239 protein-coding genes, 3 pseudogenes, 1 riboswitch and 2 other annotated features (1 of these 245 cut by a window edge) are annotated in these 230,686 nt (G+C 38.3%); of the genes and pseudogenes, 190 read left to right on the forward strand and 52 right to left on the reverse strand.

The annotated features are described in order from the left end of the window. A partial coding sequence (locus AC4NPH_RS00005; protein ID WP_491938524.1) for a 3D domain-containing protein occupies window positions 1–430 on the forward strand: 430 nt, incomplete at its 5' end. An 80-nt stretch (window positions 431–510) separates the two neighbouring features. Here the strand turns inward: AC4NPH_RS00005 and AC4NPH_RS00010 are convergent. Further along, complete coding sequence (locus AC4NPH_RS00010; protein WP_097813529.1) at window positions 511–1,653, reverse strand: C40 family peptidase; 1,143 nt, start codon at window positions 1,651–1,653, stop codon at window positions 511–513. A gap of 194 nt (window positions 1,654–1,847) precedes the next feature. On the opposite strand from AC4NPH_RS00010, the gene AC4NPH_RS00015 reads away from it, so the two are divergent. The 8 genes from AC4NPH_RS00015 to AC4NPH_RS00050 all read left to right on the forward strand — a co-directional run bounded on the left by AC4NPH_RS00015 (window position 1,848) and on the right by AC4NPH_RS00050 (window position 8,000). Continuing rightward, a complete protein-coding gene (locus AC4NPH_RS00015; protein ID WP_098196670.1) occupies window positions 1,848–2,897 on the forward strand; it encodes an anthranilate phosphoribosyltransferase in 1,050 nt (349 codons plus the stop codon). A gap of 152 nt (window positions 2,898–3,049) precedes the next feature. Next, window positions 3,050–3,352 (forward strand): urease subunit gamma, encoded by a 303-nt coding sequence (locus tag AC4NPH_RS00020; RefSeq protein ID WP_013057659.1) that lies wholly within the window; start codon window positions 3,050–3,052, stop codon window positions 3,350–3,352. Between the two features lie 14 nt (window positions 3,353–3,366). Next, window positions 3,367–3,693: an urease subunit beta gene (locus AC4NPH_RS00025; protein WP_098315053.1), complete on the forward strand. Its 327-nt coding sequence runs from the start codon at window positions 3,367–3,369 to the stop codon at window positions 3,691–3,693. 1 nt (window position 3,694) lies between these two features. After that, complete coding sequence (gene ureC, locus AC4NPH_RS00030; protein WP_029322587.1) at window positions 3,695–5,404, forward strand: urease subunit alpha; 1,710 nt, start codon at window positions 3,695–3,697, stop codon at window positions 5,402–5,404. Window positions 5,405–5,414: 10 nt separating this feature from the next. Then, entirely contained in the window at window positions 5,415–5,861 is a 447-nt protein-coding gene (gene ureE / locus AC4NPH_RS00035) for an urease accessory protein UreE (protein WP_063671949.1), read from the forward strand. Next, window positions 5,854–6,540, forward strand: coding sequence for an urease accessory protein UreF (locus AC4NPH_RS00040; RefSeq protein ID WP_013057655.1), 687 nt, complete (start codon window positions 5,854–5,856; stop codon window positions 6,538–6,540). Before ureE ends, AC4NPH_RS00040 begins: the two co-directional genes overlap by 8 nt. 39 nt (window positions 6,541–6,579) lie before the next feature. Further along, window positions 6,580–7,194 carry an urease accessory protein UreG gene (gene ureG / locus AC4NPH_RS00045; RefSeq protein ID WP_013057654.1) on the forward strand — a complete coding sequence of 205 codons (615 nt, stop codon included), beginning with the start codon at window positions 6,580–6,582 and terminating at the stop codon, window positions 7,192–7,194. Further along, window positions 7,191–8,000, forward strand: a complete 810-nt coding sequence (locus AC4NPH_RS00050; RefSeq protein ID WP_098315051.1) for an urease accessory protein UreD — start codon at window positions 7,191–7,193, stop codon at window positions 7,998–8,000. The genes ureG and AC4NPH_RS00050 overlap by 4 nt, the downstream gene beginning before the upstream one ends. 255 nt (window positions 8,001–8,255) lie before the next feature. Here AC4NPH_RS00050 and AC4NPH_RS00055 read toward each other — a convergent pair whose 3' ends face one another. Then, entirely contained in the window at window positions 8,256–8,894 is a 639-nt protein-coding gene (locus AC4NPH_RS00055) for a HoxN/HupN/NixA family nickel/cobalt transporter (RefSeq protein ID WP_013057651.1), read from the reverse strand. Window positions 8,895–9,166: 272 nt separating this feature from the next. Between AC4NPH_RS00055 and AC4NPH_RS00060 the strand changes: the two genes are divergently transcribed. From AC4NPH_RS00060 to AC4NPH_RS00140, 17 genes are all read left to right on the forward strand, one after another. Continuing rightward, window positions 9,167–9,628 carry a hypothetical protein gene (locus AC4NPH_RS00060; protein ID WP_013057650.1) on the forward strand — a complete coding sequence of 154 codons (462 nt, stop codon included), beginning with the start codon at window positions 9,167–9,169 and terminating at the stop codon, window positions 9,626–9,628. Between the two features lie 235 nt (window positions 9,629–9,863). After that, window positions 9,864–10,631 (forward strand): carotenoid biosynthesis protein, encoded by a 768-nt coding sequence (locus AC4NPH_RS00065; RefSeq protein ID WP_098196669.1) that lies wholly within the window; start codon window positions 9,864–9,866, stop codon window positions 10,629–10,631. Next, complete coding sequence (locus AC4NPH_RS00070; protein ID WP_053487422.1) at window positions 10,628–11,341, forward strand: lysophospholipid acyltransferase family protein; 714 nt, start codon at window positions 10,628–10,630, stop codon at window positions 11,339–11,341. The genes AC4NPH_RS00065 and AC4NPH_RS00070 overlap by 4 nt, the downstream gene beginning before the upstream one ends. Continuing rightward, window positions 11,305–12,444, forward strand: a complete 1,140-nt coding sequence (locus tag AC4NPH_RS00075; protein ID WP_475843885.1) for a glycosyltransferase family 2 protein — start codon at window positions 11,305–11,307, stop codon at window positions 12,442–12,444. The genes AC4NPH_RS00070 and AC4NPH_RS00075 overlap by 37 nt, the downstream gene beginning before the upstream one ends. Continuing rightward, complete coding sequence (locus AC4NPH_RS00080) at window positions 12,441–13,901, forward strand: phytoene desaturase family protein (RefSeq protein ID WP_050689801.1); 1,461 nt, start codon at window positions 12,441–12,443, stop codon at window positions 13,899–13,901. Before AC4NPH_RS00075 ends, AC4NPH_RS00080 begins: the two co-directional genes overlap by 4 nt. 141 nt (window positions 13,902–14,042) lie before the next feature. Further along, window positions 14,043–14,771, forward strand: coding sequence for a hypothetical protein (locus tag AC4NPH_RS00085; protein WP_013057645.1), 729 nt, complete (start codon window positions 14,043–14,045; stop codon window positions 14,769–14,771). Window positions 14,772–14,929: 158 nt separating this feature from the next. Beyond that, the gene (locus AC4NPH_RS00090; protein WP_097813526.1) at window positions 14,930–15,673 is read left to right on the forward strand and encodes a sugar phosphate isomerase/epimerase family protein; all 744 of its coding nucleotides are present in this window, start codon (window positions 14,930–14,932) and stop codon (window positions 15,671–15,673) included. Continuing rightward, window positions 15,670–16,629 (forward strand): sugar kinase, encoded by a 960-nt coding sequence (locus AC4NPH_RS00095; RefSeq protein ID WP_055990953.1) that lies wholly within the window; start codon window positions 15,670–15,672, stop codon window positions 16,627–16,629. The genes AC4NPH_RS00090 and AC4NPH_RS00095 overlap by 4 nt, the downstream gene beginning before the upstream one ends. Window positions 16,630–16,631: 2 nt before the next feature. Continuing rightward, entirely contained in the window at window positions 16,632–17,912 is a 1,281-nt protein-coding gene (locus AC4NPH_RS00100) for an MFS transporter (protein ID WP_013057642.1), read from the forward strand. Between the two features lie 26 nt (window positions 17,913–17,938). After that, entirely contained in the window at window positions 17,939–18,583 is a 645-nt protein-coding gene (locus tag AC4NPH_RS00105) for a bifunctional 4-hydroxy-2-oxoglutarate aldolase/2-dehydro-3-deoxy-phosphogluconate aldolase (RefSeq protein WP_013057641.1), read from the forward strand. A gap of 101 nt (window positions 18,584–18,684) precedes the next feature. After that, complete coding sequence (locus AC4NPH_RS00110; RefSeq protein ID WP_013057640.1) at window positions 18,685–19,695, forward strand: LacI family DNA-binding transcriptional regulator; 1,011 nt, start codon at window positions 18,685–18,687, stop codon at window positions 19,693–19,695. Between the two features lie 101 nt (window positions 19,696–19,796). Then, window positions 19,797–20,432: a 3-hexulose-6-phosphate synthase gene (hxlA, locus tag AC4NPH_RS00115; RefSeq protein WP_013057639.1), complete on the forward strand. Its 636-nt coding sequence runs from the start codon at window positions 19,797–19,799 to the stop codon at window positions 20,430–20,432. After that, window positions 20,432–20,980 (forward strand): 6-phospho-3-hexuloisomerase, encoded by a 549-nt coding sequence (hxlB, locus tag AC4NPH_RS00120; protein ID WP_013057638.1) that lies wholly within the window; start codon window positions 20,432–20,434, stop codon window positions 20,978–20,980. The genes hxlA and hxlB overlap by 1 nt, the downstream gene beginning before the upstream one ends. 342 nt (window positions 20,981–21,322) lie before the next feature. Then, window positions 21,323–22,294 (forward strand): DHH family phosphoesterase, encoded by a 972-nt coding sequence (locus tag AC4NPH_RS00125; protein WP_013057637.1) that lies wholly within the window; start codon window positions 21,323–21,325, stop codon window positions 22,292–22,294. 21 nt (window positions 22,295–22,315) lie between these two features. Beyond that, the gene (locus AC4NPH_RS00130; protein ID WP_098196667.1) at window positions 22,316–23,065 is read left to right on the forward strand and encodes an SDR family oxidoreductase; all 750 of its coding nucleotides are present in this window, start codon (window positions 22,316–22,318) and stop codon (window positions 23,063–23,065) included. A gap of 270 nt (window positions 23,066–23,335) precedes the next feature. Further along, window positions 23,336–23,983, forward strand: a complete 648-nt coding sequence (locus tag AC4NPH_RS00135) for a nitroreductase family protein (protein WP_057273455.1) — start codon at window positions 23,336–23,338, stop codon at window positions 23,981–23,983. Window positions 23,984–24,405: 422 nt separating this feature from the next. Next, window positions 24,406–25,977 (forward strand): APC family permease, encoded by a 1,572-nt coding sequence (locus tag AC4NPH_RS00140; RefSeq protein ID WP_013057634.1) that lies wholly within the window; start codon window positions 24,406–24,408, stop codon window positions 25,975–25,977. 58 nt (window positions 25,978–26,035) lie between these two features. Here the strand turns inward: AC4NPH_RS00140 and AC4NPH_RS00145 are convergent, their stop codons facing one another. Beyond that, a complete protein-coding gene (locus AC4NPH_RS00145) occupies window positions 26,036–26,599 on the reverse strand; it encodes a YdcF family protein (RefSeq protein WP_098598654.1) in 564 nt (187 codons plus the stop codon). Between the two features lie 147 nt (window positions 26,600–26,746). Continuing rightward, window positions 26,747–26,926, forward strand: a riboswitch (cobalamin riboswitch). A gap of 92 nt (window positions 26,927–27,018) precedes the next feature. Here AC4NPH_RS00145 and AC4NPH_RS00150 point away from each other — a divergent pair. From AC4NPH_RS00150 to AC4NPH_RS00160, 3 genes are all read left to right on the forward strand, one after another. Next, window positions 27,019–28,545 carry a cobyric acid synthase gene (locus AC4NPH_RS00150; RefSeq protein WP_013057632.1) on the forward strand — a complete coding sequence of 509 codons (1,527 nt, stop codon included), beginning with the start codon at window positions 27,019–27,021 and terminating at the stop codon, window positions 28,543–28,545. Window positions 28,546–28,750: 205 nt separating this feature from the next. Further along, window positions 28,751–29,809 (forward strand): FecCD family ABC transporter permease, encoded by a 1,059-nt coding sequence (locus AC4NPH_RS00155; RefSeq protein WP_013057631.1) that lies wholly within the window; start codon window positions 28,751–28,753, stop codon window positions 29,807–29,809. Then, window positions 29,806–31,089 (forward strand): ABC transporter ATP-binding protein, encoded by a 1,284-nt coding sequence (locus AC4NPH_RS00160; RefSeq protein WP_491938526.1) that lies wholly within the window; start codon window positions 29,806–29,808, stop codon window positions 31,087–31,089. The genes AC4NPH_RS00155 and AC4NPH_RS00160 overlap by 4 nt, the downstream gene beginning before the upstream one ends. A 17-nt stretch (window positions 31,090–31,106) precedes the next feature. On the opposite strand, the gene AC4NPH_RS00165 is transcribed toward AC4NPH_RS00160, so the two are convergent. The 7 genes from AC4NPH_RS00165 to AC4NPH_RS00195 form a co-directional block, all read right to left on the reverse strand. Beyond that, a complete protein-coding gene (locus tag AC4NPH_RS00165) occupies window positions 31,107–31,928 on the reverse strand; it encodes a hypothetical protein (protein ID WP_061859289.1) in 822 nt (273 codons plus the stop codon). Window positions 31,929–31,972: 44 nt separating this feature from the next. Continuing rightward, window positions 31,973–32,398, reverse strand: coding sequence for an Hsp20/alpha crystallin family protein (locus AC4NPH_RS00170; protein ID WP_013057628.1), 426 nt, complete (start codon window positions 32,396–32,398; stop codon window positions 31,973–31,975). Between the two features lie 88 nt (window positions 32,399–32,486). Next, window positions 32,487–32,990, reverse strand: coding sequence for an Hsp20/alpha crystallin family protein (locus AC4NPH_RS00175; RefSeq protein ID WP_013057627.1), 504 nt, complete (start codon window positions 32,988–32,990; stop codon window positions 32,487–32,489). Between the two features lie 51 nt (window positions 32,991–33,041). Next, window positions 33,042–33,284, reverse strand: coding sequence for a spore germination protein (locus AC4NPH_RS00180; protein ID WP_013057626.1), 243 nt, complete (start codon window positions 33,282–33,284; stop codon window positions 33,042–33,044). Between the two features lie 103 nt (window positions 33,285–33,387). Continuing rightward, window positions 33,388–33,630, reverse strand: a complete 243-nt coding sequence (locus tag AC4NPH_RS00185) for a spore germination protein (RefSeq protein ID WP_013057625.1) — start codon at window positions 33,628–33,630, stop codon at window positions 33,388–33,390. 143 nt (window positions 33,631–33,773) lie between these two features. Continuing rightward, window positions 33,774–34,553, reverse strand: a complete 780-nt coding sequence (locus AC4NPH_RS00190; RefSeq protein WP_013057624.1) for an STAS domain-containing protein — start codon at window positions 34,551–34,553, stop codon at window positions 33,774–33,776. A 183-nt stretch (window positions 34,554–34,736) separates the two neighbouring features. Further along, window positions 34,737–35,942: a TcaA 3rd/4th domain-containing protein gene (locus AC4NPH_RS00195; RefSeq protein WP_429582209.1), complete on the reverse strand. Its 1,206-nt coding sequence runs from the start codon at window positions 35,940–35,942 to the stop codon at window positions 34,737–34,739. A 198-nt stretch (window positions 35,943–36,140) separates the two neighbouring features. Here AC4NPH_RS00195 and AC4NPH_RS00200 point away from each other — a divergent pair, with 198 nt between their 5' ends. The 4 genes from AC4NPH_RS00200 to AC4NPH_RS00215 all read left to right on the forward strand — a co-directional run bounded on the left by AC4NPH_RS00200 (window position 36,141) and on the right by AC4NPH_RS00215 (window position 39,210). Continuing rightward, the gene (locus tag AC4NPH_RS00200; protein WP_053487415.1) at window positions 36,141–37,286 is read left to right on the forward strand and encodes an acyl-CoA dehydrogenase family protein; all 1,146 of its coding nucleotides are present in this window, start codon (window positions 36,141–36,143) and stop codon (window positions 37,284–37,286) included. Between the two features lie 90 nt (window positions 37,287–37,376). After that, a complete protein-coding gene (locus AC4NPH_RS00205) occupies window positions 37,377–37,931 on the forward strand; it encodes a GrpB family protein (RefSeq protein WP_013057620.1) in 555 nt (184 codons plus the stop codon). A gap of 15 nt (window positions 37,932–37,946) precedes the next feature. Next, window positions 37,947–38,879 (forward strand): alpha/beta hydrolase, encoded by a 933-nt coding sequence (locus AC4NPH_RS00210; RefSeq protein ID WP_029322535.1) that lies wholly within the window; start codon window positions 37,947–37,949, stop codon window positions 38,877–38,879. A gap of 130 nt (window positions 38,880–39,009) precedes the next feature. Beyond that, the gene (locus AC4NPH_RS00215; RefSeq protein ID WP_081252147.1) at window positions 39,010–39,210 is read left to right on the forward strand and encodes a hypothetical protein; all 201 of its coding nucleotides are present in this window, start codon (window positions 39,010–39,012) and stop codon (window positions 39,208–39,210) included. 6 nt (window positions 39,211–39,216) lie between these two features. Here AC4NPH_RS00215 and AC4NPH_RS00220 read toward each other — a convergent pair whose 3' ends face one another. Beyond that, entirely contained in the window at window positions 39,217–39,369 is a 153-nt protein-coding gene (locus tag AC4NPH_RS00220) for a YflJ family protein (protein ID WP_013057618.1), read from the reverse strand. Between the two features lie 149 nt (window positions 39,370–39,518). Here AC4NPH_RS00220 and AC4NPH_RS00225 point away from each other — a divergent pair, with 149 nt between their 5' ends. From AC4NPH_RS00225 to AC4NPH_RS00285, 13 genes are all read left to right on the forward strand, one after another. Then, entirely contained in the window at window positions 39,519–40,382 is an 864-nt protein-coding gene (locus AC4NPH_RS00225) for an alpha/beta fold hydrolase (RefSeq protein ID WP_029322532.1), read from the forward strand. A gap of 435 nt (window positions 40,383–40,817) precedes the next feature. Then, a complete protein-coding gene (locus AC4NPH_RS00230) occupies window positions 40,818–42,161 on the forward strand; it encodes a hypothetical protein (protein WP_014459522.1) in 1,344 nt (447 codons plus the stop codon). A 107-nt stretch (window positions 42,162–42,268) separates the two neighbouring features. After that, complete coding sequence (locus AC4NPH_RS00235; protein ID WP_491938527.1) at window positions 42,269–43,231, forward strand: class F sortase; 963 nt, start codon at window positions 42,269–42,271, stop codon at window positions 43,229–43,231. A gap of 230 nt (window positions 43,232–43,461) precedes the next feature. Further along, window positions 43,462–45,000: an AbgT family transporter gene (locus tag AC4NPH_RS00240; protein WP_170959527.1), complete on the forward strand. Its 1,539-nt coding sequence runs from the start codon at window positions 43,462–43,464 to the stop codon at window positions 44,998–45,000. A gap of 265 nt (window positions 45,001–45,265) precedes the next feature. Further along, the gene (locus AC4NPH_RS00245; RefSeq protein WP_013057612.1) at window positions 45,266–46,492 is read left to right on the forward strand and encodes an ammonium transporter; all 1,227 of its coding nucleotides are present in this window, start codon (window positions 45,266–45,268) and stop codon (window positions 46,490–46,492) included. A 14-nt stretch (window positions 46,493–46,506) separates the two neighbouring features. Beyond that, window positions 46,507–46,869, forward strand: coding sequence for a P-II family nitrogen regulator (locus tag AC4NPH_RS00250; protein ID WP_013057611.1), 363 nt, complete (start codon window positions 46,507–46,509; stop codon window positions 46,867–46,869). A 476-nt stretch (window positions 46,870–47,345) separates the two neighbouring features. Continuing rightward, window positions 47,346–48,521, forward strand: coding sequence for a branched-chain amino acid ABC transporter substrate-binding protein (locus tag AC4NPH_RS00255; protein WP_097813015.1), 1,176 nt, complete (start codon window positions 47,346–47,348; stop codon window positions 48,519–48,521). An 81-nt stretch (window positions 48,522–48,602) separates the two neighbouring features. Then, window positions 48,603–49,589, forward strand: coding sequence for a branched-chain amino acid ABC transporter permease (locus AC4NPH_RS00260; protein ID WP_014459527.1), 987 nt, complete (start codon window positions 48,603–48,605; stop codon window positions 49,587–49,589). Window positions 49,590–49,598: 9 nt separating this feature from the next. Continuing rightward, a complete protein-coding gene (locus AC4NPH_RS00265; protein ID WP_098196659.1) occupies window positions 49,599–50,888 on the forward strand; it encodes a branched-chain amino acid ABC transporter permease in 1,290 nt (429 codons plus the stop codon). 12 nt (window positions 50,889–50,900) lie between these two features. Continuing rightward, complete coding sequence (locus tag AC4NPH_RS00270; RefSeq protein ID WP_013057607.1) at window positions 50,901–51,698, forward strand: ABC transporter ATP-binding protein; 798 nt, start codon at window positions 50,901–50,903, stop codon at window positions 51,696–51,698. Continuing rightward, window positions 51,695–52,402: an ABC transporter ATP-binding protein gene (locus AC4NPH_RS00275; protein WP_013057606.1), complete on the forward strand. Its 708-nt coding sequence runs from the start codon at window positions 51,695–51,697 to the stop codon at window positions 52,400–52,402. The genes AC4NPH_RS00270 and AC4NPH_RS00275 overlap by 4 nt, the downstream gene beginning before the upstream one ends. Before the next feature lie 526 nt (window positions 52,403–52,928). Next, a complete protein-coding gene (locus AC4NPH_RS00280) occupies window positions 52,929–53,609 on the forward strand; it encodes a hypothetical protein (protein WP_223268888.1) in 681 nt (226 codons plus the stop codon). A 216-nt stretch (window positions 53,610–53,825) separates the two neighbouring features. Next, a complete protein-coding gene (locus AC4NPH_RS00285) occupies window positions 53,826–54,923 on the forward strand; it encodes an acyltransferase (RefSeq protein ID WP_029322512.1) in 1,098 nt (365 codons plus the stop codon). A 29-nt stretch (window positions 54,924–54,952) separates the two neighbouring features. Here the strand turns inward: AC4NPH_RS00285 and AC4NPH_RS00290 are convergent, their stop codons facing one another. Continuing rightward, the gene (locus tag AC4NPH_RS00290) at window positions 54,953–55,240 is read right to left on the reverse strand and encodes a hypothetical protein (RefSeq protein ID WP_013057603.1); all 288 of its coding nucleotides are present in this window, start codon (window positions 55,238–55,240) and stop codon (window positions 54,953–54,955) included. A 221-nt stretch (window positions 55,241–55,461) separates the two neighbouring features. Between AC4NPH_RS00290 and AC4NPH_RS00295 the strand changes: the two genes are divergently transcribed. From AC4NPH_RS00295 to AC4NPH_RS00305, 3 genes are all read left to right on the forward strand, one after another. Next, window positions 55,462–55,950, forward strand: a complete 489-nt coding sequence (locus AC4NPH_RS00295) for a GyrI-like domain-containing protein (RefSeq protein WP_013057602.1) — start codon at window positions 55,462–55,464, stop codon at window positions 55,948–55,950. Between the two features lie 92 nt (window positions 55,951–56,042). Next, window positions 56,043–56,333 (forward strand): hypothetical protein, encoded by a 291-nt coding sequence (locus AC4NPH_RS00300; protein ID WP_013057601.1) that lies wholly within the window; start codon window positions 56,043–56,045, stop codon window positions 56,331–56,333. Between the two features lie 329 nt (window positions 56,334–56,662). Continuing rightward, window positions 56,663–57,121 carry a hypothetical protein gene (locus AC4NPH_RS00305; protein WP_013057600.1) on the forward strand — a complete coding sequence of 153 codons (459 nt, stop codon included), beginning with the start codon at window positions 56,663–56,665 and terminating at the stop codon, window positions 57,119–57,121. Between the two features lie 41 nt (window positions 57,122–57,162). Here the strand turns inward: AC4NPH_RS00305 and AC4NPH_RS00310 are convergent, their stop codons facing one another. Beyond that, the gene (locus AC4NPH_RS00310) at window positions 57,163–58,383 is read right to left on the reverse strand and encodes a DUF418 domain-containing protein (RefSeq protein ID WP_063671921.1); all 1,221 of its coding nucleotides are present in this window, start codon (window positions 58,381–58,383) and stop codon (window positions 57,163–57,165) included. 165 nt (window positions 58,384–58,548) lie between these two features. Between AC4NPH_RS00310 and AC4NPH_RS00315 the strand changes: the two genes are divergently transcribed. The 6 genes from AC4NPH_RS00315 (at window position 58,549) to odhB (ending at window position 66,889) form a co-directional block, all read left to right on the forward strand. Next, window positions 58,549–59,445 (forward strand): NAD-dependent epimerase/dehydratase family protein, encoded by an 897-nt coding sequence (locus AC4NPH_RS00315; protein ID WP_013057598.1) that lies wholly within the window; start codon window positions 58,549–58,551, stop codon window positions 59,443–59,445. 122 nt (window positions 59,446–59,567) lie between these two features. After that, window positions 59,568–60,014: an OsmC family protein gene (locus AC4NPH_RS00320; protein WP_013057597.1), complete on the forward strand. Its 447-nt coding sequence runs from the start codon at window positions 59,568–59,570 to the stop codon at window positions 60,012–60,014. A gap of 138 nt (window positions 60,015–60,152) precedes the next feature. After that, a complete protein-coding gene (locus AC4NPH_RS00325; RefSeq protein ID WP_429582211.1) occupies window positions 60,153–61,697 on the forward strand; it encodes an MDR family MFS transporter in 1,545 nt (514 codons plus the stop codon). A gap of 66 nt (window positions 61,698–61,763) precedes the next feature. Beyond that, window positions 61,764–62,351, forward strand: a complete 588-nt coding sequence (locus tag AC4NPH_RS00330; protein WP_013057595.1) for a PadR family transcriptional regulator — start codon at window positions 61,764–61,766, stop codon at window positions 62,349–62,351. Window positions 62,352–62,715: 364 nt separating this feature from the next. Then, on the forward strand, window positions 62,716–65,577 hold the full coding sequence (sucA, locus tag AC4NPH_RS00335; RefSeq protein ID WP_491938528.1) for a 2-oxoglutarate dehydrogenase E1 component: 2,862 nt from the start codon (window positions 62,716–62,718) through the stop codon (window positions 65,575–65,577). Window positions 65,578–65,593: 16 nt separating this feature from the next. Continuing rightward, on the forward strand, window positions 65,594–66,889 hold the full coding sequence (gene odhB / locus AC4NPH_RS00340) for a 2-oxoglutarate dehydrogenase complex dihydrolipoyllysine-residue succinyltransferase (RefSeq protein WP_029322499.1): 1,296 nt from the start codon (window positions 65,594–65,596) through the stop codon (window positions 66,887–66,889). Between the two features lie 42 nt (window positions 66,890–66,931). Here the strand turns inward: odhB and AC4NPH_RS00345 are convergent, their stop codons facing one another. Then, window positions 66,932–67,540, reverse strand: coding sequence for a TetR/AcrR family transcriptional regulator (locus tag AC4NPH_RS00345; RefSeq protein WP_013057592.1), 609 nt, complete (start codon window positions 67,538–67,540; stop codon window positions 66,932–66,934). A 203-nt stretch (window positions 67,541–67,743) separates the two neighbouring features. Between AC4NPH_RS00345 and AC4NPH_RS00350 the strand changes: the two genes are divergently transcribed. From AC4NPH_RS00350 to AC4NPH_RS00385, 8 genes are all read left to right on the forward strand, one after another. Further along, complete coding sequence (locus tag AC4NPH_RS00350; protein WP_098196658.1) at window positions 67,744–68,919, forward strand: YhgE/Pip domain-containing protein; 1,176 nt, start codon at window positions 67,744–67,746, stop codon at window positions 68,917–68,919. Window positions 68,920–68,954: 35 nt separating this feature from the next. Further along, on the forward strand, window positions 68,955–70,469 hold the full coding sequence (locus AC4NPH_RS00355) for an FAD-dependent monooxygenase (RefSeq protein WP_240530785.1): 1,515 nt from the start codon (window positions 68,955–68,957) through the stop codon (window positions 70,467–70,469). A 131-nt stretch (window positions 70,470–70,600) separates the two neighbouring features. Beyond that, window positions 70,601–71,293 (forward strand): response regulator transcription factor, encoded by a 693-nt coding sequence (locus AC4NPH_RS00360; RefSeq protein ID WP_057274127.1) that lies wholly within the window; start codon window positions 70,601–70,603, stop codon window positions 71,291–71,293. Beyond that, on the forward strand, window positions 71,290–72,759 hold the full coding sequence (locus tag AC4NPH_RS00365; RefSeq protein ID WP_013057588.1) for a sensor histidine kinase: 1,470 nt from the start codon (window positions 71,290–71,292) through the stop codon (window positions 72,757–72,759). The genes AC4NPH_RS00360 and AC4NPH_RS00365 overlap by 4 nt, the downstream gene beginning before the upstream one ends. A 25-nt stretch (window positions 72,760–72,784) precedes the next feature. After that, entirely contained in the window at window positions 72,785–73,852 is a 1,068-nt protein-coding gene (locus AC4NPH_RS00370) for a TolB family protein (protein ID WP_013057587.1), read from the forward strand. A gap of 110 nt (window positions 73,853–73,962) precedes the next feature. Next, window positions 73,963–74,199: a hypothetical protein gene (locus AC4NPH_RS00375; RefSeq protein WP_029322480.1), complete on the forward strand. Its 237-nt coding sequence runs from the start codon at window positions 73,963–73,965 to the stop codon at window positions 74,197–74,199. A gap of 112 nt (window positions 74,200–74,311) precedes the next feature. Beyond that, entirely contained in the window at window positions 74,312–75,073 is a 762-nt protein-coding gene (locus tag AC4NPH_RS00380) for a M15 family metallopeptidase (RefSeq protein ID WP_475843857.1), read from the forward strand. Window positions 75,074–75,188: 115 nt separating this feature from the next. Next, window positions 75,189–75,860 carry a DUF421 domain-containing protein gene (locus AC4NPH_RS00385; RefSeq protein WP_013057585.1) on the forward strand — a complete coding sequence of 224 codons (672 nt, stop codon included), beginning with the start codon at window positions 75,189–75,191 and terminating at the stop codon, window positions 75,858–75,860. Window positions 75,861–75,888: 28 nt separating this feature from the next. On the opposite strand, the gene AC4NPH_RS00390 is transcribed toward AC4NPH_RS00385, so the two are convergent. The 3 genes from AC4NPH_RS00390 to corA all read right to left on the reverse strand — a co-directional run bounded on the left by AC4NPH_RS00390 (window position 75,889) and on the right by corA (window position 79,392). After that, window positions 75,889–76,623, reverse strand: a complete 735-nt coding sequence (locus AC4NPH_RS00390) for a polysaccharide deacetylase family protein (protein WP_029322475.1) — start codon at window positions 76,621–76,623, stop codon at window positions 75,889–75,891. 83 nt (window positions 76,624–76,706) lie between these two features. Continuing rightward, a complete protein-coding gene (locus tag AC4NPH_RS00395; RefSeq protein WP_063671911.1) occupies window positions 76,707–77,984 on the reverse strand; it encodes a polyamine aminopropyltransferase in 1,278 nt (425 codons plus the stop codon). 445 nt (window positions 77,985–78,429) lie between these two features. After that, the gene (corA, locus tag AC4NPH_RS00400; protein ID WP_013057582.1) at window positions 78,430–79,392 is read right to left on the reverse strand and encodes a magnesium/cobalt transporter CorA; all 963 of its coding nucleotides are present in this window, start codon (window positions 79,390–79,392) and stop codon (window positions 78,430–78,432) included. 130 nt (window positions 79,393–79,522) lie between these two features. Between corA and AC4NPH_RS00405 the strand changes: the two genes are divergently transcribed. From AC4NPH_RS00405 to AC4NPH_RS00470, 14 genes are all read left to right on the forward strand, one after another. After that, window positions 79,523–80,398, forward strand: coding sequence for an STAS domain-containing protein (locus AC4NPH_RS00405; protein WP_061859278.1), 876 nt, complete (start codon window positions 79,523–79,525; stop codon window positions 80,396–80,398). Between the two features lie 219 nt (window positions 80,399–80,617). Continuing rightward, entirely contained in the window at window positions 80,618–81,688 is a 1,071-nt protein-coding gene (gene ssuD, locus AC4NPH_RS00410) for an FMNH2-dependent alkanesulfonate monooxygenase (RefSeq protein ID WP_013057580.1), read from the forward strand. Between the two features lie 121 nt (window positions 81,689–81,809). Continuing rightward, window positions 81,810–82,583 (forward strand): alpha/beta hydrolase, encoded by a 774-nt coding sequence (locus AC4NPH_RS00415; RefSeq protein WP_013057579.1) that lies wholly within the window; start codon window positions 81,810–81,812, stop codon window positions 82,581–82,583. Window positions 82,584–82,662: 79 nt separating this feature from the next. Then, a complete protein-coding gene (locus AC4NPH_RS00420) occupies window positions 82,663–82,863 on the forward strand; it encodes a DUF6501 family protein (protein ID WP_013057578.1) in 201 nt (66 codons plus the stop codon). 278 nt (window positions 82,864–83,141) lie between these two features. After that, the gene (locus tag AC4NPH_RS00425; RefSeq protein ID WP_013057577.1) at window positions 83,142–83,381 is read left to right on the forward strand and encodes a YiaA/YiaB family inner membrane protein; all 240 of its coding nucleotides are present in this window, start codon (window positions 83,142–83,144) and stop codon (window positions 83,379–83,381) included. A gap of 124 nt (window positions 83,382–83,505) precedes the next feature. Next, a complete protein-coding gene (locus tag AC4NPH_RS00430; protein WP_013057576.1) occupies window positions 83,506–84,027 on the forward strand; it encodes a hypothetical protein in 522 nt (173 codons plus the stop codon). A gap of 109 nt (window positions 84,028–84,136) precedes the next feature. Then, window positions 84,137–84,355, forward strand: coding sequence for a spore germination protein (locus AC4NPH_RS00435; protein ID WP_013057575.1), 219 nt, complete (start codon window positions 84,137–84,139; stop codon window positions 84,353–84,355). A 397-nt stretch (window positions 84,356–84,752) separates the two neighbouring features. Continuing rightward, a complete protein-coding gene (locus tag AC4NPH_RS00440; protein WP_013057574.1) occupies window positions 84,753–85,094 on the forward strand; it encodes a DUF1033 family protein in 342 nt (113 codons plus the stop codon). A 70-nt stretch (window positions 85,095–85,164) separates the two neighbouring features. Beyond that, the gene (gene sigY / locus AC4NPH_RS00445) at window positions 85,165–85,722 is read left to right on the forward strand and encodes an RNA polymerase sigma factor SigY (protein WP_223260193.1); all 558 of its coding nucleotides are present in this window, start codon (window positions 85,165–85,167) and stop codon (window positions 85,720–85,722) included. Continuing rightward, the gene (locus AC4NPH_RS00450) at window positions 85,719–86,039 is read left to right on the forward strand and encodes a YxlC family protein (protein WP_013057571.1); all 321 of its coding nucleotides are present in this window, start codon (window positions 85,719–85,721) and stop codon (window positions 86,037–86,039) included. The genes sigY and AC4NPH_RS00450 overlap by 4 nt, the downstream gene beginning before the upstream one ends. Further along, on the forward strand, window positions 86,039–86,239 hold the full coding sequence (locus AC4NPH_RS00455) for a hypothetical protein (RefSeq protein ID WP_013057570.1): 201 nt from the start codon (window positions 86,039–86,041) through the stop codon (window positions 86,237–86,239). The genes AC4NPH_RS00450 and AC4NPH_RS00455 overlap by 1 nt, the downstream gene beginning before the upstream one ends. Continuing rightward, the gene (locus tag AC4NPH_RS00460; protein ID WP_013057569.1) at window positions 86,240–86,431 is read left to right on the forward strand and encodes a PLD nuclease N-terminal domain-containing protein; all 192 of its coding nucleotides are present in this window, start codon (window positions 86,240–86,242) and stop codon (window positions 86,429–86,431) included. Between the two features lie 12 nt (window positions 86,432–86,443). Continuing rightward, window positions 86,444–87,334, forward strand: a complete 891-nt coding sequence (locus AC4NPH_RS00465; protein ID WP_013057568.1) for an ABC transporter ATP-binding protein — start codon at window positions 86,444–86,446, stop codon at window positions 87,332–87,334. Then, window positions 87,331–88,107 (forward strand): ABC transporter permease, encoded by a 777-nt coding sequence (locus tag AC4NPH_RS00470; RefSeq protein WP_013057567.1) that lies wholly within the window; start codon window positions 87,331–87,333, stop codon window positions 88,105–88,107. The genes AC4NPH_RS00465 and AC4NPH_RS00470 overlap by 4 nt, the downstream gene beginning before the upstream one ends. A gap of 27 nt (window positions 88,108–88,134) precedes the next feature. Here the strand turns inward: AC4NPH_RS00470 and AC4NPH_RS00475 are convergent, their stop codons facing one another. After that, the gene (locus tag AC4NPH_RS00475) at window positions 88,135–88,938 is read right to left on the reverse strand and encodes a lipid II flippase Amj family protein (protein WP_013057566.1); all 804 of its coding nucleotides are present in this window, start codon (window positions 88,936–88,938) and stop codon (window positions 88,135–88,137) included. Between the two features lie 108 nt (window positions 88,939–89,046). After that, window positions 89,047–89,193: a YuzK family famiily protein gene (locus tag AC4NPH_RS00480; RefSeq protein ID WP_014459567.1), complete on the reverse strand. Its 147-nt coding sequence runs from the start codon at window positions 89,191–89,193 to the stop codon at window positions 89,047–89,049. A gap of 252 nt (window positions 89,194–89,445) precedes the next feature. Between AC4NPH_RS00480 and AC4NPH_RS00485 the strand changes: the two genes are divergently transcribed. Together AC4NPH_RS00485 and AC4NPH_RS00490 are read left to right on the forward strand one after the other, a co-directional pair. Further along, window positions 89,446–90,093, forward strand: coding sequence for a VC0807 family protein (locus tag AC4NPH_RS00485; RefSeq protein WP_029322461.1), 648 nt, complete (start codon window positions 89,446–89,448; stop codon window positions 90,091–90,093). Window positions 90,094–90,226: 133 nt separating this feature from the next. Further along, complete coding sequence (locus AC4NPH_RS00490; protein WP_223260190.1) at window positions 90,227–90,499, forward strand: hypothetical protein; 273 nt, start codon at window positions 90,227–90,229, stop codon at window positions 90,497–90,499. Window positions 90,500–90,558: 59 nt separating this feature from the next. Here AC4NPH_RS00490 and AC4NPH_RS00495 read toward each other — a convergent pair whose 3' ends face one another. Beyond that, window positions 90,559–92,259: an L-lactate permease gene (locus AC4NPH_RS00495; RefSeq protein ID WP_029322459.1), complete on the reverse strand. Its 1,701-nt coding sequence runs from the start codon at window positions 92,257–92,259 to the stop codon at window positions 90,559–90,561. 382 nt (window positions 92,260–92,641) lie between these two features. Between AC4NPH_RS00495 and AC4NPH_RS00500 the strand changes: the two genes are divergently transcribed. From AC4NPH_RS00500 to AC4NPH_RS00535, 8 genes are all read left to right on the forward strand, one after another. Beyond that, entirely contained in the window at window positions 92,642–93,967 is a 1,326-nt protein-coding gene (locus tag AC4NPH_RS00500; RefSeq protein WP_053487400.1) for an FAD-binding oxidoreductase, read from the forward strand. Next, the gene (locus AC4NPH_RS00505; protein WP_097812569.1) at window positions 93,968–95,329 is read left to right on the forward strand and encodes a (Fe-S)-binding protein; all 1,362 of its coding nucleotides are present in this window, start codon (window positions 93,968–93,970) and stop codon (window positions 95,327–95,329) included. Beyond that, window positions 95,313–96,764 carry an FAD-linked oxidase C-terminal domain-containing protein gene (locus AC4NPH_RS00510; RefSeq protein ID WP_053487399.1) on the forward strand — a complete coding sequence of 484 codons (1,452 nt, stop codon included), beginning with the start codon at window positions 95,313–95,315 and terminating at the stop codon, window positions 96,762–96,764. The genes AC4NPH_RS00505 and AC4NPH_RS00510 overlap by 17 nt, the downstream gene beginning before the upstream one ends. Window positions 96,765–96,935: 171 nt before the next feature. Next, window positions 96,936–99,113 (forward strand): malate synthase G, encoded by a 2,178-nt coding sequence (locus AC4NPH_RS00515; protein WP_491938529.1) that lies wholly within the window; start codon window positions 96,936–96,938, stop codon window positions 99,111–99,113. 106 nt (window positions 99,114–99,219) lie between these two features. Beyond that, complete coding sequence (locus AC4NPH_RS00520) at window positions 99,220–99,996, forward strand: fumarylacetoacetate hydrolase family protein (RefSeq protein ID WP_013057553.1); 777 nt, start codon at window positions 99,220–99,222, stop codon at window positions 99,994–99,996. A gap of 51 nt (window positions 99,997–100,047) precedes the next feature. Then, a complete protein-coding gene (locus AC4NPH_RS00525; RefSeq protein WP_013057552.1) occupies window positions 100,048–100,842 on the forward strand; it encodes an IclR family transcriptional regulator in 795 nt (264 codons plus the stop codon). Between the two features lie 143 nt (window positions 100,843–100,985). Further along, a complete protein-coding gene (locus tag AC4NPH_RS00530; RefSeq protein ID WP_053487397.1) occupies window positions 100,986–102,218 on the forward strand; it encodes an aminopeptidase in 1,233 nt (410 codons plus the stop codon). Window positions 102,219–102,491: 273 nt separating this feature from the next. Beyond that, entirely contained in the window at window positions 102,492–102,737 is a 246-nt protein-coding gene (locus AC4NPH_RS00535; RefSeq protein WP_476643711.1) for a DUF4183 domain-containing protein, read from the forward strand. Between the two features lie 56 nt (window positions 102,738–102,793). Here the strand turns inward: AC4NPH_RS00535 and AC4NPH_RS00540 are convergent, their stop codons facing one another. Together AC4NPH_RS00540 and AC4NPH_RS00545 are read right to left on the reverse strand one after the other, a co-directional pair. Continuing rightward, window positions 102,794–102,928: a hypothetical protein gene (locus AC4NPH_RS00540; protein ID WP_013057550.1), complete on the reverse strand. Its 135-nt coding sequence runs from the start codon at window positions 102,926–102,928 to the stop codon at window positions 102,794–102,796. A gap of 80 nt (window positions 102,929–103,008) precedes the next feature. Continuing rightward, window positions 103,009–103,500 carry a hypothetical protein gene (locus AC4NPH_RS00545; protein WP_013057549.1) on the reverse strand — a complete coding sequence of 164 codons (492 nt, stop codon included), beginning with the start codon at window positions 103,498–103,500 and terminating at the stop codon, window positions 103,009–103,011. A 405-nt stretch (window positions 103,501–103,905) separates the two neighbouring features. On the opposite strand from AC4NPH_RS00545, the gene AC4NPH_RS00550 reads away from it, so the two are divergent. From AC4NPH_RS00550 to AC4NPH_RS00560, 3 genes are all read left to right on the forward strand, one after another. Further along, window positions 103,906–104,325 carry a hypothetical protein gene (locus AC4NPH_RS00550; protein ID WP_013057548.1) on the forward strand — a complete coding sequence of 140 codons (420 nt, stop codon included), beginning with the start codon at window positions 103,906–103,908 and terminating at the stop codon, window positions 104,323–104,325. Between the two features lie 72 nt (window positions 104,326–104,397). Further along, window positions 104,398–105,399: a UCP032817 domain-containing protein gene (locus tag AC4NPH_RS00555; RefSeq protein ID WP_061859275.1), complete on the forward strand. Its 1,002-nt coding sequence runs from the start codon at window positions 104,398–104,400 to the stop codon at window positions 105,397–105,399. A gap of 128 nt (window positions 105,400–105,527) precedes the next feature. Beyond that, window positions 105,528–106,106: an HAD-IA family hydrolase gene (locus AC4NPH_RS00560; protein WP_013057546.1), complete on the forward strand. Its 579-nt coding sequence runs from the start codon at window positions 105,528–105,530 to the stop codon at window positions 106,104–106,106. 2 nt (window positions 106,107–106,108) lie between these two features. On the opposite strand, the gene AC4NPH_RS00565 is transcribed toward AC4NPH_RS00560, so the two are convergent. The 3 genes from AC4NPH_RS00565 to AC4NPH_RS00575 form a co-directional block, all read right to left on the reverse strand. Next, window positions 106,109–106,705 (reverse strand): mechanosensitive ion channel family protein, encoded by a 597-nt coding sequence (locus tag AC4NPH_RS00565; RefSeq protein WP_029322439.1) that lies wholly within the window; start codon window positions 106,703–106,705, stop codon window positions 106,109–106,111. Between the two features lie 844 nt (window positions 106,706–107,549). Next, on the reverse strand, window positions 107,550–108,572 hold the full coding sequence (locus AC4NPH_RS00570) for a hypothetical protein (protein ID WP_013057544.1): 1,023 nt from the start codon (window positions 108,570–108,572) through the stop codon (window positions 107,550–107,552). A gap of 1,000 nt (window positions 108,573–109,572) precedes the next feature. Continuing rightward, a complete protein-coding gene (locus AC4NPH_RS00575; protein ID WP_013057542.1) occupies window positions 109,573–111,036 on the reverse strand; it encodes a hypothetical protein in 1,464 nt (487 codons plus the stop codon). Window positions 111,037–111,361: 325 nt separating this feature from the next. On the opposite strand from AC4NPH_RS00575, the gene AC4NPH_RS00580 reads away from it, so the two are divergent. The 5 genes from AC4NPH_RS00580 (at window position 111,362) to AC4NPH_RS00600 (ending at window position 117,410) form a co-directional block, all read left to right on the forward strand. Further along, a complete protein-coding gene (locus AC4NPH_RS00580) occupies window positions 111,362–112,243 on the forward strand; it encodes an HAD family hydrolase (RefSeq protein WP_013057541.1) in 882 nt (293 codons plus the stop codon). 567 nt (window positions 112,244–112,810) lie between these two features. After that, window positions 112,811–113,635 carry a pyruvate, water dikinase regulatory protein gene (locus AC4NPH_RS00585; protein WP_029322432.1) on the forward strand — a complete coding sequence of 275 codons (825 nt, stop codon included), beginning with the start codon at window positions 112,811–112,813 and terminating at the stop codon, window positions 113,633–113,635. 120 nt (window positions 113,636–113,755) lie between these two features. Beyond that, window positions 113,756–115,258, forward strand: coding sequence for a malate:quinone oxidoreductase (locus AC4NPH_RS00590; RefSeq protein WP_013057539.1), 1,503 nt, complete (start codon window positions 113,756–113,758; stop codon window positions 115,256–115,258). A 251-nt stretch (window positions 115,259–115,509) separates the two neighbouring features. Further along, on the forward strand, window positions 115,510–116,169 hold the full coding sequence (locus tag AC4NPH_RS00595) for a 2OG-Fe(II) oxygenase (RefSeq protein WP_013057538.1): 660 nt from the start codon (window positions 115,510–115,512) through the stop codon (window positions 116,167–116,169). 416 nt (window positions 116,170–116,585) lie between these two features. After that, window positions 116,586–117,410: a thermonuclease family protein gene (locus AC4NPH_RS00600; protein ID WP_013057537.1), complete on the forward strand. Its 825-nt coding sequence runs from the start codon at window positions 116,586–116,588 to the stop codon at window positions 117,408–117,410. Between the two features lie 65 nt (window positions 117,411–117,475). Here AC4NPH_RS00600 and AC4NPH_RS00605 read toward each other — a convergent pair whose 3' ends face one another. Next, window positions 117,476–117,619 (reverse strand): hypothetical protein, encoded by a 144-nt coding sequence (locus AC4NPH_RS00605; protein WP_153254062.1) that lies wholly within the window; start codon window positions 117,617–117,619, stop codon window positions 117,476–117,478. Window positions 117,620–117,778: 159 nt separating this feature from the next. Between AC4NPH_RS00605 and AC4NPH_RS00610 the strand changes: the two genes are divergently transcribed. The 9 genes from AC4NPH_RS00610 to AC4NPH_RS00650 all read left to right on the forward strand — a co-directional run bounded on the left by AC4NPH_RS00610 (window position 117,779) and on the right by AC4NPH_RS00650 (window position 125,948). Then, a complete protein-coding gene (locus AC4NPH_RS00610; protein WP_491938530.1) occupies window positions 117,779–118,333 on the forward strand; it encodes a GNAT family N-acetyltransferase in 555 nt (184 codons plus the stop codon). Window positions 118,334–118,530: 197 nt separating this feature from the next. Next, window positions 118,531–119,091: a hypothetical protein gene (locus AC4NPH_RS00615; RefSeq protein WP_013057534.1), complete on the forward strand. Its 561-nt coding sequence runs from the start codon at window positions 118,531–118,533 to the stop codon at window positions 119,089–119,091. A 199-nt stretch (window positions 119,092–119,290) separates the two neighbouring features. Then, window positions 119,291–120,121: a YitT family protein gene (locus AC4NPH_RS00620; protein ID WP_098315037.1), complete on the forward strand. Its 831-nt coding sequence runs from the start codon at window positions 119,291–119,293 to the stop codon at window positions 120,119–120,121. Between the two features lie 312 nt (window positions 120,122–120,433). Further along, window positions 120,434–120,847, forward strand: a complete 414-nt coding sequence (locus tag AC4NPH_RS00625) for a DUF4395 domain-containing protein (protein ID WP_013057532.1) — start codon at window positions 120,434–120,436, stop codon at window positions 120,845–120,847. Between the two features lie 247 nt (window positions 120,848–121,094). Then, window positions 121,095–122,618, forward strand: a complete 1,524-nt coding sequence (nikA, locus tag AC4NPH_RS00630; RefSeq protein ID WP_098315036.1) for a nickel ABC transporter substrate-binding protein — start codon at window positions 121,095–121,097, stop codon at window positions 122,616–122,618. Window positions 122,619–122,620: 2 nt separating this feature from the next. After that, window positions 122,621–123,562 (forward strand): nickel ABC transporter permease, encoded by a 942-nt coding sequence (gene nikB, locus AC4NPH_RS00635; protein ID WP_308334227.1) that lies wholly within the window; start codon window positions 122,621–122,623, stop codon window positions 123,560–123,562. Next, window positions 123,559–124,365, forward strand: a complete 807-nt coding sequence (gene nikC / locus AC4NPH_RS00640) for a nickel transporter permease (protein WP_013057529.1) — start codon at window positions 123,559–123,561, stop codon at window positions 124,363–124,365. Before nikB ends, nikC begins: the two co-directional genes overlap by 4 nt. A 5-nt stretch (window positions 124,366–124,370) precedes the next feature. Further along, on the forward strand, window positions 124,371–125,168 hold the full coding sequence (locus tag AC4NPH_RS00645) for an ABC transporter ATP-binding protein (RefSeq protein WP_053487392.1): 798 nt from the start codon (window positions 124,371–124,373) through the stop codon (window positions 125,166–125,168). A 9-nt stretch (window positions 125,169–125,177) separates the two neighbouring features. Next, entirely contained in the window at window positions 125,178–125,948 is a 771-nt protein-coding gene (locus tag AC4NPH_RS00650) for an ABC transporter ATP-binding protein (protein WP_013057527.1), read from the forward strand. 66 nt (window positions 125,949–126,014) lie between these two features. Here AC4NPH_RS00650 and AC4NPH_RS00655 read toward each other — a convergent pair whose 3' ends face one another. After that, window positions 126,015–126,311, reverse strand: a complete 297-nt coding sequence (locus AC4NPH_RS00655; protein ID WP_013057526.1) for a hypothetical protein — start codon at window positions 126,309–126,311, stop codon at window positions 126,015–126,017. Window positions 126,312–126,565: 254 nt separating this feature from the next. On the opposite strand from AC4NPH_RS00655, the gene AC4NPH_RS00660 reads away from it, so the two are divergent. Next, window positions 126,566–126,961 carry a P-loop NTPase family protein gene (locus AC4NPH_RS00660; protein ID WP_013057525.1) on the forward strand — a complete coding sequence of 132 codons (396 nt, stop codon included), beginning with the start codon at window positions 126,566–126,568 and terminating at the stop codon, window positions 126,959–126,961. 39 nt (window positions 126,962–127,000) lie between these two features. Here AC4NPH_RS00660 and AC4NPH_RS00665 read toward each other — a convergent pair whose 3' ends face one another. Continuing rightward, complete coding sequence (locus tag AC4NPH_RS00665; RefSeq protein ID WP_308334226.1) at window positions 127,001–128,389, reverse strand: DUF2254 domain-containing protein; 1,389 nt, start codon at window positions 128,387–128,389, stop codon at window positions 127,001–127,003. A gap of 104 nt (window positions 128,390–128,493) precedes the next feature. Between AC4NPH_RS00665 and AC4NPH_RS00670 the strand changes: the two genes are divergently transcribed. After that, window positions 128,494–128,940 (forward strand): DUF4385 domain-containing protein, encoded by a 447-nt coding sequence (locus AC4NPH_RS00670; RefSeq protein WP_013057523.1) that lies wholly within the window; start codon window positions 128,494–128,496, stop codon window positions 128,938–128,940. Here the strand turns inward: AC4NPH_RS00670 and AC4NPH_RS00675 are convergent, their stop codons facing one another. Continuing rightward, window positions 128,941–130,254 carry a hemolysin family protein gene (locus tag AC4NPH_RS00675; protein ID WP_013057522.1) on the reverse strand — a complete coding sequence of 438 codons (1,314 nt, stop codon included), beginning with the start codon at window positions 130,252–130,254 and terminating at the stop codon, window positions 128,941–128,943. A gap of 269 nt (window positions 130,255–130,523) precedes the next feature. Between AC4NPH_RS00675 and AC4NPH_RS00680 the strand changes: the two genes are divergently transcribed. After that, entirely contained in the window at window positions 130,524–132,557 is a 2,034-nt protein-coding gene (locus AC4NPH_RS00680) for a Na+/H+ antiporter (RefSeq protein ID WP_013057521.1), read from the forward strand. 60 nt (window positions 132,558–132,617) lie between these two features. Here AC4NPH_RS00680 and AC4NPH_RS00685 read toward each other — a convergent pair whose 3' ends face one another. Next, the gene (locus AC4NPH_RS00685) at window positions 132,618–133,154 is read right to left on the reverse strand and encodes a histidine phosphatase family protein (protein ID WP_013057520.1); all 537 of its coding nucleotides are present in this window, start codon (window positions 133,152–133,154) and stop codon (window positions 132,618–132,620) included. 263 nt (window positions 133,155–133,417) lie between these two features. Here AC4NPH_RS00685 and AC4NPH_RS00690 point away from each other — a divergent pair, with 263 nt between their 5' ends. Beyond that, entirely contained in the window at window positions 133,418–134,299 is an 882-nt protein-coding gene (locus tag AC4NPH_RS00690) for a M23 family metallopeptidase (RefSeq protein WP_098315032.1), read from the forward strand. A 30-nt stretch (window positions 134,300–134,329) separates the two neighbouring features. On the opposite strand, the gene AC4NPH_RS00695 is transcribed toward AC4NPH_RS00690, so the two are convergent. After that, a complete protein-coding gene (locus tag AC4NPH_RS00695; protein WP_013057518.1) occupies window positions 134,330–134,788 on the reverse strand; it encodes a hypothetical protein in 459 nt (152 codons plus the stop codon). Window positions 134,789–135,000: 212 nt separating this feature from the next. Here AC4NPH_RS00695 and AC4NPH_RS00700 point away from each other — a divergent pair, with 212 nt between their 5' ends. The 4 genes from AC4NPH_RS00700 (at window position 135,001) to AC4NPH_RS00715 (ending at window position 137,923) form a co-directional block, all read left to right on the forward strand. Next, window positions 135,001–135,633, forward strand: coding sequence for a GntR family transcriptional regulator (locus AC4NPH_RS00700; RefSeq protein WP_279824275.1), 633 nt, complete (start codon window positions 135,001–135,003; stop codon window positions 135,631–135,633). Window positions 135,634–135,711: 78 nt separating this feature from the next. Continuing rightward, window positions 135,712–136,743 (forward strand): zinc-dependent alcohol dehydrogenase, encoded by a 1,032-nt coding sequence (locus tag AC4NPH_RS00705; protein WP_098546737.1) that lies wholly within the window; start codon window positions 135,712–135,714, stop codon window positions 136,741–136,743. After that, window positions 136,740–137,501 carry a glucose 1-dehydrogenase gene (locus AC4NPH_RS00710; protein WP_013057515.1) on the forward strand — a complete coding sequence of 254 codons (762 nt, stop codon included), beginning with the start codon at window positions 136,740–136,742 and terminating at the stop codon, window positions 137,499–137,501. Before AC4NPH_RS00705 ends, AC4NPH_RS00710 begins: the two co-directional genes overlap by 4 nt. A gap of 62 nt (window positions 137,502–137,563) precedes the next feature. Then, entirely contained in the window at window positions 137,564–137,923 is a 360-nt protein-coding gene (locus AC4NPH_RS00715; protein WP_057273390.1) for a hypothetical protein, read from the forward strand. 44 nt (window positions 137,924–137,967) lie between these two features. Here the strand turns inward: AC4NPH_RS00715 and AC4NPH_RS00720 are convergent, their stop codons facing one another. Next, on the reverse strand, window positions 137,968–138,198 hold the full coding sequence (locus tag AC4NPH_RS00720) for a hypothetical protein (RefSeq protein ID WP_013057513.1): 231 nt from the start codon (window positions 138,196–138,198) through the stop codon (window positions 137,968–137,970). Window positions 138,199–138,462: 264 nt separating this feature from the next. Here AC4NPH_RS00720 and AC4NPH_RS00725 point away from each other — a divergent pair, with 264 nt between their 5' ends. Beyond that, window positions 138,463–138,975, forward strand: a complete 513-nt coding sequence (locus AC4NPH_RS00725; RefSeq protein ID WP_098196637.1) for a P-loop NTPase family protein — start codon at window positions 138,463–138,465, stop codon at window positions 138,973–138,975. A 78-nt stretch (window positions 138,976–139,053) separates the two neighbouring features. Here AC4NPH_RS00725 and AC4NPH_RS00730 read toward each other — a convergent pair whose 3' ends face one another. Both AC4NPH_RS00730 and AC4NPH_RS00735 read right to left on the reverse strand, forming a co-directional pair. Next, window positions 139,054–139,725 carry a glyoxalase gene (locus AC4NPH_RS00730; RefSeq protein WP_098196636.1) on the reverse strand — a complete coding sequence of 224 codons (672 nt, stop codon included), beginning with the start codon at window positions 139,723–139,725 and terminating at the stop codon, window positions 139,054–139,056. Between the two features lie 39 nt (window positions 139,726–139,764). Then, window positions 139,765–140,166, reverse strand: coding sequence for a hypothetical protein (locus AC4NPH_RS00735; RefSeq protein WP_013057510.1), 402 nt, complete (start codon window positions 140,164–140,166; stop codon window positions 139,765–139,767). 129 nt (window positions 140,167–140,295) lie between these two features. Here AC4NPH_RS00735 and AC4NPH_RS00740 point away from each other — a divergent pair, with 129 nt between their 5' ends. Next, on the forward strand, window positions 140,296–141,528 hold the full coding sequence (locus tag AC4NPH_RS00740) for an MFS transporter (protein ID WP_013057509.1): 1,233 nt from the start codon (window positions 140,296–140,298) through the stop codon (window positions 141,526–141,528). Further along, the gene (locus AC4NPH_RS00745) at window positions 141,525–141,977 is read left to right on the forward strand and encodes a GNAT family N-acetyltransferase (protein ID WP_308334225.1); all 453 of its coding nucleotides are present in this window, start codon (window positions 141,525–141,527) and stop codon (window positions 141,975–141,977) included. The genes AC4NPH_RS00740 and AC4NPH_RS00745 overlap by 4 nt, the downstream gene beginning before the upstream one ends. A gap of 109 nt (window positions 141,978–142,086) precedes the next feature. Here AC4NPH_RS00745 and AC4NPH_RS00750 read toward each other — a convergent pair whose 3' ends face one another. After that, complete coding sequence (locus tag AC4NPH_RS00750) at window positions 142,087–142,998, reverse strand: DMT family transporter (RefSeq protein ID WP_053487388.1); 912 nt, start codon at window positions 142,996–142,998, stop codon at window positions 142,087–142,089. Window positions 142,999–143,165: 167 nt separating this feature from the next. Further along, complete coding sequence (locus AC4NPH_RS00755) at window positions 143,166–143,312, reverse strand: hypothetical protein (RefSeq protein WP_013057506.1); 147 nt, start codon at window positions 143,310–143,312, stop codon at window positions 143,166–143,168. A 220-nt stretch (window positions 143,313–143,532) separates the two neighbouring features. Here AC4NPH_RS00755 and AC4NPH_RS00760 point away from each other — a divergent pair, with 220 nt between their 5' ends. Together AC4NPH_RS00760 and AC4NPH_RS00765 are read left to right on the forward strand one after the other, a co-directional pair. Next, window positions 143,533–144,423, forward strand: coding sequence for a LysR family transcriptional regulator (locus tag AC4NPH_RS00760; RefSeq protein ID WP_053487387.1), 891 nt, complete (start codon window positions 143,533–143,535; stop codon window positions 144,421–144,423). A gap of 84 nt (window positions 144,424–144,507) precedes the next feature. Beyond that, the gene (locus AC4NPH_RS00765; RefSeq protein ID WP_098315030.1) at window positions 144,508–145,680 is read left to right on the forward strand and encodes an iron-containing alcohol dehydrogenase; all 1,173 of its coding nucleotides are present in this window, start codon (window positions 144,508–144,510) and stop codon (window positions 145,678–145,680) included. 37 nt (window positions 145,681–145,717) lie between these two features. Here the strand turns inward: AC4NPH_RS00765 and AC4NPH_RS00770 are convergent, their stop codons facing one another. After that, window positions 145,718–146,050: a hypothetical protein gene (locus AC4NPH_RS00770; RefSeq protein ID WP_013057503.1), complete on the reverse strand. Its 333-nt coding sequence runs from the start codon at window positions 146,048–146,050 to the stop codon at window positions 145,718–145,720. A gap of 197 nt (window positions 146,051–146,247) precedes the next feature. On the opposite strand from AC4NPH_RS00770, the gene AC4NPH_RS00775 reads away from it, so the two are divergent. From AC4NPH_RS00775 to AC4NPH_RS00805, 7 genes are all read left to right on the forward strand, one after another. Next, on the forward strand, window positions 146,248–147,285 hold the full coding sequence (locus AC4NPH_RS00775; protein ID WP_308334224.1) for an EAL domain-containing protein: 1,038 nt from the start codon (window positions 146,248–146,250) through the stop codon (window positions 147,283–147,285). 172 nt (window positions 147,286–147,457) lie between these two features. Beyond that, entirely contained in the window at window positions 147,458–148,702 is a 1,245-nt protein-coding gene (locus AC4NPH_RS00780) for a YeeE/YedE family protein (RefSeq protein WP_308334223.1), read from the forward strand. Window positions 148,703–149,015: 313 nt separating this feature from the next. Continuing rightward, the gene (locus AC4NPH_RS00785; protein ID WP_057273382.1) at window positions 149,016–150,119 is read left to right on the forward strand and encodes a CapA family protein; all 1,104 of its coding nucleotides are present in this window, start codon (window positions 149,016–149,018) and stop codon (window positions 150,117–150,119) included. 92 nt (window positions 150,120–150,211) lie between these two features. Beyond that, a complete protein-coding gene (locus tag AC4NPH_RS00790) occupies window positions 150,212–150,397 on the forward strand; it encodes a DUF4083 family protein (protein ID WP_279824286.1) in 186 nt (61 codons plus the stop codon). 100 nt (window positions 150,398–150,497) lie between these two features. After that, entirely contained in the window at window positions 150,498–150,731 is a 234-nt protein-coding gene (gene brfA, locus AC4NPH_RS00795; RefSeq protein ID WP_279824289.1) for a ribosome rescue factor BrfA, read from the forward strand. A gap of 103 nt (window positions 150,732–150,834) precedes the next feature. Further along, window positions 150,835–151,320 carry a GNAT family N-acetyltransferase gene (locus AC4NPH_RS00800; protein ID WP_308334222.1) on the forward strand — a complete coding sequence of 162 codons (486 nt, stop codon included), beginning with the start codon at window positions 150,835–150,837 and terminating at the stop codon, window positions 151,318–151,320. Window positions 151,321–151,445: 125 nt separating this feature from the next. Beyond that, window positions 151,446–152,777: a TIGR00366 family protein gene (locus AC4NPH_RS00805; RefSeq protein ID WP_013057496.1), complete on the forward strand. Its 1,332-nt coding sequence runs from the start codon at window positions 151,446–151,448 to the stop codon at window positions 152,775–152,777. A gap of 69 nt (window positions 152,778–152,846) precedes the next feature. Here the strand turns inward: AC4NPH_RS00805 and AC4NPH_RS00810 are convergent, their stop codons facing one another. Continuing rightward, on the reverse strand, window positions 152,847–153,686 hold the full coding sequence (locus tag AC4NPH_RS00810; protein ID WP_098196633.1) for an SDR family oxidoreductase: 840 nt from the start codon (window positions 153,684–153,686) through the stop codon (window positions 152,847–152,849). Between the two features lie 230 nt (window positions 153,687–153,916). Here AC4NPH_RS00810 and AC4NPH_RS00815 point away from each other — a divergent pair, with 230 nt between their 5' ends. From AC4NPH_RS00815 to AC4NPH_RS00825, 3 genes are all read left to right on the forward strand, one after another. Beyond that, on the forward strand, window positions 153,917–154,879 hold the full coding sequence (locus tag AC4NPH_RS00815; protein ID WP_013057494.1) for a carbohydrate ABC transporter permease: 963 nt from the start codon (window positions 153,917–153,919) through the stop codon (window positions 154,877–154,879). After that, window positions 154,879–155,706 (forward strand): carbohydrate ABC transporter permease, encoded by an 828-nt coding sequence (locus AC4NPH_RS00820; protein ID WP_013057493.1) that lies wholly within the window; start codon window positions 154,879–154,881, stop codon window positions 155,704–155,706. Before AC4NPH_RS00815 ends, AC4NPH_RS00820 begins: the two co-directional genes overlap by 1 nt. 70 nt (window positions 155,707–155,776) lie before the next feature. Next, the gene (locus tag AC4NPH_RS00825; RefSeq protein ID WP_013057492.1) at window positions 155,777–157,060 is read left to right on the forward strand and encodes an ABC transporter substrate-binding protein; all 1,284 of its coding nucleotides are present in this window, start codon (window positions 155,777–155,779) and stop codon (window positions 157,058–157,060) included. 124 nt (window positions 157,061–157,184) lie between these two features. Here the strand turns inward: AC4NPH_RS00825 and AC4NPH_RS00830 are convergent, their stop codons facing one another. After that, entirely contained in the window at window positions 157,185–157,508 is a 324-nt protein-coding gene (locus AC4NPH_RS00830; RefSeq protein ID WP_013057491.1) for a YnfA family protein, read from the reverse strand. A 312-nt stretch (window positions 157,509–157,820) separates the two neighbouring features. Between AC4NPH_RS00830 and AC4NPH_RS00835 the strand changes: the two genes are divergently transcribed. Beyond that, window positions 157,821–158,807, forward strand: coding sequence for an MBL fold metallo-hydrolase (locus AC4NPH_RS00835; protein WP_098315026.1), 987 nt, complete (start codon window positions 157,821–157,823; stop codon window positions 158,805–158,807). 42 nt (window positions 158,808–158,849) lie between these two features. Here AC4NPH_RS00835 and htpX read toward each other — a convergent pair whose 3' ends face one another. After that, window positions 158,850–159,722, reverse strand: a complete 873-nt coding sequence (htpX, locus tag AC4NPH_RS00840) for a protease HtpX (RefSeq protein WP_057273378.1) — start codon at window positions 159,720–159,722, stop codon at window positions 158,850–158,852. Window positions 159,723–159,972: 250 nt separating this feature from the next. On the opposite strand from htpX, the gene AC4NPH_RS00845 reads away from it, so the two are divergent. Beyond that, window positions 159,973–160,311 carry a PadR family transcriptional regulator gene (locus AC4NPH_RS00845; RefSeq protein WP_013057488.1) on the forward strand — a complete coding sequence of 113 codons (339 nt, stop codon included), beginning with the start codon at window positions 159,973–159,975 and terminating at the stop codon, window positions 160,309–160,311. Next, the gene (locus AC4NPH_RS00850; protein WP_098196630.1) at window positions 160,301–160,978 is read left to right on the forward strand and encodes a DUF1129 family protein; all 678 of its coding nucleotides are present in this window, start codon (window positions 160,301–160,303) and stop codon (window positions 160,976–160,978) included. The genes AC4NPH_RS00845 and AC4NPH_RS00850 overlap by 11 nt, the downstream gene beginning before the upstream one ends. A 182-nt stretch (window positions 160,979–161,160) precedes the next feature. Here the strand turns inward: AC4NPH_RS00850 and plsY are convergent, their stop codons facing one another. Next, entirely contained in the window at window positions 161,161–161,748 is a 588-nt protein-coding gene (gene plsY / locus AC4NPH_RS00855) for a glycerol-3-phosphate 1-O-acyltransferase PlsY (RefSeq protein ID WP_029322369.1), read from the reverse strand. Window positions 161,749–162,357: 609 nt separating this feature from the next. Here plsY and AC4NPH_RS00860 point away from each other — a divergent pair. The 16 genes from AC4NPH_RS00860 (at window position 162,358) to AC4NPH_RS00935 (ending at window position 174,414) form a co-directional block, all read left to right on the forward strand. Then, window positions 162,358–162,546 carry a hypothetical protein gene (locus AC4NPH_RS00860; RefSeq protein ID WP_016764545.1) on the forward strand — a complete coding sequence of 63 codons (189 nt, stop codon included), beginning with the start codon at window positions 162,358–162,360 and terminating at the stop codon, window positions 162,544–162,546. A 305-nt stretch (window positions 162,547–162,851) separates the two neighbouring features. After that, on the forward strand, window positions 162,852–163,163 hold the full coding sequence (locus tag AC4NPH_RS00865; RefSeq protein WP_098315025.1) for a hypothetical protein: 312 nt from the start codon (window positions 162,852–162,854) through the stop codon (window positions 163,161–163,163). A gap of 129 nt (window positions 163,164–163,292) precedes the next feature. Beyond that, the gene (locus AC4NPH_RS00870; RefSeq protein ID WP_081252146.1) at window positions 163,293–164,033 is read left to right on the forward strand and encodes a glycoside hydrolase family 25 protein; all 741 of its coding nucleotides are present in this window, start codon (window positions 163,293–163,295) and stop codon (window positions 164,031–164,033) included. A gap of 34 nt (window positions 164,034–164,067) precedes the next feature. Beyond that, window positions 164,068–164,394, forward strand: coding sequence for a nucleoside triphosphate pyrophosphohydrolase (locus AC4NPH_RS00875; RefSeq protein WP_098315024.1), 327 nt, complete (start codon window positions 164,068–164,070; stop codon window positions 164,392–164,394). A 38-nt stretch (window positions 164,395–164,432) separates the two neighbouring features. Next, the gene (locus AC4NPH_RS00880; RefSeq protein WP_176532998.1) at window positions 164,433–165,407 is read left to right on the forward strand and encodes an HNH endonuclease domain-containing protein; all 975 of its coding nucleotides are present in this window, start codon (window positions 164,433–164,435) and stop codon (window positions 165,405–165,407) included. A 138-nt stretch (window positions 165,408–165,545) separates the two neighbouring features. Then, window positions 165,546–166,490 (forward strand): DNA-binding transcriptional repressor DeoR, encoded by a 945-nt coding sequence (gene deoR, locus AC4NPH_RS00885; protein WP_026106623.1) that lies wholly within the window; start codon window positions 165,546–165,548, stop codon window positions 166,488–166,490. Window positions 166,491–166,495: 5 nt separating this feature from the next. Beyond that, on the forward strand, window positions 166,496–166,819 hold the full coding sequence (locus AC4NPH_RS00890; RefSeq protein ID WP_098196628.1) for a hypothetical protein: 324 nt from the start codon (window positions 166,496–166,498) through the stop codon (window positions 166,817–166,819). Window positions 166,820–167,001: 182 nt separating this feature from the next. Beyond that, a complete protein-coding gene (locus tag AC4NPH_RS00895; protein ID WP_013057477.1) occupies window positions 167,002–168,303 on the forward strand; it encodes a pyrimidine-nucleoside phosphorylase in 1,302 nt (433 codons plus the stop codon). Window positions 168,304–168,324: 21 nt separating this feature from the next. Then, window positions 168,325–168,999: a deoxyribose-phosphate aldolase gene (gene deoC / locus AC4NPH_RS00900; RefSeq protein WP_097812559.1), complete on the forward strand. Its 675-nt coding sequence runs from the start codon at window positions 168,325–168,327 to the stop codon at window positions 168,997–168,999. Window positions 169,000–169,058: 59 nt separating this feature from the next. Further along, window positions 169,059–169,457, forward strand: coding sequence for a cytidine deaminase (locus AC4NPH_RS00905; protein WP_013057475.1), 399 nt, complete (start codon window positions 169,059–169,061; stop codon window positions 169,455–169,457). 19 nt (window positions 169,458–169,476) lie between these two features. Further along, on the forward strand, window positions 169,477–170,658 hold the full coding sequence (locus AC4NPH_RS00910) for a NupC/NupG family nucleoside CNT transporter (RefSeq protein WP_013057474.1): 1,182 nt from the start codon (window positions 169,477–169,479) through the stop codon (window positions 170,656–170,658). Window positions 170,659–170,806: 148 nt separating this feature from the next. Continuing rightward, window positions 170,807–171,421 (forward strand): AmiS/UreI family transporter, encoded by a 615-nt coding sequence (locus AC4NPH_RS00915; protein ID WP_013057473.1) that lies wholly within the window; start codon window positions 170,807–170,809, stop codon window positions 171,419–171,421. A gap of 42 nt (window positions 171,422–171,463) precedes the next feature. Beyond that, window positions 171,464–171,708 (forward strand) — a binding site (T-box leader). A 67-nt stretch (window positions 171,709–171,775) separates the two neighbouring features. Continuing rightward, a complete protein-coding gene (locus tag AC4NPH_RS00920; protein WP_279824310.1) occupies window positions 171,776–173,005 on the forward strand; it encodes an MFS transporter in 1,230 nt (409 codons plus the stop codon). An 84-nt stretch (window positions 173,006–173,089) separates the two neighbouring features. Further along, the gene (locus AC4NPH_RS00925; protein WP_155660460.1) at window positions 173,090–173,506 is read left to right on the forward strand and encodes a DUF4275 family protein; all 417 of its coding nucleotides are present in this window, start codon (window positions 173,090–173,092) and stop codon (window positions 173,504–173,506) included. Window positions 173,507–173,778: 272 nt separating this feature from the next. Continuing rightward, the gene (locus AC4NPH_RS00930) at window positions 173,779–174,126 is read left to right on the forward strand and encodes a DUF805 domain-containing protein (protein WP_013057470.1); all 348 of its coding nucleotides are present in this window, start codon (window positions 173,779–173,781) and stop codon (window positions 174,124–174,126) included. Between the two features lie 150 nt (window positions 174,127–174,276). Next, complete coding sequence (locus tag AC4NPH_RS00935; RefSeq protein WP_013057469.1) at window positions 174,277–174,414, forward strand: hypothetical protein; 138 nt, start codon at window positions 174,277–174,279, stop codon at window positions 174,412–174,414. Between the two features lie 44 nt (window positions 174,415–174,458). Here AC4NPH_RS00935 and AC4NPH_RS00940 read toward each other — a convergent pair whose 3' ends face one another. Beyond that, the gene (locus tag AC4NPH_RS00940) at window positions 174,459–175,523 is read right to left on the reverse strand and encodes an LLM class flavin-dependent oxidoreductase (RefSeq protein WP_013057468.1); all 1,065 of its coding nucleotides are present in this window, start codon (window positions 175,521–175,523) and stop codon (window positions 174,459–174,461) included. Window positions 175,524–175,843: 320 nt separating this feature from the next. Between AC4NPH_RS00940 and AC4NPH_RS00945 the strand changes: the two genes are divergently transcribed. From AC4NPH_RS00945 to AC4NPH_RS00970, 6 genes are all read left to right on the forward strand, one after another. Further along, complete coding sequence (locus tag AC4NPH_RS00945; protein ID WP_029322351.1) at window positions 175,844–176,656, forward strand: amino acid ABC transporter substrate-binding protein; 813 nt, start codon at window positions 175,844–175,846, stop codon at window positions 176,654–176,656. Window positions 176,657–176,807: 151 nt separating this feature from the next. Beyond that, window positions 176,808–177,617: an SRA domain-containing endonuclease gene (locus AC4NPH_RS00950; RefSeq protein ID WP_013057466.1), complete on the forward strand. Its 810-nt coding sequence runs from the start codon at window positions 176,808–176,810 to the stop codon at window positions 177,615–177,617. A 182-nt stretch (window positions 177,618–177,799) separates the two neighbouring features. Then, window positions 177,800–178,711, forward strand: a complete 912-nt coding sequence (locus AC4NPH_RS00955; RefSeq protein ID WP_029322347.1) for an NAD(P)/FAD-dependent oxidoreductase — start codon at window positions 177,800–177,802, stop codon at window positions 178,709–178,711. A 115-nt stretch (window positions 178,712–178,826) separates the two neighbouring features. After that, window positions 178,827–179,105 carry a hypothetical protein gene (locus tag AC4NPH_RS00960; protein ID WP_013057464.1) on the forward strand — a complete coding sequence of 93 codons (279 nt, stop codon included), beginning with the start codon at window positions 178,827–178,829 and terminating at the stop codon, window positions 179,103–179,105. Window positions 179,106–179,361: 256 nt separating this feature from the next. Further along, a complete protein-coding gene (locus AC4NPH_RS00965) occupies window positions 179,362–180,363 on the forward strand; it encodes a DUF3231 family protein (RefSeq protein ID WP_491938531.1) in 1,002 nt (333 codons plus the stop codon). Window positions 180,364–180,522: 159 nt separating this feature from the next. Next, complete coding sequence (locus AC4NPH_RS00970; protein WP_013057462.1) at window positions 180,523–180,870, forward strand: DUF805 domain-containing protein; 348 nt, start codon at window positions 180,523–180,525, stop codon at window positions 180,868–180,870. A 32-nt stretch (window positions 180,871–180,902) separates the two neighbouring features. Here AC4NPH_RS00970 and AC4NPH_RS00975 read toward each other — a convergent pair whose 3' ends face one another. Next, window positions 180,903–182,087 carry an iron-containing alcohol dehydrogenase gene (locus tag AC4NPH_RS00975; RefSeq protein ID WP_013057461.1) on the reverse strand — a complete coding sequence of 395 codons (1,185 nt, stop codon included), beginning with the start codon at window positions 182,085–182,087 and terminating at the stop codon, window positions 180,903–180,905. Window positions 182,088–182,245: 158 nt separating this feature from the next. Here AC4NPH_RS00975 and AC4NPH_RS00980 point away from each other — a divergent pair, with 158 nt between their 5' ends. The 6 genes from AC4NPH_RS00980 (at window position 182,246) to AC4NPH_RS01005 (ending at window position 187,514) form a co-directional block, all read left to right on the forward strand. Further along, window positions 182,246–183,346 (forward strand): sugar diacid recognition domain-containing protein, encoded by a 1,101-nt coding sequence (locus tag AC4NPH_RS00980; RefSeq protein ID WP_223268892.1) that lies wholly within the window; start codon window positions 182,246–182,248, stop codon window positions 183,344–183,346. A 127-nt stretch (window positions 183,347–183,473) separates the two neighbouring features. Beyond that, window positions 183,474–184,742 (forward strand): GntP family permease, encoded by a 1,269-nt coding sequence (locus AC4NPH_RS00985; RefSeq protein ID WP_013057459.1) that lies wholly within the window; start codon window positions 183,474–183,476, stop codon window positions 184,740–184,742. Window positions 184,743–184,764: 22 nt separating this feature from the next. Beyond that, window positions 184,765–185,901, forward strand: a complete 1,137-nt coding sequence (locus tag AC4NPH_RS00990) for a glycerate kinase (RefSeq protein ID WP_098315019.1) — start codon at window positions 184,765–184,767, stop codon at window positions 185,899–185,901. 174 nt (window positions 185,902–186,075) lie between these two features. After that, window positions 186,076–186,747: an HAD family hydrolase gene (locus AC4NPH_RS00995; RefSeq protein WP_098315018.1), complete on the forward strand. Its 672-nt coding sequence runs from the start codon at window positions 186,076–186,078 to the stop codon at window positions 186,745–186,747. Between the two features lie 19 nt (window positions 186,748–186,766). Beyond that, on the forward strand, window positions 186,767–187,222 hold the full coding sequence (locus AC4NPH_RS01000; protein WP_098196620.1) for a GNAT family N-acetyltransferase: 456 nt from the start codon (window positions 186,767–186,769) through the stop codon (window positions 187,220–187,222). 76 nt (window positions 187,223–187,298) lie between these two features. Further along, window positions 187,299–187,514: a DUF3951 domain-containing protein gene (locus AC4NPH_RS01005; protein WP_098196619.1), complete on the forward strand. Its 216-nt coding sequence runs from the start codon at window positions 187,299–187,301 to the stop codon at window positions 187,512–187,514. 54 nt (window positions 187,515–187,568) lie between these two features. On the opposite strand, the gene AC4NPH_RS01010 is transcribed toward AC4NPH_RS01005, so the two are convergent. Both AC4NPH_RS01010 and AC4NPH_RS01015 read right to left on the reverse strand, forming a co-directional pair. After that, complete coding sequence (locus AC4NPH_RS01010) at window positions 187,569–188,351, reverse strand: class I SAM-dependent methyltransferase (RefSeq protein WP_491938532.1); 783 nt, start codon at window positions 188,349–188,351, stop codon at window positions 187,569–187,571. Window positions 188,352–188,416: 65 nt separating this feature from the next. Beyond that, a complete protein-coding gene (locus tag AC4NPH_RS01015; RefSeq protein ID WP_098315016.1) occupies window positions 188,417–189,169 on the reverse strand; it encodes a uracil-DNA glycosylase family protein in 753 nt (250 codons plus the stop codon). A gap of 303 nt (window positions 189,170–189,472) precedes the next feature. Here AC4NPH_RS01015 and AC4NPH_RS01020 point away from each other — a divergent pair, with 303 nt between their 5' ends. From AC4NPH_RS01020 to AC4NPH_RS01045, 6 genes are all read left to right on the forward strand, one after another. Further along, entirely contained in the window at window positions 189,473–190,507 is a 1,035-nt protein-coding gene (locus AC4NPH_RS01020) for a LacI family DNA-binding transcriptional regulator (RefSeq protein WP_013057454.1), read from the forward strand. Between the two features lie 311 nt (window positions 190,508–190,818). After that, window positions 190,819–192,078, forward strand: a complete 1,260-nt coding sequence (locus tag AC4NPH_RS01025; protein ID WP_098315015.1) for an ABC transporter substrate-binding protein — start codon at window positions 190,819–190,821, stop codon at window positions 192,076–192,078. Window positions 192,079–192,167: 89 nt separating this feature from the next. Next, entirely contained in the window at window positions 192,168–193,100 is a 933-nt protein-coding gene (locus AC4NPH_RS01030) for a carbohydrate ABC transporter permease (protein WP_013057452.1), read from the forward strand. Continuing rightward, entirely contained in the window at window positions 193,100–193,930 is an 831-nt protein-coding gene (locus AC4NPH_RS01035) for a carbohydrate ABC transporter permease (RefSeq protein ID WP_013057451.1), read from the forward strand. The genes AC4NPH_RS01030 and AC4NPH_RS01035 overlap by 1 nt, the downstream gene beginning before the upstream one ends. Window positions 193,931–193,956: 26 nt before the next feature. Beyond that, on the forward strand, window positions 193,957–195,279 hold the full coding sequence (locus AC4NPH_RS01040; protein WP_098315014.1) for an alpha-glucosidase/alpha-galactosidase: 1,323 nt from the start codon (window positions 193,957–193,959) through the stop codon (window positions 195,277–195,279). A 371-nt stretch (window positions 195,280–195,650) separates the two neighbouring features. Further along, window positions 195,651–196,946 carry an ATP-binding cassette domain-containing protein gene (locus AC4NPH_RS01045; RefSeq protein ID WP_255286339.1) on the forward strand — a complete coding sequence of 432 codons (1,296 nt, stop codon included), beginning with the start codon at window positions 195,651–195,653 and terminating at the stop codon, window positions 196,944–196,946. A gap of 737 nt (window positions 196,947–197,683) precedes the next feature. On the opposite strand, the gene AC4NPH_RS01050 is transcribed toward AC4NPH_RS01045, so the two are convergent. Next, window positions 197,684–197,941, reverse strand: a complete 258-nt coding sequence (locus tag AC4NPH_RS01050; RefSeq protein WP_142318991.1) for a hypothetical protein — start codon at window positions 197,939–197,941, stop codon at window positions 197,684–197,686. Window positions 197,942–198,092: 151 nt separating this feature from the next. Here AC4NPH_RS01050 and AC4NPH_RS01055 point away from each other — a divergent pair, with 151 nt between their 5' ends. The 4 genes from AC4NPH_RS01055 to AC4NPH_RS01070 all read left to right on the forward strand — a co-directional run bounded on the left by AC4NPH_RS01055 (window position 198,093) and on the right by AC4NPH_RS01070 (window position 202,038). Next, complete coding sequence (locus AC4NPH_RS01055) at window positions 198,093–199,580, forward strand: YncE family protein (RefSeq protein WP_491938533.1); 1,488 nt, start codon at window positions 198,093–198,095, stop codon at window positions 199,578–199,580. Window positions 199,581–199,610: 30 nt separating this feature from the next. Beyond that, window positions 199,611–199,868: a hypothetical protein gene (locus AC4NPH_RS01060; RefSeq protein WP_098315012.1), complete on the forward strand. Its 258-nt coding sequence runs from the start codon at window positions 199,611–199,613 to the stop codon at window positions 199,866–199,868. Window positions 199,869–199,977: 109 nt separating this feature from the next. Continuing rightward, the gene (locus AC4NPH_RS01065) at window positions 199,978–201,102 is read left to right on the forward strand and encodes a collagen-like protein (RefSeq protein WP_255286340.1); all 1,125 of its coding nucleotides are present in this window, start codon (window positions 199,978–199,980) and stop codon (window positions 201,100–201,102) included. A gap of 258 nt (window positions 201,103–201,360) precedes the next feature. Then, window positions 201,361–202,038, forward strand: coding sequence for an ATP-binding cassette domain-containing protein (locus AC4NPH_RS01070; RefSeq protein ID WP_255286341.1), 678 nt, complete (start codon window positions 201,361–201,363; stop codon window positions 202,036–202,038). Window positions 202,039–202,258: 220 nt separating this feature from the next. Here AC4NPH_RS01070 and AC4NPH_RS01075 read toward each other — a convergent pair whose 3' ends face one another. Further along, on the reverse strand, window positions 202,259–204,391 hold the full coding sequence (locus tag AC4NPH_RS01075; protein ID WP_098315010.1) for a GDYXXLXY domain-containing protein: 2,133 nt from the start codon (window positions 204,389–204,391) through the stop codon (window positions 202,259–202,261). Window positions 204,392–204,579: 188 nt separating this feature from the next. Here AC4NPH_RS01075 and AC4NPH_RS01080 point away from each other — a divergent pair, with 188 nt between their 5' ends. From AC4NPH_RS01080 to AC4NPH_RS01090, 3 genes are all read left to right on the forward strand, one after another. Then, window positions 204,580–206,139 carry a deaminase domain-containing protein gene (locus AC4NPH_RS01080; RefSeq protein ID WP_255286342.1) on the forward strand — a complete coding sequence of 520 codons (1,560 nt, stop codon included), beginning with the start codon at window positions 204,580–204,582 and terminating at the stop codon, window positions 206,137–206,139. A 21-nt stretch (window positions 206,140–206,160) separates the two neighbouring features. Next, on the forward strand, window positions 206,161–206,517 hold the full coding sequence (locus tag AC4NPH_RS01085; protein ID WP_098196613.1) for an Imm3 family immunity protein: 357 nt from the start codon (window positions 206,161–206,163) through the stop codon (window positions 206,515–206,517). Between the two features lie 1,197 nt (window positions 206,518–207,714). Beyond that, window positions 207,715–209,217 (forward strand): malate:quinone oxidoreductase, encoded by a 1,503-nt coding sequence (locus AC4NPH_RS01090; RefSeq protein ID WP_013083523.1) that lies wholly within the window; start codon window positions 207,715–207,717, stop codon window positions 209,215–209,217. 116 nt (window positions 209,218–209,333) lie between these two features. On the opposite strand, the gene AC4NPH_RS01095 is transcribed toward AC4NPH_RS01090, so the two are convergent. Both AC4NPH_RS01095 and AC4NPH_RS01100 read right to left on the reverse strand, forming a co-directional pair. Then, a complete protein-coding gene (locus AC4NPH_RS01095; protein WP_098196612.1) occupies window positions 209,334–209,900 on the reverse strand; it encodes a DUF6434 domain-containing protein in 567 nt (188 codons plus the stop codon). A 56-nt stretch (window positions 209,901–209,956) separates the two neighbouring features. Further along, window positions 209,957–210,445, reverse strand: coding sequence for a DinB family protein (locus AC4NPH_RS01100; protein ID WP_377536647.1), 489 nt, complete (start codon window positions 210,443–210,445; stop codon window positions 209,957–209,959). A 150-nt stretch (window positions 210,446–210,595) separates the two neighbouring features. Here AC4NPH_RS01100 and AC4NPH_RS01105 point away from each other — a divergent pair, with 150 nt between their 5' ends. From AC4NPH_RS01105 to imm48, 16 genes and pseudogenes are all read left to right on the forward strand, one after another. Continuing rightward, entirely contained in the window at window positions 210,596–211,537 is a 942-nt protein-coding gene (locus AC4NPH_RS01105; protein WP_279824335.1) for an ADP-ribosylglycohydrolase family protein, read from the forward strand. Between the two features lie 278 nt (window positions 211,538–211,815). After that, window positions 211,816–212,121: a PTS sugar transporter subunit IIB gene (locus AC4NPH_RS01110; protein WP_025751577.1), complete on the forward strand. Its 306-nt coding sequence runs from the start codon at window positions 211,816–211,818 to the stop codon at window positions 212,119–212,121. Window positions 212,122–212,132: 11 nt separating this feature from the next. After that, window positions 212,133–213,485, forward strand: a complete 1,353-nt coding sequence (celB, locus tag AC4NPH_RS01115; RefSeq protein ID WP_240530780.1) for a PTS cellobiose transporter subunit IIC — start codon at window positions 212,133–212,135, stop codon at window positions 213,483–213,485. A gap of 39 nt (window positions 213,486–213,524) precedes the next feature. After that, complete coding sequence (locus AC4NPH_RS01120; protein WP_075421777.1) at window positions 213,525–214,853, forward strand: 6-phospho-beta-glucosidase; 1,329 nt, start codon at window positions 213,525–213,527, stop codon at window positions 214,851–214,853. Between the two features lie 98 nt (window positions 214,854–214,951). Further along, window positions 214,952–215,854 (forward strand): phosphotransferase, encoded by a 903-nt coding sequence (locus AC4NPH_RS01125; protein ID WP_491938534.1) that lies wholly within the window; start codon window positions 214,952–214,954, stop codon window positions 215,852–215,854. A gap of 85 nt (window positions 215,855–215,939) precedes the next feature. Continuing rightward, entirely contained in the window at window positions 215,940–217,652 is a 1,713-nt protein-coding gene (locus AC4NPH_RS01130; protein ID WP_491938535.1) for a TcaA NTF2-like domain-containing protein, read from the forward strand. Between the two features lie 621 nt (window positions 217,653–218,273). After that, window positions 218,274–220,403 (forward strand): T7SS effector LXG polymorphic toxin, encoded by a 2,130-nt coding sequence (locus tag AC4NPH_RS01135; protein ID WP_098315004.1) that lies wholly within the window; start codon window positions 218,274–218,276, stop codon window positions 220,401–220,403. 13 nt (window positions 220,404–220,416) lie between these two features. Continuing rightward, on the forward strand, window positions 220,417–220,791 hold the full coding sequence (locus AC4NPH_RS01140; protein WP_098315003.1) for an immunity 22 family protein: 375 nt from the start codon (window positions 220,417–220,419) through the stop codon (window positions 220,789–220,791). Between the two features lie 127 nt (window positions 220,792–220,918). Next, window positions 220,919–221,113 (forward strand): ImmA/IrrE family metallo-endopeptidase, encoded by a 195-nt coding sequence (locus AC4NPH_RS01145; protein WP_098196607.1) that lies wholly within the window; start codon window positions 220,919–220,921, stop codon window positions 221,111–221,113. A 78-nt stretch (window positions 221,114–221,191) separates the two neighbouring features. Then, a complete protein-coding gene (locus AC4NPH_RS01150) occupies window positions 221,192–221,734 on the forward strand; it encodes an HNH endonuclease (protein WP_098315002.1) in 543 nt (180 codons plus the stop codon). A 12-nt stretch (window positions 221,735–221,746) separates the two neighbouring features. Further along, window positions 221,747–222,214: pseudogene (locus AC4NPH_RS01155) on the forward strand (DUF6985 domain-containing protein). Window positions 222,215–222,347: 133 nt separating this feature from the next. Continuing rightward, window positions 222,348–222,899, forward strand: a complete 552-nt coding sequence (locus AC4NPH_RS01160; protein ID WP_098196604.1) for an SUKH-4 family immunity protein — start codon at window positions 222,348–222,350, stop codon at window positions 222,897–222,899. Between the two features lie 485 nt (window positions 222,900–223,384). Then, on the forward strand, window positions 223,385–223,723 hold the full coding sequence (locus AC4NPH_RS01165; protein ID WP_255286344.1) for a SecY-interacting protein Syd: 339 nt from the start codon (window positions 223,385–223,387) through the stop codon (window positions 223,721–223,723). A 13-nt stretch (window positions 223,724–223,736) separates the two neighbouring features. Further along, a complete protein-coding gene (locus tag AC4NPH_RS01170) occupies window positions 223,737–223,886 on the forward strand; it encodes a hypothetical protein (protein ID WP_240530776.1) in 150 nt (49 codons plus the stop codon). Window positions 223,887–223,976: 90 nt separating this feature from the next. Continuing rightward, on the forward strand, window positions 223,977–224,228 hold the full coding sequence (locus tag AC4NPH_RS01175; protein WP_240530775.1) for a hypothetical protein: 252 nt from the start codon (window positions 223,977–223,979) through the stop codon (window positions 224,226–224,228). Window positions 224,229–224,237: 9 nt separating this feature from the next. Next, entirely contained in the window at window positions 224,238–224,642 is a 405-nt protein-coding gene (gene imm48 / locus AC4NPH_RS01180; protein WP_491938536.1) for an Imm48 family immunity protein, read from the forward strand. A 94-nt stretch (window positions 224,643–224,736) separates the two neighbouring features. On the opposite strand, the pseudogene AC4NPH_RS01185 reads toward imm48, so the two are convergent. Continuing rightward, window positions 224,737–224,972, reverse strand: a pseudogene (locus AC4NPH_RS01185) (IS3 family transposase); the annotation flags it as partial. A 231-nt stretch (window positions 224,973–225,203) separates the two neighbouring features. Here AC4NPH_RS01185 and AC4NPH_RS01190 point away from each other — a divergent pair. Then, complete coding sequence (locus tag AC4NPH_RS01190) at window positions 225,204–225,650, forward strand: SMI1/KNR4 family protein (protein WP_098196601.1); 447 nt, start codon at window positions 225,204–225,206, stop codon at window positions 225,648–225,650. Between the two features lie 984 nt (window positions 225,651–226,634). Here AC4NPH_RS01190 and AC4NPH_RS01195 read toward each other — a convergent pair. Together AC4NPH_RS01195 and cotR are read right to left on the reverse strand one after the other, a co-directional pair. After that, window positions 226,635–226,772 carry a hypothetical protein gene (locus AC4NPH_RS01195; RefSeq protein ID WP_170959522.1) on the reverse strand — a complete coding sequence of 46 codons (138 nt, stop codon included), beginning with the start codon at window positions 226,770–226,772 and terminating at the stop codon, window positions 226,635–226,637. 196 nt (window positions 226,773–226,968) lie between these two features. Continuing rightward, complete coding sequence (gene cotR, locus AC4NPH_RS01200; RefSeq protein ID WP_098315000.1) at window positions 226,969–227,925, reverse strand: sporulation hydrolase CotR; 957 nt, start codon at window positions 227,923–227,925, stop codon at window positions 226,969–226,971. Window positions 227,926–228,460: 535 nt separating this feature from the next. Here cotR and AC4NPH_RS01205 point away from each other — a divergent pair. Both AC4NPH_RS01205 and ileS read left to right on the forward strand, forming a co-directional pair. Beyond that, window positions 228,461–229,813 (forward strand): annotated as a pseudogene (locus AC4NPH_RS01205) (FAD-binding oxidoreductase). A 235-nt stretch (window positions 229,814–230,048) separates the two neighbouring features. Continuing rightward, window positions 230,049–230,291 (forward strand) — a binding site (T-box leader). 52 nt (window positions 230,292–230,343) lie between these two features. Then, window positions 230,344–230,686: the 5' end (the start) of an isoleucine--tRNA ligase gene (gene ileS / locus AC4NPH_RS01210; RefSeq protein WP_098314999.1), read on the forward strand. 2,756 nt of this gene lie beyond the right edge of the window; the window shows 343 of its 3,099 coding nt (coding positions 1–343); its start codon is at window positions 230,344–230,346; its stop codon lies off the right edge, out of view.

A 230,686-nucleotide genomic window follows, 5' to 3' on the forward strand; every position in this document is an offset into this window, starting at 1 on the left:
GCAGCAAGCTCAAGCTGAACAGGCTCAAAAAGAGCAGCAGCAAGCTCAAGCTGAACAGGCTCAAAAAGAGCAGCAGCAAGCTCAAGCTGAACAGGCTCAAAAAGAACAACAACCTGCTGAATCGTCACAACAAGCCAACGGCAAGTCAATGACAGTTGAAGCAACTGCCTATACGGCTAATTGTGCTGGATGTAGCGGTACAACTGCTACAGGAGTGGATTTAAAAGCAAATCCAAATCAAAAAGTAATCGCTGTTGACCCTAGTGTTATTCCATTAGGTTCGAAAGTTTATGTAGAAGGCTATGGTGAAGCTGTAGCTGCCGATACAGGTGGAGCAATTAAAGGCAATCGAATTGATGTATTCGTTCCTTCTGAAGGTGATGCTCAACAGTTCGGAAGAAAATCTGTTAAAATCACGGTTATGAACTAAGAAGTTCTTTATAAAATTGCTAGTCTAGTATAGAAATACATAGCTAGTAAAGCAAAAGAGGTGCCTTATGGCACCTCTTTTTACTTTATAATACGCTTTGCTCCTGCATAGCTGTTTTTCCAGTAAGCTGTTGAAAGTGATTGCGTTTTAACGCCTTTGCTGCTGACATAAATGAATTCTTGTTTGTCTAGGTAAATTCCTACGACTGAAACAGATTTGCCGTTTTTAAAGAAAACTAAATCTCCAGCCTGCAGGCTGTTTTGCTTTACGTCCGTGCCGCTTTTATACTGATCTGCTACTGTACGGGGGATAGAAATATTTGAACCCGCGTTTTTATATACATACTGTGTGTACCCTGATACATCAAAACCTTTTGGTGTCGTACCTCCATATTTATATGGCTTTCCAATTAGCGTTTTGGCATACGATACAATTCGCTGCTGTTTTGAACTAACAGAAGCTTGAGGTGCTGGAGCCGGAGAAGGTGCGCTTGTACTTTTCACTTTCAGCACTTGTCCAACTTTTAGCGCATCTGTTTTTAAATTGTTTAATTTTTTTAATTCAGCTACCGTCATGCCGTACTTTTTAGCGACTGCTGTCAGCGTGTCTCCTTTTTTCACCGTGTAGGTGCCATTACTATCAGCCGGTGTAGATGGAGCTGTTGGTGAAGGTTGAATATCTTCATCAAGCAAATAACTCATATTTGCGTTAAACGTTACTTTTCGCTTCGTTTTATAGCTCTTCGCTTTTTGCTGAAATTGCGTATTGTATGCGTTGATTTCTTTTTCAAAATTTGCAGAGATCTTATTAAATTCCGCGTCACTTACATCTCCATACGCATAGTCTTCAAGATCCACAATGTAATTGTAAAGAGCAATTAAGCTGTCGTATAAATACCCTTGAAGCTGACCAGCTTCTGAATTAAGGTGATTCATCGCATAATTTTTATCAGTCTTTGTTAGAAACTGGTCAATTTGATCCGCAAGCTGATCATATGCCGCTAACGCTTTTTCGTCATCTTTTATTCCTTCAATTTCTTTTAGCTTTTTTTCTACGGTTTTATAAAATGGTGCGTAATAATCTGCTAGCGAATTAACGTCTTTTTGATAAACGCTGACAGAAGAAGCAGCATAAGCAGAGTGACTAAAAACAGGCGTTGTCACCGATGCTCCTACTAAAACGGATGCTGCTATAAATGGTACAAGTAGTTTCTCTTTTTTCATTTGTAAAGTCCCCCAAATATCCAAATAATAGTATAGCAGATAGATTATACTATATTAGGTTATAAAAGAACCAGTACTTTTCCTTTAATTTCATATTTTTTAGCAGTTTGCGTACCTGATAGAAGATAATTTAAGGAACAAAGAAAATATGTGATACAATGTACAAATATTCAGTTAAAAAGGAAGTGTACGATATGCAGCAATTTATCAAAGAAATAGCGCGCGGAAAAAGAGGATCAACTGACTTAACGTATGAACAAGCAAAAGAAGCAGCTCGCTTAATCGCTTCTGGACAAGCTACGGATGCTCAGATCGCTGCTTTTTTTATTGCGGAACGTATTAAAACTGAAAATGCAGATGAACTATTGGGATTCGTTCATGCTTTTCGTGAAAAAACAAAAGAAATCCCGCTGTCTCAGCCGTTAAAAGATAAATCAATTGATTTTGCAAGCCCTTATGCAGGGAGAAATTCATTTTTTGCCACCATTCCTGTATCGATTTTATTAGCTGAAAGAGGTGTGCCAGCTTTTTTACACTGTACAGAAGCACTTCCTCCAAAGTTTGGAACAACGATTGAAGACGTACTTCATTCATTACAGATCCCTCAAGCTCAAACGATTGAAAACATCGGTCATGTGTTTGAAACGTTAAAAATTGGCTTTGTAAATGCTGAAACAATTTCTTATCCTCTTAGTCGCATCAAAAAAATTCGTCATGAAATTGGTGTAAGGACACTTATTAACACGGTTGAAAAACTACTAAACTTATCGAATGCTTCTTCTTTAATGATGGGGGCTTTTCATCGTACGGCCATTAATAAGATTGTGCCTATTTTTGCTTCTCTGCCTTTCAAACACGTATACGTGGTACAAGGGATAGAAGGATCAGAAGATGTACCTGTACATAGAAGCAGCTTTGTTTTTACTATCTCAGAAGGAGAGATGGAGTCGTTTATTGTCAATCCAAAAGAATACGGACTGTTTGTGGAAGAAGAGCACTTTGAAAAGAAAATAAGCGTTGAAAAACAAGCGGAATATGTGACGCGCATTCTGGAGGGTGAATCTTCTTCCGAACTGACTTACGTCTATAATCAAGTAGTATTAAACGCTGGCTTGCGCTATTATTTATTTGGCTATGAAGCTTCTATTGAAAAAGGAGTAGACTATGCAAAACGTCAGCTAGCTGAAGGTTTGGGCTGGAAACACCTGCAGAAATGGAAAACACAAGCGATTTCAGAAGAGTAAAAGGTGAGCAAACATGCTCATCTTTTTTTATCGGAAGAGATAAATCCTTTGTTTTTTATCAGAAAATTTACTATAATTAGTTATGTATTTGTGTTAGAAAATGTCACATTTGATGTTAATAAGAAAATAGATTAGCAGAAAGGAAGCTTTCATTGAAACTTACGTCGAGAGAACAAGAAAAATTAATGATTGTCGTAGCTGCAGACTTAGCAAGACGCCGTCAAACAAGAGGATTAAAACTTAATTATCCCGAAGCAGTAGCTATTATTACATATGAAATTATGGAAGGAGCTCGTGATGGCAAGACGGTAGCACAGCTAATGCGAGAAGGGACCAAGATTTTAAAACGAGAAGATGTAATGGAAGGTATTCCGGAAATGATTCATGATATTCAAGTGGAAGCTACCTTTCCAGACGGAACCAAGCTCGTCACTGTGCACGATCCAATTCGTTAAGAGGAGGGAAAGATATGATTCCAGGGGAATATTTCTTAAAAAAAGACCCAATCACATGTAATAACGGAAAGAAATCAATTAGCGTGACTGTAATCAACAGAGGCGATCGACCTGTTCAAGTAGGGTCACACTTTCATTTTTTTGAAGTGAATGCTGCGCTCGAATTCCCCCGCGAAGCTTCGCTTGGCTATCATTTAAATATTCCGGCCGGTACAGCCGTTCGTTTTGAACCAGGTGATGCAAAAGAAGTCGATCTCGTAGATTTCTCCGGAACAAGAGAAATCTACGGTCTTAACAATAAAACAAACGGATCGCTTTCTGATAGAAAGGAAGATGTATAAGATGAGTTTTCAAATGTCGCGACGTCAGTATGCAGATATGTTTGGACCAACCGTTGGAGATGCTGTTCGTTTAGCAGACACAGAGCTATTTATTGAAATTGAAAAAGATTTCACAACATATGGAGATGAAGTGAAGTTCGGCGGAGGAAAAGTCATTCGTGACGGAATGGGGCAGCATCCTCTTGCAACACGAAGCGAAGCAGCGGACTTAGTGTTGACAAATGCAATTATTGTTGATTATACAGGCATATATAAAGCAGATATTGGAATAAAAGATGGACTCATTCAAACCATCGGAAAAGCGGGCAATCCCCTGCTGATGGATGAAGTAGACATCATCATTGGTGCGAGTACAGAAGTGATTGCAGCAGAAGGGAAAATTGTAACCGCCGGCGGTATTGATGCACATATTCATTTCATTTGTCCGCAGCAAATTGAAACTGCTCTTGCCTCTGGAGTTACAACAATGATTGGAGGAGGAACGGGACCGGCTACAGGAACAAAAGCTACAACTTGTACACCCGGAGCGTGGCATATTGAACGAATGCTTGAAGCCGCTGAAGCATTCCCAATGAATATTGGCTTTTTAGGAAAAGGGAATGCAAGTGCTAAAGAGCCTTTAATTGAGCAAATTGAAGCAGGAGCGATTGGACTAAAGCTTCATGAAGACTGGGGAACCACGGCATCTGCCATTGACACAAGCTTACAGGTAGCAGACGAGTACGATGTTCAAATTGCGATTCATACAGATACTTTAAATGAAGGCGGCTTTGTCGAAGATACGATTGCAGCGATTGGCGATCGAGTCATTCATACCTATCATACTGAAGGAGCTGGAGGCGGACATGCACCTGATATTATGGAAATGGCAAGCTTTCCAAACGTGCTTCCATCATCAACTAATCCAACAAGACCCTATACTGTCAACACGCTTGAAGAACATTTAGATATGCTCATGGTATGTCACCATCTTGATCCCTCTGTACCAGAAGACATCGCTTTTGCTGATTCTCGCATTCGCAAAGAAACGATTGCAGCTGAAGATATTTTACACGATTTAGGTGTATTCAGTATGATTTCTTCAGATTCCCAAGCAATGGGACGTGTAGGAGAAGTGATTACAAGAACGTGGCAAACAGCTGACAAAATGAAAAAGCAGCGAGGGAAACTTGATGGTGACAGCGAAGCTGGCGATAACGCACGTGTCAAACGCTATGTAGCTAAATATACGATTAATCCAGCTATTGCTCATGGAATTTCCGAATACGTAGGATCAGTAGAAACAGGGAAAATGGCTGACTTAGTCCTATGGGAGCCAGCGTTTTTTGGAATAAAGCCTGACTTGATTGTAAAAGGCGGTTTGATTGCACACAGCTTAATGGGAGATCCTAACGCTTCAATTCCAACTCCACAGCCGGTTTTATACCGTCCGATGTTTGCTTCTTATGGAAAAGCAAGAGCTAAAACGTCTTTTACGTTTGTGTCAAGAGCAGCGTACGAGAACAAAGTGGGCGAGAAACTGGGGTTGCAAAAGCTGCTTAAACCGGTCAAAAATATTCGTCAATTAAAAAAAACAGATATGAAGTTAAACGGGGAAATGCCTAAAATTGAAGTTGATCCCCAAACGTACGAAGTCAAAGTAGATGGACAAATGATTACATGTGAAGCAGCAGAAGTTGTGCCTATGGCGCAGCGATACTTTTTATTTTGAGGTGAAAGAAATGGTAATCGAAAAAATTATCGGAAATATGGCAACATTAGAAAAACGGACTCCGCATATAGAAAAGGTATATATCGAAAGTGATCACTTAGTAAAACGCGTTCAGCGCGTTGTAACAGATCACGGTAAGGAACTAGGAATTCGTCTAAAAGAAAATCGCGAGCTCACTGATGGCGACGTGCTGTTTATGGATGAAAGCAATATGATTGTTGTGCAGGTGCTGGCAGACGATATTTTGACGATTCAGCCGATTGATATTCAGCAAATGGGAGAAATTGCTCATCAGCTTGGCAACCGACATTTGCCGGCACAGTTTGAAGGTGGAGACATGCTCGTACAGTACGATTATTTAGTCGAAGAATTGCTCCGGCAGCTTGATATTCCCTATAAGCGCGAAAAAAGAAAAGTAAAACAAGCTTTTAAGCATATCGGACACAGTCATGACTAATTCATTGCTTTCGCTGATTCAACTATGTGATTCAAATTTTCCATCCGGTGCATTTTCACATTCGTTTGGCTTTGAAACGTATATTCAGCGAAACCAAATTTACAACACAGAAACCTTTCAAGAAGCGCTTCGTACATACCTTGATGTTCAGCTGACGTATACGGACGGCTTAGCATGCAGACTGGCTTATGAGTATGCGGCTCATGACCAGTTTAACGAAATTATGAGAGTGGATCATGAATTATACGCTCTTGCTTTGTCAAAAGAAACAAGAGAAGGGACAAGACGCGTGGGCCAGCGCATGTTAAAACTTTGCTTAGAGTTATTTCAAGGCTCTTATTTAGAAAAGTATATGAGTGAGGTAAAAGCAAAGAAGGCGTATGGACATCCTGCTGTTGTATTTGCGTTAGCCAGCCTGCAGTTAAATATCACAAAAGAAGACGCAATTTTAAGTCACTTGTACGCTAGCATTTCTTCGTTAATCCAAAATGCTGTTCGCGGCATACCGATCGGTCAAACGGATGGACAAAAAACGCTCGTTCTTTTTCAGCCGCTGCTGCAGCACGCACTTCAGCATATTTTACAAGCAGATCAAGAGGAATTTGGTGCCGTGACACCAGGGTTAGAAATCGCTCAAATGCAGCATGAACAATTGCATGTCCGATTGTTCATGTCATAAAAAAGGAGGGAAGGCCTTCTAACGATGAAGGCGTAAAAAATGAATGCAATTAAAATTGGAATTGGTGGACCTGTTGGTGCAGGGAAAACAATGTTAGTAGAACGATTAACGCGTGCACTAGAAGGACAGCTAAGCATGGCGGTCGTTACAAACGATATTTACACAAAAGAAGACGCGCAATTTCTAGTAAAAAACAGTATTTTACCGGAAAATCGCATCGTAGGAGTAGAAACAGGAGGATGTCCTCATACGGCCATTCGAGAAGATGCATCTATGAACTTTGCTGCGATCGATGAGTTAGTGGAACGTCACCCGGATGTTGAACTTATTTTTGTAGAAAGCGGAGGAGATAATTTAGCCGCAACGTTTAGCCCAGAGCTCGTTGATTTTTCGATTTATATCATCGACGTAGCACAAGGGGAAAAAATCCCGCGTAAAGGCGGTCAAGGAATGATTAAATCTGATTTATTCATTATCAACAAAACAGATTTAGCCCCGTATGTAGGAGCCAGTTTAGAAGTAATGGAAAAAGATACAATCCAAGCGAGAGGGCACAAGCCTTTTGTTTTCACCAATTTAAAAGAAGATAAAGGGCTCGACCAAGTGATAGAATGGATTAAAAAAGAGGCCTTTTTAATCGGCCTTGAATCATGAGCTACACGGGTTATTTAGAGCTTCGAGCAGAAAGAAACAGTGAGCGAACCGTTATTAAAGATACGTACCATTACGGGGCTTTCAAAGTTGCCAGACCTATTTACATGACTCCTGAATCCCCTTTTGTCTATATGCTTCACGTAGGCGGAGGATACGTAAGCGGAGACAAGTATAAAACGATGATAACGGTAGAGAAAAATGCCCAGCTGACGGCTACTACTCAATCTGCGACAAAGGTGTACAAAACACCGAACGAAGCTGTTTTACAAGAAACGTGTATAACTCTTGAAGAACAAGCCATCATGGAATATATACCAGACCCTCTTATTTTGTATGAAAATGCTGCATTTGTTCAAGAAATAACGGTTCATATGGCACAAAACGCTGCTTTGTTTATGTGTGACAGCATAACTCCGGGGTGGTCGCCGGATGGGCAGCTGTTTCAATATACCTCTATGCGTTCCAAGCTTAAACTGTATGTAAACGAGCAGCTGAAGGTATACGATCACTTATACTTGAAGCCAGAAAGCCATTTGCGCGGCATGATGAAAATGGAAGGGTATACTCATTTTGGATCGATTATCATTGTTCATCCAAACGCCGACGACGCATTTATAGCGAAAGTACATCAGCTGTGCGAAGATGCAGGCTGTAAAGTAGGAGCTTCCGCACTTCCGATCCCCGGATGTGCTATTCGAATATTAGCTGCTAGTACACAAGAAGTTGAAGACATAATCGCTAAAGTATACGGATTGTTCCGACAGCATTTACTAAAAGCTGAAGTATCACTTTTGCGTAAGTATTAAAGAGGCTGGGACAAAAATATGTTAGTTGAAAGAAGATCCGAGCGAGCTGGATTCTTAGTGGAGAATCAAATTCGTTCGGATTTTTTTATTGGTAGGGTGAACGTAGGTTCCCTGTATGTAGCTCCTTCTAGCCGTTGATTAGAGGACAAAGCGACGTCTTGACAGAAATCAACAGCTGTGGAACAGGCAGTCCAGATCATTTATCCTACTTGTTCATCTTTAGATGGAATTGTTTTCGTTATGTCTCATTCACTTTTAGAACCACAGGCTAAACAAGCCGTTGCTTACACCTAAATTATACATATAATAAAGGCCAAATATAATGCTGACAGCGCCTGTTACCTGCATCAAGCAGCGGTTTAACGTCACTTGTTTTTTAGTTGTAACGAATGGAATCCCAATAACCGTTGTAAATAACAGCATGCCAAGACAAGTGCCGATTCCAAAAATGATAATGTACAGAGCACCTTGCCATACGTGAGTAACGGTGCTCATCGTTAATACAACCATCGCTGCACTTCCGGCCAGTCCATGAACAAAGCCAATGCCCAATGACTTCAAGTAAGACGTTTTTTCGTGATGCGTATGTACTTGTTTTTTGTAAGACAGAAAAGATGTAAAACCGAGGTAAACGAGCATAATGCCCACTAAAAATTCAAGTGACATGCTCATACGTTCAGAAATACTGCTTTTTAACACCATTAAAATCATGCCAAAAATAAACAGCGTAAGCGTATGACCAATCCCCCAGTATACTCCTGCAAGCGAAGAGCGCCACAGCTTTTTACTTTTTGAAGCAATGGTTGATACAGCGATAATATGATCTGGTTCTAGAGCATGCTTGATTCCTAAAAAAAACCCTAGTATTAAAATTGAAAAAAAACTTGTTTCCATGTCAGCTTTCTCATCCTTTCGTACGTATAAAACTAGTATATCGTACGTTTTTGTTTTAATAAACAGAAAATTCTAAACGAAAATGTCTGGTCGAATAGCTAAACTATTTATCAATTTACAATAAGTTACAAATATTAAAGGAGATGTAGTATAAAAATTTTACATTTACAAAAACTATGAGTAAATTATTGTGAGGTTGATAACTATGGACAAAATTTCTACTGATATCATGCTGTGGAGTTCTTTTATACGTCAAAATGTTAGGACAGAACGTGACTAGACTAGAAGCTCTTTTATGGAGCATTGCGTTGCCGGGCTTTGGACAATTACTAAACAAAAAACATATAAAAGGAATTTTGTTTATTGTACTTGAATTTCTCATTAATATGGGCGCAAATTTTAATGAAGGTATTCGCTTAAGCTTTTTAGGAGAAACAAGGCAGTCCCTAGAGGTAATGAACATGCAGTGGTTAATGTTTTATCCATGTTTGTATTTTTTTGCAATTTGGGATGCTGTTAAAGAAGCAGAAAACGGCGCATCGAGATTTACATTTATTCCTTTTGTCTCCTGTGCTTATTTTGTTACAGTAGGCATTATGTATTCCTCAGTAACAACCATCAACGGTGTTTTTATAGGACCAATTTGGCTTCCTATGCTGTCTGTTATACCCGGACTTGTTGTCGGGCTCATTGTCAAAAAGCTATTAGAAGTGTATATACATAAGAAAAAATAAACGTCATTACAATCTATACATCCGTAGATTTTAATGGACGTTTATTTTATTTTTGTTTATAAATAAGTAATAAAGTCTCTTATTTAGGGAACGTACTAACAGTGGCTGTTTTTACATAATTTTAAGAGAGCGCGGACTACTCATAAAAAAGAGCACATTGAAAATGGAGAGAATGTGTACAAGCTTATATAATAGCACTTTGACAAAAAGAAGCTGGAGAGAAGGTGGATAGAGGATGATCACAAATGGTATTTATCGTTTTTTTCTTATCTGGTACGTATGCGGAGTCGTCTTGCTTTCCTTCGATTTGCTGCCTTCATGGTTAGAATGGGCAAACGCGGTCTTTTTACACTTGAGCAGTCTTCTTGCTCTTATTTATCTAGCTAAAGCTTATGGAGTAAGGCGGGTACTGCTCGTTGCGATATTTGTGACAGGCGCATCTATTTATATCGAAAGTCTAGGTGTTAAGTATGGATTTTTATTTGGATCCTACGATTATGAAAAAGATTTTGGCGCCAAAATTTTAGGGGTTCCTCTGACAATTGGTTCGGCTTGGTTTATGGTTGTGATCACAAGCAGAATATTAGCTCTCGGAATTATGAAACGTATGGAACTGCCGTTTATTGTCCATGGAATTGCCTATGCAGTCATTAGTTCGCTTTTTGCTGTTATTATGGATTTGGCTATTGATCCTGTTGCCTATGTTGTTAAACAATATTGGGTGTGGGAAGGGGACAGCTTTTATTATAATATTCCTTTATCAAATTTCTCCGGCTGGTTTTTATTGTCTTTCTTCATTCAGCTGGTCGTATATTTCTTTTTAGCTAAGTCTCCTAAAGAGGAAAATCCGGTGTGGGAAAAAAGAATGGTATTTTTGTATAGTGCAGTTGTCATGATGTTTGTGATTGTAGCGTTAGCGAATGGCCTATGGCTTGTCGTATGGCTGACGATGATTCCTTTTCTTATTCTTTATATTGTGTATAAAAAGGAGACTCGCTTATGATTTACCCGAAGAAAAACTCAATATTTGAGCGATTTTTTCAACTGTTTGTCACATATCAGCTTAAAAAGCAATTTTATCGTATTCATTTACATATAGAAGGGCTCCCAAAAGATAAAAAAATTTTATTAATTGCTAATCATTCCAGCTGGTGGGACGGTTTAGTGACATTTTATTTAAATAACGCGGTATTAAAAACAGATCTATACGCTATGATGTCCGAACAAGGAATGAAGGATTTTCCTTTTTTTCAACGAATCGGAGCTTTTTCAGTAAATGCAGCGTCTCCGAAGCATACGGTGGAATCGTTAAGGTTTGCCAGTAAGCTGTTAGAAGAGAAAAAAGCGGTGCTTATTTTTCCCCAAGGAAAAGAAGAGCATCTTGAAAAAAGACCGTTAACTTTTTCTGAAGGACCTGCTTTTCTTCTAAAGAAGCATTCTGACGTTGAAGTTATTCCCATTACGTATTATTATACGTTTCGCCATGATCAGCGACCGGAGCTTTTTATCTGGGTAGGGCAAGCTGTTTTTTACGACTCATCTAAGGCAAGAGAAGAGATAACCAACACGCTAGGCGGTGCAGTCACTGCTCAGCTCGATTATCAAAAACAGAAAATAATTCAAGAAAACGATGAGGAATTTACAGTTTTATTAAAAGGAAAAAAGACGCTTAGTGAATGGTTAACGTGGTGGAAAGCGAAGGTGAAAGAATGATTTACTATATGCTTTTATTTATTTTTATGCTGCTTCTAACCATTGTAAATATTAAAGCAATGCCTAAATTAAAAAGATACGAGCCAGATTCCAAAACACCTCAGCCTCTTATTTCTATTTTGATTCCAATGCGAAATGAAGAACGAAATGTAAAGCGAATCATTTCCTCTATTAAAGGATTAACGTACAGCAATCTAGAATGTGTCATACTAGACGATCAGTCCACAGATCAAACACGAACACAGCTGTTGAAAGAAATTCACGGGGATCCGAGGTTTACCATCATAGAAGGAAAAGAGCTGAGAGAGGGCTGGGTCGGAAAAGTTCATGCCTGTCACCAGCTGTCGCAAGCTGCAAATGGAGACTATTTATTGTTTGTAGATGCAGATGTAGAACTAAAAGAACGTACACTGGAACATACTTTAGCCACAGCACAAGCGACAAAAGCCGCTCTTTTAACAGGTTTCCCTCGTTTTCCCGTAAAAACGTGGTTAGAAGCATTGGTTGTTCCGCTTCAGCATGTGGTTGTTTTTAGTTATTTACCGGTTGTCGTAGCTAATCGTAATAAGATGAGCAAAGCTTCAGCGGCGCACGGTGCTTTTATGTTTATAAAAAAAGAAACATACGAGGCCGTAGGAGGACATGAAGCCGTCAAATCTTCACTAGTAGAAGATGTCCACCTAGCCCAGCTTTTTAAGCAAAAGAAACACCGCGTCATTTTAGCTAATATTACCTCTCATGTTAGCTGTTATATGTATGAAACAACAGAAGAAGTATGGAACGGTTTTGCTAAAAACGTCTTTGTAGGTCTGGGCCGCTCCGCTAAAGCAGTTTGGGTACTAAGCGTTTTTTTTGCCTGTTACTATGTGCTGCCGCTTCCTTTTTTTATAGCAGGAATATTCACAGGCAACATGCTTTGGATTCTGCCTTTTTGCATTATGCTTTTTCAGCGGTTTTTAATTGACCGGTCGGCTCAGCAAAAAGGGCTTTTGTTTTGTACGATGCCCGCGTCGGCAATTGTGCTGATGCTGCTGATGAATCATTCCATGAAGCGTGAACGAAAAAAGCAGGGATATGAATGGAAAGGAAGGCATTATCAATGAAAAAAGTACTAATAGTTGGGGCAGGGTTAGGCGGATTAGCTGCAGGAGTTCTTCTTCAAACAAAGGGGTTCGATGTCACAATTGTGGAAAAAAACGAGCATGTAGGCGGAAAAATGATGCCTGTGCAGCTAGGAGAATATTCTTTTGATTTTGGGCCTAATACCATTACAATGCCCGAAGTTTTTCAGTGGTTATTTGAGCAAGCGGGTGAACGCCCAGAAGACTATATGCCTCTTGTCAAACTAACGCATCATACGAATAATTTCTTCACCGACGGCTCCCAATTTTCCATGTCTATAGATGAAAGAAAGATGATTCAGCAGCTTGAACGTCTCGATCCCTTTGCTGCGGAGCAATACCCTGCCTATTTAAAAGAAGTAAAAAGAATATACGACATTGCAAAAAGCCAATTTTTCTACCGGACATTTTCATCGTGGAAAGATTACACAAACCCTTCTTTATTAAAAGCATTGCTGCAAGTAAGGCCGTTTGAAACAGTAGATACGTTTCATCAGCGTTTTTTTCGAAACGAAAACATTCGAAATGCATTTAATCGATATGCAACCTATATCGGATCTTCACCTTATACATCACCCGCTACGTTTTCACTGATTGGACATTTAGAAATGAATGATGGGGTGTACTATGTAAAAGGAGGAAATCCTAGAATTGCAAAAGGGCTGGGACATGTGTTCCAAAAAGCTGGAGGAAAGCTGTATACAAACTGCAGCGTTACTGAAATAATCGTAAAAAATAAACGGGCTGTGGGAGTGGAAGTAAATGGAGAAGAAAAGATAGACGCGGATATCGTTATTGTGAACGGGGACTTGCTAAAAGCCTATCCGGCACTTGTAAAAGAACAGGATAGACCTCATTTTAAAAACAAAAAAGCAGCTGAATTCGAGCCTTCCATATCAGCTTATGTGATCATGGCAGCTGTTAAGAAGCGCTTTTCTCAGCTGATTCATCATCAAGTGTATTTTTCTCAGGATTATAAACAGGAATTCTATGAGCTATTTCAGCAAAAAACGCTTCCAACCGATCCCACCATCTACATTTGTAATTCTTCATATACCGATAACACGGTAGCTCCGGGTGATAATTTATTTATTTTAGTGAATGCTCCTGCTGTGAAAGAAGAGAATCAAGAAGAAATGAAAGCTTACAGAGAAGTTGTCTATCGCAAGCTTTCTCAGTTTGGTTTAGATATCGAGCCTTCGCTTGTACATGAACGAATCGTTACTCCATATGAAATTGAACAAACGTTTGGTGCATTTAAAGGTGCTTTGTACGGCGTGAGTTCAAACCGGAAAATGGATAGTTTTCTTCGCCCAAGCAACGTCTCAAAAGATGTTAAAAACTTATATTTTGTAGGAGGAACGACTCACCCTGGAGGAGGGTCTCCTATGGTCACGATTAGCGGCATCAATGTAGCTATGCTTATTTCATCTTCCTAATTGATAAATCAGGATTGTCAAAAAGTTTAGTTTTTTGGTACTATAAGAAAGTGCAGAGGCTGTTAACCTACTGTTCTTACGGATGGAAAAAATGAAAAAACATGTTACATAACGAAGTTGAAAAGGTGATTACATAACTATATGATTGTATTTACGTGTCTTATTATTATCATAAGCATTATCCGTCCGTACTTGGAAAGCGTGACTGTTAAGCGACTTGCTTCAGAAGGCAAAAAAGTTCGCTACTACAAAGAACAGTTCTTTTTTTATGTGCTAATTTTACTATTTTATATTGCGGTGATGGTATACCATAGGGTTCCAATTTCTATGTTAGGATTACAGGGAGTATATCTCGATACGATTCATCGCACGGCTCCGTATCCAGCGTGGATTGAATATTTGCTGCTTTTAATCTTTGCAGGCTTTATCATTCTTTCCATTATGCTTCAATGGATGAAAGATCATGGAGAAACGGTTTTTGTGGAACAGGAAATGCCCACGTCAATTGAGGCAACCGTTCCTAAAACGGAAAGAGAGCAAAAGTGGTGGCTAGCATACAGCGGTATTTCCAGCTTCGTAGAAAGCACCGTCTATTTTCCTAGCTTTTATTTATATAGTCACTATATATTAGCCATTGAAAACACATGGGTATTGGCCGTCTTAATTGGTATTGGTTATTTCCTATCACAGCTAGCTTTCCAGCGTGACCGTTTAAGTGTCCAGACGCTGTTAGTTGGTATCGGGCTAGGCGCTTTATTTATCATGACGAAGTCAGTTGTCATCATGGTCTTGTACTATGGCTTTAGCTTTTTGATTTATGATATTTACCAGCAAGATCGCAATCTAGTAAAAAGCACAGATGATCACTAAGAAACAACACGGCATAAAGCTGTGTTGTTTCTTTTTTTTTATAATTTATAAAAAAAGCTTGAAAAGCGCTTTCAATAGTCTTATAATTTAGATAAATCGATTTACTAAACCGGTTTAGTAAGTGGTTAGTTAGCATAATAAGAAAGGTAGGTCGATTTATGAATAGTATCATTATCCCGTTAAATGCATTTGAAACAACAGGCTTTCAGCACACCATGATTGGGAAAATACATGAGCAGCAAGTACATGGAGTGGAAATTCGAAGAGAGTTAATGAAAAAAGTAGATCAAGAGATTGAGCTTATTGCCGAAGAATTAAAAAAATATCCGCTTTTTACAGTATATTCGGCTCCAATTGAACTGTGGAGAGAAAATGGAGAGTTAAACACACAAGAATTAAAAGCTATTCTTGAAGAAGCCGTATCACTTGGCGCTCAGTGGGTAAAAGTTTCTCTTGGTTTTTATCAGCCCCAATCGCCTATAGCAGATTTACAGCAGCTATTAGAAGCATTTCCAGCTTTACGTCTATTTGTAGAAAACGATCAAACCAGTCACGGAGGCAACATAGCATCTCTGCACGCATTTTTTGATAACGCTTACGAAGTTCCTGTTTCCATGACGTTTGATATTGGTAATTGGCTTTATGTACATGAACAACCCCAGGAAGCAATCAAAAAGCTAAGGTCATTTGTGGGCTATATTCATATTAAACACGTAATAAAAAACAGCGGAAAGCTAGTGACCACCGCTATATCAAACGGTTCAAATGAAATGTGGAAAGGTATTTTGAAAGGGTTTTCTCATTCTACTTTTAAAGCTTTAGAGTTTCCAATCGATGAACCAGAACAAGTTCCAGGCTTCATTTCATTGGTGCAAGCAGCAGAACAGGAGGAAGTGCAATGAATTCATTAGACGTTATTACCTTCGGAGAAGCAATGGCGATGTTCATGGCAGAACAGCCGGGACCGCTGCATGAGATTAAGCGTTATACGAAAGAACTAGCCGGAGCAGAAACAAATGTAGCAATTGGTCTCGCTCGTCTCGGTCTGCGCGCAGGCTGGGTGAGCAAAGTCGGCAACGATCCTTTCGGTACGTTTATTATGAAACGGCTACAAGAGGAGTCAGTCAACACCGATTGTGTACTAGTAGATAGCGAGCATGCAACAGGCTTTCAAATTAAATCAAAAGTGGAAGTGGGAGATCCGGAAGTTTGTTACTTCCGAAAAAATTCAGCAGCCAGTCACTTGCACTCCAGCGATTTTAATCAAAACTATTTTTTAGCGGCAAAACATATGCATATGACAGGCATACCGCTTGCTGTGTCAGCAAGTATGCGCGATTTCGCTCTACATGCACTTACATCGATGAAAGCAGCTGGAAGAACGGTTTCCTTTGATCCAAACCTTAGACCCACTCTTTGGGCATCGAAAGAAGAAATGGTTATTACAATCAATGAAGCTGCTAAACAAGCAAACTACGTTCTGCCGGGTATTGAAGAAGGAAAAATCTTAACCGGCTACGAAAATCCAGAAGACATTGCTTCTTACTATTTAGATGCAGGCGTAGAGCTTGTCGTTATTAAACTAGGTGAACAAGGAGCCTTTTTTAAGACGGCTAAAGAGCAAGGAATGGTTGAAGGAATAAAAGTGAAACAAATAGTGGATACAGTCGGAGCAGGAGACGGTTTTGCAGTAGGACTGTTAAGCGGACTTCTTCAAAATGATTCTCTTACTCAGTCTGTAAGGAGAGCAAATGCTATTGGGTCATTAGCTGTACAAAGCCCTGGAGATAACGACGGATATCCAACTGAACAGCAGTTGCAAAGATATATGGAATCCCAAAAACAAGGAGTGAAGTGATAATGAAACAGCAGCTAGCAAAAAAAAGATGGCTTCGGTTAATTCCTATCGTATTTATTACGTATAGCCTTGCATATTTAGACCGTGCAAACTACGGGTTTGGAGCAGCAGCAGGGCTGGCGGAAGATCTTCATATTACACCAGGTATTTCGTCTTTATTAGGATCGCTCTTTTTCTTAGGTTATTTCTTCTTTCAAATTCCAGGCGCTCACTATGCTGAAAATAAAAGCGCCAAAAAGCTGATTTTTTGGTCTCTGATTTTATGGGGAGGGCTTGCTACAGCTACAGGTATGGTAAGCCACGTTGGATTTTTGTTTGTTATTCGGTTTGCTTTAGGCGTAGTTGAAAGTGCCGTTATGCCTGCTATGCTCGTATTTTTAAGCCACTGGTTTACAAAAGCAGAGCGTTCTAGAGCCAACACATTCCTAATTTTAGGAAACCCTGCAACCGTCCTTTGGATGTCGATTGTTTCTGGATATTTGCTAGAATCGTTTGGCTGGAGATGGATGTTTATTTTAGAAGGTTTTCCAGCTGTTATTTGGGCGTTTTTATGGTGGAAACTAGTAAACGACGAGCCAAAAGATGCAGGCTGGCTGTCGAAAAAAGAAAAAACAGATTTGCATGAAGCATTACAAAAAGAACAAGAAGGAATTAAACCTGTTAAAGGCTATAAAGAGGCTTTCAAAAATCGTACTGTCATTTTATTAAGTATTCAATATGCTTTATGGAGTATCGGCGTCTACGGATTTGTTATGTGGCTTCCTTCTATTATTAAAGCAGCGCCTAACATGAGTATAGTAAAGACCGGTTGGTTAGCGTCCGTTCCTTACGTATTAGCAGTCGTATTAATGTTAACGGTTTCATATTTATCAGATAAGTTTTTAAAACGAAGCGCATTTGTATGGCCGTTCTTATTGGTAGGAGCGCTTGCCTTTTACGGATCATACTTAGTTGGCACAAGCAACTTCTGGCTTTCTTTTACTTTACTCGTTATCGCCGGAGGGACAATGTACGCTCCGTACGGACCGTTCTTTGCAATTATCCCTGAAATTTTACCGCGTAATGTTGCCGGAGGAGCGATGGCTTTAATTAATAGCATGGGCGCACTTGGCTCATTTGCGGGTTCTTATATCGTAGGGTTTTTGAATGGATCAACAGGAGGATTTGGCGCTTCCTATATCTTTATGGCGGGATCATTATTCCTTGCTGCCATTCTAACTATTGTCGCAACGAAAAAGCCAAGAGAAGTTCAAAGTGTAAAGCCAGTTGAAACAACAGCTTAATGCAACGATAGAAAAGGAGAATTCAAATGCATATTGAGAAAATTACAAGTAGCGGTATTGTAGCGGTTATTCGAGGAGCAAGTGCTGAGCGAATTATTCCGCTTGCCTACGCGTTAAAAGAAGGCGGAGTAACAAACCTAGAAATTACAATGGAAAACCCTGCTGCCGTAGAGGTTATTAAAGAGTTAAAAAATGAATTTGACGACTCGATGTTTATTGGAGCAGGAACTGTTCTAGACGAAGAAACAGCACGAATTGCTATTATGGCAGGAGCGTCATTTATTTTTTCTCCTACGGTTAATGAACGAACAATTAAAACGGCTAAAAGATACGGAGTCATTAGCGTTCCGGGCGCTTTTACACCCACTGAAATTTTAACAGCCTATGAATGCGGTGCAGATATGATTAAAGTCTTCCCGGCAAGCGTAGTGGGCCCCGCTTATTTTAAAAATATAGCAGGACCGCTTCCTCATATTCCATTAATGCCAACGGGCGGCGTTACGGCTGAAAATGCAGGAGCTTATATTAAAGCTGGAGCAGCTGCTATTGGGGCAGGAAGCACATTAGTGGATGGAAAGCAGCTTCCAACTCCTGAATACTTACTTCAAGTAACAAAGGAAGCGAAGCGTTTTACTCATGAAATTCAAGAAGCTAGGCTTGCGTACGTTTAATAAATAAAGCCTTCTGCTAGCAAGAAGGCTTTTCCTTTTTCGTTTTTTTCGTTTACACTAGGAGTAGCATAATTTTAGGGATTGAATGAAAAGGACGGATTATGATGCAAAAAGTTACTATGCTGGACGTTGCAAAAGCAGCAAATGTCTCCAAAAGCACCGTATCACAATACATTAACAAGCGGTATGAATATATGGGCGAAGAAACACGAAAGAAAATTAAAGAAGCGATTGATACACTCGGCTATCAGCCCAACTATCTAGCAAGGAGCTTAAAACAAAAGCGAACGTCGATGATTGGGATTATTGTAGCGAATATTATGCACAGATTTTCTACTGAAGTCATTCGTGCAATTGAAGACTATTGCCATTCACAAGATATACATGCCATCATCTGTAACGCAGATGATGACCCTGATAAAGAAAAGAAATATATTAATATGTTAAAAGCAAAGCAAGTAGATGGCCTTATTTTATTTCCAACGGGAGCCAATACTTCTCTTTATGAGCAGATGATCAAAGAAGAATATCCGGTTGTTATTATGGATCGTAAAATTCATGATGTAAAAGGAAAAATTCCATCCGTAGTGGCAAACAACCAAGAAGCCACAAAACAGGCTATTTTGCATCTCCTCGAGCTTGGACATAAGCATATAGCGATTATTACAGAACCATTAACTATTACACCCCGGATTGAACGTGTAGAAGGGTACAAAGAAGCGTTAACATCAGCCAATATGCCTGTAAATGAATCCATGATTATCAACTGCAAAAAAGCGGACATGCAAAAAGCGCTTGAGAAGCTATTTGCAGCCGATAATCCGCCGACAGCGCTGCTTGCTGGAAACGATTTAGTATTCATTGAAGTGCAGAAATTTATTAAACAACACGGATTTAATATCCCAAATGATTTATCTTTAATTGTTTATGATAATATTCCTTACGCAGATGTAGCAACGCCTGCTGTTACGACGATTTCGCAGCCCGCTTTTGATATGGGAACAAAAGCAGCAGATTTACTTATTAAACAAATTTTGAAAGAAAAGATAGCTTATGAAGAGTACCAGTATGAGTGTGAATTAATTATTCGAGAAACAACTTTGTCGCATTAAGCTAAAAAGAGCGCCTATGGCGTGCTCTTTTTAGCTCATCAAAATATTGGTTTTTTTTACGCTGTTACTAAACCGGTTTAGTAGAAAGTGAGGAAAAAAATATGAAGATACAAGTAGCATTAGATCGTGTCACAATTGAAGAAGCTATTATCCTTGCCAAGCTGGCAGAACCCTCTGTTGATTGGATTGAAGTAGGTACATCTCTTATAAAAGAGTATGGAATTGAAAGCATTTATAAAATCAAACAGGCATTTCCACACAAGACGATTGTAGCAGATATCAAAACAATTGATAACGCAGAGTATGAGTTTACAATGTGCTATCAAGCAGGTGCAGATATAGCAACAGTCATGGGCGTATCACCTTTACCTACGATAGATACTTGCGCAAATGTCAGCGAAAAATGGAATAAAAAAATGATGGTTGATTTATTAAACACATCAAGCAGCTCGCAAAAGCAAGTAGGTATTTATAGAAACGCTATTTTTTGCCATCATATCAGCAAAGACGAGCAAGAAAAAGAAGGAAAATCGCTGAGTCAAATAAATTTGCGGCAATATTTTCATTCAGATGCCCAAATAGCAGTAGCAGGAGGAATTAATCCAGCCTCAGCAGCATCGTTACTTCAAATGAAAGCGGACGTCGCGATTATTGGATCAGCGATTACAAAAAGTGCGGATGTGGCAAAGGCATCTGCTGAATTTCAAAACTTATTTATGAGCAGGGGGAACGTATAATGACAAAAACACAAACGATTTTAGACGAAATTACGGCCGTAATGAATCACATAAAAGAACCGCAAATAGAAGAAGTAGCGTTTTCACTTTACCAAGCGAAACGAATTTTTGTTATAGGCGAAGGCCGCTCTGGGTTAATGGGCAAATCATTTGCGATGAGACTGATGCATTTAGGTGCGACAGTATATGTTGTAGGGGAGACCATTACTCCTTCGATTGCAGCAGGTGACGTGTTGGTGGCCGTATCTGGTTCAGGAAAAACACAGCAAGTGGTGAGTGTAGCTAAAAAAGCCAAAGAAGTAGGATGTTCAGTTATCGGCATTTCAGCTAGTACAGAATCACCGTTAACTGCTCATACTGATGAGCTGCTGCACATTCCCGCTGCAACCAAATACCGAAGCGAAAATGAAGCCGCTTCTATTCAGCCTTTAGGCTCATTATTTGATCAATGTGCTCACGTTGTATTTGATGCCATTTGCTTAGAATACGGGAATTTGAATCACACGGATCATGAACAGGCGTTTAAGCAGCATAGCAATTTAGAATAAGAGGAAAGAGGCTAGAACAAAAGTAGGTTATTTAAAAGAAAATCCGAACGATGAATCGAGATTCTTGATAAAGAATCACATTCGTTCGGATTTTTTCATTGGTATAGGTGAGCGTAGGTTTCATGTGTGTAGTTGCTTCTAGCTGTTAATTGAATCGATGTAGTTATGTCTCATTCTCTTTTGATACAGGCAAGTCTAAGTCTGAGCGTTTACTTCAGTTTTGTTTATTGCGAATATATTCCTTCTCTTCAAAGTAAATGACAGCATTTTTATGCTGAAATTGCTATAATATACAAGCCGGTACATATACTAAGGCGACTGAAAATAAAGGAGTTTTGATTAATGACAAAAATAAAATTAATTTCACATAACGATTTAGACGGGGTAAGTCCAGCACTGTTGGGTCGGTTAGCGTTTAGCGATGACAACTTTGATTACAGCACGGTAAGCATTGGCCGCATCAATGACACAGTGACACATTTTATTGAAGAAGAAAACGATGGAGACACAGCTTTATACATAACGGATATTAGCGTAAATGAGGAAGTAGCGGAAAAATTAAATGAACTGGTAAAAAAAGGCCAGCAAATCACTCTTATTGACCATCATATCTCTGCTCTTCCACTAGCTGAGAAATACGATTGGGTTCATGTTATTGCGGAAGATGAAAACGGTAAAAAGACGGCAGCTACATCTCTTTTCTATGACTACTTAGTGCGCCGCAACATGCTCCAAAAAACGGCGTTGCTTGATGAGTACGTAGAACTTGTGCGCTTATTTGATACGTGGGACTGGTTCCATGAAAATAACTTGAAAGCAAAGCGCCTTAATCACCTATATTATCTAATCCCGCATGAAGAATTTAAAGAAACCATTCTAGAAACACTTCGTGAATCGTATCATACTGAAAATCAAGAATTTACGTTTACGGACAAACACGAAATTTTACTAGAAGCAGAAGAAAAAAAGATTGAAAAATACATTTATGACAAACAAAAACAAATCATAAAAGAAAGGGTTGAAATTGATAAAACAGCGTACAACGCAGGGATTGTATTTGCAGATACATATCAGTCTGAGCTAGGAAATGCACTGTGTCTAGAAAACGAAGATATCGACTTTTCCGTTATGGTGGACATGGGACGCCAAAAGATTGGCTTCCGTGCAGTAAAAGACGAAATCAACTTAGCAGAAATTGTTGGGCACCTTGGAGGAGGAGGTCACCCAAAAGCTTCTGGATGCAAGTTAACGGCTGAAACGTTTGCTCTTTTCGTCACGGATCACTTGTTTAAAGACGAAGAAAAAAGTGAATAAAGCGTATAAGGAGGAGATGATATGTCGTTTAAAGATTTAGTTGTTGTTGTTACCGGAGCTGCGAACGGAATAGGTAAAGATGTATCCCGCGCATACGCGAAACAAGGAGCAAAAGTGGTATTGGCAGATGTGGACGAAACCGAAGGAGAGGGTCACGCGGAAGCTATTCAAAGACAAGGCGGAGAAGCCATTTTTGTGAAAACAGACGTCCGAAAAGAAGGCGACATTTTAAATCTCGTTGAAAAAACGGTCAGTACGTATGGAACGATACATATTTTGATTAATAATGCAGGCGTTTCCCGCTGGAAATCACCGTATGAGCTAACCATTGATGAATGGGATGACATTATCAATACGAACCTGCGCAGCGTGTTTCTATGCTCTCGCGAAGCAGCTAAGGTGATGAGAAAAAACGAAAGCGGAGGCTCCATTGTAAACTTAGCTTCTACAAGAGCTACAATGTCTGAACCTCACACAGAAGCCTATGCGGCTACAAAAGGAGGAATCGTTGCTTTAACTCATGCACTTGCCATTTCACTTGGTGATGACAATATCACAGTAAATGCTATTTCTCCAGGATGGATTGAGACATCTGACTACGATGACCTTCGTGAAATCGATCATACGCAGCATCCGTCTAATCGGGTGGGAACGCCAGCCGATATTTCAAGAGCGTGTATGTACTTAACAAACGTTGAAAATGATTTTGTAACAGGAGCTAACCTCGTAGTAGACGGGGGAATGACGCGAAAGATGATTTATGAACATTAAGCATCTGTGAAAAAAGACTGCCGTATCTAGCGGTCTTTTTTCATATAATCAAGAAAGGAAAAAGATAATCATTTTTTTCTTGACAGACTAAAATAATCATTGTAAAGTAAGTTACATAAAGTAATTAAATTTCAATTAATATTTTTTTAGTTTAATATCTCGAATTAGAGATATAAGAATTCATTATACCTTGTTTATCTCCTTTTATCAGGGGGATGGGTATAAACATGCAATTCAAGTTAAAAAAACAAACAATTAGGAGTGTGGAAAATGGGTTTTTTAGATAAATTATTTGATAAATCAAGTGATCAACAACAGGTTGGAAAAGATTTTTATGAAGCAATTAAAAGCCGACGTTCTATTTATGCAATTGATAAAAATGTAAAAATATCAGAAGAAAAAATTGAAGAAATTATTAACTTTGCGGTGAAACATACCCCTTCATCATTTAATTCTCAAAGCGCACGCGTAGTTGTTTTATTTGGCGAACAGCATGATAAAGTATGGAATATTACGAGAGAAACGCTTCGTAAAATTGTTCCAGCTGAAAATTTTTCAGATACGGATCAAAAAATGAACTTATTCGGAAGCGGCTATGGAACAGTTCTTTTCTTTGAAGATCAAGAAGTAATTGAAGGATTGCAAAAGCAGTTCGCATCTTATAGCGAAAATTTCCCGGTTTGGTCTAACCAATCATCAGGTATGCTGCAGCATGTGATTTGGACAGCGCTTGAGCTGGAAGGCCTAGGAGCAACTTTACAGCATTACAATCCATTGATTGACGATGAAGTAAAAGCAGCTTGGAATATTCCAAGCTCATGGAAATTAATTGCTCAAATGCCATTTGGTAATCCTGTGGCGCCAGCGGGCGAAAAAGAATTTCAACCGCTAAGTGAACGTGTAAAAGTATTTAAATAAGAAAAAAGAGGTACGGACAAAATTATTTTAGTTGAAGCAAAATCCGAACGATGAATCGTTCGGATTTTTTCATTGGTATGGCAAGCGTAGGTATTGCGTATGTAGCTGCTTCTAGCGGTTGATTTCGTTATGTCTCAGACCCTTTTTTTAGTGAATAGTTTGAATATTCTTTTATGTTTAACCTAAGAAAAATGCGGTTAAATAGGAGGAGTAGTCCTCAAATCTTCTGTGGAATTTATGCGCTATACATAAGCAATTCAACGATGTTTTACAAAAAAATAAAGTTTTTAACTTGGTTTTTTAGAGAATATTTGTTAACATATCCACTTGTGAGGTCTTAGTAAGAGGAGGATGATGTAAAGAATCCCATATCGGACGCAAGGGCGTAGATATGTGGAGTGGGAATTTTAAAGGAGGATTTTATGTCTGATCAAGGAAATCAAGGAAAATTTAAAAAATCAATATCGTTACTTGACCTAACGTTAATTGGGATGGGAGCTATTTTTGGTTCCGCCTGGTTATTTGCGGTTAGTAACGTAGCGTCAAAGGCTGGTCCAGCCGGAAGTTTTTCGTGGCTGATTGGCGGAGTCATTATTTTACTTATCGGTTTAGTGTATGCTGAACTTGGAGCAGCGCTGCCGCGTACCGGTGGAATTATCCGTTATCCGGTTTACTCGCATGGTCATTTAGTGGGTTACTTAATTTCATTCATTACCATTATTGCTTACACAAGTTTGATTGCCATCGAGGTAACGGCTGTACGTCAGTATGTTGCGTTTTGGCTTCCTGGTCTAACTAAACATGGTTCTGAATCGCCTACTACAATCGGCTGGTTATTTCAGTTCGCGTTATTAACGCTATTTTTTATCATTAACTACGTAAGTGTAAAAGCATTTGCTAAGTCAAATGTCATTATATCTGTGTTCAAATATGCGGTTCCTCTTACAATTATCGTCGTGTTAGCTTATCACTTTAAATCAGCTAACTTTACAACTGGCGATTTTGCTCCGTTTGGTTTTAATGGTATTCAAGCAGCCATTTCAACAGGTGGCGTTATGTTTGCTTACCTAGGACTTCACCCTATTGTTTCTGTAGCCAGTGAAGTTAAAAACCCGCAGCGTAATATTCCAATCGCGCTCATTATCTGTATTGTACTTTCAGCGATTATTTACACAGCACTGCAAGTATTGTTCATTGGTAACATCCCGGCTGATATGCTATCAGGAGGATGGGGAACAATTCAAGAGCAATTCTCTTTACCATTTAAAGATATTGCACTTATTTTAGGCCTTGGCTGGTTAGTAACGCTTGTTATTTTTGATGCTATTTTATCACCAGGCGGTAACGGGAACATCTTCATGAATACAACTTCTCGTTTAGTGTATGCTTGGTCTCGTAATGGAACATTATTTAAACGTTTCTCAAAAGTAGATAAGAAAACAGGAATTCCACGTGCGTCACTATGGCTATCATTTGGAATGTCCGTATTCTGGACACTGCCATTTCCTTCTTGGGAAGCGCTAGTAAACGTATGTTCAGTGGCACTTATTCTGTCTTATGCGATTGCGCCAATTTCAGCTGCTGCATTCAGAGTAAATGCAAAAGACCTTAAGAAGCCTTTTAAATTAAAAGGCATGAGCGTTATTGCTCCTGTTTCATTTATTTTCTGTTCATACATCGTATATTGGTCAGGATGGACGACAATTTCTTGGCTGCTAGGATCACAGCTTCTAATGGTTGTTATCTACGTAGCGTTTAAGAAATATGTACCAACTGACGTCGTAAAATTTGCACAGCAGCTTAAATCTGCTTGGTGGCTAGTTGCTTATTATATTATTATGCTTGTTATCTCTTATCTAGGTTCATTTGGTGGAGGACAAGGTGTGCTAAGCAACCCGCTTGACTTAATTTTAATTGCTCTTGTTTCACTTGGTATTTTCTACTGGGCGAAATACACAGGTTTACCAAAAGCAGTTATCGATACAGATGATTAATAAAAAACACGGCATGAATTCATGCCGTGTTTTTCGTTTGTATAGGCGTGTACTCTATTTATTTATCAAACAGCCATGTTTTTAATATAGCAGCATACTCACGAAAGTAGGCTTGAAGTTTAATTGAATTTGGTGTCTTTGCGCCTAAAGGATAAACATCAAAACCTTGGCGCTTGGCAATAATAGAAGCGCGAAACAAATGAAAATCATTGCTAACAAGCACGACTTTTTTGTGTTGAATATCAACTTTCTGTTTAGTAAAAGTAAAATTCTCAAAAGTAGAAGTTGACTGATCTTCTTTTATAATTCGCTTCTTTTTAATTCCTTCTTTCCGCAGAAAACGATAGGCTGCCTCTGCTTCAGAAATTTCTTCATCGGATCCTTTTCCGCCCGTTACGATAACTTTTGTTTGTTGATGTGCTTGTAAATAAGATAAGGCCGTCTTTACTCGTTCTTTTAAACTAGGAGACATTTGATCACCATCTACTTTAGAACCTAAAACGAGGACATAATCTGCGTTATGTGGAACAGACTTGTGAGCAGTTTGATACATACAAAAAGATATAATTACTATATAAAGAACAAGCGAACCAATAAAGGTATAAATCATTTTTTTCTTCAACTGTGAGCACCTTCCTAGCTATTTCATAAGATGTTTGGAAAATAATTGTTATTATAGCATACGAGACCCAAATAAGTATAAGCACAGTAATATATAATAATAGAAGAAAATCGTTATTGTGAATGGTTATAAAATTCGTTACAATAAAGAATAAATGATTTTAAAAGTGCCTCTAAGGAGGATAATAGGGAAATCGGTGTAAATCCGGTGCAGCCCCCGCTACTGTAAATGTGGATGAACCTGCAAAGACCCACTAGTCAAACTAGGAAGGGTGCAGAAGTAAAATGAAGCATAAGCCAGGAGACCTGCTTTTAAAAACCCCTTATTTTTCGGTGGGAGAAATAAGTCAAGACAATGTGTTAATGAGCGCATGACCAAACCTTGACTTTTACAGTTAAGGTTTTTTTATGTGGTAGGGAGTGGAAAAAGTGAAAAAAGGAAAACCGCTTATGATTCAAGGAACGCACTCAGACGCTGGAAAAAGCATGATTGCTACAGCATTTTGCCGTATTTTTAAAGAAGACGGCTATCAAACTGCACCGTTTAAATCGCAAAATATGGCGCTTAATTCATACATTACAATGGATGGAAAAGAAATTGGCAGAGCGCAAGGAATTCAAGCAGAAGCAGCTGGAGTAGAAGCAACAACCAATATGAACCCTATTTTAATTAAACCAACTCGTGATCATGAATCTCAAATTGTCGTTCACGGAAAACCGCTACGTAATATGTTTGCTTTTCAGTATCGGCAAGAATTTTTTAATGAAGGTTTAAACGTTATCACGGAAGCTTATAAAGAGCTTGCCAGTCATTATGATCGAATTGTGATTGAAGGCGCTGGAAGTCCTGCTGAAGTCAATTTGAACGATCGGGAACTCGTAAATATGCGCGTTGCAAAAATAGCCCAAGCGCCTGTTGTGTTAGTAGGAGATATTGATAAAGGAGGAGTTTTTGCGAGCCTAGTGGGTACTCTTCAATTGCTTCCAGATGAACACAAGTCTAGAGTTATCGGGGTGTTAATTAATAAATTCCGAGGAGATTTAGAACTTTTAAAACCAGGTTTGAAGTGGTTTGAAGAATACACGGGTGTTCCGGTTCTAGGAGTTATTCCTTATATGAACAACGTGGAAATTGACGCGGAAGATTCGTTATCACTTAGAAATTACTCAACGCTTGTGAATCCGTTAAAAGAAATTGATATTGCGGTTATCTCGTACCCGCGCATCTCAAATTTTACAGACATCGATCCTTTAAGCTTAGAAGAAGACTGTCACGTGAGGCTTGTAACCAAGCCGTCGCAATTAGGTACGCCTGATTTAATTGTTTTACCAGGAAGCAAAAATACGATTGAAGATGCTCAGTTTTTACAAGAAAGCGGCCTGGCTCTAGCCATTAATCAAGTTTTGAACACAACGAACGTTCACGTCATTGGCATCTGCGGAGGATATCAAATGCTAGGGGAGACAATTACAGACCCTGATGCAGTAGAATCTCGGATTGAATCCATTAAAGGGCTGGGCTTGCTTCCGGTGGAAACCGTTATGACAACCAGCAAAAAAACAGAAAGAGTTTCTGGGTATGTCCAGCTAGAAAGTGAAAGAGTTTCGATTGAAGGCTACGAAATTCATATGGGAAAGACGATTTCTAAGAGCACCACGGAAGCTTTTGCAGTGGTAGAGCATGAAAAAGAAGGAACGGTTAAAGACAACGTCATTGGCACGTATGTTCATGATGTGTTTCATAACGATGCTTTGCGCAGAGCTTTGCTTAATCAAATTCGTAAACATAAAAAATTGCCGCCTATTACGGACACATTCAACAGTCGCCTGCAAAAAGAGGAGTCTTTTTCAAAAGCAGCAGCATATGTGAGAGAAGCCGTAGATATGGAAAAGCTGTATCATTTAATAGACAACTATAAAAGCCCGGAGCAAACACAAAAAGTATAGCTTGTAGGGGCTTTCGCTTGTTTTTTTACCGAGAACTTTAGTACGCTATTCTACGTTGCCTAGTTCAACAGTCTAGCACTCGTAACAAATAAAAGATGATTGTTTCCAACTTAATGCATGGTGGAAGCATGGTTTATGGACAGGAAAATGAATGGTTAATGTAATGTAAAACATCACGCCTCGTTTCCTAGAGGAGCTGAACGTATTGATTTTTAAACGTATTTTTTTTAACAAAGCATCTATTTTATACATAGTCAGTTTATTTATTGTATGTACTTCGGTAATTATGGGCGTATTTATTGGTACAGTTTCGTTAACCGTAGGAGATACAATCAAAATTATTATTGGCCACCTTACCGGGCTATCCTTATATCACGGTCCGGAAAACATGGATTTAATCATTTGGCAAATTCGTTTTCCAAGAGTACTGGTGGCATTTTTAGTAGGAGCTTCGCTTTCAATAGCAGGAGCTGCCTTTCAAGGGCTATTAAGAAACTCTCTTGCCGATCCTTATACGATCGGGGTTTCCTCAGGTGCAACCCTTGGCTCTGTCATGGCAATTTATTTTCATTGGAGTATTTTTGGTTTGTCTATCTTCACGCTGCCTGTAGTCGGCATTGTATCTGGTTTTATTACTCTTCTTTTAGTTTTTGGTATTACGAAACTCGCAAGCGGCAATTTGGCCAATGAAACCATCATCTTAGCGGGGATTATTTTATCATCCTTTATGAGCGCGCTTATTTCATTAATTGTGGCTCTTTCTCCCGAAGAAGATGTAAGGCAGGTTTTATACTGGCTAATGGGAAGCGTATCAATGAGAGGATGGTCTCATATTCAAATTTTAGGGCCGTTCTTTTTGATCGGTACAATTATGCTGTTGTTACATGTAAAAGAGCTGAACGGCTTAGCATTTGGCGATCAATCTGCTCAGTTTATGGGAATAGACGTAAAGAAGAAAAAAAGAATGATTTTAATAGGGGCATCCGTATTAACAGGGGCTGCGGTATCAGTATCTGGGGCAATTGGATTTGTTGGCTTAGTTATCCCCCACGTAGTGCGTCTCGTAGCGGGAGCTAATCATAAGCATGTACTGCCGCTTTCTATTTTAATTGGAGGAAGTTATTTGGTTTTAGCAGATTTATTGGCACGAACGATATTAGAACCTCGTGAATTGCCGATTGGAGTCGTAACCGCCTTAATTGGTTCGCCAATTTTTACCCTGCTCCTTGTAAAAGAACGTATGCGGAAGAGAGGAATATCATGATTGAACTATATAATGTGACAGGAGGATACGATAAGCAGCAGCCAACCGTTCGTGACATCACGTTCACCGTAGACAAAGGTTCTTTTGTCGCTTTACTAGGACCAAATGGAAGCGGGAAAACAACGCTTATTCGCTTAATTATGAATGTATTAACCATTCAATCAGGAGAAGTGAAGGTGGAAGGAAAGTCAGTGAAGGCTTATTCACCAAAACAACTGGCGCAAAAAGTTGCAGTCATGACGCAAGAAAATCAAATTGGGCTAGAATTTACGGTTCAAGAAATTGTTTCACTTGGACGTTACCCTTATCAGGCAAAAGGATTGTTTAGCACTGTATCAGCACAGGATGAAGAAGTGGTGGAAAGCGTGATGAAATTAACAAACGTCTGGCACTATAGAAATCATACTTTTCAATCGCTAAGCGGTGGAGAAAAACAGCGGGTTTTACTGGCTAAAGCACTAGCGCAAGAACCTGACTACTTACTTCTTGATGAACCAACGAATCACTTAGATGTAAAACATACAATGGAACTGCTTCAGCTGTTAAAAACTTTACAGCAGGAAATGAGCTTAACGGTCCTGGCCATTTTGCATGATCTCAACATCGCCTCGCTGTTTGCAGATAATGCCGTGTTGCTGAAAGATGGAAGAGTAGAAGAAACTGGGATGGATGCCATTTTTCAGGATGCAGCTACGTTAAAAAGAGTATATGGGGTTGATTTGCATGTATTTCACCATCCCGCTGTGAACAAGCGACAAATTGCTTTTGTGCCGCCGTATCAATATCCAGAGACGGACTTCCATGAGTTGTATCAGTTACAAAAGGAACCGGGCAACCTATGTTTATCCTTTGTTCGTCCTTTGAGAACTCTTTCACTGGGTTCAAATGAAACAGGTCTAGACTGGTGTCAAGAAATTGTTCAACAGCAAAGCAGTGCTAACGCGGCGTGGAAATCTGCGTCTTTATATAGTCATGAAATTCGCTTAAAAGACGATAAAGGTTACTCGTGGCTGGCTGTGCTGACACATGGACAAAAAGAAAACGAAGTAAATATTGTTCTACTAACAAATGCGCCGCTTTCGGACGGGAACTTACTTCATGCTGCGATGAAGGTAATTGAGTACCGAGCTTTCTTAGGAAAAACAGGACGTATTGTTGTAGCATCATCTCATCATAAAGAAGAAAATCAAGAAGAAATTTCAGAGTTCTTGATGGAACGCCTCCAAAAAGAATTACAACTATTTATGGAAACAAAAATGACCGACAGTTGCTTTAAATAAGCAGTAGCGGTCATTTTTTATTCTTCGGAGTGATCATCAGACTTTTCTGTTTCACCTCCTGAACTCATCGTTGTCTCAGTTGTATGTTCATCAATCTTTTTTTCTTTTAGCTTAACAGAAAACAAGTCTTTGACTTCTTCATCTACTTGATCAGAGTCAGCGCTGTAAGTGGTGCCGATGTTTAAGTGACCGGTCAAATCTTTAATGCCTAGCTGGCCGAAATTATTACTAAGATCAATTTTGTCTAACAATACTTTTTCGACCATGATTTTTTCAACAACAATGGACTGCTTTGGCTGAGTTACTTCATCAATCTTTTTGTCAAGAGTTTTCACCATCTCATATAAGGCTGTATTGGACGATTCTTCCTTTAACGCAGAGAGCTGATTTTGAATAGCTTCGAAATTAGGAGCTGACTGCATAGCCGAGAGTAAATGAGCTGTTTGCTCGTGCAGTTGAGACAGTGATTGAATAAGGTGAGCTGATTCATTTAATTGCTGATGAAGCTCTTCTATTTTAGGGATCGCGTCGGTTAAACGCGTCACTTGATCAATAATTCCCTGCAGGTTCAGCGCTGAATCTGACGAAAGAGCAGGTTTTGTGAATTCAGCTTCAGCAAAGGTTTTAGGCTCCATTTGGCTAGGCAACTTCTTTGGCTGTTGAGGGGGTTTTTTTAGATTAGACTGTTTTTTAGCTTTCATCTTTTCGGGTAATTCTTTCCGCTTTTGATTAGAACGTTGGTCTATGGGACCTGCTTTTTTTTGAGTTGGAAGGGAAGACGGATTTATTTTACGGACTGTTTCAATTTTAGGCGATTGTTTAAACCACTTAGAAAACATGAAATTCCCTGCCTTTCATGCTACGTATAGTTCTGCACAATAAATTACAAATCAAATTTCACATGCAAAAGACCATCTTTAAATGATGCGTGACACGGCGCTTCCCCTACAGCAGGCGGAAGGATGATTGATCGTTGAAACGTTCCTTCACGTCTTTCTTTGTGAAGAACATTTGCATCCTTCACGGTTAAAAGAGATGAACCGGATATGTGTAAAGTATTTTCGTGCATGGTCAATTCGACATCTGTTCGTTTAGCACCGGGTATTTCAATTACAACTAACAGCTGATTTGCCCATTCATATACATCAATTAAAGGATAATCTCGATACTCATTTACAATTTGAGGAGAAGCATCTGCTTCCGTATCATTCTGTTCTTCATGATCATCATCAAAAATCTTTTCCCAAAATTTCGTATGGTTTTCTTCTTGTAACGTTTCTGCCCACTTTTTAAATTTTCCATGATTCATATTTGTCACCTTCTTAAGAAAAATAAAACAAGGCCTTTTGCAGCTTTCTATTTTATATGTATGCATGAAAACAGAAAAAAACGTCCACTTAATCTAAATCGTGGACGTCTATTTGAGACATAGGAATATTAACATGTTTAGGCATCCGGATTTCCAACACTCCGGAACGATAGATGGCGCGTGTGCCTTTTTTACGAACCGAACAAGGAAGCTGAATTTCTTCTTTGAAGGATTCTTCTCCATCTATTCCTTCAATCGTACACACATATGGCGTATGATAGACTTTAATGCTTGATACAATATCGCGGTTAGGGATTTTTAGCTGTACAATGCATTCATCTAATGTATTGATGACGTTTGAATCAAATCTTCTTGGCTTTTGTCCATGACCTTCAGTTCCCATATCCTGCTGTTCTTTCATCATGTCTTGAGCTTGCTTAAAGAATTCATTTCCTTGCATAAAATCCGGAAAAGAATGGGACATCGTAGAAGAAATCATTTGCTGAATATACTTATTCATGTCTTTAGATGCCATTCCTTTTGGGATATTTTCCATCATTCCTTTAAAGGGAGATTTTCCAAATGGAAACATATTTACACACCTCCTTGTAATGTGCCAAGTAAAATGCCAAAATTGTTAAAGCTAAATTTGATTTCCAATTGGAGCTGAAGGGTTTGCAATTTGATCTTGATCGCTTACATCAGGATCTAACACGCCCGTATTCATTTGAGAGCAAGTAGGAGAGAAGTTACCTAAAGAGAAATTCGCGCCGTTAAACTTTGAGTTCGCCGTGTGACTGTTTTGAATGGTGGAACCAAAATCAATATTTGCGTTTTGCGTGACACCGTTTGTTACGATATTAAAAACGTTAATTTGAAGAGGCATAAAGAGACTCCTTACTGTTTTTATTCATTCCGCTCTGACTATCGCGTTAAGAGAGAATGTATTCACCGTTTGTCGTCATGCTGTTGACAAGCATTGCCCTATATCACTGCTGATAACCATTGACATGATCAACGTTTGCAATATCTGTTTGGTCATTTGTATCAGGATCGATATAAATGTTTCGCATTTTCGAGGAAGCAGGTGAGACATCGCCATAAGAAGAGTTCGTACCAGTGGATTTTGAATGAGCCGTGTGACTGTTATGGAGTGCTTCGCCAATATTGACAGAACCGTTGCTTGAGATACTGTTGATCTTTAAATTATAAATGTTAATAACACTTGGCATACGCTCTCACCCTTTTCTATGGTTGATTAATGTATCCTATGATGATAAGTGCCTAAACGTTCACAATTCCTCATAACTAAAATCGCCTTTTCCGATTGAAGGAAAAAGCGATTGAGAGAGGATTACTTAATGATATGATGGGCTTATGAAATGGGTGCAATACGATAATTCTTTTTTTCTAAAATGTAAGAGATGCTTTGTTGGACAGTGGAAAATGTTCGCCAATTAAACTGAGAATCTACAAGCGAAAGAGCCATTTTTGAAGAAAGACCAACAATAAGGCAAGTGGTACCAATCAAACGCAAAGCATCGTGAAGCGTGTTAATATAATAACCGTGTTCTTCATCTAACGAATGAAGGGAAGATAAATCAATAAGCAAATAGCGCGCCTGTTCTTTTACAACTGCCTCCAATACCGTTTCAGTTAGCTTCTTTCCACGTTCTATATCCATCTTACCGGTAATGGGCACAGCTAAAACCTCGTCCCATATCTTTAATAAAGGCGTGGACAAATCCTCAATTAACCGTTCTTTTTCAAGCTCTGCTTCGGCTTGATCTGTAAAGTCTAATAGCATAAGCAAGTAGCCATAACGCTCGCCGTCTTTTGTATCAATAGGGTGAATCACAGCTTCTGCTACGTATTGACTGCCAATCGTTATACGCGTTCGGTAGGTTGTATGAAGAGAGGTGAGTAATTTTTCCGCTTCTTCAGAATTGGAATGAAAGAAGTCCATATGCTTTCCAATTAACTCTTCGATATGAGATAACTGGTAGATTGGGAGTACTGGCTGGAGTGTTTCAATTGCTCTTGCATTCATCCACTGCACACGATAGTCTTTATCTGCAATGATCATGGTTTCTTGAATATTTTCTAAAATCAAATGTCCATTAAGCTTTTGTGGAAGTCGTCCAATTCCATTCATTCTCCATCTCTCCTTATGTGTGTATTAAGTTTATGTACATCTACTTTACATTTTACAGTGAAAAGAATGAAGAAGGCTATAAGAAATTTCTTAACGTGTATAGGGATCATGGTATGTAAAAAAACGTAGGAGTAAGCACTCGCTTCAATCAAAAAACTCCCCTGTGCAAAAGGGGAGTTCACCTTACTCATATGATTTAATAAAATCAACGTTGTATTTTTCAACGCTTGATAAGTAGGAATCTCTAAATGATGAATCAGGCGTATACCATGACTTTTCATAAAAATAGGCTTGAAGATCTTTCGATTTAAATACATACCCATGCCGCGCATAGATTTCATTTCGAGCTAGCCTTAGTTCACTCGAGCTCAAATTGCTAATATCTCTATAGCTTAATTTGTAAGAATCCGAACCAGGAAGAATATAAGAGCTTGAAGTAGCATAAGAGCGCGGCCCAGGCACGATCACTTCTCGTTCTTTTATGACGGTTTTTTCCTTTTCGACGGGCGGCGTTTGTATATTTAACATAATACTTTCTTCACTTTGAATAGTGTAGGGACTGCTTTTGAACGTTGTGCCGTCTTTTTGCACTTCAGCATGAACAGTGACGCTTCCATCCGTGGCAACAGGCCCTATTTGTGATGAGCTATTCACCTGCAGTCCCGTGCTTTTTCCATTTACGAATAAAATAGCGTCATCTCTATTCGATGAGATTGTAACGTAAGCCCCTTTAAATACCACAGATATATTTTCTTCTTTTTGCCGGTGAAAATTTACAGTGGTTTGGTCTGTAAGTTTTCCGTAAGAGCTTTCATAAGAAGCTGTAAGCGGGTAATTTCCAATCATAAAAGGCCCTATTTTTTGCGTTTGATTCTTGGATATCGATTGTTTTGTATCATTGACTGTAACCGTTGCATCCTCTGGCGTGGTGAGGGAGATATAATATGATGACGGCACAACCACGTACTGTTTTTTGAAGAGTAGTGAATGTTTCTGTTCTTTTATTGTGAAGTAGATACTCGATTTATTTTTTAAATCATTTTCAACGTCTCGTAAAATAGAACCATCGGAAGTTGCATCTAACAGTGCTTGAATAGATGTGTCATTAATAACTATAGTAGACTGCGAAGAGTCTAATAACTCTCTTAACACAGCTGTATCTTTCGATTCTAATGCCTCAATAAAGCGGTCAGCCGTCTTTTCTTCTGAGCCAGAGAAAAAGAAATAAAATACAAAAGTTAAAAGAAGTATAAGCGCAATACCCTCGCCAATATACCAGCTCTTTTTATGCTTAGCTGCAGCTGGCGACACGGTGAAAGAAAAGCCGCAGTTATTGCAAAATAATTGGTCTGTGCTTGCACTGGCCCCGCATTTTGGACATTGATTCATTCACACCATTCCTTTCTTTTCATTCCATTAAATGTATGGAACGTGTAGGTAAAACAGACCATTAAATTGGAAAAAGAATAGATTCAACAAGAAAGATAAACACACCAAACATGCACAGAAAAGGTGAGGTATGCTATGATAAGAACTATATATTAATCCGATAGGGACACTCTGTCATATAAAAAGGAGATGAAGCAAATGAGTGTTTCATTTGTAAATAAAAATCAAGAGTCTACGTATGAAAAATTGCTGCCTCTAGTCGAAAAATTTAAGAAACGAGCTTTTAAAATAGATGAAGAAGGTACGTTTCCCTTTGAAAATATTCAAGAGTTAAAAGAAGCGGGCTATACACGTCTTTCTCTCGAAAGCAAATATGGCGGAAATGAATTACGCCTTTATGATTTTTTATTATTTCAAGAATTAATTGCTCAAGGAGATGCTTCTACGGCTCTTAGTATTGGATGGCATATGGGGATTACAATGGACTTGCGTGAAAAACAGCCTTGGAATCAGCAAATCCTCGATTTTATTTTTAAAGAAATAGAAAAAGGTGCACTTATTAACACCGCTGCTACTGAACCGAAGACAGGAAGTCCTACTCGAGGAGGAAAACCGGAAACGACAGCCGTAAAAACAAAAGAAGGCTGGCGAATCAACGGCCGAAAAACATTCACCACGATGTCTCCAGTGTTAAATTACTTTTTGGTAAAAGCAAGCATTGAAGGTGAAGAAGAGATCGGCTTATTTTTAATTCCTCGTGAAACAAGCGGACTTTCAATAGAAGAAACATGGGATATGATTGCAATGCGCGGGACAGGAAGTCACGATCTTGTGCTAGAAAACGTCGATATTAAATACGACTTTCTTGTTGAACGCCTCGGTGGTTTTAAAAAGAATGAGCCAAGCGGCTGGCTTCTTCATATACCAGCTTGCTACATGGGTACAGCCATCGCAGCAAGAGATTATGCTGTCGCATTTGCTACAGAATATTCGCCTAATAGTATTGAAGGGACGATTAGCGAGTTGCCAAATGTGCAGCGTTTAGTAGGAGAGATGGAACTGGAACTCATGCAGGCGCGTCACTTTATGTACAGCGTGGCAAGTAAATGGGATGAGACCAGCGACCGAGCAGCATTAGCGGGAGAGTTAGCAGCTGTCAAACACGTAGTGACCAATAGTGCCTGTACGGTTGTTGACAAAGCCATGCGCATAGTAGGAGCACGTAGCTTGCAGCGCAGTAATCCGTTGCAGCGCTATTATAGAGACGTGCGTGCCGGGCTTCACAACCCTCCAATGGATGATATGACGATTGTTAATTTAGCGAAGCAGGCGTTTACTAGATAAAACTTAATAACATGTTAAATGATGAAAAACTGCTTATTATAGGCTATTCTATAATAAGCAGTTTTTTCGTTGCAAGAGGAGGAATTGAAGATGAAGTCCGTAAGAGAAATTCAGCTGACACCCTATAATATCGCGTGGGAAAAGGAATTTTCAAAAGAAGCTGCCACCTTAACAACTATAATGTCAGCTCAAGTTTTAGAGGTTCATCATATCGGAAGCACTGCTGTTCCCGGCTTAAGCGCAAAACCGATTATTGATTTACTTATTGAAGTGAAAGATATAAAGAAAGTAGATACATATAATCAGAGGATGGAACAGCTTGGTTACGAAGCGAAAGGTGAAAACAGCATAAAAGGAAGACGATACTTCCAAAAAGGCGGAAATGAAAGAACGCATCATGTTCATATTTATGAAAAAGGCCACCCAGAAATTAATCGGCATATATGGTTTCGAGATTATCTGCGTACTCACCCTGATACAGCAAAAGAATACGAAACGTTGAAAATAGAACTAGCGCATCGCTATCGCTTTGAACCAGAAAAATATGTGGAAAATAAAACGAATTTTATTCATAAAATAGATGGGCTAGCTTTAAAATGGAGAAAGGGAAGCAGCAATAAGAATAGGAAAGATGATCTTAGATAAAAAGGAGGAACGAGTTTGACTCCAGTTCTAAATCGACAGACAAATACAGGCAAAAAGAAAAAAACAATATGGATCAGTCTGATATCCTTTGTTATTCTTTGTTTTGTACTTTGTACGGCAATTTCTCTTTATGTAGGCATAAGCCTGACAAAACTAGATAAAAATTCTGCTGTGAAAAATCCTGGTGATTACGGCATGCACTATAGCAATCAAGTATTTTTGAGCAAAGACGGAATAACCCATTTAAAAGGATGGATGATTGAACCAACGGAGCAGCCAAAAGCGACCATTATTATGTCACATGGATACGGAAATAACCGTGAAGCACAAGGAGCTGGCTTTCTGCCCCTGAGTAAAGAATTTGTAAAAGCGGGATATCGGGTAGTCATGTTTGACTTTAGAGATTCAGGAGACTCAGAAGGAAATCAAACGACGATTGGTGTAAAAGAACAGCTCGATTTATTAGGCGTTATTCAGAAAATAAAAGAAACAACAAAAGAGCCAATTGTGCTCTACGGCATTTCAATGGGAGCAGCCACTTCTTTATTAGCAGCTTCTCAAGATGACGACATAAAAGCAGTGGTAGCCGATAGTCCTTTTAGTGATTTAACCTCTTATTTAAAAGAAAACCTATCTGTATGGTCTCATTTACCAAACTTTCCGTTTACACCGCTGACAATGGCCATTCTTCCTGTTATTGCAGATGTAAATCCTGCTGAAGCTAGTCCCATTAAAGCGGTCGAGCATATTTACCCTCGACCAATTTTATTTATACACAGCACAGGAGATACAAAAATTCCTTACACTGAAAGTGAAAAAATGGCTAAAACGCACCCGGATGCTTTTCACTTCTGGAAAACTGATAAAGCAGAACACGTTCAAAATTATCATGTATACAAAAAAGAATATGTAAAGCGCGTATTATCTTTTATTGAGCAATCGCTGTAAAAAAAAGAGGCTGGGACAAAAATATTTTAGACGAAATGTAAAACGAACCATTGATCAAGACTTTTGATTAGTGGTTCGTTTTTTTTGTTAGGACAAACGTAGATTTCATGTGTGTAAATCTTTCTAGCAGTTGATTGGAGGGCAAGACGAAGACTCCTGGGGGAAAAGCGGAACAGGTGAGACCCCTCAGGAGCGAAAGCGACGAGGAGGCTCAGCGGCCGCCTGCGGAAAGCGAAGTCTTGCACGGAAATCAACTGCGGTGTCTCAAGCAGTTCAGCTCATATATCCCATTTGTTCATCTTTAGATGGGATTCATTTCGTTATGTCTTAACCTCTTTTAGCCGTTGATTTTACCTTGTTCTATAAGCTCAGCATATAAATTACGAAGAATGTAGGTTTTATAACTTTCTAGCTTTCTTCCATCAATTTTAGAGATATTGGCCGCTTTTAACTGCTGAACAAACCAGCCCTTTGAATAGATATGAGCCATTGTTAATCACTCCTTCAAAAAGATCCACTCTAAATAATTAACTATATTCATACAAGGAACTAAAAAGAAGTGAACGAAGCAAATGAATTGACGTTCATTTTTCACAGCGTTATACTGCTCTACAGCTACATAAAAGGAGGAAATGAACAATGAGTAAACAGTATATAAACGTAAATGGCGTTAATTTGCACTATATAAGCAAGGGACAAGGAGAGCTTATGCTATTTCTTCATGGGTTTCCTGACTTTTCGCATATTTGGCGACACCAGATAGACGAATTTTCTAATGATTTTCATACAGTTGCTTTGGATTTAAGAGGATATAACTTATCTGAAAAGCCAAGCGGACTAGAATCATACGAGATTGATGTATTAGTAGAAGATATTCGCCAAGTGATTGAAGGTTTAGGATATAGCTCCTGCACGCTAGTTGTACACGACTGGGGAGCAGGAATTGGGTGGACATTTGCTTATCGCTACCCGGAATATGTACAAAAATTAATTGCTTTTAACGGTCCGCATCCTTATACATTTATGCGTGAGCTTAGAACAAATAAAAATCAGCAAAAAGCAAGTGAGTATATGAAATGGTTTCAAAAACAAGAAGCACAGGACTATATGGAACGAGACAACTTCTCAGGTTTGCGTAAGCTTGTGATCGACCCAGGTGTAAAAAAAGGATATCTAACAGCTGATGATGTTCAAGCATACATGAACTCTTGGGAAAATGGCTCTGTGCTGTCAATGCTAAGTTATTACCGCAATTTAAAGATTTTTACAGAAGAAGAACTTCAAAGAAAATCTTTGTTTCCGTTAGAAGAAGAAGTGTTAAACATCCCGGTACAAATTATTTGGGGAAATCAAGATCCTACTTTTATGCCTGAAAACTTAGATGGTATTGAAGAATATGTACCAAACATATCTGTTCACCGATTAGCTGAAGCATCTCATGCTCCTCAGCATGAAAAGCCTCAAGAAGTAAACGACGTGATGTGGAATTTTTTAAATAAGTAAAGAAAAAAAGAAAGGTTTCCTCTAGAAACCTTTCTTTTTCTTTTGAATTTAAAATAATTTTTTAAAAAGTGATCCAACAGAATAAGGTGATCGTTAGGTAAGTATAAAAGGAAGGAATTCTTGAAAAAAGGCGGGTAAAAACTTTTTAAAAAAAGTGATCTATCTGAACAAAGCGTCCGTTAGATAAGTAGAAAGGGAAGGAATTCTTCAAGAAGATGACATTAAAAAAATTTTTTAAAAAAGAGTGATCCAACGTCACTCAGCAATCGTTTAGTAAATAGAAAGAGAATACTTCCTAAAAAGGATCATTAAATGTGAGGGAACATGAAAGTTTAATATATAGAATATTCAAAATGTTCAATCTATTTAATGATTTAAGATGTAGTAAGAATGAAAAAAGTGGCGTACATCAACTAAAAATGAGGAGAGTGGAAAATGATGAAATTAAGTAAAAAATTAATGATCCCTGTACTAGGAGCTTCACTATTGATGCCGACTATTGCAAATGCAGAGGAAGCAAAACCAACGGCAGTAACAAAAGCTTCAGATCTACGAGCGAACTTAGACTACTTATTATCTGAACACTTTACGCTTGCCGTTGCCGCTATGACAACAGCCTATGACGGTTCTAAAGATGCTGACGCTGCGTTCAAAGCACTCGATCAAAATGCCGTCGACATGGAACCAGCTATTGCTTCTATCTATGGTGATAAAGGAGCGGCTGAGTTTGAACGAATTTTTAGAGAACACAACAATTACACAGATGATTTTGTAAAAGCAACAAAAGAAAACGACAAAGAAGCCATGGCGGAAGTAGATAAAGAAGTAGATCAATTCGTGAATGAATTTGCTAAATTTCTAAGCACTGCTACGGAAGGTAAACTACCTGAAGATGCAGCAAAAGAAGCGCTTCGCGTGCACGAAGATCAAGTAAAAGAAACGTTTGAAGATTATGTAGAAGGTGACTATGAGGCAGCCGCGAAGACATACCGCGAAGGATATCAGCAGATGTTTGCAATTAGTAAAGCGTTATCAAATGCAATCGTAACGCAAATGCCTGATAAATTCGACAATACGAAAGTAGATACACCAGCAGCAGATTTACGTTCTTCATTAAACAGCTTAGCAGCAGAACATTTTGCTCTAGCAACAATGGGAATGGAAAAAGGGTTTAACGGTTCAAAAGATTACGACTATGTTAGCTGGTTAGAAAATGCCAACACAGCAGATTTTAAAGCTGCAATTGGCTCAGTATATGGCGATGAAGGAGCTGCACAATTCGAAAAAATTTGGCAAGGAGATCACATCAATGCCCAAGCTGAATTAGTAAGTGCACAAGTAAAAGGCGATGAAGCAGGAGAAAAAGCTGCAAAAGATAAGCTCCATAAATTCGCGCAAGAATTTGGTACATTCTTAGGAACAGCAACAGATGGAAACCTTCCAACTGCAGACGCACAGGCAGCTATAAAAGCACACGAGGATACGGTTATTAAAACATTTGAACAATATGCATCCGGTGACTACGCTGGAAGTTATGATACGTATCGTGAAGGGTATAAATTAATGTTTGGTGTTGGCCAAGCTTTAGGTGAAGCAATCGTAAAACAAAACCCCGATAAGTTTGCTGAAACAGCTATGCCAACAGATATGCCGAAAACAGGTATGGGCGGGGCATCTGAATCAACGATGAATCCACTAACAGCGATCTATATTGCACTAGGTTCGTTAGCTGTGTTAACAGCTGGAGTTATTTTACGCAAGAAACCAGTAAGCAAATAATATTTTTTCTCCTTTTCCTTATGAATTAAAAGTCAAGAGTCCTGAAAAAAAGAAGAGAGGCTGTTCTCTCTTCTTTTTTATAAACAGCTGTGAAATGAGGTGACGATGTGAAAAAAGCGATTGTTCTCGCCTACTGTATATTAAGTTTAGTCCTGCTTGTTAGCGGCGGACTATATTTTAAAGAACAAATGGTAGAAGCAAAAGAAACAAAGCAACAGGCTGCAGCTAAGCAAAAAGAAAAAGAAGCACAATCAAAGGATCTAAAAAGCCGGGTAACGCTTGAAGAAGAATTTGCTGTACTAAAAAAGCATAAAACAGAAGCCAAACAGTTAAACAAAGAATTCAAAGGAATCATCCCTGAAAAAGTGTCCATTCCTGCTGTTCATGTGGAGGCTTCAATTGGACAAGTAGGATTATTAGACAGCGGTGAAATGGCAGCTCCATCTACAGAAAATGGAGTTGCTTGGTTTGAACCAGGAGCTAAACCTGGCGTAAAAGGAAATGCTGTATTAGCAGGACACGTAGACAGTAAAACCGGCCCTGCCGTCTTTTACAACCTAAAAAACTTAAAAAAAGACGATGAAATTACCATAAGAGATGCACAGGGGACCACACTTACTTTTGTTGTTAAACGTATAAAAAGCTATCCGCGAGATAAAGCACCTCTAAACGAAATTTTTGGGTACAGCAACAAACGTAATTTAAACCTAATTACGTGCACAGGCACGTTTGACCGTGCGGAAGGAACCCATCAAGAGAGGTTAGTTGTCTATACAGAACTAAAAGCTGACCAAGCAAAAGAATTGGAGCGTGAAGCAACTGCACCACAACCTCCTACACATGTAAAGATGAGCGGTAATTTGCTTACGTGGTACGCGGTACGAGAAGGTAATATTATCGGCTACCGAATTTATAAAAAGAATCCAGGCGGAACATTTGTCCATATTGGCAGCGTTTCGGAATTTGAGCGAAAAAGCTTTGCTGACTCCGACGCATCTCAAGCTCGTTACTATGTAACAGCTGTTAATGAGTCAGGAAAAGAGTCCGCTCCGTCTAGTATAGCGAAATAACAAAAAGCTCTCTTCAAACGGAGGGCTTTTTGTTATTTTTGATTGTCGATTAAAAAGATATCTTCTGCCTTTCTATTTATCTAAATGCTATTAGTTTTAATAGATAAATAAAAATTCCTTAAAAATAATACTTGAATAATGTAAATATTCAGATTATTATGTACTAATAGTCTTTTTTGGTAATTAAAAGGAAAAATCTAAAAAATTCTAAACGGAAAAGGAGAGAAAGTATGGCACAACCTAATTTGCAAACAGAGCAAAAATCGCATCCAACAACCTTTCTAGACAAACTATTAGGAAGGGTAGAAGCAATCGGAAACAAACTACCTGATCCTTTTATTTTGTTTGTATGTCTAGCGCTTATTATCGTAGTAGCATCTGTTGCTATTAATAGTATGGGAGTAACGGTGGTCCATCCCGGTACTAATAAGACTCTTCCAATTAAAAGTTTGTTGTCGCATGAAGGCATTCAGTATATCTTAACATCGATGCTGACCAATTTCACTGAATTTAAGCCCCTAGGACTTGTACTTGCTATGATGCTTGGAGTCGGACTTGCAGAAAAAGTAGGTCTGCTTGAAGTGGCCATAAAGAAAACGATTTTGAATGCTCCAAAAGCTCTTATTACATACGCCATCATTTTTACAGGAATTATGGCCAACTTAGCGGCAGATGCTGCTTTTGTCATCGTGCCTCCGCTTGCCGCAATGATTTTTTATACAGTAGGAAGGCACCCGCTTGCTGGATTAGCAGCAGGATTTGCTGGGGTGGGATCAGGCTTTACAGCGAATCTTATTATATCCGGAACCGACGGATTGTTATCAGGCATTTCTACTGAAGCTGCTAAAACAATTGACCCAAGCGCTGCTGTCAGTCCTGCAGCGAACTGGTATTTCATGGCGGCTTCTGTATTTGTTTTGACCGTTATAGGGGCGATCGTCACCGAAAAGATTGTAGAACCTAGGCTGGGCAATTATAAAGGGAAAAAACGCAATGATTTTGGTGAAATTAGTGAGGCAGAAGCAAAAGGATTAAAAAACAGTATCGTTGCTACATGTATTTATGTCGCTGTACTAGCTGTTTTCTTATTTTGGCCCAACTCTCCTCTACGAAATGAAGACGGTGGAATTGTTCCATCTCCTTTTTTAGATGGTATCATTCCGATCACGCTGCTGTTTTTTGTGGTAGTTGGCTCTGTTTACGGAATAACAGTAGGGAAAATCAAAAGTTCTAGAGATGTACCTGCTTATATGACTGATTCGATGAAAGATATGGCTAGCTATATTGTTCTTATTTTTGCGGCTGCTCAATTTATCGCTTACTTTAATTGGACTAATATTGGAACGTGGATTGCAGTAGAAGGAGCGGATGCATTAAAAGCACTAAATCTAACTGGACTTCCAGTTGTGGTTGGTTTTGTATTTTTAACTGTTGTTCTAAGCCTTCTTATTTTTAGCGGCTCCGCTCAATGGGCGCTAGAAGCACCTATTTTTATTCCATTGTTCATGCTGTTAGGATACAACCCTGGATTTATTCAAGCAGCATACCGAATAGCGGATTCTTCCACGAATGTAATCACTCCTTTAAATCCATACATGATTGTTATTTTAGCCTTTATGAAAGAATACGAGCCTAAGGCAGGACTTGGCACAATTATTTCACTTATGCTTCCTTATACTCTAGCTTTTTTAGGAATTTGGATTGTTATGTTGCTTATTTTTGCAGTATTCGGTATTCCTCTAGGGCCTGGTGTATATATGTATTTGTAAAGAAAAATCCTCTTCTACTCCAAGAAGAGGATTTTTTATGTCAGAAATTCTAACACAAACAAAAAATAGTTCAGCTTATGTGTACATAGGAGAATACATAAGAAAAAGAAAACAGTATAAAAAACAAAAGTTTTCTGAATAAATTTGCAAAAAGTAGTTGCTAAATACATATAAATCAAATATGATAGTAAACATAACAATAGATGTTATATAATCTAACATTAAATTTAGGGGTTATTTATTCGTACTTAAGGGGGAAATCATCATGCAAATGGGCGATTCAGTATTTATGTTTTTTTCAGCATTATTGGTTTGGATTATGACACCAGCTATTGCATTGTTTTACGGGGGCATGGTTCGAAGTAAAAACATGTTAAGTACCGCGATGTATAGCGTAGGTTCTTTAGCTGTTATATCTGTTCTTTGGATAGTGGCAGGCTATTCGTTAGCTTTTTCTACCGGTGGCAATGCTTTTATTGGTAACTTGGACTGGGTGGGATTAAAAGGAGTCGGGTTCACTCCAAACGGGGACTACAGTGCTACGATCCCGCATAATATGTTTATGATGTTTCAGCTGACATTTGCTGTACTAACAGTAGCTATTATCTCTGGAGCTTTTGCAGAGCGCATGAAGTTTTCAGCATTTATCTTATTTGCTATCCTATGGTCATTATTTGTATATGCACCAGTAGCACACTGGGTTTGGGGAGTTGGCGGATGGCTTCGTGAACTAGGAGCTATTGACTTTGCCGGAGGAAACGTCGTTCACATTTCATCAGGTGTAGCAGGATTAATTCTAGCTCTTGTTGTTGGAAAACGAAAAAATGCCGATGCCGCAGCACCTCACAATTTACCGTTAACTCTTTTAGGCGGAATGCTGATTTGGTTCGGGTGGTTTGGTTTTAACGTTGGAAGTTCTTTAACTATTAACAGCGTTGCAATGACGGCTTTCATTAACACGAATACAGCGGCAGCAACAGGAATTATCGGCTGGCTTGTAGTAGAGTGGATTATCAATAAAAAACCTACGCTGCTTGGAGCCGTTTCGGGAGCGATTGCTGGACTTGTAGCTATTACACCAGCTTGTGGATTCGTTACACCGTTTGCCTCTATTGTAATTGGTTTTATCGGCGGAGCAGTTTGTTTCTGGGGTATCTTCTCACTTAAAAAGAAAATCGGTTACGACGATGCGTTAGATGCATTTGGTCTTCACGGTATTGGGGGAACATGGGGAGGTATTGCAACAGGTTTATTTGCCACAACTTCTGTAAATGACGCCGGTGCGAATGGTTTATTCTACGGAGATCCAAGTCTACTTTGGAAACAGCTGGTGGCTATCGTAGCAACGTACCTATTTGTCGGTATTGCTACCTTCATTATTGTTAAAGTGGTTGGATTAATCGTATCTCTGCGTGCGACACAAGAAGAAGAAACGCTTGGGCTTGATATTACGCTGCACGGTGAAAGAGCGTATCACGAATCAAATATGTAAAAGGGGTGGACACAGTGAGTGATGTTTTAACAAAAATTGAAATTATTACACGCCCTTCAAAGTTTGAAGAGCTTAAGCAAGAACTGGCGAAAATTGGCGTTAGCGGTATTACAGTTACGGATGCACTGGGGTGCGGGTTGCAAAAAGGCATTACGGAGCTTTATAGAGGCGTTAAAAAACAAGACAATATGCACGCACGAATTAAAGTAGAAATTGTGGTGTGCGAAGTTCCGGTATCTGACGTTGTTGATAAAGCAAGAAAAGTACTAAATACAGGTCAGCCTGGAGATGGGAAAATATTTATTTATGAATTAAAAAATGCGATTAAGATCCGAACAGGGGAAGAAGGATCACAGGCATTACGAAATAATAGTTAAACTTAGGGAGAAAGAGAAAACAAAGGGTCATATAAAAGGTGCATACTATGCACCTTTTTTTAGGTTGAATAGTTACACGGCATGTTTCCTTACGGTGACATGCTTTTTTGTTATATATATAGCCAAAAAGTATATCGCAAAAAATAAGTGAATATAATTAAAATTATTTTTATAAAATTAAGAAAATTATAAAAAATGTGTCATTGTTACTGACAAATTTGGTGAAATACTGCTGTTTATCCTTTTATAATAGTAAAAAATAACTATATTTTTACTTTTATTAGTTTCTCTTTATATATGAGAGCAAATCGATTATGAAAGGATGTGAAAAAAGATGTACATAAACAGCAAGCTGTTTCACCGTTTTCAGAAATGACATTTGTTGCAAAGATAAAAAGCGTTCTAGACGCGAACAAAGGGAGGAAAAATCGTTATAAAAGACTAGCCGCTATTAAGCGTTTTATAACGATTACTACATGCTAAGTAAAAAAATGTTATCTATTTTAGCAACAACGGTCTTATCGGTAGGGTTTGTAGCTGGCTGTGGGAGCAACAGTACATCGGGAGAAGATAAAGGCAGCAATGTTATAAAAATTGCTACGCAAAGCCCTTTGTCAGGAGGTAGTGCGACGTTAGGTGAAGCAATTAAACTGGGAGCTCAGCTAGCTCTTGATGAAGAAAAAGACACGTTTAAAAAATTAGGATATAAACTTCAGCTTGTACCGTATGACGACCAAGGCGACCCGAAAAAAGGCGTAGCGAACGCTCAGTTAATCGGATCCGATAAAGCCGTCTATGGAGTGATAGGACATTTAAATTCAGGGGTTACCATTCCTTCATCTGAAACGTATGAGAAATATTCAATTCCAATGATTTCTCCTGCAAGTACAGCAACGGACGTAACAGACCGAAAGTTAAAAACGGTTAACCGCATTGTAGCGCGCGATGACTTCCAAGGGCCTGCAGGAGCTGAATATGCTGTTAAAGAGTTGAAAACAAAAAATATTTTTGTCATTCAAGATAAAACAGCTTACGGACAAGGGCTTGCAGATGCTTTTAAAACAGCAGCTGAAAAAGAAGGAGCAAAAATTGTTGGATTTGAAGGAATTACGGTTGGAGAAAAAGATTTTAACGGTGTGTTAAATCAAGTCTCTAAAGAAAAGCCGGATCTCGTTTATTTTGGTGGTCTTTATGCAGAAGGCGGACTTTTAATTAAACAAGCTCGTGACAAAGGAATTACCGCTAAGTTTATGGGAGGGGATGGCTTAGACTCATCAACTTTAGTTGATATTGCCGGAGATGCTGTAAAAGATACATATCTTACGTCAGTAGCAGGCGATGCTTCCAAGACGCAATTCGCTAAAAATTATGAGAAGAAATTCAATAAAAAAGTAGAGTCATATTCTGTATACGGGTATGATTCCATGAAAGTTATGCTTCAAGGTATTCAAAAAGCAATTGAAGACAATGATAAAAAGCTTCCTTCTCATGAAGCAGTACGTGACGCCGTACGCGGTATTACAGAATATAAAGGAGAACTTACGCAGGTAGGATTTGATGAGAAAGGAGACAATAAATACGCTAAAATCTTTATCTATAAGTTTGACGCTCCTTCGTACCCAGCTAAATTAGAAGGAGAAATCTCACAGTAAACCTTAGAAAAGAAAGGTATGGATGTTCCGTACCTTTCTTTTCTTAAAATCGATTTTATAGGACGAAAGGGACGAGGTTATATGTTTGCTCATATTATACAAACACTGCCGCAAGTGTTAATTGACGGACTAACATTAGGAGCTGTATATGCAATTATTGCCCTAGGTTATACGATGGTATATGGCATTTTAGAACTCATCAATTTTGCACACGGCGAAATTTTTATGTCAGGCGCCTTTATCGGAACCGCTATTTTAATAGGGTTAACAGGCGTAGGTTGGATTGCAGCTTTTCCAGCTGTTGTGACGTTAATTTTAGTTCTTCTTATTACGAGCGTTGCGACTGGGTTTCTTGGTATGGGAATTGAAAGAGTAGCTTACCGCCCCCTGCGCAAGTCTTCTAAACTAATTACACTTATTACAGCTATCGGAATGTCGTTTCTATTACAGGATTTTGTGCGCTTCATTACGGAACTTAAGAATGGTAACTATATTGTTAATACCCCTGCTTTATTTTCAGGAAAAGTATCGGTTAGTGCTTCTTCTCTTTCATCATCATTTGATGATGCTACATTTAAAGTAACGTTTATCGTAGTGTTACTTGTTGCTTTTTGTTTAATGATCGGACTTGAAATTTTCGTCAATCGGACCAAATGGGGAATGGCAATGAGAGCTGTAGCTCAAGATCCCGATACAGCTTCATTAATGTCCATTAATGTAAACAAAGTTATTTCTCTTACTTTCTTTATTGGTTCGGCTCTAGGAGGCGCGACCGGTGTGTTATTTGCGCTTCATTACGGAACAATTGATCCTTACATTGGGTTCATATTAGGATTAAAAGCTTTTACAGCAGCTGTTTTAGGAGGTATAGGCAATATACGAGGCGCAATGTTTGGAGGGCTAATGCTTGGCATTCTTGAAATGTTTGCAGCTGCGAATTTATCCACAATCACCGGCAATGTTTTAGGAGCAGAGTATAAAGATGTATTTGCATTTGCCATTTTGATTTTGGTGTTAATTTTTAAACCAGAAGGCTTATTTGGAAAAGCCGTTACAGAAAAAGTGTAGGTGATGAAGATGAAAAAAATAATGAGTAGGCTTGAAGGAAACAAAAAGGCGCAAATCATTCTATTTTTTATATATATAATTGCAACAAGCGGTAGTTTAATGCTTGCCCAAAAGTCCGTTGTCGCATTTTTACTTCTTTTATTTTCATTATTACTTCTGTATTTTATGTCTCTTTCTACTAAATTAAAATGGCTAATAGCAGGGGTCATTTTAATTGTGCTGCTTCCTTTTTCAGCTAGCCAAGGCCCTGCTTATGAATCCTATATGGAAGTATCTACACTAGTAGGCATCTATATTGCTATGGCACTTGGGTTGAACATTGTAGTGGGGTTAGCCGGATTATTGGATTTGGGATTTGTTGCTTTCTTTGCAGTTGGGGCTTACACGTATGGAATTTTTGCGACCAATCAAGCTGCTAATTTTATGCCTTTTGGTACGTACCCATTATCAGGAGAAAGCTTTTGGTTTTTTATTATTGCAGGGTGCCTAATAGCCGCTTTATTTGGAGTTTTGCTTGGTATACCTGTGCTGCGCGTAAAAGGAGACTATCTAGCTATCGTTACGCTTGGATTCGGGGAAATTATTCGAATTGTATTTAACAATTTGGATAAACCAATCAATATTACAAACGGAGCAATGGGGCTGTCCTCCGTGACGCCGCCTTCTATTTTTGGGATTAACTTAGTATATCCAAGTCAGTTTTATTATGTAGTATTAGTCATCTTAGGGGCGGTTATTTTTATTGTACGGCGATTTGAATATTCTAAAGTAGGACGATCGTGGAAAGCGGTTCGTGAAAATGAAATTGCAGCTCAAGCGATGGGAATTCACCTTGTCAGAACAAAGCTGCTTGCGTTTGCTATCGGTGCCTCTTTTTCAGGCATGATGGGAGTGGTCTTTGCCGCTAAGCAAACGTTTGTTGATCCAACCAGCTTTACGCTGTTAGAATCTATCACGATTTTAGTTATGGTTATTTTAGGAGGAATGGGGAGCGTTCCAGGCGTCATACTTGGAGCGGCGGTTGTAACCATTCTTAATCTTCAAGTATTAACGGAGCTCACCGATTGGTTTAATCAACTGAGTTTAAACGAAGTTATCTCTATACCGGATGCACTTTCGCCAGCTAAAATGCAGCGATTTATTTTTGGCGGACTTCTTATTCTATTTGCTCTATACAGGTCTCAGGGATTGCTTCCTGCTAAACAGCCTACGTTCGATTTGAAAGAGCTGAAAGAAGAAGCGGAAGAAGAAGAAATACAGCCTGTGATTTCAACGGCTGAGAAAAACGTCAATCTATAGAGGTGAAAGAAATTGTCTATTTTAGAAGTGAAAAATGTAACCAAGGCCTTTGGCGGTTTAGTTGCCAATCAAGACGTAACAATGGATATTCAAAAAAATTCAATAACAGCTGTAATAGGACCAAACGGCGCTGGAAAGACTACATTTTTTAATATGGTGACAGGTGTTTATCAGCCAACCTCAGGTGATATTATGTTAAATGGTCAATCTATAACAGGCCTAAAACCTCACAGCGTATCAAAACAAGGGATTTCTCGGACATTTCAAAACATCAGGTTATTTAGTAATATAACGGTGTTAGAAAATGTATTAGTTGGGATGCACAACCATTTGAAAGCAACCACTTTTGAAACGCTGTTGAATTTACCTCGAGCAAGAAGAGCGGAAAAATTAGCTAAAAAAGAAGCGTATAAGCTGTTAGAATACGTTGGGCTAGAAGCTTTATATAACGAAGTAGCCAATAACTTATCGTATGGAGCGCAACGCCGACTCGAAATTGCCAGAGCGTTAGCTACTAGACCCTCACTGTTATTATTAGACGAACCGGCTGCTGGTATGAATCCGCGTGAAACAAAAGAGCTGACAGATCTTATTCACACGATACGAAAAGACCGGGAAATAACCATTTTATTAATTGAGCATGACATGAAGCTCGTCATGGAAATTTCTGATCATATTATTGTATTAGACCATGGAATAAAAATTGCAGAAGGAAATGCTGAACATATCCGTACGCACCCGAAAGTGATTGAAGCCTATTTAGGGAAGGGAGCGGCAGGGGAGATAGACAGAAAGGAGAAAAGTACATGACTCTATTAAAGTTAACTGAAGTTGACACCTTTTACGGAGGAATTCAAGCGCTTAAAGGAATAACGATTGATGTAGAAGAAGGAGAAATTGTGACTCTTATTGGAAGCAATGGAGCCGGTAAATCTACCACACTAAAATCCATTAGCGGTCAAGCTCCTGTCAAAGCAGGTAGTATCGTGTATAAAGGCACCCATATCACGAAATTCCCTCCTCACCAAACGGCCCGGCTAGGAATAGCTCACGTGCCAGAAGGAAGAAAGATTTTTCCTAAGATGACGGTAAAAGAAAATTTAACCATCGGAGCCTTCTCGCTATCTAATAAAAAAGTAATAGAAGAAAATATGACTAGAGTACTCACATATTTTCCAAGGCTAAAAGAAAGATTGACTCAAAAAGGAGGAACGATGAGTGGCGGTGAACAGCAAATGCTAGCCATCGGGCGAGCGCTTATGATGAACCCCACTATGCTTATGCTAGATGAACCTTCTATGGGGCTTGCTCCTATCATTGTAGAACAAATATTTGAAATCATTATGGAGTTAAATAAAAACGGCATGACGATTTTACTCGTGGAACAAAACGCTTATCAAGCACTGCAAATCGCGCACCGAGGCTATGTGATTCAAACGGGAGAAATTATTCTGCAAGGGAAAGGCTCGGAATTAATTCATAATGAAAAAATAAAAGAAGCTTATTTAGCTTAAAAAACAAACCGCATCGCGTTTTAACGCTGCGGTTTGTTTTTGTTCACAAGGGATGATTTGGATAAAGCAGCTAAGCATTGCTATTATCTGGTTTAGTTTCTTAATTAAGTAGGGAACGTTTAAAATAAGATTATTGAATAAGTGAGTAATTAGATAACCTCCTAGCTGAAAGAAATGATTCAATTTAAAGCTTTTTTATAAAAAACAAAAAAAGTTGAAACTTTTTTCATTAAAAAACGTTTATAAAGTAATAGAAAAAATGGGTACGGTTATTTACACTCAAAAAGGAAGTGAGAGCGTGGCGACGCTGAAAACTAATTATTTGACTGACTTATGCTTAATCTATAGAGAAAGTCAATTTTATGTAATGCAAATACCTAGTTTCTACAAAAAAATGGCTAGCAAATACTTTCAGTTTCAGCCCCAAGAAAAAATAATTGCGTATTTACACAGCTCTTTTATAGCAGGCCTAGATAAAAGGGGAATTTGCTTTACAAATAAGGGGATTTACTGGAAAAGCAGAGGGATGAAAAAAGGAAAAATGTTATGGGAAGAGTTCGCTAACATTCAATCCATTACCATTCGAAAAGAAGAAATGATTTGTTTTAATGACGTGGAGAAATTTCAAGTCAATCAAAACGATTACTCAGCTAGAAAGCTAGTATCTCTATTAAAAAAAATCAAGAAATTTATTCGCACTCATTCCCATGAATATATGTGTCAAGACTATATATATCCGTGTGTATCCTCAAAAGAATTAACTTCTATTTGTTCATCTTTTCAAATTCATCAAACCCCTGATCCAAAAGATGCGTTGTCGGTAGAAGGACAACTATGTGAAGAAGTTGAAAAAGAGATGCGAAACAGGCTCTATTTACCTGCTAAAGAAAAAATTGTAGCTCATTTAAATACATATCCTCTTCAAAAAACCGAGGGGATTACCGTTTGTTCTAAAGGAATTTATTTCTCAAAATCTTTTAAAACAGTTTACTACCCTTGGCACTTATTTCGCCACGTGAGTATTTCAGTGGAAACCGAGGAATTAAAAATTGCTAAAAAACATTCGTTATCTCTCAACTCAGCTGCCGTATCAAGCGGGGAAGTAATGCTGTTTCTCAAACAAATTAAACAGCATGTGCAGGCTTTGCATGAAAAAGAAGTCGATATTAAACAAGATAATAAGTTTGCATGGAAAATGTTAATTTAAAAAACAGGTTACGCGTAATCTGTTTTTTGTTTTATAGTTCTTTAGAATCATTTATTTGGAATGTTGAAAGACATCATACAAGTAAACAAGACTAGAATATTGGAAGTTAAGAAATTTTTTCCATGACTATAAGGTTAATTTTACCAAAATATCTTTTTCGTTTGGATAATTATGCTAAAATAGAGCTCGAGTTTATTTTAAGGAGCTGACAACAAGATGGAACGTAATTATTCAATTGATTTTATTAAGTTTTTTGCTACAGTGTTTGTGGTTTGTATTCATGTTAATCCATCACATGACGATTTCTTTTTAGGGAACCAGGAAAATGTGCTAGATGTCATTGTTGACACATTTGCACGATTCGCGGTTCCTTTTTTCTTTATTGTATCAGGGTATTTGTTTATGAATAAAATTCAAAAACATCCAAAGCCTTCTGCATACTTAAAAAAATACACGTGGAATATTTCAAAGCTTTATGCATGTTGGTTCGTCTTTTATTTATTGTTTGGTGTAGTTCTGCGCTTATTTCAGAACCACGGAACATTAGCAGAACGAAAAGGTGCAGTAGCTGATTATCTAACATCATCCATCACATTCAAAGATATCTTTTATTATGGAAGTGACACAAGTGGATTTCAGCTTTGGTACTTGATTGCATTAATTTGGGCTGTTGTCATCGTTTTCTTATTTCAAAGATGGAAAAAGATTGGCTTATTAATGCTTATCAGCACCGTATTATATGTAACTGGGTTATTTGGGCAGTCTTATTCTTTATTTTTTCCACTTTCTTTTCAAACGAGAGATGCCCTGTTCTTTGGTTTGTTCTATACAGTATTAGGAGCTATGTTTGCCCTTTACGGTAAGCAAATTCTGTCAGTATTAAACGCAAGGCCAATGGTTTATTTAGCCAGCTTTTTTGTGTTTTCAGCGTTAGAGATCGCCGAGCGTTACTGGTTGGTCAATATCCAGCACAGCAAGCCCGGAGACTATTTTATTTCTACGATTTTTTTATCGGCATCATTGTTTTTATTCGTATTGAGCAGTCCAGCTCTTGGCAAAAACTCGTTTTTTTCAAAAGTTGGGAAAAATTCAGTTGGCATTTATGTAGTGCATATATGTATATTAAATGAGACCTATCGATTGCTTCGTTCTATAGATTCTTCTTTCTTTACGAATAGTGTCGTTGCCTACGTACTTATCGTTCCAGCAGTTTTTTGGTGCTCGTACTATTTATATAGAGGAATTCAATGGACAAAGGAAAAATTACATGTGAAGCCGCACAAACATCCAATCACAAAACTACAGCATAAATAAAAAGAGCTGGCTAACTAAGCCAGCTCTTTTTATGATGCAATAGCGTACAAAAGCTGCCTTTGCAGTTGAGGGGATAAGGAAATATTTTGATACAATTCGTAAATATGATGTTCGTTCCGGTGATAACAAATCCAATCCTTGTATGTTCCTTTTAAGAAGATGCGAAAAAACACGATTCGCTTATTCGTGCCGCCTGTTTTTAATTCAATTTTCAAATCATCTGTTTCTAATGTATACTGTACTGTAGAAGAGGAAAGAGCAAGTTTAGTTGTTTTTTTACTTGTTTTAATGAATTCGGCAAGTTCAATGATCTTCATTTTTTTACCTCACTCTATTGTAAATTAGGGGTATCTTATACGTATGATGTGTACAAAGAAAATAGAATTGTTTTTTTATAGCTTAGAAGAATGATCTTCAGCCCCTTCGTTAAGGGATTTGCATAAAAGGTTGACGTTTTCTTTGAATACAAATAAAATGCATATTAAGAAGTATTTCCCTCATTGTAACTACAGAAAAAGAAGAATTAAGGGGGCTCAATATGTTGACTGACTTAGTTGTAAGTCAAAAAGTAGTCAAGGTAAATGAATTTACTGTTGTAGGAGTGCCTATTCGAACAGATGAACCTGTGGAAGAAACGGGCACAGGTCTTATTCCCGAGCACTGGCAGACTTTTTATAAACAACAGTTAGCTAATAAAATCGCCAATAAAGTAAATGGTAATACATTTGCTCTTTATACAGAATTTGAATACAATCAAAAAATGGATTTTACATTTGCTCTCGGATATGAAGTTTTACCCGGCGGCGAACTGAAAGATGATATGAGAGAGTTCATCATCCCAGAAGGTGAATACATGGTGTTTACAACAGCTGTTGGTCCAGCTAGACAGGTAGTCGTAGAGGCTTGGGCTTATATTCGCGAGTGGGCTAAAAAAAATCATCGTGCCTATAAAATAGATTTTGAATTATATGATGAACGCTGTATTGATCCTGAGTACAGTCAAGTTGATATTTATGTTTCGATTTAATAGCTAGTTTTGCTAAGTAGTTAAGATGCAGAGAAACGTTTTTGCTGCGTTCTTACTTTTAACGATAGGAATACAAAAGGGGTTTAGCGAGAGTGATCAGCAACGATTTATTACAAGCTTTAAAAGACGGATATAAACAGAGAATTAAATGGGTACTTATAAGTCAAATGGCACTGTTCATCACCGTAGCAGTCATACTTGTATCAAATTTTGTCACTAAATTTTCGTTTAACCAATTAAGCTTTATTTTTGTTTTGGTTAGTATAAGTTCGCTGTTATCAGGGGTAGAGCACGTATTGTTAAAACGTGAGAAGTGGCAATGGATTTTTGATTTTATTTTAGCTGCTTTTTTTATTGGTTTATCTATTTTTTTACACCGTTAAAGCGCCTAGTTCAGCGCTTTTTTATTTTGGGCAGCTCCGCACACAATTTTCGGACCTTTCTAGTATAAACAAAACAAAACAAAAATAGGTATTTATGACGAAAATAGTCAGAAAATTTAGTAAAAAAGTCTTGTATCTTGTCTTTATTTCGATTATGATAAGTTTACACCCTTCGTATTCACTTCTTTAGATGTCAGTACCTCTATTTTTACACTACAGAAAAGAGGTGAAGCCATTTCTTCAGTTTTCCTGCTAGCCTGCATACTAACCCTTTTAGCTATTTTATTTAGTAGCAACTACCCTCAAAATTAAAGGAGAGATCCGCGCTTATGTCAAAAGCTCCTGCAAAAAACGAAATTGAACTTCAACTATCTGAAACGCACTTTTTTCAACTGCTTGATTTAATTTATTTAGGTAACTGGATGGTCACAGCATGCTCTGGAGTGGAAGATGAACATGCACAAGAATATACGGATGTAGAAAAACAAATGTTTTCTCACGCAGAGCCTTTCCTTGAAAAAGGACCTTTTCACACGCTAAACAGTGAGATTATGTTTACAGAAGAACATGAAGATTCTCTTCAAGATATTATTGGAGAATACGATAACGAAGTGTTTTGGGAAGCGCTAGCCTATCGCATGGCTAAACGAGATGTGATAGAACAAATAGGACCCATTAAAGAAATAAAAAATGAAGTTTTTATGCAAATTTTCCATCGAGAAATGGATTATATACGAGAGTTTGAGGCAAATGGAATTAAACGAATAACCATACCGCCTCTGCAGTAAAGGAGACAAATCGGCTTTCAAACTTGAAGGCCGATTTGCTGTTAAGCTGAAGCTTTCCTATTCCGTCTGAGAGGCGGGAAAGATCGGTATGTAAAGCTCCTCCATAACCATTCACACGGACCGTAATAGAAATAATAAAGCCACCACTTATTAAAAAAAAGCTGGAGTGTATATATAATGAGACAAATAATCGTGCTTTCTGTTAAGGTAAGAGTTCCGTATAAACCAAAGGCTCGAACCATCCACAGGCAAATTAAAGTTTGGCTAAGGTAAGTTGTTAATGCCATTGTTCCACTATACTTAAAAAGACCCAGCATCGAAGCGTAAGGAGAAAATTGCAGGAATAACAGTAAGGTGGTAAGATAAAAAAAACATAGAAAAATGCCGCTCAAACTTGTAAAAAGGTGAATGGCCGCCTGCTGATAGAGTCCATATTTTAAAATTTCTAGTTTTAAGATAGCGAGAATGATAGTTAAAGTAAAACCTGCTGCGCCTGTTATTAACTGAATTTTCTTAAAAAAAGAACGATTTTGTTCGATATTATGTACTAATCCTTTTTTAGCAGTATATAAGCCAAATAAAAACATAGAAAATACGGGAAAGATAGAAAACGGTAGATTTAATAGCATAGGCACCACTTCAACATTCAAACGATAAAACAGCCAAGATAAATAGTCTGCTTGCCTGTAGGTGGATAAATATTGAGTTAAGGCATGTTCATGTAAAACCTTATACTCCAACTGAGCCTCCTGCAAGACGTGGGCCGGAATAAAAAACTGCATGCAAGCCAAAAGATAAAAAAAGCATAGCAAGCCTATTGCCCACAGCAAAATCGTCTTGGTTTTTCGATTATAAAAAAACAACACTAAAAAACCGCCGACAGCATACACATGCAAAATGTCTCCATACCAGAAAAAGACAAGATGAAAAAGCCCGATTAATAGCAAAGAAGCCATTCTTCTTGACCATAAAGCAGCGGCAAAGTAATGCTTTTCTTCAGCTCTATGCAAAAAGATTCCGCATCCAAGTCCAAATAAAAAAGAAAAAATCGTAAAAAACTTTCCTTGAACAAACAGTAGCAGGAATAAATCAATAAAAGCATCCATTCCTTTATATTCATAAGGAATATCGTACAGCTGAAAAATAAATATCGGCGAAGCAAAAGCAGGGATATTTACTAAGAAAATGCCTAGCAAAGCAATGCCCCGAATAATATCAAGAACAACAAGGCGTTCGTTAAGGGGAAGTGGAGAAGGCTTCATCACTGTCGCTCCTTTTTGTAAGATATGTACATCTTAACACGACAGCGGCGAAAAAATAGGTGGGAATATAAAAAAATAAGCGGAAAGATTCATAGCTTTATGAACAAAAAAGTTGGATAATAATGGTATGGTTATCCATATCAAATACGAAAGGTGGAGAAAAGGATGAAAACAGCACTTGTGTTAGGTGGAACTCGTTTTTTTGGAAAAAATTTAGTCAAGACATTGCTCTCTAAAGGAGTTAAGGTTACGTTAGCAACGCGAGGTAAAACACCAGATGATTTCGGCGACCGAGTTGAACGGATTTTTCTTGATCGTGTAGAAAAAGATTCTGTAATCGAAACAACACGAGGAAGAAAATGGGATGTTATCTTCGATCAAATATGCTATTCTTCACACGGCGCAGCTGTGGCTGTTGAAGCTTTTCGTCATAGTACCAGTCACTATGTACTCACCTCGACTCTTTCAGTATACGGTTCTTTAGAAAAAACGTGTTATGAAGAAGATTTTGATCCATACAAGTATCCTATTTCATATACACGTCGTGAAAATATTTCCTACCAAGAGGGAAAACGCCAAGCTGAAGCGGTATTTTTTCAAAAAGCACCGTTTTCGGTAACGGCTGTCCGTTTTCCAATTGTAATGGGAAAAGATGATTATACGGATCGCTTACGTTTTCACGTAGAAAAAATTATGCATGAAGAAGAAATTGGTGTACCGGCTATTGAAGCAGAAATGAACTTCATTTCACAGGAAGAAGCCGGTGAATTTTTAGTCTGGTGTGCAGAACAGAAGCTAAAAGGACCGATTAACGCTTGTTCAAATGGTACTATTTCACTCAAAAATTTATTTTCATATATTGAACAAGCAGCGAATAAAACAGCAAAAACAACTTCTCGTTTAACAGATGAAAATAGTTCTCCTTACGGAGTAGATCATTCTTGGACGATGAGCAATGAAAAGGCTAGCTTTTGGGGATATTCATTTACAAACCTGCAGGAATGGCTGCCATCATTAATCAAAGCTTTCGTTGAAAGCGAAAAGAAAGTACCTTTAAGTTAAGAAAAAACAAAGACTGCACCGTTTAGCAGTCTTTTTGCTGTGACAAGCAGAACATTTTTATTTTATACATAAAAAGGGTACGCTAGGTACACATCATTATATAGAAGAAAGAAGGATAAACTATGGCAAAACATCACTTTCATTTGCAAGCAAATTGGCCAGGAGGCCGAAATGAAGTAGGTACAATTGAATCAGGACAATTAAAAACAAAAATTTCCATTCCGCCAGAAATGGACGGGCCAGGAGTGGGAACAAATCCAGATGAAATGCTCCTAGGGGCAGCAGCCACGTGCTACATCATCACGCTTGCAGCGATGTTCGAAAGAAGCGGAATCCGTCAAGAGGCTTTAACGATGGAATCAGAAGCTATTGTGGACGTGACGAATGGTGTATTCACATACGAAAAAATTATTCATAAACCTCATGTTATCATCACATCTGAATTTGCGGCTCAAGAAGAAAAAATCAATCGACTTATAAAAAAAGCAGAAACATCCTGTATGATTTCAAGAGCAATTCAAGGAAATGTTGAGATTAAATTAGAGCCTCAGCTCACAGTAAAAGCGTAATGGACCCATTACGCTTTTCTTATGTTTATTTCTAAAAAAAGCACATTTAAGATTGTAAAATACTCAAATTTGAATATAATAATTTAAGTAGCTATCATTTCTGTTCATCAAAAAGATGACGCGAAAGGAGGAACTGAAATGGTTTCATCAGAAAAAAATATTCGTTTTATCGTAGCAGGATTGCTGCTCGGTATTTTTATGTCAGCCATGGATAATACCATCGTAGCGACGGCTATGGGGAAAATCATTTCTGATCTAGGTGGGTTAGATAAGTTTGTTTGGGTTACGTCCGCCTATATGGTTGCCGTGATGGCAGGTATGCCGATATTTGGTAAACTGTCTGATATGTACGGCCGTAAACGGTTTTTTATTTTTGGATTGACGGTATTTTTACTTGGATCTGCATTGTGTGGCCTAGCGCAAAGCATTGTGCAGCTAAGTATTTACCGGGCGATTCAAGGAATTGGAGGAGGAGCGCTTCTTCCGATTGCTTTTACCATTGTATTTGATATTTTCCCTCCCGAAAAACGCGGGAAAATGACGGGATTATTAGGTGCCGTTTTTGGCTCAGCAAGTGTATTTGGTCCGCTTCTTGGTGCATACATTACGGAATACATCAGCTGGCACTGGGTGTTTTACGTGAACGTGCCGATTGGACTTTTATCGTTATTTTTTATTGTGCGCTTTTATAAAGAATCAACAAGTCATAAAAAACAAAAAATTGACTGGGCTGGTGCAGCCACTCTTGTAATTTCAGTAGTTAGTTTAATGTTTGCTCTTGAACTTGGAGGGAAAGAGTACGATTGGTCTTCTCCGCAAATTTTATCTCTTTTTGCTATCTTTGCTGTGGCGCTATCACTCTTCTTTTTTGTGGAAAAACGCGCGCAAGAGCCGATTATTTCATTTTGGATGTTCAAACGCCGTTTATTTGCAACATCACAAACTCTCGCTTTCTTATACGGAGCAACGTTTATTATTTTAACGGTATTTATTCCTATTTTCGTTCAAGCTGTGTATGGAGGTTCTGCTACAAATGCAGGTTTAATTTTAACTCCTATGATGTTAGGCTCGGTAGCAGGAAGTGCTATCGGCGGGATTTTTCTCACAAAAACAAGCTTTCGAAACTTAATGATTATGTCCGTTTTTTCATTTGCAGTAGGAATGTTTTTATTAGGAACAATGGAACCTGATACACCTCGTTGGATGCTAACGGTATTCATGATTTTGACTGGGTTTGGCGTAGGATTTAGCTTTTCTCTTTTACCAACTTCGTCAACGCATAAGCTGGATCCACAGTTTAGAGGTTCTGCCAACTCAACGAACTCATTTGCGCGTTCTTTAGGCATGACGCTTGGAGTTACGATTTTTGGAACGATTCAAAGCAATACATTTACAAATGAGCTGCAGCGCAATTTTCAAGGTATGGAAAATGGATCACAAGGAGCATTTTCTCAAATAGGAGATCCGAGTGCAGTTTTTCAATCAAGTGCCCGAAACAGCATTCCGCCTCAAATATTAGATAAGATTGTTGATGCTATGTCTACATCGATCACGTATGCATTTATGCTTGCTCTTATTCCAATTGCAGTAGCTATCATTACTGTCTTTTTAATGGGAAATGAACGAGTGGAAGTTCCCCCTAAAAAGCGGGTAGAAGCTAAGGAACCTGCAGCTCAAAAATAGAAAAAGCACGAAGATGTTCGTGCTTTTATTACTAAATAAGATGCATGTCAAGAGGTGAAAGGTGTTATGAGTGTTAAATTAGTCATATTGGGTTTATTAATGGAAGGAAATAAGCACCCTTATGAGATTCAGCAAACCATTAATGAAAGACAAATGAAGCACTATATTAAACTTGCAAGCGGCTCTTTATATTATGCTTTTGATACGCTTGAAAAAAATCAGCTGGTGAAAGTAGTCGATGTGATTCGAGAGACAAACAGACCTGAAAAGACCGTTTATTCTATCACGGATGCAGGAAGAGAAGAATTTGAGCGCCTTTATTTTGAACAGCTATTAAAAAAAGAGCATATGCATAGACCAGTTTATGCTGCGCTTTCATTTACTTCTTACGTGGATCAAGAAAAAGTGGCTTCTGCTTTAGAAAAAAAGATTGAGGAAACGGCAGCTTATTTAGAAAAAATGCAAAATTTGTACCAAGTTAAAAAGGTGGATCATTCCATTGCAAATCTGTCGATCATTATGCGCACGATTATGCATTTGAAAGTAGAACTAACTTGGTTCACTCATTTACTCGAAGCGGCGAAAAGCAACAAGCTTACAGAAGTAGATGATGGTTATTTTGAAGACGTTGAAAAAATCGTAGATGAGTTTTAAAAAAAGAAGCAAAACGCTGCTTCTTTTTTTTAATGGTCATAAAATATATTTCAAGCAATTTAATTTTGCCAAAAGCTAGGTCAATAACAATTAATTAACACCTGATTCGACCTTTAATCAGCTTTACTTATAAAACGCTTTCAAAAAGTAGTAAGACTATTAAAAAAGTAAAAAAAATTAAAGAAATATAGCGATTTCATTTTGATTGACGAGTAAAAGAGTGGTAAAATATAAGCAGATATCAGATACACACGCAGTGAGATTTATCACTCGTTGTAAAGATGTCAGACGATAAGGTAATCGACATTCAAAATGGAAAGATTGTTGAGTACGACAATTATTATAACTCGTTGGGGGTTTTATCATGGGTAACGAAACGTCGAATAGAGGGGAGCCTTGGCAAGGATTTTTGGGTCCGAACTATGGCTATGTATTAGAACAGTATGAGTTATATGAAGAGCAGTCAGATCTAGTAGATCCAGAGTTAAAAGAATTATTTGATTATTGGGGTGCTCCTCCATTAAACGAAAGTGAGCAAGTTCAGCAAGCTGAATACGCACAGGCTGCACCTTCAGCTAACACATCTAAAATTGCATCGGCTATTAAGCTAGCGGAAAATATCCGTGCTTATGGTCATCTATACGCATCAATTAAGCCTCTTGAAAGCGAGAAGAAAGATCCTGTCTTGCTTCACTTGGAAGATTACAATTTAACGCAAGAAGATTTAAAATCAATTCCGGTTGATATTTTATGTACGAATGCGCCATCACACGTCAAAAATGGTTTAGATGCAATTAACTATTTAACAGATGTCTACACAAAAACCATTGCGTTTGAATTCCATCACGTACATAACATGGAAGAGAATAAGTGGCTGACTGATATGGTCGAGTCAGGTACTATTTTCCAACCTCTTTCAAATGAGAAAAGAACTTCTGTATTGAAGCGTTTAACAGAAGTAGAAGGCTTTGAACAATTTTTACACCGTACATTTGTCGGACAAAAACGCTTTTCTATTGAAGGCGTAGATATGTTAATTCCACTTGTAGATGAACTGATTGCACGCTCAGTGGAAACAAGCCCAAAAACGGTTAATATCGGTATGGCTCATCGTGGACGCTTAAATGTATTGGCACACGTATTAGGCAAGCCGTATGAAATGATTTTTGCAGAATTCCAGCATGCACCTAACAAGGAATTAGTTCCTTCAGAAGGTTCAATCGGTATCAACTACGGCTGGACGGGAGACGTAAAATATCACCTGGGTGCCGACAAACAAATTAAAGCAGAGAACACAGTTCGAGCTCGTTTGACATTGGCTAGCAACCCGAGTCACTTGGAGTTTGTTAATCCGGTTGTGGAAGGGTTTACAAGAGCGGCTCAAGATGAGCGTGATGTGAATGGATACCCAAAACAAGATGTAAAAAAATCGTTCGCGATTTTAATTCACGGAGATGCTGCGTTCCCTGGTGAAGGTATTGTACAAGAAACGCTGAACCTAAATCAATTGACTGGTTATCAAACAGGTGGAACAATCCACATTATTGCTAACAACATGATTGGATTTACAACAGAAAGCGTCGATTCTCGTTCAACGAAATATGCAAGTGACTTAGCAAAAGGGTTTGAAATTCCAATTGTTCACGTAAATGCGGATGATCCGGAAGCCTGTTTAGCTGCTGCTTACTTTGCTTATGAGTATCGCAGACGCTTTAACAAAGATTTCTTGATTGATTTAATTGGATACCGTCGATTTGGCCACAATGAAATGGATGAACCGTCTGTAACGCAGCCGAAGATGTATGAAATTGTGACAAAACGTCCAACCGTTCGTGCTATGTATGCAAAGCAGCTTGAAGAACAAAACGTGATTCAAAGCGGCCAAGCAGATCAAATTAATGAAGAGTTACAAGCGAAGTTAAAAGCAGCTTATGAGAAAGTACCGCCAAAAGCTGAAAAGCAACATAGAATCATGGAAATGCCACAAGCAGTCTTCAAAGGAATTTCAGATATTGATACATCTGTTACAAAAGAAGAGCTGTTTGAAGTAAATCAAGAGCTAGTGAAATACCCTGAAGGATTTAACGTATTTCCAAAACTTGATCGCATCTTATCTAAACGTGCCAAAGCGTTTGAAGAAAATGAAAGCGTAGATTGGTCATTGGGTGAAGCATTTGCATTTGCTACGATTTTAAGAGACGGCACGCCAATTCGTATTACAGGCCAGGACTCTGAACGTGGTACGTTTGCACATAGACATCTTGTTCTTCATGATCATAAGACAGGGGATGTTTACTCACCACTACACGCAATGAAGAACGTAAGCGCTTCCTTTGATATTCGTAACAGTCCATTATCTGAAGGATCCGTGCTTGGATTTGAATACGGCTATAATGTATTTGCTCCTGAAACGCTCGTTCTTTGGGAAGCACAGTTCGGTGATTTTGCCAATGCAGGCCAAGTTATTATTGACCAGTTTATTGCAGCAGGCCGTGCTAAGTGGGGACAAAAATCTGGAATGGTTTTATTGCTGCCACACGGCCATGAAGGTCAAGGGCCAGAACACTCAAGCGCTCGTCTAGAACGTTATTTACAGCTAGCTGGAGAAAACAACTGGACAATCGCAAACGTAACAAGCGCTGCACAATATTTCCACTTACTTCGACGACAAGCTGCCATTTTACAGCGCGAAGAAGTAAGACCGCTAGTAGTTATGACACCAAAAAGTTTGCTTCGTAATGCTTTTAGTGTGTCAAACCTTGAAGAGTTTACAAAAGGCTCTTTCCGCTTAGTAGTAGAACAGCCTGGATTAGGCAAAAAAGAAGATGCAGTTGAACGAATCGTTCTGTGCAGCGGAAAAATCAGCAGTGAATTAACGGAACGCTTAAACAAAGCAAAAGATGATAAAGATTGGCTACACGTCCTTCGTCTAGAACAAATTTATCCGTTCCCAAGACGCGTAATTGCTGAAATCTTTGCTCGCTATAAAAATTTAAAAGAGATTGTCTGGTTACAAGAAGAGCCGGAAAACATGGGCGCATGGAACTATGTAGAAGATCGACTGCGTGAAGTAGCACCAGAAGGAGCTACGGTTGACTACATCGGCCGCACAAGACGTTCAAGTCCAGCTGAAGGAGATCCAACAGTTCACAGACAAGAACAAGAACGTATTTTACAAGATGCATTAACTAAAAATGAAATTGCTAACGACGTTGTTACACGATAAGGAAGGGGAATGAACCATGGGAGAGATTAAAGTACCGGAATTAGCAGAATCAATTTCTGAAGGAACAGTTGCACAGTGGCTAAAACAAGTAGGAGATTTCGTTGAAAAAGGCGATTATATCGTTGAACTTGAAACAGATAAAGTTAACGTTGAAATTACAGCTGAAGACTCTGGTGTGTTAACGGAACTTCTTGCTGGCGAAGGCGACACAGTGCAAGTTGGTGAAACAATTGCACGTCTTGAAGCGAAAGAAGGAGCTTCAGCACCAGCAGCACCAAAAGCTGAAGAAAAACCAGCAGAGGAAGCACCAAAGCAAGAGGCGGCTCCAGCTCAGCAAAAAACTGTTGAAGAAGTAGCGCCAGCAGCTGAAGCGCCTCAGCAAGGAAATCAAAAACAATGGCTAATTGCTTCTCCTGCAGCTCGTAAAGCAGCAAGAGAACGCGGGATTAAGCTAGATCAAGTGCCAACTACTGATCCTCTTGGCCGTGTGCGCAAACATGATATTGATTCGTATGCAGACCAAAAATCAAATGAGCAAAAGCAGCAGGCACAAGCAAGTAAGCCAGCTAACCCGGTATCTCCGTCTCCAGCGGCAAGTGAAAATAGCGACAAACCTGTTGAACGCGAACGTATGTCACGTCGTCGTCAAACAATTGCCAAACGTCTTGTTGAAGTTCAGCAAACAGCGGCTATGCTAACAACGTTTAACGAAGTAGACATGACTGCTGTTATGGCTCTTCGCAAACGACGCAAAGACAAATTCTTTGAACAGCACGACGTAAGACTTGGCTTTATGTCATTCTTTACAAAAGCAGTAGTAGCAGCACTTAAAAAGTATCCATTATTAAATGCTGAAATTCAAGGAAACGAGTTATTAATTAAAAAATTCTATGATATCGGTATTGCTGTGTCAGCTCCAGACGGTCTTGTTGTTCCAGTTGTACGTGATGCTGACCGCAAAACATTCGCTGGTATCGAAGGATCTATCGTTGATTTAGCGAAAAAAGCGCGCGACAACAAATTATCATTAAAAGATTTACAAGGTGGAACGTTCACAATTACAAACGGCGGCGTATTCGGTTCATTAATGTCTACACCAATTTTAAACGGGCCTCAAGTTGGTATTTTAGGAATGCACAAAGTTCAGCTTCGTCCGGTAGCAATTGATGAAGAGCGTATCGAAAATCGTCCGATGATGTACATTGCACTTTCTTACGATCACCGTATCGTTGACGGCAAAGAAGCCGTAAGCTTCCTAGCTACTGTTAAAGAACTATTAGAAGATCCAGAATCTTTATTACTAGAAGGTTAATAAAAAGAACCTGCTATTCTCTTAGAGAATAGCAGGTTCTTTTTATGTTCGTTTAATGCCTGCAATATAAGCAGGACCTAGAAAAGTCATGCTAGCGAGTGTCAGGGCCATTTCTCGCGGTGACTGCTTCATATCTTGTTCTAACCAGTGCTGAATGACTCCAAGATGCGCTGACGTTACGTAAGACATTAAATATTCAAGTGGAACAAGCGGAGATATTTTATTATCAATGAGCTTTAATTTTTCTAGCATATTGGTTTTCATGACTTCTTTAATTTTAAGATAAAATCCAGGATTCCCTTTTGGACCAAGCATAACCTGCATAAAACGCGCATTTTCTTGAATATACTCAAAAAGTGCGATGATAAACGGTAAAGGCTGTTCTTGCAAATTAGCAGACACAATCTCATTGGGATTTGCTTTCTTGATAAATTCTTGTATCTCTTGAATAACTTCATTTTCGCTTTTTTCAAGTAAATCGTATTTGTCTTGGTAGTGTAAATAAAAGGTTCCACGATTAATATCCGCTTTTTTTGTCAGATCTCTGACCGTTACTCCTTCAAACCCTTTCTCTTCCATCAATTCTGTTAAAGCATCTCGAATGAATCTTTTCGTTCGAATAATTCGGCGATCTGTTTTTGAATTACCCACAGCTTTTAAACACCTACTTTTTTTCTTTAATAATGAACAGTTATATGCTTTGTGTTAAGTAAGCAACATTCTTACGATTATTGCATATTGAGAATGCAGGTGAATTTATTATAATTTACATAGTGATCACTAATCAACAGCATGTACATTATTTTTTTCTTTCGTCAAAGTCCATATCTTTAAAATGAAAAGGGGACGTTTATATGAAATTAGTTCACCAAAAACGTATATACTTTTCACCAATTATAGTGGTAGCAGTTATTTTCATTTTTATCCTAACGTTAATTCCTTCAGTAAACCAAGCACCTAAGAATTTGCCAATCGCATTCGTAAATGCCGACGAAGGAATGACAGTTCCAGCAAAGGGTAAGGTAAATATAGGAGATCAAATAAAACAAAATATGAAGAGTTCAAGCACTGAACAGTCTTCGGTTAAATGGATTTTTGTATCAACTACTAAAGAAGTTGAAAAAGGATTAAATAATCAAAAATACTATGGGGCGCTTATCATTCCAAAAGATTTCACCAAAAAACAGGCGACTCTTCAGACGGCTCAGCCGAATGCACCCGCTATTAGATTATTAGTGAATCAAGGAATGAATACAGCTGCTTCAACAATAGCAAGTCAGGTGCTAAACGGAGCAGTTGATAAGATGAATGAAAATATGCGCTTGCAGATAGTAAAAAGATTTGAACAAAACGGAACGCAACTAAGTGCAAACCAAGCATTAGCACTCGCTGCACCGATTCAAAAAACAGTTATAAACGTAAACGAAACAGGGACTCATAGTGTCAACGGAAATGCCCCCGTTTCATTATTTCAGCCGCTGTGGATGGCGAGTATAGCAGGGGCAGCAGTTGTATTTCTCGCTATCAAAAAAATCACGTTTTCTTCTCGTAAAGAGAAAATCGTTAACCAAGTAGGGTTCGTAATCATCGGGGGTATACTTGCTTTAGCTGCAGGTTTCGGGCTAGCGTGGCTGGCTGAAATGGTTGGAATTACTGTTCCTTCATTTTTAGATACAGCACTATTCTTAGCTATTGCTTACTTCAGTTTTTTCACTCTGATATCAGCCGTACTTTCATGGCTAGGACTAAAGGGACTTCCGATTTTCGTTATTATTCTATTTTTTGGCGCACCTTTGCTTTCAATGGCCCCAGAGATTATGCCTGATTTTTATAGAGAGTGGATTGATCCATGGCTACCAATGAGGTTTATGGTAGATGGCGTACGAGAACTATTTTTCTTTGGAGAACATCTGACATGGAATCATTCTGTATCTGCTCTAGCTCTTATCTCTTTAATAAGTTTATGTGCTGTGTTTGCTTCTGCTTTACCTGCATCTTCTGTAAAAAAAGAGAAGTCTCACTCAATATAAAAGATACTGTAACTGAATGAAAAGGAGAGATGATGATGAATCCACAAATCCTAATCGTTGGTGCCGGCCCTACTGGCCTCGTTATGGCCTACAATTTAGCCAGACATAACATTCCTTTTCGAATTATTGATAGAAGCGACGGGCCTGGGCAAGCCTCCCGGGCAATGGCTATTTTACCGCGAACCCTTGAATTTTATCAGCAGTTCGGTTTTGTAGATGAAGTCATAGACCACGGGATTAAGATGGAAGATGTATACGTCCGAGTAAAGAATAAAATAAAAGCAAAAGTTCATCTAGGATCTTTAGGAGAAGGATTAAGTCCTTTTCCTTTTGTTCTTACATTTCCACAGGACGACCACGAGCGGTTTCTACTTAAAAAATTAAAAAACCTTGGGATTGAAGTAGAATGGAAGACGGAGTTACTATCTCTAGCTGAACACGGAGAAGGGGTAAAAACTTTATTAAAAGCCCAGCAAGAGGAAACCGCTTATTTTAAGTATATTTGTGGATGTGACGGAGCACACAGTACAGTTCGGAAACAAATGAAGATAGAATTTAAAGGAGAAAAATATAAACAGCATTTTTATGTGATGGATGTTGAAGGCTCTGGTGAAATGATGAAGAATCAAAAAATCAGTATTTCATTTAGCAATGAAGAATTTTTGATTTGTATGCCTGTTAGAAGTAAAGGAACGTATCGAATGATCGGCATTATTCCTTCAGCTTTTGGGGATCAAAACGATGTAAAAGCTGAAAACATTCACGCTTTTCTTCAACAAACATTTGGTGCTCAGGTTGAGGGTATAAATTGGTTCTCGACATATCATATCCATCACAGAGTAGCAAGCCGTTTCCGACAGGGGCGTACTTTTCTAAGTGGAGATGCAGCCCATATTCATAGTCCTGCAGGCGGACAAGGAATGAACACAGGAATTGGAGATGCAATCAACCTTTCATGGAAATTAGCAGCTGTCCTTCAACACAAAGCGGCACTTTCCATATTAGATACATACGAAGAAGAAAGGTTGCCTTTTGCAGAGCTGCTTGTAAATACAACTGATCGCGCTTTTAAGCGAATGGTGGCACGAGATAAAACGAGTCAATTTTTTAGAAAGCATATCTTTCCGCCTGTACTATCCTTTTTATTTCGTTTCCCTTATCCCCGTCACAAAGCATTTACGATTTTATCTCAAATCCGCATTAAGTATCGAAATAGTAACCTAAGCAGCGGGCAAGGGACAAAGGTGCAAAGTGGTGATCGGTTACCTTATGTAGAAGGAAATTTTGAATATTTACAGTCATTAAACTGGCAAATACATGTCTATGGAACAGCAGCAGAGAAGCTAAAAAAGAGCATGCAAGAAAAAGGCTTCTCCTTGCACGAGTTTTCTTGGAACCCTTACTTGAAGAAAGCAGGGCTTCAAAAAGATGCTCTATACGTTATTAGACCGGACGGATACATTGGTTTTATTAGCAGCGAGCAGCGAATAGATCTGCTTCATCAATATTTGAATACGCATAAAATCCTTCCTTTTACAAATGAATATTAGATCTAAAAAAACGCCATCTTATATGGTGTTTTTATTTTTGTTTACAATTTCGAAACAACTTGGAGATGTTTTTGGGAAAGCTGTTTGATAAGATAGACGAATAGAAATATCAAATGAAAGTACGTGATACATTGAATAAAAGGATTTTAGTAGTTGATGATGAAAAAAGTATTGCTACAGCGGTATCCTATGCTTTCAAGCGCGAAGGATATATTGTAGACACAGCATCTGACGGTGAAGAAGCGCTTGAAAAAGTAAAAAGCTTTCGACCTGATGTGATGATATTAGATGTGATGATGCCCAAATTAACCGGCTATGAAGTATGCCGAAAACTTGAGAATCGAAGAGGAATGGGGATTATCTTGTTAACGGTTAAAAATGACATCGTCGATAAAGTTCTAGGTTTAGAGTTAGGCGCAGATGATTACATGACCAAGCCGTTTGATGTAAGAGAACTTGTAGCTAGAGCTAAAGCACTTGTTCGGCGAATGGAAAAAAATGAAGCTCCTGAAGCTGTGGGAGAAATCACGGTAGGAAAAGTGAAGGTGAACTTAATTCAGCGCACGTTACATGTTGCCAATGATTTAGTAAAGCTTACACCAAAGGAGTTTGATCTTATTGCTTTATTACTTGCCAATTTAGAGAGAGTGTACACACGAGAAGATTTACTAGATCTTGTCTGGGGAATGGATTATGCAGGCGGTACACGTACGGTAGACATTCACATGCAGCGCCTTCGAAAAAAAGTAGGAGAAGCAGAACCTTATTTGCTTCAAACGGTATATGGCGTTGGATATAAAGCGACAGCAGGGATCAATGAATGAAAATCAGCCTAAAAGCTAAAATGGGACTCGTTCTTGCTTTTTTAATTATTTTAACAGTAACCGTACTGAGCGTACTTGTGTTAAAAGGAATTGAGACAAATCAGCGTGATCAGCTAGAAAGTGAACTTATTCAAAAAAGCAAAGCAGCCGAGCAAACGATTCGTCAAAGTTATGTAACCGGTGACACGTCTCTGAATACAGATTCTTTTCTTCAGCAAAAAGGACAGCGTCTTGCCTCTTCGATTGCATCACAAAGCGGAATGCAAACAGTCCTATATAATCAAAAAGGACAGGAAGCAGGAAGCTCTATTCCCATCGGCCAAAAAGATGTGGATGTTTCTGACACGCTTAGCTATGCTTTGAAAGGAAAAATAGCTTATCAAATCTCGGGTTCTTCCCTTATTTACTTTGCACCTGTGTCAATCGATAATCAATTTATTGGAGCCATTCGTTTTGACCATTCCCTAAAAAATAATCAGCAGTTTATAGCTGACATTAGACACCTATTTCGTACTTGGGGAACGATTGCAGCAGCAGCAGCTTTTTTAATTGGCTACGCTTATTTTTACCGTATTGCTTCGCTTATTGCTAGCCTTCAAAAAACTTCACAGCAGATTCGAAAAGGTCGTTATTTAACCGACCTGCCGTTCAAACGGCGCGATGAACTCGGGGAGCTCAGTCAAGGCTTGTTTTTTATGAGTACGTCGATTGAAAAAAATATCGATCAAATGAATGAAGAAAAAAGAAAGCTTGAGTTCGCTATTTCGAAACTGCAGTCTCTTGAACAGCAGCAAAAGCAGTTTATCGGTAACATCAGCCACGAATTTAAGACGCCTTTAACATCGATCAAAGCTTATGTTGACTTACTTGATATGTATCGAGATGATCCTCAGCTTATGGAAGACGGCGTGCAAAATATTCGTAAAGAAACGAATCGCCTTCATGAAATGGTAGATAAAATCTTAAAACTTTCAGCGCTTGAGAAATATGATTTCGAGCAGCGGCCAGAGCAAGTTGAATTGAAGCGGCTTCTAGAAGACATATGCGATCGTATGAAAGGAAAAGCAGCTAAATTTGATTTGACTCTTCATACAAATATAAAAGAAGCAGTTGTTTGGGCTGATCGTGAAAGCTTAATACACATTTTTATCAATTTAATTGACAATGCTATTAAATATAATGAACCAGGCGGAAAAGTGGAAGTAACGTCTTATACTTTAGAGAATTCTATTATTGTAGATGTAGCTAACACCGGGATAGGGATTCCACCCGAAGCAGAAGAAAAATTATTTCAACCATTTTTCACCGTAAATAAAGATCGGTCGCGTTTATCCGGAGGTACAGGCCTTGGCTTAGCATTAGCCAAAGATTTAACTGAAAAGCAAAAAGGCGTTATCAAGCTGCATCATTCTGATTCTAAATGGACGATTTTCAAAGTGTCGTTTCCTTTGAAAACAGAGAAATGAGTTAGCTAAAAGGAGTGAACCGTTATTGAAACGGTATAGATTAATGATATGTATAGCAAGCACTTTTCTTATTTTAACATCATGCGGACAAGAAGAAAGCCATAGAGAAACCGTTGAAAAACCCGACAAGAAAATTACTGTATTGGACCAAGTAGATAAAGATGGAAAAATAGAAGTGAAAGACGTTCAGGATATTAACGGCGTAAGGGCGTTTCAATTTTTAAACGAAAACACAATGATTGTTAGTAAAGAAAATAAACAATTTCGTTCGCACGATTTCGGTCCCAAAGAGGTATATGCACAGAATCTAGCCACTTATAATCTAAAAAACAAGTCTACTTTTGTGTTGCATCCAAGCAATGAAATTCAACATGCGGCAAAGCTTTCTCCGAATGGTGAATATCTTTTTTATAAAGTAGCAAAAGGTGAAGATACATTTGGTTATATAATGAACCTTCAAACAAAAAAAACGGTTAAAATAAAGAATGTTCTTCTCTATCCATCAAGCGGAGAGTGGCTTAATAATTCAGAAGTAATGTTTATTACAATGGAAGGAAAGCTTTCTAAAGCAAATGTAAAAGGAGAAGTAGAACCTCTGTTGCACAGAGACGATCGAATCTTAGATGCAGTTAAAGGAATAGGTGGCATTTATTATATTGGTGTAAACAACCAGCTTTTTTTTCTTCATAACGAACAGACGGACCCTGAAAAAATCAGAGATAATGTGGTTTCTATTATCCCGTCTCCAAACGGAAAACAATTAGCGCTCGTTCAGCAAAAAGATGCCCAAACGAGAACGCTGTCTATTACAGATTTAAAAGGATCAGAGGCCTTTCAGCTTGCTCTGTCCACTCAAATTTTTGGTGTAAGCTGGTCTCCCGACGGTTCGAAATTAGCTTATAACTTTATTTCTGAAAAAGAGGGAGATAAAGGGATATTCATAGCAGATGGATTAACAGGAGATGTTACACACCTAAACGTAAATTTAGACTATGCCGCTGATCAGCTTGATTGGAGTCAATCAGGAAATAAACTAGTTGCATCGAGCTTTACGCAAAATCAAGTTCATACGTATATTATCTTTTTAAAATGAGGCTGAGACAAAAGTAGTTTCATTAAAGTGAAACACGAACTATCTATCAAAAATGGATAAATAGTTCGTGTTTTTTTTATAATCATGGTGAACGCAGGTGCTTCTAGCTGTTGGTTGGAGGGCAAGGCGAAGACTCCTGCGGGAACAGCGGAACAGATGAGACCCCGCAGGAGCGAAAGCGACGAGGAGGCTCATCGGCCGCCCGCGGAAAGCGAAGCCTTGCACGGAAAGCAACAGCGTTCGAGCAAGCAGTCCAGATCGTGTATCCAGATTGTTCGTCTGTGGGTTGGGTTCATTTCGTTATGTCTCAGCCTCATTTCTATTTTTTATACCTTAAATTTTTTTAAGAGTGTTTACAAGTTTGAAACAACTGAATAACAGACAGAAACATTTATATTTTATCCTTTCTTTATAGGCTTTTGTAGCGCATCAAAAGCCGTTTGAAAGGAGTAAGACATCATGAAATACTTTTTATTTATTTGTTCTTTAGCTTTTACGCTGATGATAGCAGGGTGCGGAACAAGCAATTCTTCATCAAAGTCTGCCAGAGAATTCACAAAAAATGGACAGGCTCAAAAACTAGAAAGCTCATCAGCTTCTTCATCTTTAACGAAATCTAATGTAGACGAAACAGTGGTAATAGCCAATCCAGAATCGGTTACGGCTTTAGTTAATAAAAAGCATCAGCTTCCTGAATCCTATCAGCCTTCTGATTTAGTCTATGCCGACGTTCCGTTTATCTTCAACGAAAAAATAGAAAAACGAATGCTTAGAAAGCCTGCGGCACAAGCGCTTGAAGAACTTTTCCGAGATGCTGAAAAAGAGGGAATCAGCTTACTTGGTGTATCTGGTTATCGATCTCACGAGCGTCAAAAAGAGCTTTTTGCATTTTATGCAAAGCGAGACGGTGAAGAACAAGCACGCACCTATAGCGCCTACCCTGGAACAAGTGAACACGAAACGGGACTAGCAATCGATGTCACGGGAGGAAGTGGAATGTGTGCTGCAGCAGACTGCTTCGCTGATACACCAGAAGCTCATTGGCTTTCAAAAAATGCCTATCAATACGGATTCATTATTCGATACCCTGAAGGTGAAGAGCAGGTTACCGGCTATAAATACGAACCATGGCACCTTAGATATGTAGGGAAAAAATCAGCCGCATCCATTTTTAATCAATATGCAACGTTAGAAACCTATGCAAATAAGAAAAAAGTTTAATCAAAAGTTCTATAACTGGAGAACGAAGAAAAGAAAAATCAAAAGTCAGGTTTATCACTCTCACATATGATACAAACTGATACTATAACATGCTTGCTATAGAGGAAGGGTATCAATGTATAAAGATATTGCGATTGAACTGATATGTGGATTTTTAGCGCTATTTATTATGCTGAAGCTTTTAGGTAAGACACAGTTTGCTCAAATCACTCCGTTTGACTTTATTACAACGCTTGTCCTGGGAAATATTGTGGGGGATGCAGCTCTTGAAAAAGGAGTAGAGTTAACTGAAATTCTTTATAGCGTTTTGATTTGGGGGCTTCTGATCTACGCAGTGACAAAGCTATCTCAAACCTTTACAGGGTTTAGAGGAATTCTTGAAGGAAAGCCTTCAATGATTATTTATAAAGGGAAAATCCTTTATAAAGAGCTTAAGAAAAACAACTTGGACTTGAATCAGCTTCAGCATCTAATGAGACAGCAAGGGTATTTTTCACTGTATGAAGCAGAATACGTCATTTTAGAAACAAATGGAGAGGTGAGCGTCGCTCCTAAACACGAATTCGGCCCTCCAACGAAAAATGATTTAAACATCCCTTATTCTCAAACCAATTTACCTATTGCTTTAATCATGGATGGAAAAGTAGTGCCTGGTAATTTGAAAGAAGCAAACGTAGATGAAAAATGGTTAAAAAAACAGCTTGCAATCAAGAAAATTAAAAAATACAGCGAAGTTTTTTATGCTGAATGGCAGCAAGAGCGAGGACTGGAAATAACAAAATTCTAAAAACCCTTTCCTTAAAAGGAAAGGGTTTTTAGCTTTCTTTTAATAGCTTAGCAAAATCTTCAATCGTTGTAGAATACGTGACGTACAGACGAGGAATAAGATAGTTTTCATTCTTTTGTCCGCTTTCAGTAAAAAATTTTGGAATGGTTGAAAGACCAAATGTATAATTTTTTTTTGTTTCTTCCACTACGCGGCTATTGACCTTTCCATAGGGGTAAGCAACAGCAATAACGGGCTGGCTCGTAATGGCTTCAATTTTTCGTTTTGAATCAGCTAGCTCATAGGATAAATTTTTCGTCTTAGTTAAATCCGGATGAGTAGCGGTATGAGACTGAATAGAAAAAAATCCTGAATCAACAAATTTTTTTAAATCGGCTGGCGACAAACGGTTGGGACGGCCGATAAAATCTGAAATCACAAAAATTGTAGCCGCTGGATGAAATTGAGGGCTGGCTGCTCTTTGAAAAATAGGCAAGATAGTAAGATTATTTTTATATCCATCGTCAAATGTAATAAATATAGGTTTTTTCACACGCTTTAGTTCCTGCCATTTTTCAAATGTTAGCGGCGTATATCCTTGCTTTTTAAGATAAAGAAGTTGTTTCTCAAAATTTTCAGGCGTCACATACAGTTCTTTTTCCCCATGGCCTGTGTAGGCATCAATAGAATGGTAAATCAGGACAGGCACTTTCACTTGGCTAAAAGCGGGGGAAGGGAAAATAACAGTTAGCACTAAGATAACAAAAACCGAAATTTTTCTCATAACAATCCTTTCTGTTGCACAGTGGTGACGAGACTGTTTTAGTATGTCAAAAGAAAAGGAATGTATAAGCCAAGCTTTCTTTTTTACAAATATAAGCCTTCTTTTTTAAATATTTTATGCAGAACCAAGTGCTCAGCAGAGTTCACAACTGCAAACTGTTTTTTAGAAAGAGAATGGGGAGAAAAACGCATTAACTTAGTAAAGTCTGATGGCAGCGTAGTATATAAAATATCAGTAGAGAGTATAGGGGCAGACAAAGGTGTTTTCGAGCCGATGTGAAAACCCCAATCTCCAAAAGAAGGAATAATGGTGTGGTAGCTCAACGTATAAAACTGAGAAGCTTTCATCGTCTTATTAATGCTCCAAAAAACGATAGGTGTGTCTCTAGGAGAATTTGACTGACATACGACCAAGCCGCTGCGCGATAGTGAACGTTGGAGAAGTGCGTAAAATTCTTTTGTATAAAGAGTACTTATTTTTTTGTTGGTAGGATCAGGAAAGTCAATAATGATGATGTCATAACACGCTGAATTCAAAGAGAGGTAGTCAACAGCATCTTGAATATGAACGGTGACACGAGAATCTTCAAATGAGCGTTGATTTAACTTCTTTAATTCTTCTACATTCATCGCAGCATTTACAACGTCAGCATCTATTTCCACAAGGTCTATTTCTTTAACTTCTTTATATTTAAGGACTTCTCGTAAAGCTAAACCATCTCCACCGCCTAGAATAAGAATGCGGTGAGGACGTAAGGAAGCTGCAAAGATAGGGTGTACAAGAGCTTCATGGTACGCATGTTCATCCAATGAACTAAATTGCAGCTGTTCATCCAAATACATTCGAATATCAGATGCTTTAATCAGCTGAATATCTTGAATACGGTTTTTTTGATGAAACAAAATGTCATGCTGGCCTGATAAGAGTTGCTTTAGACTAACGTGATCTGAGTCATCTCCACGATTGAGAAGACGAGTACTTTCAGCATGCTGACGATTTTTTGTTGGAGTTTCGGCGTGTTGAATTCCGCGAGAAATCGAATACACAACAGCTTTTTTTGAAGCTAATTGCTTGAGTAACGCATAACCAATTTCAATTATTTCTTTGTCTCCGCACGTATAAAAATCTAATGAAGCGTAGTTTTCCTCCGGCCACGTATGAATAGACAAGTGAGAGGTAGCTAATACGAGAATGCCTGTAATGCCTTGGGGCGTAAACTGGTGAAAATAACAGTGCAAAACTTCCATCTCTGCATCTAGTGCAGCTTCAACAAGAATTCTTCTTAAAAGTGAGGGGTCGTTTAATATCACTTCATCGCATTCGAACGCATCCATTAGCAAGTGTTTGCCTTTAATATCCACTACTTCAGCCTCCTTTTTGAGCATTATTTTCACTATCTTATGAAACTTTTTAGAAAAAGGAAACGTAAGCACGTTATTTTATGGATATTTTCGGGAAATAACTAGTTATCTTCTCGTAGAAAAGAAGCTGGGACAGACGTATTTTCGTTGAAGGAAGATCCAAACAATCAATCGAGATTCTTAACGGAGAATTCAACTCGTTCGGATTTTTTCATTATGATGGTGAACGTAGATTTACCGTATGTAATAGCTGTTAATTGGAGGGCAAGGCGAAGACTCCTGCGGGCAAAGCGGAACAGGTGAGACCCCTCAGGAGCGTAAGCAACGAGGAGGCTCATCGGCCGCCCGCGGAAAACGAAGTCTTGCGCGGAAATTGACAGCACTAGCTCACTTACCCAATTTGTTCGTCTTTACATTGGATTAATTTCGTTATGTCTCAACCTTTCTACTCTTTATCAGTATTAAACCAGCCTTTTCGCTTGAACCATAGAATTAATCCAAGCGTTATCAGTCCCATGAAGCCAAGCACAAAGAAATAGCCATAGTGCCACTTTAGCTCAGGCATATTTTCAAAATTCATTCCGTATACGCCAACGATAAAGGTAAGGGGAATAAAGATAGATGAAATAACAGTCAGTGTCATCATGATTGAATTCATCCGGTTTGAATTAAGAGAAAGATAATTATCGCGCATATCAGACGTCATTTCCCGATTTGATTCAATCATATCGGCTAATTTTAATAAGTGGTCATAGACATCTTTAAAATACCTTTTTTGTTCAGGATGAACATCTAAGCGTTCAGAATTTATAACACGGTACAATAAATCGCGCATAGGCAAAATGGTTCTTCTGATTTTCAGCAAATCACTTCGAAGTTTGAATACATCTTCCATTAAAACAGAGATGGATTTTTTTGCATCTATGTTTTCTATATCATTCAGCTCATCTTCAATCTGATATACAGTGGGGAAATATTCATCTACCACTTTATCCATCACAGAATACGCAAGATAGCTTATCCCTTTTTCTTGAATCGAAGGTGTATGAAGCAGCTTTTCCCATACTTTATCAATTGCAGCTGACGGGTGAAAATGAAAAGTAACCATATAATTTTCGCCGATAAAAAGGTCAACTTCCTCAGCTTCTAACGTTTGACGATTTAACGAATGAAGGACAAAAAAACTGTATCCTTCATAATAATCGAGTTTTGGACGCTGCAGAAAATGAAAGCAATCTTCAATCGCTAACGGATGAAAGTGAAAGGATGATTGAAGCAGCAGCGCTTCTTCTTCAGAAGGGCAGTTAAAGTCAATCCAATAGTACTGAATAGAGGGGTCGTGAATCTGATCTAATTGTATATGTTTCACAAGTTTGTCATCGTTCTTAAGAGCTAACGTTCGTATCATTTAAAAACTCCTTTGTGTTTTTATAGCTATTTTCAATGTAGCATAAAATCATAAACTACACGTATTTTAAAAAATAATTTTCTTTCTTCTCTTTTTATAAAACTAGTAAGGGTGAAAAAGTTAAATTATAATGATAGTAGTAGCTCGTATGGAAAGGGGAATCGTTTTGAATAAAAATGAAGCACTTCGTATGTTTTTTTTAAAACATGCAGATCAACTGACGGAAGAATGGTATGAAAGCATTGAAGACAATGACCCAGAATCGGTTTATGCATCTACTCATCCGGAAGTCATTTCAGTATTAAAAGATCAAAATAATGAATTTCATTTATACATAGCCGATGTATTTATAAAAAATGAAAAAGAATTTTTTGATTCATTTGAAACGTGGATTTTAAAGATTGCGGAAGACGGAGAGCATGTAAGAACGCCTATTCATTATATTATTCGAGAATTTTTCCGAGTTAGAAAACAGTATTTAACGTATTTAAATCAATTTGTAGAAGAGTGCGAGCAAGATATTACGCAAGAAGAACTAGATGAATGGAACGAATTGATTGTACGCGTGTTTGATATCACCGTTTATAAATTTGTAGAAGAGCACCATCAGCATTCAAAGCGGTTGCTTGAAGCACACAAAGAACTGATTAATGAGCTGAGTTCGCCAGTTATTCCACTAAGCGATCATATTGCGATTCTTCCGCTTGTTGGGGACATCGACACAGCAAGAGCGCGCCGAATTTTAGAAAATACGTTAACTCGCTGCGCTGAACAGCAAGTGAATCACCTTTATATTGATATTTCAGGAGTAGTTATTGTTGATACGATGGTTGCTCATCAGATTTTCCAGCTGATTGATGCATTAAAATTAATAGGTGTAGAATCAACTATCTCTGGGGTACGTCCTGAAATCGCAATTACCGCTTCTCATTTAGGTTTATCGTTTGAAAATATATCAACAAAATCAACCCTTGCTAACGCGATGGCTTCACGTATGAGGAAATAGAGCAAACAAGAATTACTTTTAATTCTTGTTTTTTTATCCTAATTCATACTTGACATATAGGTTAAAGAGGTATTATGATTTTACTAATTTAATAAATAAAAAGAGTAGTATTACATACGCTAATATAAAAATGCATCTCTGTAATTAGCGGACAAGAATTGAACAAACAACATGAAAACGCTTTATATAGAATACGAGAATATTTAGGAGGAAATAGAAATGAACATCTTATGGTTTTTCCCTACAGCAGGCGACGGACATTATCTAGGCACAACCGAAGGAAGCAGAACAAGCGACATTCACTACTTAAAGCAAATCGCACATGGACTGGATTATCTAGGATATGACGGCGCTTTGTTGCCTACTGGTTCAAATTGTGAAGATTCATGGGTGATTGCGTCGGCACTTGCTTCCGTTACGAATCGACTGAAGTTTTTAATTGCACTTCGCCCGGGTGTAATGTCGCCAACACTTTCAGCACGGATGGCTTCGACATTCGATCAAATGTCAAACGGCCGACTTATGTTAAATATTGTGACGGGAGGAGATCCCGTGGAGCAAGCAACGTACGGTAACTATTTAAGCCACGATAAACGCTATGAGTTAACAGATGAATTTTTAACGATTTGGCGAGATGTAATGGAAGGAAAAAAAGTCGACTACAAAGGAGAACATGTTGATGTAACAGGCGCGTACATTCCATCGCCTCCTGTCCAAAAACCGTATCCTCCGCTGTACTTTGGCGGGTCTTCTCCAGCAGGAAAAGAAGTAGGAGCAAAGCATGCAGATGTATATTTGTTATGGGGAGAACCGCCCGCAGTGATTAAAACAAAAATTGATGAGATGAAAGAAAAAGCTGCAAACGAAGGTAGGGACATTCGCTTTGGTATTCGCCTGCACGTTATTGTAAGAGAATCGGAAGACGAAGCGTGGGAATCTGCAGATAAATTAATTAAACATGTTGATGATGATACGATCAAAGCGTTTCAAGATAAGTTTGCGTCATTTGACTCCATTGCCCAAAAAACACAGTCAAGTTTGCACAGCGGCACAAAAGATCGAGGGGCACTGGAGATTGCTCCGAATCTATGGGCGGGAATTGGCTTAGCACGAGAAGGTGCTGGAACTGCTCTTGTTGGAAGTCCTGAAATTGTAGCGGATCGTTTAAAAGAGTACAAAGAGCTAGGAATAGATACATTTATTTTATCAGGCTACCCGCATCTAGAAGAAGCATATACGTTTGCTGAGCTAGTATTTCCACATATTCAAAAAGAACGAAGCAAGAGATAATTCTTGCTTCGTTCTTTTTGAATCGTAAAAAAATAAATACCCCAGTTGACTTATAGGAATTATAGGTGTATTATAAAGATAGTTCATTTAGTCAGAAAATTTGTGATAAAGGGTGAAGAAAATGGAACGTTATGACGTAATTCAAGGCGCAGAATCTTTTTATTATAAAGGCAACGACATTGGTATACTTGTTTCTCATGGATTTATGGGGACTCCTCAAAGTATGGAATATATCGGAAAAGAATTAGCTGAAAAAGGTTTTACTGTGTACGGTTTGCGACTAACGGGACATGGTACTCACTACTATGATATTGAACAAACAACGTACCAGGAATGGAAGCAAGACTTTTTAAATGGGTATCAGCGTTTGAAGCAAGAATGCCGTCATGTATTTATCTTAGGTCAGTCCATGGGAGGCACTCTTACCTTTCATACAGCGAGTCAAGGACTAGATCTTGACGGAGTTATTGCAATCAATCCGGCTATGACGTCCATTCCTTCAATGGAGCCTTATCGTTCTCGTCATACGCCTCGTTATTTAAAAGAAGAGCATCCTGATATTAAAGATCCAAACGTACATGAAATTACGTATGATAAAGTACCAGTGCGTTCTATGCGTGAGCTGCTTTCTTTAATGGATGAAACGAAAGAACGCTTATCTTATGTAACGTGCCCGGCTTTAGTACTAACATCAACAGTTGATAACGTAGTACCGCCTGAGAATTCAGCTTATATCTTAAACCATATTCAATCAGCAGAAAAAAGACAGCACATGCTTCGAAACTCTTACCATGTTGCGTCGATGGATTTTGATAAAGACACAATTGTTGCACAAACAGCACAGTTTGTACAAGCAACAGTTGCCAAAAAAAAAGTGCATGAGCGAATTTTTTAATTTTTAAATTCGCTCCGTTTCTTTTTTACTTCAAGTAAGATAAAATGAATCTTGAATGAAAACAAAGGAGTGTACATACATGATTCATTTAGAATGGAACGATCGTCCAACAATTAAACAAGTAAAATGCATACATACAGATGCAAAAAAATTCGTGGTTGAAAATGTCTTAACAGCAGGAAAAACATATGATGTGAAAAACGAAACAGAAGAGTTTTATTTTGTTGTTGATAACACTGGCCAAGTCGGCGGCTTTTATAAAGAATACTTTGAAGGCTAAACAAAAAATCATCGTCTCGGCGATGATTTTTTTATTGCAATAATTACCTGGAGCTTCTCTTAATGAAAACGAATGAACATACTTTTAAAGAGAAATTCCATATATCTAATCATTTCGAAAAAAAGCTTTACGATAAAAATAAGATGTAAGACCCAAATTCTTCCGTTTCTTGTTCTGATTAAAAGGGTAACTGACTATAAATACCCATGACAACAATTATTTTACAATGTAAAATGAAAGCGACGCTTAACAGAAAAAGGAAAAGAGGAGGTCATACGATGAAAAAGCGTAATACAGCAGCTTTTACATTTTTAGCATGGACAGCTTTTATTACAGCACTATTAGCTATGTTTATAGGAATTTATACCTTAGATGCATCATTACCGGTAAAAGGTTATTATGCCGTTGGAACATTATACTTAACGATGTCTGCTTTTGTGCTCCAAAAAACCATTCGTGATAACGAAGAAGATACGGCGCACGAACGCAAATATGACAAAGCAGAAGAAGAATTGTAGAGCTAAAAAAGAGCATTTTTCTAGCTCCTTGAAAAACATCCCCATTTTTGGGAGATGTTTTTTATATAAAAAAACAGGGAACGTGTCACTCCATGTCGTATTAATAAAGAAGGAGGCGATTGAATTGACACAACTAATGATTAATAACGTAAATTTTCACGTTGATATGTTTGAAGAAAAAATGATTACTGATGCGAATACAGGTGAAGAGTTGAAAAGGCTAAACTTTTCTTTTTCGGTTGTAGGCAAAGCAGCTTATGATAAATATGATGCATTTTTTGAGGATCCGTATTTTGAAGTAACAAATATGGAGACAAAAGAAACGCTAACACTAAAAAACATTTCGCACAGCACATTTTATCAGTCACCTGAAATTACAGATCATACAAATATTGTTTTCAGGGTAAAGCTGCAGCAAGAACCTGTTAAAGAAAAAGAACAAGTGAAAAATGAACAGCCAACAGAGAGCACGGTAAACGAAATGCTTTTATCTAGAATAAAGTTTAAGGCTCTTGTCGAATTACTTGAAGAAAAAGGACTTCTAACAGAGAAGGAATTGTATACTAAAATTGAAGAAGTAGCAGAACGAGATTTTGATATTCTAAGAGATGAATTAAGTCATTCTAAAAAAGAGGTAAAAGCGTAAAAATACCCCATTCTGCAGGGGGATTTTTTATTTATATCCATTAATTTATAACCCTTTTGATAAATCGTTCATATATTACATCACGATGAAAATAAAAAGGGTGAGGATAATGCCGATTGTTATTAATCATGTAGTGATTCCAAACGTTACAGGAGGAGTCGTTACGTTTGGCGACACGTACTATGTTTCTCCAAAAAGTAACAGTAAAACTGCACAAGGTTCGGGCTCTTCAAATACAGGAATTTGTGTAAATACAAATTCGGGACTTTCTAATACAAATACGCTCGATCCGGATGGTTCTGACCAAACCGGCTTTGGAAACGGCTAAGGAAAGAGATATTTTACTCTTCTTTCTACACGCCTTTTCAGTATTCGTTTTATCCGCATTTTATGCCTTCATTTGCACGTCCAATTGGATTTGTCGTGTCACCTGATGGAGCAATGGACAACTGATGGGGGAAAAAACCATATTGGTGGGGAAAAATTACGCCTTCAGCGGGCGTTTTTCCTCCCGTTACCCAGTACTATACGGGTAATTTAGTTCCTTATAGTTTAAGGAGCTATTATTAATATAAAAAAGAAGTTCAGATTAAGCTACCTTGTTGGCGTCTATTTCCTGAAAATAGGCGTTTTTTTCCGTTTTACTTGATTCAAAGTTATTTTTGCTGAATAATAAGGAAAAGAGAATTTTTAGAAGTAAGCTGTACGTAAGGAGATGTTCAATTATGACAGATAAATGGAGAGTTCATAAAATAAAAAGTGATTGTGAACCTTGGCTGTTTTTAGAAGGCTGGGAAAAAGATATTATTGAAACCATTGAATTTGAAAAAAAAGAAGAAGCGCTTCGCTACTACGCGATGATGATTTATGAATTTCATCAAAAATACGCGAGCGTGCGAAGTGATGAACTAGCGCTCTTTAGCTTTTGGAACGAAGGCGAAAAGGAATTTTGCGAGGCCTGTGATGATGATCTTCAAATCTTCCACGGTGTTTTATTCGCTAAAAACGATGAAGTCTATTCATTAGAAGAAGATGAAGAAGGATTAAAAATGCTTCGTACTAAATAAAAACGTCCTGCGGGGCGTTTTTTTTATATAAAAAATGAACGATTTCAATCGCTAAAGCGTCATATAGGTGATGAAACAAAAAGGAGGGGTGACCGCTTTGGAACAAGATGATTTCATCCTTGTCCAAAAAGCATTACAAGGTGATGATGATGCCTTTTCATTATTATTTCAGCGCTATCATTCATTTTTATATAAATACCTTTTAAAGCTGACATTAGATGAGGACTTATGCAGTGAATTGTGTCAGGAAGCAATGATGAAGTGTTACGTGAATCTTTCTTCATACAAAAATGAAGCAAAGTTTTCGACTTGGATGATATCCATTGCTTCAAGACTGTACATGGATTATTTGCGTAAGCAAAAACGTGAAAAAAGCAGTCTCCAGCGAATAAAGCAGTCTTTATCGCACCAGCTTCAGTGGAAAGCTAAATACAAAGGAGTGGAATGGAGCGAGATGTTTTCCGATTTTAATGAACTCGATTCGCGCTTTCGAATTCCTGTCTTGCTTCGACATTATTACGGATATACATACGATGAGATTGCCCATATGCTGAATATGCGAGCAGGAACGGTCAAATCAAGAGTAAATAAAGGAGTAAACATACTGAGAAAGGAGTGGAAAGAATGAGAGAAGAAAATGACAATCAGTCCTTACATTCTTTAAAAAAAGATTGGGAGCAGCTAGAGAGTTTAGCAAGTCATGAACGTATTTCTCTTCATGCAATTCAAGAACAGCTTCTCATTCAAAAACAAAAGCAGAAAAAAGCTTTCCGGAAAGAGTTATGCTTATTTACATTAACAGCACTTGTTATTTTAACGGTAATGGCAACTGCTATTTTACAAATACCTGCCTTATTTATCGCCATTGAAGTAATTGGGATCATTGTTGCTCCTATTTCTTTTATCGTTTTTCACTATAAACGAAAAAAGGAGATGTTTTTATAATGAATGAAAAATGGATTCTTGTGCTGTTTATTTCACCATTTCTCCTTCTTCAAAGCTTTCTACTTTTTATCAATGCAAAAAAACGCGGCGCTCATCCATGGTTTTGGGGAATATGGGGACTGATTCAAATTCCAATGCCAACGCTGTTTTATTGGTTTTTTATTATTTGGCTTCCAGCACGAAGAAAAAGGGGGATGTAAATGAAGGACATTAATTGGTTGTTAATTGCTCCAATTCTATTCTTACAATTGCTTTTAATGATTCCAGCATTGATAAGCTGCATAAAGCAAGAAGAGACAAACGGGCCAAAATGGTTATGGGGACTCATCATTTTATGTGTAAGTACAGTTGGTCCCGTTTTATATTTTGTTTTAGGACGTAAAAAACAGTGAGGTGGAGCTAAGATGTTTATGCAAGTAGAAAGACTGACAAAAGCGTATCGTAATATAACTGTTGTGAATAACCTTTCATTTAATCTCGACAAAGGAAAATGTGCAGCGTTGTTAGGCCCTAATGGTGCAGGTAAGACGACTACTTTGCATATGATTGCAGGTCTTACTGCACCTAATAAAGGGAAAATTTCTTTTGAAGATAAACAACATCAAGACGTACGATCATTTATTGGCTTTCTGCCACAGCATCCTACGTTTTTTAATTGGATGACGCCTCAGCAGTATTTAACTTTTTTAGGTCTTTTATCTAACATTTCAAAAAATGTGCTTTCCCAACGAATAGATGAAGTACTTGAAACTGTAGGTTTAAAAGGAAAGGAAAAGCAGAAAATTGCTGGCTTTTCTGGAGGAATGAAACAACGTTTGGGCTTGGCGCAAGCCTTGTTACATAAACCTGAACTGCTAATTCTAGATGAACCGGTTTCGGCTTTGGATCCTGAAGGCAGAAAAGATGTCCTAATGATTATCGAAACATTAAAAAAAGATACGACCATCCTTTTTTCAACTCACATTTTGCATGATGCAGAACAAATATGCGATAACATTATCATGATTAAAAACGGACGTATGAAATGGAATGGAACAAAGAGTTCGCTGCGCCAAGAGTTTACGGCTCCTGCTTTTACGATTGAAACAGAAGAAAGGCTCCCTGCATCACTTAGCAGTCTGCCAAGTGAACAGGTGCTGTTTCATTCTCCTTATAAAGCCACTGTAGGTGTAAAAGATACATCTCAGCAGCAGCAACTGCTTCAACTGCTTGTTGATCAACAAGCAAACCTTGTTTTATTTGAACGAAAACAGCATTCTCTCGAAGATGTGTATCTAGAGGTGATGAACAAATGAACACATTTGGAGTCTTATTTAAAAAGGAACTGCATGAATTATTTGCGAACGGCAAAGGAATTTGGCTGCCAATTTCTCTAATTTTACTAGGCATCACACAGCCTTTAACGAATTATTATATGCCACAAATCATTAACATGGCAGGGAATTTACCAAAAGGAGCAATTATTCAACTTCCTACGCCCACCGGTCAAGAAGTAATGCAAGGTGTCCTTTCACAATATAGCACAATAGGAACCTTACTGATTGTACTAGCAAGCATGAATATGATTTCAAATGAACGACAAAATCATGCTGCTGTACTTGTTATGATGAGACCGGTGAGCATCATTCAATACATTATGAGTAAATGGGCTGCGCAAATCGTACTGGTCATTGGCTCAACGTTTATAAGCTATATAGCAGCATGGTATTATACAAATCTTTTATTTTCATATGTGGATTGGACTCATATGCTAGTTAGCTTTCTTTTATACAGTCTGTGGCTGATTTTTATCTTGTCCGTTTTAGTGGCAGCTGGAACATTCCTTTTACAAAGCGGAGGGATTGCTGGAGTAAGCATTTTGATCATTGCGTTACTTTCATTTTTGAGTACTTTGTTTACGAATCAATTAAAGTGGAGTCCTGCAGCACTGTCACAATACGCCGCTCGTCTGCTTGAACAATTGCACTGGTCACAAAGTTTCACCTATACCGTAGTTGTTACGTTAATGAGCAGTTTTTTTCTTTTAATTGCTGCTGTTCATAGATACAAAAAAGTGGAATATGTATAAAAAGACTTCTTTAACGAAGTCTTTTTTCTAAGGGATTAATTTGCAAATCCATGCAATATAAAGAGCAGCGGGGACTAAGAGAATCTGGGCACACACTGTCCCGCACAAACGAGAGATGACGAGTGTACCAACCATTTTGTTCATAGATTGCTTAGTGGATTCACCTTTCATTACCTTTTCAGTTAAAATGGCTACTTGCGGATCTACAAACACAGCAAGGGTAATCATCGCTAGTCCGTTAATAAGGCCAGATGACATCAGAATTGATTTAGAAAGAGTAGGCTCGAGCGTAGAAGCATAAAGAGTGGAAAGAACACCTACTGTATAAATGGTCGTAGCCATTAAATTCAAAAGAAGCAACCGCTTGGGCACTCCGCCTATTCGCAGCTGAGACAGCATAATCCACCTAGGACGCTTCACGTGTTTTTTTGCTTTCTCAAGCGTATGTATGGAAGCAATATTTTTCATCATTTTGGGTACAGATCCCGCTACTTCTAAGTGTGAAATCATTCGAGAGAAGATTGATACAAAGCTAGGAATTAAAAGAGCACCTGCGATTGTCCCAATAGAGGCCGCGAGCAAGATAGTTTGAAGCTGATGAAGCAGAACGGGCAAATCTTCTTTAGACTGAACCGCATCTCCTAATTTGCCGGTCAGCGGAGCTTGCACCATATTAGCTGTTCTTGAAACAATGACAATGATATTAAAAAGAGATAGAGCCACGACTAGCTTCCGAGTTTTCAAGCCCGCAAGTCTCACAGAGTAGGCTAGTGTTTCAATCATATGAATAATTCCTACAAATACACAAATAATAAGTAATTTTTCTATCATAATAAGCAAGTTCCTTTCTTTGATACACGCACTTCCTTATTATGTATAAATTTGGTTCATTTGTAAATAAAAAGCCGCTTGCTACTCTTGGTAGCAAGCGGCTTTTTATTATCGATGCTGGTTAATATCACGCAGTATATCTTTGCTAGCCTGATAATCTTTTTCTCGTTCTTTCTCCACTTGTAGACGTTTGTCTAGTTTACGGCTATATTCAGCATACCCCACGCCGTGAGAAAGCTGCATGGCCTTTTCCATTTCTGACGTGTACGTTAGGTGAAGTGCGATAATGAATCAATCCTTTCAGCATTTTTCACTTGTGGCACATGTATTGCTGCTCAAGTGTTTGGATGTTTATGATTCTTGAAGTCTTTCTAGAAATCGTTTTCCCTGTCGCTCTGGATCTAAACATCAAATGATTAAAATTTCATAACATTCCAGGTAAAAGCCTTTTTTTCTTGCGTAGTATCCCATATAATAGCAGGAACAACGTTTTTAAAGGAGTTATATATGAACAATACAAAACGAGTATGGTTTGATTTGCTTTTTTATATCGCTATTCCTTACCTAATATGGAACCAAGGAAAAGACATTATTGGTGATTACTATGCCATTTTGCTTTCAACAGCACCAGCGTTTGTGTATACCATTTATACATTTATTAAAGATCGCCAGTTTAACGTAACAGGATTGTTTATTGTCATTACGCTACTGGCACGTACCATTATTGATTTAATTTCAGGAAACGCAGCAACGATGTTAAACAATCAAGTATACTTTATGATTGGACTGGCTGTAGTTGTCCTTTTTACCATTGTGATAAAAAAGCCAATTGGTTTGTACTTTTTTGTAGATACGGCTTACTTAATGGGCTATAAGCGAGAAGACTCTCTAAAACTCTTCCACCAGCCTGATTTATTCAAAATGATGAACTGGCTTACAGTACTGTTCGCAGGTCGCTACGTATTTTTAGCAATTGTAAAATACGTATTGATTCAAAAGTACGGAGTAGAAGGGTACGGGAACATGATTGTATTCCGTCAGGCCGTTACGTGGGCATTCTCCATTTTAATTGCTGTCTACACGTATTTTATCTATAAAAAAATTCAAGATAAAACAGGGATTGATAATCCAATGAATCCAAATGTAAATGAATAAAAAAGAAGCGTGCGTTTAACTAACGTACGCTTTTTTGTTACAAAACAGTGAACAGTGCTCGAAACACTAACATCTCATTTAAAATTAATAGTAAAATAACGCTATTAAAAACGGGATGAAAGTAGGTCAAGAAATGAAACTATTATTAGCATGTCAAAAGCAGCCTTATCGGATTTTAGAAATGATTATGGTGTTTTTCACTTTAATTTTTGTTGTACTGTCGTTTTTCGATTACCGTCAGCTGTTTTTTCTTGTGTTTACCCTTGGAATTGTATTTGCTATTCGAGCGTTTGAAATGCAAGAAGGAGAGAAAAAGACTCAAGGAAACATCTGGCTGCTTGTTGGTGTTGTGATGATTTTGCTAGATATAGTTTTATTTGTTGTATATGCCATTAATCGATCTTAAATAAAAGAAAAAAAGCTTCCGTTCAGAGGGGTACCTCTAGATACGGAAGCTTTTTTTGTTTAAGGAATCATCCACGATAATACATTAGATTGTAAAAATGTTAATACGCAGACAATCAGCAGTAAAAATAAGCTGTGCTTCACCGTGAAACGAAACAAATCGGACTCTTTTCCCGCCAACCCAACCGCAGCACAGGCAACGGCGATGGACTGCGGTGAAATCATTTTACCGGTTACTCCACCAGAAGAGTTTGCTGCAAGCGCAAGAAGCGGGTCCATTCCAATAGACGTAGCCGTGATTTTTTGCAAGTTGCCGAATAATAAGTTGGCTGAAGTATCTGATCCTGTAATAAAAACACCGAGCCAGCCGAGTACAGGAGAGAAAAAGGGAAATAACGCGCCTGTTTTAGCTAACAGCAGTCCTAAGGTTGTACTCATTCCAGACGCATTTGTCACGTAAGCAAATGCCACAACGGACATAATGGTAAGCAGTGGCAGCGCTAATTCTTTGCACGTCTCGTTAAACGTAATGAACCAGTCTTTCCAAGAGATGTTGACGATAAATTTTGTGACAACAGCAGACAACAGGATAGCTGTGCCCGCAGCGCCTAGTAATTCTAACTTATACACTGCCGCAATCGGTTCTCCATTTCCATTTAAAATTAAATTATTTAACCAAGGTACTTCTGGCATAAACGTTAAATAATGTCCGATGGAATTGATAGCGCTCAAAAAAGCGTTAGCTCCTTCATAATGTCCTGTCAAAGCGGTTTTAATTTGAGGAATTCCCCATATAGAAATAAAGATCGTTAAAATTAAAAAAGGTGACCACGCCTTTGCAATTTGAGCCCCCGTGAATGCGGGTTGATCTTGAGTTTCTCTTGGCTCAGCTGAAGCGGAAGCTACTTCATGTGCTGCTTTTTCAGATTGAAAGCGAAACGTTGTTTTCGGTTTCCAGAATTTTAAGAAAATAGCGAGTGCAAAAAGTGAAACGAGTGCCGATAAAATATCGGGAAGTTCAGGTCCTAAAAAGTTAGAGCTGACAAACTGGGTAAGGGCAAAAGAGACGCCGGATACTAGAATAGCAGGGAGTACTTCTAATGTTTTCTTAAATCCTGCCATTACAAAAACCAAATACAGCGGAATAAATACAGAAATAAAAGGAAGCTGGCGGCCTACCATTTTAGAGATTTCCATTGCCGCTACTCCAGTAGGACCTTCCATAGCCGTGATAGGAATACCGATTGCACCAAAAGCAACAGGTGCTGTGTTTGCTAATAAACATAAGCCAGCGGCATATAGTGGATTAAATCCTAAACCTACCAGCAGAGCTGCTGAAATAGCAACAGGTGCGCCGAAACCAGCGGCCCCTTCAAGAAAAGCCCCAAACGAAAAAGCAACCAACAAAGCTTGAAGTCTGCGATCTTCTGTAATAGATACGACAGAGGTACGAATAATATCAAACTGACCGGTTTTTACGGTTAGTTTGTAAAGAAAAACGGACGTAATGATAATCCATCCAATCGGCAGTATACCGTATACGGCTCCTTGACTGGCTGACATAAAAGCCATGCTAGCCGGCATTTTATAAGCAAGTATTGCAACGGCAAGTGCGACCAGTAAAGTTGTAACTCCAGCCATATAACCTTTCATTCGTTTAATAGCCAGAGCCCAAAAGAAGTAAAGAATAGGAATCAAAGCGATTAATGAAGACCAAATGACGCTGTTTCCTACAGGAGTGAACTGCTGTGTCCATGTCATAACTAACACCTCATTTTCAAATTAGTGAACTATAAATTTAGTAAAACGAAACCATTAAAACTACGATGATAAGGTCATCTGACGACTTATGTAAAAATGAATTCGCTTACATTATATTCTAATCCTTTTATGATAGGCAAGTACTAAAAGAAACTTTTTTTCAAAAGAACGGACATTTTTTTGTTGATAAGAAGAAAATACTGGTTGAAAATCCCAAGAATAGGTGATTTAATGATTGTAAGCGCTTAAAATATATCTTTTCATCTATTCTACTAATTATCCTTCTTATTAATCTACTACTTTCAGTCGTATTACACATGGCACTTCTTTATGTTATTAGTGAAACGTTGTTTGCTATTACAAAACGAGAGGAGTCAATTTATTGAGTACGTTAGAGCTTCCAGGTCATTTAAAATCCATTTTATCTCATCCTTCCACACTTGAAGAACAGCATATGAATCAATTCCTTGGAAATAACGGAGCGCTTCGTGTTAAGCCAACTTCAGAACAAGAAATAGCAGCCGTTTTAAAGTATGCGACGGAACACGGAAAAAAAGTCGTCATTGAAGGGAGTGGTACAAAAAAGGGATTTGGCGGACTTATAGATACAGCAGACCTTTTGCTTTCGCTGACTGAATACAGCGGAATTGTTGAACATACAGTAGGTGATATGACGGTTACTGTAAAAGCTGGTACGCCGTTTGGAGAGCTGCAAACGTATTTAAAAACGCACAATCAGCAAGTTTCACTTGATCCAGCTCTAGGAGACTACGCTACAATCGGCGGAGTTATAGCAGCGAATGAAAGTGGTCCAAAGCGCTTGTCTTATGGATCAGCTCGAGATGCAGTAATCGGTATGAGAGTCGTATATTCAGATGGAACCATTGTTCGTTCAGGGGGAAAAGTCGTCAAGAACGTGGCTGGTTATGATATGAATAAGCTGTTTATTGGTTCAATGGGAACGCTCGGCGTTATATCCGAAATAACGTTAAAGCTGCGTCCGCTGCCTAAGTATCAAAGCATTGTCTTTATTTCTTTTTCAACAGGCAATATCGAAGAAATTCATGCGTTTGTTAGCAAAGTCTTAGATTCAATTATAGAGCCCGTTGCTTTGGAATTATTAAATCCCTCTCTAGCTGAAGATGTAATAGGGCAGCATCTGTTTACGCTTGTGATCAGCTTTGAAGACGTGGAAAGTTCCGTACATTATCAAGAGAATTATATCAAAAGCATTCAGCCTGCTGATACAATTTTAAAAATACTGCAGGAAAAAGAAGCCGAGGTATTTTGGGGGTTTTTTAGTAACATTAGTCCAAATGGTGCACGTTGTTCTTCAGAAGAAGAAACGGAAGCCACTTTAAAAGTCGGCGTACCAAATATGAATGTACTGGATGTGATAACTAAAAGTACGGTGTTAAAAACGTCCCGTCCAATGCTGATAAAAGCACATGGAGGAGTTGGACATGGTCTTTGTTCGATCTACATAAAAGGCTCAGAAGATGCCATTCTTTCCGTTATTACTTCATTTACTGAAACTGCTAAAACGTACGGAGGATATGTGGTCGTTAAACATTTGCCTTTTATACTGCGCCAAAAAGTAAATGTATGGGGAGAAGAACCTTCTCATTTTCCGTTACTAGCAGGAATTAAAGCAAAGATGGACGCTAAAAACGTGCTTAACTATAAACGATTTATAGGAGGAATCTAAGTGAATTCAGCGAAAGCGGATATCAAAGATGCTCCATGTCAAAGCGTTAGCAATTATTTGTGGAAAGACGCGCCAGACGAAAAAAAATGGGCGGATTGTGTACACTGCGGAATGTGCTTGGAGTCTTGTCCTACTTATGAAATAACGGGGCAAGAACAGCATTCACCAAGAGGACGCGTGCACCTTATCAAATCGGTAGCAGAAGGGAAAATAAGCGTGAATGAGCAGTTTACAGACCCTGTGTTTTCCTGTTTGGACTGCCGTGCCTGTACAACTGCTTGCCCTGCAAATGTAGACGTTGGCGGACTCATTGAAGAAGCTCGCGGCCAAATTCGTCAGGCGATGCCTTTGACCGGCTGGAAAGGGATGATCAGCAAATTTTTTCTTAAGGAACTTTTTCCTCATTCCCACCGCTTGGAAGCTGCAGGAAGCTTATTAAAGCTGTATCAAAAAAGCGGAATGCAGAAAATGGTGCGCACAACAGGCATGTTAAATATGATGCCAACACATCTAACAGAAATGGAATATGTAATGCCTAAGATTACCCGTTCTGTTCGGAAAAAATATAAAAAGAAACGCGTTCTAAAAGCAAAAGCAGAAAAAAAAGCAGAAGTTGCTTTTTTAACTGGCTGCATCATGGACGTCATGTTCAGTGATATTAATGAAGCGACTCTTAATGTATTAAGAAGAAACGGAAACGACGTTGTTATTCCTCAGTCTCAGACTTGCTGTGGTGCTTTGCACGTTCATGCAGGAGACAGAGACATGGGAAGGAAGCTTGCAAAAAAAAATATAGAGGCGTTTCAACATGCGGACACGATTATTGTAAACGCTGCGGGATGCGGCTGCATGTTAAAAGAGTATCCTGAACTGTTTAGAGAAGAAGAGCAAGAGTGGCTTGAAAAAGCCGAAGTCTTTGCTGAAAAAGTCCAGGATATTTCAAAATACCTTCACAATACGGGATATCGCCCTCCGCAGACAAAGCTGAATACGCGCATTACGTATCACGACGCTTGCCATTTAGCTCATGGCCAAGGAGTTAGAGAAGAACCAAGAGATATTTTACTCTCTATTCCCGGAGTTGAAATGGTTCATATGGCTAATGCCGACCGGTGCTGTGGAAGCGCAGGAATTTATAATTTAACAAACCCTGATATGGCGGGAGCTGTGCTTCAAAGTAAAATGGAACATGTGCCTCATGACGTAGAAATGATTTCAATGGGAAACCCGGGATGCATGCTGCAGATGGCAGTAGGAGTAAAAAAATATGGACGAAGTCAACAAATTGTTCACACGGTACAGCTTTTGGAGTGGGCCTATCAAAAAGAAGAGGAGGAAGCGCATCGTGTTGAAGAAAAATAGAATAAAAGATCTTCACGTAAAAAATCTTTCTCAGCTAGTAGACCCTCATTCTATTTTGCATCATAAAGAAGATTTGCTTGCGTACGACTGCGATGGGTTTACCATTCACAGACACTTGCCTAAAGCGGTGGTATTTCCTCAAAATACAAAAGAAGTTTCTAGTATTGTTAAATACTGCAATGAAAACGATTTGCCCTTTCTTGCAAGAGGAGCAGGCACAGGGCTGAGCGGGGGAGCGATTCCTCTTAATAATGAGGTGGTTATTAGTTTAGTGAAAATGAAGCGCCTTCTTAGCGTCGACTATGAAAACAGACGTGCCGTTGTAGAGCCGGGATTTATTAATCTTAGATTAACCAATTCAATCTCTGAAAAAGGATATTATTATGCACCGGATCCTTCGAGTCAGTATTGCTGCACAATTGGTGGAAATGTAGCGGAAAATGCAGGAGGGGCACACTGTCTTAAATATGGGGTAACTACCAACCATATTTTAGGGTTAGAGGTGGTGCTTCCAAATGGAGATGTAATTGAGCTTGGCAAGCAAGGTATTCCAGACGAACCGGGGTATGATCTATTAGGACTTTTAACAGGATCAGAAGGGACGTTAGGAATCGTTACAAAAATTACGGTACGCATTTTGAAAAACCCCGAAGCAAAACAAACGGTTCTTGCCTATTTCGACCGCGTAGAAGACGGCAGCCAAGCGGTATCAGACATTATATCAGCCGGCATTGTGCCTGCTGCGCTTGAAATGATGGATAAAACCGCCATTGAAGGAGTGGAAGCTGCTGCGTTTCCAGTCGGACACCCTAGAGATATTGAAGCTCTTTTATTAATTGAAGTAGACGGCATTTCAGCTGGTATCAAAGAGCAAATCCTTCGTATTTTAGACGTATGTAAAAAACAAAACGTACGGGAAGTGAAAGTAGCTGAAAGTGAAGAAGAGCGCGCGAGGTGGTGGGCAAATCGTAAGACAGGATTTGGAGCGATGGGAGCTATATCCCCTGACTATCTCGTACAAGACGGCGTTATTCCAAGAAGTAAACTGCCTCAAGTGCTGAAGCAAATTAACAAAATTAGCGAAGAATCTGGCCTTCGCATTGCCAATATTTTTCACGCCGGAGATGGGAACTTGCATCCGCTTGTATTATTTGATGCTAGAAAGCCCGGGGAAACTGAAAAAGCACTCGACGCCGGAAGCGCATGTTTGCAAGTATGTGCAGAAGCAGGAGGAACGATTACCGGCGAACACGGCGTGGGCATTGAAAAAAAAGAAGAAATGCGATTTGTTTTCAATGAAGATGAAATTCAAGCACAAACGAATATACGAGAAGTATTTAATCCTAAAAATCTATTAAATGCAGGAAAGCTGTTTCCAAGTCCGAGCCGCTGCGCTGAAGTCAAAAAAGAAATGAAAAAAATAGAATATTTTTAGAAAATTCTTGAAAATATATTCGCTCGATGATATGATTTTTTTAACAAAAATAAAACGCTGTTTCGTAATAAGAAACAGTACCGCATATGTTCGTCTTAATCATTTTGGCAAAAAGAAATGAAAGCGCGTCCAAATTTAAAAATGTAAAAGAGTAAGAGGAGGAAACAGACGGTGACAAACTACAAACAAGTTGGAAATCTAAAAGTAGCTCCAGTTCTCTATCAATTTATCAATGAGGAAGCTCTTCCGGGCAGCGGCCTAAGTACAGAAAATTTTTGGTCTGATTTTGAAGCGTTAGTAACCGAGTTAACACCCGTAAATAAACGTTTGTTAGAAAAGCGTGATCAGCTGCAAGCTCAAATTAATGCGTGGCATCAAGAAAATCCTGACGGTGACTTTAACGAATACAAATCGTTTTTAACGAGAATTGGCTATTTAGAAGACAAGACAGAAGATTTCCTTATTGGTACAGAAGGAGTAGACAGCGAAATTGCCTATCAGGCAGGACCGCAGCTTGTTGTACCTGTAAATAATGCCCGGTATGCTATTAACGCTGCTAATGCACGTTGGGGAAGTCTCTATGATGCTCTTTACGGCACTGATGCAATCAGTGAAGAAAATGGAGCTTCGCGCACGAGTTCTTATAATCCAATTCGAGGAGAAAAAGTTATTGCGTTTGCGAAGAATTTTCTTGATGAAGTTGTTCCGCTCGTTCAGTCTTCTCATGCGGAAGTGGTTCAGTACAGCCTTGAAAATGGAAAGCTTGTCGCTCAATTAAACGATGGCAGTTTAACCGAATTACAGGAAGAAGAGAAATTTGTAGGGTATCAAGGGGAAGAAGAAAGCCCTGATGCTCTTTTATTCAAAAACAACGGGCTGCATTTTGAAGTTCAAATTGATCGTACGGATTCGATTGGTAAAACAGACGATGCGGGTGTAAAAGATATTTTAATGGAAGCAGCTCTTACGACGATTATGGACTGTGAAGATTCAGTAGCGGCAGTAGACGCAGAAGATAAAGTAGATGTTTACCGCAACTGGCTGGGATTAATGAAAGGTGATTTGACGTCTACTTTTAAAAAAGGAAGTCAAAAAATAACAAGGCGTTTAAATCCAGACCGTACCTATATTTCTCCCGGCAAGAAAAAGATTTCACTGTCTGGCCGTTCGCTTATGTTTGTTCGAAACGTTGGGCATTTAATGACAAACAGCGCTGTTTTAGATCGAAATGGCAACGAAATCTATGAAGGTATTTTAGACAGCGTGATTACTAGTTTAATTGCCAAACACACCTTGCTTAAAAACGGCACGTATCAAAATTCTAAAAAGAGCTCTATCTATATCGTTAAACCGAAAATGCACGGCTCCAAAGAAGTGGCTTTTGCCAACACGTTATTTAATTCAATTGAAGATATGCTAGGGCTTGAGCGTCATACGATTAAAATTGGCGTAATGGACGAAGAGCGCCGCACGACGCTTAATTTAAAAGCGTGTATCAAAGAAGTAAAAGACCGAGTGGCTTTTATTAATACTGGATTCTTGGATCGAACAGGTGACGAAATTCATACCTCAATGGAAGCGGGCGCTGTTATCCGTAAAAATGATATGAAAGCGTCTAGATGGCTTCAAGGCTACGAGCAGTCTAATGTAAATGTAGGATTAGCAAGCGGATTCCAAGGCCGCGCTCAAATCGGAAAAGGAATGTGGGCAATGCCGGATATGATGGCGGAAATGCTTAAACAAAAAGTGGGGCATTTAAAAGCAGGAGCGAATACGGCATGGGTACCTTCACCAACAGCAGCAACGCTTCATGCTCTTCACTATCATCAAATTGATGTAAGAGATGTTCAAAACGAATTGCTTACTCAGTCTACTGATTTACAAGATGACATTTTGCAAATTCCTGTGGCAGAAAAACCAAATTGGAGCAAAGATGAAATTCAGCAGGAGCTCGACAACAATGCTCAAGGAATACTTGGGTATGTAGTGAGATGGGTCGACCAAGGAGTAGGGTGCTCAAAAGTACCGGATATTAATAATGTAGGGCTAATGGAAGACCGGGCAACGCTTCGTATTTCCAGTCAGCACGTAGCTAACTGGCTTCATCATGGAATTTGTACAAAAGAACAAGTAACGGAAACGCTAAAGCGAATGGCAAAAGTAGTGGATCAACAAAATGAAAATGATCCTCTGTATCAGCCAATGGCATCGAACTACAGCACATCCATTGCTTTTCAGGCAGCCTGCGATTTAGTATTTCAAGGCTATGATCAGCCAAACGGTTATACGGAGCCAATTTTACACCGTCGCCGTATCGAAGCAAAGGCAAAAGCAGCTATAAAACAGTAAAAAAACGGCCTGTCAGCATAGAGATGGCAGGCTGTACTTGCATCTCAAGAATCTGACTATCTACTATCCTTATTAAAATCAAGCAAATGGAAAAAGGAGTTATGTCATGAAATTTGTAAGGTTCGCTGTACAAGATAGCCGTCATACAGGTGTACTAAAAGAGGATACGATCAGCGTCATTAAAGGAAATATATTTGAGAAATGGGACTATACAGGACAGACTTTTTCACTGAGTGAAGTAAGGCTTTTGGCTCCTTTAGAGCCGATTCAAATTATTGGAATAGGTGCAAATTATGCAGCCGCGAAGTCGGAGCTGCCAAGAGAACTGCCTTCTATTCCTGTCTTCTTTTTTAAGCCCGTATCCTCTGTGATTGGTCCAAACGAAGACATTGTCATTCCAACTGCGATTAAGCACGTCAAGTTTGAGTCTGAGCTTGCAGTTATTATTGGAAAAGAAGCAAAGAACATCGCAAAAGAAGACGTGCTGGACTATATATTTGGGTATACAATTGGAAACGATGTAACGGCTCCGGATTATTTTCATGAAGACGGGCACTGGACCATTGGAAAATCCTTTGATTCATTTACGCCTCTTGGCCCTGTAATCGAAACGGAGCTTGATTTTAAATCCATTCATGTAAAAGCGTTTTTAAATGGCGTTGAAAAACAAAACAGCTCGACAGATTTAATGATTATTTCCGTTGAGCAAATGATTGCTTACCTTTCTACTGTTATGACCCTTAAGCCGGGAGATGTGGTTTTAACAGGAAGTCCGGTCGGCGCGGAGCTGGTGAGCGCAAACGATGTCATTGAATGCACCATCCGAGAAATTGGAACCCTCCAAAATCCGTTTGTTGCAGAGAAAGAACGCGTAAACGTATAAGAGTGATAAAAAATGCCCGGCAGTAACACGACACATAAAGGAGAGAGAAAAATGGAGAGAGAAAACATGGTGAAGTCTGTAAGCCGGGCGTTGGATATCGTCACAATTGTCAGCATGGAAAGAGAAGGGGTAGGCGTCACAGAAATTGCAAAGCAAATGGACATCAATAAAAGCTCCGTATACCGTATTCTAACTACTCTTGCTCAGTACGGCTATATTGAACAAGATCAAGAAACCGGGCGGTACAAGCTTGGGTATAAGTTTTTAGAAGTAAGTTCAAAACTTTTAGATTCTATTGATCTACGAACGGAAGCAAAGCCGTTTTTGCAAGAACTTGAAAGTGAAACAAATGAAGTTATTCATCTTGTTGTCTACGATCAAGGTGAAGTAGTGTATATTGAAAAATTAGAAGGCAATCAGACGCTGCGCATGCATTCAAAAGTGGGGAAAAGAGCCCCTATGCACTGTACGTCTGTCGGTAAAGCTATTCTAGCTTTTTTACCGCTTAACACGGTAACAAGCATTCTTGAAAGAAAAGGCTTACCAGCTCATACCGATCACACCATTACAGATGAAGAAAGCTTTCTTCGAGAACTTTCAGAAGTAAAACAAAAAGGATATGCGCTGGATTTAGAAGAAAATGAATATGGAATTACCTGCATCGCAGCGCCTATTTTTGATCACCTTGGTCAAGTCGTTGCCGCAGTCAGCATTTCCGGTGCTACTATGCGTATGACAAATGAGCGATTAACGTATCTTCAAGAACGCATGGTTGATATAGGTAAGAACATTTCGGAGCGGCTCGGCTACAAAACTGAATCTGTGAAAGACAAAAGTTTGTTCTGATTCTTAGAGAACAAACTTTTGCTATATAATAATCTGTAAAATAACGTAATTATATTATGTAAACTATAGGCTAGGATTTTTAATTGATGTTTTATTCATGATACAATAAAGTCGTTAGAATATATACGTAAAGGAGATAAATTATGGAACAGTTTGAGCGCAATATTGAAAAGTACGCCGAGCTAGCTGTAAAAGTCGGTGTAAACATTCAAAAAGGGCAAGTATTAAACATTAATGCCGATATTTCTTCCGCTGATTTTGTTCGTGAAATTGCGAAAAAAGCGTACGAAGCCGGAGCAAAGTCTGTTGATGTAGACTGGCATGACGATCATTTAGTTCGTTTGAAATATGAAAAAGCGGATGAATCTGTATTTAATGAATTTCCTGCTTGGAAAGCTCAAGCAAGAGAAGAGCTTGTGAAAAACGGAGGCGCTGTTTTATCTGTAATTTCAAGCGGTCCTGACTTACTAAAAGGAGTAGACGGCAAACGTATTGCTGCGTTCCAAAAAGTAAGCGGAAAAGCAATGAAAAAATTCCGTGAAGCGATCCAATCCGATAAAATCAGCTGGTCCATCGTAGCTGTTCCTTCAAAAGACTGGGCAGCTAAAGTATTTCCTGACGTTCCAGAAGAACAGCAGCAAGAAAAACTGTGGGAAGCTATTTTTAAATCTGTGCGCGTAGACCAAGAAGATCCAGTGGCCGCATGGGAAGAGCACAACGCTTCATTACATACAAAAGTAGACATTTTAAATGAAAAGAGATTTGCTAAGCTTCACTATAAAGCGCCAGGAACAGATTTAACAATTGAGCTTCCTGACAAACATATTTGGGTTGGCGCAGGCAGTGTTAATGAAGACGGTAACTCGTTCATGGCCAATATGCCAACAGAAGAAGTATTTACACTTCCAAAGAAAGACGGCGTAAACGGTCAAGTAACAAGCACAAAACCGCTTAGCTACGCAGGAAACTTAATTGAAAACTTCACGCTAACATTTGAAAACGGAAAAATTGTTGATGTAAATGCAGAAGAAGGCGAAGAAACGTTAAAGCACCTAATTGAAACAGATGAAGGTGCCAAATACTTAGGAGAAGTAGCCTTAGTACCGCATCAATCGCCAATTTCTCAGTCAAACATCATTTTCTACAACACGCTGTTTGACGAAAATGCATCCAATCACTTAGCTATCGGCAGCTCGTATTCCTTCTGTTTAGAAGGCGGAAAAACGATGTCTAAAGAAGAGCTATCACAAAACGGAGCAAACGACAGCATCACGCACGTTGACTTCATGATCGGCTCAGCTGAAATGGACATCGACGGCATCAAAGCTGACGGTACAAGCGAGCCTGTGTTTAGAAAAGGGAACTGGGCGTTTTGAATTAAATAAATAACAATAATAAAAGCTTCTGCGCTACGTCCCCAGAAGCTTTTATTGTGACCACTAAATTTCTGTAAAACTGAGATTTATATATCTTACACGCCATTACGCTTTAAAACAAAACGATAGCATAATCTTCACTTTATTACTTTTAAGTTTGTACATCTGTATCAGAATCAGGCGCAAAGTTTGTAACTTTTAATACTATAGGAGAACCAACCAAAATGGTAGATCCAGCAGGAATTCAGGTATATATTTCCGAAAAAAGTTCGCATCTTTGAATACTATACGGTAGCCGGAGGCAGCAAGCGCATCTTTACAGATCAAAATGCATTAAAAGAATACGGCACTCAGCATATATTGGATCCTGAGAGCTACTCATATAGTAATCTATTCATAAACGGTGTGTTACAGCCTTCCTCCAATTACAGCGTCCAAAAAGGACTTCTTATCATTAACACAGAGGATATTCCTTTAGAAAAATCACCCGTGATTTTACAAATGATTAAAGTAATCTAACTTTCAACCACAAAATGCGAAGTACACATGCCTGCACATAAAAAACAAGGTGAACGTTAGTCAGTTCCACCTTGCTGTGATTCTTCTTTTTTAACCGGAGAGTCACGCTTGAACATGTGATAGTAGGTAAACCCTAAGCATAGAGCGCCGGCGATTGAACAAAAATATTGCAAAAAACGGACAAAATCCATTGGAATGACCTCCCATTTTCAGTTTCGCTTCTAGTATGTACAGGGAAGTGAAATAATATGTGAAAAAGGGAGGTTTTCTCTTATAGTTCGTATGGTTCTTGAAGAGTAAGGTAAGGCTGCAGATCTTCAAGACCAAGACGCTTATTTAATTGTCTTTTCATTAAATCGTACTGGTAGATGAGGTGAAATTGATTTTTTTTCGGTGTTTCACAGCGAATGTATGTTTCTTGCCCGTTCTTGTCTGTGAAATGAATGGTTAATTCACCGAAATAGCGTTGAACAGGAGCTCCGTGAAGGCCTTTTTCATTTTTGACAACCTTTGAAAATTCTGCTCGTTGAATACGGTTAAATGGAATAATAGCTACTTGATTGATAACAAGACGCTGATCGTACATGTCAATTTTAGATATGGAAATTTGATTAATTCCTTCTGCAAATTTAACATGTCCGTTTACAGAAACAAGCGGTTTGCGATCCTCAGGATCAACAGCGCCTTGAGGTCGCTTAATGACGTAGAAGCTAGCTACGCCAAGTGCTACGACACCAACTACAACAATAAGTGCAAACATCATTTTGCATTCCACCTCCTGAATAGATGTGTAATCTGAATTTAACAGCAAGCTGTTTCAGTTGCCATATTGCCTCAACAATGAGGGTAGAGAAAAGCAGTTCGGCAGTTCATTACAAGTATATACATACGTTCGACAATATGGTGTGATATTCCTTCTTATTATGACTTTTTTACGACAAAATGGGCAAAACTCTTTTCGAAAATGAAGCGAATCAGTTACAATTTAAGGATAAGGTACCAAATTTCTTTTCTATCTCAAAAAAGTGCAGAAAAGCGTAAAAAATTCTAGGTACTTTCTCATATTTTTACTATTTTTATAGAATTTATCCCAATTTCTAATCCTTTATCGTGTATAATCTCTTGTGTGCAGCATGATATACATAAAGGTGTAAGGAGGCACAGTTCATTGTCTTTATCAGCAAAAAAGATATTATTATTAGTTTTAGTAGTTATATGTTTAGTGTTAGTTGTGATGCAATTCATAAATCGATCAGCAGAGCCGACTTCCGAACAGGCCCAAGAAACACTGAGTAAGCTTCCTGAACAAGAAACCGTTAAAGAAAAAGCAAAGGGCGACGAGGAAGCGCACAAATATCGAGTGTATTATATTACTATTGAAAAAATCGAAAATGGTACATACAGCGGAACAACAAAAGAAGGAACGGGCATTAAATTTTCCGATAAAAATTTAAATGAACCGATTCCAAGCAATTTGAAAAAAGGGGATATCGTTAAAGCATACTTTGATCTTGAATATAGCACAAAAGGTCTAGTCAAAGTAGAAAAGGTAGACGAGATGCCCGATGATGACGAGAGCTCAAGTTAATTGAGCTCTTTTTTTGTATTTTATGAATGTGGTAAAATATTGAATATATAGACGCGGTATAGGGGGAAGAAGATGATAGCAGCAATTATAGTAGGAGCGGTAATTCTTTTAGCTTTGATTATTAAAGGGATTGGAAAGCCAAGGGGATTTCGCTTGTATAAAGAGGAGCTTCCAGATGAGCTCGGAATACATAAAGGTAATGGTTTTGAAGATATTGTTCATTCACTAGAAGATTCGTTACCGAAAGCCTATGTTCAACAGGTGAAACAGCGTATGAAAGGGCGAAATACAAAAGCCGATGAAGTAGAATGGACGTTTTTTGAGATGAAGCGCTACTTTTTATTAAATGCAGTTATCAAAGACGTACCTATGTTTAGTGCAAAAGTAGATGAAGTGTGGCACGAAATGATCATGTTTACAGTGGATTATGAGCGTTTTACAGACCGTTTTTTTGACCGTTTTTTGCATCACCAGCCAAATGTAGACACTACGCCATCACCACAGCCGGATAAGCGCGCCTTCTTTGATTGGATGTATGCTCATTTGTTTGACATAACGGGCAACAGCCGACTGCTTTGGGGGAAATTTTTTCAGCATCCGCTTGATAAAAGTACGCTTCAAGATTTTCAAAGATTGTCAGAAGATGAATTGCTAGATCGCTATTTTTTAAGAAACGGCAAATGGGAAGAACAGCAGAGACATTTGATTCAAGCGTTAAAAGAAGAAATTAAGGATGCAAAAAAACGAATGAAATCGGGAGGATCTTCGTACTTTAAAAAAGCATTAAAAAAAGGGAATGTATCAAACGAACTTCTTTTTCAAGGCTTTGTTTTTTATTCACTTTACGAAGCTACCGACTTTTCAAGACATATGAATGAACTGCTGCTATACAAAAAGACAATCTATGCGGGAGATACAGCCTCGTACAGCGGCTATAGCTGTTCAAGCCCATGGGAAGACAATCGCCACCATCATCACCACGATGGAGGGCATCACCATCATGACAGCGGCAGCAGCTGTTCGAGTTCAAACTGCAGCAGCTCAAGCTGTGGGAGTGGATGCAGCAGCAGTTAATAAAGTAAAAAAACTCGTATAAAACGAGTTTTTTTACTTTAAATGCAACGACGACAAAATGGTTCACTGACAAGCAATGAAAAATTTGGTATAATCGTTACGTTTTTAAAAAAGGAGAGACAGCGAAAATGAATATTTTATGGGACTTTGATGGAACCATCTTTGATACCTATCCAACGATTGTAAAAGCATTCAAAGAATTACTAACAGATCAAACGATTTCAGAAGGCGATATTTTAAAACAAATGAAGATATCTTCTGACGTAGCAATTAAGCACTTCGATATTGAAAAGTCTTTGTTTGATAAACACTTCCATGTGCTCGAACAGAAAATCAATCCTAAAGATAAGCCTGCTTTTCCTCACGTAGAAGACGTACTGAGCTTTGCGGATACAAATGTAATTGTTACGCATAAATCTAGACAGTCTACTCTTGATATTCTTGCATTTTTTAATATGGAGCACTATTTTACGGAGATCATTACAAAAGATGATGGCTACAAACGAAAGCCTGATAGCGGCGCTTATGCATATCTTCACGATAAGTATCAGCTCGATTTAGTGATTGGAGATCGCGAGCTTGATCTAAAACCTGCCCGTGAACTGGGAATCAAAACATGTGCATTTCAAAATGACGACATTGAAGCAGATTATCACCTTACATCATACGATCAATTTTTTACAACTGTCGTAAATAAAAACTCGTGAAGCTATTCTTCACGAGTTTTTATTTGTTCAGGCTTATGTACTTCGGGAATTTCACCGAGCGTATAGTTCGCTACTTTTGTAATGTTACTATTAGCAAAAAAGTAAAACTCTCCGTCAACTCCGCGAATTTTTGTCGTGCGCAATCCAATTTCTTCAACAGTTCCTTTCGTATCATTTATGGATACGTGATCTCCTACTGAGAATTGATCTTCAAACAGAATAAAAAAGCCGTTTAAAATATCTTTAATCAAATTCTGTGCACCTAAGCCTGTAATAAATCCTGCTACGCTAATACCAGCTAAAAGTGCTTTCATATTAATTCCGATTGCTTCTAAAGACGTAATAAGTACAATAAAATACACGACGTACATGACAATGCTCAGACAAAGCTTTTTCAGCGTTATTTCTTTACGTTCGTTGTACCTCAGCAGCTTAGTTTTAAATCTGAAATCAAAGATTTTATTAATTACACTACGAGCAAACCGGATGACAATTTGAGCAATAATAAAAATCAAGATAATCTTTATGATTACTTCACTAATGTCAATCCACTTGCCGGTATTAAATAAAGTTTGCTGCACCCAATGTATGTCTTTCATGAATAAGTCCCTTTCTTGCTTTATAAAATTTTCTCTACTGAATAGTATAATTTATTTTGGAAAATATACTACTAGAATTTATTAAGAAGTGTTTGAACAATTGTTTTATTTTAATTTATTTGTATTTGGTATACGTAATGAAAACTCCTTATTTTAGAAAAAGTGAAAATCCTCAGGTATAGATATTTTTAAAACATTTCTTTATACAAATATTAAATAAAACCTTATAGCAGAGATTAGTATAGATATTATTAACAAACATTATATACAGATATTAAAGAGAGGAAAAACCTCTAAAAACCCAATGGTATCAAGGGTTAGAGAGGAAATAGCTTTTCAATAAATAACTGTGTGGAAAATAGACCTTTTTTGTGAACAGCATCCTTTAGCTAAAGGATGTTTTTTTATAACAACAGATATGGAAACCATTTTATTTACTATGTTTTTTCTTCTGCAATAGATGGATTTTAAAACCAATGGTATGAAGGTTGCTGTTAAAAGTATGAATTATTTCCACTGTGGATAAAAGTAGTCATGTTAAAGAGTAAATGACCTGGAAATCATCGTTAATAAAAAAGTAAAAGGGATGTTTTTATTAACAAGGAGGATGATATAACAGTCATTGAATATGTTTTCTTTCTTTTGTGGATAAGTATGAAGGTGTTTTTTTAGTAATATTCCGTAGTTGTACACAAGAAATATCATTTATTTGAACTCATTACGTTTATATAGATAGGATAATGGAATTGGATAGCTGCAAAAATGGGTGCTTGTTTGCGCTATTTGTATCAAAAAGAGAAGAGAAGGGAGATAAAACAAAAAAAAGGCATGCCAAATAAGCCCCTTATGAAGCTGTAAGTTCAGCAGGGACTTGATCTTGAAGATTTTTTGAAAGCTCTTTTCGAATGAGCGTACGGATTTTTCCACCGTAATTTTCAACGACTTGAGCATCATGGCTGAAGAAGGCCTGTTCAATCAGAGAATAAAGGGCAGACTTCACTCGTTCAATACCATATTCAAAAGAAAGCTGAACCAAATCAGCGATGTCTTCGTTTTGGAATGAAGACATAACAATTCCTGTAGAATCTGTGCTGTGTCCAGATAATTTTACAAAAGTCTCTTCAATAGTACGTCGAATCGCCGCATCGTATTGATCTTTCTTTTCTTGTTTTGACATCTTGCCATTTTTAGCTCCGTCTTTTAAAACAAAGAAAATAGTAGATCCTTGGACAACGGTTTTAAATGCGCTCGTCTGCGTTTCAGCTATTTTTTGCATCATACCTTTGTAGTGAGTATATTTCGGTGTAAAAATTTTATAGTCATTAAAGCTAATTTTTGAAGTGTTTTCTCCAGGATTAAACTGACGCTTAATCGTATCGTTGTCATAAACCAATTCTTTGCGAAGCTCTAAGCGAAGGGCATTTACATTTTCAATTAGAATAAGTTCTTCAAAGCGAGTATATTCTAATTCCATAAACCCAAAGCCGTGTTCTTCAAAATATTGAGGATAGGGAACAATACAAATATTGATTCCTTTGCCGCTGCGAGAATAGGAAATTAATTCTGTTTCTGCTAATACTACATTGTTGTTGCGAACTGTTCGAACTGTACAATTCAACGCGGCTGCAATCTCTTTTTCAGAAACATCACAAATAATACCTCTTTCATCAACGTGAAGGAAGTGATAAAAAATTAATTGTGAAATTTGAGATTTAGATAAACGGTGATGTTCTGCCACTGTTTTGATTGTAGGGTTCCCATGAGCGTCTAGGTCCATGTGATCTTCAATATCTTTATATTTTTCTACGGTGCTAGACAATTGGCGAATAATTTGTTTTCCAATTTTCGCAAATTCTTTTTTTATCATGAGAATCCCTCCAATCTATTTCATATCAACAATAATTTATTAGGGTAAAATAACAAAGAATACCTTGTGAAAATTATATCAATAAGAAATAGAATCGCAAACGAACGAGTAGTACGCTAAAAACGGCAAAAGGTTCAAAGAATGCTGTCATATCAAGGGGTTCAGCGTATAGGTTTTTTAGTACGACAAAAACGGCAAAAGCAAGCAAGCGCCGGTAGAACAGTGTTTGTTACGATCAGTAAAAATCAAAAAAAACTTTATGCGTTTTAGTACGACAAAAACGGCAAAAGGCTTAGTATAGTACGCCAAAAATAGCAAAAGTGAAAAGTGGTACGCTAAAAACAGCAAAAGTCATCTTAATTCACCTAAAAAAAGGTAAAAAAATCACTTCTCTGATCGTTGTAAATAACACAATGAATTTTATTAGTACGTCAAAAATGGCAAAAGCTATTTTTAGTACGTGAAAAACGTCAAAAACGACGTAGTAGTACGACAAAAATAGCAAAAATTTTCGTTTGGTACGTAAAAAATGGCAAAAGCTTTATATATGCTGCGAAAAAAATAAAAAATGGGGTTTGAAAAGGCAATAACAAAGGGAAAAGCAATGTTTAGTACGCAGAAAACGGCAAAAGTAATGAAGGAGTACGTCAAAAACGGCAAAAGTAATGAAAGAGTACGTCAAAAACGGCAAAAGGTAGGATTGTTTTACGGAAAAAGAGAATAATTAACAATTAATAAGTGATTACTGGTAAATAAAATGAATTTAGTACGTCAAAAATGGCAAAAGAATCAGAGTGGTACGTCAAAAACAGCAAAAGGTAGTAATTAGTACGCTAAAAACGGCAAAAGAAGCGAAAAGGTACGTAAAAAACGGCAAAAGCTTCTGGTTAGTACGTTAAAAATGACAAAACTTCCAAACTATGAAATAAAAATAGTGGGATATTTTGTATCTATAAGCTGAAAGTGGAAAAATATTAAATAAAAAAAGGAAGGGAACAATTTACCCTTCCAATGTTTCTCTATGTTCTCCTCCAAAATAGTCTTGAATTTCATAATTTTGAAGAGGAATAAAAGAGATTTCAAATCCTTGAAGTTTTTGCTGATAACTTTGAATCAGCACTTGATTGCTGACAAACTCTGCTAGAGATTCATTAATTAATTTTAGATTGACATCAATTTTCTTTGAACGAAAACGAACTTTTGAAGCAAAATATTGATACGGGTAAAAATGGGTGTAAGACTTCTCTTGTAAATAACAATCTAATCGCTCTTTTTGAAATGCATACAGCAGCAAAGAAGACAGCGAATTATCTTTAAACTTTTTAATAACGTCACTGTAAATTTGTACAAACTGCTGATTTAAAAAGCCTTGATGCGTATCGTCGCTAAATACGATGGTTGCATATCGTCTGCCAGTTACTTCATCGGTTTCAATAACAGCTTTTTGGAAGAAGTTTATCGCAAATTTTGTATCTCTGGAATTTTTCTTCTTCGCTACACCTTCTACGTGGTATCTGGCAATTTTCATAATGCGGGCTTCAACCGCTTCATAGTTTTTTACACCTTTTGAATTATAAATTTCTTTAACGATATCCGCTAAATCAAGAGTCACCGTCTTTTCTTTATAAAACATCTCGTCGCGCTGTGAAAGAGCAAACTGGATAATTTGAGAATCTTTTGGATCTAAAACCATATTTCGTTTGGAAAGAACGGTTTGATTATCATTGACAGGGATAATGGTGCGAATGAAATATTCTTCATCAACTTTATAGTCATTATATAAAACGACTTCTTGGGAGTTTGTTTTAACTTCCATATTGGTTTTAAGAGAGTGACTTTCATTTGAGAAGATAGGGGCCTCTACCCACGAATTCAATCGTTTATCAATCCAGTTACTCAAATTTCCATTGTATTTTTCTAATATGATTTCAGCAATTAAAAAAGTAAAGTCTGTGTGAAATGCTTTCTCTATTTGATAATTCATCTTTGAATCTAAATAAGGAAAATCGGTAATGTTTGTTTTTTTACTTTTAGCCCATGCCTCTACTTCTTTTAACTTTATCTTTAAAATATCTTCAGGTTTTTCCACGCCAAACAGCTTTTTTAAGTGTTCGGTATCCACTTTTTTATCCATCACTTTTTTGGCCAATTCAATGTCTTCAAAAATAGGATTAGGCTTTTGGGCTTTAATATCTTTTTTTAACGTTTGTAGCCAGTTTTTCTTATTCGATTGTCTTCTTTTGTAGGCTGGATTTCTTATTTCCTTAGGATTTATTAATTTATTCTCTAAAACAAACGTATCTTGCAATATATTTAAAATGTAGTCTTCTATAAAATCTTTTTCATTCGAAAAAAACGAATGAGAATCATATAAAAAGTCTATGCACTTTGATTTGATATTGTCATCGATCGCATCGCTGATTTGTTTAATAAGGTAAGGAGAAAAATTGGATGGTTCGTTCATGTTGACCTCCTCTGTATGTATTTAATCTGTAACAGTCTTATTATATCTTTTTTGAACGATACTCTAAAGGCTAAAAGGAAAATTCGTTTTTATGAATGCTGTTTTATATCAAATTAGCCTAGCTGGCTATTAGTATATAAAGGCTTATTGCAAATATAAAATTCTTTCTTTATAGCGCTTGTACAATATAAGTACGTACTTTAGATGTAAGGAGAGTATTATAGTAGTTTTATAAAAGAGAAAAGCAAAGTACATTCATTGAGTTTGAAAATGGAAAAGTTTATACTTGCCAAGTACACTCTTTTTACAAATAGGGGGAATAAATATGTTGTTAAAACCTAAAGCAATTTTTTTAGATATGGACGGTACGATATTAAATCGCTCCAACAAAGTAAGTATTCAAACAAAAGAAATCATTGACGAATTACGAAAACAGGGAATTTTTGTTTTTATTGCTACGGGAAGAGCGTTTGATGAAATAGAAGAGTTAGTTCCTGAAGGCTTTCAAGTGGATGGATTTATCACGTCAAATGGCATGGCAGGATACGTAGGAAAAGAATCAGTCTTTCAGCACTCGCTTTCGCTCCAGTTGGTGGAAACTATTATTGAAAAAGCAAGAGCGAACAAGGTATACTACGAGCTTTTCCCATATGGCACACCTCGAGTGACGTTAAAACAAGATCAGTCCTATGTGGAAAATGAAATTAGAGAGCCAAAGCCAGACAGTGTGGAAATTAACGAATGGCTTTCTCGTAAACAAGCGATTAAAGAAGAAATTGACTGGAAAGATTCCGTAGAAGGAAGCGAATTTTCAAAGTTCTATTTCTTTGCAAGAACGCACGAGCATATCGATAAATGGAAAGAGGAGCTTGAAGAACTTAAAAAAGAAATCGACTTTACAACTTCTACTTCATCTAAACACAATGTTGAAGTGATGGTGGCAAACGTAAATAAAGCAACGGGAATTCAGCAAATGCTAAAACATTTTAATTTGCCCGAGCAAGACATTCTAGCGATTGGCGACAGTAACAATGATTTACCAATGTTTCAGTTTGCCAGCTATGCCGTAGCGATGAAAAATGCGCCGGATCATATTAAAGAAATTGTCGATGACGTAACGGAATTTAACTGTGACGAAAACGGCGTATCTCATTATCTTTCTAAATTTTTATTGCAAAAATCTGCTAGAATTAATCCCGTTTTATAAAAATTAATCTATTTCACGACAATGCATTATAACCAACTATTCAAAACATCGTCTTTTAGGCGGTGTTTTTAGTATACAGAAAGTGAAAAGTAAACCGTTCATTATTTTTAGTTATAGCACTCTTAGCTAAAAAGAATAGATAAGAATAAATCTTCTATAATTTAAAAATCATGTTATAAACAACATAATTATACAACTATCCTCGTACCTATCCCTACAAAACGCCTCTCAACCCTGATGAGTGCCACCATGCCAAAGCATAAAACATTTTAAAATCTAAACTTTTTCTTTCTTCAAACTTTTTATAAAATGCGGAGAAAAGGGATTGTATCTCCGTATATTTAATGCTAATATAACATTTAATGAAAATAGTATAACATATTTAATTTTATTTCATAATTAGTATGACACAAATTCTGAATTTAATCGTTTTGTTAAAGTGTTTATAATCACAGTGACCAGCATATTTATCTATTCATTACTATTAAATTGTGTATCTTGTAAGCTGCTAAATAAAAAATACTAGTGTTATTAAACTATTAAAATCAAAGAATAGGAAGATTTAATGTGAATAAAAGAAAAATTGTCTATATAGTTTCCGACTCAGTAGGTGAAACGGCTGAGCTGATGGTAAAAGCAGTTTTAACTCAATTTAGTGGAGAAGATATTGAAATTCAAAATACTTCTTACGTAGAAGATGAGGGAAATATTGATAATATCATTGCTGAAGCAAGGTGTAACCAGGCCATCATTGCGTATACTATCGTCATCCCACCTTTAAAACAGTATCTTGACCAAAAGGCACAAGAAGAAGGAATTGTAGCTATTGATTTAATGACCCCTCTTATGAGTGCCTTTAGCCAAACCTTTAATAAGGAACCTAATCTTCAACCGAGATTAACGAGAAAGTTAGACGATAACTATTTTCGAAGAGTAGAAGCAGTTGAATTCGCTGTTAAATATGATGATGGACAAGACTTCAGAGGTATCAAGCGAGCTGATCTAGTGTTGATTGGTGTTTCGAGAACATCTAAGACGCCACTTTCTATGTATTTAGCTCATAAGAGTCTTAAAGTAGCGAATATACCGTTAGTTCCAGAAGTGACGCCTCCTGATGAACTTTTTACTATTCCGAAAAATAAATGTATTGGTTTAGTTATTACACCGGATAAGCTCAATGAAATCCGAAAAGAACGATTAAAAAATTTAGGTTTAGCGTCTCAAGCCAATTATGCCAATGTAGATCGAATCCTTGAAGAGCTGGACTATGCTGAGAAAATTATGAAGCGCATTGGCTGTCCTATTGTTAATGTCTCAGGTAAAGCAGTTGAAGAAACCGCTGAAGTGATATTGAGCATGTTAAAAAAGGACAAGATGAAAGGGTATGTATAAAAACTCCCATTATGTAAGACAGATAACTTGTCAGACATACTTAATCTATAGAGAGTCAGGTAGAACAGGCGTGTTGCTAAAAGGTGCTTTTTTAAAATATAAAAGATAAGGAAGATTGTGATGAGCAATGTATATAAAAAAACAGACGTTATCTTAATTGGGGCCGGAGTTATGAGCGCAACGTTGGGATCTTTACTAAAAGAGTTAGCGCCGGAATGGGAAATCAAAGTATTTGAGAAACTCGCAGATGCAGGAGAAGAAAGCTCGAATGAATGGAATAATGCAGGGACGGGCCATGCTGCACTGTGCGAGTTGAACTATACATCTGAACAAGCTGACGGATCTATAGATATTACGAAAGCAGTGCGAATTAATGAACAGTTTCAGCTTTCAAGACAGTTTTGGTCGTATCTTGTAAGCAGTAATTTAATTCATCATCCGCAAGAGTTTATTATGCCAATCCCTCATATAAGTTTCGTACAAGGAGAAAAGAACGTATCCTTTCTGAAAAAACGTTTTGAAGCGCTATCAAATAATCCGTTGTTTCAAGGGATGGAGTATTCGGATCGTCCTGAAAAGTTAAAAGAATGGATGCCGCTTGTTATGAAAGGCCGTACATCGACTGAAGCAATTGCGGCAACCAAAATTGACTCAGGGACGGACGTGAACTTTGGAGCTTTAACTCGTATGTTGTTTACACATTTAAAAAGTAAAAGCGTAGAAATAAACTATAACCACAGCGTTGAAAATCTGACACGTACCGCAGACGGCTCGTGGGAAGTAAAAGTACATGATATTCATAGCGGCAAACAGGAATATCACACGGCGAACTTTGTTTTTATCGGAGGAGGAGGCGGAAGTCTGTCTTTACTCCAAAAAACGGGTATTCCTGAGTCCAAACATATTGGAGGGTTCCCGGTAAGCGGATTATTTATGGTATGCAATAACCCCGAAGTTGTAGCGCAGCATCACGGGAAAGTGTACGGAAAAGCAAAGGTTGGCGCTCCGCCGATGTCGGTTCCGCACCTTGATACACGCTATATCGACCGCAAAAAAACACTACTGTTTGGACCTTTTGCCGGATTTTCACCAAAGTTCTTAAAAACGGGTTCAAATTTGGATTTAATCAATTCTGTAAAACCGAATAATATCTTAACGATGTTAGCAGCAGGCGTCAAAGAGATGGGCTTAACGAAATACTTGATTCAGCAGGTGCTGTTGTCCAATGAAAAGCGTATGGAAGAACTTCGCGAGTTTATTCCAAACGCAAAAAGCGAAGACTGGGATATCGTCGTAGCGGGTCAGCGTGTACAAGTAATCAAAGATACGGAAGCCGGAGGTAAAGGAACTCTTCAATTTGGTACAGAAGTTGTGAGTTCAGCTGATGGTTCCGTTGCTGCATTGCTCGGGGCTTCGCCAGGTGCTTCGACTGCCGTTCATGTCATGCTTGAAGTGCTGGAAAAGTGTTTCCCGCAGCATATAGAAGAATGGGAATCGAAAATAAAAGAAATGATTCCTTCTTACGGCTTATCTTTGGTAGAAAATCCAGCGCTTTTTAACGAAATTCATGCTTCTACAGCACAAATGCTTGATTTAAGTAAAAAAGAACTTGTGTACCGATGATTTTAGGCAGCCTTTGACACGTATGCTTTAAATTAAAAGAATTTTTTAGAAGCTGTTGTAAAGTATTCAAAATATAGGTGAAACATATAAGAAAAAATGAGGGAGCTTCGTTATATAACGGGCTTCTTTTTATTTATTTCCTTTGCTAGCAGAATTTACTTCGTATTCATGATATAATTACTTATTAGTAAGCGTTTACATATAATGGAGTGAAGAATTGGAAAATAGCTATTTCGAGGAGCCGATAAAAGATGATTCTAACTAATACATCTTTACTGACGAAAGAACAAACGATTTTTAATCATACAGGGAATAAAATTAAATTAGAAGACAGAGAGATTGATATTGTTGCTCGATTTGAAGAGCCTCTTGTTCTAGTTTTAGGAAATGTACTAAGTAACGAAGAATGTGACGAACTTATACAGCTATCCAAAGATAAAATGCAGCGATCAAAAATTGGTGCTGCACGTGAAGTAAACAGTATTCGAACGAGCAGCGGCATGTTTTTTGAAGAAAGCGAAAACGAGCTTGTACATCAAATCGAAAGAAGACTTTCTAAAATAATGGGACCATCTATTGAATATGCTGAAGGTCTTCAAGTTTTAAAATACTTGCCTGATCAAGAATACAAAGCACATCACGATTATTTCACTTCTGCAAGTAAAGCATCTAAAAACAACCGTATTAGTACATTGGTTATGTACTTAAACGATGTCGAAGAAGGAGGAGAAACTTATTTTCCTAAGCTGGGTCTTTCCGTATCTCCGACAAAAGGAATGGCCGTGTACTTTGAATATTTTTATAGTGATGCTGAACTTAATGACCGTACTCTCCACGGGGGAGCTCCTGTTATAAAAGGAGAAAAGTGGGTCGCTACCCAGTGGATGCGCAAACAAAAAATTCGATCGTAAAAACAAAGGTTTGAAGAGCCCTATTATTGTTAGTGAGGGCTCTTATTTATGTTACAAAAAAATAGCAATCATGTTAGCCAGTTATTATATTGAAATATTCATACTTGTTCTATTTGTGCGGCTATTCCCTATTCTTATAAGCCGGTAGACGATAAATGTATTTGTAGTGTAAAATATCCTCATGATTAAAAATTTGGATACACTAAAACGAAAAATGTGTTCGTGAGATAAAAATAAAATAGATGCTATTTAAAAGAATGACTTTAAAACAGGTAAGCAATTTTTATAACAGTTGCACGAAAAAACTCGTGAAAGGTATTTTCACGAGTTTTTGTTTTTAGGTGATTTACACTATTTATAAAATCATTTTACTTTTATATAGTAGATAGGGAACGTGTTAAAGGAGGACCCGGGTTTTGAAAGAAATAAAAGCAATTATTTGCACGATGCTTGCGATGTTTATGCTGCTTCTTACTGGATGCAGCGATGAGCAGGCAAGTCATTCAACCACATCTTCTACCGATACAAAACAAGCAGTTCAAGTAGAAGGTTCATCAGATCAAGAAAACGATCATAGTCCTTCTAAAGCAAATCGTGAAGATGTAGTAGGTGAGGCGGCTACGGTAGAAAGAGTAGTGGACGGCGATACGCTTAAAGTGAAAATGCTGAACGGAAAGAGAGATCGCGTGCGATTACTTCTTGTTGATACCCCAGAAACAAAGCATCCCAAACTAGGCGTACAGCCCTTTGGTCCTGAAGCATCTGCTTACACAAAAAAAAGACTAGAAGGACAGGAAATTACCCTTGAATTTGATGTGCAAGAGCGTGATCAATATGGACGCTTGCTTGCTTATGTATGGATAGACAATGAGCTGTATAATGAAGAGCTGCTAGCAAAAGGGCTAGCCCGCGTAGCAGTATTTCCTCCTAATACAAAGTACGTAGATGAATTTAAGAAAATACAGGAGCAGGCTCGAAAAAGCGAAAAAGGCATCTGGAGTATTGAAAACTATGCACAAGAAAAAGGGTATAACACGGATGCTGTAAAAAATCAGTCCTCTTCTAATCAAAAAGATATTCAGTCTGCCAAAAGCTGTGAAGGTAAAATAAAAGGAAATCAAAACTCTAAAATTTATCACGTGCCAACAGGGGCACACTACAACCAAACCATGAACAACGTCATTTGGTTTTGTACCGAAAAAGATGCGCAAGAAGCAGGATACAAAAAAGCAAAAAACTAACAAAGAAATTCAGTAACTGCTGAGTTTCTTTTTTTTGAGTTCAGTAAGTATTTGTATAGGAGTGGCTAAATACCATCCAACAAAGAGCGACCAATCCGTATAAGAAGACGCAGTGGCCATATGAGCAGCTGAGGCACTTGTAAAAGAATTTCTGCTAAAACTTCCCATCCACTTACCGTAGTATCTTTCTGCTGACGGCGTTTTTTCATAGTCATCATCCATTCATTTGAAAATATACATTAATTATACAATGAAAGGAAGATTAGGAGTTAATTTTTTCTTTCTTTTCTTTTTCGTGTTAAAGTAGATAGGTAAGAAGGTTTGCTACAAATAACGCAAGCGAAGAGAATAAAGGGAGTTTGAAAATCGTGAAAATAAGGAAAGCAAGAAAAGAAGATGCTTCTGCTGTAACGGAATTACTTTATGACATGCTTGGCAGTATTGCACGCTCTCACACGGCGGCTACAACGAATGAAGAAGCGCTTTTAAGACTTAAAGCGTTTATTCTGTCTGAGAAGAATCGCTATAGCTATCATCATATTACAGTCGCAGAAGTCGACGAGAAGGTAGTTGGACTTATGCTTTGCTACGAAGGAAGTATGTTACAAACGCTTTATGAACCAGTTAAGCGTTTTGTACGTGCTAAGCTTAATAATCCAGCGTGGGAAATTGATATAGAAACTGAACATGGAGATTATTATATTGACTCTCTATGTGTAGATGAAGCTTACCGTGGAAAAGGGATAGGAACGGCTCTTTTAAATGTAGCCAAGCAAGAAGCCAAAAAGCGTAAGATGTTTTTATCGTTAAACGTTGAATATAATAACGTAGAAGCCAAAAAATTGTATCAGCGTATAGGCTTTCAAGAGCATAAAACCATTTTTATTGAGAAAAAACCATTTTTTTATATGAAGACTGCCTGAGCATCTTTACGGTAGTATTTTTTGTGATAAAATGGATATATAAGTAAAATAATAAGAACCAACAGCTCAGCACTTTTGCTGAGCTTTCCTGTAAATCGCGTAAACGTATCAAAATGGAAAGAATCCTACATCCAATGGACCATAAGCAAGCGGTCATGAAAGTATGTTTGCTGATGTGCCACATGAAAGGAGCGTGCATGAACATCAGAGATCTTCCGTTTAATATGAGTTATCGATTTAATGAACAGCTTCGAGAAGTTCCCATTAACCCACACCAAATGAAGCAGGGAATTATCTATTTAAAGAAACGAGCTCTTGAAGAAGAGGATGAGTGTGCCGCTGCTAAAACATATGGACATATTGGCGTATATGAGCGCATACTTGGAGAATTAACGAGCAGTGAAAGACATCTGCTGCTGGCCATTTATCTATATGACCGACATGCTGATACAATAGGTGAATTTTTGAATACGATCCGACTTGGACATACATATCACTGGCAAGAACAGTGGGATAAAGCGAATGAAACGTTTCAGTTACTCATTGAACAATTAAAAGCAGATGAAGACCTTCACATATATGAAGACTTTGTCTATCAGTATTATGGAAAATGTTTACTTGATCAGCGGGTTGTTTCCAGAGCACATCACTATTTTCAACGCGCGTTAGAAATTCGATTGAAAAAAGGCGATAAAGAATTAATTGAGTCAACTAATTCCTGCATCCGTCTTTGTTTAAATAAATTAAAACATTCCTAGTATACATAAAAGATAAATGACTCATAGCCTTGGTTACACATAATGCATAAACTTTCCGTTTGACAAACGTATGTGAACATATTATAGTCATACATGGCAATTTAAGAATACGTAATATAAAAATTAAACATAAGCGTCTCTTCTCTTTTGGAGAAGGGGCTTTTTTATGTGAATTTTTATGCCGAGGAGGGTTTAATCGATGAGTAAAACAGTAAAAGATGTCATCTTTTTATTAATAGGTTCGTTTGTATTTTCACTTGCAGTTAACATGTTTGTCATTCCAATAGGACTAGGTGAAGGTGGGGTTACGGGTATATCAATTATTTTATATTATACAACGCATCTTTCAACGGGCATCACTAACTTTATTTTAAACGGTATCTTGCTTATCGTAGGGTATAAATTTTTAGAGAAAAAAACCATCGTCTATACGATGATTACGATTATCGCTACATCTATTTTTCTTCAGGTAACTGAAGGCTGGGGTCTTCATCTTCATGAAGAGCTCATTGGCATGGTTTTTGCCGGTGTACTTCTAGGCGTTGGAATTGGGATGATTTTGCGAGTTGGTGGAACAACAGCAGGTTCAGCCATTATTGCTCGAATTCTAAATAAGTTTTTAAACTGGAAAGTCAGTCATGCACTTTTAATTGTTGATTTACTAGTTGTATTAGCTTCTTATTTTATTATTGGAATCGAAAAGCTACTATTTACGATCGTCATGCTGTACATTACAACAAAAGTAATTGACTTCGTTATTGAAGGGTTTGATGCTAAAAAGGCCGTTACCGTTATTTCAAGCAACAAAAATGAAGTAGCGGATCAAATCAATGAACAGCTTGATCGCGGAGTAACGATTTTAAACGGTCGAGGGAACTATACGAAAGAATCAAAAGAAATCTTGTATGTGGTCATTAACAAACAAGAGCTCATTAAGCTTAAAAAGCTGATTAAAAAAATTGATGATGAAGCATTTGTGATTGTACACGATGTACGAGATGTAATTGGAAAAGGCTTTCTAAGCGCATAGAGCTGTGGTTCCTGGTAATTTTTTCTAACGTTGGTGTTTTCCGAAAAAGTATGATATAAGTGTGTCTAAAGACAATTCAATATACGAAAGGAAGAACCCATATGCGTAATAAAAGGCATGTAAAACGTCTTCTTCAACGTCGAATTCGTTCTTTACGATACGTTGTCTTGATTTTATTTACGATACTGATCTTAAAGTACGTTAGTGAAATTATGTAACTTTTTTGTATGAGTCTTATCGCTCATTTGGAGTGCTTTTTCTTTTAAATTAGTAAACCAATTTGTATAATAGGTTTTATGAAGGAGGCGTTCCATGAGCATTCCCAAACCATTAGTTCAGCTTAATCAACTCTTTATCGTTATAACGGTTTTGATCGCTTTACTTGCGGCAAAGTGGCTTTTACTTTTGCCTTTTCTCGTTGGAGTAGTCACACTTGCAACAAAGCGTAATCCCGTAATTATGGCAGGGAAAAAGCTTCTCAAAAAGCCTGCTTCTTCTTATCAAATGGAAGACCGGGATCAGCAGCTTTTTAACCAATGGATTGCAACGATATGTATGGGGGTTGCTTTCATTTCATTTTTAATGGGTTATACGCTTGTCGGCTATGTATTTAGTATAATGGTGATTCTTGCTGCTGGTGTAGCGCTGATGGGATATTGTATAGGCTGCACGATTCGTTATCGATATATGATGTGGAAATATAAAAGAAAAAAACACGCTGCATAAACAAAGCCTCGAGAAGGCTTTGTTTTTTTATGCTCATTTGTATGCGTTATCAATAAATTCAATCATCATAACGGGTGAAAACAAGTGTTAGAGCGCCAATATCCTTTAAAAACCTTTGTTGACAAAGTAAGGTAAACAAATTAAACTTTTTATGATAATAATAATCGTTACGATTTAAAAGGGGGGTAAGTTATAGTTAGAGACAGTACATAAAAGAAAGATAGTCTTGAATAAAGGAGGGGTTTATATGAGAAAAAGGATAAGTCTGCTATGCTTAACGCTTGCTACGATAGGTATGCTAGCGGCATGTTCGGCTAACTCTGCGAGTACCGAAGAAAAGAGTGAAAAGAAATCACTTACTTTTGTATCGAATTTTCCAAGTGACACGCTCGATCCACAGTTGAATTATACAACTGTACGAGCCGGTATTGCCGAAACGTTAGTAAAAGTTGATGAGCAATTACAGATTGAACCATGGCTTTCAAAAAAGTGGAAAACAGAAGATGATGGAACGACCTGGGTATTTGAGATTAGAGACGGGATTACGTTTCAAAATGGCAAGGATCTGAATGCTGAAGCCGTGAAACATTCGTTAGAAAGAACGATAAAAGAAAGCGAAGCAATGAAAAGTGCACTTAAAATTAAAAAAATGAAAGCCAGTGGCCAAATCTTAACCATTACAACAACAGAGCCGCTTGCCACGCTGCCTTCTGAACTTGTTCATCCAAACACGGCAATTATTGATGTAGATGCTCCAGATACAAAAAGTAAACCCGTGGGAACAGGGCCATTTAAAGTAGCTTCGTTTAAACCGGATAATGAAATGAAAGTAAAAAAATATAAAGAATACTGGGTCGGGGAACCAAAATTGGATGAAGTTGTGTTAATATTTAATGATGATGAAAATGCACGAACGTCCGCTTTGCAATCAGGTGAAGCCGATATTGTGTACCGTCCGGCTATTGAAAGCTTAAACACATTAAAAAAAGATTCTTCTATTGTAGTAGATATACAGCCGAGCCTGAGAAATCAAATGCTTTTCTATAATTCAAGGCAAGAAGCGTTTAAAGATAAAAATGTGAGAAAAGCGTTTGATGTATTATTAAATCCAAAAGATGTTGTCGATACAGCGCTTGCAGGTCAAGGATTCCCGGCAAATGGTCCATTTTTAAAGAGTTTAGATTTTTCGAACGATCAAAAAACGAAAATCTATGGACCAAGTGAGGCTCAAAAATATTTAGAAAAAGCCGGTTATATACTCAAGGATGGAAAAGCAATAAAAAATGGAAAACAGCTTTCCTTTAAGCTTGTTACATATCCTTATCGTCCAGAACTGCCTTTAATGTCACAAATGCTTCAGTCAGAAGCAAAAAAGATTGGTGTAAAAATAGACATTCAACAAGTGGAAAATATGGACGAGTATATGACAACAAAAAATGATTGGGGAATCGTTACATATAGTCTAGTAACCGCGCCGCGAGGAGATGCAGGATATTTCTTTAATGCTCTTTACATGGAGGGAGGAGCATTTAATGTAGGTCATTTTCATGAACCAGCATTAACTTCCATTATTAATAAACTCAATAAAACAGTTGATCAACAACAGCGCAATAAGTTAGCAAGACAAGCCGGAGAAATAGTAGAAAAAGAAACGCTCCACTCTTCGATTGTTCATCCGAATAATTTTGTGGCCTATAGAGACAATGTGAAAAATTGGGTCACAACCAAAAGTGAATACTATGTGATAACAAAGGATTTAGATGTGAAGTAGATATGAAATTAATTAGTAAAAGAATAATAGAATTACTCATTTTTTTAGTTATACTATCGTTTCTCAGCTTTGTTTTAATGAAGCTGGCTCCAGGAGATCCAGTTAAGCAAATGCTTCGTGTAGATGACGTGGCAGTTTCTGAGGAACAAATGAATAATTTGAGAACAGAGCTAGGATTTGATGAACCCGTATATATTCAATATGTAAAGTGGCTGAAGCGCTTTTTTCAGTTTGATTTAGGGTCTTCGTATATGACAAAAGAGCCTGTTATCGATGAATTAGCCGAGAAGTTTCCGGCTACGCTGCGCTTGACGGCTGCATCTTTGGTTGTGATGCTGTTAATAGCTGTGCCACTCGGCACGCTGTCAGCACTGTATCCGAACAAGTGGATTGATTATCTCAGCAGAAGTATTTCCTTAATTGGAGCGTCTATTCCAAGCTTTTGGCTCGGCCTTTTGTTTATACAGCTGTTCTCTGTACGTCTTCAATGGCTTCCTTCAATGGGTACAGGCACAGCAGCCCATCTTGTGCTGCCTTCTTTAACACTTGGTTTTGCCATGTCCGCTGTGTACATGCGAATGGTTAGAGCTAGTCTGCTAGAAGGATTGAAACAAGATTTTGTACGATCCGCTCGAGCAAGAGGAATAAGTGAAAGTCGAATTTTTATTTTTCACGCGTTCCGGTATAGCTTAACGCCGCTTCTTACTATTTTAGGGACGAGCTTAGGTAGTTTGCTTGGAGGAACGGTCATTATTGAAGTGCTTTTTGCTTATCCTGGAATTGGAAAATTAGTTATTGATGCGATTATGAATCGTGATTATCCTGTCATTCAAGGGTATATTTTGTGGATGGGCCTGTTTGTTGTTTTAATTAATTCACTTGTGGATTTGAGCTACAAATATGTAAATCCCCAGCTCTATATAAAGGGAGGGGATAAAAGGTGAAAAAAACTCAGCTTCCTTTTGTAGTGATAAGCGTGTGTGGTATTGCGCTTATTTTATTTTGTCTGTTTGGAAGTCAGCTAACACCAATGGATCCCACACAAGTCAATATGCAAGATCGGCTTCAAAAATCCACCGGTGATCACTGGTTAGGAACTGATCACTTAGGCAGAGATCTCTTTTCACGAATCGTAGCTGGAGCTCAGACCACAATTGGGACTAGTTTTCTTGTCTTAGCTCTTTCTCTTTTGATTGGAGTACCTGTTGGCTTAGTTTCAGCGTATATTGGAGGGAAAATAGACCGCTTTTTAATGAGAATTGTAGACGCTTTTTTAGCTTTTCCTGACTATATTGCAGCCATCGTCTTAAGCGGACTGTTAGGGCCTGGATTATTTAACTTAATTGCTGCGATGGTTATTGTAAAGTGGGTTGGTTATGCAAGGGTAGTGCGCAGTATTGTGCTTCAAGAAAAGTCAAAAGAATATGTGCTGGTCGCTAAATTAAACGGAGTGGGAACACTACCTTTAATCCTGCGCCACTTTCTTCCTCATGTTGGAGGACATATTCTTGTTCTTGCTACGCTGGATATAGGGAAAATTATTTTAATGATGGCTTCATTATCCTATATTGGACTAGGGACTCAGCCGCCTACTCCGGAATGGGGAACGATGCTAAATGAAGGCAGGGCCTACTTTTACAATGCTCCGCAGTTAATGTTGATACCAGGCGTGGCCATTATTTTATTTGTGCTGGCGTTTACAGCTTTAGGTGAATATATTCGAGGGAAATATCAAGTTAATCGATAAAAGAGGTGATCGTCATCGTTTTAGAAGTAAAGCATCTAGCCATTCATAATAAAACAAAACAAATCGTAAAAGACGTTTCTTTTACAATCGAGCAAGGACAGTGGATGGCGCTCGTTGGAGAAAGCGGAAGCGGTAAAAGTATCACTGCTGCTTCGATAGGAGGACTGCTGCCTTCAGGTGTAACGCTTAAAGGAGGATCTATTATCTTTAAGCAGAAAGGAGAGGCGCCTATCCTTGGAAAAGATATTTCGTATATCTTTCAAGATTATCGAAGCGCCTTTACTCCTTTTTTAACAATTGGAAAGCAGTTTGATGAAACGATTCGTACACATAGTAAGCTTGCTAAAAAAGACAGGACTGCTGCCATTTTTCAGGCTCTAAAAGCTGTGAATTTACCTAATGAACGCGTGTATAAAAGCTATGCTTCTCAGCTGAGCGGAGGACAGCTTCAGCGAGCAGCGATTGCTTTAGCACTGGTGATGAAGCCTGCCTTGATTATTGCAGATGAACCAACCACGGCTTTAGATAGCGTGTCAGCAGCTGAAGTTCTTCAGCTGCTGCATAAGCTGAAAGAAGCAACAGGCTGTGCCATTTTGTTTATTACTCATGATTTGCGTCATGTGCGGAAATATGCAGACCGAGCAGCCATTATGTTAGCAGGAGAGATCGTGGAAGAAAACAGTATCGAATCTCTGTTTCACGCTCCGCATCACTTTTATACAAAAAAACTGTTTAACGCCATTCCTTCTTTACAGAAAACGCCTGATCGATTGTTAGATACGCAGAAAAAAGTGTTGATATAGGAGTGAGATATGAAAGAAAAAAGTATATTACGCGTCACGCAGCTGGTGAAACAGTATAAAGACGTTAAAGCGCTAAATAATGTTTCCCTGCATATCGATAAAGGAGAATGTGTAGGAATTGTCGGAGAAAGTGGAAGCGGCAAAAGTACGCTTGTAAAAAGTGTACTAAGGTTAACAGAAATTCAGCAGGGAGAAGTATGGTTTGCCGAGCAGCCTCTTCATAGGTTAAAAGGAAAAAAACTTCAGCAAGCTCGTCTAGGCATGCAAGTTGTATTTCAAAACCCTGCGGCTTCTTTTAATCCAAAAGTAAAAATCATCGATTCTTTGCTCGAGCCTTTGCGGCAGCAGCGAACCGTTCCTTCATTTTTGTCTCATGTGAGCAGAAACGAAAAAGAAATCGCTTTTTATTTGTTAGAAACAGTCGGGATTAGCGCAGAATATGCGTTGAATTATCCTCATGAACTCAGCGGTGGACAGCTTCAGCGTGTAGCGATTGCGCGTGCCATTAGCGTAGGTCCGTCTCTGGTGCTATTAGACGAACCAACAGCGAGTCTCGATGTTACGGTACAGGCAAAAATTTTAAATTTATTAAAAGATTTGCAGGAGACGTTTCAGCTATCTTATTTGTTTATTTCGCATGATTTAGCGGCAGTAAAATTTATGAGCAGTCGCATGATGGTTATGCAGCAAGGCGAGGTTATCGATCAATTTGACCGTGCAAAGCTATTTGATAAAAACAGGCATCCCTACACAAAAAAGCTTGTGCGTTTATTTGAATAGAGAGTAAAGCTCTTCGTTTAATATACTAAACGAAGAGCTTTTTTTATAAATGAGAATGAGACAAAATCAGGGACGCGGCGGTGGAGTATGCATATGTATAAAATGATAGCCTGCTTGGCAAAGCATGACAAAACTAATGCTGAGTACAACGAGAGGAATTAGCTTGTTTTTTCCTCGTTCTTCATATAGTCCGGCTGCGCTTAAAAGGAAGCCAATAGCAGCTAAAGGAGGAGAGACGCGAAAGAATAAATCTGCAGCGGTAAACGCTTGGTTTGTATATTTATAATAAAAAAATAGACCTGTAATCAATAAAAATAGTCCAATCCAAAACAGCGTAAGTTTTCCAAAAAGGGTTTTAGGCACTGCGATTTCACTCCTTTTGTCAGTCAAGTACTATAAAATACTAGCATAAAACGCTCTAGTTTGCATTAGAGAAAAAGAACGTGAATTATACAATATGTGTAAAAAAACAGGTTTGAAGTAGGAGGAGATGAAGTATTCAAAGCGCTTCATGTAAAAAAATACATATCGTTGGGTCTGTTGGAAGTGGAAAAACAACTCTTGCCCGTTTATTATCCGATGAATTAAAAGTTCCTCACTACGAACTTGATAATATTATGTGGGAACGAACATATGAAGGAGATAAAAGAAGAAGTGAAGCGGATAGAAAAAAGTGTTTACATCATATTGCAGCTTCAAAAGAATGGATTATAGAAGGCGTACACTATACGTGGGTGAATGAAAGTTTTAATGAAGCTGACCTTATTATTTTTCTCGACATCCATTATCTAAAAAGAATAGGGTTTATTATAAAAAGGTATGTTCTGCAAAAAGCTAAAATAGAAAAAGCAAATTATGCACCGACGTTTTCTATTTTCATTAAAATGTTTCAGTGGAATGCGGATTTCGAAAAGCAAAGTAAACCTGAAATTTTGCATACCCTTCGTACGTCATATAACGATAAACTTATAATAGTGAAAAAGAGAGAAGAGATAGAGCACTTTATATCGTAAGAAAACGCCGCTCATCAACTGAGCGGCGTTTTTTGGTTTTTATTCTATCAACATAGAAGCGCCTTTTTTTTCACAAGCTTTTGCAAGGTTTTTGAGCAGCTGATTAAGAAGCTCTTTGTCCATTTTAAGCCACTCTTCTTTTTGCAGCCCTTCTACGATATAGGAAGAAAAAACCCAGACGTCGTTTTTGATGGCAGAGCGATTTGTTTCAGCGATTACGGTTAATGCCTTAATGACAGCAGACATCACGGAAACATCTTCTTTTCCATAATGGCGAATTTGATAGAACGCTTTGTACAAATAATCCATAAAAGAAGGTTTTTCTAGCATCACTCGAATGCGTCCTGCTTCATCGCAATAATAAGGAGAAGAAGAATAGCTTTTTCCGAGTTTGATAAACACTTGCGTGAGCTGTTCAATGCAGTTAATAGCTGTTTCAGGATCATTAATAGCTGGTGAAATAGCTCTTAATGCAATTTCACTTAGCTTTTGAATACCTAATTTTACGTCTTGAATCGATTCTTGATCATTTGTAATAAACAAGCAATGAAGAAATTTTTCATGTTCTAACGTTTGGTTATGATTGATCACCGTTAACAGCGGCGTGTCTGCTTCTACATATTCACCGGGTGCTTTTTCGAGTTTAACAATGACATTTAGTTTGGATGCTAGTGTTGTTAAATGCTTTAGTTCGATATATTGAATATATCCTTGTTTGATACTTTTAATTTGAATCGTTTTTTTACTCCCAAAATCAAGATGTATTTCATTCTTTGATTCAGGGGTCTTTTGTTGTTCTAGCCGTCTCTCTTCAATAGTGATCATCGTTTTTTTTGCAATGTTTGAAATTAAATTTCCGACTTTAATCCAGTTGATGACGTGGTGAATCAAAAACACAAACATCCCTAAGCAAATGAATGCTACCACGATGGCTAATGAAGGAACAATAAAGGTATTACTGACTTGGTTGCTGCGAACTTGAATGAGCACTACAAGCACGTATACGTATCCACCGATAAAAGTGCCAAGCACGCGCTGAGTTTTGGCATCTGTATTAAAATTTTGAATCGTTCTAGGAGAAAACTGACCTACAAACGTAGTCAGTACCACTAAAACAGAAGAAAAGGTAATCGTCGTCATCGTTAATAAGGAATTTGATACTGAACTCAAAATAGTATGAGCAAGCTCTTTATCCGTTAGAAACACGGAAGGAACTAATTTTAACCATTGTTTATGAGCTGTTAAATATCGATCTAAAAATGTACTAATAGTGGCTAAAACAAAAGCAACAATTCCATATAAAGAAGGAGTGATCCAAAAATTAGCTTTTATTCGGTTTTGCTGTAGCTTTATTGACATAACGAAATCTCCCGTATCATGATTTAATAAGTTCGGCCTTCTTTTAGCATGGAGAAAAAAGTTAGTCATACTTATCCACCTATTATTACCCGCATCTGCATGTGAAAAACTTCTTTAAGAAAAGTTTTATCATTCATTTGTAAGGGGTAGAGATCAAAAAGGAGGGGAGAGCCGTGGCATTTGATTATTCACTTGACTTTGAGCATATCGATTTTAGAAAACATCCTGAAAAGTATAGAGTAGGAAAAGGAGAACAAGGAGTTCTCCTTGTTGAGCCATACAAAAGTGAAATTCTTCCTCATTGGCGTTTTCGAACACCTGAAATTGCTGAGGAATCCGCGGACGCCATTTATCAGCTTTTTTTAACCTACAAAGAAAAAAGCGATTTTGTTGGAATGGACATGGCCCGGAAATTTCTCCAAATGGGATACACGCGATCCAGGCGCTACGCGAACTACAAAGGCGGAAAGAAATACAGCAAAGACGGAGAGCGTAATGAACGGCAAATTGATGAACAAAAAGCAGAATCGGCGGCTATTTTTATGAAAAAATGGAAGGAGGTACGAGAGAATAAAGAGTACTTGACATTTAAAAAAGAGCATCAAAAAAAGTACGGATAATCAGCTGTTATCCGTACTTTTTTCCTTTGTTATTTCGATTCGTTTAATATGGTGATGTTCAATATCAATGACTTTAAATGAAAAACTTTCGTTTGTGATGCTGTCACCTTTAGCAAGATCAAACTTTTCGGTCAGCATCCAGCCGCCAATGGTATCAACGTCTTCTTGTTCAATATTTGTTCCGAGTAAATCGTTTACTTCTTCAATCAACACCTTCGCATCAAGTACGTAGTGATTTTCATTAATTTTGTGTACGTCCGGTATTTCATCATCATCAAATTCATCACGAATTTCACCAACAATTTCTTCTAAAATGTCTTCTACCGTTACAAGCCCTGTTGTTCCTCCGTACTCGTCTATTAAGATGGCCATGTGAATTCTGTCTTTTTGAATTTTAAGCAATAAGTCGTAAATGGCGATGGAATCAATGACTTGAATGATGGGTTTCATATACGTTTGCACGGTACGTGGTTTAATATCATCTTCTTTTATGTAATCCGCTAATATTTCTTTAATATTAACTAATCCCACCACTTGATCTTTGTTTCCATCTACAACTACTGGATAGCGAGTATATTGCTCTACTCTAGCCATTTTTAAGAATTCTTCTATCGTTTCCTCTGCTGATACGCTAACAATTTCCGTACGAGGCACCATGATTTCTTTAGCCGTACGATTATCAAATTCAAAAATATTATTCATGAACTTAAATTCCGATTGATTAATTTCACCGCTCTCATAGCTTTCAGATAAAATAATTCTAAGCTCTTCTTCACTATGAGCTACTTCATTTTCAGAAGCTGGCTTCAGGCCGAATAATCCCACAACGCCTCTTGCTGAGTGGTTTAAAAGCCAAATAAACGGATAAAGTAACTTAGAAAAAAGAATAAGAGGACGGGAAAATAACAGCGTCACTTGTTCGGCTTTTTGAATCGCCACTGTTTTGGGCGCAAGTTCTCCAGCTACCACATTTAAAAATGTGACAATCGAAAAAGCAAGAACAAAAGATATAACATGCGAAAGTGATGTAGCAAAAGGAAGCATGTCAATAAGCGGCTCTAATAAATGACCTACCGTAGGTTCACCTATCCAGCCTAGACCCAGTGCGGTAACCGTAATGCCCAGCTGTGTGGCTGAAAGATAACCATCTAAATTTGATACTACTTTTTTTGCTGCTAAAGCGTTCCGGTTTCCTTCTTCAATTAACTGGTCGATTCTAGTCGACCGTACCCTAATGACGGCAAATTCCGTTGCAACAAAAAAGGCTGTTAATATGATTAATACGATGAATAAAATGACATTTACTGTTTCCAAATTTATCTCCTTACCCCGTTGAAACGGATAAGGGAACACCTCCCTTATAAAAGTTTGATGAGCTGATTTATATGGTAAATAAAGAATATCATGTATACTGTTCCCTTAATGTCCGTAGAAATAAACTTACCGAAAAGAAAGAGCACTTTTTAATAACCCGCAACATTTTTTGGCAGAAAAAGCGTAAACTAAACACTATAAAATGAATGAAAAGAGATAACGTGATACCTTTAAAAGGATGTAAATAGAAGTAGGAGTCGATTGTTTTTATGGAATTTTTTCTGACGATATTAGTCTTATTGGCTTTGATTGGTCTATCTAATATCATTAATCATTTTGTACCATTTATTCCTGTTCCATTAGTTCAAATAGCTTTGGGAGCAGGGCTTGCTATCTTGCCATTTGGCGGAGATGTACATTTAGAGCCTGAGTTATTTTTTATTTTATTTATTGCCCCGCTATTATTTAATGATGGGAAAAACGTGTCAAGAGCTGCTCTTTGGAAGCTTCGTACACCTATTTTATTACTAGCGCTGGGACTGGTTTTTGTAACGGTGGCAGTAGGGGGATATCTAATCAATTGGCTCATCCCTTCCATTCCGTTACCGGCGGCATTTGCACTAGCCGCTATTTTGTCCCCAACAGATGTAGTGGCTGTGGGAGCTATGGCGAGCCGAGTAAAGCTGCCTAAGCGAATTATGCATTTGCTTGAAGGCGAAGGGCTGATGAATGATGCCTCTGGTCTTGTAGCGTTTCAAGTAGCAGTAGCTGCTACCGTGACGGGCGTCTTTTCGATAGTAGATGCTACATTTCAGTTCCTTTTGGTAGCGCTGGGCGGTTTGTTTGTAGGAACATTTATCGCTTTTCTGATTATCAGACTGCGTGTACTTGTTCGACGTTTAGGAATGGAAGATATTACGATTCATATGTTAATACAAATTCTAACTCCATTTGTTATCTTCTACATTGCTGAACATTTTCATTTATCAGGAATCTTGGCAGTTGTAGCAGGCGGCATTGTGCATGCGATTGAGCGCGACCGAGAGGAATCACCTAACCAGCAGCTTAAAGTAGTATCAAAAAGTACTTGGACGGTTATTTTATATTTGTTAAATGGCTTGGTGTTTGTACTGCTTGGTCTGCAAATACCTAAAGTGGCGAAAGCAATTATTCAAGATCCAAACTTTAATAATGGACAAGTGCTTTTTTATATTTTGATTATTACTGTCTTTTTGCTTGTACTACGATTTATTTGGGTGATGGTGTCATGGTCAGTAGGCTGGTATTACAAAAATAACAAGCATCTAAAACCTGAGCCTCGGTCTATTGGCATCATTACGGTTTCAGGTGTACGAGGAGCTGTTACGTTAGCCGGAGCGTTTTCGATTCCATATACGCTTGATAACGGCAGTGATTTTCCGGAACGCTCTCTGATTATTTTTCTAGCAGCAGGCGTTATATTGTTAACCTTAGTTGCGGCAAGTATTCTTTTACCTGTTATTGCGAAAACAGAAAAGGCGCCGAAGAAGCCTGAGCGCAATACAAAAGAGGTTAAAGCACGCATTAAAGTGCACAAAGCTGCTATTCAACGGTTAAAAAGAGAAATGACCGAGGAAAATCGTGGAGCAGCCCTTTCGTTAATTTCAACGTATAATACAACGATTAATAACATCATCGTTAAAACTCATCCTTTAGAAGTCTCTGAAAACAAACAGTATGAAGAAGAAATTCGATTGCTGGCTCTTCAGGCCAAGGGGAAATTGGTGGAAAAGCTATTAAAAGAGGAAAAAATAGACCGTGAGACAGCGTATATTTGTTTGGAACATACACACAAGCTTGAAATGGCTGTAACCAATCGTGTAAGGTACAAATTATTGGTGAGCTGGATGAGGTTTAAAAAAGTTTTATTATTACTAGTCCGAATTTTTTCACCGAATAAGCAGGCGTTAAGAAAACAAAGCTTGCGAAGAAGAAGCAAAGTGAACAAAGTACGTATTCAAATGATTGAAGAAGCCATAAAGGTCATTAAAGAAAATATGAACGAAGAAAATCGAATGATTTCACTTGCTATTATTAGTGAATACCATAGATCCATGGCAAGACTTAGAAAAGAGAGTACGGAGTACAATTCACGCAAACGTAAAAAAGCAACGAGAGATTTATGTTATAAAGCGTTTCATACCGAGCGGGAAACGGTGCAAGAACTTTATGAAAAAGGAGAAATTACGCGTGAAATCGCTCATAATATCCGAAAAGATATCGCTTTGCGTGAAGCATTAACAATTGAAGAAAATGGTTATTAAAAAGTCGCAGGGACTGATCTCTGCGACTTTTTTAGGAATGTTTTTCCAGTAAGCTTCATTCTATTGCTTTTCAAAAAGATAAAGCTTTCCGTTAACAGCAATATCAAACCGAGGCCCTTTAAAACCGCGTTTTATAAGTTCTTTACGCATAAACTTCATAATGCCTCCGTGGCTGACAATCAGCAAATCGTCTTCTGACTCGGAAATGGCGCGATCTAGCACTGCTGCTACTTTTCTCTTAGTCTCGGCCATATCTTTACGAGCTTGTTTGTTGATAAGTCCGGATATGCGAAACAGTAAGGCCCAGAGGATAAAAGGAAGTTTAAATTTTAATGGAATAATAGGCATAGGTATTTCTCTAAGTTCCGGAAGAAGAGTGATCTCTTGTTTATAAATATGCTTTGCCGTTTTGTGTGCTCGCGGCATATCGCTTGAAAAACAGCGTTTCCATTCGATATTATTCAAATCAGTCTCTCCATACGTAATATCTGATTCATCATATTCCTGAAACCAAGCCACTAGTTCATTGGTGGATAAGCGGTGGTTTTCTGGAAGCCCTTTGTTTACTTTGTAATGACGTACTAATGCTACTTTCATTGTGAAATCTCCTTAAAATCTAAGCGCCAAAAACACTTACTCGGCGCAGCTTGATTTTCTTATTTAACGTTATTTTCATCATGCTGCACCTCCTTTCAAATATTTGTAAAATAAGTATAAAATGGATTGAGAAAATTGTAAATACGGCATAGAAGAATATTTTGAGATAGAATAACTGGAAAATGAAACCTTTTCACAACGTAAAACGTATTACTTATAGATAATTCGAATAAATTGAAATACATATAAAAGGGTGGATTACAATGATGGATACAGAGAGAAAAGTGAACATCAGAGAAGAGTTTGGAACTTTATTTGCACAAGGGGATTTTAAGGAGCTTTATGATTGTGTAAGCGAAGAATTTAAACGTCAAGTTTCGCTTCAGCAATTTTTGGAGCAGAGCAAATTGTTTAATCAAGGAGAACAGTTCTACAGACTAGAAACAAATCTCTATTTAACTCCTCACATTGAGCAGTTTATTTGGTTAAATTCCACGCAGACAAAAGCCATCAGCGTTATGTTTGATGAACATAACATTATACAAGCACTTGTGATTGCTCCTATAGAATCATTTTCAGAGAGAGATCGATGGAGTACAAACAAATATACGATGCCGATTCAAAGTGAATGGTTTGTCTATTGGGGAGGAAAGCATGAGGTGTTGAACTATCACCATCCAGTCGAAAACGAAAGGTATGCGTATGATTTAGTCGTGCGAAAAGGAAAGCAAAGCTATAAAAATGATGGAATGAAAAACGAAGATTACTATGCCTATGGAAAAAAAGTTGTAGCTCCGCTAAAAGGAGTCGTCGTTTCAGCAGTTGATGGACAAGGAGATAATGAAATTGGGCACACGAATAAAAAAAGTCCTTTTGGAAATCACGTTATCATTGAGCATGAAGGAAAAGAATACAGTGTGATTGCACATTTGAAGAAAGGGTCGGTTTCTGTGAAAAATGGAGACGTGGTTCGTAAAGGAACGCTGCTCGGAAGGTGTGGAAATTCCGGGAATTCGTCAGAGCCACACATTCATTTTCACGTCATGGATGCTTCTGACATCGAAACTTCAAAAAGTTTGCGAATTCAGTTTCATACGGCTGTTGAACCGATTCGCGGAGATACGGTTATTCCATTTTTCTATTGATTAAAAAGCCATAGCGTTTGCTGTGGCTTTTTATGCAGGGCTTTCCTCAAATATAAAGTCAAGCAGCCGTTGAAACAAGTAAAGGATAATGGCTACGGTTGTCATGACAAGGAAAAGCCCAAAATGACTGATATCATACAGATTATAAAGCCCAATTTTAGCGAGAAAAGGAACAATAACATAACCATGAATCAAATCCAAAATAATGTTAACAATTATGTACAAGATAAACCCGGGATATGTAAGGTAAAAGACAAAGATCGTAATCACAATATGAAGGCAATAAATCGTTGCTCCCATGCTAGTAAGAAAAAATACGTTTTCTTGAACCGTCCACCAGTGCATTTTTTCCGCTACTTGATAGGCGATTGTCATCATTAATGCAGCAAATAACCCTACAGTAAAAAATCGTTTAACACGCTGTTTATCAAGCAGCAGCAGTAGAAACCATGGAATAACAAGAATCCCCCATAATATAATTTGATTCATTCATCGTCCCACCTTTTATTTATCAGTAGTTCTTAGTGTAAGAAAGAATTGTAAAAATATACATTCGCGTAAAGGAAACGTTTACAATAAGGATTCTTACCTATATACTAGTTCTTGAATACTTGTATACAAGTTGGCTAAGGAAGTGATGACACATTAAAAAGGTAACCTACCCGGAAATATGGCTTCGCGGAGCCTCGCTGGGAGAACAAGTGGTAAGCAAATTAAGAATTCAAATTATGAGCGGCGAGCTGAAGAAAGGAACCATACTATCGGAAAATCAGCTATCGGCAGAGTTTGGAATGAGCCGATCTCCTATAAGAGAAGCGCTGCGAATCCTTTCAAACGAAGGGCTCATCGACTTACAGCGAATGGGAGCAGTAGTTATTGGTTTAACAGCTAGAGATTTATACGAGCTGTACGATGTTCGTTTGCTTTTAGAACATTTTGTCTTAGAACGTTTATCTGAGGTCAATCATGATTCGCTTATTAAGAAGCTGGAGCAAAGCATTGATCAAATGAACATGGCAGCTAAATACGATGACTATGTAGAATTTGCTTATCAAGATTTGCGGTTTCATGAGCTCGTGATTATCGAAGCAGATCACAAGCGGATATTAAAATTGTGGGAAAGCATTCGTGAAATCATTTTAGCGGCTCTTTTAATTACTACTGAAAAAAGATTTCGAGATGACAAAAAAGCCGTGATGCCGCTGATTGAACAGCATCATGAAATGATTAAGGCATTAAAGTCTCAAAATATAGAACGTATTCAAGATGAAGTGAAGCGTCACTTTGAAGACACGCGAAATACGATAACAGCTTCACTTTTGAATGAAGCATAAAAAAGGGATAAAAGCTCCAAATGATTTTGGAGATTTTTATCTTCAAATTGTCGACAAGTATACAAAGGGGATGGAGAAATGAAAGCAGGTGTCTACGTTTCAGAAACAAAAGCCGTTATGCAGCAAAAAGCGAAACCGGTCATAAAAGAAGGAGAAGCGCTTGTAAAGGTATCTCATGCTGGAATTTGCGGAACGGATATGATGATTTATTTTGGAAAACACCCTAGAGCACAAGCGCCACTTATTATGGGACATGAATTCAGCGGAGTTATAGAAGAGATCCGAGGGGAAACGGAATTTTCTTTAGGTGACCGCGTAGCAGTTGAGCCTACGCTTAGCTGCAGAACTTGCGAAGCCTGTGTAAGAGGACAGTTTCACGTTTGTAAGAAGTTAAGACTAATCGGCATTGATCAAGATGGAGGGTTCGCGCAGTACGTGGCTGTTCCAGTGAACCGTCTTCACCTATTGCCAGAGAATCTGTCCAGCGCACACGCAGCTCTTGCAGAACCTGTAGCCGTTGCCGTACATACAGTGCGACGCTCGCGGTTGAAAGTAGGAGACCAAGCTGTCATTTTAGGAGCAGGACCTATTGGACTGCTGATCGGGATGATTGCGAAACGAGCAGGAGCAAAAAAAGTAATGATCTCAGATATTAGTTCTTACCGCTTAACTAAAGCAAAAGAACTTGGCTTTATACCAATTGATGCAATGAAAAAAGACGTCGTAAAAGAAGTGCGTTTGCTTACGAATGACGTCGGTGCAGACGTTGTATTTGAAGTAGCTGGAAATCAAATTACAGCAAAACAAATGGTTGAAACAAGCCGTATTCAGGGAGAGATTGTGGTGGTGAGCGTATACAAAAAAGCTCCAGAAGTAGATTTAGCAGCGATGCACTTTAAAGAAATTTCATTAACTACAACGAGATGTTATACAAAGGAAGATTTTCAGACGGCTATTGATTTACTGGCAAGCGGTGAAATAGCAGCAGATTCTTTAATTTCTCATAAGCTGCCGCTTGAAGATATTCAAGCGGGGTTTGAGTTTATGCAGCGGCCTGGTGAATCACTTAAGGTTTTATTTGTACCAAACGGAGAGGAGAATGAACAATGACAGTAGATTTATTTTCTTTAGATGGTAAAGTAGCAGCGATTACGGGGGCAACAAGAGGAATTGGAAGGTCAATGGCGATTGCTTTGGCAGAAGCAGGTTCGGATATCGCTCTGCTGCAGCGATCAAAGGAGTTTCTTGGAGTAAAAGAAGAAATTGAACGTCTCGGAAGAAAATGTTTTATTGTTAATTGTGATCTAGAAAATGCTTCTGAAGTAAGCGAAGCGATCTCATCGGTTGTTGCTTATTTTGGCAAGCTCGATATTTTGGTGAACAATGCGGGCATTCAAAGACGTTCACCCGCTGTAGACTTTGCAGAAGAAGATTGGGATGCTGTTATGAATGTTAATTTAAAAACCGTATGGTTGTTATGTCAGCAGGCGGGCCGACAAATGCTTAAACAAGGAAGCGGAAAAATCATTAATATGGCATCTTTGCTTTCTTACCAAGGAGGTATTACCGTTCCGGCCTATGCTGCAGCAAAAGGAGGAGTTGCTCAGCTTACAAAGGCTTTATCTAATGAATGGGCAGCAAAAGGCGTAAATGTTAATGGAATTGTACCAGGGTATATTGCTACTGATATGAATGAAGCGCTTATTAACGATGAAACGCGCAGCAGACAAATCATTGAACGTATTCCCGCAGGCAGATGGGGGCAAGCAAATGATTTTAAAGGAGCGGTTGTCTTTTTAGCATCTGATGCATCTGCTTATATTCATGGGCACTTACTTGCTGTAGACGGAGGCTGGCTAGGAAGATAACGCATGAATGAACGAATTTTTTCATATCATGAACAAACTTAATTAAAAGGAGCGTTCGTGGTATGAAAAGGTGGATGTTAAATGTGGGTATTGTTGTCACAGTGCTTATAACTGCTTGGGCGGTGTATACAAAGCCTGAAGAGAAAGAAGTTTCGCTATTTTCTTACGATCAGCCTTCTATAGTTGTTCAAAAAGAAAGCACAGACTTTGAAAAAGCGTTAAAAGCTTTTTTGACGCAGCATGGCTTTCAAGAAGTTAGGGTGCTGAACAACTATGCGGAAGCTCAAGTTCTGGTTCTTCTGCCCCGCGAACACCTTTCTTCCCATAAGAAAAGAGAAATTCAGCAGATGGTAAATCAACTTGCCAAACAGTATCACGTTAATCCTAATGTAGTTAATGTTCAGTTATATGAAAAAAAGTAAAAAGCCTTTTAGAAAGGGGAATCCCCCTCGATAAAAGGCTTTTATTACTCTTTTTTCTTCTCTTGTTCAGCGAGCTCTTCTTGTCTTTTAAAATGTGATTTTCCTAACGCATACACAAAACTAAAAAACAAAGGAAGTAAAATAGTCAGCAGCACAAGGCGGGTAAGCATATCGCCCAAATCATTTCTCGTTAAGTAAATATTAATAGCTGCAATGACAATATAAATAAAAATACCGAGGTTTCGTAAAAATCTCTTTAGCATAGATGCATTCATTTTTTTTCACCTTACTTTTATATACTCACATTTAAGGTAAAGGAAACGATTCATAAAAGCAACCTATTTACTACAAAGCAAGAAGGAATATAGGAATTTATAATGAATATTTATAGGTTGCCTGAAAATCATGGGAATAAAAATCCTAACATGCAACCGTTTTATAAAGCTGCCCGCTCCGAGTACACTGAGTGCACTGAGTCAGCTATAAACAGCTGCCTTCTCTTCAATCAGCTTTATTTCTTAAAAAGGTAAGGTGATGAGATGAAAAGAGTACTGGTAATGGGCGTTTCTCCAGGAGTAGGAAAGTCTACATTTGCCAAGAAATTAGGGGAAAAGCTTGATCTAGAAGTATATCATTTAGACAGTCTGTATTGGCAGCCTGGCTGGACGGAAAGAGACAATGATAGCTTTAGAGAATTGCAGGAGCACATTGTAAAAAAAGACAGCTGGATTATCGACGGGAACTACAGCAATTCGTATGACCTGCGAGTGAAGCGTGCAGATACCATTATTTATTTAGAGCTGCCGCTAATCGTTTGTGTGTACCGAGTAATAAAGCGGAGAATCGTATATGCAAGAAAAACGCGTGAAGATATGGCAAAAGGATGTCCTGAAAAAGTAGATTGGTCATTTTTTACGTTTATTCTTACTACGTATCGAGAGCGGCAAAAAAAGATGAGAAACCGGTTTGAAAAGCTTAAAAATGATGAGGATTGCAAGGTTTTTATGCTGATGAACAGAAAGGACATCGAGAACTATATACAAAACCTATAGGGGGAGTATGAGGTGAATTTTGAACAAAAATAGCCACGTAAGAAGTTCGCTTGTTACGTGGCTTTATTAAAAAAACAATCATTCTTGCGTAATATTCAACATTCCTTTTTCATCGAGCGCAACTGTTAGAGAATGATTGACCTTTGCCATTAATGGATGAACTTCAGAGTCGCGGTTCGAAAAAAACCACCGCCTTTTAGGCGTACCTACAAGAAAAAACGCACTGCCGCTTCCTAAAAAATTAAAGGTCTCGTTTAATAGCCTGTTGTTGCGCACGGTGATACCGGAGTTAATAAGCTGTGTCCCTACAAAGTGGACATGAGGAGTTGTCAAGTTGATTTCTCCTATGCTTAAAAGCGACTTAGAAGAAAAGGGGTCCTTGGATGGCGGGCAGTCCGAATGTCTTGAAATGTATTCAACAATATTATGAGCAGGGTCTTCAAAATAAAACGAATGAGCATCAAATGCCTCAAAATAAATCTCATCTTTCTTCTCTTCTGTATTGAGGAAGACTCTCTGAGTAGCCCATTGCTTTGCTTCCATAAAGCGGTTTGCTGGAATATTAAAAGCAAAATGGTAAAAGGGCTTCGTATGTAGAGAACTTTCTTTAAAGGTTAGCTCACTTTCACCAACCTTGATGGAAAAAGAACGCGGTGAAGCGGCGGTTAATGGAAAATCGAGAGAATTTACATAAAAATCCTTCATTGTGTCCAATAAGTGGGTGTACAGGACAGCTTGATTAATAATCATAAACCATTCCTCCTCGTTTAAGCGTTGTCTAAAATGGTATTACACAAATCTTTCGCTCTCTTTTTGATTACTGCTTTTCCAGCGAAGCTGAAAAGAGCCTTTATGCTCGGAGCCTACAAAATTAATACGATATCTCCTCGTTTTTTCAGGTGTTAAATAAAGAGAGTTATTAGTCATTTCGAAAAATCGTGTCTGTTTTGGATCTTCTACGTACAGGGACAGGTCTCCGCTTTTGGTGTTTTTAGATAGCGTAAAAGCGTAGGTTACGCCTTTTTTGAGTTTAATGCTCCGGGAGTAGCGGCCCGTAAAGCTGTCGTATTCTCCAAAGAAAACCTCACTTCGTTCCTTTTTTATTTTGCCTCCTACAATTTGATTTTCCTGACCGTTAAAGTTAATAAGGAAAAAAGCGATAAGAACAATAAGAAAACTATATTTAAACATAAAAACCTCCATCTACTAAATTATAGATAGTTTTGGATTTCGTCAAATAGTGTTATAGTTTAAAAGGGAAAAATTAACAAAAATGAATTATCTTTTTGCATGTTACGTCTAACAGAAAGGAGAAAAGAATTGACTCAGCGTTTTTATCTTTTAGCAGCAAGTCAAGTAACCGCAAATGTAGGTTTTGTTCTTTATACAATGGCCGTCACTTCCTATATAAAGGAAAACACCGGTTCAACAGCTCTTGCGTCGATGATTACGATGACGAGCTTACTTGCTCGGCTCCTTAGCGGCCTTAGCGTACCTTTACTAGCCGATACGTATAAATCCATTCACATTATGCGGTCTGTTCAAGTGATGCAGATAGGGATGCTTGTTGGATTGTATGTGCTACTCACACAAGGATTTACAGTCACAGTACTAACGATGTGTTTTATCATTGTTGGAATCATTTCTTTTTTTAACGGCTTTTTTTCCATTTTTAAAACTTCAGTTGTACGCAGCTTAGTAAATGATAGTCAAAGAATGCAGGCGAATAGCTTGCTTTCAACAATTGATCAAACTTTTCTGTTTGCAGGGTGGTCGCTTGGTGGTTTCATTTTGTCCTTAACGGGATCCACTCAGTCTCTATTTATAACGGCAGGTCTTCTATCGCTCTCATTTGTTTGCTTACTGTTTATAAAAGAAGCCTGTATATACAAACAAATACAAAAGCGAAGAACGGCAAAACTAATGGAAGGATGGCGCTTTTTATGGATACATAAACGCATCAGAGCCCTCGTTATAATGGACATCATCGAGTCGCTTTTTGGAACCATTTGGATTGGAGCTATTACTCTTTCTTTTGTAAAAGAAGTGCTTGGAAAAGGAGAAGCATGGTGGGGATATATAAACGGTGCGTATTATTTCGGAAGCATAGTCGGAGGAATTATTGTGTACCGAATGTCTTCTAGGGTAAAAGGAAGACTTTTGCTTTCTATGTTCTTAGGCTCACTCAGTTATGCTGTTTTAACCGGTTTTTACGGTCTAGTAACAAACCCGTATCTAGCTTTAGTACTTTTGATAATGATGGGTCCTGCCTATCAGCTTCGAGACGTAGCTCAGGAAACCATTTATCAAAATACCTGCAGCAATGGTATGCTTCCTAAAGTAATAGCGGCAAAATCAACTCTTGTCCAGGCTGTGTTTATACTTTCCATCGCATTTGTCGGGACAGTAGCCGATCTGTTTGGGGTAAGGTTTGTATATCTATTTTCAAGCTTCATTTTGCTGATGACAGCTCTAACAGGCATGGCAGCATTAATGTATAACAAGCATTCTATCGAAACAAAATCACCTGCTGAACGGAGAGGTAATATATGAAGATCATCAAGCTAACGTACCTTGCGAAGCGTGATATAAAAGAGATGCTAACGGAAAGCCAGGAGGAAGGCTTTTTCTTTTTTACAAAACTAGTAGCGGAGTATAAAAACAGGCAAAACGTATTTAACAAAACAGGCGAAAGGTTGTGGGGAGTTTACGGTGAACAAAACAAATTAATTGGCGTAGCCGGCCTTAATCAAAATTCTTACAGCCAGTATGCTAACGCTGGAAGAGTAAGGAGGTTTTATGTTTCAGCTCAATTTCGCAGAAAGGGTATAGGCAAGCGACTTTTAAAAGAAGTCATTCACTATGCGGAGAATTCTTACGACAGCCTCGTTCTCTATGCAGATACGGACGAAGCGAAGTTATTTTATGAACGAAACGGTTTTAAACGCGTATACAATCAGCATAAAATCACTCATGAATATAAACTGAAAAATGTTCATTAATCAAACTATTGGATGTTTAATTCAATTAGGGCATTAAAATAGTATACCAATAACGCTCAGAAAAAATCTGAGCGTTATTAGCATGCATCAGTCGAACCCGTTACTCTTTTTAGTTTGCTTTTTTAAGTTTAAGAGCTGTTTTAGCAGCAGGGCTTTTTTTAACAATATACAAACCGCTAAAAATAATAAGTCCTCCAAGCAGCTGCATAGCATTGATGGTCTCTCCAATAGCTACAGCAGCAAAAACAACGGCGAACAAAGGAATAACATACATGTAAACCATTACTTTTGTAGAGCCAATTTTTCCAATTCCTACATACCACATCACCAGTCCGTACACCGTCACGAACAAAACAGAGTATGCCAGAGAGCTCCAGCTGCCTATATCTGTTGGCCAGATAAGTGTTTGATAGGTGAAAAGACAGTAGACAGTAAGCGGAATAGCTCCGATTAAAGCAGACCACGCAGTCACGCGCAAAGCAGAATATTTTACGACTAAAGGTTTTGCTAAAATCGGATACCAGCCCCAAGAAATGGCTGCCACAATCCCCATGATGTTTCCGAACCATGCAAGCTGCGACAGTGCATGACTAGAGTGACCAAACAGCAGTACAAACGCAGCCCCGAAAAAAGCAAGCACAGAGCCTAGCTGTGTTTTTAACGAAAAAGCTTCATGCTTATATAATATAGCTAAGATTCCTGTGAAAATAGGAGACATCGAAATAAGTAAAGAAGCATTTGTAGCTGTTGTATACTTAACAGATACCATAAACAGCGTTTGATAGAGCGTAACGCCTACTATGCTGACCGCTATTAAACGTCCCCAGTCTTTTTTTTCGATACGAATGCCTCGCTCTATTATTCCTGTAATAAGTAAAAGAATAGGAGCAACCATTATAAAACGCAGTGCGCTAAATTGAATGGAAGACATATGAGCAACTCCAAATTTTCCGATTGTATAATTGGCTCCCCAAATTAACGCAACGGATAATAATATCCATTCCAGCCAGCCTTTTTTCATGTAATCACCTCGAATAAGTATAGAAACTAAATAAGTGCGAATATCCTTAGTTACAAAGTATACAGGAAGAAATTATGTAAAAGGCCAGCCAATTTAGCTATTTTTATCTCATCCACTTGTTTTTAATACAAACAAAAAAGCAGCTGCATTAGCTGCGTTCATGACTGTTATCCACATTGTTCTATCTCATCTAATCGCACAAGTTCGACTTTAAAAGCATGATCAATCGGTCGGATTTCACAGTATCCTGAATCATATACGTGAATCAGTACAAAGCGTTTTCCTTTATATAATACTTCTTTGTAGGCTGTCACGAGATACACCCTTTCTTTTCATAGGTTTGTTTTTCATTCTATGAACAAAAAACGGCGTAATTGCCTAATATAAAAAGAATTTTTAAGGTGGATAAAATTGCTTGGCAAAACGAGTTCGCTTATACTGTACTGTGATTCTATTTGCGTATAAGTTCTAATTACTAGAACAGCTTTAGCATATGGACAACGAAACAAAACAGCAGTACATAAGGAGCAGCATATGGATATTAACTATTTATATACATTCAAAGAAGTAGCGAAGTGGGGGAGCTATACACGAACGGGCGAGGAGTTAGGGTATGCTCAGTCAAGCGTTACCACTCATATAAAAAAATTAGAGGATCATTACGGTCAAAAACTATTTGAACGAACTGGACAAAAAATGAAGCTGACTCAGCCTGGTGAAGAATTGCTTTATTATGTGAATCAAGTAACCGAGTTATTAAATGAAGCAAAAGAGCGCCTTACTACGAACGAAGATGCTAGAGGAACCGTTTCAATAGGAACCGTGGAGTCGCTGGCCGCCTATTTTATTACACCGTATATTCGTGAATTAAAAAAGCAGCACCCTTCTCTAAAGATTATGCTAGAAGCGGGTTTATGTCCAAATTTAACACAAGGAATTATTGACGGAAAGTATGATGTAGCCGTTTTGCTTGATCGTCTTCAAACATCTTCAAGTTTAGAAGTGATTCCTATTCGAAAAGAAAACATGGTTATGATTGCTTCGTCTTCTCATTCTTTTAGTAAAAGAACCAGCGTTCTAATGGAAGAGTTTGAGGGAGAGACCATTATTTTAACTGAGAGCGGCTGCCCTTATCGCACGCTTTTAGAAGAGATGATGCGCAGCAGCGGTATTCATATGCAATCGGTCATCTCGTTTAGCAGTCTTGAAGCGATTAAACAGTGCGTAGCGGATAATTTAGGTATTGCTCTTGTACCGGAAATAGCGGTAAAACAAGAGATGGAAAGCGGAAAATTGATTAAAATCCCGTTTGACCACGAAGAGTTTTATCTTTATTCACAGCTCATATTCAAAAAGAAAAAGTGGCTGACGGCACCCATTCAACAATTTATTTCACTTGTTCAAGAAGGTTATCAAAAATATTGATAATAGATATAGAGAATCTTCAATAATGATGAAGTTGTTTTCGTGCTACACTTTTTATAAAACATGAAACTAGAGGTGTAGAACATGAATATATTTTTGCAGCACAATCCTACAAAATTATACTTTGGAGAAAATCAAATTACGAAGCTATCGCAAGAGCTTGCTTCTTATCATAAACAAGTAAACGTTCTGTTAGTATATGGAGGAGGAAGTATCAAACGAAATGGCGTATACGACGAAGTGAAAGCTGAACTTCAGTCTATTAACGCGGTTGTTCACGAGCTGTCTGGTGTAGAACCTAATCCTCGTTTGACTACGGTAGCTAAAGGCGTTGACATATGTAAAAAAGAAAACATTGGTTTTCTCTTAGCCGTTGGGGGAGGAAGTGTAATCGATTGTACAAAAGCTATTGCAGCTGGAGCCGTGTATGAAGGAAATACATGGGATTTAATTACACGTAAAAAAGAGATTACAGATGCGCTTCCTTTTGGAACGGTATTAACACTTGCAGCAACAGGATCTGAAATGAATTCAACTTCTGTTATTACAAATTGGGAAACAAAAGAAAAGCTAGGTTGGACGTCTTCTCACGTATTTCCCGTCTTTTCTATCTTAGATCCGGCGTACACATTTTCAGTGCCGCGCGATCAAACCGTCTATGGAATTGTTGACAGTATGTCGCATGCGCTTGAACACTATTTTCATCGCACGGAAAATACGCCGATGATCGACGGCTTTATTGAATCTTTACTAAGAACGGCTGTACAAGAAGGTCCTAAGCTTCTTAAAGACCTGACTTCTTATAAGTATCGTGAAACGATGATGTATATCAGCACGACGGCGTTTAACGGAAGCTTAGCAAACGGAACGGACGGGGGAGACTGGGCTACTCATCGTATTGAACATGCTCTGTCGGCCGTATATGATATTCCCCACGGAGGCGGTCTTGCTATCTTGTTCCCTAACTGGCTGGAGCACGTTTTAAAAGAAGATCCTTCTCGTGTAAAACAATTGGCTGTAAACGTATTTGGCATTGATCCAGCGGGAAAAAGCGATGAAGAAACAGCAATGGAAGGAGCAAAAGCGCTTCGCACTTTCTGGAATGACTTAGGAGCCCCGAACAGCTTGCGTGACTATGGTATTGATGATTCTGAATTTGATGCGATTGTTGAAAAGACCTTTGTAAAACCAGGTGTTGGAACTTATAAAGAGCTTGATTATGCGAGCGTTCGAGATATTCTAGAAAGATCCAAATAAAAAAGACGAGCTGCCTGCTCGTCTTTTTTATATGTACTCAATAATCCATTAGAAAATAAAGAAAAAGAAAAAAGCACAGCACGATGCATCCTGCTCCTACCGTTATTTCGGAAAATCCTTGAATAAACGTACTTTTAGGACTGCCTCCTTCATTTTGCAACTGAAATACACGTTTTCTTTTGCGCTCATGTACGATTACCAACGAACCAAAAGCAACCGATAATAAGGTAAAGAGCGGCACCGCGATTAAAAACAGCTTAATAGAATACGTCCAGTACGATATGTACAGCATATAATACATTGCGCCAGTACTCAGGGCAAAGAATGTTAAAGAAAATACAAACCACTTAGTAAAAGGGTTTTTGCTCATGAATTGTTCACTTCCTTATATCAAGTTCTTCTATGATCTAGATAATAAAAGCCGTCTACCATTTTACCAAAACTTTTTAGTACGTTCTATTTTAAAGGGAAAATAGGGTTTGTAAATTTCTTAAAAGTGGTATAGTTCCTAGAACTATCCATGTGTACATACAACAAACTGATGATAAATGAGGGAGAAGATGAACTATGGGGTGCGACGCGTGTCTGCCAATTAGGACAGGATATACGGTTTCTTTTCAGAAATCAAACGATGTAAAGAAGTTGGAAAAATACTTTAAAGATATTTCTCAAAATCAATGGAAGACTCTTGGAGAAGATATGTTCTGGATGAAGGAACATATCTTTTGGGGTTTTACGGATTATGTTCATCAGCATTTAGACCCTCGGCACGTGTGGGCTGTAGAAGCCAAGCAGCGGAGCCCGTTTGAAAACCTGCGGCGTATGGAGCCAATCACCGTTTTTCAAAAAATGAAAGATGCCTTGTGGATTGATGAGCTCATTGAAGACAAGCGAATTTGCTCATATTATCAGCCGATTGTATCGATTGATCACGAACGCGTGCATATCGTTGGCCACGAAATTTTATCAAGAGGATTAGAAGAAGATGGAAGTATTATACCGCCTTTTAAAATGTTTGAAGCTGCTCAAATAAGAAATAAAACCTTCGCTCTTGACCGAGCCTGCCGCTTAGAAGCTGTAAAAAATGCTAGTATTATTGATCGTCAGCTGATTTTTATTAACTTTATTCCTACAGCAATATATAATCCTGAGCATTGCTTGGCATCTACATTTACGTTAATCCAAGAATTGAATATAAAACCCGAGCAAATAGTGTTTGAAGTGATTGAAACGGAGGATGTTCAAGATATTAAGCATTTAAAAAACATTTTGAATTATTATCGCTCCCACGGATTTAAATATGCTTTAGATGACGTAGGAGTTGGTTATAACACGCTGAATCGGCTTTTAGAAGTGGAGCCTGACATCGTGAAATTGGCATTTGAATTCACAAACGGAGTCAGTAAGAATGAGAAACAGAAAAAAGTGGCCCAAGAGATGTTAACTATCACCCATAGAATGGGGGCGAAGGCTCTTGCAGAAGGGGTAGAAACAGAAGAAGATTTAAAATGCCTGATAGAGATGGGCTATGATTTGTTTCAAGGGTATTATTTTGCAAAGCCTCATCCTGAACCGTTAAAAGAGATTCATTCTATTTACGTTTAGTAACAAAAAGCAGAAGAAGAGCAACTTCTGCTTTTTGTATGAATGAAAGTAAGAATACTCAAAAAATAAACAATTCACTTTCATTTTGCTAAATAGTTTACAGAGAAAGGGAAGTGCTATAAGATGATAAATATTAATTCTTAGTATTTCTATCAGAAAAGGAGTGGATGATTTGGCACAAACGTTGCACTCATCATATAAATCGAAGTCAACCACTGTTGTAACAGAATTAAGCCCTATGCAAAAGCCATTATTTGCAGGAGGGGTTATAGCAGCAGTTATTTTGCTTCTTGCGATTGTGCTCACGACTAACTGGACGCAAGGTGTGTTATTTATTATTGGCCTAGCGTTAGGGATGACGCTTCTGTACGCACGCTTTGGCTTTACATCAGCATTTCGCCGACTGGTATCTGTCGGAAATGTTCAAGGTTTACAGGCGCATATGCTTATGCTAGCGATTGCTTCAACGCTGTTTGCTATCATTTTAAGTACAGGCTTTAGCTTTACAGGCGTAACGCCAAAAGGATATGTTTCACCTGTAGGAGTCAGCGTGATAGTTGGTTCGTTTATGTTTGGAATTGGCATGCAGCTAGGAAATGGATGTGCCTCAGGAACGCTGTATTCGTTAGGCGGCGGCTCTTCTTCCATGATTTTAACGCTTTTATCCTTTATTGTAGGTTCTATGTTCGGGGCGTATCATTTGCCATTTTGGCAAAAACAACCTTCGCTTCCCCCTATTTCATTAGCTGAATCGACAGGCCTTGGTTATTTTGGTGCTTGGATTGTACAGCTTATCGCGTTCGCAGCGATTTACTGGATTACGATTCAAATTGCGAAAAAGAAAAATCCGCCTATGATGAAGCAGCTTCCTACGACAAAAGGGTGGAAAAAGATCATTCGCGGCTCTTGGCCTCTATTTACTGCGGCGATTGTGCTGGCTGTATTAAATGCATTGACGCTGGCTGTAAGAGGAAATCCTTGGGGCATTACTTCTGCCTTTGCTTTATGGGGCGGAAAAGCGATGATGGCAGCTGGAACAGATGTATCAAGCTGGGGATTTTTCCAAGGTGCAAATGGAGAAGCGCTAACGCAAAGTGTATTAGCGGACTCTACTAGCGTGTTAAACTTTGGGATCATCCTAGGAGCTTTCATTTCAGCGACGGCGCAAGGAACGTTCAAACCAGGGAAAATTAAGCCCGGCGTCGCAGGAGCAGCTGTTGTTGGCGGCCTTTTAATGGGGTATGGTGCGCGTCTTGCTTTTGGCTGTAACATCGGCGCTTACTTTGGCGGCATTGCCTCATTTAGTCTTCACGGATGGGTATGGATGGTTATGGCGATGCTTGGCACAGGCGTAGCACTATTTATCCGACCGTTATTTGGACTCAAAAACCCTAAATCTAATGATTCGATTTGTTAAGTGTAGATAAAACCTTCTTTGCATGAGCAAAGGAGGTTTTTATTTTAGGTGATGTTTGGAATCGCTGTGCTATTTTGTGAATCACTTGAAGTTTAGTACAGCTCATCAGTTTTCTCCGCAGCGTTTGCGCTACTTTTCTCTTAGCTAAAATCTCTTGTTCTAACCCAAAAAGAATATAAAAACTTCCTTTTTTTATGAAATTTTCACTTATTTTGCCGATATAACAGGAAGATTGTATGTATTTGGCGAAATGTACATTAAACACCATGTCCAAACACAGTTATTAAAACGTAAAAAGGGGTTTTAACGTTACATGAACAAGTATTTAAAAAAAGCTGTTATTTATGGAAGTTTGTGTTTTTTACTGGGAGCATGCGGAGGAGCAGGAGAACAAACATCTTCTGAACCACAGAAAAAAGAAGAAGCTGTAAAATCTAAAGAAGCGACAAAAAAAGAAAAAAAAGAGGGCATTAATACAACCATTAAAATTAGCGCAGCGGGAGATTTTACTTTAGGAAATGATGAAAGCTTCAGCTATGATTCTACTTTTAATGACGTAGCGGCAAGAAATGGCCTTCCGTATTTTACGCAAAATGTAAAGTCGATTTTTGAACAAGATGATTTAACAACGGTTAACTTAGAAACGACGCTGACAAATGCGACCGAAAAAGCAAGTAAAACATTTCGTTTTAAAGGTGACCCTTCTTTTGTGAATATTTTAAAACAAGGAAGTATTGAAACCGTTAACTTAGCTAATAATCATACACGTGATTATTTACAGCAAGGATATGATGATACAAGAGAGAACTTAAAGAAAAGCGGAATAGGCTATTTTGGCTATGAAGATACATACATCACAACGGTAAAAGGAGTCAAAGTAGGATTGCTTGGATATCCGGGCTGGGATGACACCAAAGAAATAAGAAGTCAGATTAAAGACGGAATTAAGTCTTTAAAAGAAAAAGGCGCTAAAATTATCATTGTGCATTTTCACTGGGGATCTGAGCGACACTATGTTCCTGATACAGCGCAGCAAGCATTGGCGAAATATACAATTGATAACGGAGCAGACTTGATTTTAGGTCATCATCCTCACGTTGTTCAAGGAATTGAAGAGTACAAAAATAAATTTATTGTCTATAGCTTAGGAAACTTTATGTTTGGCGGAAACAAAAATCCAAGTGATAAAGATACATTTGTATTTCAGCAGACGTTTACGATTAAAGATGGAAAGCTAACGACTAATAAAGACATCAACGTCATTCCATTCCGTATTTCTTCCACAACGGCGCGAAACGACTACCGACCTACGCCTTTAACAGGAGCGGAAAAGGACCGAGTGAAAAATAAACTGATTGATGTCTCCAATCAAATCAAACAGGAAAAATGGACGGTTTACGATGAAGATAGTAAATGAAGCTCTCAGCATTGAGAGCTTTTTTTTATAAAATAAAGCAAAAATAACCAAAAAAATGATATAATGTAAAAAAATAGATTAAAGGTGGAATTATGGTTAATATAGGTGATATTATTTTTCAAATTCTTATGCTGCTTATCCTGATAGGAATAGCAGGAGTAATAATTGCATTTATTATAGGCTTAAAAAGGTTGACTCAAAAGCAGGGTGCAAATGAAAAAAGGCTTCAGCGCATGGAGCAAAAGTTAGATGATATGCTGAAAAACAAAGAGTCTTGACTATACAGAAGCACTGTCAATCCATCAGTGCTTCTGCACTTGACATTTTATAAAAAAGCAGTAAGATATGTATACATCATTCATATAGGGAGGAAGTTACATGGCAAAGTCAAAAGCAAAAAAAATGCGTGATAAAATGACGCGTGAAGGAAAGCGAAATCCAGAATTAAACCGCAGCCTGTTTGTATTTGCAGACATGGACACGCGCAAAACCAAAACAAAGAAGGAAAAACTTCAGCACCAGCATACAAAACATAAAAAACGATTATCAGACGGAGCGTACAGTACCGTAGATGATCGTTTTTTTATTGCGTGTCATACATCTGCAAAATGAAAAAAGAGCTTTTTGACTATCCATCTTCACTTTGCCCAAACATTTTTACTGTAAACTTTCACAAAAAAACCTTATGATAGGAAAAGAAGGGGATGAACTAAGAATGCTTACGATTGAAAAAGTACCTAAAAACCAAGCGGGCGTTTTGCAAAATTTGTATTCTCTTTATCTCCACGATTTATCTGCGTATACACCTTCTTTAGATATTCGCGAAAATGGAGCTTTCCATTTTGAAGAGCTGCCTCTGTTTTGGAAAGTAGAAGGCCTCTCGCCATACTTTATTAAAGTAGATGATAAGCTGACGGGCTTTTTTTTACTTCTTGAACAGCCCGCACTTCAGCAAGAAGCAGATTACTGCATCAATGATTTTTTTATCTTAAACAAATACCGAGGGCAGGGCATCGCTTCCAAAACGGTAAAAGACATTTTCTCTCATCGAAAAGGAACATATATGATTATTGAGCTTGCAGGCAATAAGCGGGCTATTTCATTTTGGAAACATATTTATAAAAGCTTACATATTTCCTTTCAAGAAAAGAAAATTGAACTTGACGGAGAGCCAACTCTTATTCAAACATTTAGTGTGTAAAACCCTTCTGAAAAACGGAAGGGTTTTTATTAAACTAAATATTAACAATTTTCAACAAATTATGTATAATTAAAGATGCTTGTCGACATTTATTCACAGGAGTATTCCTGTAAAGGAGGAGTAAAATGAAAGCGTTATCTAATTTCTTTACGGCGCTTGTGCAGCGTTTTTTACCTGATCCGTTTGTGTTTGCTTTAATCCTGACGCTGATTTTATTTGTATCAGGTATTGTTTTTACTCCTCACGGGCCGATTGAAATGGTTCAGTTTTGGGGAAGTGGATTTTGGAACCTTTTGGCATTTGCGATGCAAATGAGTTTAGTGCTTGTCACGGGACATGCGCTTGCCAGCTCGCCGCTTGTAAAGAAGTGGCTTGTGAACATAGCACTGTTAGCCAAAACTCCGGCGCAAGGGGTAATTCTTGTCACGCTTGGCGCAGCTATGGCCTGTATGATTAACTGGGGGTTTGGCTTAATTGTAGGTGCGCTGTTTGCGAAAGAAGTAGCGAAACGCGTGCCGGGATCTGATTACCGGTTTTTAATTGCCTGTGCCTACATAGGGTTTTTAACATGGCACGGAGGCTTGTCAGGTTCGATTCCTCTTGTCGCTGCTACACCTGGAAACCCAATGGAAAAAACGGCTGGACTTATTCCGCTGTCAGACACGATTTTTACAGGCTACAACTTATTTATTACCCTCGCATTATTAATTGTCCTTCCTATTATGACAAGACTGATGATGCCGACGGGAAAAGAAGTGGTAGAAATTGATCCAAGACTGTTGGCAGAAGATGAAATGGCTCCGGCTACAGTTGTTGAGACAACTTCTTCTAAGCCAACATTTGCTGTACGTATGGAGAACAGCAGGTTTTTAAGTCTGACGATTGCGCTGCTTGGGTATTCATATTTAATTTATTATTTTGCTACAAACGGCTTTAAAATGGATATTAACACAGTGAATTTATTATTTTTCACGACGGGTATTTTGCTTCACCGCACGCCTTTATCCTATATGAATGCCGTTTCTAATGCTGCGAAAGGAACCGCTGGGATTGTGATTCAGTTTCCATTCTACGCAGGTATTCAAGGCATGATGGAGCTATCAGGCTTAGGCGGGAAGCTAACGAACGCATTTATCTCGATTTCAAATGAAACGACATTTCCGTTTCTTGCGTTTTTAAGTTCTGGCGTTGTGAACTTTTTTGTTCCGTCAGGAGGAGGACACTGGGTTGTACAAGGACCTTTTATTATGCCGGCAGCTGAACAGCTCGGCGTAGATCCGGGAGTCGCTGCGATGGCCATTGCCTACGGAGAAGCATGGATGAATATGGCACAGCCGTTTTGGGCACTGCCTGCACTAGCTATCGCAGGGCTCGGAGCACGCGATATAATGGGCTACTGCGTGACGACCTTAATTGTATCAGGCTTTATTTTTGCTATAGGACTAACGTTTTTCTAATACGAAAAGGTCAGCTGAAAAGCTGACCTTTTTTCATTATTTTCTTCTTTCCAAGCGTATCTATCTACTTTATAAGCCAACTTCGCGGGCACTCCAGTCCCAAAATTCTTCTGCGAGCCGCTCATCTTTTGCTCTTGAAGAAGGGGGAGTCACGCGTTTTTTATAAAAATAAGCGCCGCTAATATGCGTTACTTCAGGGCTGTCTGCTAAATAAATAGCTGTTTCGGCCCCTTGAAGAGGTGTTAAAAAGAAAGGGCGAAGCACGGCGTGAACGCTTTTTCCGAAACCCGTTTGACGGTTAACGCCGATAGCGGTAGAAACGGCTCCGGGGTGAAGGCAATTTACGGTTACCGAAGTGTCTTTTAACTTTTTACTTAAATGGATCGTAAATAAGTTATTCGCTAATTTAGACTGAGAGTATCCTCGCCATATTCCGAATCCTGTTGTTAAGTGAGGGTTGTTGAAGTCTATTTTTCCAGCTTTATGAGCACCGGACCCAACGTTTATAATGCGTCCTTGCTGAGATTTTTTCAGCGGATCTAAAAGTAAATTAGTTAACAAAAAGTGACCCAAGTGATTGACACCAAGCATCATTTCAAATCTGTCTTGGGTTGTTTCACGCTTGATTGTCACCACGCCCGCGTTATTAATCAGCACATCAAGCACGCTGTAACGAGACGTAAAGTCTTCACTGAAAGCTCGGATACTGTCGAGAGAAGCTAAGTCACAGGTCATAAGAGATATGAAATCCGATCCGCTTTGGCGCTTCGCTTCTTCTAAAGCGGCATTTCCTCTTTCTTCATTTCGGCAAACCATAATGACTTCGAATCCTTTTTTGGCTAGTTCAATCGTTGCAGCCAGCCCCATTCCTGAATTGGCACCCGTAATTAACGCTCGTTTTGCTGTCATGAGTATGTCCCTCCCAACTACATCTTTTTTCTAGTGTATAAGATAAGAAGATACGTCGTCCACTTCTAGCTTTTTCTTTTATTTCTTTCATGTTTTAAAAAAGGGCGTAAAATGTGCACAGGAGAGAAAATGTTGCACACAGGTCAATATTTTACACCCTACTCGTCAATTAAAGCGGTTTCATAAATAGCGGATTTCGCTAAAATAAGACATAGGGAGGTGCTAGTAAGATGAATAGCCAAAGTAAATTACAGGAGACAGAATATGTTCCTTTAGAGCAAGAACTTAAAAGAGAACCATCGATTAATACGAAAAAACGTAAAAATTTGAAAAATGTAGGTTTATTTGCACTATTTGTAGGGCCCGCACTTTTAGCGTTTTGTGTGATTGTACTTATACCATTTTTTACAGGGATTTATTACTCATTTACAGACTGGAACGGAGTAAATGGTACGATTAACTGGGTGGGACTTGATAACTTTAAGTACTTGTTCACCGAAGATAAGCAGTTTCAGCAATCGTTTTGGATCACAACAAAATATACGGTCGTTGCGATTATCTTAACGAATGTGGTTGGATTCGTGTTAGCAATCCTTGTTACTCAAATGTTAAAAACACGAAACATTTTACGTACGGTTTTCTTTATGCCGAATTTAATTGGCGGACTTTTACTAGGATTTGTATGGCAGTTCATTTTCGTAAAAGGATTTGCATCTATCGGACAAATTACGGGAATCTCGCTTTTTGAACTTCCTTGGTTGGGAGACGCAAAAACAGCATTTTGGGGCATCGTGATTGTAAGTGTATGGCAAGGAGCAGGTTATATCATGCTTATTTACACAGCAGCACTGCAAAACGTACCGCAAGAGCTGATTGAAGCAGCAAAAATTGACGGAGCAAGCAGATGGCAAATTCTTCGTCATATTACAATTCCAATGGTAGCGCCGGCAGTAACGGTTTGTTTATTCTTAACGATTTCATGGTCATTCAAAGTATTTGATGTCAACTTATCATTAACAAACGGTGGTCCATTCAAATCAACAGAAATGTTAGCGCTTAACATTTATACAGAAGCATTTGTTAATAACAGATACGGTCTAGGTGAAGCAAAAGCCTTAATTTTCTTCATCGTCGTAGCAGCGATTACGATTATTCAAGTAACATACACGAAGAAGAAGGAGGTTGAATCGTAATGGGAAACAAATATACGAGCAAAACCTTTATTGTTGAAATTTTAGCGGTCCTGCTTGGACTTGTGTTCTTGGTTCCCTTTTATTATGTGCTTTCAAACTCGTTAAAATCATTTGCAGAAATTTTATCAAACACATCGGCCCTGCCGACAACGATTCAGTTTCAAAACTTTGTTAATGCATTCAACCAAATGAATTACTTAAAAGTGCTTAGCAACTCGCTGATCATTACAGTCATCAGTAACGCAGTTCTAGTAATCTTCTGTTCAATGGCAGCTTACATGCTGGTTCGAACAAAGAAAAAAATCAGCAGCATTATCTTTATGGCATTCGTAGCGGCAATGGTTATTCCGTTTCAATCTATCATGATTCCGCTTGTAAAAGTAGCAGGAAACTTAAATCTGTTAAACAGCATTTGGGGTATCGTGATTATGTATTTAGGCTTTGGTTCTGGTATGACGATTTTCTTATACCACGGATTTATTAAAGGAATTCCAGTCGAGCTAGAAGAAGCGGCAATCATCGACGGATGCTCACGTCTAGGCGTATTTTGGAGAATTGTATTCCCATTATTAAAGCCAATTACAGTAACCGTTGTCATCTTAAACAGCCTATGGATTTGGAATGACTTCTTACTTCCGTCTCTTGTTCTGCAAGATCCTGAACTAAGAACGATTCCGCTTGCGACATTCTTCTTCTTTGGTCAGTATACAAAGCAGTGGGATTTAGCACTAGCAGCACTTGTAATCAGTATTATCCCGCTATTAATCTTCTTCTTTGCAATGCAAAAACACATTGTTAAAGGAATTACAAGCGGTTCAATTAAATAATAGAAACGGCAACAGGGCTGGTTTTGAGGATGAGGCATCAAAACCAGCAGCAAATAGGGAGGAACAGAAAATGGCATTCAAAATGAAAAAATGGCCTTTAGCGGCAGGTGTTTTATCGGCTACGCTTTTATTTTCAACCGCATGTTCAAACGAAAGCGCATCTGGTAATAAAAAAAGCGGCGGAGATCAAGTAGTAGTAGATGTATTTCAAGGAAAAGTAGAAATTGCAGATCAGCTAAAAGCTCTAACTGATCAGTATACAAAAGAACATCCAAACGTAAAGTTCAATATCCAAACGGTCGGTGGAGGAGCTGACGGTGCAGCAGCTTTAAAAGCGCAGTTTGCTTCGGGTAATGCACCTGACCTTTTCACAAACGGCGGATATCAAGAGGCAAAAACGTGGAAAAATAAATTAGAAGATTTATCGGATCAGCCTTGGATTGATGACGCGTACGAAAACACACTTACACCAATGACGATGGATGGTAAAGTATATGGACAGCCGATCAGTCTTGAAGGCTATGGATTTACATATAACAAAAAACTGTTCAAAAAAGCAGGAATTAAAGAACTTCCGAAAACGTATTCAGAATTAGAAGCAGCCGCTAAAAAGCTAAAAGCTGCCGGCATTACGCCATTTTCTATCGGCTACGGCGAGTGGTGGGTGCTTGGAAACCACGGCTTAAATATTCCATTTGCCAGTCAAAAAGATCCGGATGCATTTATTAAAGGATTAAATGACGGCAGTACGAAAATCGCAGGAAACGAGCAGTTCAAACAATATGTAAAGCTGCTTGATTTAACAGTGAAATACGGAAACAAAAATCCGTTAACGACGGACTACAACACGCAAGTAACGAAATTTGCGAACGGTGAAGCGGCTATGATTCAGCAAGGAAACTGGATTCAGCCAATGCTTGACAAAATTACGCCGAACATGGATGTAGGGATTCTGCCTATGCCGTTAAGCGACGATGCGGCTGTATCTGACAAGCTTGCAATTGATGTTCCAAGCAACTGGGTTATTCACAAACAAGCACCGGCAGCAGATAAAAAAGCAGCAAAAGACTTCTTAAACTGGATGGTCACATCTAAAGAAGGCCAAAAAGCGTTAGTAGAAGACTTTAAGTACATTCCAGCCTTTAAGTCAATCGAAGCAAAAGACATCGGACCTTTAGGCGAAGAACTTCTTAAATATTCTAAGGATCAAAAAACGATTCCTTGGGAATGGACAAAGTTCCCTGAAGGCGTAACGCAAAAATTCGGAGCGGATGTACAAGAATACATCGGCGGCCAAACATCTGAAGATGAGCTATTAAAATCATTAGATAAAAGATGGGCTGAATTGAAGTAATAGAAAAGACAACCTTGGGGTTGTCTTTTTTTGTGGGTACACAAACCAGAAACATAGCTGTATTTATCTAAAAAAATAAAAGGCGGCAGAATTTATGTGTTCTGTCGCCTTTCTGCGTTATCACTTAACTTCTTGGCCAAAGCATAACGGCTACGCCAATTAGACACACAAACCCGCCAATCCAATCATATGTATCGGGCATTTTTTTATCAACCCACCACGCCCAAAACAGGCTTAAAACAATAAAGATGCCTCCGTAAGCTGCATATACACGTCCAAAGTCCGGAAACGACTGCCACGTAGCAATGACGCCGTACAGCACCAAAGCAATACCGCCCAGCAGCCCTAACCAGCTTGATGCTCCTTCGCGCAGCCACTGCCAAATCAAATAGCCTCCGCCAATTTCAGCGAGACCCGCTAGGATAAAAAGAAAAATCGCTTTAATCATAAACTATGCTCCTTATATCATCATTTCGTCTCTTTATTCTATCTTACTTTTTTCGTTTGATGGACCATTTGTTCGTTTTAAATAAGTGTACTGGAAAGCATTCCTTTATCAATTTGTCTTCAAACCTGCTAAACTATTAGTAGTATGAATTCATTATAAAACGTTTGTAAGAGTACAAAGAGTCATCCAATTATTGATGCTCAGCGCACTTTTACAAAAGGTAGAAGTTAGTAGTAAAGGGACTATTTAAAAGAATAAAACGTTTAACAGTATAAAGCAGTAAAAAGAATGCAGATATAGGGGTTTGGTAAAATGAGTTTAGATCATAAAGTGATACGCATTGAGCTGCCTACGCCATTTCCAATTGGACCAGTGAATGTGTTTTTATTAAGAGCAGACAAGTTAACGTTAATTGATGCAGGGATGAAAACCAAAGAAGCGTGGAATGTTTTTGAAGAGGCGCTTCGTAAAGAAGGATATAAAGTAACAGATATTGAACAAGTTATTCTTACTCATCAGCATCCGGATCACACTGGATTTTTAGAATGGCTGCCGAGTGATATACCGGTTTACGGTCATAAGCTTGTGGAGCCTTGGATTTACCAAGATGAAGAGTTTGTTCAGCAGCATAATGAGCTATACCGTAATTTTCTTATGGAGTTTGGAGTCAGTGATGATGTAATGGATACATGGCTTCGTAAAGCAACGGCTGCAATTCAAGTATATTCACCTAAAGGGCAGAAGCTAGCAGGGTATTTGAAAGAAGGAGATACACTTCCGTATGCGAGTGAGTGGGAAGTAATTGAAACGCCGGGACATTCCTTAAGTCAGCTGATGTTTTACAATCGCAAAGAAAAAGTCGCGTTTGGCGGAGATCATATTTTGCCAAAAGTACCGTCAAACCCATATTTAGAGCCAACCATTCAAAATCCTAAGCCAAAGCCGCTATTGGACTACTTGGCGTCTCTTGAAAAAACGTTGAACTACGACATTGATTTGATTTACAGCGGTCACGGTGAACCGCTTAGCGACATTCATTCTTTAATTATGGAACGGATTCAAAAGCAGCATAAATGGGCGCTGCGCGTGTTACAAGCGATGGGGGAAGGAAAGAAAACAACGCTTGAAGTCAGCGCTGCTTTTTTCCCGGATATGTATCAAAAAGCACCCGACTTTATTTTCTCAGAAGTGTACGGCCAGCTTACGTATTTAGAGAAAGAAGGATACGTTGAATTAACAAAAAATGAAGAAGGCGTCTTGCTGTGGGAAACTACACGTGTGCTTGCTCCTCAGTCATAACATAAAAAAACCAGCTTCTTTAAAGAAGCTGGTTTTGTCTGCTTATAGCGAATGCAAGCGCTCAATGCGTTTTTCAAGCGGCGGGTGAGTAGAGAATAAGCGTGAGAACTTTTCTTTGCCGCTAATTTTAAAAGCAGCAATGGATTTTTGACGGTCATCTACTAATGAAGTAGTATGACGAAGCGATTCTAACGCATAAATCATTTTTTCTTTACCACCGAGTTTAGCTGCAAGCTCATCGGCTTTGAATTCACGTCTTCTTGAATGCCAGAAGATAATTGGGCTGCTTAAGATACTAAAGAGAATCTCAAATATAATCGATGTAAGGAAATAAACAACCATCGCAAACTCTTCTCGCACAAAGTTTGACACCGCTTTGGCTACTAAACGAGAGAAGAAAATAACGAATGTATTTAATACTCCTTGCAGAAGCGTAGTTGTGACCATATCACCGCTTTTAATATGCGCTATTTCGTGAGCGATAACGCCGCTGATTGCATCTCGATCCATTCGTTCAAGCATTCCGCTTGAAACGGCAACAAGTGAGCGTCTTTTACTTGGCCCTGTTGCAAAAGCGTTAACTTCCGCTGAATGATAAATTCCGACCTGAGGCATTTTTCTTAGTCCTGCAACAGATGCAAGTCGGTGCGTTTCTTCGAGAACAAATCGTTCATATTCACCTTGAGGGGAACGTTCATCAATAACTTGAACACCCATCATCCACTTTGCCATCACGCGGGACATCATAAGAGAAATAATCGCGCCGCTGAAGCCGGCAATTACGCTAAATGCCAGCAGGCCGCCGTAACCGCTGCTTCCCATATAGCTTTGAACACCTAATAAAGATGTAATCGTTGTGATTGTGATTAATACTAAAATATTAACGAAAATAAACAGTGAAATTCGTTTTAGCACAAGTCTTCCTCCTTTAACTAATACGTGCATGATAGGTATACGGTTGGAGGAGAGAAAAGGTTTCATTTATTTATTCAAAGTTATTAAAAAGATTACTATGTTAAGTGGTTTAATAAAAAAGTAAATAAATGGTTGTGTGTTTACCATAAATAGTTTATTATAAGTGGTATAAAGCTATCTTGTTTTGCAAGATAGTTTTACTTTAAAAATGTATCTTGTATAACAAGATAGTGAAAAGGAAGAAATCAATATGTCTTTGAGAAGTCAATTGTTAAAAGGGATTTTAGAAGGGTGTATCTTATCAATTATTCAAAAAGAAACGGTTTATGGCTATGAGCTATCCCAGAAGCTTCAACAATATGGATTAAATGATGTGAGTGAAGGTTCGATTTACCCCATTTTACTACGTCTTCAAAAGGAGGGATTAATAAAAGGAGAAATGAGAGCGTCGCCTTCGGGTCCTAAACGAAAATACTATCATCTTACGGCATCTGGTGAAAATGCATTATGTGAAATCCAAGAAGAATGGATCAACATTCAAAACCCTGTAGATAAATTGTTGAATAGGAGTTTTTACGATGAACGCTAAGGAATTAATTAAATTAAATAATAAGAAACGAAAAGAGCTGACCAAGGAAAATGAAGAGTACTATGATAATATGCTTGTTTACATTCGAACGAGTGTGTCAGTTTCTGAACAGCAGGCTGAGGAGTTATTAATGGAGCTTTTAGATCACCTTATTGACGCACAAGCGGAAGGGAAGCGTGCTGAAGAGGTGTTTGGAGAGAACTTTAAGACGTACTGTGATGAAATGATTAAACAGTTGCCTAAAGAACCCTTAAAAAGCACTGCTTTTTTTATAAGCTTTTTATTGTTACAGCTAGCAAGTTTAATGGCTATTGTAAACGGGGTAGGAAATATTGCTGTACATTATTTTAGGGATAGCAGTCAGACGGTTTATACCGGAACAGCAATCGTCACTTTTGTTATCGTTGCAGTTATTATTTCTCTTGATGTTTTTCTGCTTTTAAAATGGATACAAAAATCTGTTTACAAAATTAAGAATAAGATTAAGGACTTTTTTCTACTCTTTGTCTTAATTTTTGTTTCTCTTGCAGGGATGGTTTTTTTGCCAAAGCTTATTCCACCTTTTGGGTATGTAATAGAAGTTGGAGGCTTCTTATATTTAGCTGCTGGTGCCGTAACACTCATCGTTTTAAGATGGTTAAATAGTAAATATCAAATTACAAAATGAGATACAAGAAGTAGCGGAATGGATGATTTACTCTATAATTAAAAGAGCTTCATCTAAAAAATTTTATAATTTACGTCTATCTTCGGACGAGACGTATTAAAATAATAAAAAAAGGTGTTCAAATCATGAACACCTTTTTGGCAAAAATATTTAAAGATTAATAGTAAATAACTTTATTACGCTTAAAAATTAACCTTTGGTTCTGTACCTAATTTAATACGTTTGAAGTTTTTAATATGCTTCCATGTAATGAAAACAAAAATAACGGCTGCAAATACCATTAATACTACATCGCCTACATAAATTGATGCTAAAAAGGCAACCAATGCGCCAATAGGTGAAGATAAGGATACGTATTTAGAAATTTTGAGAGAAATTAAAAAAGCAAGAACCCCTAGAATGAAAGCTAATGGTGAAAATGCAAGGAATACACCAGCCGCAGTCGCTACAGATTTTCCTCCTTTAAACTTTGCAAAAACCGGATAGCTATGTCCAAGAATAGCGATAAATCCAGGGACAAGCATATGCAAGTGACTATTCATCATAAGCGGTAAACAGACAGCTAGCGAACCTTTTGCTATATCGCCGATCAATACTATAATACCTGCTTTCTTTCCTAAAGTGCGAAAGGTATTAGTAGCTCCTAAGTTACCGCTCCCGTGCTTGCGAACATCGGTTTTGTAAAATCCTTTTCCAATCACTAAAGCAAAAGGAATTGATCCAATGAAATAAGCTAATAAGATAATTATGGCGTTTGTTAGTACGTTCATTATTGGCACCTCAAATTGTGTTGTTATTATTCATTTTATAGCAAGATATCAAGAGTAAAGTTTATTTTGTTTCTGAACACTTCTATCAGTATGTAATGCTTCCCAGGGAGTAAATTGTGGTTTCTTAAATAGTGGAAGGTAGCTTTTATATGGATAGAGGGTGCTGGCTGTTTCGGTAGAGTATGTGTAAATTCAACTGTATTTTTAGCGGGATAACTTCATGACTTTATGCTAAGATGTTTTTGAATTTTCAAGCCTGCCTACGTATTAGGACGAATCCACATGTCCATTATAAATATGTAAAAAAAGAAAAGAGAGTAGGCGGAAAGGCAAAAATAAAAAACTTGCTACAACACCAGCGAAGTTTTTTGCGCATAAGCCGTTCTGATTTTTTCTACAAAATAAAGAACTTGTAATACAATTTTTAAAATATAACATAAATGTTTAAGGATTAAAAGATATTTTGGGTATATTGTATTAGAAGGAATGTCTTTTAATATTTTTTTATAAAAAATAAGACAAATAAATTAACAAATCAAAAAAAATATAATAGAATGTAAAACAGTGTTTCGAAATATTAACTTCTTAAAGTTGAAAGGGGTTCTGCACTTGTTGTGGACAGATATCAAAGAACGAGAAGTAGTTATGTACAAAAACTGCCAGGCGAAAATTTTAGAAAAAAAAGGGCCGAATAAAATAGTCGTTCGAAATCTAGAATTCCCGGAAAAAGGGGATTGGATATCAGCCGAGCTTGATTTTGAAGCTGTTGAAAAATTTGAGAAGAGTCGAGAACACTAATAATAAAAACATTTTATAATCCTTTTATTTGTTATATAAGAAAAAGCCGAGCTTACATTTTGAGTTCGGCTTTTTTTGTTTATATCTAATTCGCTCTCTTTACGAAGAGCTCCTCGTTATTACATGTAAAACGACGCTTTTCCTCTCATTTATTTTCCACTATTAAACTATTTCTACATAAAAACTTATTTTCGTTTGGGACTATCAGCTTATTTTAGCACGCGTATTTTTGCCACTTTTTTCATATGCAAACGTTCAGAAACAAAACTTTTGTGCATACATTGAAGACAAAGGGGGAGGATACAATGGGAAAAGCAAGTCGTATAGTGAAATGGGTCAGCGGAGGTTTAGAGGCTCTTTGGGGGATTCCCCTCTTAGGCGGCACCTTGGTTATAAGTCTAGCCTACACGCCGCTTATTCTAATGCTCGCATTGCATATTGTAGGTTTAGTATTTGCCATTAAAACAAACAAAGTTCGGACAGGGCATATCATGGGAATTGTCTGTTCTGCTATTGCGTGGATTCCAATTGTCGGCATGATCATGCATATCTTAACGGCTATTTTCTTACTGATAGAAGCAGCCAAAGATAACGAGCTATCTGAAGACGCAGCATAAAAGAAAAGCCGCCTGATCTTTAGGTGGTTTTTTGTATTTACTACCACAGACTTGGAGGCTATATTGTTTTGGAAAATCCTTTATATGTTAGAATATTAGAAGTATTTTCTAAAAAAGGGGGTAAACATAATAGACAAAGTAAATCAAAAAAACAAAAGGCTTTTTACAGCAGGACTCATATTAGTGGCTCTTGTAAGCTTTATATTTTTACTATGGAGTAAAGGATGGGTAATTCCTAATGCGATAAGTGCCAACCGCTATGATGTAAAAGGCGTAGACGTATCTTCTTATCAAGGGGAGATTGATTGGAGTGTGCTGAGTAAACAAGATATTCAGTTTGCTTTTATCAAAGCAACGGAAGGAAGTTCATTTCAAGATCCTTTATTTAAACAAAACTGGGAACAAGCAAATCGGAAAAACATGCGGATCGGAGCTTATCATTTTTTTAGCTACGATAGCAAAGGTTCTACACAAGCGGCTAATTTTATCAAAGCGGTCTCTCTTAAAAATAACGATTTGCCTCCAGTGATTGATGTAGAATTTTACGGAGATAAAAAACAAAACCTTCCGTCTCAGAAACATGTATACAAGGAGCTTTCTAGCATGATTAAACGTCTTGAATCTCATTATGACAAGCGCGTCATTCTTTATACGACGCCTAAAGCGTATGACTTGTATATTAAAAACAGATATCCTGAGTGTGATATTTGGATTCGCGATGTTGTGAAAAAGCCTACTCTTGAAGAACAGAAGAAATGGACGTTTTGGCAGTATACGGACAAAGGGCGGTTAAGCGGCTATAAAGGTAAAGAAACGTTTATTGATTTAAATGTGTTTAACGGAAACAAAGCAGAATTTGAAAAATACTAGTTTACTAGAAAGGTAAGAGATGGAGGAAAAAATAATGCCTGCTTACAACAAGCTAGTGCGAGATAAAATTCCCACGATTATTGAACAAAGCGGAAAAACCTTCAAATCACGCGTGCTCCAGCGAGAGGAATATCAACATGAGCTGACGAAAAAGGCAAAAGAAGAGCTTCAAGAGTACATAGAAGCCCAAACGCATCAAGAGGCTATTGAAGAGCTTGCAGATTTACTGGAAGTTATGCACGCGCTAGCAGCTGTGCACGGGGCCACGCCAGAACAACTTGAGAAAGTGCGTGAGGAGAAGGCGAAGAAGCGCGGGAAGTTTGATGATCGGGTTTATTTAGTGGAAACAGAGGAAGTGTAGTTTGATGGTGCAATAGTGGAGGGGGCGAGCGGTGGCAGGTGAGTTTTAATTTAAAAGTAGGAGAAATAAAAAAAGCTTATTTAACAGAACAAGAAATTTGGAAGATCATTAATCAATTTTTCGCTAATGATCACTTTACCACAACGTATAAATATGGATTAATGAAAGCTTTAATTGAAAAACTATATAACGTTGACAATCGGTTAGTACTCACGTTTGATCAAGTGTATTTTTCATTTGCTAAAATATATTGGAATTTGGTTATTCATCATGATTTAAATCAATTAAATACACACAATAGACAAGCTGGAATTCAAAAAGAGTTAAAGGAATTTCAGTTAATGCATGGTGTCCCCAATAAAGTAGTATTTGATCGTTTACCAAGTAATCTTCAATTGCAGTTAGTAGAAAGAACTAAAAAAGTGGGGGCAAGGTATGTAGTAGGGGCGTTATACGGAGATATGGAAGGTTCTATTTATGAGTTTGATAAAAGAACAGAATACATAAAGTTTAATAGCAGTATGTATATTTTTTTACAAAAATATAGACAAATTGTTACTCATTTAACCAATTATCATTTGGCGAAATTTTTAGAAAAGCATAATGACAAAAATAAGTTAGATGATGTCTTGTTGAAAGTGGAAAATATTTCAAGATGCGAATCGCTGCATGCATTCTATAACATACTTTGGAAATACGAAACAAAAGAATGTTTTTATTGTGGAAAACGTCTTTCTGATAAACGCATCGCTACTCATGTAGATCATTTTATTCCATGGAGTTATATCCAATCAGATAATATGTGGAATTTAGTGTTAAGCTGTCAAAGTTGCAACACAAAAAAGAGCAATAAACTTGCTAAGAGTGTATACCTCGAGAAGATGTTTGTTCGTAACGATAATCTTAAATTAACAGCAGTTCACAATGATTTTAACTATTATTCGGAGCGTAAGTTAGAAGCTCTTTATGAGTATGCCGGAATGAATGGATACGTAGAAAACTGGTCTCCTTAACCCCAAGTATTTGTCTTTTCATCTCAGTTACAAAATCCCCTCTTGAAATTTTGTTCACCAAACAAGTAAACTAAAGACATAAGTTTGGTAAAATAGGGATAAGAAATTCATGAGGTAAGGGAGAACAAATCGATGGAGATGGATCAAGAGAAATTTAATAAAGTGATTGAAGCGGCAAGGATGTATTATATTCTTGATTATAATCAAAGTGAAATTGCAAAAAAGCTTGGTGTATCAAGGCCTACGGTTTCTCGATTGCTGCAGACAGCAAAAGAAGAAGGCATTGTTCAAATTAAAATTGTGGATTCATCTATCAATAGTGAAAAATTGTCTTCTCAGCTTGAACAAAAATTCAATTTAAAAAAAGCAATCGTCACACCAGTGCCTCAATATGAAAATCACATTATTAAAAGTCATCTAGGCGTGGCAGCAGCTGACTATCTCTATGACATCGTAAAAGACGGAGATATTATTGGGGTGACGTGGGGAACAACTCTTTATCAAGTGGCCATCGATTTAAAACAAAAGTATGTGAATGACGTGCAGGTTGTGCAGTTAAAAGGCGGAGTAAGCCATTCGGAAACGAGCACGTATGCTTCTGAAATTATGTACTTATTTGGAAAGGCATACAATACGCCTCCTATGCATCTTCCTCTGCCTGTAATTGTCGATCACGTAGTAGTCAAAAAAGCAATGGAAACGGATCGTCATATTAAGCGCATTTTAGATTTAGGCAAACAAGCCAATATTGCCGTCTTTACTACGGGACCCATTAAAACCGATTCGCTGCTTTTTCAGCTTGGCTACTTTTCCGAACAAGATGTAGAGATGATTTCCTCGCGAGCAGTAGGAGACATTTGTTCACGCTTTTTTGATAAAGATGGACAAATTTGCAATGAAAGCCTGGATGAACGGACGCTTGGACTTGATTTGGAAGAACTAAAGAAGAAAGAGTACGCCATTTTAGTAGCCGGCGGCGATCAGAAAATTGACAGTATTTACGGAGCGCTGCAAGGGAAATTTGCAAATGTGCTCGTTACTGATCAGTTTACGGCGCGCTTTTTGTTAGATAAACAAGAGTAAGGGAGATGAAGGCGCTGTTTTTTCAAGAGCAAAAGCTTCATCGGATTGAAATAGTAGAAGATATTGTATCTTATTCTGCAGCATCTCTGCAGGCACAGCGAAATCGGTATCCTTTTCAAGCAGACGTTTCAAAAGACGGAGTGATTGCCAAAGGAACCACGGGCTATATTATTAAACGGTGGGGAAGAATGTATTTTTCTCCTGATGCTAATCAAAAAGGAATTGAACGATTTACGCCGCCTGATCAGCCATATGTATTAATTCCTTATAAAAAGGTAAAGAATAAGTACCGAATCATGTTGTCATTTGTGATAAAAGCTGAAAAATAAGGGAAGACTTCCGAGTGCGGAAGTCTTTTTTTATTCACTAAAACAGCGGCTATAAATATTTTTGAACAAATGTAAATATATATGTTTACAATTGTTCAAAGCTATTATATAGTAAGGGTGTAAGTTGTTGAAAACGTTTTAGTGGATGCACAATATGCAGATACTTTTAGGGGGAAAACGTCATGAGAATGGTTGACTTAATTGAAAAAAAACGTAATGGACATGAATTAAATAAAGCTGAAATCGATTTTATTATCGAAGGTTATACAAAAGGGGATTTACCTGATTATCAGCTATCGGCATTTGCGATGGCGATTTACTTTCAAGGAATGACGCAAGAAGAACGCGTAAATTTAACGCAAGCAATGGTTGAATCAGGCGATCAAATCGACTTATCAAAAATTGAAGGTATTAAAGTAGACAAACACAGCACAGGCGGCGTAGGCGATACAACAACACTTGTATTAGGACCTTTAGTAGCTGCAGTTGATGTACCGGTTGCCAAAATGTCTGGCCGCGGCTTAGGACATACTGGCGGTACGATCGATAAACTTGAAGCAGTGCCTGGCTTCCACGTTGAAATTACAAATGAAGAATTCATTCGCTTAGTAAACACAAATAAAATTGCGGTTATCGGTCAAAGCGGAGACTTAACGCCAGCGGATAAAAAACTTTATGCGCTTCGTGATGTAACAGCAACGGTTGATTCGATTCCGTTAATTGCAAGCTCAATTATGAGTAAGAAAATTGCAGCTGGAGCAGATGCAATTTGCCTGGATGTAAAGACTGGGAACGGCGCGTTTATGAAGAAGCTTGAAGACGCTGAAGAATTAGCAAAAGCAATGGTTGAAATCGGAAAAGGCGTAGGCCGAAACACAAAAGCAATCATTTCCGATATGAGCCAGCCTCTAGGTTTTGCGGTTGGTAATGCGCTTGAAGTGAAAGAAGCTATCGACACGTTAAAAGGCGAAGGACCTGAAGATCTAACAGAGCTTTGCTTAACGTTAGGAAGTCACATGGTTGTACTTGCTGAAAAAGCAAGCAGCTTAGATGAAGCGCGTGCAATGCTTCAAGAGGTAATTAAAAACGGAAAAGCACTAGAATCATTCAAAACATTCTTAAGCGCACAAGGCGGAGACGCTTCTGTTGCAGACGATCCGTCTAAATTACCGGATGCAGCGCACAAAATTGAAGTGCCAGCAAAAGAAGATGGATACATTTCAGAAATCGTTGCAGAAAAAATCGGCGTAGCAGCAATGAAGCTAGGTGCAGGACGCGCAACAAAAGAATCTGAAATCGACTTAGCAGTTGGTATCATGCTTAATAAAAAAGTTGGAGATTCAGTGAAAAAAGGCGACTCTCTTGTTACCATCCACAGCAACAGCGAAGATGTACAGGAAGTAATGGATATCGTTTATGATTCTTACAGCACGGTTGCTGAAAAAGTGGAAGCTCCAACGTTAATTTATAAAGAAATTCATTAAGAAGTAGAGAGGAAGAACAAAATGAGTCAAAACATTACGGGTATTATTGATCATACATTATTAAAAGCAGACGCAACAGAAGAGCAAATTACGGTTTTAGCACAAGAAGCAAAAGAATATTCATTCGCTTCAGTTTGCGTAAATCCAACGTGGGTAAAAAAAACAGCTGAGTTATTAAAAGATGCTCCAGAAGTGAAGGTATGTACGGTAATCGGTTTCCCTCTTGGAGCTACTACTTCAGCAGTAAAAGCATTCGAAACAACAAATGCAATCGAAAACGGTGCAGATGAAGTAGATATGGTAATTAACATCGGCGCGTTAAAAGATAAAAACTATGACTTAGTGCAAAGCGACATTCAAGCAGTAGTAGATGCTGCAAAAGGCAAAGCACTAGTAAAAGTAATTATTGAAACAGCTCTTTTAACTGATGAAGAAAAAGCAAAAGTTTCTGAGCTAGCTGTAAAAGCTGGAGCTGATTTTGTTAAAACGTCAACAGGCTTCTCAACAGGAGGCGCAACGGTAGAAGACGTAGCGCTTATGAGAAAAACAGTTGGACCGGATGTAGGTGTAAAAGCTTCTGGAGGCGTTCGAGGCTTAGAAGATGCAAAAGCAATGATTGAAGCAGGTGCAACACGTATTGGTGCAAGCTCTGGCGTATCAATTGCAAAAGGTCAATTAAGCAACTCTGATTATTAATAAATGACAGCAGGTTAGTACTAGCTAACCTGCTGTAAACTAAGCAAAGGATGATGACTGTGGAGCCAAAACAATTAATAGATGAAGCAATCGCAGCAAGCAAACAAGCACATGTACCATATTCTCATTTCCATGTTGGTGCAGCTCTTTTAACAACCGATGGGAAGATCTATCGTGGATGCAATATTGAAAACGCTTCCTATGGATTGACGAACTGTGCTGAGCGAACGGCTATTTTTAAAGCTGTTTCAGAAGGGGACAAGCAGTTTTCAGCTATTGCAGTTGTAGGAGATACGGACGGCCCAATTTCTCCTTGCGGTGCATGCAGACAAGTATTAGCTGAGTTCTGTGATGATCACACACAAATTATCTTAGCAAACCTAAAAGGAGATTTTGTGATTACAAACATCAACGAAATCTTACCGGGCTATTTTTCATCAAAAGACTTACAAAAATAAGTAAGCAGTGGAGGATACTATGAAATATTTAATTGGCATCTTAGGGTTACTCGTTGTCTTTGGATTAGCGTATCTTGCAAGTAATAACCGCAAAGAAATCAAATATAGACCAATCATTATTATGGTTGTGATTCAAGTTCTTTTATCAGCTTTACTTCTAAATACAAAGTTTGGCTTGATTATTATCAATGCGATTGCCAGCGTTTTTGGAAAGCTGCTTTCATACGCAAACCAAGGAGTAGAGTTCGTATTTGGAGGCATTGCGAACAAAGGATCAATGCCGTTTTTCTTAAACGTCCTGCTTCCAATCGTTTTTATCTCTGTCTTGATTGGGATTTTACAGCACTTTAAAATTCTTCCTTTCATTATGAAATGGATTGGTTTAGTTCTCAGCAAGATTAACGGAATGGGAAAATTAGAGTCTTATAACGCAGTAGCTTCTGCGATTGTAGGTCAGTCAGAAGTATTTATTACTGTTAAAAAGCAACTAGACAAACTGCCGCCAAACCGTTTATATACGCTTTGTGCATCAGCTATGTCGACTGTTTCTATGTCAATTGTCGGTGCTTATATGACAATGATTGAACCAAAATACGTAGTAACAGCAATTGTGATCAACTTATTTGGCGGATTTATTATTTCTTCTATCATTAACCCTTACACAGTAACGGATCAAGAAGATATTTTAGAGGTACAAACAGGTCATAAGCAAACGTTCTTCGAAATGCTTGGCGAATATATTATGGATGGATTTAAAGTAGCGATTATCGTAGGTGCGATGCTAATTGGTTTCGTTGCGCTAATGGCTGCGATTGATAACGTGTTTGAAATGTTATTTGGTCTGTCATTCCAGCATCTGCTTGGCTATGTGTTTGCACCGTTTGCATTCATTATGGGTGTTCCTGCTTCAGAAGTAGTAGCAGCCGGTGGAATTATGGCAACAAAACTTGTAACAAATGAATTTGTGGCAATGATGAGTCTTTCGGATATGGCTTCAACATTCAGTGCTAAAACACTTGGAATTGTATCTGTATTCTTAGTATCATTTGCTAACTTCTCATCAATCGGAATCGTGTCAGGAGCTGTTAAAGGCTTAAGCGAAAAGCAAGGAAATACAGTAGCGCGCTTTGGTCTTCGTTTACTGTACGGAGCTACGCTTGTAAGCGTATTGTCAGCGATTGTTGTCAGCTTTATTTTATAAGTGTAATAGAAACAGAAAGAAAAGCAGTTTCCTTTTCAAAAGGAATTGCTTTTTCTTTTTTACATGTAAACCGCAACTCCGCACATCCTAAAGAAAAACATCGACACAGAGGAGGACAAGAAAAGCTGGGGGCTTTTCTTACTGAAAAATGGATCAAATTGGACTATTACTGTCAGGTGCAGCTTTATTTTTAAACGGACTGATGCTGCTTGGAAAAGCAGATGAGAAAAATGTAGGCGTATTTAACTTATTTGTTGGAGCTTTTCAAGTTATTGTTCCGTTTTATTTAATTATTACGTCAGACCAAAGCAACTGGATTTTATATGAAAGAACGGCAATCTTTTTATTTGGCCTCACGTATTTATATGTAGGCGTGACGGTACTAAAAGGAATGCAGGGAACAGGGCTTGGCTATTACTCACTTTGGGTATCCATTATCGCTTTGGTGTACGTTACGGTTTCTCTTGTTCACTATCATGACGTAGTTAACGCTATTACATGGATTCTTTGGTCGTTTTTATGGTTTTTATTTTATGTGCTTAATACGAGCAAAAAAGATGTATCTGCATATGTAGGGAAAGTGGCGATTGTACAGTCGTGGGTGACCTTAACAATTCCAGCGCTGTTTTCGCTAACGGGCGTATGGGGAAATAAAGATATGTACAATATGTGGGGAATCGTGCTGGTTGCTTCCATCATTTATTTTGTATACGTAGGATATCGACTATTCTTTTCTCAGCCGAAAAAAATGATTTTGAAATAAAGTATTTACAAAAAATAGATAATAATGGTAAGATGTTAGAAATTAAATGCCGTGAAGAGAAAAGTAGACAGCGCGTATTCTTAGCAGAGAGCTCCGGAAGCTGAAAAGGAGCAAGAAAAACGCTGTTGAAACAAGCCTCTGAGCAGCGCATTGGATCTAACGTGATAGTGCGACGGCTGCTTCCGTTACAAAGCTAGAGTATAAGCGAAAGTCGTACTCGATAAGGTTTATATGGCGACATATGAACAAACTAGGGTGGCACCGCGATTCATAATCTCGCCCCTAAGACACATGTCTTGGGGGTGGGATTTTTTTATTGACTGTAATCAATAATGGAGCGGAGGCCTTTGTTTTATGAAAAATAAGCTGTTGTCTTGGAAATACCCGTTTTTATTACTGTTTGGAATTGGCACTAGCAATATCGGGGACTGGATTTATTTAATTGCTTTAAATGTCAGGATGCTTGATATGACGAATTCGCCGCTTGCGGTTTCAGGGCTATACATGATAAAGCCGCTTGCTGCGCTATGTACAAATATATGGTCTGGAAGCTTAATTGACCGCATAAACAAACGGAAGCTTATGATGTTTTTAGATTGGATGCGCGCGGGGATTATTGCTTGCTTTCCGTTTTTCTCATCCATACTGATCATTTATGTGCTGGTATTTATCATCAGTATGGCAAGTTCAATGTTTCGGCCGGCATCGATGGTTTATATCACAAAGCTTATTCCAAGTGAAAAACGAAAAAGATTTAATTCGCTGCGCAGTTTGATTGACTCAGGAGGCTTTCTTCTTGGGCCAGCCGCAGCAGGTGCGTTATTTATGATTGGAACGCCTGCGTTTGCTATCTATGCCAATGCTGCAGCGCTCGTGGTGTCAGGAATGGTTACTTTATTAATGCCGAACTTAGATATAAAAACAGAAGCTAAAGAAAATAAACTCTCTGTAAACACAATTGGAGAAGATTGGAAAGCGGTGTTTCGTTTCAGTAGAGCCAACAGATACATTATGAACATTTATGTATTATTCAGTTTCTTAATGGTCATGGCCACGGCAATTGATTCTCTTGAAGTCTCATTTGCAACAAAAGTCATTCATTTGTCCGAAAGCGAGTACGGGTTTTTAGTGAGCGTAGCAGGTGCAGGCATTATGATTGGCGCAGTTGTGAATACACTGTTTGCTAAGAAGCTGTCAACGAACTTTCTGATAGGCGCCGGCAGTGTAGGAGTGTCGCTTGGCTATTTGCTGTATGCTTGCTCGTCTTCTTTTCAAGCCATCGGAACAGGATTTTTTAGCTTATCTTTTGCGTTAGCTTTTGCAAGTGCTGGTTTTCAAACCTTTTATCAAAACAGTATTCCCGTTGACATGATGGGTCGAGTAGGAAGTATATATGGACTGCTTGAGTCATTGCTGATCATTATCATGACTTTTTTATGCGGCATGGCTGCGCACATCTTTTCGATTCAAGAAGCTGTAATTGGTGGAAGTCTGATCATGCTTTTAAGTACGATTATATTGTTTTTGTGCACGTTAAAGCCTGCGTTTTATAAAGTGAATTTGATCAAAAAGCAAGGAATCTAACGCATGGGTACTAGTGGACAAATAAGCTAAGAAGCCGATAAAAAGAAATGAGTACAGGATAAAGGATGAGAAAGCACAGTGAAAATGAAAGATGCGTTAAAGAAAAAAGGAATGTTTGTTAAAAAATTATCGAATCAAGGAAAACTCTTTCGGAAACGGTGGGAACATGAATTTGCAAGTGCTTTAAGCGTATCGCAAAAAAAGAAAATTTATATGGAACAGTTCTTATGGCATGCATTTAGCTATGAAAAGCTCCCTTGCTTACAAGGAGAACAAGCGATTCAAGCGTTCGAACAGCAAATAAAGAACGACTGTTATTTGTTGTTTGAGCATGATGAACGGGTGCTGCAGCTATCTAAATGTAAGCATCTAACAAGCGCTGATTTAAGTAAAAATACAAACATGTATTTAGAAGATTTATATGTGGTTGATGAAGATTTCACATGGACTTACGTGATTACCCATGAAAGCTCATGTGGACCTTACTTTTACCGAACATAATAAAGATAGAGCCTGCCGTGTTTATTAATATGGCAGGTTTTTTCTATAAAAGAACATTCTATTAATTAAAAGTAATTATAGTAATAAAATGGTTTTTGATCTAAAAGTTTTGGGTATTTATTACTAAATATTATCCATCTATCTCCTACATCTATATTACCATTTGGGATTTTTTCAAAAAATAGGATGTGAAATTAATTTTTTGTATGCTAAGGCAATTACTGCTAGTAAGCTTGTCTTACAAAATTCGTTTTGAAAAAGGAGGTTTTTGTATGAAATGGTATTTACATGTACTAAAAAACTATGCAACGTTTCAAGGAAGAGCAACGCGTAAAGAGTATTGGATGTTTGTCTTATTTAATTTTATTATGTGGTGTGTGCTTTCAGCTATTGAACTTATAACAGATATGCCTCCGTTTTTGCGTATAGTTTATCTTGTTGCAGTCTTCATTCCATCTCTTGCTGTGACGGCACGCCGATTGCATGACATAGGAAGAAGCAGCTGGTGGTATTTAATTAACTTTGTTCCAGTTATCGGAGGCATTTGGCTGCTTATCTTATTTTGTCAAAGAAGCGAAGTAACAGCCAATATTTACGACACAGACACGCAGGCATCTTAACCAGAGTAGTTTATTAGTTTAAAAAGTTAGTAAACTAAACGTGCGAATTGTTTCTAATTAAAAAGAGGTTGGGACAAAAGTAGTTTAGTTCGGATTTTTTCATAGTGTGATGGTGAACGTAAATTTTATGTATGTAGGTTCTTCTAGCAGTTGATTGGAGGGCAAGGCGAAGACTCCTGCGGGAAAAGCGGGACAGATGAGACCCCGCAGGAGCGCAAGCGACGAGGAGGTTCAGCGCCCGCCCGCGGAAAGCGAAGCCTTGCACGGAAATCAACGGCGGTGTCATAAGCGGTTCAGCTCATGTATCTGATTTGTTCGTCTTTAGGTTAGATTCATTTCGTTATGTCCCGGCCTCTTTTTTCATTTTCCCACACGCTGCTGGGAATTTCTTTTCGAAGAACAGGTGCAATATCACTTGCAAAGCGCTCTAGCTGTTCGCGCTGTTCTGCTTCGCTTAGACCGTCTACGCTGATGCTCAGCACTTCGTTTCCATAAGCATGGTAATAGTCTATTATTTTTTCAATGATTTGCTCCGGGCTTCCTACTAAAGCAGGACCGTGTTGAACGATGTCTTCGAGTGACGTGAACGGCGATTGATTATGTTTGGCTGCTTCCGTATTGCTAAAGGCGTTATAGTACGGGCGATAGCGGCGAATCGCTTCTTCCCCTGTATTAGAAATATATAGGCTGCTCGCCCCCGAACCGACGATGGCCTTGCGTGGGTCATGGCCATAATAAGCCAAACGTTCCCGGTAATGGTCAATCAGCGCTTTATATTTAGCCTGAGGATGGAAGGAATTAGATGAAAATAGCGGCTCTCCGTATTTAGCCGCAAGTTCTGTAGACAGCGGGCTTGACGCGCTTCCATGCCAAACGGGAATAGAAGGCTGAAACGGGCGAGGCTGAGTCGTAACGTTAGTTAAAGGCGGACGATAACGGCCGCTCCACGTGACATTTTCTTCTGTCCAAAGCTGTTTCAAAAGAGCGTATCTTTCAGCAAGAGACTCCCATTGTTCTTCTTCTGTAATGCCAAAAAGCGGATAATGACGCGGGTCGTTGCCTTTTCCAATAATCAGTTCAAGGCGTCCACCCGACAGGTGATCAAGCGTTGCATAATCTTCAGCTACTCGTACAGGATCTAAAATGCTTAGAACCGTAACAGTAGTAAGAAGACGAATGTGTGACGTTTTAGCAGCGATTGCACTTAAAACAACGGGAGGAGAAGAAGACAAAAAAGGAGCTCCGTGTCTTTCGCCGACTCCGTAAGCATCAAAACCTAATTTTTCTGCCAGCACTGCTTGATTTAACACATGCTGAAATTTTTCTTGAGCAGTTAATGTTTCTCCAGTAACCGGGTTCGGGATGTTTTGAATAAGACTAAATAAAGCAAATTTCATACGTTTTACCTCCAAAAGATAAATTGGTGGATGACAATAAAAAAAGCAAACGTACACTCATTATCGTGTCCATTTGCCTCCAGTTGACTGGTAGATATGTAGTTTCATTGTTTTATTAGTTGTATCTTAAGCGGTAGACACCAAGCTGTCAAGATAATCTTTTTCTAAAAACCCACTTGATTTATCGGTTAACTAGTATTATGATGTGAATAATCTTACACGAAGTAAGCCCACTGGTTAACCAGAGGCTCTTGATGAAGCAGATGCTTTATCAAGAGCCTCTTTTTATTACATAATATAGGGATTTAGGGGAGGAACGCATGAAAAAATATTGGCTGTTTTTACTTTCAATTGTAGTAGCTGTTAGCGTGGCAGGCTGCGGAACAAACGTATCTTCAAGTGCAGGAAAAAAGAAAGAAAAAGATGTTCAAACGATTGTTGTTGGAACAGGCACTCAGTTTCCTAATATTTGCTTTATTGATGATAAAGGCAAACTGACCGGCTATGATGTAGAAGTAGTAAGAGCAATCGACAAAGAGTTAAAGGATTATAAATTTGAATTTAAAACGATGGAATTTTCAAATCTGCTTCTCAGCTTAGAAAGTAATAAAATTGATATGATTGCTCATAATATGGCTCAAAACGCTGAGCGAAAGAAAAAGTTTTTATTTAATGATGAAACATATAATTATTCTCCGCTTTATGTAACGGTTCCTAAAAATCGAAATGATATTCATTCCTTAAAAGATTTAGAAGGTAAAAAAATGATTGTAGGAGCTACAAGCAATGCGGCCGTTTATCTAGACAAATACAATCAAAAACACGGCAATAAAATCGATGTAGTTTACGCCGGTCAAGGTGCGGATGATGCCACAACTCAATTAAAAACGGGCCGAGCAGATGCTACGCTTGCGACACCATTTTCCATCGACTTTAGCAATCAAGCGCTGAAATTTCAGCAAAAAACGGTTGGAGATATCGTGATTAATTCAAAAGTATATTTTATGTTTAACAAAAAAGACGAAAAGTTAAAGTCGGAAGTCGATCAGGCGATTAAAAAGCTGAAAAAAGACGGTACGTTAAAAAAACTCAGCACAAAATGGCTAGGAGAAGACTATACGGTGCAAAATTGACTATAGCAAAAAAGCAGCTGCCCATACAGCTGCTTTTTTTGTATGATATAAATCCAATAGATAGAAGAAACGATCTGCAAAGAAAACAAAAATTAGTGTATAGTAGAGCTATAAGTACTATAAAAGCAGGACCGCAGTAGGAGGCAATTCATTGATTACGGATTTACAGCGCGGAGATTTCTTTCAAAAAGGACATCGTTATCGCAGAAAACAAATTCATAAGCTTTATAAAGGGCAAGAACAAAGCGAAATATCAACGCCAAAAGCGCATCCATATATTTTTATTTTCACAAAAGAAAGCGGAAGTGAATACGGAACAGGACATGGGTGGAACAGAGATAAAACCTCTTTTTTCTATACGGGAGAAGGTCAAAGAGGATCGATGCAGCTCATTAAAGGCAATAAAGCGCTTCGCGAACATTTCCAATCGGGAAAAGCCGTTTACTTGTTTCACTACGTGGAGCCTGGAGTGGTCGAGTTTGTGGATGAAGTGACGTATATTAATCATCAATTAGAAATCATGTGGGACTCAGACGGAGAGCTTCGTGAAGCCATTATTTTTGAACTTGAACGAAATCCTGTAATTGAGGAAAAAGCAGCAAAGCTGGACGTTTCACCTTATTCAACTGAACAGCTTCGTCATATAGCATTAGGGGAAGAAAAAAAGACAAGTGTTTACGAACAAACGGCAGCTCTTAAACAATATGTTCACAAACGCGCAGCAGGTATTTGTGAAGCCTGCGGAGAAAGCGCGCCGTTTATCGCAAAAGATGGAAGCTCCTTTTTGCAAATGTATTATCTTTCAAAGCTTTCAGAGAGCGGGCTCGCTAAGCCAAAGGACGCTGCGGCACTATGTCCCAACTGTTATAGTCGTCTACGCTACGGGAAAGATAGTGAAGTATATAAAGAAGAGCTGATTACTAAAATTAATGAAAAAGAAGCAGGAAAGAAAAATGAGTAATATCGTCTTTTTTCATTTTATAAAAAACCGTCTCTAGGCAGGGCAGCTGCCGAGGCGGTTTTTTTGTATGTAGAATGATCTCAAAAAATAAAGACAATAAAGTGTATAAAAATAATAGAAAAACAGATAATGAAAAACTGAAGCTTTCGTTTAAAAAATAGTAAAAGCTGGGGTGATGTGGTGTGGCAGACAAGTATGACTGCGTTATTATAGGTGGAGGAATTGCAGGACTTCAAGCCGCTATTCAGCTTGGAAGATATAAGCGCAGTGTATTGGTTATTGATTCAAACGATGGACGTTCCAATCTTTGCAAAAATTATCAAAATATATTGGGATGGCCTGAGGGAATAAGTGGGCAAACTCTAAGAGAAGCGGGAAGGCAGCAAGCAAAAAGCTACGGTATTCAATTTGCAGAAGAACGTGTTATTCAATGTCAAAAGGAAATAGAGGGGTTTAGCGTCATTACAAACTCTGCTAACTACGAAGCAGCTACTTTACTCTTTGCGACGGGAGTAGTAGACCGGGTTCCGCCTGAACTTCAGCAAGAGCTATATCCCTGTATGGGAAAAACAGTATATGTATGTCCCGACTGTGACGGATATGAAGTAAATAATAGAAGGGTATTAGTACTAGGGTCGGGAAAAGCAGGAGCCAGTTTATCTCTTACGTTAACATATTGGACAAATGACATTACGTACATTAATCATGACAAAAAAGAGATTGGACCTTTAGCAGATACCTTGATGCAAAAGGGAATTACCTATAAAGAAGCGGCAATAAAAAAAGTCATAGCTGAAGCAGAAATGTTAAAAGGAGTCATCCTCGAAAACAATGAATTTATCTATGGAGAAAGAGGTTTTTTAGCGTTTGGAGGAAATAAAGTTCGAACAGAATTAGCCCATGAGCTCGGAGTAGAACTTCTAGAAAATCAGCACATTATCGTAAATCCGCGTACAAAAGAAACAAATGTTTCAAACGTGTGGGCAGCAGGAGACATTGTGGCTCATTCTGAACAAGTTACGGTAGCGATGGGAGAAGGTTTACAAGCCGCTATTTGGATACACAAACGCTTGTTAGAGCTTCATGAAAAATAATTGTTTTTTTATAAAAAAAGTTAAGATTGCATGTTTTGTTTCCTTTTTGTTAGGGAAATGGAAATGAAAGAAAGAAAAAAAATGATTAAAAATGAGGAGAAGGAGTGGCAAAAAAGTGGTATATAGTCAAGTGGTAAGAAAACCTGAGTTTCAACAAGCGGAATCGGAAGGGTTAAATGAAGCCATTCACGAGTACATAACTCGTCGTACACGTCACAATGCACCGGTTGTGGATGCGCTTCGATATATTATGACCATTGAACATAAACATGAACGTATGCAGGTAGCAGCAGAACTGTTCGGATCAGCTATTCAGCGTGTAAAAGATCAAGATATTATTCAATATCTAAAAAAGTGCGGAAGCTACAAAAGAATTTCTGATACGACGGAATAAAACCGTTCTCTTTGAAAAAGCGCCTTTAATGGAAAGGGGCTTTTTTTGTTTCCTCCATTTAAAAGCGAAGGCAAATACATAGAATTCTTCCAGTTTGTGCATAGTAAATGAAGCAGAATTAATTGAGGAAGAGACAGAGTTTTGTATCTGACTACGTGAATGAACATTAAAGTAGAATACAATCTTCATTTGTACAGATACCCACTCTTGAATAAATAAAGCTATACGTATGTAGCCCTAGCAGGAGGTTTAGTATATGAGTCAAGAAATACCGTTAAGTTCAAGTGAAATTGCTACTCTTTGGATGAACTATCAGCAAAAGACAATGATCCGAAGAATGTTAGAATATTTTATTGCGCACGCAGAAGATGACCAAGCAAAAGAAATTATGCAAGATACGCATATGCAAATGGTGAATTATATTGAAGATATCAAAACGATTCTAAAAAATGAAGGGGCAGCCATACCGGTAGGATACACAGAAAAAGACGTAAATGTCGGTGTTCCTAAGCTTTATGATAAGATGTTTGATATTATGTTTCTTCGCCTTTTAAAAGAAATTAGCATGGGGCTACATACGCTTCATTTAACCATGTCCTACAGAAAAGACATGATCTCTCTATATAAAGAGCTTACCGCTTTCACGCAAAGTGGCTATGACAAATGTGTAGATTATCTTCAGGAAAAAAACGTGCTTCCAAGGCCTCCAGCTGTTTCAGTACCTAAAACAGTGAAGTTCGCTGAAGGTACAGATTACATGAATGGAATCCATTTATTTTCCAGTAAACGTGCATTAAATACTGTAGAGGTAGCACATATTTACTACGCTATTGAAACCAACGTTCTTGGCATGCAAATGATCACAGGGTTTGCTCAAGTAGCAAGTGAGCCTGAAGTGAAGAAGTACTTTGTAAAAGGAAAAGAGCTGGCTAAAAAAGTTGTAAGTGATTATAGTAAAATTCTTTTGGAGAGCGATATTCAGACGCCTGCGACGTGGGGAGCGAAAGCGACCGAATCAAAAGTAGCACCTTTTTCAGATAAACTAATGATGTATTGTGTGAGTTTATTCTGCAGTTTCGGGCTAGGAAGCAACGCTTTAGGCACTGCGTTTAGTTTACGTGGAGATCTTCCTCTTACTCTTGTCAGTACGGCCAAAGACATTTTAACATACGGGCAAGACGGGGGGGAAATCATGGCCAAAAACGGATGGCTTGAGGAACCGCCAAGTATGGAAGACCGAAATGATTTGATTAAATAGAAAAGCATAATACATTACGAAAACTTCTTTTTGTGAAAGAAGTTTTTTTTTTGCATAAAAAATGTCGTTATTTGTTCGTTTAACGGTTTGTTTTTTGAATAAAAAGGATATATAAACTATAAATTTACAATTTTATACTAAAAAAGGAGGATGTTGCATATGAAGTGGTACATAAAAGTGTTGAAAAATTACGGGACGTTTTCTGGCAGAGCAAGCCGAACTGAATACTGGATGTTTGTGTTAGTTAACTTTGTTATTTCATTTATTCTTTCGTTCATTCAGTTCGTGATTGATAAGCCTCTTTTTCTGCCGGTAATCTACTCGTTATTGGTTGCAGTCCCTTCGTTAGCGGTAGGAGCAAGAAGGCTCCACGATACGGGAAAAAGCGGATGGTGGCAGCTTATTACATTGGTTCCACTGATTGGCGGTATTTGGCTGATTATTTTATTCTGTCAGCCTAGCGATCCAAAAGAAAATCGTTTCGGTACAATGGCCAAAGCAGCATAATTAGAACTCCCCCTTAGGTAAGGGGGAGTTTTTTAGTGGACAGGTTCTACTATAGCGCCATCATAAGCCGATTGGTAAATAGCTCTTATGTCTTTCTCATGAAGAGGCAAAGGGCTGCGAGCAAGAATTCGTTTTTGCTGGACGCCATCTGCTGTCAGCTTTTGAAGGGCACTTTCTGGAATATTAAAGCCGCGAAGGGTTTGAGGAATGCCGACGTCTTCAACAAGTGACTGTAGCTGCTTTACACACTGATAAGAAGCTTCTTCTTCTGATAAAGAGCTCACGTTTCCGCCTAGTGCTTCAAAAATATCACGCATCTTCGCCACGCAGCTGCTGCGTATGTAACCCATCACATATGGAAGCAATACGGCGTTTGATTCACCGTGAGAAATATGAAACTGTCCACCTAATGGGTAAGCAAGTGCATGAACACCTGCAACACCTGCATTAAAAAACGCAAGCCCTGCTAAATAGCTTCCGTAGCTCATCTGAGTTCGCGCTTCTTTATCTTTGCCATTTTCTACAGCTGTTCTTAAAGAAGAGCTAATCATGCGTATAGCCTTTAGTGCTAAGGCATCGGTTGCTGGATTTGCATTTACTGATATATAAGCTTCAACAGCATGAGTTAATGCATCAACCCCTGTAGCCGCCGTTACTTTAGGAGGCACGCTAAGCGTAAGCTCGGGATCTACAATCGCAACGTCCGCAAGCAAATAGTCGTGGGTCACAACATCCTTGGTGCTTTCAAGAGACAGCACAGAAATATTTGTTACTTCTGAACCCGTGCCGGAAGTAGTGGGAATTAAAATTTTTGGAAGACCTTTTTTTGAAATTTGTTTCGTACCAGTTAAGTTCAAGTATTCTTCTACAGCTCCGTCATGAACGGCTAAAACGGCCGTAAGTTTTGCTAAATCTAACGCGCTGCCGCCGCCAACGCCAATGACTAAATCAAATTTTCGGCTTTTTGCGTAGGATACGAGTTTTTCACCGAGTGCTAAAGGCGGCTCTGGTGCCGTATCTGCATATACATCTACTTCGTATCCGTTTTTGATAAGGGGAGAACTCACTTTATCTACAAGTCCAATATCTTTTAAAACAGGGTCTGTGACAATTAAAATATGAGCAGGGTGATATTTTTTTACTTCCGGAAGCAGTTGCTGAAGTGATCCCCATCCTGTATAGCTAAGAGGGGTAAAAACTAGTTTTGACACAGTCATTCTTTTATCCTCCTATAGGCACTGTTTTGTTGGCGGTTTCAAAGATGTGGTTTTGCTTCTACGTATATTATAATGAAGTATCGCAAATTTTTCATTGAATGCAAATTAGCTGTCACGAAAAAATTGAGCTTTACTTCACAGAAACAAAGGATGGGGAAATGTTGAGATACGTAACAAAAGAATTAGCTCAGAAAATTGTGTGTAGAACGATGGAGATTATTGATTGCAACATTAACGTGATGAACGAAAAAGGAGTCATTATTGGTTCGGGTGACAAAAATAGAATTGACCATATTCATGAAGGAGCGTTAATGGTATTAAAAAACGGAAGCCCGTATGAAATTACTCAACAGCAGGCCGACTTGCTGCGCGGGGCCAAACCAGGCGTGAATTTGCCTATTTTCTTTAACGGAGAAATTGTTGGAGTCGTGGGATTAACAGGACTGCCAGAACAGATTCGTAATTACGGAGAGCTTGTGCGCATGGCGGCTGAAATGATTTTTCAAGAAATGATTTTAATAGAGGAAATTCAATGGGACGAACGATTAAAAGAAGAGGTGGTTCATCAGCTTCTTCGACAAGAAGAGCCGCTTGACTCTTTATTTTTTGACCGGACGAATCGCTTTGATATTAACTTATACCTTCCACGAGTGGCACTCATTGTTACAGCTGAAAATCGTCATAAAGTCATGAAACGTGTAAAGAAATATATAACTAATAATGACTTATATGCTATGCTTCCAGACGGAGTGGTCATATTAAAATCTATAGAAGCAGGCAGCGCTAGCAGCTATGCGGAACAGCTGGAAAAACAGCTTCGGGCGTCTGGTATGGTGTGTAAGTTAGCGGCAGGATCTGTTCAAGCTGACTTTAAAGGCCTTCATATATCTTATCAGCAGGCAAAAGATACGCTTGCCGTCGGTTCTAAGCTTCACCCAGAAGCTGTTTTCTACTGCTATTCGGATTATCAAATTCCCGTGCTGTTACGTCAAAGCGCCGGTTTTCAAGAAAATCATGAGCTGTTGCATCACTATGAAAAGCTTAAGGAATACGATAAGAAAAAAGAACTTATCGAAACGTTAACGGTCTACATAGAAGAAAATGGCGAAGGAAGCACGGCAGCTAAAAAGCTTTTTATACATCGAAATACGCTAAGCTACCGTCTAGATAAAATCCAAAGCATCACAGGAAAAGATCCAAGGAAAGTAAAAGACCTTCTCGAACTGTATGTAGCGCTACTGCTATCTAAAATTTCATAATTGTGCACGTGCATAAAAGATCTTGCGATAGTGAGGTCTTTTTCTGTTGAAGTGACTAATGAAAGAATATAAGATAGCGCTTACAATTAACGTTAGGGACAGGAGAAACAAGAAAGGGGATGGCTTTATGGACGTTCAAGTAAGCGCGTTAGGCGCGATTTGTGCATTAGTAATTGCTATTATATTAATCTTAAAGAAAGTGGCTCCCGCATACGGAATGATAGCCGGAGCTTTAATTGGAGGACTGATTGGCGGAGTTAATATTGCTGATACTGTTAATTTAATGATTGAAGGAGCGCAAGGCATCATTCCCGCAGTGCTGCGGATTCTTGCAGCCGGTATATTGGCTGGGGTATTAATAGAATCAGGTGCTGCAGCGGTTATAGCAGAAACCATTGTAAAAAAACTAGGGGAAACAAAAGCGCTTTTAGCTCTAGCGCTAGCCACACTCATTCTTACGACAGTAGGTGTGTTTGTTGATGTGGCTGTGATCACAGTGGCGCCTATTGCTTTAGCCATTGCTAAACGTACGGGTATGTCAAAGCCGGCTATTTTATTAGCGATGATTGGAGGGGGAAAGGCAGGGAATTTAATGTCTCCTAATCCTAACGCCATTGCTGCTTCAGATGCATTTAATATTCCTCTTACATCCGTGATGGCTGCAGGAATCATTCCCGCTGTATTTGGCGTAGCGGCCACTTATCTAGTAGCCAAACGATTAGTGAAAAAAGGAACAATGGTTCAAGCTGAAGAAATAGATACAGTGGATGCAAGCAGCTTGCCGCTGTTTTTAACAGCCATCATAGCACCAATTGTTACCATCGTGCTGCTGGCGCTGCGACCGCTTTTTGATCTTAATATTGACCCAATGGTTGCGCTTCCTGCAGGAGGGATCGTTGGTGCCATCGTAATGAAAAAAGGAAAACAGCTTAATACATACGCTATTTCAGGGTTAGGAAAAATGTCAGGTGTAGCCATTATGCTGCTTGGAACGGGGACATTAGCAGGAATCATTGCTAACTCCCAGCTAAAAGACGTTATTATTCACGGCTTGTCTGCAATTGGGTTGCCAGCTTATGTTTTAGCACCGGTTTCAGGTATTTTTATGTCAGCGGCAACGGCTTCGACAACTGCAGGAACAGCAGTCGCAAGCCAAGTTTTTGGATCGACGATTTTAGAGCTGGGCGTTTCTGCTTTAGCCGGAGCTGCTATGGTTCATGCCGGAGCGACCGTACTTGATCACCTCCCGCACGGAAGCTTTTTCCACGCAACGGGCGGAAGTGTAAACATGAAAATAAAAGAACGTTTAAAATTAATCCCTTACGAATCGCTTATTGGACTCATTATGGCAATTGTATCCACGCTTATATTTGGTGTATTAAAGCTATACGGCTAAAAATAAAAAGGAGTGTTTGCACATGAAAATTGTGATTGCACCTGATTCATTTAAAGAAAGCTTAACGGCTCTTAACGTTTGTGAAGCGGTTGGAAAAGGAATAAAAGCTCATTTTCCTAACGCGGAGATTAGTAAAGTACCTATGGCAGACGGTGGAGAAGGAACCGTTCAGTCGCTTGTAGACGCGACGGGTGGAGAGATTATACAAACAAAGGTAACCGGACCGTTAGGAAAAACGGTGGAAGCTTTTTACGGAATTCTTGGCGGGGGCAAAACGGCTGTTATTGAAATGGCAGCCGCTTCAGGTCTTCATCATGTTCCCGTGGATAAACGCAATCCGCTTATCACAACAACGCGAGGAACCGGCGAGCTCATTCTTAAAGCGTTAGATCATAAAGTGAAGCATATCATCATTGGCATCGGAGGAAGTGCTACAAATGATGGAGGAGCCGGTATGGCAAAAGCTTTAGGGGCAAAGCTTCTTGATGCTAACGGAGCAGAAATCAAAGAAGGAGGAGGCAGTTTAGATCAGTTAGCCTCTATCGATCTGACAAACTTGGATTTTCGGCTTGCTGAAGTCAAAGTAGAAGTGGCGTGCGACGTAGACAATCCGTTAACAGGTGAAACCGGAGCATCCGCCGTATTTGGGCCTCAAAAAGGCGCAACTCCTGATATGGTTAGACAGCTTGACCGTAATCTAGCTCATTACGCAGCGGTTATTGAAAAAGAAATGGATATTCATATTCAGAACGTCCCTGGTGCCGGAGCGGCAGGAGGACTTGGCGGCGGCTTGCTGGCATTTTTATCTGCGGAGTTAAAGCCAGGTGTAGACATTGTCATTGAAGCAACTCAGCTAGAAAGATATATTAAGGGTGCTGATCTTGTCATTACGGGCGAAGGAAGAATTGATGGTCAAACCATTTACGGAAAAACACCTATTGGCGTAGCAAAAACAGCAAAAAAGCATAGCGTTTCCGTGATAGCGATAGCAGGGAGCATTGGAGTAGGAAGCGAAGCTGTGTATGAACATGGTATTTCGGCTTTATTTAGCGTCGTGCCGGGGGCAGTGACTCTCTCAGAAGCGCTGGAAAAAGCCGATGAAAACATTGAAAGAACGGCTAAAAACGTAGCGTCAGTTATACGTTTAGGCATAAAGTAAAGGGGTTACAGTTTTTATTGTTCTCTTTTTAATAAATAGTAAAAGGTCTCTTTCATCAGAAGAGACCTTTTTTTCTTGTATAGGGAAGAATTCAATATAGTTTATTAGTTTTATAGTTAAAAATGTTATAATTAACCAATCGTTGAATCAAGTTACAGATAAAGGAGGCAAATCATGATTAAAGCCGTTATTTTTGATTTAGATGGGACATTATTAGATCGAGACAGTTCGTTAAAATGTTTTATTCAAGATCAATACGAGCGATATAGTAAAGAACTAGCACACATACCGGAGCAAGAGTACACATCTAGATTTATTGAGTTAGATCAAAAAGGCTACGTATGGAAAGATAAAGTATATGAGCAGCTTTTGACTGAATATGATATTTCAAGTTTAACGTGGGAAGGGATGCTAGACGACTACCTTCACTATTTTCCAGCTCACTGCGTTCCGTTTTTACATATGGAGGATGTACTAAAAGAGCTAAAGAAAAAAGAGTTGTTACTAGGCATGATCACAAATGTTTTTACGGACTTTCAGTGGATGAATATTAAAGCGCTTGGAATTGATCACTATTTTGATACCATACTTGTTTCCGAACAAGAAGGCATTAAAAAACCGCATAAAGATATCTTTTTGCGAGCATTAAAAGCGCTTGATGTGTCGGCTGAAGAGAGTTTATACATCGGGGATCATCCAGAAAATGATGTGCTTGGTGCAAGAGGGGCGGGCATGCATGCTGTATGGAAAAAAGACGCTTTCTTTGACAGAAATTTTACAGATTCATATGTAATAGAGGATTTAAAAGAGCTGTTGAATGTAATTAATGAGTTTCAAGAGAACTGATGTGAAAAGGAGAAACACGATGAAAACCAAAGTTCGTCTATTGACTGATGAAGATCTTAAAGAAGCAGCAATCATCTATACAAACGTTTTTAGCGCCCCGCCTTGGGATGAACCTTGGAGTATAAACACTGCTTATGCTCGTTTATACGATATCAGTAAGACTCCAGGTTACATAGGTATAGGTTACTTTCATAGTGAAAACAATAAACCCATAGGATTTATAGTAGGAAATGAAGAACAGTGGGCGAACTATAAGATGTTTTATGTAAATGAAATTTGTGTGTTAAACAACACTCAGCAAACGGGCATAGGAACGAGTCTTTTATCTTTCCTTAAAGAGCTACTTATACAAAAAGAAGTGAAAGAAGTCTATGTGTCTACTGAAAGAGGCCAAGGCAAACCAGAACGTTTCTTTGAAAAGAACGGTTTTTTCACTCATGAATCTCGTATACTGATGGCGTTAAATGTAGATTGAATATAAGTGAATGAATGTAGGGTGTCCGTTTTGTTGTTTCAGGAGGAACGGTTCATAAAGCAGGAGGAAATAATCTATGATTTTTTGGCTACTGGTTTTAGTTGCTATTTTAACGGTGAGTATTCCGCTGCTGATTATTATTGTTAAAACAGTTTGGCACCGAAAGCTTCCTCGTAATTACTATACGCCATTTGACTATCTTGCTGCACAAACAGAAGAAGAGTTTCATGAAGAACAAAATGAACGAGAAATAGAAGAAAGAGAAGGAGATGCCAAAAGAAGAAAAAGCTAAAGTGCTGTGTGCATCCTTCTTTATGATACTAGAAATAAAAGATTACAGCCGCCGTTAAGAGATAGGATGGACTCTTTGTTTTTTACAAACGTAAATCATTTGAGTGCTTTGGTTGGTCAAAGCGCTCTTTTTCCAATCTCCATAAACGTTCGTAATCATAAATCCGCGACGTGTTAAAAGATGTTCCATTTCTTGAGGGAACGTGTAGCGTAAATCTATTTTCGTTGTTATTTCGTTTATGATTGTTTTATCGTAATCTCTTATCTTTCTAGTTGTGAGGTTATGCTGAATTTGCTTGATGGCATCATAGTAGCTGTCTATATACACGTCTGTCATAAATCCGGTGTCGGAATCTTGATAGCTTTTCCAATATTCTTCTGCTTCTGTTGACGTTAGCTCTTCTATAGAAGGAAAACGTATTCCCACAATAAAGGTTCCATCGTCGTTCAAATGCGTATAAACGCAGTGTAAAAAGGAGTGCTGCTCATCATTTGTTAGAAAATGTTGAAACGAGTTTCCTACGATATAAATAAAGTCGCTTTTTACTTTTAAGTCGAGTTTGGTACAGTCTTGTTCTACCCATTTAACAGATAGCTTCAAAGCCTCTGCTTTTTTCTGTGCTTCCTGCAGCACAGGTGAATGAATATCCACTCCAATCAGGGAATGTCCGGCCTCCGCTAGTGGAATGGTCGCACGCCCTGTGCCACAAGCTAAGTCAAGGATTATTCCGCTTTTGTTAGCCGCTTCTATTAGTAAAAAAGCAACGTCTTCTGTATACTGCTCATTTTCATCGTCGTATAAAACAGGGTCATTATATTCGTCTAAATTTGTTAGCATAAAAGCTGACCTCCGTGTAGGTTTATTTTTCCATAATTATAGCAAAAAAAGAGCTGAAACTATTTTCAGCTCTTTCTTTTTGCAGCCCAATCCTCCACAATTTCCGTAAATTCACCTAGGTGTTCTTCAAATATCCGTTTTCGATGTCCGTTTGCTCCGGATGGATGTGGAAAGCCAAATAAATACGTATGCTGAGAAAACGAAGATTCACTTGAAAGTTTTCTTAAAACATTTTCAACTGCTTTTCCTAACGGAACGATTAAGCACGGATTCTTTATTTCGTTCAATTCCTGTGGAAACACTTCAAAAGCATAGCGAGAAAGAAGCGCTGAGCGTTCAATTGGCGGCTGATGTCCGGTATAGTTTTTTCCTTTATAAAACACGGGATATTTCAGTACAGACGTTGTATGCAGTAAATCTCGCTGTGAAGCAAATAACTCAGCGGCACTGTTAATACCCATGGCTTTTGCAATTCCGCATTGATCTAACATGTCTATTAAATTGACTCTCATCGTCCCGCTAAAGCTAGCGGTTTTTTTTGTTTCGTACAGCACTTGTTCAACCTGGTGATGAGCCAGGCTGGAAATGCATTGTTTAAAAGCTGTTTTCATTTGAAACCACCCTGGTGTGATGCCTGCAATAACAATATGAGCGTCTGGATTTATGTAGTCGTTATGAGGCGAGTAGTACATGCTTAATTCATGTTCTTGCCCGATTAAAAAGTCTTTTTGCAACAGCTGTTCTTTCGTAAAATTTATGTTATGCAATTGTTGAATGGCAGGCAGACATTGTTGGAAATAAGAATGTTGGCTAATCATAGGCTCTCTCTTTCCTTATCAGTATTTCTTCTTTTATTTTCCCCAACAAACCGTTTTTTAATATTTACTAAAAGTTTACTTAAGTTTTAGTGCGGTGTGATAAAAACAAAGTAGTAATAGCAGTGATTTTGTCATTTTAAAGGCGGAACTAACAAAATAAATGAGAATTTTGGAGAATTTTTTTGATAAATTTACTGAAATTTTAAAAAAATTTATTGAAAGCGTTTTATTAGTGTGCTATTCTTCCAATATAAGAGATAAATATTTAGTAAAAATAGAAGATTATAATAGAGAGGTAAAAAGATGGCAACTTTAAAAGATATAGCGGCGTACGCTAATGTTTCCAGTTCAACTGTATCAAGAGTACTAAATAATGATCATACGCTTTCTGTATCTGAGGTTACCCGTGAACGTATTCTGCATGCAGCCAAGGAGCTGCAATATACGCCTGTGAAGATACGAAAAGGAACGGCAAACGGAAAAGACCTCGAAGCTCCAAGAATAGGTATTATTTTTGCTCAGTCCCTTGAAGAAGAACTAGTAGACCCTTTTTTCTCCTCTATTCGCCATGGAATAGAAAGTGAATGCTCGGAAAAAGAAATTTTTACAGTAAAGTCATTTAGGCTAAAAGGCATGAAGCAAGAAGAGCTGCTGCAGGATCTTGATGGAGTGATTGTAGTGGGAAGAGTTAGTCCAGAAACGGTTCAAGAAGTGAGCGATCATTTAGATACTATTGTTTTTATTAATCACAAAGCGGATGAGGATTTGTACGATTCGGTCATGATTGATTTTGAGAAAGCTACTAAACACGCATTAAATCATTTATTTGGCCTCGGTTATAAAAAAATTGGCTATATCGGAGGGACAGAAAGAGAACATTATATAAATGGAAGCTCTATTATTGAAGATCAGCGTCAAACGGTTTTTGAACGCGTTATGCATGAAAAAGGCCTGCTCGATTCTGAGAAAGTTTATATAGGAGAGTACTCAATGACTGAAGGGTATGAGCTAATGGGACAAGCGATTAAGCAAGGAAATCTTCCTGAGGCATTTTTTATCGCAAGTGATGCAATGGCGATAGGAGCAATGCGTGCCCTACAGCAATCAAATATAAAGGTTCCTGAAGACGTAGCGATTGTAAGCTTTGATGATGTGGATATCGCAGCATTTGCGAGCACGCCGCTCACCACGGTTAAAGTATATACTGAAGAAATGGGAAGGCAGGCTGTTAAAATGCTAGTAGATCGGTTAAGCGGCAGATCCGTTCCTTTAAAAGTCATGGTGCCGACTAAATTAATTTATCGTGAAAGCTGCGGAGCCTTACTCAAAAAACAGTAGCCTAAAAGTTATAACTTGAAAGGGGGTGATAGAAAAGAAGAATTCATACATAAAGAGTGATAAGGGGGAAGAAAAATAGAAAAAAACATAGAAAAAGCAGGTTAAAAAGCCCTAGAAACTACATACTTATTGGCAGATAAGTATGTAAATGAAAAAGCTTTTTCATCTCTAGGACTCTTTGAACCTTTGTAAAAGTATAGGATTAAATTATAAGTGACTTTATTTCGTTGTGCAATGAATTTGTCTACGCACAAATAACTGAATATTCAGTTATTTTTGTCTTGATAGAGTATAAGGAGGAAAGAAGATAAATGAAAAAGCTTACGTATCTTTTCGTTCTATTACTAGTCTTTTCTGTTGTGGCAGCAGGCTGCGGAAATAAAGAAGCGGCAACAGGCGGAAATGGGAAAACAACGTTAACGCTTTTTTCTACGATGAGTAATAAAGGCGAGAGAAAAGCGCTTCAAAACGCGATTGCAGAATTTGAAAAACAAAATCCAGATATTAAAATTGATGCGAATTTTCCTGGTAACGGCTATGAAGATATGCTTCGTGTGAAAATGGGTGCAAATGATATGCCCGATTTATTTGATACGCACGGCTGGTCTCAGCTTCGCTACGGGGAGTATGTAGCAGATTTAAAAGATATGGATTGGGTTCAGCATTTAGATCCGGCGCTGAATCAAATTTTAAAAGATAAAAGCGGCAAAGTGTATGCGTATCCTTTAAATCAAGCAAAAGACGGAATTAGCTATAATGCGACGTTATTAGAAAAGTACGGAATAAGGCCTCCTAACACAATGGATGAATTTATAACAGCGTTAGAAACAGTAAAGAAGAAAAGTAAAGGAGAAGTAGCGCCTTTATGGATTCCAGGAGGAGAAAACGGCAATATTGCTCAAGTGTTTGATCAGCTGGCTACACCTCAGCTTATTACAGCAAAAAATAAGAACTATGCTAAGCAGTTAGAAAAAGGAACATTTAATTGGTCAAACTACACGCCGCTAGCGGAAACAATGGCAGAAATGAAGAAAAAAGGGTTATTGAATGAAGATGTATTAACCGCAAAAGTATCTCAAGCAACGGAATTAATGGCTCAAAATAAAATTGCTTTTACATTTGTTGGAGGATCTCTTGGACCTGATGCAACAGAATTAAATCCTGAAGTAAAAGTAGGAACGGTACCGGTGCCTGCTATTCATAAAGGTGGTACGCAAAGCTGGATTGGCGGAGAGCGCTTTACCCTTGCTGCTTGGAAAGATTCTAAGCACCTTAAAGAAGCGAAGAAATTTATTGAATTTGTGTCACAGCCGGAAGTTGCTAAAAAGATTGCCGAAGGAACGTCTTCAGCATCGGCTCTGACAAACAATAAAACACAAAACTACTACTCTGCATACTACGATAAGTATAGCGATATCAAAGTTGAGCCATACTTCGACCGAAAGTATCTACCGAGCGGCATGTGGGCAGTGATGTCTTCTACAGGTCAAGAATTGCTAGCCGGAAGTTTAACGCCAAAGCAATTATCAAAAGAGATGGAAAAAGAGTACAAGCGTCTGAGTAAACAATAAAATAGTGTGCAAAATTTCCTTGTTCGCCGAGAAGCAGGGAGATAGGCTTCTGCTTCTTTTCAACACAAGCTGAAATAGGAGTGAACACGATGAATGAATTAGTCAGGAAAGAGCCGGTTTCCGTAGTAAGAGATACGGAAAAACGAAAGGAAAAATTAAAAACAGAATCCTCTTTATGGTGGATGTACCTTCCCGGCTTAGTAATTATCACCGTTTTTATTATCTATCCTTTTATTAACGGAATTAGACTTTCCTTTACTAATTGGAATGGATTTTCACAAACGTACGATTGGATTGGACTTCAGCAGTATAAACGTTTGCTTGCAGATCCAACGACTTGGCTTGTGATAAAAAACACGTTGCTCTACGGAATAGGCAGTACTATTTTTCAAAATATTATTGGCTTGTTATATGCTTTGCTTCTGAATCAAAGCATTAAAATGAAAGCTGTAACAAGAACAATTGTCTATCTTCCGGTTATTATCAGCCCAATTATTATGGGATATATCTGGTACTTCTTTTTTGCCTACCAAGGAGGCGCTTTAAATGACCTTCTTGTATTTTTAGGCTTTGAGAAGATTAATGCTTTGGGAACTCCGGAGCTTAACTCTTGGATTATCGTGTTTGTCAATACGTATCAATTCGTTGGAATTGCGATGATTATTTATTTAGCGGGGCTGCAAAGTATTTCAAAAGATTACTACGAGGCAGCACAGCTTGACGGAGCATCTGCTCTTCAGCAGTTTAAAAATATCACCCTTCCATTGCTTATGCCTTCTATTACAATTAACGTCGTGTTAAATATTATCGGGGGGTTAAAACTGTTTGACGTAATTGTTGCGCTGACAGGAGGAGGACCTGGAGATGCATCACAGTCGATGTCTACTTTTATGTATGACTTATATTTTAGAAGACAAGACGCCGGCTATGCAGCAACTCAAGGTGTGTGCATGGCGCTCATTATTTTAGTCATTAGCTTATCAGCACTTGTGTACTTTAAACGAAAGGAGACAGAAGCGTGATGGACTATACAAATAAACGGAAAAAACGACTTTTTACCTTTCTAGCTCTTTGTATAACGCTCGTTCATATTGTCCCTTTTTATATTCTTGTTACGACTTCTTTAAAAGTAACCGGGGATTTTAGTTCCAAATGGGTATTTCCAAAAAGCATACACCTTGAAAATTTCACAGCGGCTTGGGAGCAAGCGAACTTAGGAAACTCTTTTGTTAATACATTTATCATTACATTCGTTTCGGCGATTCTGCTTATTTTTTTAGGATCAATGGCTGCGTATCCTTTAGCGCGCCGACAAACGAAATTAAATAAGTACGTCTATTTTATCTTTATTGCCGTGATGGTAATACCGCCTTTAACAGCGCTAGTTCCGCTGTACAAAATGGTTGTGAATATGGGAATGATGAACACGTACCAAATTGCCATTTTAAATAATGTCGCAGCATTTTTGCCGCTAACGATCTTTTTGTATGCGGGCTTCATTCGCTCCACTATTTCTAAAGAGCTCGAGGAAGCAGCAAGAATTGACGGTGCCGGTACGTTAACGATTTTCTTTAAAATCGTATTTCCACTGCTAAAGCCTGTTACTGCATCCATTCTAATTATTGCCAGCGTCTATATTTGGAACGACTATCAGTTTGCAATCTTCTTCCTTCAAGATAAGGAAATGCATACATTGACCGTTACGTTAGCAAGCTTTTTTGCCGAAAATCAAAATAATCTTAGCTTAGTAGGAGCAGCTGCGATTATTGCGATGCTTCCAATGACCATTTTATTTTTAGTGCTACAAAAATACTTTATTGCAGGGCTTTCATCAGGATCTGTGAAAGGATAAAACCAATACGAGGAAGGAAGATGACGATGTCTAAAATCACATTTATCGGAGCGGGAAGTACAGTTTTTGCAAAAAATATTTTAGGAGACTGCATGTTTGTGCCTGCTTTAGCTGGCTTTGAATTTGCGCTATACGATATAGATGCCGAGCGTTTAAGAGATTCGGAAAATATGCTAAACAATTTAAAAGAAAACTATAAAGTGAATATTACGGTTAAAGCCTATTTAAATCGAAGAGAAGCTTTAACAGGAGCAAAGTATGTGATTAACGCGATTCAAGTAGGCGGATACAAGCCAAGCACCGTCATTGACTTTGAAATTCCTAAAAAATACGGCTTGCGTCAGACGATTGGAGATACAGTAGGAATTGGAGGGATCTTCAGATCACTGCGCACGATTCCGGTGCTGTTTGATTTTGCAAAAGACATTGAAGAAGTATGTCCGGATGCGCTGTTTTTAAATTACACCAATCCAATGGCAACACTAACGGGTGCAATGCTGCGCTATACCAATGTAAAGACGGTAGGCCTTTGTCACAGTGTTCAAGTATGTACAAAAGATTTATTTGATTCTCTCGGAATGGATCATGAAGGAATACAAGAGAAAATCGCAGGCATTAACCATATGGCATGGCTGCTAGAAGTAAAAAGAGATGGACAAGACTTATACCCAGAAATCAAGCGTCTAGCAAAAGAAAAGCAAAAGACAAAGCATCACGATATGGTGCGTTTTGAGCTAATGGATAAGTTCGGCTACTATATTACCGAATCGTCTGAGCATAATGCAGAGTATCATCCATACTTTATTAAACATAAATATCCAAATCTTGTTGATCAGTTTAACATTCCTCTTGATGAATATCCGCGTCGATGCGAAGAGCAAATTAGCAATTGGGAATCAATGAGAGAAGAAATGGTTAACAACAGTCAGCTAACTCATACGCGTTCACATGAGTACGGCTCTAGAATCATTGAAGCAATGGAGATAAACGTGCCGTTTAAATTTGCGGGTAACGTATTAAATACCGGAGGCTTAATTAGTAACCTGCCGACAAAAGCGTGCGTAGAAGTTCCATGTGTTGTAGACCGAAGCGGCATTATGCCGACTTATGTAGGAGACTTACCTGAGCAGCTTGCGGCGTTAAATCGCACGAATATTAATACTCAATTGCTAACAATTGAAGCAGCGGTCACTAGAAAAAGAGAGCATATCTATCAAGCTGCAATGCTAGATCCTCATACAAATGCAGAATTATCCATGGATGACATCATTCGTATGTGCGATGATTTAATTGAAGCTCACGGTGAGTGGCTGCCTGATTTTACAGGTAAAGTGAATCAATACGTGTAATAAAAGAATCCTCGGCTGAAATCAGCTGAGGATTCTTTTGTGCTTAGGAAAAGAAGGGAATATCATCCAAATGGATATTGACATTTAAAAAACTTCATCATACACTGTAAAAAGCAAGTCATTTCATACTAAGAAAGGAAAGGTACCGTAGACAACGGATAAGTAATCCTATTTTTTTAGACATTCTTTTAAAACTTTATTTTAAATGAACATTTGTCTAGATAGGATTAGTCTGTACATTTTTAGGTGCCATTTCTATATGTCTTATATGAATTGATTTCTCCCTTTTTTTACTCTATAAAAGGGTGCATATTTGCGTATGCCTAATTATGACCTCTAATCCTCTCTAGAAATCCTAGGGAGGTTTTTTTGTGTTATTGTTAGAAGCTATAAATATTGAAAAAAGCTATGGAGATCGCCTGCTGTTTCAAGCAGAGAAGCTTCAAGTACATCGCGGAGAGCGAATTGGAATTGTTGGAAAAAATGGAGAAGGCAAATCGACTTTGCTTCATATTTTAATGAAAAAAATGAGTCGGGATCAAGGAATTGTGCAAACATATGGCCGTTCCTCACTGATTCCGCAGCTTGATGTTCAACCTACAGGAGCTGTATCTCCCGAGATGAAAAGTCAGTGGAACCTGCCAAATGAAGCCGACTTTCTTAGCGGAGGAGAAGAAACCAGAAAGAAAATTGCTGCTGCTCTTTCATCCGGCGCGGAACTACTTGCAGCCGATGAGCCAACGAGCCACTTAGATGTAAAAGGCGTAGAGAAATTTGAAGAAGAAATGAAATCTTTTACAGGCAGTTTGCTGCTGATTTCACATGACCGAGAATTATTAAACCGCCTTTGTACGTCCATTTGGGAAGTAGAAGACGGCAAAATTCACTGCTACGAAGGCAATTACCAAGAGTATGTGACGCAAAAAGAAAGACAGCAGTTTGAGTATGAGCAGTATGTAAAAGAAAAGCAGCGGCTTGAACTGGCGTCTGAAGAAAAAAGTCAAAAATCAAAGTCGCTTAAAAAAGCGCCGAGCCGCATGGGGAACTCTGAAGCGAGGCTTCATAAACGAGCGGTCGGGAAACAAAAAGCCAAGCTAGATAGAAATGCAAAAGCCATCGAAACAAGAATTGAAAAGCTGAAGAAAAAAGAAAAGCCAAAAGAAATGGAAGAGATTCATTTTGACCTGTCGCAGTTTCATCAAGTGCACAGCAGGCAGGTACTAAGCTTTAACAAAGTCTCGGCATCAGCTGGCGACCATATCTTGTTTCAAAGTCTAAAAGGCGGTGTAAAGCCAGGTGCGAAAGTAGCGATTGTCGGTCAAAACGGCGCCGGAAAATCTACACTGCTGAATATGATTGAGCAGCATCTATTTTTAAAAAAACTTCTTATTTTTCGTTCGATTTATTCTATCGGTAGCAAATCCCTCCTGAAACTACGTTTCAGGGAAACCGCAAAAAACCTTGCGGAACGCCCTGTGAAGTGCCGCCTACGGCGAATCATTGCGACGACGCCACAAGGTGACCCAGAACCAACCGAAAAAGATCGATGTTGTAACATCGATCTTTTTCTAGTTTTTTTACTCATACATGATGGATATATAGCCACTCCAATCGTATCGATGGAAATTCGATCAACCGGTGAAAAATTTCATCCCTATATTTATTGAATTTTTTGCACCATTCGCCTGTAACCTTAAATTCCCTATCGCAAAGCGAACAATAATCCCTTTCTTCATGACAGACCCACATTGGAATGACCAAATTATCACGACTACGCTCTTGCACTTTTAAAAAATAAGACAATTCATTTATGGTGAAATGAATATTATATTCTCCTTCATCCATTTCTCTTTGATACACATTCTTAATATCCAAACTTTCGATGAATATTTGTGACATATACATTCCTCCCTTTATCCTTACTTGTTGAATGTATTATGCGAAAAACCTTTTCACAAAGGTAGATATACGCTTGGAGCCGCGTAGTTAAATCCCGTGACAATGCCGCAAGGTGACCTGGAAACAGCATGACAAAAAAAGCGGCTGAGTCGATTCAGTCGCTTTTAAATAGTTTATAGTGTTCACACATGATTGATGTACAACCATTCCAATCGGATGCTTGGAAATTCGATTAACCGGTGAAACAATTCCTTTCGAAAAGGTATACTGAGCCAAAAAAACTAGAGGGAGGGATGAGTATTGGTTATATCAACAATAAAAAAGACCAAGTATTCTAACTACCGGTCTTTTAGTTTGTTTTATTGTCAAGTATGGGTTAAATAAAGCCATTCCAATCGAGCCCTTGGAAATTCGATCAACTGGTGAAACAATTCCTGTGAGTGTTCCATCAGACTCAGACAGAAAGCGGAATTCTTTTCACAGTAGTTGCAATCAATATTTTTTTTCAAGATGAGTGATGTGGAGTAACCACTCCGTCTTCTTGTTTACTTGTGTACAGCTTATACCGAAAACCATCAATTGAAAACTCAATTGCAATTCCAGGATTAATATAGACCGCTTTGTAGTGCGATACGTTGGCAATATTCAATTCGTCTATTTTTATTTGTTCCAACTTACTCCACTCCTCGTCTTTTGGTCTACTTTTTTCACTTCCAATTCCATTCTTAGATCCTCCTGAACGCCATATTTTACTTTGATTCATTCTACCACGACCAAACCCTTACCCAAACGCCTACGGCGAAATTTTTGCCCGTTTTGTAAGAATCGAATGAGCTATATAGGACAAACATACAAGCGGTATTCCCTGTCTTAAATATCATGTAATAACCGATATAAAAAGGAGTTGGATATTTATGGCAAGTTGTAACAACGGAAGAAATTGTTCATGCTCGCGTTGTTGTATTGCTAGAGGACTGCAAGGTCCTCCGGGACCGAGGGGTCCACAAGGATTTCCAGGAGTAGGTTTTCCAGGTCCGCAAGGTCCTGCCGGACCAATTGGACCGCCAGGACCGGCTGGTGCAGTAGGACCTGCCGGACCGATCGGTCCACAGGGTGTACCAGGAGCTGCAGGACCACCAGGAGAGCCGGGTCCGGCAGGTACCCAAGGTGAACCCGGTCCACAAGGTCCACAAGGAATTCAAGGCCCAGTAGGACCTGCTGGAGCTGACGGTGTACCAGGAGAACCAGGTCCGGCAGGACCGCAAGGTGAACCGGGACCAGCAGGTGTTCAAGGTCCAGTGGGTCCGATAGGTCCACAAGGACCAGCGGGACCACAAGGTATTCAGGGCGAACCGGGTCCGGCAGGAGCACAAGGTGAACCAGGACCAGCAGGACCAGCGGGTGCAGATGGAGTAGATGGTGCTCCCGGACCAGCTGGTCCGGTAGGGGCAACCGGTCCTCAAGGACCACAAGGGGAACCGGGACCACCTGGGTCTACATCGGTCAATCTTATTTATGTAGCAAATTTTAATGATAATACGGTTTCTGTGATTAATGGTGAAACGAATGCAGTCATTGCGACCATTCCCGTTCAAGTTAATCCAGCAGGAGTGGATGTCAATCCATTAACCGACCGAATTTATGTAGCAAATCGTGGCAATGACCAAATTTCTGTGATCGATGGAGTGACCAATACGGTGATTGCTTCCATTACCGTAGGAGATGAACCAGGAGACGCAGGCGTTAACACAGCTACCAATGCCATTTATACAGCAAATTTTAATTCATCGGATTTAACTGAAGACGTTACTGTGATTAGCGGGTTGACCAATACGGTGTATGATACTGTTTTCATCCCAGGTCTCAATTTAGCCACTGGTGTAGATGTTAATCCATCAACCAACCTTATTTATGTAGCCAACTTCAATTTTGATACCGTTTCTGTAATAGAAGGAGTAAACAATACAATTGTTGCTACGATTCCCGTTCAAGTTAATCCATTCAGAGTAGGAGTTAACCCAAACACGAATCGTATTTATGTATCAAATTTCACCAGTAATACCGTTTCTGTGATTGATGGAGCAACCAATACTGTGATTATTAACATTCCAGTGGGGACTACTCCAGGTGAAGTGGGAGTGAATACAAGCACGAATGCTATTTACGTACCAAATCGAGGTACGAATGATGTTTTCGTGATCGATGGATTAACGAACACTGTAATCGCTACTATTCCGGTTGGTACAAATCCAAATGGAGTTGACGTGAATCCGTTAACCAATCGTATTTATGTAACAAATCAAGACGATAATACCGTTTCCGTCATAGACGGCGAAACCAATACTGTGATTGCTACCGTTCCCGTCGGAGCTCGTCCGTTTTCAGTAGGAGTCAATCCTTAATTTATTATTAAAAAAAGCGAGGTAATTTTAATGATCAACGATGAATTATTAGATGTATTGATCAAACTGGTTGAAGATGCAGAAGGAGTTCTTTCTATCCAAGCAGGTACGCTAGCTCAACGCCCTGATTCTCAACCAGTCGGAAATTTGTTTATTGACACAACAACGCGTACCATCTATCGATTTAATGAAAATGGATGGGAATCTTCGGTTGATCCTTCTGTATCTGAAGAAGTTCCAAAAACTGAAGATCCTTCTCCGATTGTTCGGGCAAAGAGTCCGTTTTAAATTTATATATTTTTTTAACGGTGAAAAAAACCTAATGGGACAAACGCACAAGCCATTTTTGTCCATTTTCGTATTATAGAGTAACCATGTAAAAAGGAGTTGAATATTTTTGGGGAATATTAGTAAAAAAAGTAGAGATTTTTGTCCTCATTGTTGCTCATGCCCATGTTGTTGTAATACAAGAGGACCGCGGGGTCCACAAGGTGCCCAAGGTCCGCAAGGACCCAGGGGTGTAGCGGGACCGCCAGGAATAGGTTTTCCGGGTCCACAAGGTCCAATCGGACCAGCTGGACCTCCAGGACCAGCTGGTGCAGTCGGACCACAGGGTCCGGCGGGACCACAAGGTGCACCCGGTGAGGATGGAGCACCAGGTCCAGCAGGACCGCAAGGACCGGCGGGTCCAGCAGGGGCTCAAGGAATTCAAGGTCCAGCAGGACCTGCTGGAGCTGACGGTGCACCAGGTGAAGCAGGACCAGCAGGTCCGCAAGGCGAACCAGGACCAGCGGGTCCACAGGGGGTCGCGGGTCCAATAGGACCACAAGGACCGGCGGGTCCGCAAGGTCCTGCAGGGGAACCAGGTCCGGCAGGACCGCAAGGAGTAGCAGGTCCAGCAGGACCGGCAGGTGCAGATGGAGCTGACGGTGCTCCTGGACCAGCGGGACCACCAGGACCACAAGGACCGGCAGGTCCAGCAGGGGCTCAAGGAGTGGCAGGACCGGCGGGTCCGCAAGGTCCTGCAGGGGAACCTGGTCCACAAGGCGTGCAAGGCGTAGCCGGACCAGCAGGTCCAGCGGGACCAGCAGGCGGCGTATTAGCCTTTGCAGACTTCTTTGCTTTAATGCCACCTGATAATGCAGCAACCGTTGCACCAGGTACAGATGTCTCGTTTCCGCAAGATGGACCCAATGGCGATTTGACACAGATTTTCCGTACAGGTCCTAGTTCATTCAATCTAACTAATATTGGGTTTTACCAGGTTTTGTTTCAAGTCAGTGTCACTGAAGCAGGGCAACTTATTTTAACGCTTAACGGTGCTGACCTCGCTTATACAGTAGTTGGTCGTGCAACGGGTACGTCCCAGATCGTAGAAATGGCAATTGTAGAAACGACAAGTGTAAATTCAATCCTCACTGTACGAAATCCCGCAGGAAATTCCACAGCATTAACCATAACCCCTCTAGCAGGTGGAACAAGACCTGTTTCTGCACATCTTGTGATCACCAGATTACGCTAATAATCGCATAGACTATAGAAGCTTTAAAATTCCTCAGAAACAAGACCGTCGCGATGATGGACTTCGTTTCGTTACATATGCACTACCGAAACATCGAAAAAACGGCGTTTTTTTGTTTTCTTTATCTTAATGTGGAATTTATCTATCTAAACATAAAAAACGCAAAAAAAACACTCGGTCGCAATTTCACAGGCGGTCCAGGACCTGTGAAGAAGCGACCGAGTGTCGAAGTTGAATATCTATAGGTACTTTCAGTATATGTACAAAACTAAAAAACGGAATGGGCGATTGCCCTTTTTGTACAAAATAAAGCAGGCAGAAGGCTTCACGGTTGCGAAGCCTGTAAAACTCGGCTTTTTCCATCAGCGCCTTGAAAATCTAGATCCCGCTAAAAGTATTTTGGAAAACATTAAAGAAGACAGTCCGTACACCGAGCAGTTTATTCGTACGGTACTATCGCGCTTACTTTTTAAACGTGAAGACGTGTATAAAAAAGGAGAGATGCTAAGCGGAGGAGAACGAGTAAAAACGGCATTAGCAAAAGTCTTTTTAGGAAACTATAACGTTCTTCTTTTAGATGAACCGACCAACTACCTTGATCTTCATACAAAAGAAGCGCTGCAAGAAGTGTTAAAAGCTTATCCGGGGACGATTTTATTTGTGACGCATGACCGCTACTTTGTTAAAAAGCTTGCGACGCATGTTTTGACGTTAAAACAGTCTAAAGCGGAGCTTGCGGCGATTGAAGATACGGGTAAAAGCAAAAAAGCGTCACAGCAGCAAAATGAAGCCGAGAAACTTGCGCTTCAACTAGAATTAACAAAAGTAATTAGCGAGCTTTCCATCACGCCAGAAGGAAAAGAAAAGCAGCGGCTTGAAAAAAGATATGAAGAGCTGTTAGAAGAAAGAAAACGATTAAATAGAAAGGAAGGATAATATCACTTCGCCTAACAATGAATACAATGATGTTACTGAACATCAAAAGCGTATTGAAGGAAAAATAACGGATATGAATATAAAAGGAACGCCCAAAAGAATAAAATGGATTGGCTATGGAATCATCATTTTCTTTGTGATCCTTATTTTAACGATGATCATCGGCGTATTTATCAATTAAAATAAAAAACAGCCGCTTCAACACTGAAGCGGCCGTTTTTTATTTGCCTACTTTTGTAACGATCGCATCTCCGTTTTTTCCAACTCGTACAGTAGCAAAACGAGCTTCGCTTTCCACTTTGCTGCCGGTTCCTTCTGGAATAAAGTAATGCTCAATTCCGTACTGAATTCCCCATTCGTGATACGTCCCCGTAATGACAACGTCTTTCTTTTTAGAAGTATACGGCTTATTCCAGTCATCATCCGCTTGGTAGATTTTTGCGTATTCATACACGCCTTGTTTGTTAGGGCGAAGAACGAGCTTCACTTTTTCACCGTCTTTTACATGAGGTAATGTAACGTGCGCAATGTCGTAATTCAGCTCAACGTAATCGCCTTGCAGCAGCGAGCGCGGATCGATCGGCTGTAAAGCGAGCTTAATTTCTTTTCCGTTTTGAAGAAGCACTTCGTTTTTGGTAAAAATGCCGCCCAGAATAATGAGCTGAACAAGAATGATGATCCATACAGCGGTTCGGCTGCGGTCAAGAAACGAAGGCTGCGGCTGATCAGGCGTTGACAGGTCCCATTTCCTGCTTAGGAAAAGAAAGATAAGACCTAAAATAACAAGCACAAGTGATTTATTAAATAAATCCCACACAAAGTCGTAATATTTCATCGCTAAAAAAACAAACCAGAAAATCATGCCGACAATAAAATCATATTTTGGCTCTTTTCGTACCGTCACAAATAAGAAGACAGTCGAAATCACAAAAAACACCGTGCAGTAAATGATATTTAAAAAAGAAGGTTCGCTTAATTCAGTCAGCGACAGTAAAAAGATAAAAGCAAGAAGCAGCGCTGCTTTTTTAAACGCGTGGTGTACGTTTATCGCGTATACAGCGGCATTTAATAGAAACAAAGCGAGCAGCACATAATCTATTTTGATAGTGTCATAGTAAGTAGTCGGAACCTTTATTAACAGAAGCCCTTGCACTAGCACAAAAAGCAACAGGCGAACGGGCGTATGTTTAGTGAATACTAAAAGCGCTACAAGTGCGATGACGTAGATAAAAAACAGAATGTCGTTCACAAAAAAAGAAGCGCCGCCGCTAATTAATACGCCCATCATTAAAAGCGTATATTTTACCGTTGGAATATCTGCTTTAATCAAATAACATGCCACAATCAACAAAACGCCGATCACAAGCATTCCGTTCGTTGGGTATGTTCCTGTAATAAGTGTGATGAGTCCTCCTAAAGAGCTGCTGCCGATCACCGATGCAATAGCCGTAATCCCAATTACCGCTATACGTTTAATCACGCGCAGCGAAGTTTTTTGTGCTGACGTGTTGGCAGTGAGCCATTTGACAAACCACACGCTTGCACCAATAAATAAAATCACGAATCCTAACGCTAAAAACAGCGACCATTCAGCGTAGTGTTTAAAAATAAAAGAGAAAAACTGTTCAATGACAAATAAAGCAAATGCCACGATGGAAATCCCTAAAAATGACCTTTGCGGCTCCACTTTTGAAAAATAAAAAAAGGAGCTTAGTAAAAACAGCAAATAAAAAATAATAAGACCAATTCGTAAGCTAGAGCTCCCTGTGAAATCCGGCAGGGAAACAGTTAAAAAAATGTAGTGAAACAAACAAAACGCCGCATACATGACCACAGGAGACGAGAGCTGTTTCTTTTTTATAATCCAAAAGATGAGTAAGTTCACAAACGCCATTCCTGCGTAAAGTAAAAGCGTCTCGTGTTCACCTCGCTGTGAAACTGCGCCTGTTGGTGAAATAAAAAAAGCCATGGTGAATTGAAATAAAACAAACGATAACACATAAAACGGCTGATACTTTGTAAAAAGGCTAAACAAAATAACGGGCACAAGCCAAATTAAAAATAGCCAGTACGATTCAGCGTGCGTGTTGTAAATTTGAGAAAGAAGCGCGATGCTTAATCCAAATGAAAGAGCGCCGGCCAAAAGCGTCCAGTGACTTAAAAACGCCTGCTGAGGAAGCAGCTTTCGCACCGCAAATGCACTTCCGTAAAACAGCAGCATCAGCCCCACGCTCAGCGCAATTTTAGTATAGCGGTCAAAGCCTTGCCAGTTCGATGCAAAGAAATATAAAATGCCGGACAAAACAAGAGCCAACCCCAGTAAATAACCGAGTCTTACGAGCTTTTCTCTCATACTCAACCTCCTCTTTATATTATGTATATACTAGCGCATGTTTAAATATTTGGAAATAGAAAGAATGAATGCGTTTTAACAAAAAAATTGTGTAAAAAGGCCTTTTAGTGGCGTGGAAATAACAAATGAAGTAGTCCAAAAATCTTGATAAATTGTCAATGGTAAGATAGTTTTCTTACATAAGAGAAGTGCTAACGCAAATCCAGCAGGATACAGCACCTGCTAACATGAAAAAACTAGCGGAACTGTCACCTGCAGAGCAAGCGATCGAACTAGAAAAAAGCCCATACCTGCAGGCGCTCAACGATTCTTCAACTGTAGGCATGCTAACGTCTCAACAGATTCTTCAAAACGCTAAGGGCGTTGAGGGAATGCTTATGCAGTCGGTGATGAGCCAGGGGCGGGTTAGGGACGTAGCACCTGAAAAAACTGCTGAATCCTTTGACTTTACAGAAATCTGCGAGAACCCTGCGGCTAAAAAAGAAGAAATCGGTATAAAAGCTGTAGTCAAGGACGTAGGAGAAGGTGCTATAACTTTAGCAAAAGGCACAGTTACGGGTACTAAAGGAGTAGCACAAGACGTTTGGGCCGGTATGGGGGAGAGAGGAGGTAAACAGTTCAACTCCTTATATGATTTTGGAAACTTTGTAACGATGGGTGGATTTGATGGCGCTGTTGCCTTCAAAGAAGGCTTAATTGAGCGAGGAGAAAAATCGTTGGATTCACCGTATGACTTTGTCAATCACGCAACGATGGGACTCTTAGATGTAGGGCAGCAGGCACTTAATCCGGACAAACCTCTTTCAAAAGAGCACTGGGAAAACAGCATGTTTCTGTTTGCGAGCGTAATTGGAGGAGCGAAACCCGCAGGAGCCGTAAAATCCGTTCCAAAAGTAACAAATGTTCCGCGTGTACCTGCACATAAAGCAACCAAAACATTAAGCGATATGCGAAATGTCGTCAGCCCAAAAGCAGCGAGCAATTGGTCGAAGAAGGTGTATAAACCTGTTCAGAAGCAGCTTCAACCTTTACTAGATGCTGAGATACCGACTTTACGCCCTCAACCTCAACTGTCAGGGATAGGAGAGGCTTTACCTGGAAAGACCTTTGGTGAAGCGTTACATGGGTTAACGACGTATAAGATGGGGAATGTTTCGAAAGGTCAGTCCAAAGCGTTGGAGAAAGTGGAAAAGCCTGATAGTAAAGCGAATGTTGAAGGGGTTTATGATCAGGATGCTGTTTCTAAGGGTACGGGAAAAGTGTATCCAACGAGACAAATAGATTCAGTTGCGGAAGCACATATAATTGATAGAGTGAAAGAGCTAAGAGGGAGTTTGACTAGTGGGTATAAAAAGTCTGGGAACTTTGCTCTAGCAGAAGTGGATGTCAATGGTATTGATAAATCAGAGTTTTTTGCCCAAAGTAGCATAGATGAGTTTACAGATAGTATAAAGGAAAGAGTTCCTAATATTTCTTTACAACCCCAAAATCCTACGTTTAAAGCAACAGAAGCACCAGACAAAAAAGGAAGTATGTATTTAAGGGATTCGGATACAGAGTATAAAATATTAAATGATATTGCTTCTCAGCTTGGAAATAATATTGATGCGAAAGGAAGAATTAAGTTATTTACAGAATTAGATACGTGTGATAGTTGTAGCCAAGTAATAGCAGAGTTTGCAAAAAAATATGAAAACATTGAATTAGAGGTAATACATAATAACGGAGCAAGACTAAAACCAAATTAATAAGTAATGGAGAGATTGTTAATGGAAGACTGGACATACGATGAATTGTTTGAAACAATTCAAGAGGTATATAAAGAGTTTTTATCTCAAAATAGAGGATGTAGGCATGCGATAGCAAGAATAGTAGATGATTTCAATAACTTAGGTAAAATAGAGGATATTATTGTAGATGTTGCTATAGGAGAGATTTTAATCACGTATGATAAAATTTTCGTTGGTTACGTTGAAGATATAACAAAAAGTTTAAGTATGTTTAATCCAAAAGAAGCAGAAGACGAACTAACAGTAAAGGAAATAAAAGACTTATCGAGACGAATAAATAAAGTAATAGAAGGACTAAAAACTGCAGAGTTAGATTATAATCCTTCAGCAGAATAGTAATGCTTATAAAGAGATGAGCATATAAAAGTGAAAAATTCGTAATGGTTGTATCATTGGGGATTTTTATGTACTACTGTAGAATAGAAAAATATGAGCAGAGCTTAGGCAAGATGACACTTTAAACTTTTGAAGTATTGTTACAGGGAAGAAGTCTTAAACTTATGGAACTGAAATTGACTAAGTTTATTCAATTAAGCATGATATTTGTGACAAACGTTTAGAAATGAACCAAAAAGCACTTGATTGTCTACTAAAGGCTACAAGTGCTTTTTGCCATTTTATATATATTGTTTTAGTTATGCCATCTCAATGAGAAAAAACAAGTCATATGTCAAAATAGACCTGTTTAGATGATTTTAAGATAATGCTTCGAAAACGCGTGAATTGTTGTTCATTGGGGTATGAGCTATCTATTTGACAAGGGAATTGACAGTAATAATACTGTCAATAGTGATATACATGAAATAAACGAATCAACCGAAAAATAGTTGGTTGATTAGAGAATGTTCAGTTCATCAGTCAATACGCTGTAAATCTGAGTATTATTAGTGTTCCTATACTCAGATTTATATTTGATGTAAAAGTCAACATACATGTTAGGTTTTATAACATAAATTTCTGAATAATCATTTACTTATTCACTTATTTCATGGTATGTTATATGACATAGATATTGTAACTTACAATACGAGCTGAAAATCAGCTGTTATAATATATACTTATTTCTCTAAATATGCACCTGGACGAGCCGGTGCTCTATACATATATGGATACATCTACGTATAACTAGTCAAAAAGAATGAAGGCATTTCTAATTATAGTGCTGTTTGTTCTTTCGAATGAGTATAGTTATAGTAGGTGAAATTTTCAAGAAAATTATTTTGGTTTTTGATCTGAATTTTTGGAATAGTTTGTTATTTTATTAATCAATGCTTTGCCACTTAGAAGTAGGTATAAAAGTTTACTAATAAAAGAAAATGCAGACGGAATTTAATAAGTTTTTTAGAATTTGTGGGCGATTTTCTCACTTTTTTATCATTTTTGAATAGTTTATAATCATCAGACAATTATACTGTGATATAGTTATAAGTGAGACAGAAAAAGGTGTGTTCTTAGGTCGCACCTGAATTTTTTTACTACGTAAGCAGGAGCGCCTACATCTTTTTACAAATATAGGGGATGAGGAAGGTTATAATGAGCAACGTACAGAAAAAAACAGACGTTATCTTAATTGGTGCCGGAGTCATGAGCGCAACTTTGGGGTCATTACTCAAAGAGTTAGCACCTGAATGGGATATTAAAGTATTTGAAAAACTCGCAGACGCAGGGGAAGAAAGCTCGAACGAATGGAATAATGCAGGGACGGGCCATTCTGCGCTGTGCGAACTAAACTATACATCAGAAAAAGCTGATGGATCTATAGATATAACGAAAGCGATCCGAATTAACGAGCAGTTTCAGCTGTCAAGACAGTTTTGGTCTTATCTTGTAAGCAGCAAGTTGATTCGCAATCCGCAAGATTTTATCATGCCAATTCCGCATATGAGTTTGGTACAAGGAGAAAAAAATGTATCGTTTCTGAAAAAGCGTTTTGAAGCGCTGTCAAACAATCCGTTGTTTCAAGGAATGGAGTATTCCGACAGTCCTGACAAACTAAAAGAATGGATTCCGTTAATCATGAAGGGGCGCACGTCAAATGAACCAATTGCCGCAACTAAAATTGATTCGGGAACAGACGTAAACTTCGGTGCTTTAACACGCATGTTGTTTGACCATCTGAAGAATAAAGGGGTTCACGTTCATTACAAACGAAGTGTAAAAGATATTAAACGTAAAAGTGACGGTATGTGGGAAGTAAAAGTCGCAGATGTAGACAGCGGCAAAGTTGAGTACCACACGGCAAAATTCATCTTTATCGGTGGTGGAGGCGGAAGCTTGCCTTTACTTCAAAAAACAGGTATTCCTGAATCCAAGCATATTGGAGGATTCCCGGTAAGCGGATTATTTATGGTATGCAATAATCCTGAAGTAATTGCGCAGCATCACGGGAAAGTATATGGAAAAGCCAAAGTCGGAGCTCCGCCAATGTCGGTTCCGCACCTTGATACACGTTATATTGATAACAAAAAGACGCTGTTGTTTGGTCCGTTTGCCGGCTTTTCACCAAAGTTCTTAAAAACAGGTTCAAACTTGGATTTAATCAGTTCTGTAAAGCCGAATAATATTTTAACCATGCTAGCAGCAGGCGTCAAAGAAATGGCGTTAACAAAATATTTAATTCAGCAGGTGCTGTTATCAAATGAAAAACGTGTAGAAGAACTGCGTGAGTTTATCCCGAACGCTAAAAGCGAAGACTGGGATATTGTTGTAGCAGGCCAGCGTGTGCAGGTAATCAAAGACACGGAAGCCGGAGGAAAAGGAACGCTTCAGTTTGGTACAGAAGTTGTAAGTGCCGCTGATGGTTCTGTTGCTGCACTTCTTGGCGCTTCGCCTGGTGCGTCAACGGCGGTTCACGTTATGCTTGAAGTATTGGAAAAATGCTTCCCAGAAAACATGAACAAGTGGGAGCCAAAAATAAAAGAAATGATTCCTTCCTATGGCATGTCGTTAGTTGATCATCCAGACTTCTTTAACGAAATTCATGCGTCCACTTCACAAACGCTTGGTTTAATTAAAAAAGAGTCTGTTTATAGCTAAAGATTTTATACCGTAACAAACAGCACATGCGTATGTGAAGAAATCTACAGGCGTGCACAAACACCACCTTTTCTTGAGGTGGTGTTTTAATGGTCTTTATTTATGTAGAGTTTGATTTAAGAGCGGTATTGATTGCTTCCAGGCTGAAGTTTTAAGTGCTTCCACGCTGCAATCGCATCATCGCGGCCTTTTCCTTTGTTTTTCGGGTCGTTAAAAAAGTCGCGGATAAAGCGGTTGTATTCAAACTGAGGCGCAATTTCTTTTTGATAGAAAGGCTGCTTTTTTCGTTCTTCTTCTTCATACCACGCTTTTACCGCATCTCGATAGGTTTTCCCTACATTTTCTTTAAAGTAGTTTTGAATATAGGTGGAAAAATGAAATGTAGGATGAATGGCTTCTTTAAAAAAAGCCCGTACTTCTTGACTGCAACGGTGATTTTTCCCAATGACGGTATCTAATGTTAGTGGCGCTTGCATTTTAGAGGACGAGCGTCTTTTAGACGGTGTTTTTGATTGTTGAGTCTCACCGGTTGTTAAAAACACTTCAATTCTTTTTGAAAGTTCCATTTTAAATCCAGACGGGCTCATGTTATTTTCTCGGCAAAATTGCTGCAGCTCGGTTTTGAGCCAGTAAAAATCCGTAAAGTCAGTGATAGATAAGTTTTTTGAAAGTTCTGGTCTCATTGTTTTCACCTCCATATATTTACAAAAAACAATTATAGAACATTTGTTCTTGTTGGTCAATTGTTTTTAGAGAAGTACGAAGAAATGTCTTTTATGTTTCTTCCTACATAGTGAGAAGAAATAGGCCGTTTATTCACGTCTCTTGCCCAAATAGAAAGCTGGCCGATGTGATGGATTTCATGAATGATGATGTGATGTAAGATGTCAGCTTCTGTGTAAGAAGTAGAATCCCAAGGGACTGTTACGTACCTTTTGTTGGAAAAATTCAAATGACTTAGAAAGTCGGCAATTTCAGGTCTATGTGCAGAAGAGAGCGCTTGAAGCTTTTCAAGCGTATCGTGTTCTTCAAAAGAAAGAACGATATCTTGTTTACCTTGGATGGCACGTATCCAGCTGTATTCCACATCAATAATATGAAAAAAAGTTTGTGAAATGCTACTCATTCCTCCAGTCCGCTTCTTCAACAGTTCTTCTCTTGAAAGTTGATAACACCAGCTAAACCATTCATCTCTCACTTGCCAATTATATTCAAAAAAATGAATCATCTACCGCACCTCACATGTTTTTTTACCTCTTATTTAAATTAGATGAACGCTGGTAAATTCCTTTTTATAAAGAAGAAAAAGCGTCTAGGCAGGGTGTCTCTTGCAAATTCCAAAATCAAACAATTACAATAATAGAAAGGAGTTGATCACATGACGCTACATAAAAAAGTCCTTTCTACGATTCTAGGAGGAGCTGTTGGAGACGCTTTAGGTGTTCCAGTTGAGTTTAAAAAACGCGATTCATTTCAAATTACGACTATGACCGGCTCCGGTACATACAACCAGCCTAAAGGAACGTGGTCAGATGATACATCTCTGACGATGTGCTTAATTGATAATTTAATAGACAAACAAGATGAGTATGATTTAATGCAAAAGTTTGCGAACTATTGGTCGGATGGCTACTGGACGCCGTACGGAGAAATGTTTGATATTGGCATTGCCACAAGCGAAGCGATTCGCCGCTATAAAAGCGGACTTCCTAAAGAAGAGTGGGGAGGAAGCGCTGAATACGATAACGGAAACGGAGCGCTTATGCGTATTGCTCCGCTTGCGTTTACACTACGTCAGGAACCTAGCTTTATAAAAAGAAAAGAAGAAATAGAAAGAATTGCGCACGTCACGCACCGCCACTTGCGCTCTACGCTTGGCTGCATTCTATATGTGGAGCTGCTTATTCGTCTCCTTCACGGCGACGAACCCTTTGAAGCATATGAAAAAGCGGTAAATCTCTGTCAAAAGCAGTTAACAGGTACGGAGTATGAAACAGAGTTTTCTTCGTACGAACGAGTGTTAAACCTAAGCTTGCCGCACGCAGGGAGAAATGCAATCTGGTCAACCGGCTACGTCGTCAGCTCGCTAGAAGCATCGCTTTGGTCTTTTCTGCAAAGTGATGACTACGAAGAAGCTGTACTTACTGCTGTGAATTTAGGAGAAGACACAGATACAATAGGTTTTATTACAGGTACTATGGCAGGAGCATATTATCAGCTGGATGGTATTCCTGAAGAGTGGGTTTGTCAGCTTGCTAAAAAAGAAAAGTTAGAGAAAGCGTGCAGACATTTTGCTGAAATGTGTGTCAAGAGAAAATGATCACCTTATAGCCTTCAGAAAAAAAGATAAGAAGCTTGCCTATCCAGGTCAGCTTCTTATCTTTTTTTGGGACTTTACCATAATCTGTTTTCATTTACAATCTATTTTTCTTTAAAATATAGAATATTCAAACAATATTTTTCCTTTAGTAACGGAAAAATATTGCGTTTATTTGAAAACGTTTTCAATATATAGTGAAGGTAACAAGAAAACATCTTAGCAAGATACTTATCTCATTTATGAATGTTAATCAATCACTGATCAAGGGGGAATTGGAAATGAATATTTTACTATGCTGCGCAGCAGGTATGTCTACAAGTTTGTTAGTGACTAAAATGGAAAAAAGCGCAAAAGAAAAAGAGACAACGTGCAAAATCTGGGCAGTGCCAGGAGATGCGGTTAGAAATCATATTGATGATGCAGACATTTTACTTTTAGGTCCGCAAGTGCGCTACTTGCTTCCTCAAATGAAAAAGTTAGGAGAGGAAAAAGGAATTCCAGTAGAGGTTATTAATCCGGTTCATTACGGAATGTGTAACGGAGAAGAAGTGCTAAAATCTGCTGAGCAGTTAGTTTCGAAATAGGAGGGAATCAATTGAGCAAAATGAATCGTGTACTTGAAACATATATTATGCCGCTTGCTGGCAAAGCTGCTCAGCAGCGTCATCTTCAAGCATTACGAGACGGTATGGTCCTGACGATGCCGCTTATTATTATCGGTTCACTTTTCTTAATTTTAGCCAATTTACCTTTTCAAGCCTACACAGATTTTTTAACAGAACATCCTAAGCTAAAAGCAAGCATTTTATATCCGTACAGAGGAACGTTTGAAATTATGGCTTTAGTAGCTACGTTCGGGATTGCCTATCGCTTAGCAGAATCGTATAAAGTGGATGCACTTGCTTCAGGTGCAGTGTCTTTAGCTGCTTTCTTTGTCGGTACACCTTTTGTTTCGTATACGATTGGAGAAAACGCAGATGGAACGGCTATGGTCGAAACAGCTTATCAAACGGCGATGTTCACGAGTAAAGGTCTTTTTGTGGGGATGGTCATAGCGGTTATCGCCACAGAAGTTTACCGGAAGATTATTCAAAAAAATATTGTGATTAAGCTTCCAGAAACCGTTCCGCCAGCTGTCGCCCGTTCATTTTCAGCTTTAATACCAGGGTTTGGCGCTGTAATGGTTATATGGATGCTACGTTTGCTTGTAGAAAACGTCGGAGACTTCGGGAATTTACATAATGTCGTGACGGTTTTACTGCAGCAGCCTTTAACTCATATTGGTACAAGCTTAGTCGGTACGATTCTGATTTTTATCTTAATTACTCTTATGTGGAGTACGGGGCTACACGGTGCGACGATTGTTGGTTCTGTCATGACGCCTGTATGGCTTACGCTAACAACGGAAAACGCAACCGCTCTTGCTTCTGGTGAGCCAGTGAAGCATATTGTAACGAATGAATTTAACGATATTGTGTTTGTAGGAGGGTCCGGCACTACGCTTTCTCTTGTGCTGGCGATGGTGCTGTTTGCGAAAAGCCAGCAAATGAAGCAGCTAGGAAGATTAAGTATAGGACCGGGCTTCTTTAATATTAACGAACCTGTTATTTTTGGAATGCCTATCGTATTAAATCCGATTATGATTATTCCGTTTATTTTAGCGCCGCTTCTATCGGTCATCATTACGTATGTATCGATGGATATCGGCCTCGTTGCAAAGCCAATAGGAATTGTAACGCCGTTTACAATGCCTCCGGTGATTAGCGGCTACTTAATTACAGGAAGTGTGTCAGGAGCTATTCTGCAGCTTGTGCTAATGGTGGTATCGTTTGGTGTCTATTTTCCATTCTTTAAAATGTGGGACAAACAAAAGCTTATAGAAGAAACTGGAGCTTCTATAGATCGTGATCGTTCACCGGTAAAAGAAGAACAGCAAAGTATTGTATAACGTATTTTTTAAATCATTCATTATAGCGGAGGGATTCAAATGGCAAAAGGAATTAAAATTGTAACCATTGGCGGAGGTTCAAGCTACACGCCGGAGCTTGTCGAAGGATTTATTAAGCGTTATGATGAGCTGCCTGTACGAGAGCTTTGGTTAGTAGATGTAGAAGAAGGGAAAGAAAAGCTAGAGATTGTCGGAAACCTGGCAAAAAGAATGGTTGAAAAAGCAGGAGTGCCAATTGATATTCATCTTACGTTAGATCGAAGAAAAGCGTTAAAAGATGCCGATTTTGTCACTACACAATTTCGTGTAGGATTGTTAGATGCCAGAATGAAAGATGAACGAATTCCGTTAAAATACGGCGTGATTGGGCAAGAAACAAATGGACCGGGCGGCTTATTTAAAGGGCTGCGCACAATTCCTGTGATTTTAAGTATTGTGAAAGATATAGAAGAACTATGTCCAAATGCGTGGCTTGTAAACTTTACGAATCCAGCTGGTATGGTAACAGAAGCCATTTTACGCTATAGCAATCATAAAAAAGTAGTGGGCTTATGCAACGTGCCAATCGGTATTCGCATGGGGATTGCTAAAGCGCTAGAAGTAGACGAAAGCCGCGTACAGGTGAGCTTTGCCGGATTAAATCATATGGTCTTTGGATTAGATGTTTTTTTAGACGGAGTGAGCGTAAAAGATCAAGTGATTGACGCTATGGCAGACCCGACGAATGCGATGTCTATGCGAAATATCAAAGGGGTTTCGTGGAATCCTGACTTTATTAAAGGCCTAGGGGTTATTCCATGCGGCTATCACCGCTATTACTATAAAACAAACGAGATGCTGCAAGAAGAACAAAATGCAGCTGAGCTCGAAGGCACACGAGCTGAAGTAGTACGTGCGTTAGAAAAAGACTTATTTGAGCTCTATAAAGATCCTAATCTTGCAATTAAACCGCCTCAGCTTCAAAAGCGAGGAGGCGCGTACTACAGCGATGCAGCCTGCAGCTTAATTTCATCTATTTATAATGATAAAGGCGATATTCAGCCTGTAAATACTATTAACAATGGTGCAATTGCCAGCATTCCAAATGATTCTGCTGTTGAAGTGAGCTGCGTGATTACAAAAGAAGGGCCAAAGCCAATTGCAGTTGGTGATTTACCTGTAGCAGTTCGAGGACTTGTGCAGCAAATCAAATCTTTTGAACGCGTCGCAGCCGAAGCAGCCGTTACGGGAGATTACAATACCGCGCTTGTTGCAATGACAATCAATCCATTAGTCCCGTCTGATACTATTGCCAAGCAGCTCTTGGACGAAATGCTAGACGCGCATAAATCTCATTTACCGCAGTTTTTTAACTCGGTGAATGTCTAATACGTATAGTGAAAAAACCTTTGACAATGAGTCAGAGGTTTTTTCATTTTTATAGTATACTTTACATACAAAATCAACATCAAAGAAAGGTGATCACAGTGCCAAATACATGGGATGCAGAACAAATTGTATCAGCACCGCTTGCCAAAACGCTAATCGAGACGCAGTTTCCAGACCTTGTGCCCGCTAAAATTTCACTGCTTGGCTACGGCTTTGACAATACGGTTTATCAAGTAAACGACCGCTTTGTTTTCAGGTTTCCTAGACGAGAACTCGCAGTAAGACTATTAAAAACAGAAAATCAGCTTTTACCAAGCCTTGCTTCTCAGCTGCCGCTATCCATTGCCGAACCAATTTTTTTCGGTAAGCCGAATGCAGGCTATCCTTGGCCGTTTACGGGCTATCACTACGTGCAAGGAACTTCGCCTGCAAGATTAACAGAAGAAGAACGTATACAATCCGCTTCTGTACTAGCAAGGTTTCTTCGTGCGCTACATCACTATCCTCATCTAAAAGCGCAAGAGCTTGGCGTGCCGTTTGATGAGCTAAATCGGCTTGATATGATGAAGCGAAAGCCTGTGCTAGAGAAATATGTTAAGCAAATGAAAGAGCGTAACCTTTATTCTAACCAAGGGGTTCTTGAAGACTATGTAAATGACATACAAGAAATTAAGTATCAAGAAAAACATGTACTAGTTCACGGAGATCTTCATATTAAAAACATGATTGTTGATCAAAACAATATGGTTTCAGGCATTATTGACTGGGGAGATGCTCATATAGGTCACCCAGCAGTTGACCTAGCGATTGCCTACAGCTTTTTACCTCCTAAAGGAAGAGCACGTTTTTTCAAAGAATACGGAGAAGTAGATGAAGAAACGCACAGGCTGGCAAAATGGAAAGCCGTATTTACAACCGTAGTGCTTGTGGCACATAGCTACGATCAAGGAGATAAACAAACGCTAGAAGCGACTCTAAAAAGCTTAAACCTCATTTTTTAAGAGTAATGAAACTGTAATAGAATTTCTGTTAAATTCCTGTATAGTTAAAAAAGGATAAAAATAAAAACAACAGGTGAAGCAAACAATGAATACAAGCCACTGGAATGAATCAGCAGCACATTTACTAGAAAGGTGGATACAGCTATATAAAGAAAAAACATTTCTTATTGAAGAAACGGAATCTTTAAACATGCTAAAAGAAGAAGTAGACGGGATGGATAAAGAAAAGTTTCTCTCCATAGTAGAACGTCAACTGCAGAAAGTGTATAACGAACTAGAAAAAGAACGTACAGAGTATAATATGAGCAACATTGAATATACAATGGTGACGTTTCTTTCAAACGATTATCCGGAGTACATAAACAAGCGTCAAAGCAATATGAAACAGCTCCAACAGTTAACAAGCATACATAAGAATGTGACAGAGCTTTTCGGAAAAGAACTTTCTTCCGAAGCGGATATGGTGGCATTTAGGAATGACTTTTTTCAACTAACAGAAAAACATGCTAACACGTCATTGCTAAAAGAAATCAAGGAAAGCTGGAATGCTTATTTGCCAGCATTCATTGACTTTCAAAACAAGCACGAACATGTAAAACAAGCGATAGCCACAGTACTTGAAGAAGCCAAGAGCTTAAAGCAAGAATGGCATCAGCTAAGCAAAAATAAATTGGTGACCAAACAAAAAGCGACCGCCTTTCGCACAAAGCAGCATGAGCTAAATGAAAGTATTCGAAAAGCCACGAATTTACAAAAACAATTACTCGAACTGCACTGGCCTGATGTTCGCAGCCAGTTTGATGCCCTGCAAGAAAAAATGAGCGGAAGTCTTTCTACCGTGCTGAAAGAAACGGAACGCAGTATGAAAGTCGTTAGCCAAAACGATGCAAATGAACACGCCAAGTTAAAGCAATCACTTACCGACCTAAATGGAGTCCACGAAGTTGACGTTCATCAAACGTGGTTAGCGGATTTTATCAAAAAATCACGACCATTTTTTAAAGAACTGAGTGAAGATATAAAGGATACTCGGTGTCAAGAGCTATGGAACCGAATTTACGGTATGTATAAAGGAATAGCAGTAAACGAGTTTATTGTTGCATATGAAGAATTTTTAGCACTTCAGCCGCTTGCCAGTGTAAAAAGTACAGAAATACCACAGCCATTAACTCGGTTAAAGCTAGATATAAACCCTGTTACACTGCCAGTCTACGCAGACTTTCCCGTGCTGAAAAAACAGCAAGCATCACGACGTACTTTTCCTATTTTAATAGGAAGCGCTATTGTTATGGTCTTATTCCTGACGATTGTATACATGAATCTTGACAATCAAACGGAAGAAACAGACGCAGACGTAAAAGCTACGGCCAACACCAAGCCGTTAAAAAATGAAGAACCTAAGCCAGCTGACGTAAGCAAAACAGAGCTTGAAAACTTTTTTATCTCCTATAAAGCCGCTTACTTTTCAAGTTTAAACAGCGGCGACTTTAGTTCGATGGCGCCCTATATTGACTCGGATCAGCCAGTGTATAAACAGCTAAAAAGCTATATCACATCACTTGCCGGCAAAAACGTATCGTTTGCTAACGATCAGTTTCTCGTGACAAAAACAGAATCACATGACGACGGAACCTACGACATTTATACAAACGAAGTATATACGTTCACCGACTCATATGATGCAAGCACGCAGTTTAAAAAAGAACGAATTTATCATGTTAAAGCTGCTGGTAAAGACAAACTTCAAATTACTAAAATTGATACATTAACAGATGAGCAGAAGCCGGTGGAAGAGTGAGTGGTTTCTGAGAGATTATGAATAACCGCTAGTTCCTTTTTGGGAGCTAGCGGTTATTGTGGTTGGGGAGGGAAGTGGTTTAGTTGAATTGCTTGAGCGTAGGATGACTGCTACGCTGCCAGCGTGGAAAATGAAATTTCCTGTAGTTTTCTACTATGTTCAGAAATACCTCTATATCAAGGATTCAAGGGGGTTTTTAAAATTTAAATGAACTATAGTTTCCCTTGATTTTCTATAGTGTATGACCAAAATATGACCAGAGTGTGACCAACATTTTTTTGGTGAATGTAGCTTTTCTTTTGTAGAATGATAGGACTTTGAGATGTGATAGTGTGCCGTAAGTTACCTTTCCACTTAGGTGGAATTACAAGAAAGCAATTAGGAATAATGTAGTCTGACCATGAAGCATAGTGTTTTTATACGTGATATAAACTAGAAATAAATATTTGTGCCTATGACTATTCCCTTTTATTTTGAATTTATATCCTTTTTAATGAATCAACTAGCTTATAAAAGTGATTATTATCCTATTTAGATAGTGTATTAGCAGTTTTATAATGGATAATAGAGGAAAAACTCAAACCAAAGATATATTAATCATAAAATAAAAGAGGGTATGTAATGGGAAAAGTATATGAAGCCAGTACGCTTTTAGCTTATGCAAAAGACAGAGTGGAGGCGTACAAAGCATTTGATGAACAGCTAGACGTATTAAAAAAAGCCCTTCATGCCGTGGCTACACTGGATCATGAATTTCAAGGGAAAGGTGCGGACAGCATAAAAGGCTTTTATACATCACAAGTAGATATGGTCACGCATTGGAAAAGCCTTGTATCTTCGCATCAATCCTATTTTAATAGTATTGCAGATTATGCGGAACAAGCTAAATTAAAAGGTGATACGGTTGTAGACGTATCATTTTTAGAGCAAGAGCTGGCTGTTGCTAATGATCGCTCTAAGCAAATGGTCGAACAGCAACATACTGACCTTGAAGCGATTTTAAGCAATATTGAAGATATTATACATATTACACCGTTTTCCACAGAGGCCTTTGAAAATGAGTTAAGAGCTGCTGAGAAAAAAAGAACAGAAACTGTTATCGCAGTAGAAGAACTAGATAATCAACTTTCAAGTGAATATGACATGTTAAATCCCTTCTACGAATCTGTGCAGTTTAATGTAAATGGTTTGGAACAGCTGACTTCTCAAGGCGGCAGCGCTTATCAGCTCAGTTTTGATGCCAAAGCTTACAACACACAACAGCAAATTGATAAAGTCGCTTCAGATTATGTAGAAGGAAAAGCTGAACAAAAACAAGAAATTAAAGAAAGAAAAGCAGCCATTGAGGCTGAGAGACAAAGACAAATCCAAGCCAATAAGCCATGGTACGAAAAAGGCCTGGATATTGCAGGAGAACTTACTGGATACTATGATTTTAAACGAGCCGTAGACGGAGTCGATCCGGTTACGCATAAGAAACTTTCTGCTACGCAAAGAGTGACGGCTGGAGCCATGGCGGCAGCTGGATTTATTCCATTCGTAGGGTGGGCAGGACGAGCTGTAAAAGGTGGCAACGTTGTCTATAAAACGGCAAAAGGCATGAGCGCTGCGCATCGTGCAATGGCTCTTTACCAAACACCTAAGGCGTTTAAAGGGCTTGAACAAACAGAAAAAGGATTGTATGGACTTGTCTTAACAAATGGCATGTATGAGTATACAATGGGGAAGGACTTACTAGGAAATAAGCTTACTAAAGAAGAGCAGCAGGCTAGTTTGTTTCAATCCTTTGGAATTGCGGCAGGCGGTTTACTTGCTTCAAAAGCATCCACTCAGCTTGTCGAAAAAGGTGCACAGGCAGTCACGAAAAAATTCAATGATATGCGCAACGTAGTTCGTACAAGTAAAGTGACTCAATATGGAAAAGACATTCAGCAGGCGATGCGAAAAATGCCAGCAGCTGGTATTGATAAAGCCAAAAAGATGTATGATGCGGTATTAGATGCGAAAGTACCGAGGTTCTTGCCGCAAGAAGTACCAGTTGGAATGAGTGTAGATTTTGCGAAGCAAACTGTACGGGATGTATTGAAGAGTACGGCTAAAGATACAATGCATTTTATAGGAAAAGAGTCCTTTGACGGAAAACATTGGCGTGATGGTAAGGGAAGGTTTATGAAGAATCCGACTCGTGTTAGTCAGATGGAAAAGAGGAATGTTGAATCTGTTAAGTCAGAGAAATTACTAGAAGTAAATTCAGTGGAAATTAACAATAATCTTCATCTAATTAAGAATATAGATGAGGCGGGGAAGATAAAAGAAATAACTAAATTAACTGCGGCAGATATCCCTACTGCCAAAAGTGGTAAATTTAATGATTTCTTCAATTCCCTTTCTAGTAAGGAATTGGACGAATTATGGGTGAATAAGCAGATTAGAAAGAAAATTGAACGGCAGCTTAGAGAGCCAGGTGGTTTACATGAATGGCATTTAGTGTCAAGGGCTCCACAATTCAAGGTTTGGAATGTTAGTGCTGAAAGAATTAAAGATTTAAGAACAGCAATAGCTGATGTTAAATTTGTAAATCCTAAGGGTATTCACGGAGGATTAGGCTCTACAAAAGCACATAACGAATTATTAGAAATTATTGATACTTCCAATGATTATAGTACCTTTATTAGAAGGCTTAATAATTGGTCTCACTATCGATTAGAAGGTGGTATTTCATCACTGCCGAAAGGATTAAGATTAAATTAGGAGTGGATTACTTATGGAAAAGCAAGGAATCGTTTCAATATGGTTAGGCAATATTAAGAACCAAAAGCAATTAGAAAAGTATGTAGATTTAACATATGATGAAGAGGGAGAGTCTGTACCTTCTAAATTTTTTGAGGACTTTAATATTGATATGGATGAAACAGATGAGGATTTTATTGAAAAAGCAGTATTAGAAGCAAAGAGTGATGAGATCTCTGTTTTGTTGGAAGGTTGTTCATATGAGGAAGTTATAATACCTATAATCAAGGAGAAAATTAAATTGAACAGCTCTTATAACACTGTTATCTTGATTTATAATTTTGAGTACAAGAGTTTAGTTAATTCTTCAGGAGATTTTGATTATATTACTTCTACTAGTTATGTATAAGAGTTTTTTTAATTAAATGTCAAAAATATATTGTTATTATATTAATCTAACGGCCTTGAATAGCTAGTTTGCTTTTCAAGGCTTTTATTTATTTAAACCTTTGGTTTATGGGGAAAATCATTGACTACTGCATTCAAACTACAACGAAAAAGATGTAGAGGATAAGAGCAAACACAAAAGAATAGAGCAAGAAGCTAATCGCTTTGCTTCCGCTTTTTTGATGCCAGAGTCTACTATAGTTCCTGAACTTGCTTCTGCTGGATTAGATTATCTTCTTCTTTTGAATCAGTCCAGGCCATTATATATAGAGCAGAGGAGCTAGGGATATATACTTCCGATTATGCTTTATACTTAAGACAACAAATCAGCAGAAAAAAATGGCGACTAAGAGAACCATTGGATGATACGATTCCTAACATATGAATCAAGACTCAAACAAACACCTGCAGAAACGAATTCAATTGTCGTTTTTGAAGGGGTTAGAGGTGAGTCTTTATGTACTCTAAAACCACCACCGGATCCCAAGTTACAGAAAATCCTAATGGAAGCTGGTATTAATGGAATTGAGTATAAAGGTGGAGTTCCTGATTTTTCACCTGTAGCAAAAGCGCAAATTGAGGTTGATTATATGTTAGGTGGAAAAGGGCTTAAAGGAAATGCTGCTAGAGGTTATAATTTTGAGCAAGCAAATGAAAGATTAGCAGATCAACTTAATAATTCACCAAAATTGGCACATCAATTTGGACTGGATTCTGGTGGAGTTACAGCAAAGGACATAGAAAAATACCGAGTGATAAACAAATTAACATGGCATGAGTTAAATGATGGAGTTACTATGCAACTTGTGCCAACAGAAATAAACGCCAAATTTGGACACCTTGGTGGAGTTGGTGAGATAAACGCGGGGGCTTTTGAACCTGGAGGGTTTGCAAATAAAGAATAAGGAGATTTGAACATGACAATAAATGATAAAATCTTTGGAGAACTTGATTATCAGTATAAATGGGTAGGATACAGAACTATAAAGTTTTTAGGAAAGGACACAGAGATAGCATTATTGGTAGGAGGTACAGAAGATGGAGAATTTGATGAAGGGCAATACGTGGCATACAACTTATTAATGGATAATTGGGAACAAATCCAACATAGCATATTACAACCAATCTTAGATTATTATAAACAAAAAAGGCATGAACTAGGCTATGATGATGCCGTTAACGAAGACTATCCATTAATTGAAAAAGTTGATTAATTAATAGAACATATCACATTAGTAGGTATTTCTGTTCCGTATGATTTCCTTCGCGATGGGCGTGATATAGGAGTATCATTTGACTGTTCGTGGGATGAAGAAAATGGTTTAGGGGTTCGTCTCATAAATGAAAAAGTAGATGAAGTAGGCTATCAAGAAGTTGCAATTTAAGTAGAATTATTCGCAAGAAATATGTATAAAAGAGTGCAAATGATTGCTTTATTTTGGGGATTAATAAAAAAACAGCAGAGGGAGGTACTAGAAATCTCTGCTGTTTTTTATAATAATTCAGGAAGGTGAGAAAATGATTTTACCAGAAGAGTTTAATAAGAAATGGAATGTTGAAAAAGACGGGCCCCTAATAAAATTTGAATATGATGCTTTAGTAAACACAGGTTTTTCTGATGAAGTAAAACAGTTTTTATCTATAGGAGGTTTACCTGAAACTCCCGCACCGTATCTGGATTTCACTTCCTCACAAGGGGTATTAAATTCTATTACAAGTATATTCAGTATGCCAGAAGAGTTTCAAAACTATTGGTTTTTAGGGTCAACTGGTTCTGGTGATCCAATATGTATAATAAAAGAAACAGAAAATGTGGTGTTTCTTAATAATGGTAATGACTATAAAGAAGTATTTATTAATTCTTCCATAAATCAATTTGCCGAATGTTTATTAGTATATTCAAGAATGATTGATAAGGCAATTCAAATAAATGGTGAAGATGCTTTTATCGATAACGATATACCAGAATCCGTAATTAATTGGTTAAAAGAACAATTAAATAAAATTGACCCTAAATGTATGGGAAACGGGTATTTTTGGCCTATTGAAGTTGAGAATTTTTATGAATAAATCATGCTAAAAAACTTCATATAGAAAAACGGTAAAGTATGTAGCTGGATGATTTAATACATTAAAAGGTTTATATTTTAAACTTTTTATAATTAAGGAAATACTTTTGGATTTTGTGCAAAAACATCACTTGAATTTCACGAGTGATGTTTTTTGTTTTAGAGAAATGGTTATTACAACTGAAAATTAGCAATAGTCGTTTTAGATTCGTTACATCTATGTAGTGTAAAGGGTTAAGAAAAAAGGAAATTAAAGTGATGGAAAGATTAATGAAGGAGACTTAAGAAAGTAAAAGGTGCAATGACGAATTATTTTGAGAGATTACTATATTATTGTAATGACAAATATAATGGAGTCCCAAAAGCTCCGTGGGATGGAGACATAAATCTGGTACTATATTTAAGTGAGCCTGACGAACAAGAGTATATTTTTGGAAGCCAATAGAAAAAAGAGGTGTTGAAGACTTTGACACAATTGAAACTGAAATTAAAATACGCTTGCATGAAACAATCAAAGAATATTTCAATAGTTATTTATTTTTAAGCTTAGAGGGTTTTTATCATTCAAATTATATATACCTTGAACCTGTTGAGCCAGATAAAGATTTATTGACTTATTTTAAAAACTTGAAGAGCTATGAAGAAAGCCGAGGCAATGAATTCAGATATATACAGATAGGTTTTATTTCTCCAGATGAGAGGGCAATTAACGTAGATAACGAGACAGAAAAAGTTTATATAGAGGATTACGAGACGAATGAATTGAATTTAGCGGCACATTCTCTTCAAGAATTAATAGAAGAAATAAAATTGAAGAATAAATAGAGGAGAAAACTATATGGAACTAAATAATGCCGTAGTTGAAGCAATAACATCTAATAATTGGCTAGAATACTGTGGAGTTGAAACTAATCTTCCAAAAGGAAGTAATTATTCTTATTTATCAAATAAAAAAGTAGTTAATAAGAATGTAAAAGGAATGAAATAGGGAAATATTTGTCTTGAAGAGAGAAATAATTTAACGGGTTATTTAGCCAAGAATAAACCGGAGCTGTATAATAAAAATTGGAATGTATTAGTGAGAGAAGTTAAAACAGAGGTATTACCTAGAGTTGTTGATAAAATCGAAAGCCAAGTAAGCATATTAGGGTTATCAAGTGATATAGTGAATTCTGTTAAATTTGATATTATCAACATCATTATGGTGCTTACATATGAGAAATATTATAATTCAGATTTTTACACCAGTATGTTAGACATCTATTTAAGTGGTCATATTCCTTGTGGATGGGACGGAGATTATCCAAATGGAAAAATATTAGTATATTAGGAGGGAAAAATGGAGCGTAATTTAGCATATTATAGCGAGATGAAAAAGGTGGTTAATCTTTTTTTAGAAATATGCCAATTAACCCCGGAAAATTTAGATGAACAAGAAAAACAAGTTGTATCGACATTTTGTTTTGGTATGATAAACTGCTATTCTCTTAAAGAGAAAAAAGATGCTGTACAGATTCAGGGAGCTACCATAAATATACTTATAGAAGTATTTTCTTATTCTCCCTCAGCTAGTGCAGAGTTTTTTGATTTTTTAATTGAGTGTACAGATAAGTTGTTTCATCCTACTATGAATGCTATTATTCATAGGGGAATTCAGGCATATCATCAGTATAAAGAGAATAGGAATCAAGAATTAAAAGAAAACATTCATAATATAATAGATATAATTAAAAGTGGTTCCTAAAGAACTTTTATCCATTAAATATTAGTAAGCTATAATCTGAAAAGAGCCTTAAGTTTTGAAGTGATCCCATAAAGTTAGACAGGTTATTTTGGCAGGCAACTTGCAGGGCATGAGTTCGGTATTGGACTGGACTCATGCCTTTTAATTTTGTTTTGATCCCTCTATGCTTATAGTAAATACACTTCTTCAATTCCTTTTTAAAATGTTCAACACTTTCAAATTGCTTAAAAGGTTCAGACTTCATAATTCCAAAGAAGATTCGACTATACCATTGTCATAACAACTCCATTTTCGTGACATACTCTGTGTAATTCCTTGTTGATTTAGGGAATAGGGGATTTCTTTATTACTATATTATTAAATACGAAAGTGCTGAGGCTGTTACCGTAAGAAACACTAGTTGGGTTAAGTGTAGATTTTGATCAGCGGTTCATGATACATTGATAAATATGTTTAAGAATATAATACACTTTATTGGATAATCTACTGCACTATATAGAGGTCTCAAAAGTAAGTTATAGCGAACTTATTGTAGAGGATTTTAATGAGGAGAGAAATAATTTGAACCAAAAAGAAATGAGTGAATTTATTCAATTCAATTCTAAGATTAATGATTTTACTGGAGGAGTCTCAGACGAAATTATTAAAGAAGTTGAAAAAGCACTTAAAGTGAAATTTCCGGATAGTTATATCTGGTTTCTTGAAAATTATGGTTCTGGAGGGCTATTTGGAGTAGATATACTTGGCTGTGGGAAATCCGCAACTCCATCTGTAATAACAAACACTGAAAGATTTCGGAATATTGGATTGCCAACTCAATACGTAGTTGTTGAAAACTGTGAAGAGTTTGTATATTGTTTAGATACTGGAAACCTAGTTGACGCTGAATGTGTAGTTGTGTCGTGGGACAGAATTGATGGATATAGTGGCAAAAGAGCAGATAACTTTTATGAGTTTTTAACAAATAGACTTCTTGATGCGAAAGAAAACTGGGACGAAGACTTTTAAAATTAATCTATATGGTTGTTAAGTTATTTAACCTTGATTGGCTCTATAGATTTCAAGGTTTTTTATTATGTTCAAATGTATAGGGATGTCTGAAACTTTAAAACCTATGGTATAAACAAGATGAGCACTTCAAAAAGTTATTATGTTAATTATTGGAAATAACCAAGAGGAAAGTTTTGTTACGCTGAACAAGAGCGAATGGAAGAAGATTTTCGGAAATACTTTGAAAAGAACGTATCTATTCTTAAAAAAGATAGTAAGCCATATACATTGAAAGAATACAGAGAACTACTGGAAATTGAAGGGTAGATAAATTTTTAAAGAAACCGGATGATACAGTTCCTTGTGTTTGCTCGTTTTCTTAAATTTTAGACGGCTCAAGAGATATTGAGTCGTCTTTTTTAATTACTTGAGCATTTAAAAGATTTTAAGAGTGTGTAGGATAATGATACGATTAAGTTCCTAAGGTTTTAATTGGATTTTATTATGATATATATAACAACCAAAAGGGGGAATCTATATACAGTTGAACGATTCTTGATGCCCAGGATAAAAAGGATTACAGAATTAATTAAAAATATTTCTTATTAAAAATGCATTTTTTATAAAAAGTTTACTTTTATCTTAAGATCAATTAAAGTTATTATTTAACATAAAACCACCGTAAAGGTGGTTTTTATAATGATGATTTTTTGAAAATGTAGTTCTATAATTCTAGCAATCAAGTAACATTTATTCCATCCCTTTTTATGAGAATGCGCTTCCCTAATCTCAGACAATCTTTTCATCAGGCCTTCATACTCATCTCTTTCCCTTTCAGTAATATTATCTCCTTTAAATCTTTTGTGGTAGACTTTGTTAAACCAATAAATAAATTCACTCTGCTTGTTTTCTATTAGCCACTTTATTATGGGATCAGAAGATGTAGTCTCTCTAGCTGGAACTCTGTCTTCTAATTTTTTAATCTAGACTTTAGACTCATCCTTACCGCTCCTCAAACCTCTTTTCAATTACCTTAATAAGCGCATCTAATTCCCCAGCCTCAGTAGCTTTTATATTAATATTTGACAAAGTAGCTATTACTTTAGCTCTTTCAATAGTAGAAGGTTCTTCTTGAAGCAATTCATTTATTATCCTTGCTAATAATCTTCTTAAATCTTGGAGTTTTTTAGCTGGATATTTTCTTTTGTAACATCCATTTTATTTTTTTCGTTTATAGAAACATAGTGAGATTGCCCTCTATAAAATCTAAGTTGCTAGTAAAAAGCCCAAGTGCTTGCAATAAAAACGAAAAACTGGAATTAATAGGACAATTGTATTAACACCAGTTTTTCTCGATAAATTGAAATACAGGTCGTAAATTAGTTTTGTTAGCAATTGAAATGAGAGCGGGCACCACCGAAGGATCTGTTTTAGAAAAATTAGGAATCCGCGGATTTAACCTAAAAAACTGATTGCCTAAAAGCTCAGAGCTGACCATAGATTCGTAGTAGCTTGATCCACCAGAGATAATCTGAAGAAACGGCAGCAACGGCTCATTAGGAGACCGGTCTAAAAGTACCCCCCAATTTGGCGGAAGATCCTCCATATCTTCAGGTCGTATGTTATCGGCACTAACCATTCCCCATCCCTTCGTATCTTTTCTTAATTGAGTTGGCTGCTCACCTGTTCCGATGGATAATACGGCAATTTGATCCAACGGCTGCTTTGCTTTCCCTACTGCAAACGCGATACTAGCTGTACTGGTGTTAGTTGCTACCGTATACCCATCCACGTAGTTTTGATAAGCTCTTTGCGTCGCGGGTGCAGCGCTGCTCCTAAGTATTACGTCACTCGCTTTTTCATTAAGATAAGGAGAACCTGGAAAGTTGTGAAATAACACAGGATTCCAACGATTCAGCTCCGGTGAAAATAAGTGAAAGGATGGCACAACAATTCGTTTCTTTAAGTCTCTAAGGCGAAGGTCTCGGGGGAAAAACGTTCGTATGGCTTTAATAAAACCAGAATAGGGTAGTTGTTGGTTAAAAACAGGTCCGCCCGGTCGGGAAACGCTGAACGCCGGTAAGATGTGATCTTTGAAAAACTGAAACGTCTCTTCTGGTGATCTTCCGCTTGCAAGTGCAAGAGCAGTGAATGAACCAATTGAATTTCCTGAAAAAACATTGGTTTCACTAATTAACTTGGGGTTTTGATGAGCCAATCTATTCAAAAGCTGTAAACTTAAAGCACCTAAAGTACCGCCTCCATCAAAGGTCATAATCCGATATTTTGTCAAAGGTGATTTCTCCTTTCGAATCCCATCAGAGTTATCATTCTGTATATGTTTATTTGATGTGTTGGAGAGGTATGAGTATCTCTTTTACTAATTCGTTAGGAGCTGGATTATGTAGGTGAATATTAGAGTAAAGGCTTCGTCAGTATATAAAAATATAACGAGGATAGGAGGAGGATACGTTTGATTGGCAGTGTGGGCATTTAATATGCACATACTCTGTTTATAATGGGTGATGAGAAAGTTAGAAAGTACAAACTTCAAAAAGGCTTGAAGCAAAAGGCGTTAATCTTAATTAAAGATAATATAGAATTAAAAAGTAATAATTTAATAGTTAATATACTTGTTATGGTACTGCAAAGAAGCAGGCTAATCTACAACACGAAAGTTATCACGTCAAAAATAAATTAGCACACTTATCCAGAACCCCTCCAGTAAGTTTTCTACTCTCTATTTCTTCCCTTTAAACTGTGTGTCTTTTTTGAAGAAAATTCATAGGATATAGCATCTTATCTGTATTATGTGAGAAAGGGGTTATATCGTAGAGGAAACAAAGCTTACTGGACGAATCGTTACACCTGATGATGCGGAATATGAACAGGCTAGAACAAATAATAATTTAGGTGTGCCTAAATTTCCGAGAATAATTGTATTTTGTCAGAATACAAACGATGTATTAAATGCATTGAAGTGGGTAAAGGTGAATCATGTCCCATTTCGAATAAGGAGCGGCAGGCATAGCTATGAAAATTTTTCACTAGTAAACGGTGGATTAGTGATTGATGTCAGTGAAATGGATAGAATCACGTTCAACTCTAAAGACATGACAGCGAAAATAGAAGCAGGAGCTAATCTAGGGAAAGTATATAATGAATTATGGAAAAAGGGAACGACTATCCCTGCAGGAACGGAAAGCAGTGTTGGTCTTGTAGGCCTTGTACTTGGCGGAGGAATTGGGATGTTATCAAGGCTGTTTGGGCTTACTTGTGATAATTTGCTTGAAGTTGAAATGGCAATAGTCAACGAACAGAGAGAAGTTGAACTCATTAAGGCAAATAAAAGTCACAATAGTGATCTCTTTTGGGCTTGTTGTGGGGGTGGGGGCGGAAACTTTGGTATTGTTACGTCTCTTACCTTTAAGGTGCAGCCTATCTCAAAGGTGTCAATCTTCTCTATTACATGGGAATGGGAAGATTTTGAAGCTGCTTTTGATGCATGGCAGCACTGGGCCACGAATACCGATAAGCGCTTAACTTCGGAAATCGAGTTAAAATCGAAAGAAGCAAATCAGATTATCGCTCAAGGTGAATTCGTTGGTTCATCATTCAAGTTGAAGGAACTTCTGCAGCCTTTAATAGATGCTGGTTGTCCTAAAAAAGTAGTAATAAAGGAAGTTTCATATATTGAAGCTGTGCAATTTTTTGACGATCCGAGCGGAAACCAACCCGACCCTCGGAAAAGGTCAGGTTCTTTTCTTAATAAACCTTTTCCAAAAGACGCTATTTTAACAATGAAGCATTTTTTAGAAAATGCTCCAAATGAAAAATCTAGTATTTGGCATCAGTCTCTTGGAGGAGCAGTAGAGGAAGTTGCCTCTAATGAAACGGCCTTCTATTATAGAGATGCTATTATCGCACAGGAGTACCTTGCTATATAGAGCCATCCTTCAGAAGAGCGAGCAAACATTCGGTGGATTGAAGAATTAAGGAATGCTTTATCGAGATATACAACTGGAGATTATGTGAACTGGCCGGACCGGTTCATCAGAGATTGGCCAACGGCGTATTATGGAGAGAATTTTAAAAAGCTTCGAGAAGTGAAACGAGCATATGATCCATACAATCTATTTCATTTCCCTCAAAGCATCCCGCCGCTTATTAACTGGTTTTAAAGAGCGTCTTTCAAGTCGGAGAGCCAAATAATACCCACCTTAAATGAGGTGGTTTTTTGTGTATATTTCCTTTTCTTTTCCTGAGAGCGTGAAAAAGGCAGAAAATATTGTAGCAAACAGCAGTAAGCGGTTATTTTATCATTGGACGACTATATTATAAGGAGAAACATACATAAATATCATAAACATTGACATTCCCTTCCAAAACGCATACAATAGCTACTAATAAAAGCACACAAATTCGTTGAAGAGAATCAGTACGCTGCAAGTTTGTTCCACAGAGAGCCGGTGATAGCTGAAAGCCGGTGTTCAAGCCGCAGGGGAATATCCTCTCTGAGAAGTCAAACTGAACGATAAGTAAGTTTGAACGGTAGTCTACCGTTAAAAAGAACGCGTATGATTGTACGTTGCTGAGTGCTATTGATGAACGGATCAATAGAAGCCAGGGTGGTACCGCGGTTTAATACCCGTCCCTAGTCATAGGGACGGGTTTCTTTGTGTGCTTTTAACTTTAAAAGGAGTGGTATCACATGAAAGAAGTGAATGTAAGGGAGTCTTCGCAAGAGCGCGAACAGCGTATCCAGCAGCAGTGGCAAAAAGGAAATGTGTTTCAGCAGTCGGTTCAAAATCGAGAAGGGCATCCTTCGTTTGTATTTTATGAAGGGCCTCCTACAGCAAACGGTTTGCCTCACGTTGGGCACGCGCTAGGCCGGACGATTAAAGACGTGGTGGCTCGTTATAAGACGATGACAGGGCATCAAGTGATTCGAAAAGCAGGCTGGGATACGCACGGACTGCCGGTGGAGCTCGGTGTAGAAAAGCAGCTCGGAATATCAGGGAAGCATGACATTGAAAAATACGGCGTAGAAGCTT

This window comes from Priestia sp. MDV22-iso46, from assembly GCF_058629175.1.

Excerpts from the sequence above, each read along its gene's own strand:
- AC4NPH_RS00010 (WP_097813529.1), bottom strand. The coding sequence starts at position 1,653 with ATGAAAAAAGAGAAACTACTTGTACCATTTATAGCAGCATCCGTTTTA.
- AC4NPH_RS00015 (WP_098196670.1), top strand. The coding sequence starts at position 1,848 with ATGCAGCAATTTATCAAAGAAATAGCGCGCGGAAAAAGAGGATCAACT.
- AC4NPH_RS00025 (WP_098315053.1), top strand. The coding sequence starts at position 3,367 with ATGATTCCAGGGGAATATTTCTTAAAAAAAGACCCAATCACATGTAAT.
- ureC (WP_029322587.1), top strand. The coding sequence starts at position 3,695 with ATGAGTTTTCAAATGTCGCGACGTCAGTATGCAGATATGTTTGGACCA.
- ureE (WP_063671949.1), top strand. The coding sequence starts at position 5,415 with ATGGTAATCGAAAAAATTATCGGAAATATGGCAACATTAGAAAAACGG.
- AC4NPH_RS00040 (WP_013057655.1), top strand. The coding sequence starts at position 5,854 with ATGACTAATTCATTGCTTTCGCTGATTCAACTATGTGATTCAAATTTT.
- ureG (WP_013057654.1), top strand. The coding sequence starts at position 6,580 with ATGAATGCAATTAAAATTGGAATTGGTGGACCTGTTGGTGCAGGGAAA.
- AC4NPH_RS00050 (WP_098315051.1), top strand. The coding sequence starts at position 7,191 with ATGAGCTACACGGGTTATTTAGAGCTTCGAGCAGAAAGAAACAGTGAG.
- AC4NPH_RS00055 (WP_013057651.1), bottom strand. The coding sequence starts at position 8,894 with ATGGAAACAAGTTTTTTTTCAATTTTAATACTAGGGTTTTTTTTAGGA.
- AC4NPH_RS00065 (WP_098196669.1), top strand. The coding sequence starts at position 9,864 with ATGATCACAAATGGTATTTATCGTTTTTTTCTTATCTGGTACGTATGC.
- AC4NPH_RS00070 (WP_053487422.1), top strand. The coding sequence starts at position 10,628 with ATGATTTACCCGAAGAAAAACTCAATATTTGAGCGATTTTTTCAACTG.
- AC4NPH_RS00075 (WP_475843885.1), top strand. The coding sequence starts at position 11,305 with ATGGTTAACGTGGTGGAAAGCGAAGGTGAAAGAATGATTTACTATATG.
- AC4NPH_RS00080 (WP_050689801.1), top strand. The coding sequence starts at position 12,441 with ATGAAAAAAGTACTAATAGTTGGGGCAGGGTTAGGCGGATTAGCTGCA.
- AC4NPH_RS00085 (WP_013057645.1), top strand. The coding sequence starts at position 14,043 with ATGATTGTATTTACGTGTCTTATTATTATCATAAGCATTATCCGTCCG.
- AC4NPH_RS00090 (WP_097813526.1), top strand. The coding sequence starts at position 14,930 with ATGAATAGTATCATTATCCCGTTAAATGCATTTGAAACAACAGGCTTT.
- AC4NPH_RS00095 (WP_055990953.1), top strand. The coding sequence starts at position 15,670 with ATGAATTCATTAGACGTTATTACCTTCGGAGAAGCAATGGCGATGTTC.
- AC4NPH_RS00100 (WP_013057642.1), top strand. The coding sequence starts at position 16,632 with ATGAAACAGCAGCTAGCAAAAAAAAGATGGCTTCGGTTAATTCCTATC.
- AC4NPH_RS00105 (WP_013057641.1), top strand. The coding sequence starts at position 17,939 with ATGCATATTGAGAAAATTACAAGTAGCGGTATTGTAGCGGTTATTCGA.
- AC4NPH_RS00110 (WP_013057640.1), top strand. The coding sequence starts at position 18,685 with ATGATGCAAAAAGTTACTATGCTGGACGTTGCAAAAGCAGCAAATGTC.
- hxlA (WP_013057639.1), top strand. The coding sequence starts at position 19,797 with ATGAAGATACAAGTAGCATTAGATCGTGTCACAATTGAAGAAGCTATT.
- hxlB (WP_013057638.1), top strand. The coding sequence starts at position 20,432 with ATGACAAAAACACAAACGATTTTAGACGAAATTACGGCCGTAATGAAT.
- AC4NPH_RS00125 (WP_013057637.1), top strand. The coding sequence starts at position 21,323 with ATGACAAAAATAAAATTAATTTCACATAACGATTTAGACGGGGTAAGT.
- AC4NPH_RS00130 (WP_098196667.1), top strand. The coding sequence starts at position 22,316 with ATGTCGTTTAAAGATTTAGTTGTTGTTGTTACCGGAGCTGCGAACGGA.
- AC4NPH_RS00135 (WP_057273455.1), top strand. The coding sequence starts at position 23,336 with ATGGGTTTTTTAGATAAATTATTTGATAAATCAAGTGATCAACAACAG.
- AC4NPH_RS00140 (WP_013057634.1), top strand. The coding sequence starts at position 24,406 with ATGTCTGATCAAGGAAATCAAGGAAAATTTAAAAAATCAATATCGTTA.
- AC4NPH_RS00160 (WP_491938526.1), top strand. The coding sequence starts at position 29,806 with ATGATTGAACTATATAATGTGACAGGAGGATACGATAAGCAGCAGCCA.
- AC4NPH_RS00165 (WP_061859289.1), bottom strand. The coding sequence starts at position 31,928 with ATGTTTTCTAAGTGGTTTAAACAATCGCCTAAAATTGAAACAGTCCGT.
- AC4NPH_RS00170 (WP_013057628.1), bottom strand. The coding sequence starts at position 32,398 with ATGAATCATGGAAAATTTAAAAAGTGGGCAGAAACGTTACAAGAAGAA.
- AC4NPH_RS00175 (WP_013057627.1), bottom strand. The coding sequence starts at position 32,990 with ATGTTTCCATTTGGAAAATCTCCCTTTAAAGGAATGATGGAAAATATC.
- AC4NPH_RS00180 (WP_013057626.1), bottom strand. The coding sequence starts at position 33,284 with ATGCCTCTTCAAATTAACGTTTTTAATATCGTAACAAACGGTGTCACG.
- AC4NPH_RS00185 (WP_013057625.1), bottom strand. The coding sequence starts at position 33,630 with ATGCCAAGTGTTATTAACATTTATAATTTAAAGATCAACAGTATCTCA.
- AC4NPH_RS00190 (WP_013057624.1), bottom strand. The coding sequence starts at position 34,553 with ATGAATGGAATTGGACGACTTCCACAAAAGCTTAATGGACATTTGATT.
- AC4NPH_RS00195 (WP_429582209.1), bottom strand. The coding sequence starts at position 35,942 with ATGAATCAATGTCCAAAATGCGGGGCCAGTGCAAGCACAGACCAATTA.
- AC4NPH_RS00200 (WP_053487415.1), top strand. The coding sequence starts at position 36,141 with ATGAGTGTTTCATTTGTAAATAAAAATCAAGAGTCTACGTATGAAAAA.
- AC4NPH_RS00205 (WP_013057620.1), top strand. The coding sequence starts at position 37,377 with ATGAAGTCCGTAAGAGAAATTCAGCTGACACCCTATAATATCGCGTGG.
- AC4NPH_RS00220 (WP_013057618.1), bottom strand. The coding sequence starts at position 39,369 with ATGGCTCATATCTATTCAAAGGGCTGGTTTGTTCAGCAGTTAAAAGCG.
- AC4NPH_RS00225 (WP_029322532.1), top strand. The coding sequence starts at position 39,519 with ATGAGTAAACAGTATATAAACGTAAATGGCGTTAATTTGCACTATATA.
- AC4NPH_RS00230 (WP_014459522.1), top strand. The coding sequence starts at position 40,818 with ATGATGAAATTAAGTAAAAAATTAATGATCCCTGTACTAGGAGCTTCA.
- AC4NPH_RS00240 (WP_170959527.1), top strand. The coding sequence starts at position 43,462 with ATGGCACAACCTAATTTGCAAACAGAGCAAAAATCGCATCCAACAACC.
- AC4NPH_RS00245 (WP_013057612.1), top strand. The coding sequence starts at position 45,266 with ATGCAAATGGGCGATTCAGTATTTATGTTTTTTTCAGCATTATTGGTT.
- AC4NPH_RS00255 (WP_097813015.1), top strand. The coding sequence starts at position 47,346 with ATGCTAAGTAAAAAAATGTTATCTATTTTAGCAACAACGGTCTTATCG.
- AC4NPH_RS00260 (WP_014459527.1), top strand. The coding sequence starts at position 48,603 with ATGTTTGCTCATATTATACAAACACTGCCGCAAGTGTTAATTGACGGA.
- AC4NPH_RS00265 (WP_098196659.1), top strand. The coding sequence starts at position 49,599 with ATGAAAAAAATAATGAGTAGGCTTGAAGGAAACAAAAAGGCGCAAATC.
- AC4NPH_RS00275 (WP_013057606.1), top strand. The coding sequence starts at position 51,695 with ATGACTCTATTAAAGTTAACTGAAGTTGACACCTTTTACGGAGGAATT.
- AC4NPH_RS00280 (WP_223268888.1), top strand. The coding sequence starts at position 52,929 with ATGAAAAAAGGAAAAATGTTATGGGAAGAGTTCGCTAACATTCAATCC.
- AC4NPH_RS00285 (WP_029322512.1), top strand. The coding sequence starts at position 53,826 with ATGGAACGTAATTATTCAATTGATTTTATTAAGTTTTTTGCTACAGTG.
- AC4NPH_RS00290 (WP_013057603.1), bottom strand. The coding sequence starts at position 55,240 with ATGAAGATCATTGAACTTGCCGAATTCATTAAAACAAGTAAAAAAACA.
- AC4NPH_RS00295 (WP_013057602.1), top strand. The coding sequence starts at position 55,462 with ATGTTGACTGACTTAGTTGTAAGTCAAAAAGTAGTCAAGGTAAATGAA.
- AC4NPH_RS00305 (WP_013057600.1), top strand. The coding sequence starts at position 56,663 with ATGTCAAAAGCTCCTGCAAAAAACGAAATTGAACTTCAACTATCTGAA.
- AC4NPH_RS00310 (WP_063671921.1), bottom strand. The coding sequence starts at position 58,383 with ATGAAGCCTTCTCCACTTCCCCTTAACGAACGCCTTGTTGTTCTTGAT.
- AC4NPH_RS00315 (WP_013057598.1), top strand. The coding sequence starts at position 58,549 with ATGAAAACAGCACTTGTGTTAGGTGGAACTCGTTTTTTTGGAAAAAAT.
- AC4NPH_RS00320 (WP_013057597.1), top strand. The coding sequence starts at position 59,568 with ATGGCAAAACATCACTTTCATTTGCAAGCAAATTGGCCAGGAGGCCGA.
- AC4NPH_RS00325 (WP_429582211.1), top strand. The coding sequence starts at position 60,153 with ATGGTTTCATCAGAAAAAAATATTCGTTTTATCGTAGCAGGATTGCTG.
- AC4NPH_RS00330 (WP_013057595.1), top strand. The coding sequence starts at position 61,764 with ATGAGTGTTAAATTAGTCATATTGGGTTTATTAATGGAAGGAAATAAG.
- sucA (WP_491938528.1), top strand. The coding sequence starts at position 62,716 with ATGGGTAACGAAACGTCGAATAGAGGGGAGCCTTGGCAAGGATTTTTG.
- odhB (WP_029322499.1), top strand. The coding sequence starts at position 65,594 with ATGGGAGAGATTAAAGTACCGGAATTAGCAGAATCAATTTCTGAAGGA.
- AC4NPH_RS00350 (WP_098196658.1), top strand. The coding sequence starts at position 67,744 with ATGAAATTAGTTCACCAAAAACGTATATACTTTTCACCAATTATAGTG.
- AC4NPH_RS00355 (WP_240530785.1), top strand. The coding sequence starts at position 68,955 with ATGAATCCACAAATCCTAATCGTTGGTGCCGGCCCTACTGGCCTCGTT.
- AC4NPH_RS00365 (WP_013057588.1), top strand. The coding sequence starts at position 71,290 with ATGAAAATCAGCCTAAAAGCTAAAATGGGACTCGTTCTTGCTTTTTTA.
- AC4NPH_RS00380 (WP_475843857.1), top strand. The coding sequence starts at position 74,312 with ATGAAATACTTTTTATTTATTTGTTCTTTAGCTTTTACGCTGATGATA.
- AC4NPH_RS00385 (WP_013057585.1), top strand. The coding sequence starts at position 75,189 with ATGTATAAAGATATTGCGATTGAACTGATATGTGGATTTTTAGCGCTA.
- AC4NPH_RS00390 (WP_029322475.1), bottom strand. The coding sequence starts at position 76,623 with ATGAGAAAAATTTCGGTTTTTGTTATCTTAGTGCTAACTGTTATTTTC.
- corA (WP_013057582.1), bottom strand. The coding sequence starts at position 79,392 with ATGATACGAACGTTAGCTCTTAAGAACGATGACAAACTTGTGAAACAT.
- AC4NPH_RS00405 (WP_061859278.1), top strand. The coding sequence starts at position 79,523 with ATGATAGTAGTAGCTCGTATGGAAAGGGGAATCGTTTTGAATAAAAAT.
- ssuD (WP_013057580.1), top strand. The coding sequence starts at position 80,618 with ATGAACATCTTATGGTTTTTCCCTACAGCAGGCGACGGACATTATCTA.
- AC4NPH_RS00415 (WP_013057579.1), top strand. The coding sequence starts at position 81,810 with ATGGAACGTTATGACGTAATTCAAGGCGCAGAATCTTTTTATTATAAA.
- AC4NPH_RS00420 (WP_013057578.1), top strand. The coding sequence starts at position 82,663 with ATGATTCATTTAGAATGGAACGATCGTCCAACAATTAAACAAGTAAAA.
- AC4NPH_RS00425 (WP_013057577.1), top strand. The coding sequence starts at position 83,142 with ATGAAAAAGCGTAATACAGCAGCTTTTACATTTTTAGCATGGACAGCT.
- AC4NPH_RS00435 (WP_013057575.1), top strand. The coding sequence starts at position 84,137 with ATGCCGATTGTTATTAATCATGTAGTGATTCCAAACGTTACAGGAGGA.
- AC4NPH_RS00440 (WP_013057574.1), top strand. The coding sequence starts at position 84,753 with ATGACAGATAAATGGAGAGTTCATAAAATAAAAAGTGATTGTGAACCT.
- sigY (WP_223260193.1), top strand. The coding sequence starts at position 85,165 with ATGAAACAAAAAGGAGGGGTGACCGCTTTGGAACAAGATGATTTCATC.
- AC4NPH_RS00450 (WP_013057571.1), top strand. The coding sequence starts at position 85,719 with ATGAGAGAAGAAAATGACAATCAGTCCTTACATTCTTTAAAAAAAGAT.
- AC4NPH_RS00455 (WP_013057570.1), top strand. The coding sequence starts at position 86,039 with ATGAATGAAAAATGGATTCTTGTGCTGTTTATTTCACCATTTCTCCTT.
- AC4NPH_RS00460 (WP_013057569.1), top strand. The coding sequence starts at position 86,240 with ATGAAGGACATTAATTGGTTGTTAATTGCTCCAATTCTATTCTTACAA.
- AC4NPH_RS00465 (WP_013057568.1), top strand. The coding sequence starts at position 86,444 with ATGTTTATGCAAGTAGAAAGACTGACAAAAGCGTATCGTAATATAACT.
- AC4NPH_RS00470 (WP_013057567.1), top strand. The coding sequence starts at position 87,331 with ATGAACACATTTGGAGTCTTATTTAAAAAGGAACTGCATGAATTATTT.
- AC4NPH_RS00475 (WP_013057566.1), bottom strand. The coding sequence starts at position 88,938 with ATGATAGAAAAATTACTTATTATTTGTGTATTTGTAGGAATTATTCAT.
- AC4NPH_RS00480 (WP_014459567.1), bottom strand. The coding sequence starts at position 89,193 with ATGGAAAAGGCCATGCAGCTTTCTCACGGCGTGGGGTATGCTGAATAT.
- AC4NPH_RS00485 (WP_029322461.1), top strand. The coding sequence starts at position 89,446 with ATGAACAATACAAAACGAGTATGGTTTGATTTGCTTTTTTATATCGCT.
- AC4NPH_RS00490 (WP_223260190.1), top strand. The coding sequence starts at position 90,227 with ATGAAACTATTATTAGCATGTCAAAAGCAGCCTTATCGGATTTTAGAA.
- AC4NPH_RS00495 (WP_029322459.1), bottom strand. The coding sequence starts at position 92,259 with ATGACATGGACACAGCAGTTCACTCCTGTAGGAAACAGCGTCATTTGG.
- AC4NPH_RS00520 (WP_013057553.1), top strand. The coding sequence starts at position 99,220 with ATGAAATTTGTAAGGTTCGCTGTACAAGATAGCCGTCATACAGGTGTA.
- AC4NPH_RS00525 (WP_013057552.1), top strand. The coding sequence starts at position 100,048 with ATGGAGAGAGAAAACATGGTGAAGTCTGTAAGCCGGGCGTTGGATATC.
- AC4NPH_RS00530 (WP_053487397.1), top strand. The coding sequence starts at position 100,986 with ATGGAACAGTTTGAGCGCAATATTGAAAAGTACGCCGAGCTAGCTGTA.
- AC4NPH_RS00540 (WP_013057550.1), bottom strand. The coding sequence starts at position 102,928 with ATGGATTTTGTCCGTTTTTTGCAATATTTTTGTTCAATCGCCGGCGCT.
- AC4NPH_RS00545 (WP_013057549.1), bottom strand. The coding sequence starts at position 103,500 with ATGATGTTTGCACTTATTGTTGTAGTTGGTGTCGTAGCACTTGGCGTA.
- AC4NPH_RS00555 (WP_061859275.1), top strand. The coding sequence starts at position 104,398 with ATGATAGCAGCAATTATAGTAGGAGCGGTAATTCTTTTAGCTTTGATT.
- AC4NPH_RS00560 (WP_013057546.1), top strand. The coding sequence starts at position 105,528 with ATGAATATTTTATGGGACTTTGATGGAACCATCTTTGATACCTATCCA.
- AC4NPH_RS00565 (WP_029322439.1), bottom strand. The coding sequence starts at position 106,705 with ATGAAAGACATACATTGGGTGCAGCAAACTTTATTTAATACCGGCAAG.
- AC4NPH_RS00570 (WP_013057544.1), bottom strand. The coding sequence starts at position 108,572 with ATGATAAAAAAAGAATTTGCGAAAATTGGAAAACAAATTATTCGCCAA.
- AC4NPH_RS00575 (WP_013057542.1), bottom strand. The coding sequence starts at position 111,036 with ATGAACGAACCATCCAATTTTTCTCCTTACCTTATTAAACAAATCAGC.
- AC4NPH_RS00580 (WP_013057541.1), top strand. The coding sequence starts at position 111,362 with ATGTTGTTAAAACCTAAAGCAATTTTTTTAGATATGGACGGTACGATA.
- AC4NPH_RS00590 (WP_013057539.1), top strand. The coding sequence starts at position 113,756 with ATGAGCAATGTATATAAAAAAACAGACGTTATCTTAATTGGGGCCGGA.
- AC4NPH_RS00595 (WP_013057538.1), top strand. The coding sequence starts at position 115,510 with ATGATTCTAACTAATACATCTTTACTGACGAAAGAACAAACGATTTTT.
- AC4NPH_RS00605 (WP_153254062.1), bottom strand. The coding sequence starts at position 117,619 with ATGAAAAAACGCCGTCAGCAGAAAGATACTACGGTAAGTGGATGGGAA.
- AC4NPH_RS00615 (WP_013057534.1), top strand. The coding sequence starts at position 118,531 with ATGAACATCAGAGATCTTCCGTTTAATATGAGTTATCGATTTAATGAA.
- AC4NPH_RS00620 (WP_098315037.1), top strand. The coding sequence starts at position 119,291 with ATGAGTAAAACAGTAAAAGATGTCATCTTTTTATTAATAGGTTCGTTT.
- AC4NPH_RS00625 (WP_013057532.1), top strand. The coding sequence starts at position 120,434 with ATGAGCATTCCCAAACCATTAGTTCAGCTTAATCAACTCTTTATCGTT.
- nikA (WP_098315036.1), top strand. The coding sequence starts at position 121,095 with ATGAGAAAAAGGATAAGTCTGCTATGCTTAACGCTTGCTACGATAGGT.
- nikB (WP_308334227.1), top strand. The coding sequence starts at position 122,621 with ATGAAATTAATTAGTAAAAGAATAATAGAATTACTCATTTTTTTAGTT.
- AC4NPH_RS00650 (WP_013057527.1), top strand. The coding sequence starts at position 125,178 with ATGAAAGAAAAAAGTATATTACGCGTCACGCAGCTGGTGAAACAGTAT.
- AC4NPH_RS00660 (WP_013057525.1), top strand. The coding sequence starts at position 126,566 with ATGTGGGAACGAACATATGAAGGAGATAAAAGAAGAAGTGAAGCGGAT.
- AC4NPH_RS00665 (WP_308334226.1), bottom strand. The coding sequence starts at position 128,389 with ATGACTAACTTTTTTCTCCATGCTAAAAGAAGGCCGAACTTATTAAAT.
- AC4NPH_RS00680 (WP_013057521.1), top strand. The coding sequence starts at position 130,524 with ATGGAATTTTTTCTGACGATATTAGTCTTATTGGCTTTGATTGGTCTA.
- AC4NPH_RS00685 (WP_013057520.1), bottom strand. The coding sequence starts at position 133,154 with ATGAAAGTAGCATTAGTACGTCATTACAAAGTAAACAAAGGGCTTCCA.
- AC4NPH_RS00690 (WP_098315032.1), top strand. The coding sequence starts at position 133,418 with ATGATGGATACAGAGAGAAAAGTGAACATCAGAGAAGAGTTTGGAACT.
- AC4NPH_RS00695 (WP_013057518.1), bottom strand. The coding sequence starts at position 134,788 with ATGAATCAAATTATATTATGGGGGATTCTTGTTATTCCATGGTTTCTA.
- AC4NPH_RS00705 (WP_098546737.1), top strand. The coding sequence starts at position 135,712 with ATGAAAGCAGGTGTCTACGTTTCAGAAACAAAAGCCGTTATGCAGCAA.
- AC4NPH_RS00710 (WP_013057515.1), top strand. The coding sequence starts at position 136,740 with ATGACAGTAGATTTATTTTCTTTAGATGGTAAAGTAGCAGCGATTACG.
- AC4NPH_RS00715 (WP_057273390.1), top strand. The coding sequence starts at position 137,564 with ATGAAAAGGTGGATGTTAAATGTGGGTATTGTTGTCACAGTGCTTATA.
- AC4NPH_RS00720 (WP_013057513.1), bottom strand. The coding sequence starts at position 138,198 with ATGAATGCATCTATGCTAAAGAGATTTTTACGAAACCTCGGTATTTTT.
- AC4NPH_RS00725 (WP_098196637.1), top strand. The coding sequence starts at position 138,463 with ATGAAAAGAGTACTGGTAATGGGCGTTTCTCCAGGAGTAGGAAAGTCT.
- AC4NPH_RS00730 (WP_098196636.1), bottom strand. The coding sequence starts at position 139,725 with ATGATTATTAATCAAGCTGTCCTGTACACCCACTTATTGGACACAATG.
- AC4NPH_RS00735 (WP_013057510.1), bottom strand. The coding sequence starts at position 140,166 with ATGTTTAAATATAGTTTTCTTATTGTTCTTATCGCTTTTTTCCTTATT.
- AC4NPH_RS00745 (WP_308334225.1), top strand. The coding sequence starts at position 141,525 with ATGAAGATCATCAAGCTAACGTACCTTGCGAAGCGTGATATAAAAGAG.
- AC4NPH_RS00750 (WP_053487388.1), bottom strand. The coding sequence starts at position 142,998 with ATGAAAAAAGGCTGGCTGGAATGGATATTATTATCCGTTGCGTTAATT.
- AC4NPH_RS00760 (WP_053487387.1), top strand. The coding sequence starts at position 143,533 with ATGGATATTAACTATTTATATACATTCAAAGAAGTAGCGAAGTGGGGG.
- AC4NPH_RS00765 (WP_098315030.1), top strand. The coding sequence starts at position 144,508 with ATGAATATATTTTTGCAGCACAATCCTACAAAATTATACTTTGGAGAA.
- AC4NPH_RS00770 (WP_013057503.1), bottom strand. The coding sequence starts at position 146,050 with ATGAGCAAAAACCCTTTTACTAAGTGGTTTGTATTTTCTTTAACATTC.
- AC4NPH_RS00775 (WP_308334224.1), top strand. The coding sequence starts at position 146,248 with ATGGGGTGCGACGCGTGTCTGCCAATTAGGACAGGATATACGGTTTCT.
- AC4NPH_RS00785 (WP_057273382.1), top strand. The coding sequence starts at position 149,016 with ATGAACAAGTATTTAAAAAAAGCTGTTATTTATGGAAGTTTGTGTTTT.
- AC4NPH_RS00790 (WP_279824286.1), top strand. The coding sequence starts at position 150,212 with ATGGTTAATATAGGTGATATTATTTTTCAAATTCTTATGCTGCTTATC.
- brfA (WP_279824289.1), top strand. The coding sequence starts at position 150,498 with ATGGCAAAGTCAAAAGCAAAAAAAATGCGTGATAAAATGACGCGTGAA.
- AC4NPH_RS00800 (WP_308334222.1), top strand. The coding sequence starts at position 150,835 with ATGCTTACGATTGAAAAAGTACCTAAAAACCAAGCGGGCGTTTTGCAA.
- AC4NPH_RS00805 (WP_013057496.1), top strand. The coding sequence starts at position 151,446 with ATGAAAGCGTTATCTAATTTCTTTACGGCGCTTGTGCAGCGTTTTTTA.
- AC4NPH_RS00810 (WP_098196633.1), bottom strand. The coding sequence starts at position 153,686 with ATGACAGCAAAACGAGCGTTAATTACGGGTGCCAATTCAGGAATGGGG.
- AC4NPH_RS00815 (WP_013057494.1), top strand. The coding sequence starts at position 153,917 with ATGAATAGCCAAAGTAAATTACAGGAGACAGAATATGTTCCTTTAGAG.
- AC4NPH_RS00820 (WP_013057493.1), top strand. The coding sequence starts at position 154,879 with ATGGGAAACAAATATACGAGCAAAACCTTTATTGTTGAAATTTTAGCG.
- AC4NPH_RS00825 (WP_013057492.1), top strand. The coding sequence starts at position 155,777 with ATGGCATTCAAAATGAAAAAATGGCCTTTAGCGGCAGGTGTTTTATCG.
- AC4NPH_RS00830 (WP_013057491.1), bottom strand. The coding sequence starts at position 157,508 with ATGATTAAAGCGATTTTTCTTTTTATCCTAGCGGGTCTCGCTGAAATT.
- AC4NPH_RS00835 (WP_098315026.1), top strand. The coding sequence starts at position 157,821 with ATGAGTTTAGATCATAAAGTGATACGCATTGAGCTGCCTACGCCATTT.
- AC4NPH_RS00845 (WP_013057488.1), top strand. The coding sequence starts at position 159,973 with ATGTCTTTGAGAAGTCAATTGTTAAAAGGGATTTTAGAAGGGTGTATC.
- AC4NPH_RS00850 (WP_098196630.1), top strand. The coding sequence starts at position 160,301 with ATGAACGCTAAGGAATTAATTAAATTAAATAATAAGAAACGAAAAGAG.
- plsY (WP_029322369.1), bottom strand. The coding sequence starts at position 161,748 with ATGAACGTACTAACAAACGCCATAATTATCTTATTAGCTTATTTCATT.
- AC4NPH_RS00865 (WP_098315025.1), top strand. The coding sequence starts at position 162,852 with ATGGGAAAAGCAAGTCGTATAGTGAAATGGGTCAGCGGAGGTTTAGAG.
- AC4NPH_RS00875 (WP_098315024.1), top strand. The coding sequence starts at position 164,068 with ATGCCTGCTTACAACAAGCTAGTGCGAGATAAAATTCCCACGATTATT.
- deoR (WP_026106623.1), top strand. The coding sequence starts at position 165,546 with ATGGATCAAGAGAAATTTAATAAAGTGATTGAAGCGGCAAGGATGTAT.
- AC4NPH_RS00890 (WP_098196628.1), top strand. The coding sequence starts at position 166,496 with ATGAAGGCGCTGTTTTTTCAAGAGCAAAAGCTTCATCGGATTGAAATA.
- AC4NPH_RS00895 (WP_013057477.1), top strand. The coding sequence starts at position 167,002 with ATGAGAATGGTTGACTTAATTGAAAAAAAACGTAATGGACATGAATTA.
- deoC (WP_097812559.1), top strand. The coding sequence starts at position 168,325 with ATGAGTCAAAACATTACGGGTATTATTGATCATACATTATTAAAAGCA.
- AC4NPH_RS00910 (WP_013057474.1), top strand. The coding sequence starts at position 169,477 with ATGAAATATTTAATTGGCATCTTAGGGTTACTCGTTGTCTTTGGATTA.
- AC4NPH_RS00915 (WP_013057473.1), top strand. The coding sequence starts at position 170,807 with ATGGATCAAATTGGACTATTACTGTCAGGTGCAGCTTTATTTTTAAAC.
- AC4NPH_RS00920 (WP_279824310.1), top strand. The coding sequence starts at position 171,776 with ATGAAAAATAAGCTGTTGTCTTGGAAATACCCGTTTTTATTACTGTTT.
- AC4NPH_RS00925 (WP_155660460.1), top strand. The coding sequence starts at position 173,090 with ATGAAAGATGCGTTAAAGAAAAAAGGAATGTTTGTTAAAAAATTATCG.
- AC4NPH_RS00930 (WP_013057470.1), top strand. The coding sequence starts at position 173,779 with ATGAAATGGTATTTACATGTACTAAAAAACTATGCAACGTTTCAAGGA.
- AC4NPH_RS00940 (WP_013057468.1), bottom strand. The coding sequence starts at position 175,523 with ATGAAATTTGCTTTATTTAGTCTTATTCAAAACATCCCGAACCCGGTT.
- AC4NPH_RS00945 (WP_029322351.1), top strand. The coding sequence starts at position 175,844 with ATGAAAAAATATTGGCTGTTTTTACTTTCAATTGTAGTAGCTGTTAGC.
- AC4NPH_RS00965 (WP_491938531.1), top strand. The coding sequence starts at position 179,362 with ATGAGTCAAGAAATACCGTTAAGTTCAAGTGAAATTGCTACTCTTTGG.
- AC4NPH_RS00970 (WP_013057462.1), top strand. The coding sequence starts at position 180,523 with ATGAAGTGGTACATAAAAGTGTTGAAAAATTACGGGACGTTTTCTGGC.
- AC4NPH_RS00975 (WP_013057461.1), bottom strand. The coding sequence starts at position 182,087 with ATGACTGTGTCAAAACTAGTTTTTACCCCTCTTAGCTATACAGGATGG.
- AC4NPH_RS00980 (WP_223268892.1), top strand. The coding sequence starts at position 182,246 with ATGTTGAGATACGTAACAAAAGAATTAGCTCAGAAAATTGTGTGTAGA.
- AC4NPH_RS00985 (WP_013057459.1), top strand. The coding sequence starts at position 183,474 with ATGGACGTTCAAGTAAGCGCGTTAGGCGCGATTTGTGCATTAGTAATT.
- AC4NPH_RS00990 (WP_098315019.1), top strand. The coding sequence starts at position 184,765 with ATGAAAATTGTGATTGCACCTGATTCATTTAAAGAAAGCTTAACGGCT.
- AC4NPH_RS00995 (WP_098315018.1), top strand. The coding sequence starts at position 186,076 with ATGATTAAAGCCGTTATTTTTGATTTAGATGGGACATTATTAGATCGA.
- AC4NPH_RS01000 (WP_098196620.1), top strand. The coding sequence starts at position 186,767 with ATGAAAACCAAAGTTCGTCTATTGACTGATGAAGATCTTAAAGAAGCA.
- AC4NPH_RS01005 (WP_098196619.1), top strand. The coding sequence starts at position 187,299 with ATGATTTTTTGGCTACTGGTTTTAGTTGCTATTTTAACGGTGAGTATT.
- AC4NPH_RS01010 (WP_491938532.1), bottom strand. The coding sequence starts at position 188,351 with ATGCTAACAAATTTAGACGAATATAATGACCCTGTTTTATACGACGAT.
- AC4NPH_RS01015 (WP_098315016.1), bottom strand. The coding sequence starts at position 189,169 with ATGATTAGCCAACATTCTTATTTCCAACAATGTCTGCCTGCCATTCAA.
- AC4NPH_RS01020 (WP_013057454.1), top strand. The coding sequence starts at position 189,473 with ATGGCAACTTTAAAAGATATAGCGGCGTACGCTAATGTTTCCAGTTCA.
- AC4NPH_RS01025 (WP_098315015.1), top strand. The coding sequence starts at position 190,819 with ATGAAAAAGCTTACGTATCTTTTCGTTCTATTACTAGTCTTTTCTGTT.
- AC4NPH_RS01030 (WP_013057452.1), top strand. The coding sequence starts at position 192,168 with ATGAATGAATTAGTCAGGAAAGAGCCGGTTTCCGTAGTAAGAGATACG.
- AC4NPH_RS01035 (WP_013057451.1), top strand. The coding sequence starts at position 193,100 with ATGGACTATACAAATAAACGGAAAAAACGACTTTTTACCTTTCTAGCT.
- AC4NPH_RS01040 (WP_098315014.1), top strand. The coding sequence starts at position 193,957 with ATGTCTAAAATCACATTTATCGGAGCGGGAAGTACAGTTTTTGCAAAA.
- AC4NPH_RS01050 (WP_142318991.1), bottom strand. The coding sequence starts at position 197,941 with ATGAATCAAAGTAAAATATGGCGTTCAGGAGGATCTAAGAATGGAATT.
- AC4NPH_RS01055 (WP_491938533.1), top strand. The coding sequence starts at position 198,093 with ATGGCAAGTTGTAACAACGGAAGAAATTGTTCATGCTCGCGTTGTTGT.
- AC4NPH_RS01060 (WP_098315012.1), top strand. The coding sequence starts at position 199,611 with ATGATCAACGATGAATTATTAGATGTATTGATCAAACTGGTTGAAGAT.
- AC4NPH_RS01070 (WP_255286341.1), top strand. The coding sequence starts at position 201,361 with ATGTACAAAACTAAAAAACGGAATGGGCGATTGCCCTTTTTGTACAAA.
- AC4NPH_RS01075 (WP_098315010.1), bottom strand. The coding sequence starts at position 204,391 with ATGAGAGAAAAGCTCGTAAGACTCGGTTATTTACTGGGGTTGGCTCTT.
- AC4NPH_RS01085 (WP_098196613.1), top strand. The coding sequence starts at position 206,161 with ATGGAAGACTGGACATACGATGAATTGTTTGAAACAATTCAAGAGGTA.
- AC4NPH_RS01090 (WP_013083523.1), top strand. The coding sequence starts at position 207,715 with ATGAGCAACGTACAGAAAAAAACAGACGTTATCTTAATTGGTGCCGGA.
- AC4NPH_RS01095 (WP_098196612.1), bottom strand. The coding sequence starts at position 209,900 with ATGAGACCAGAACTTTCAAAAAACTTATCTATCACTGACTTTACGGAT.
- AC4NPH_RS01100 (WP_377536647.1), bottom strand. The coding sequence starts at position 210,445 with ATGATTCATTTTTTTGAATATAATTGGCAAGTGAGAGATGAATGGTTT.
- AC4NPH_RS01105 (WP_279824335.1), top strand. The coding sequence starts at position 210,596 with ATGACGCTACATAAAAAAGTCCTTTCTACGATTCTAGGAGGAGCTGTT.
- AC4NPH_RS01110 (WP_025751577.1), top strand. The coding sequence starts at position 211,816 with ATGAATATTTTACTATGCTGCGCAGCAGGTATGTCTACAAGTTTGTTA.
- AC4NPH_RS01120 (WP_075421777.1), top strand. The coding sequence starts at position 213,525 with ATGGCAAAAGGAATTAAAATTGTAACCATTGGCGGAGGTTCAAGCTAC.
- AC4NPH_RS01130 (WP_491938535.1), top strand. The coding sequence starts at position 215,940 with ATGAATACAAGCCACTGGAATGAATCAGCAGCACATTTACTAGAAAGG.
- AC4NPH_RS01135 (WP_098315004.1), top strand. The coding sequence starts at position 218,274 with ATGGGAAAAGTATATGAAGCCAGTACGCTTTTAGCTTATGCAAAAGAC.
- AC4NPH_RS01140 (WP_098315003.1), top strand. The coding sequence starts at position 220,417 with ATGGAAAAGCAAGGAATCGTTTCAATATGGTTAGGCAATATTAAGAAC.
- AC4NPH_RS01150 (WP_098315002.1), top strand. The coding sequence starts at position 221,192 with ATGATACGATTCCTAACATATGAATCAAGACTCAAACAAACACCTGCA.
- AC4NPH_RS01160 (WP_098196604.1), top strand. The coding sequence starts at position 222,348 with ATGATTTTACCAGAAGAGTTTAATAAGAAATGGAATGTTGAAAAAGAC.
- AC4NPH_RS01170 (WP_240530776.1), top strand. The coding sequence starts at position 223,737 with ATGGAACTAAATAATGCCGTAGTTGAAGCAATAACATCTAATAATTGG.
- imm48 (WP_491938536.1), top strand. The coding sequence starts at position 224,238 with ATGGAGCGTAATTTAGCATATTATAGCGAGATGAAAAAGGTGGTTAAT.